This window comes from Pseudomonas sp. PDM18 (assembly GCF_014852585.1).
Lineage (GTDB): Bacteria > Pseudomonadota > Gammaproteobacteria > Pseudomonadales > Pseudomonadaceae > Pseudomonas.
The window spans coordinates 1-224,443 of record NZ_JACVBX010000005.1 but is presented as its reverse complement, the minus strand read 5'-3'; the positions used below and the strand labels follow the sequence as shown (position 1 = coordinate 224,443).

Annotated in this window: 213 protein-coding genes, 1 tRNA gene, 1 other RNA gene and 1 pseudogene (1 of these 216 cut by a window edge); 130 read left to right on the top strand and 86 right to left on the bottom strand. The window is 66.0% G+C overall.

Translation table 11 applies throughout. The annotated features are described in order from the left end of the window. From IB274_RS13025 to IB274_RS12960, 14 genes are all read left to right on the top strand, one after another. On the top strand, positions 1–838 hold the 3' portion of the coding sequence (locus IB274_RS13025) for a FliG C-terminal domain-containing protein (protein ID WP_045213334.1). Its footprint begins 203 nt before the window's first position; the window shows 838 of its 1,041 coding nt (coding positions 204–1,041); the start codon falls outside the window, past its left edge; it ends in the stop codon at positions 836–838. 6 nt (positions 839–844) lie between these two features. Beyond that, positions 845–1,543 carry a flagellar assembly protein FliH gene (gene fliH, locus IB274_RS13020; RefSeq protein WP_192432370.1) on the top strand — a complete coding sequence of 233 codons (699 nt, stop codon included), beginning with the start codon at positions 845–847 and terminating at the stop codon, positions 1,541–1,543. Between the two features lie 2 nt (positions 1,544–1,545). Continuing rightward, on the top strand, positions 1,546–2,877 hold the full coding sequence (fliI, locus tag IB274_RS13015; RefSeq protein WP_192432369.1) for a flagellar protein export ATPase FliI: 1,332 nt from the start codon (positions 1,546–1,548) through the stop codon (positions 2,875–2,877). Further along, the gene (locus IB274_RS13010) at positions 2,877–3,299 is read left to right on the top strand and encodes a flagellar FliJ family protein (protein WP_192432368.1); all 423 of its coding nucleotides are present in this window, start codon (positions 2,877–2,879) and stop codon (positions 3,297–3,299) included. The genes fliI and IB274_RS13010 overlap by 1 nt, the downstream gene beginning before the upstream one ends. 181 nt (positions 3,300–3,480) lie before the next feature. Continuing rightward, positions 3,481–3,765: a flagellar biosynthesis anti-sigma factor FlgM gene (gene flgM, locus IB274_RS13005; RefSeq protein WP_192432367.1), complete on the top strand. Its 285-nt coding sequence runs from the start codon at positions 3,481–3,483 to the stop codon at positions 3,763–3,765. Beyond that, positions 3,762–4,202 carry a flagellar protein FlgN gene (flgN, locus tag IB274_RS13000; RefSeq protein ID WP_192432366.1) on the top strand — a complete coding sequence of 147 codons (441 nt, stop codon included), beginning with the start codon at positions 3,762–3,764 and terminating at the stop codon, positions 4,200–4,202. The genes flgM and flgN overlap by 4 nt, the downstream gene beginning before the upstream one ends. A gap of 361 nt (positions 4,203–4,563) precedes the next feature. Further along, a complete protein-coding gene (gene fliD / locus IB274_RS12995) occupies positions 4,564–5,913 on the top strand; it encodes a flagellar filament capping protein FliD (protein ID WP_192432365.1) in 1,350 nt (449 codons plus the stop codon). Next, positions 5,910–6,308, top strand: coding sequence for a flagellar export chaperone FliS (gene fliS / locus IB274_RS12990; RefSeq protein ID WP_192432364.1), 399 nt, complete (start codon positions 5,910–5,912; stop codon positions 6,306–6,308). Before fliD ends, fliS begins: the two co-directional genes overlap by 4 nt. Next, positions 6,292–6,609 carry a hypothetical protein gene (locus tag IB274_RS12985; protein ID WP_192403249.1) on the top strand — a complete coding sequence of 106 codons (318 nt, stop codon included), beginning with the start codon at positions 6,292–6,294 and terminating at the stop codon, positions 6,607–6,609. Before fliS ends, IB274_RS12985 begins: the two co-directional genes overlap by 17 nt. Before the next feature lie 3 nt (positions 6,610–6,612). After that, on the top strand, positions 6,613–7,770 hold the full coding sequence (locus IB274_RS29960; RefSeq protein WP_192432363.1) for a flagellar hook-length control protein FliK: 1,158 nt from the start codon (positions 6,613–6,615) through the stop codon (positions 7,768–7,770). Positions 7,771–7,814: 44 nt separating this feature from the next. Further along, positions 7,815–8,303: a flagellar basal body-associated FliL family protein gene (locus IB274_RS12975; protein WP_192432362.1), complete on the top strand. Its 489-nt coding sequence runs from the start codon at positions 7,815–7,817 to the stop codon at positions 8,301–8,303. A 6-nt stretch (positions 8,304–8,309) separates the two neighbouring features. Then, positions 8,310–9,080: a FliA/WhiG family RNA polymerase sigma factor gene (locus IB274_RS12970; protein ID WP_225614841.1), complete on the top strand. Its 771-nt coding sequence runs from the start codon at positions 8,310–8,312 to the stop codon at positions 9,078–9,080. Between the two features lie 13 nt (positions 9,081–9,093). Continuing rightward, positions 9,094–9,966: a flagellar motor stator protein MotA gene (gene motA / locus IB274_RS12965; protein ID WP_081518779.1), complete on the top strand. Its 873-nt coding sequence runs from the start codon at positions 9,094–9,096 to the stop codon at positions 9,964–9,966. After that, entirely contained in the window at positions 9,963–11,009 is a 1,047-nt protein-coding gene (locus tag IB274_RS12960) for an OmpA family protein (RefSeq protein WP_192432361.1), read from the top strand. The genes motA and IB274_RS12960 overlap by 4 nt, the downstream gene beginning before the upstream one ends. A gap of 5 nt (positions 11,010–11,014) precedes the next feature. Here the strand turns inward: IB274_RS12960 and IB274_RS12955 are convergent, their stop codons facing one another. The 3 genes from IB274_RS12955 to lafA form a co-directional block, all read right to left on the bottom strand. Then, positions 11,015–11,503 (bottom strand): hypothetical protein, encoded by a 489-nt coding sequence (locus IB274_RS12955; protein ID WP_192432360.1) that lies wholly within the window; start codon positions 11,501–11,503, stop codon positions 11,015–11,017. Further along, the gene (locus tag IB274_RS12950) at positions 11,491–12,330 is read right to left on the bottom strand and encodes a winged helix-turn-helix domain-containing protein (RefSeq protein WP_225614840.1); all 840 of its coding nucleotides are present in this window, start codon (positions 12,328–12,330) and stop codon (positions 11,491–11,493) included. Before IB274_RS12950 ends, IB274_RS12955 begins: the two co-directional genes overlap by 13 nt. Before the next feature lie 290 nt (positions 12,331–12,620). Continuing rightward, entirely contained in the window at positions 12,621–13,502 is an 882-nt protein-coding gene (gene lafA, locus IB274_RS12945; protein ID WP_192432358.1) for a lateral flagellin LafA, read from the bottom strand. Positions 13,503–13,808: 306 nt separating this feature from the next. Here lafA and IB274_RS12940 point away from each other — a divergent pair, with 306 nt between their 5' ends. The 7 genes from IB274_RS12940 (at position 13,809) to IB274_RS12910 (ending at position 20,856) form a co-directional block, all read left to right on the top strand. Then, positions 13,809–14,426 carry a CDP-alcohol phosphatidyltransferase family protein gene (locus IB274_RS12940; protein WP_192432357.1) on the top strand — a complete coding sequence of 206 codons (618 nt, stop codon included), beginning with the start codon at positions 13,809–13,811 and terminating at the stop codon, positions 14,424–14,426. Positions 14,427–14,489: 63 nt separating this feature from the next. Next, positions 14,490–16,247, top strand: coding sequence for a bifunctional alpha/beta hydrolase/class I SAM-dependent methyltransferase (locus tag IB274_RS12935; protein ID WP_192432356.1), 1,758 nt, complete (start codon positions 14,490–14,492; stop codon positions 16,245–16,247). A gap of 8 nt (positions 16,248–16,255) precedes the next feature. Then, positions 16,256–17,596 (top strand): phosphatase PAP2/dual specificity phosphatase family protein, encoded by a 1,341-nt coding sequence (locus tag IB274_RS12930; protein ID WP_225614854.1) that lies wholly within the window; start codon positions 16,256–16,258, stop codon positions 17,594–17,596. Further along, complete coding sequence (locus IB274_RS12925; RefSeq protein ID WP_192432354.1) at positions 17,586–18,032, top strand: hypothetical protein; 447 nt, start codon at positions 17,586–17,588, stop codon at positions 18,030–18,032. Before IB274_RS12930 ends, IB274_RS12925 begins: the two co-directional genes overlap by 11 nt. 14 nt (positions 18,033–18,046) lie before the next feature. Then, on the top strand, positions 18,047–18,676 hold the full coding sequence (locus IB274_RS12920) for a lysophospholipid acyltransferase family protein (RefSeq protein WP_192432353.1): 630 nt from the start codon (positions 18,047–18,049) through the stop codon (positions 18,674–18,676). A gap of 1 nt (position 18,677) precedes the next feature. Further along, positions 18,678–19,607: a phosphatidate cytidylyltransferase gene (locus IB274_RS12915; protein WP_192432352.1), complete on the top strand. Its 930-nt coding sequence runs from the start codon at positions 18,678–18,680 to the stop codon at positions 19,605–19,607. A 187-nt stretch (positions 19,608–19,794) separates the two neighbouring features. Beyond that, positions 19,795–20,856 (top strand): ATP-grasp domain-containing protein, encoded by a 1,062-nt coding sequence (locus IB274_RS12910; RefSeq protein WP_192432351.1) that lies wholly within the window; start codon positions 19,795–19,797, stop codon positions 20,854–20,856. A gap of 58 nt (positions 20,857–20,914) precedes the next feature. On the opposite strand, the gene flgA is transcribed toward IB274_RS12910, so the two are convergent. Continuing rightward, positions 20,915–21,712 (bottom strand): flagellar basal body P-ring formation chaperone FlgA, encoded by a 798-nt coding sequence (flgA, locus tag IB274_RS12905; RefSeq protein WP_168190521.1) that lies wholly within the window; start codon positions 21,710–21,712, stop codon positions 20,915–20,917. Positions 21,713–21,798: 86 nt separating this feature from the next. Here flgA and flgB point away from each other — a divergent pair, with 86 nt between their 5' ends. The 12 genes from flgB (at position 21,799) to IB274_RS12845 (ending at position 32,620) form a co-directional block, all read left to right on the top strand. Then, a complete protein-coding gene (gene flgB, locus IB274_RS12900; RefSeq protein WP_081518768.1) occupies positions 21,799–22,164 on the top strand; it encodes a flagellar basal body rod protein FlgB in 366 nt (121 codons plus the stop codon). A 4-nt stretch (positions 22,165–22,168) separates the two neighbouring features. Beyond that, positions 22,169–22,597, top strand: a complete 429-nt coding sequence (gene flgC / locus IB274_RS12895; RefSeq protein WP_081518767.1) for a flagellar basal body rod protein FlgC — start codon at positions 22,169–22,171, stop codon at positions 22,595–22,597. Further along, positions 22,597–23,265, top strand: coding sequence for a flagellar hook capping FlgD N-terminal domain-containing protein (locus IB274_RS12890; RefSeq protein WP_192432350.1), 669 nt, complete (start codon positions 22,597–22,599; stop codon positions 23,263–23,265). The genes flgC and IB274_RS12890 overlap by 1 nt, the downstream gene beginning before the upstream one ends. Before the next feature lie 36 nt (positions 23,266–23,301). Next, complete coding sequence (gene flgE / locus IB274_RS12885) at positions 23,302–24,489, top strand: flagellar hook protein FlgE (protein ID WP_192432349.1); 1,188 nt, start codon at positions 23,302–23,304, stop codon at positions 24,487–24,489. A gap of 9 nt (positions 24,490–24,498) precedes the next feature. Further along, a complete protein-coding gene (locus IB274_RS12880) occupies positions 24,499–25,227 on the top strand; it encodes a flagellar basal body rod protein FlgF (protein ID WP_192432348.1) in 729 nt (242 codons plus the stop codon). Positions 25,228–25,254: 27 nt separating this feature from the next. Beyond that, entirely contained in the window at positions 25,255–26,040 is a 786-nt protein-coding gene (gene flgG / locus IB274_RS12875; protein ID WP_192432347.1) for a flagellar basal-body rod protein FlgG, read from the top strand. 2 nt (positions 26,041–26,042) lie between these two features. Further along, on the top strand, positions 26,043–26,705 hold the full coding sequence (gene flgH / locus IB274_RS12870; protein ID WP_138213236.1) for a flagellar basal body L-ring protein FlgH: 663 nt from the start codon (positions 26,043–26,045) through the stop codon (positions 26,703–26,705). Positions 26,706–26,720: 15 nt separating this feature from the next. After that, a complete protein-coding gene (locus IB274_RS12865) occupies positions 26,721–27,824 on the top strand; it encodes a flagellar basal body P-ring protein FlgI (protein WP_225614839.1) in 1,104 nt (367 codons plus the stop codon). 266 nt (positions 27,825–28,090) lie between these two features. Then, complete coding sequence (locus IB274_RS12860) at positions 28,091–29,131, top strand: lytic transglycosylase domain-containing protein (RefSeq protein ID WP_192432346.1); 1,041 nt, start codon at positions 28,091–28,093, stop codon at positions 29,129–29,131. Next, complete coding sequence (gene flgK, locus IB274_RS12855; RefSeq protein WP_192432345.1) at positions 29,128–30,495, top strand: flagellar hook-associated protein FlgK; 1,368 nt, start codon at positions 29,128–29,130, stop codon at positions 30,493–30,495. Before IB274_RS12860 ends, flgK begins: the two co-directional genes overlap by 4 nt. Before the next feature lie 22 nt (positions 30,496–30,517). Beyond that, complete coding sequence (gene flgL, locus IB274_RS12850) at positions 30,518–31,432, top strand: flagellar hook-associated protein FlgL (protein WP_192432344.1); 915 nt, start codon at positions 30,518–30,520, stop codon at positions 31,430–31,432. 141 nt (positions 31,433–31,573) lie between these two features. Further along, entirely contained in the window at positions 31,574–32,620 is a 1,047-nt protein-coding gene (locus IB274_RS12845) for a hypothetical protein (RefSeq protein ID WP_192432343.1), read from the top strand. A 284-nt stretch (positions 32,621–32,904) separates the two neighbouring features. Here the strand turns inward: IB274_RS12845 and mdtI are convergent, their stop codons facing one another. Beyond that, positions 32,905–33,234: a multidrug/spermidine efflux SMR transporter subunit MdtI gene (mdtI, locus tag IB274_RS12840; RefSeq protein ID WP_192432342.1), complete on the bottom strand. Its 330-nt coding sequence runs from the start codon at positions 33,232–33,234 to the stop codon at positions 32,905–32,907. Further along, a complete protein-coding gene (locus IB274_RS12835) occupies positions 33,228–33,599 on the bottom strand; it encodes an SMR family transporter (protein ID WP_192432341.1) in 372 nt (123 codons plus the stop codon). The genes mdtI and IB274_RS12835 overlap by 7 nt, the downstream gene beginning before the upstream one ends. A gap of 472 nt (positions 33,600–34,071) precedes the next feature. Between IB274_RS12835 and IB274_RS12830 the strand changes: the two genes are divergently transcribed. Beyond that, complete coding sequence (locus IB274_RS12830; RefSeq protein ID WP_192432340.1) at positions 34,072–35,709, top strand: SulP family inorganic anion transporter; 1,638 nt, start codon at positions 34,072–34,074, stop codon at positions 35,707–35,709. Between the two features lie 97 nt (positions 35,710–35,806). On the opposite strand, the gene IB274_RS12825 is transcribed toward IB274_RS12830, so the two are convergent. The 7 genes from IB274_RS12825 to IB274_RS12795 form a co-directional block, all read right to left on the bottom strand. Beyond that, complete coding sequence (locus IB274_RS12825; RefSeq protein ID WP_192432492.1) at positions 35,807–36,601, bottom strand: ABC transporter ATP-binding protein; 795 nt, start codon at positions 36,599–36,601, stop codon at positions 35,807–35,809. Positions 36,602–36,626: 25 nt separating this feature from the next. Then, positions 36,627–37,388 (bottom strand): ABC transporter permease, encoded by a 762-nt coding sequence (locus tag IB274_RS12820; RefSeq protein WP_192432339.1) that lies wholly within the window; start codon positions 37,386–37,388, stop codon positions 36,627–36,629. After that, positions 37,385–38,143, bottom strand: coding sequence for an ABC transporter permease (locus IB274_RS12815; protein WP_192432338.1), 759 nt, complete (start codon positions 38,141–38,143; stop codon positions 37,385–37,387). The genes IB274_RS12820 and IB274_RS12815 overlap by 4 nt, the downstream gene beginning before the upstream one ends. Then, positions 38,140–39,357, bottom strand: coding sequence for an MFS transporter (locus tag IB274_RS12810; RefSeq protein WP_192432337.1), 1,218 nt, complete (start codon positions 39,355–39,357; stop codon positions 38,140–38,142). The genes IB274_RS12815 and IB274_RS12810 overlap by 4 nt, the downstream gene beginning before the upstream one ends. Next, positions 39,344–40,399, bottom strand: a complete 1,056-nt coding sequence (locus IB274_RS12805) for an ABC transporter substrate-binding protein (protein WP_192432336.1) — start codon at positions 40,397–40,399, stop codon at positions 39,344–39,346. The genes IB274_RS12810 and IB274_RS12805 overlap by 14 nt, the downstream gene beginning before the upstream one ends. A gap of 84 nt (positions 40,400–40,483) precedes the next feature. Then, positions 40,484–41,539, bottom strand: coding sequence for an ABC transporter substrate-binding protein (locus tag IB274_RS12800; RefSeq protein ID WP_192432335.1), 1,056 nt, complete (start codon positions 41,537–41,539; stop codon positions 40,484–40,486). A gap of 17 nt (positions 41,540–41,556) precedes the next feature. After that, a complete protein-coding gene (locus IB274_RS12795) occupies positions 41,557–42,711 on the bottom strand; it encodes an LLM class flavin-dependent oxidoreductase (protein WP_192432334.1) in 1,155 nt (384 codons plus the stop codon). A gap of 340 nt (positions 42,712–43,051) precedes the next feature. On the opposite strand from IB274_RS12795, the gene IB274_RS12790 reads away from it, so the two are divergent. Continuing rightward, entirely contained in the window at positions 43,052–43,783 is a 732-nt protein-coding gene (locus IB274_RS12790; protein WP_192432333.1) for a class II aldolase/adducin family protein, read from the top strand. Positions 43,784–43,860: 77 nt separating this feature from the next. Here the strand turns inward: IB274_RS12790 and IB274_RS12785 are convergent, their stop codons facing one another. Both IB274_RS12785 and IB274_RS12780 read right to left on the bottom strand, forming a co-directional pair. Continuing rightward, positions 43,861–44,937 carry an ABC transporter substrate-binding protein gene (locus IB274_RS12785; protein ID WP_192432332.1) on the bottom strand — a complete coding sequence of 359 codons (1,077 nt, stop codon included), beginning with the start codon at positions 44,935–44,937 and terminating at the stop codon, positions 43,861–43,863. A 14-nt stretch (positions 44,938–44,951) separates the two neighbouring features. After that, positions 44,952–47,168 carry a TonB-dependent receptor gene (locus IB274_RS12780; RefSeq protein ID WP_192432331.1) on the bottom strand — a complete coding sequence of 739 codons (2,217 nt, stop codon included), beginning with the start codon at positions 47,166–47,168 and terminating at the stop codon, positions 44,952–44,954. Between the two features lie 353 nt (positions 47,169–47,521). On the opposite strand from IB274_RS12780, the gene IB274_RS12775 reads away from it, so the two are divergent. Further along, on the top strand, positions 47,522–48,259 hold the full coding sequence (locus IB274_RS12775) for a metallophosphoesterase (RefSeq protein ID WP_192432330.1): 738 nt from the start codon (positions 47,522–47,524) through the stop codon (positions 48,257–48,259). Between the two features lie 16 nt (positions 48,260–48,275). On the opposite strand, the gene IB274_RS12770 is transcribed toward IB274_RS12775, so the two are convergent. Then, positions 48,276–48,710 carry a CBS domain-containing protein gene (locus tag IB274_RS12770; protein ID WP_192432329.1) on the bottom strand — a complete coding sequence of 145 codons (435 nt, stop codon included), beginning with the start codon at positions 48,708–48,710 and terminating at the stop codon, positions 48,276–48,278. 175 nt (positions 48,711–48,885) lie between these two features. Here IB274_RS12770 and IB274_RS12765 point away from each other — a divergent pair, with 175 nt between their 5' ends. Both IB274_RS12765 and IB274_RS12760 read left to right on the top strand, forming a co-directional pair. Then, positions 48,886–49,065: a hypothetical protein gene (locus tag IB274_RS12765; RefSeq protein WP_192432328.1), complete on the top strand. Its 180-nt coding sequence runs from the start codon at positions 48,886–48,888 to the stop codon at positions 49,063–49,065. A gap of 77 nt (positions 49,066–49,142) precedes the next feature. Beyond that, complete coding sequence (locus IB274_RS12760) at positions 49,143–49,868, top strand: hypothetical protein (protein WP_192432327.1); 726 nt, start codon at positions 49,143–49,145, stop codon at positions 49,866–49,868. A gap of 35 nt (positions 49,869–49,903) precedes the next feature. Here IB274_RS12760 and IB274_RS12755 read toward each other — a convergent pair whose 3' ends face one another. Both IB274_RS12755 and IB274_RS12750 read right to left on the bottom strand, forming a co-directional pair. Further along, a complete protein-coding gene (locus IB274_RS12755; RefSeq protein WP_318652871.1) occupies positions 49,904–50,497 on the bottom strand; it encodes a hypothetical protein in 594 nt (197 codons plus the stop codon). 211 nt (positions 50,498–50,708) lie between these two features. Continuing rightward, positions 50,709–50,785: transfer RNA gene (locus IB274_RS12750), tRNA-Arg, on the bottom strand. Positions 50,786–51,443: 658 nt separating this feature from the next. On the opposite strand from IB274_RS12750, the gene gabD reads away from it, so the two are divergent. The 3 genes from gabD (at position 51,444) to IB274_RS12735 (ending at position 55,819) form a co-directional block, all read left to right on the top strand. Then, positions 51,444–52,895, top strand: coding sequence for an NADP-dependent succinate-semialdehyde dehydrogenase (gene gabD / locus IB274_RS12745; protein WP_088415861.1), 1,452 nt, complete (start codon positions 51,444–51,446; stop codon positions 52,893–52,895). Positions 52,896–53,096: 201 nt separating this feature from the next. Further along, the gene (gabT, locus tag IB274_RS12740) at positions 53,097–54,377 is read left to right on the top strand and encodes a 4-aminobutyrate--2-oxoglutarate transaminase (RefSeq protein ID WP_045213232.1); all 1,281 of its coding nucleotides are present in this window, start codon (positions 53,097–53,099) and stop codon (positions 54,375–54,377) included. 245 nt (positions 54,378–54,622) lie between these two features. Then, the gene (locus IB274_RS12735; protein WP_192432326.1) at positions 54,623–55,819 is read left to right on the top strand and encodes an HDOD domain-containing protein; all 1,197 of its coding nucleotides are present in this window, start codon (positions 54,623–54,625) and stop codon (positions 55,817–55,819) included. A gap of 4 nt (positions 55,820–55,823) precedes the next feature. Here the strand turns inward: IB274_RS12735 and IB274_RS12730 are convergent, their stop codons facing one another. Both IB274_RS12730 and argH read right to left on the bottom strand, forming a co-directional pair. Next, positions 55,824–56,537 carry a hypothetical protein gene (locus IB274_RS12730; protein WP_192432325.1) on the bottom strand — a complete coding sequence of 238 codons (714 nt, stop codon included), beginning with the start codon at positions 56,535–56,537 and terminating at the stop codon, positions 55,824–55,826. A gap of 12 nt (positions 56,538–56,549) precedes the next feature. Beyond that, positions 56,550–57,944, bottom strand: coding sequence for an argininosuccinate lyase (gene argH / locus IB274_RS12725; RefSeq protein WP_192432324.1), 1,395 nt, complete (start codon positions 57,942–57,944; stop codon positions 56,550–56,552). Between the two features lie 234 nt (positions 57,945–58,178). On the opposite strand from argH, the gene IB274_RS12720 reads away from it, so the two are divergent. From IB274_RS12720 to IB274_RS12695, 6 genes are all read left to right on the top strand, one after another. Further along, positions 58,179–59,249, top strand: a complete 1,071-nt coding sequence (locus IB274_RS12720) for a sensor histidine kinase (protein ID WP_192432323.1) — start codon at positions 58,179–58,181, stop codon at positions 59,247–59,249. Between the two features lie 4 nt (positions 59,250–59,253). Next, positions 59,254–60,000: an alginate biosynthesis regulator AlgR gene (gene algR / locus IB274_RS12715; protein ID WP_017521347.1), complete on the top strand. Its 747-nt coding sequence runs from the start codon at positions 59,254–59,256 to the stop codon at positions 59,998–60,000. A gap of 113 nt (positions 60,001–60,113) precedes the next feature. Further along, complete coding sequence (gene hemC / locus IB274_RS12710; RefSeq protein ID WP_192432322.1) at positions 60,114–61,052, top strand: hydroxymethylbilane synthase; 939 nt, start codon at positions 60,114–60,116, stop codon at positions 61,050–61,052. After that, complete coding sequence (locus IB274_RS12705; RefSeq protein WP_192432321.1) at positions 61,049–61,807, top strand: uroporphyrinogen-III synthase; 759 nt, start codon at positions 61,049–61,051, stop codon at positions 61,805–61,807. The genes hemC and IB274_RS12705 overlap by 4 nt, the downstream gene beginning before the upstream one ends. Before the next feature lie 27 nt (positions 61,808–61,834). Continuing rightward, positions 61,835–62,956, top strand: a complete 1,122-nt coding sequence (locus IB274_RS12700; protein WP_192432320.1) for a uroporphyrinogen-III C-methyltransferase — start codon at positions 61,835–61,837, stop codon at positions 62,954–62,956. Beyond that, positions 62,953–64,185, top strand: a complete 1,233-nt coding sequence (locus IB274_RS12695; RefSeq protein WP_192432319.1) for a heme biosynthesis HemY N-terminal domain-containing protein — start codon at positions 62,953–62,955, stop codon at positions 64,183–64,185. The genes IB274_RS12700 and IB274_RS12695 overlap by 4 nt, the downstream gene beginning before the upstream one ends. A gap of 48 nt (positions 64,186–64,233) precedes the next feature. On the opposite strand, the gene IB274_RS12690 is transcribed toward IB274_RS12695, so the two are convergent. Then, entirely contained in the window at positions 64,234–65,319 is a 1,086-nt protein-coding gene (locus tag IB274_RS12690; RefSeq protein ID WP_192432318.1) for a PQQ-dependent sugar dehydrogenase, read from the bottom strand. Between the two features lie 116 nt (positions 65,320–65,435). Between IB274_RS12690 and IB274_RS12685 the strand changes: the two genes are divergently transcribed. The 3 genes from IB274_RS12685 to IB274_RS12675 all read left to right on the top strand — a co-directional run bounded on the left by IB274_RS12685 (position 65,436) and on the right by IB274_RS12675 (position 68,500). Continuing rightward, positions 65,436–65,921 (top strand): disulfide bond formation protein B, encoded by a 486-nt coding sequence (locus IB274_RS12685; protein ID WP_192432317.1) that lies wholly within the window; start codon positions 65,436–65,438, stop codon positions 65,919–65,921. Between the two features lie 256 nt (positions 65,922–66,177). Beyond that, positions 66,178–66,645, top strand: a complete 468-nt coding sequence (locus tag IB274_RS12680; protein WP_045213212.1) for an Rsd/AlgQ family anti-sigma factor — start codon at positions 66,178–66,180, stop codon at positions 66,643–66,645. A gap of 649 nt (positions 66,646–67,294) precedes the next feature. Beyond that, positions 67,295–68,500, top strand: a complete 1,206-nt coding sequence (locus tag IB274_RS12675) for an AlgP family protein (protein WP_192432316.1) — start codon at positions 67,295–67,297, stop codon at positions 68,498–68,500. A gap of 3 nt (positions 68,501–68,503) precedes the next feature. Here the strand turns inward: IB274_RS12675 and IB274_RS12670 are convergent, their stop codons facing one another. Next, positions 68,504–68,968, bottom strand: coding sequence for a TIGR02444 family protein (locus tag IB274_RS12670; RefSeq protein ID WP_192432315.1), 465 nt, complete (start codon positions 68,966–68,968; stop codon positions 68,504–68,506). Positions 68,969–69,015: 47 nt separating this feature from the next. Here IB274_RS12670 and IB274_RS12665 point away from each other — a divergent pair, with 47 nt between their 5' ends. The 6 genes from IB274_RS12665 to IB274_RS12640 all read left to right on the top strand — a co-directional run bounded on the left by IB274_RS12665 (position 69,016) and on the right by IB274_RS12640 (position 75,688). After that, on the top strand, positions 69,016–70,926 hold the full coding sequence (locus IB274_RS12665; protein ID WP_192432314.1) for an ATP-binding cassette domain-containing protein: 1,911 nt from the start codon (positions 69,016–69,018) through the stop codon (positions 70,924–70,926). Next, positions 70,926–71,489: a mechanosensitive ion channel family protein gene (locus tag IB274_RS12660; RefSeq protein WP_192432313.1), complete on the top strand. Its 564-nt coding sequence runs from the start codon at positions 70,926–70,928 to the stop codon at positions 71,487–71,489. Before IB274_RS12665 ends, IB274_RS12660 begins: the two co-directional genes overlap by 1 nt. A gap of 21 nt (positions 71,490–71,510) precedes the next feature. Next, complete coding sequence (locus IB274_RS12655) at positions 71,511–72,269, top strand: TerC family protein (RefSeq protein WP_081519501.1); 759 nt, start codon at positions 71,511–71,513, stop codon at positions 72,267–72,269. A 217-nt stretch (positions 72,270–72,486) separates the two neighbouring features. Then, positions 72,487–73,116 (top strand): LysE family transporter, encoded by a 630-nt coding sequence (locus IB274_RS12650; protein ID WP_192432491.1) that lies wholly within the window; start codon positions 72,487–72,489, stop codon positions 73,114–73,116. Positions 73,117–73,244: 128 nt separating this feature from the next. Further along, positions 73,245–75,146, top strand: coding sequence for a cytochrome c/FTR1 family iron permease (locus IB274_RS12645; RefSeq protein ID WP_192432312.1), 1,902 nt, complete (start codon positions 73,245–73,247; stop codon positions 75,144–75,146). Positions 75,147–75,217: 71 nt separating this feature from the next. Continuing rightward, positions 75,218–75,688, top strand: a complete 471-nt coding sequence (locus IB274_RS12640) for a YaiI/YqxD family protein (protein ID WP_081519504.1) — start codon at positions 75,218–75,220, stop codon at positions 75,686–75,688. Positions 75,689–75,745: 57 nt separating this feature from the next. Here IB274_RS12640 and elbB read toward each other — a convergent pair whose 3' ends face one another. Then, complete coding sequence (elbB, locus tag IB274_RS12635) at positions 75,746–76,399, bottom strand: isoprenoid biosynthesis glyoxalase ElbB (RefSeq protein WP_192432311.1); 654 nt, start codon at positions 76,397–76,399, stop codon at positions 75,746–75,748. A gap of 139 nt (positions 76,400–76,538) precedes the next feature. On the opposite strand from elbB, the gene IB274_RS12630 reads away from it, so the two are divergent. Continuing rightward, positions 76,539–77,777: a sterol desaturase family protein gene (locus IB274_RS12630; RefSeq protein WP_192432310.1), complete on the top strand. Its 1,239-nt coding sequence runs from the start codon at positions 76,539–76,541 to the stop codon at positions 77,775–77,777. A 13-nt stretch (positions 77,778–77,790) separates the two neighbouring features. Here the strand turns inward: IB274_RS12630 and IB274_RS12625 are convergent, their stop codons facing one another. Further along, on the bottom strand, positions 77,791–78,351 hold the full coding sequence (locus IB274_RS12625) for a DedA family protein (protein ID WP_026079304.1): 561 nt from the start codon (positions 78,349–78,351) through the stop codon (positions 77,791–77,793). Between the two features lie 233 nt (positions 78,352–78,584). Between IB274_RS12625 and hemB the strand changes: the two genes are divergently transcribed. After that, positions 78,585–79,598 (top strand): porphobilinogen synthase, encoded by a 1,014-nt coding sequence (hemB, locus tag IB274_RS12620; protein WP_192432309.1) that lies wholly within the window; start codon positions 78,585–78,587, stop codon positions 79,596–79,598. Between the two features lie 23 nt (positions 79,599–79,621). Then, on the top strand, positions 79,622–81,826 hold the full coding sequence (ppk1, locus tag IB274_RS12615; RefSeq protein ID WP_192432308.1) for a polyphosphate kinase 1: 2,205 nt from the start codon (positions 79,622–79,624) through the stop codon (positions 81,824–81,826). Between the two features lie 216 nt (positions 81,827–82,042). Here the strand turns inward: ppk1 and ppx are convergent, their stop codons facing one another. Then, positions 82,043–83,545, bottom strand: a complete 1,503-nt coding sequence (gene ppx, locus IB274_RS12610) for an exopolyphosphatase (RefSeq protein ID WP_192432307.1) — start codon at positions 83,543–83,545, stop codon at positions 82,043–82,045. Positions 83,546–83,735: 190 nt separating this feature from the next. On the opposite strand from ppx, the gene trxA reads away from it, so the two are divergent. The 4 genes from trxA to IB274_RS12590 all read left to right on the top strand — a co-directional run bounded on the left by trxA (position 83,736) and on the right by IB274_RS12590 (position 88,347). Next, positions 83,736–84,062, top strand: a complete 327-nt coding sequence (gene trxA / locus IB274_RS12605; RefSeq protein WP_081519510.1) for a thioredoxin TrxA — start codon at positions 83,736–83,738, stop codon at positions 84,060–84,062. A 238-nt stretch (positions 84,063–84,300) separates the two neighbouring features. After that, a complete protein-coding gene (rho, locus tag IB274_RS12600; protein WP_015475046.1) occupies positions 84,301–85,563 on the top strand; it encodes a transcription termination factor Rho in 1,263 nt (420 codons plus the stop codon). Between the two features lie 105 nt (positions 85,564–85,668). Further along, a complete protein-coding gene (gene ubiD / locus IB274_RS12595; RefSeq protein WP_192432306.1) occupies positions 85,669–87,135 on the top strand; it encodes a 4-hydroxy-3-polyprenylbenzoate decarboxylase in 1,467 nt (488 codons plus the stop codon). Positions 87,136–87,378: 243 nt separating this feature from the next. After that, a complete protein-coding gene (locus tag IB274_RS12590; RefSeq protein WP_192432305.1) occupies positions 87,379–88,347 on the top strand; it encodes a CDP-6-deoxy-delta-3,4-glucoseen reductase in 969 nt (322 codons plus the stop codon). 80 nt (positions 88,348–88,427) lie between these two features. Here IB274_RS12590 and IB274_RS12585 read toward each other — a convergent pair whose 3' ends face one another. Further along, complete coding sequence (locus tag IB274_RS12585) at positions 88,428–89,336, bottom strand: LysR substrate-binding domain-containing protein (RefSeq protein ID WP_192432304.1); 909 nt, start codon at positions 89,334–89,336, stop codon at positions 88,428–88,430. 233 nt (positions 89,337–89,569) lie between these two features. Between IB274_RS12585 and IB274_RS12580 the strand changes: the two genes are divergently transcribed. The 7 genes from IB274_RS12580 (at position 89,570) to IB274_RS12550 (ending at position 98,151) form a co-directional block, all read left to right on the top strand. After that, the gene (locus tag IB274_RS12580) at positions 89,570–90,688 is read left to right on the top strand and encodes an ABC transporter ATP-binding protein (RefSeq protein ID WP_192432303.1); all 1,119 of its coding nucleotides are present in this window, start codon (positions 89,570–89,572) and stop codon (positions 90,686–90,688) included. 12 nt (positions 90,689–90,700) lie between these two features. After that, complete coding sequence (locus IB274_RS12575) at positions 90,701–91,627, top strand: ABC transporter permease (protein WP_192432302.1); 927 nt, start codon at positions 90,701–90,703, stop codon at positions 91,625–91,627. Continuing rightward, positions 91,627–92,433 (top strand): ABC transporter permease, encoded by an 807-nt coding sequence (locus IB274_RS12570; RefSeq protein ID WP_192432490.1) that lies wholly within the window; start codon positions 91,627–91,629, stop codon positions 92,431–92,433. Before IB274_RS12575 ends, IB274_RS12570 begins: the two co-directional genes overlap by 1 nt. 203 nt (positions 92,434–92,636) lie before the next feature. Beyond that, the gene (locus tag IB274_RS12565) at positions 92,637–93,632 is read left to right on the top strand and encodes an extracellular solute-binding protein (protein ID WP_412548424.1); all 996 of its coding nucleotides are present in this window, start codon (positions 92,637–92,639) and stop codon (positions 93,630–93,632) included. Positions 93,633–93,808: 176 nt separating this feature from the next. Further along, positions 93,809–95,269: an amidase gene (locus IB274_RS12560; protein WP_192432300.1), complete on the top strand. Its 1,461-nt coding sequence runs from the start codon at positions 93,809–93,811 to the stop codon at positions 95,267–95,269. 29 nt (positions 95,270–95,298) lie between these two features. After that, a complete protein-coding gene (locus tag IB274_RS12555) occupies positions 95,299–96,618 on the top strand; it encodes a malonyl-CoA decarboxylase (RefSeq protein ID WP_192432299.1) in 1,320 nt (439 codons plus the stop codon). A 9-nt stretch (positions 96,619–96,627) separates the two neighbouring features. Continuing rightward, a complete protein-coding gene (locus tag IB274_RS12550) occupies positions 96,628–98,151 on the top strand; it encodes a malonate--CoA ligase (RefSeq protein ID WP_192432298.1) in 1,524 nt (507 codons plus the stop codon). 771 nt (positions 98,152–98,922) lie between these two features. Here the strand turns inward: IB274_RS12550 and IB274_RS12545 are convergent. Next, positions 98,923–99,900 carry an NADPH:quinone oxidoreductase family protein gene (locus tag IB274_RS12545; protein WP_192432297.1) on the bottom strand — a complete coding sequence of 326 codons (978 nt, stop codon included), beginning with the start codon at positions 99,898–99,900 and terminating at the stop codon, positions 98,923–98,925. Between the two features lie 162 nt (positions 99,901–100,062). Between IB274_RS12545 and IB274_RS12540 the strand changes: the two genes are divergently transcribed. From IB274_RS12540 to IB274_RS12525, 4 genes are all read left to right on the top strand, one after another. After that, positions 100,063–100,476 carry a flagellar basal body-associated protein FliL gene (locus IB274_RS12540; RefSeq protein ID WP_192432296.1) on the top strand — a complete coding sequence of 138 codons (414 nt, stop codon included), beginning with the start codon at positions 100,063–100,065 and terminating at the stop codon, positions 100,474–100,476. Between the two features lie 220 nt (positions 100,477–100,696). Next, positions 100,697–101,770, top strand: coding sequence for an HlyD family secretion protein (locus IB274_RS12535; RefSeq protein WP_192432295.1), 1,074 nt, complete (start codon positions 100,697–100,699; stop codon positions 101,768–101,770). Continuing rightward, positions 101,767–104,502 carry a ribosome-associated ATPase/putative transporter RbbA gene (gene rbbA, locus IB274_RS12530; protein ID WP_192432294.1) on the top strand — a complete coding sequence of 912 codons (2,736 nt, stop codon included), beginning with the start codon at positions 101,767–101,769 and terminating at the stop codon, positions 104,500–104,502. Before IB274_RS12535 ends, rbbA begins: the two co-directional genes overlap by 4 nt. Position 104,503: 1 nt before the next feature. Continuing rightward, the gene (locus IB274_RS12525; RefSeq protein ID WP_192432293.1) at positions 104,504–105,628 is read left to right on the top strand and encodes an ABC transporter permease; all 1,125 of its coding nucleotides are present in this window, start codon (positions 104,504–104,506) and stop codon (positions 105,626–105,628) included. Positions 105,629–105,846: 218 nt separating this feature from the next. Here IB274_RS12525 and IB274_RS12520 read toward each other — a convergent pair whose 3' ends face one another. Further along, on the bottom strand, positions 105,847–107,706 hold the full coding sequence (locus IB274_RS12520; protein ID WP_192432292.1) for a diguanylate cyclase: 1,860 nt from the start codon (positions 107,704–107,706) through the stop codon (positions 105,847–105,849). Positions 107,707–107,750: 44 nt separating this feature from the next. Continuing rightward, entirely contained in the window at positions 107,751–108,212 is a 462-nt protein-coding gene (locus IB274_RS12515) for an EVE domain-containing protein (protein WP_192432291.1), read from the bottom strand. A 308-nt stretch (positions 108,213–108,520) separates the two neighbouring features. On the opposite strand from IB274_RS12515, the gene IB274_RS29830 reads away from it, so the two are divergent. Continuing rightward, positions 108,521–108,655, top strand: a complete 135-nt coding sequence (locus IB274_RS29830) for a hypothetical protein (RefSeq protein WP_128082560.1) — start codon at positions 108,521–108,523, stop codon at positions 108,653–108,655. Between the two features lie 34 nt (positions 108,656–108,689). Here the strand turns inward: IB274_RS29830 and IB274_RS12510 are convergent, their stop codons facing one another. The 4 genes from IB274_RS12510 to IB274_RS12495 form a co-directional block, all read right to left on the bottom strand. After that, complete coding sequence (locus tag IB274_RS12510) at positions 108,690–109,319, bottom strand: 5-formyltetrahydrofolate cyclo-ligase (RefSeq protein WP_192432489.1); 630 nt, start codon at positions 109,317–109,319, stop codon at positions 108,690–108,692. Between the two features lie 9 nt (positions 109,320–109,328). After that, positions 109,329–109,507: non-coding RNA, 6S RNA (ssrS, locus tag IB274_RS12505), on the bottom strand. Positions 109,508–109,538: 31 nt separating this feature from the next. Next, on the bottom strand, positions 109,539–109,868 hold the full coding sequence (locus IB274_RS12500) for a cell division protein ZapA (RefSeq protein ID WP_045213134.1): 330 nt from the start codon (positions 109,866–109,868) through the stop codon (positions 109,539–109,541). Next, positions 109,865–110,074, bottom strand: a complete 210-nt coding sequence (locus tag IB274_RS12495) for a TIGR02449 family protein (RefSeq protein ID WP_017521390.1) — start codon at positions 110,072–110,074, stop codon at positions 109,865–109,867. Before IB274_RS12495 ends, IB274_RS12500 begins: the two co-directional genes overlap by 4 nt. A gap of 182 nt (positions 110,075–110,256) precedes the next feature. Between IB274_RS12495 and IB274_RS12490 the strand changes: the two genes are divergently transcribed. The 6 genes from IB274_RS12490 (at position 110,257) to IB274_RS12465 (ending at position 116,321) form a co-directional block, all read left to right on the top strand. Beyond that, a complete protein-coding gene (locus IB274_RS12490; RefSeq protein WP_192432290.1) occupies positions 110,257–110,811 on the top strand; it encodes a UPF0149 family protein in 555 nt (184 codons plus the stop codon). An 8-nt stretch (positions 110,812–110,819) separates the two neighbouring features. Beyond that, positions 110,820–112,154, top strand: a complete 1,335-nt coding sequence (pepP, locus tag IB274_RS12485; protein ID WP_192432289.1) for a Xaa-Pro aminopeptidase — start codon at positions 110,820–110,822, stop codon at positions 112,152–112,154. 1 nt (position 112,155) lies between these two features. Beyond that, entirely contained in the window at positions 112,156–113,340 is a 1,185-nt protein-coding gene (gene ubiH / locus IB274_RS12480; RefSeq protein WP_192432288.1) for a 2-octaprenyl-6-methoxyphenyl hydroxylase, read from the top strand. A gap of 4 nt (positions 113,341–113,344) precedes the next feature. Next, positions 113,345–113,830, top strand: coding sequence for a DUF4442 domain-containing protein (locus IB274_RS12475; protein ID WP_192432287.1), 486 nt, complete (start codon positions 113,345–113,347; stop codon positions 113,828–113,830). Between the two features lie 50 nt (positions 113,831–113,880). Further along, positions 113,881–115,098, top strand: a complete 1,218-nt coding sequence (locus IB274_RS12470) for a 2-octaprenyl-3-methyl-6-methoxy-1,4-benzoquinol hydroxylase (protein ID WP_192432286.1) — start codon at positions 113,881–113,883, stop codon at positions 115,096–115,098. Between the two features lie 221 nt (positions 115,099–115,319). After that, positions 115,320–116,321, top strand: a complete 1,002-nt coding sequence (locus IB274_RS12465) for a Fe(3+) ABC transporter substrate-binding protein (protein ID WP_192432285.1) — start codon at positions 115,320–115,322, stop codon at positions 116,319–116,321. Here the strand turns inward: IB274_RS12465 and IB274_RS12460 are convergent, their stop codons facing one another. Next, a complete protein-coding gene (locus tag IB274_RS12460) occupies positions 116,322–116,711 on the bottom strand; it encodes a hypothetical protein (RefSeq protein ID WP_192432284.1) in 390 nt (129 codons plus the stop codon). 173 nt (positions 116,712–116,884) lie between these two features. Here IB274_RS12460 and IB274_RS12455 point away from each other — a divergent pair, with 173 nt between their 5' ends. The 4 genes from IB274_RS12455 to gcvP all read left to right on the top strand — a co-directional run bounded on the left by IB274_RS12455 (position 116,885) and on the right by gcvP (position 123,109). Continuing rightward, entirely contained in the window at positions 116,885–118,504 is a 1,620-nt protein-coding gene (locus tag IB274_RS12455; RefSeq protein WP_192432283.1) for an ABC transporter permease, read from the top strand. A gap of 112 nt (positions 118,505–118,616) precedes the next feature. Beyond that, complete coding sequence (gcvT, locus tag IB274_RS12450; protein ID WP_192432282.1) at positions 118,617–119,699, top strand: glycine cleavage system aminomethyltransferase GcvT; 1,083 nt, start codon at positions 118,617–118,619, stop codon at positions 119,697–119,699. Positions 119,700–119,766: 67 nt separating this feature from the next. Continuing rightward, positions 119,767–120,156, top strand: a complete 390-nt coding sequence (gene gcvH / locus IB274_RS12445; RefSeq protein WP_045213109.1) for a glycine cleavage system protein GcvH — start codon at positions 119,767–119,769, stop codon at positions 120,154–120,156. 76 nt (positions 120,157–120,232) lie between these two features. Then, complete coding sequence (gene gcvP, locus IB274_RS12440; RefSeq protein WP_192432281.1) at positions 120,233–123,109, top strand: aminomethyl-transferring glycine dehydrogenase; 2,877 nt, start codon at positions 120,233–120,235, stop codon at positions 123,107–123,109. 287 nt (positions 123,110–123,396) lie between these two features. Here gcvP and IB274_RS12435 read toward each other — a convergent pair whose 3' ends face one another. The 7 genes from IB274_RS12435 to IB274_RS12405 all read right to left on the bottom strand — a co-directional run bounded on the left by IB274_RS12435 (position 123,397) and on the right by IB274_RS12405 (position 130,471). Continuing rightward, positions 123,397–123,618, bottom strand: coding sequence for a hypothetical protein (locus IB274_RS12435; protein ID WP_081519540.1), 222 nt, complete (start codon positions 123,616–123,618; stop codon positions 123,397–123,399). Between the two features lie 95 nt (positions 123,619–123,713). Further along, complete coding sequence (locus tag IB274_RS12430; RefSeq protein ID WP_192432280.1) at positions 123,714–124,040, bottom strand: DUF2388 domain-containing protein; 327 nt, start codon at positions 124,038–124,040, stop codon at positions 123,714–123,716. A 111-nt stretch (positions 124,041–124,151) separates the two neighbouring features. After that, a complete protein-coding gene (locus IB274_RS12425) occupies positions 124,152–124,469 on the bottom strand; it encodes a DUF2388 domain-containing protein (protein WP_045213099.1) in 318 nt (105 codons plus the stop codon). Positions 124,470–124,575: 106 nt separating this feature from the next. Next, positions 124,576–126,978: a tetratricopeptide repeat protein gene (locus tag IB274_RS12420; protein WP_412548423.1), complete on the bottom strand. Its 2,403-nt coding sequence runs from the start codon at positions 126,976–126,978 to the stop codon at positions 124,576–124,578. A 117-nt stretch (positions 126,979–127,095) separates the two neighbouring features. Beyond that, positions 127,096–128,376, bottom strand: coding sequence for a cytochrome c (locus tag IB274_RS12415; protein ID WP_192432278.1), 1,281 nt, complete (start codon positions 128,374–128,376; stop codon positions 127,096–127,098). Continuing rightward, the gene (locus IB274_RS12410; RefSeq protein WP_192432277.1) at positions 128,373–129,962 is read right to left on the bottom strand and encodes a GMC family oxidoreductase; all 1,590 of its coding nucleotides are present in this window, start codon (positions 129,960–129,962) and stop codon (positions 128,373–128,375) included. The genes IB274_RS12415 and IB274_RS12410 overlap by 4 nt, the downstream gene beginning before the upstream one ends. 2 nt (positions 129,963–129,964) lie before the next feature. After that, positions 129,965–130,471: a sugar dehydrogenase complex small subunit gene (locus IB274_RS12405; protein WP_192432276.1), complete on the bottom strand. Its 507-nt coding sequence runs from the start codon at positions 130,469–130,471 to the stop codon at positions 129,965–129,967. Between the two features lie 239 nt (positions 130,472–130,710). Between IB274_RS12405 and IB274_RS12400 the strand changes: the two genes are divergently transcribed. From IB274_RS12400 to IB274_RS12390, 3 genes are all read left to right on the top strand, one after another. Beyond that, a complete protein-coding gene (locus tag IB274_RS12400; RefSeq protein ID WP_017521408.1) occupies positions 130,711–131,505 on the top strand; it encodes a thymidylate synthase in 795 nt (264 codons plus the stop codon). 264 nt (positions 131,506–131,769) lie between these two features. Continuing rightward, complete coding sequence (locus IB274_RS12395) at positions 131,770–132,927, top strand: iron-containing alcohol dehydrogenase (protein WP_192432275.1); 1,158 nt, start codon at positions 131,770–131,772, stop codon at positions 132,925–132,927. Between the two features lie 7 nt (positions 132,928–132,934). After that, positions 132,935–133,369 (top strand): acyl-CoA thioesterase, encoded by a 435-nt coding sequence (locus IB274_RS12390; protein WP_045213088.1) that lies wholly within the window; start codon positions 132,935–132,937, stop codon positions 133,367–133,369. Positions 133,370–133,577: 208 nt separating this feature from the next. Here the strand turns inward: IB274_RS12390 and IB274_RS12385 are convergent, their stop codons facing one another. Then, positions 133,578–133,943 carry a hypothetical protein gene (locus IB274_RS12385; protein WP_192432274.1) on the bottom strand — a complete coding sequence of 122 codons (366 nt, stop codon included), beginning with the start codon at positions 133,941–133,943 and terminating at the stop codon, positions 133,578–133,580. A 273-nt stretch (positions 133,944–134,216) separates the two neighbouring features. On the opposite strand from IB274_RS12385, the gene IB274_RS12380 reads away from it, so the two are divergent. Continuing rightward, positions 134,217–134,756 (top strand): DUF2087 domain-containing protein, encoded by a 540-nt coding sequence (locus tag IB274_RS12380; protein WP_318652870.1) that lies wholly within the window; start codon positions 134,217–134,219, stop codon positions 134,754–134,756. A 59-nt stretch (positions 134,757–134,815) separates the two neighbouring features. Here the strand turns inward: IB274_RS12380 and IB274_RS12375 are convergent, their stop codons facing one another. The 5 genes from IB274_RS12375 to IB274_RS12355 all read right to left on the bottom strand — a co-directional run bounded on the left by IB274_RS12375 (position 134,816) and on the right by IB274_RS12355 (position 140,434). Continuing rightward, the gene (locus IB274_RS12375; RefSeq protein ID WP_192432272.1) at positions 134,816–135,256 is read right to left on the bottom strand and encodes a glycine zipper domain-containing protein; all 441 of its coding nucleotides are present in this window, start codon (positions 135,254–135,256) and stop codon (positions 134,816–134,818) included. Between the two features lie 121 nt (positions 135,257–135,377). Further along, positions 135,378–135,878: a hypothetical protein gene (locus tag IB274_RS12370; RefSeq protein ID WP_192432271.1), complete on the bottom strand. Its 501-nt coding sequence runs from the start codon at positions 135,876–135,878 to the stop codon at positions 135,378–135,380. Positions 135,879–136,253: 375 nt separating this feature from the next. Then, positions 136,254–138,575 carry an FdhF/YdeP family oxidoreductase gene (locus tag IB274_RS12365; protein ID WP_192432270.1) on the bottom strand — a complete coding sequence of 774 codons (2,322 nt, stop codon included), beginning with the start codon at positions 138,573–138,575 and terminating at the stop codon, positions 136,254–136,256. Between the two features lie 29 nt (positions 138,576–138,604). Then, positions 138,605–139,441 carry a formate dehydrogenase accessory sulfurtransferase FdhD gene (gene fdhD, locus IB274_RS12360; RefSeq protein ID WP_192432269.1) on the bottom strand — a complete coding sequence of 279 codons (837 nt, stop codon included), beginning with the start codon at positions 139,439–139,441 and terminating at the stop codon, positions 138,605–138,607. Between the two features lie 93 nt (positions 139,442–139,534). After that, positions 139,535–140,434 (bottom strand): LysR family transcriptional regulator, encoded by a 900-nt coding sequence (locus IB274_RS12355; protein ID WP_192432268.1) that lies wholly within the window; start codon positions 140,432–140,434, stop codon positions 139,535–139,537. A 148-nt stretch (positions 140,435–140,582) separates the two neighbouring features. Between IB274_RS12355 and lysM the strand changes: the two genes are divergently transcribed. After that, a complete protein-coding gene (gene lysM / locus IB274_RS12350; RefSeq protein ID WP_192432267.1) occupies positions 140,583–141,020 on the top strand; it encodes a peptidoglycan-binding protein LysM in 438 nt (145 codons plus the stop codon). Between the two features lie 70 nt (positions 141,021–141,090). On the opposite strand, the gene yrfG is transcribed toward lysM, so the two are convergent. After that, complete coding sequence (gene yrfG, locus IB274_RS12345; RefSeq protein WP_192432266.1) at positions 141,091–141,753, bottom strand: GMP/IMP nucleotidase; 663 nt, start codon at positions 141,751–141,753, stop codon at positions 141,091–141,093. A 126-nt stretch (positions 141,754–141,879) separates the two neighbouring features. Here yrfG and nudE point away from each other — a divergent pair, with 126 nt between their 5' ends. The 6 genes from nudE to IB274_RS12315 all read left to right on the top strand — a co-directional run bounded on the left by nudE (position 141,880) and on the right by IB274_RS12315 (position 147,112). Beyond that, entirely contained in the window at positions 141,880–142,446 is a 567-nt protein-coding gene (nudE, locus tag IB274_RS12340) for an ADP compounds hydrolase NudE (RefSeq protein ID WP_192432265.1), read from the top strand. Beyond that, a complete protein-coding gene (cysQ, locus tag IB274_RS12335; RefSeq protein ID WP_192432264.1) occupies positions 142,446–143,264 on the top strand; it encodes a 3'(2'),5'-bisphosphate nucleotidase CysQ in 819 nt (272 codons plus the stop codon). The genes nudE and cysQ overlap by 1 nt, the downstream gene beginning before the upstream one ends. 39 nt (positions 143,265–143,303) lie before the next feature. Then, positions 143,304–144,116 carry a bifunctional DNA-formamidopyrimidine glycosylase/DNA-(apurinic or apyrimidinic site) lyase gene (mutM, locus tag IB274_RS12330; RefSeq protein ID WP_192432263.1) on the top strand — a complete coding sequence of 271 codons (813 nt, stop codon included), beginning with the start codon at positions 143,304–143,306 and terminating at the stop codon, positions 144,114–144,116. 83 nt (positions 144,117–144,199) lie between these two features. After that, the gene (locus tag IB274_RS12325) at positions 144,200–144,778 is read left to right on the top strand and encodes a lysophospholipid acyltransferase family protein (RefSeq protein ID WP_192432262.1); all 579 of its coding nucleotides are present in this window, start codon (positions 144,200–144,202) and stop codon (positions 144,776–144,778) included. A gap of 84 nt (positions 144,779–144,862) precedes the next feature. After that, complete coding sequence (locus tag IB274_RS12320) at positions 144,863–145,201, top strand: multidrug transporter (protein WP_192432261.1); 339 nt, start codon at positions 144,863–144,865, stop codon at positions 145,199–145,201. 63 nt (positions 145,202–145,264) lie between these two features. Next, positions 145,265–147,112 (top strand): Na/Pi cotransporter family protein, encoded by a 1,848-nt coding sequence (locus IB274_RS12315; protein ID WP_192432260.1) that lies wholly within the window; start codon positions 145,265–145,267, stop codon positions 147,110–147,112. On the opposite strand, the gene ggt is transcribed toward IB274_RS12315, so the two are convergent. The 6 genes from ggt to IB274_RS12285 form a co-directional block, all read right to left on the bottom strand. Further along, the gene (gene ggt / locus IB274_RS12310; protein WP_192432259.1) at positions 147,113–148,816 is read right to left on the bottom strand and encodes a gamma-glutamyltransferase; all 1,704 of its coding nucleotides are present in this window, start codon (positions 148,814–148,816) and stop codon (positions 147,113–147,115) included. A 123-nt stretch (positions 148,817–148,939) separates the two neighbouring features. Continuing rightward, positions 148,940–149,191, bottom strand: a complete 252-nt coding sequence (locus IB274_RS12305; RefSeq protein ID WP_017521427.1) for a YfhL family 4Fe-4S dicluster ferredoxin — start codon at positions 149,189–149,191, stop codon at positions 148,940–148,942. 132 nt (positions 149,192–149,323) lie between these two features. Continuing rightward, complete coding sequence (coaD, locus tag IB274_RS12300; protein WP_024767001.1) at positions 149,324–149,803, bottom strand: pantetheine-phosphate adenylyltransferase; 480 nt, start codon at positions 149,801–149,803, stop codon at positions 149,324–149,326. A gap of 294 nt (positions 149,804–150,097) precedes the next feature. Continuing rightward, on the bottom strand, positions 150,098–151,693 hold the full coding sequence (locus IB274_RS12295) for a GMC family oxidoreductase (RefSeq protein WP_192432258.1): 1,596 nt from the start codon (positions 151,691–151,693) through the stop codon (positions 150,098–150,100). 39 nt (positions 151,694–151,732) lie between these two features. Next, positions 151,733–152,278 carry a twin-arginine translocation pathway signal protein gene (locus IB274_RS12290; protein ID WP_192432257.1) on the bottom strand — a complete coding sequence of 182 codons (546 nt, stop codon included), beginning with the start codon at positions 152,276–152,278 and terminating at the stop codon, positions 151,733–151,735. Between the two features lie 33 nt (positions 152,279–152,311). Next, entirely contained in the window at positions 152,312–153,742 is a 1,431-nt protein-coding gene (locus IB274_RS12285; RefSeq protein WP_192432256.1) for a coniferyl aldehyde dehydrogenase, read from the bottom strand. A gap of 245 nt (positions 153,743–153,987) precedes the next feature. Between IB274_RS12285 and IB274_RS12280 the strand changes: the two genes are divergently transcribed. After that, positions 153,988–154,641 (top strand): TetR/AcrR family transcriptional regulator, encoded by a 654-nt coding sequence (locus IB274_RS12280; RefSeq protein WP_192432255.1) that lies wholly within the window; start codon positions 153,988–153,990, stop codon positions 154,639–154,641. 227 nt (positions 154,642–154,868) lie between these two features. Here IB274_RS12280 and IB274_RS12275 read toward each other — a convergent pair whose 3' ends face one another. Together IB274_RS12275 and IB274_RS12270 are read right to left on the bottom strand one after the other, a co-directional pair. Beyond that, entirely contained in the window at positions 154,869–155,285 is a 417-nt protein-coding gene (locus IB274_RS12275) for a GNAT family N-acetyltransferase (RefSeq protein WP_192432254.1), read from the bottom strand. Positions 155,286–155,367: 82 nt separating this feature from the next. Continuing rightward, positions 155,368–156,363, bottom strand: coding sequence for a hydrolase (locus tag IB274_RS12270; protein ID WP_192432253.1), 996 nt, complete (start codon positions 156,361–156,363; stop codon positions 155,368–155,370). Between the two features lie 108 nt (positions 156,364–156,471). Between IB274_RS12270 and IB274_RS12265 the strand changes: the two genes are divergently transcribed. Together IB274_RS12265 and IB274_RS12260 are read left to right on the top strand one after the other, a co-directional pair. Beyond that, the gene (locus tag IB274_RS12265) at positions 156,472–156,825 is read left to right on the top strand and encodes a hypothetical protein (protein ID WP_192432252.1); all 354 of its coding nucleotides are present in this window, start codon (positions 156,472–156,474) and stop codon (positions 156,823–156,825) included. A 76-nt stretch (positions 156,826–156,901) separates the two neighbouring features. Further along, positions 156,902–157,897, top strand: coding sequence for a tetratricopeptide repeat protein (locus IB274_RS12260; protein WP_192432251.1), 996 nt, complete (start codon positions 156,902–156,904; stop codon positions 157,895–157,897). Positions 157,898–157,903: 6 nt separating this feature from the next. Here IB274_RS12260 and IB274_RS12255 read toward each other — a convergent pair whose 3' ends face one another. From IB274_RS12255 to IB274_RS12240, 4 genes are all read right to left on the bottom strand, one after another. Continuing rightward, positions 157,904–158,467, bottom strand: a complete 564-nt coding sequence (locus IB274_RS12255) for a hypothetical protein (protein ID WP_192432250.1) — start codon at positions 158,465–158,467, stop codon at positions 157,904–157,906. Between the two features lie 109 nt (positions 158,468–158,576). Next, positions 158,577–159,188 carry a 16S rRNA (guanine(966)-N(2))-methyltransferase RsmD gene (gene rsmD, locus IB274_RS12250; RefSeq protein ID WP_192432249.1) on the bottom strand — a complete coding sequence of 204 codons (612 nt, stop codon included), beginning with the start codon at positions 159,186–159,188 and terminating at the stop codon, positions 158,577–158,579. Beyond that, on the bottom strand, positions 159,188–160,717 hold the full coding sequence (locus IB274_RS12245) for a M16 family metallopeptidase (RefSeq protein ID WP_192432248.1): 1,530 nt from the start codon (positions 160,715–160,717) through the stop codon (positions 159,188–159,190). The genes rsmD and IB274_RS12245 overlap by 1 nt, the downstream gene beginning before the upstream one ends. After that, a complete protein-coding gene (locus tag IB274_RS12240; RefSeq protein WP_192432247.1) occupies positions 160,710–162,080 on the bottom strand; it encodes a M16 family metallopeptidase in 1,371 nt (456 codons plus the stop codon). The genes IB274_RS12245 and IB274_RS12240 overlap by 8 nt, the downstream gene beginning before the upstream one ends. 205 nt (positions 162,081–162,285) lie before the next feature. On the opposite strand from IB274_RS12240, the gene ftsY reads away from it, so the two are divergent. The 5 genes from ftsY to IB274_RS12215 all read left to right on the top strand — a co-directional run bounded on the left by ftsY (position 162,286) and on the right by IB274_RS12215 (position 167,070). Beyond that, complete coding sequence (gene ftsY / locus IB274_RS12235) at positions 162,286–163,731, top strand: signal recognition particle-docking protein FtsY (RefSeq protein WP_192432246.1); 1,446 nt, start codon at positions 162,286–162,288, stop codon at positions 163,729–163,731. Next, the gene (gene ftsE / locus IB274_RS12230; RefSeq protein WP_192432245.1) at positions 163,728–164,399 is read left to right on the top strand and encodes a cell division ATP-binding protein FtsE; all 672 of its coding nucleotides are present in this window, start codon (positions 163,728–163,730) and stop codon (positions 164,397–164,399) included. The genes ftsY and ftsE overlap by 4 nt, the downstream gene beginning before the upstream one ends. Further along, positions 164,399–165,409 carry a permease-like cell division protein FtsX gene (gene ftsX, locus IB274_RS12225; protein WP_192432244.1) on the top strand — a complete coding sequence of 337 codons (1,011 nt, stop codon included), beginning with the start codon at positions 164,399–164,401 and terminating at the stop codon, positions 165,407–165,409. The genes ftsE and ftsX overlap by 1 nt, the downstream gene beginning before the upstream one ends. Positions 165,410–165,518: 109 nt before the next feature. Continuing rightward, positions 165,519–166,373 carry an RNA polymerase sigma factor RpoH gene (gene rpoH / locus IB274_RS12220; RefSeq protein ID WP_192432243.1) on the top strand — a complete coding sequence of 285 codons (855 nt, stop codon included), beginning with the start codon at positions 165,519–165,521 and terminating at the stop codon, positions 166,371–166,373. A gap of 82 nt (positions 166,374–166,455) precedes the next feature. Beyond that, positions 166,456–167,070 (top strand): hypothetical protein, encoded by a 615-nt coding sequence (locus IB274_RS12215; RefSeq protein ID WP_192432242.1) that lies wholly within the window; start codon positions 166,456–166,458, stop codon positions 167,068–167,070. On the opposite strand, the gene mtgA is transcribed toward IB274_RS12215, so the two are convergent. Further along, a complete protein-coding gene (gene mtgA / locus IB274_RS12210) occupies positions 167,067–167,789 on the bottom strand; it encodes a monofunctional biosynthetic peptidoglycan transglycosylase (protein WP_192432241.1) in 723 nt (240 codons plus the stop codon). The genes IB274_RS12215 and mtgA overlap by 4 nt on opposite strands. 32 nt (positions 167,790–167,821) lie before the next feature. Between mtgA and IB274_RS12205 the strand changes: the two genes are divergently transcribed. The 5 genes from IB274_RS12205 to IB274_RS12185 all read left to right on the top strand — a co-directional run bounded on the left by IB274_RS12205 (position 167,822) and on the right by IB274_RS12185 (position 171,802). Then, positions 167,822–168,190, top strand: coding sequence for a DUF423 domain-containing protein (locus IB274_RS12205; RefSeq protein ID WP_192432240.1), 369 nt, complete (start codon positions 167,822–167,824; stop codon positions 168,188–168,190). A gap of 100 nt (positions 168,191–168,290) precedes the next feature. Continuing rightward, positions 168,291–168,491, top strand: coding sequence for a sulfur carrier protein ThiS (gene thiS / locus IB274_RS12200; protein ID WP_017520101.1), 201 nt, complete (start codon positions 168,291–168,293; stop codon positions 168,489–168,491). Between the two features lie 54 nt (positions 168,492–168,545). After that, positions 168,546–169,352 (top strand): thiazole synthase, encoded by an 807-nt coding sequence (locus IB274_RS12195; protein ID WP_017520102.1) that lies wholly within the window; start codon positions 168,546–168,548, stop codon positions 169,350–169,352. A 263-nt stretch (positions 169,353–169,615) separates the two neighbouring features. Next, positions 169,616–170,287, top strand: a complete 672-nt coding sequence (trmB, locus tag IB274_RS12190; RefSeq protein WP_225614849.1) for a tRNA (guanosine(46)-N7)-methyltransferase TrmB — start codon at positions 169,616–169,618, stop codon at positions 170,285–170,287. Between the two features lie 168 nt (positions 170,288–170,455). After that, a complete protein-coding gene (locus IB274_RS12185) occupies positions 170,456–171,802 on the top strand; it encodes a DUF1329 domain-containing protein (RefSeq protein WP_192432238.1) in 1,347 nt (448 codons plus the stop codon). Positions 171,803–171,966: 164 nt separating this feature from the next. Here IB274_RS12185 and IB274_RS12180 read toward each other — a convergent pair whose 3' ends face one another. The 12 genes from IB274_RS12180 to IB274_RS12125 all read right to left on the bottom strand — a co-directional run bounded on the left by IB274_RS12180 (position 171,967) and on the right by IB274_RS12125 (position 181,645). Then, the gene (locus IB274_RS12180) at positions 171,967–172,221 is read right to left on the bottom strand and encodes a hypothetical protein (protein ID WP_017520105.1); all 255 of its coding nucleotides are present in this window, start codon (positions 172,219–172,221) and stop codon (positions 171,967–171,969) included. Positions 172,222–172,265: 44 nt separating this feature from the next. Continuing rightward, positions 172,266–172,589 (bottom strand): DUF3392 domain-containing protein, encoded by a 324-nt coding sequence (locus tag IB274_RS12175; RefSeq protein ID WP_017520106.1) that lies wholly within the window; start codon positions 172,587–172,589, stop codon positions 172,266–172,268. Between the two features lie 84 nt (positions 172,590–172,673). After that, the gene (hemW, locus tag IB274_RS12170) at positions 172,674–173,861 is read right to left on the bottom strand and encodes a radical SAM family heme chaperone HemW (RefSeq protein ID WP_192432236.1); all 1,188 of its coding nucleotides are present in this window, start codon (positions 173,859–173,861) and stop codon (positions 172,674–172,676) included. Next, positions 173,858–174,451 carry an RdgB/HAM1 family non-canonical purine NTP pyrophosphatase gene (rdgB, locus tag IB274_RS12165; RefSeq protein ID WP_192432234.1) on the bottom strand — a complete coding sequence of 198 codons (594 nt, stop codon included), beginning with the start codon at positions 174,449–174,451 and terminating at the stop codon, positions 173,858–173,860. The genes hemW and rdgB overlap by 4 nt, the downstream gene beginning before the upstream one ends. Further along, positions 174,448–174,870 carry a DUF4426 domain-containing protein gene (locus tag IB274_RS12160; RefSeq protein WP_192432232.1) on the bottom strand — a complete coding sequence of 141 codons (423 nt, stop codon included), beginning with the start codon at positions 174,868–174,870 and terminating at the stop codon, positions 174,448–174,450. The genes rdgB and IB274_RS12160 overlap by 4 nt, the downstream gene beginning before the upstream one ends. Before the next feature lie 34 nt (positions 174,871–174,904). Next, positions 174,905–175,525 (bottom strand): methionine biosynthesis protein MetW, encoded by a 621-nt coding sequence (gene metW, locus IB274_RS12155; protein ID WP_192432230.1) that lies wholly within the window; start codon positions 175,523–175,525, stop codon positions 174,905–174,907. A gap of 8 nt (positions 175,526–175,533) precedes the next feature. Beyond that, positions 175,534–176,673 (bottom strand): homoserine O-succinyltransferase MetX, encoded by a 1,140-nt coding sequence (metX, locus tag IB274_RS12150; protein ID WP_192432228.1) that lies wholly within the window; start codon positions 176,671–176,673, stop codon positions 175,534–175,536. Between the two features lie 98 nt (positions 176,674–176,771). After that, the gene (locus tag IB274_RS12145; protein ID WP_192432226.1) at positions 176,772–178,739 is read right to left on the bottom strand and encodes a dynamin-like GTPase family protein; all 1,968 of its coding nucleotides are present in this window, start codon (positions 178,737–178,739) and stop codon (positions 176,772–176,774) included. Positions 178,740–178,857: 118 nt separating this feature from the next. Next, positions 178,858–179,148 (bottom strand): DUF167 domain-containing protein, encoded by a 291-nt coding sequence (locus IB274_RS12140; RefSeq protein WP_192432224.1) that lies wholly within the window; start codon positions 179,146–179,148, stop codon positions 178,858–178,860. 142 nt (positions 179,149–179,290) lie between these two features. Further along, the gene (locus IB274_RS12135) at positions 179,291–179,884 is read right to left on the bottom strand and encodes a YggT family protein (RefSeq protein WP_192432222.1); all 594 of its coding nucleotides are present in this window, start codon (positions 179,882–179,884) and stop codon (positions 179,291–179,293) included. A gap of 221 nt (positions 179,885–180,105) precedes the next feature. Then, the gene (gene proC, locus IB274_RS12130; protein WP_192432220.1) at positions 180,106–180,939 is read right to left on the bottom strand and encodes a pyrroline-5-carboxylate reductase; all 834 of its coding nucleotides are present in this window, start codon (positions 180,937–180,939) and stop codon (positions 180,106–180,108) included. 16 nt (positions 180,940–180,955) lie between these two features. Continuing rightward, positions 180,956–181,645: a YggS family pyridoxal phosphate-dependent enzyme gene (locus IB274_RS12125; protein WP_192432218.1), complete on the bottom strand. Its 690-nt coding sequence runs from the start codon at positions 181,643–181,645 to the stop codon at positions 180,956–180,958. Positions 181,646–181,718: 73 nt separating this feature from the next. On the opposite strand from IB274_RS12125, the gene pilT reads away from it, so the two are divergent. From pilT to IB274_RS12100, 5 genes are all read left to right on the top strand, one after another. Beyond that, positions 181,719–182,753: a type IV pilus twitching motility protein PilT gene (gene pilT, locus IB274_RS12120; RefSeq protein ID WP_017520118.1), complete on the top strand. Its 1,035-nt coding sequence runs from the start codon at positions 181,719–181,721 to the stop codon at positions 182,751–182,753. Between the two features lie 103 nt (positions 182,754–182,856). Beyond that, the gene (gene pilU / locus IB274_RS12115) at positions 182,857–184,002 is read left to right on the top strand and encodes a type IV pilus ATPase PilU (protein WP_192432216.1); all 1,146 of its coding nucleotides are present in this window, start codon (positions 182,857–182,859) and stop codon (positions 184,000–184,002) included. A gap of 77 nt (positions 184,003–184,079) precedes the next feature. Next, a complete protein-coding gene (locus IB274_RS12110) occupies positions 184,080–184,484 on the top strand; it encodes an NINE protein (protein WP_017520120.1) in 405 nt (134 codons plus the stop codon). A 250-nt stretch (positions 184,485–184,734) separates the two neighbouring features. Then, entirely contained in the window at positions 184,735–186,108 is a 1,374-nt protein-coding gene (locus IB274_RS12105) for a pyridoxal-phosphate dependent enzyme (protein WP_192432214.1), read from the top strand. Further along, positions 186,105–187,274 (top strand): trans-sulfuration enzyme family protein, encoded by a 1,170-nt coding sequence (locus IB274_RS12100; protein WP_192432212.1) that lies wholly within the window; start codon positions 186,105–186,107, stop codon positions 187,272–187,274. Before IB274_RS12105 ends, IB274_RS12100 begins: the two co-directional genes overlap by 4 nt. Positions 187,275–187,446: 172 nt before the next feature. On the opposite strand, the gene IB274_RS12095 is transcribed toward IB274_RS12100, so the two are convergent. The 7 genes from IB274_RS12095 to gshB form a co-directional block, all read right to left on the bottom strand. After that, the gene (locus IB274_RS12095; protein WP_192432210.1) at positions 187,447–188,718 is read right to left on the bottom strand and encodes a dihydroorotase; all 1,272 of its coding nucleotides are present in this window, start codon (positions 188,716–188,718) and stop codon (positions 187,447–187,449) included. Next, complete coding sequence (locus tag IB274_RS12090; protein ID WP_192432208.1) at positions 188,715–189,719, bottom strand: aspartate carbamoyltransferase catalytic subunit; 1,005 nt, start codon at positions 189,717–189,719, stop codon at positions 188,715–188,717. The genes IB274_RS12095 and IB274_RS12090 overlap by 4 nt, the downstream gene beginning before the upstream one ends. A 45-nt stretch (positions 189,720–189,764) precedes the next feature. Then, on the bottom strand, positions 189,765–190,277 hold the full coding sequence (pyrR, locus tag IB274_RS12085) for a bifunctional pyr operon transcriptional regulator/uracil phosphoribosyltransferase PyrR (RefSeq protein WP_081519598.1): 513 nt from the start codon (positions 190,275–190,277) through the stop codon (positions 189,765–189,767). A 147-nt stretch (positions 190,278–190,424) separates the two neighbouring features. Then, positions 190,425–190,862 (bottom strand): Holliday junction resolvase RuvX, encoded by a 438-nt coding sequence (gene ruvX, locus IB274_RS12080; RefSeq protein ID WP_192432488.1) that lies wholly within the window; start codon positions 190,860–190,862, stop codon positions 190,425–190,427. Continuing rightward, a complete protein-coding gene (locus IB274_RS12075) occupies positions 190,859–191,428 on the bottom strand; it encodes a YqgE/AlgH family protein (RefSeq protein ID WP_192432206.1) in 570 nt (189 codons plus the stop codon). Before IB274_RS12075 ends, ruvX begins: the two co-directional genes overlap by 4 nt. A 74-nt stretch (positions 191,429–191,502) precedes the next feature. Then, complete coding sequence (locus IB274_RS12070) at positions 191,503–192,396, bottom strand: energy transducer TonB (RefSeq protein ID WP_192432204.1); 894 nt, start codon at positions 192,394–192,396, stop codon at positions 191,503–191,505. Positions 192,397–192,452: 56 nt separating this feature from the next. Beyond that, on the bottom strand, positions 192,453–193,415 hold the full coding sequence (gshB, locus tag IB274_RS12065) for a glutathione synthase (protein WP_192293780.1): 963 nt from the start codon (positions 193,413–193,415) through the stop codon (positions 192,453–192,455). Between the two features lie 282 nt (positions 193,416–193,697). On the opposite strand from gshB, the gene pilG reads away from it, so the two are divergent. The 10 genes from pilG (at position 193,698) to IB274_RS12015 (ending at position 209,649) form a co-directional block, all read left to right on the top strand. After that, the gene (gene pilG, locus IB274_RS12060) at positions 193,698–194,105 is read left to right on the top strand and encodes a twitching motility response regulator PilG (protein WP_015475142.1); all 408 of its coding nucleotides are present in this window, start codon (positions 193,698–193,700) and stop codon (positions 194,103–194,105) included. A 46-nt stretch (positions 194,106–194,151) separates the two neighbouring features. After that, positions 194,152–194,517 carry a twitching motility response regulator PilH gene (gene pilH, locus IB274_RS12055; protein ID WP_192432202.1) on the top strand — a complete coding sequence of 122 codons (366 nt, stop codon included), beginning with the start codon at positions 194,152–194,154 and terminating at the stop codon, positions 194,515–194,517. A gap of 53 nt (positions 194,518–194,570) precedes the next feature. Then, positions 194,571–195,107 carry a chemotaxis protein CheW gene (locus IB274_RS12050; protein ID WP_192432200.1) on the top strand — a complete coding sequence of 179 codons (537 nt, stop codon included), beginning with the start codon at positions 194,571–194,573 and terminating at the stop codon, positions 195,105–195,107. An 83-nt stretch (positions 195,108–195,190) separates the two neighbouring features. Next, positions 195,191–197,239, top strand: a complete 2,049-nt coding sequence (locus IB274_RS12045; protein WP_192432198.1) for a methyl-accepting chemotaxis protein — start codon at positions 195,191–195,193, stop codon at positions 197,237–197,239. Between the two features lie 62 nt (positions 197,240–197,301). Next, complete coding sequence (locus tag IB274_RS12040; RefSeq protein WP_192432487.1) at positions 197,302–198,165, top strand: protein-glutamate O-methyltransferase; 864 nt, start codon at positions 197,302–197,304, stop codon at positions 198,163–198,165. A gap of 24 nt (positions 198,166–198,189) precedes the next feature. Then, positions 198,190–206,601 carry an Hpt domain-containing protein gene (locus tag IB274_RS12035; RefSeq protein WP_192432196.1) on the top strand — a complete coding sequence of 2,804 codons (8,412 nt, stop codon included), beginning with the start codon at positions 198,190–198,192 and terminating at the stop codon, positions 206,599–206,601. Continuing rightward, positions 206,594–207,628 (top strand): chemotaxis protein CheB, encoded by a 1,035-nt coding sequence (locus IB274_RS12030; RefSeq protein WP_192432194.1) that lies wholly within the window; start codon positions 206,594–206,596, stop codon positions 207,626–207,628. The genes IB274_RS12035 and IB274_RS12030 overlap by 8 nt, the downstream gene beginning before the upstream one ends. An 11-nt stretch (positions 207,629–207,639) precedes the next feature. Then, positions 207,640–208,155, top strand: coding sequence for a chemotaxis protein CheW (locus IB274_RS12025; protein ID WP_225614838.1), 516 nt, complete (start codon positions 207,640–207,642; stop codon positions 208,153–208,155). A 7-nt stretch (positions 208,156–208,162) separates the two neighbouring features. Beyond that, the gene (locus IB274_RS12020; protein ID WP_192432192.1) at positions 208,163–208,963 is read left to right on the top strand and encodes an AraC family transcriptional regulator; all 801 of its coding nucleotides are present in this window, start codon (positions 208,163–208,165) and stop codon (positions 208,961–208,963) included. 74 nt (positions 208,964–209,037) lie between these two features. Continuing rightward, on the top strand, positions 209,038–209,649 hold the full coding sequence (locus IB274_RS12015) for a LysE family transporter (RefSeq protein ID WP_192432190.1): 612 nt from the start codon (positions 209,038–209,040) through the stop codon (positions 209,647–209,649). A gap of 162 nt (positions 209,650–209,811) precedes the next feature. Here the strand turns inward: IB274_RS12015 and IB274_RS12010 are convergent, their stop codons facing one another. Together IB274_RS12010 and IB274_RS12005 are read right to left on the bottom strand one after the other, a co-directional pair. Then, positions 209,812–210,531 carry a 16S rRNA (uracil(1498)-N(3))-methyltransferase gene (locus IB274_RS12010; RefSeq protein WP_192432188.1) on the bottom strand — a complete coding sequence of 240 codons (720 nt, stop codon included), beginning with the start codon at positions 210,529–210,531 and terminating at the stop codon, positions 209,812–209,814. Between the two features lie 65 nt (positions 210,532–210,596). Next, positions 210,597–212,000 carry an adenosylmethionine--8-amino-7-oxononanoate transaminase gene (locus IB274_RS12005; protein WP_192432186.1) on the bottom strand — a complete coding sequence of 468 codons (1,404 nt, stop codon included), beginning with the start codon at positions 211,998–212,000 and terminating at the stop codon, positions 210,597–210,599. Between the two features lie 192 nt (positions 212,001–212,192). Between IB274_RS12005 and IB274_RS12000 the strand changes: the two genes are divergently transcribed. From IB274_RS12000 to IB274_RS11990, 3 genes are all read left to right on the top strand, one after another. Next, positions 212,193–213,683, top strand: coding sequence for a flavin monoamine oxidase family protein (locus IB274_RS12000; protein WP_192432185.1), 1,491 nt, complete (start codon positions 212,193–212,195; stop codon positions 213,681–213,683). 176 nt (positions 213,684–213,859) lie between these two features. Continuing rightward, positions 213,860–214,414, top strand: coding sequence for a cytochrome b (locus tag IB274_RS11995; RefSeq protein WP_192432183.1), 555 nt, complete (start codon positions 213,860–213,862; stop codon positions 214,412–214,414). A gap of 28 nt (positions 214,415–214,442) precedes the next feature. Next, on the top strand, positions 214,443–215,018 hold the full coding sequence (locus IB274_RS11990; RefSeq protein ID WP_192432181.1) for a YceI family protein: 576 nt from the start codon (positions 214,443–214,445) through the stop codon (positions 215,016–215,018). A 51-nt stretch (positions 215,019–215,069) separates the two neighbouring features. Here IB274_RS11990 and IB274_RS11985 read toward each other — a convergent pair whose 3' ends face one another. Beyond that, entirely contained in the window at positions 215,070–215,504 is a 435-nt protein-coding gene (locus IB274_RS11985) for a MarR family winged helix-turn-helix transcriptional regulator (protein WP_192432486.1), read from the bottom strand. Between the two features lie 270 nt (positions 215,505–215,774). On the opposite strand from IB274_RS11985, the gene mexA reads away from it, so the two are divergent. The 3 genes from mexA to IB274_RS11970 are packed head-to-tail and all read left to right on the top strand — an operon-like array spanning position 215,775 to position 221,538. Next, the gene (gene mexA, locus IB274_RS11980; RefSeq protein ID WP_192432179.1) at positions 215,775–216,932 is read left to right on the top strand and encodes a multidrug efflux RND transporter periplasmic adaptor subunit MexA; all 1,158 of its coding nucleotides are present in this window, start codon (positions 215,775–215,777) and stop codon (positions 216,930–216,932) included. Positions 216,933–216,947: 15 nt separating this feature from the next. Beyond that, positions 216,948–220,088 carry an efflux RND transporter permease subunit gene (locus IB274_RS11975; RefSeq protein WP_192432177.1) on the top strand — a complete coding sequence of 1,047 codons (3,141 nt, stop codon included), beginning with the start codon at positions 216,948–216,950 and terminating at the stop codon, positions 220,086–220,088. Position 220,089: 1 nt separating this feature from the next. Further along, positions 220,090–221,538: an AdeC/AdeK/OprM family multidrug efflux complex outer membrane factor gene (locus IB274_RS11970; RefSeq protein ID WP_192432175.1), complete on the top strand. Its 1,449-nt coding sequence runs from the start codon at positions 220,090–220,092 to the stop codon at positions 221,536–221,538. A gap of 130 nt (positions 221,539–221,668) precedes the next feature. Here IB274_RS11970 and IB274_RS11965 read toward each other — a convergent pair whose 3' ends face one another. From IB274_RS11965 to IB274_RS30115, 3 genes and pseudogenes are all read right to left on the bottom strand, one after another. Then, positions 221,669–222,097, bottom strand: coding sequence for a UPF0158 family protein (locus IB274_RS11965; RefSeq protein WP_192432173.1), 429 nt, complete (start codon positions 222,095–222,097; stop codon positions 221,669–221,671). A gap of 100 nt (positions 222,098–222,197) precedes the next feature. Beyond that, complete coding sequence (locus IB274_RS30120) at positions 222,198–222,902, bottom strand: methyl-accepting chemotaxis protein (RefSeq protein ID WP_412548422.1); 705 nt, start codon at positions 222,900–222,902, stop codon at positions 222,198–222,200. 153 nt (positions 222,903–223,055) lie between these two features. Beyond that, positions 223,056–224,144: pseudogene (locus IB274_RS30115) on the bottom strand (methyl-accepting chemotaxis protein); the annotation flags it as partial. Positions 224,145–224,443 lie beyond the last annotated feature (299 nt).

Genomic DNA, 224,443 nt, shown 5'->3' with positions numbered 1-224,443 from the left:
CTCCGACGTGATCGGCCGGTTCTTCGACGACTACAAGCTGCAATCCAGCATCAAGGGCGCCTCGCGCTCCTACCTCGCTGGCATGCTCGGCAAGGCGCTGGGCAGCGACATCACGCGCAACCTGCTGGACAGCATCTACGGCGAGGAAATCCGCGCCAAGATGGCACGGATGGAGTGGATCGATCCCAAGCAGTTCGCCGCGCTGATTGCCAAGGAACACGCGCAGATGCAGGCGGTGTTCCTCGCCTTCCTGCCGCCGGGCATGGCCACCGACGTGCTCGAAGCCATGCCGCCGGAGCGCCAGGACGAGCTGCTGTTCCGCATCGCCAACCTCAGTGAAGTGAACAGCGACGTGATCGCCGAGCTGGAACAACTGATCGACCGCAGCCTGCGCGTGCTCTCCACTCAGGGTTCGCAGGTGCGCGGGGTCAAGCAGGCGGCGGACATCATGAACCGCTTCAAGGGCGACCGTAACCAGATGTTCGAGCTGCTGCGCGCGCACAACGACGACCTGGTCGGCAAGATCGAAGACGAGATGTACGACTTCTTCATCCTCTCCCGGCAGAACCAGGAAGTGCTGCAGACCCTGCTGGAAGTCATTCCGCTGGACGAGTGGGTGGTCGCCCTCAAGGGCGCCGAGCCCGAGCTGGTGCGCGCCATCCAGGGCGCCATGCCCAAGCGCCAGGCGCAGCAGATGGAGTCGATCAACCGCCGCCAGGGCCCGGTGCCGCTGAGCCGCGTGGAGCAGGTGCGCAAGGACATCATGGGCGTGGTGCGCGAGCTGGCCGCCGAGGGCGACCTGCAGGTACAGCTGTTCCGCGAGCAGACGGTGGAGTAACCGCGCATGGCGATCAAAGTCATCAAGGCCGACAGCCGCGCCTGGCGCCCCTACCGCTTCCCGCCGCGCTGCGCCACCGCCAGCGCCGACAACCATGGCTGGGACAGCGACCCGGCGGCGCGCCAGCGGGCCATCTCCGAAGGCTTCCAGGAAGGCCTGGAGAAGGGCTACCAGGACGGCGTCGGCGAAGGCCGTGAAGCCGGCCTGCGCGAAGGTTTCGAGGCCGGTCGCCAGGACGGCCTGCGCAAGGGCCGCGAGGAAGGCCGCGCTGCGGGTCGCCAGGTGTTCGACGAGGCCAGCGCGCCGCTGCAGGCCGCCGTCGAGGCCTTCGGCGAGTACCACCAGGCCCTCCAGCGCAGCCGCCAGAAGGAGCTGCTGGAGCTGGTGCAGAAGGTCGCGAAACAGGTCATCCGGGTCGAGCTGACGCTCAACCCCACCCAGTTGCTGACCCTGGCCGAGGAAGCCCTCGCGGCCATGCCGGGCGAGCAGGGCGAGGTGCAGATCCTGCTCAATCCGGAAGAATGCGCGCGCATCCGCGAGCTGAACCCCGAGCGCGCCGCCAAGTGGCGCCTGGTGCCGGACGAACGCCTGGCGCTGGGCGAATGCCGCGTCGTCACCGCCCAGGCGGAAGCCGACATCGGTTGCCAGCAGCGCCTGGACAGTTGCATGGAAGCCCTGAGCGCGCACCTGCAGGACGAAGACTGACGATGGCCCTGGGCGACGGCTTCAAGCTCGAAGAAGCGCTGCGCTCGCTGGACTCGGTCCAGCTGGCGCGGGTCAGCGGTCGCCTGGTGCGCGTCTCCGGCCTGTTGCTGGAAAGCCTCGGCTGCCGGCGCATGACCGGCCAGCGCTGCTACGTGGAAGTCGCCGACGGCGAGCGCCTGGAGGCGCAGGTCGTTGGCTTCAACCGTGACATCACCTACCTCATGCCCTTCAAGAAGCCCGTCGGCCTGACCTCCGGCTCGCGGGTCTTCCCGGCGCCGGACGAAGCCGTGCTGCACATCGATCATTCCTGGCTGGGGCGCGTGGTCAACGGCCTCGGCGAACCCCTGGACGGCCTCGGCAAGCTCGCCGGCCGCCACCCGCTGCCCACTGAATTGCCGAACGTAAACCCGCTGCGCCGGCGCCCGGTGTCCGAGCCGCTGGATGTCGGTGTGCGCGCCATCAACGGCCTGCTGACCCTGGGCAAGGGCCAGCGCGTCGGCCTGTTCGCCGGCAGCGGCGTGGGCAAGAGCGTGCTGCTGGGGATGATCACCCGGCAGACCAAGGCCGACGTCGTGGTGGTCGGGCTGATCGGCGAACGCGGCCGCGAGGTGCAGGAGTTCATCCTGCATTCCCTCGGCCCGGAAGGGCTGCAGAAGGCGGTCGTGGTGGTGGCGCCGGCCAATGAGTCGCCGCTGATGCGCCTGAAGGCCACCGAACTGTGCCACAGCATCGCCGCCTACTTCCGCGACCAGGGCAAGGACGTGCTGCTGCTGGTGGATTCGCTGACCCGCTACGCCATGGCCCAGCGCGAGATCGCCCTGGCCCTGGGCGAACCGCCGGCCACCAAGGGCTACCCGCCATCGGTGTTCGGCATGCTCCCGGAGCTGGTCGAAAGCGCCGGCAACGGCGAGGGCGAGGCCGGCAGCCTGAGCGCCATCTACACGGTGCTGGCCGAGGGCGACGATCACCAGGACCCGATCGTCGACTGCGCCCGCGCCATCCTTGACGGGCACATCGTGCTGTCGCGCCGGCTGGCGGACGTCGGGCACTACCCGGCCATCGACATCGGCGCTTCGGTCAGCCGCTGCATGAGCCAGGTGGCGGACCCGCTGCACCTGTCGGCGGCGCGGCAGTTCAAGGAATTCAGCGGAACCTATGAGCGCATCAGGGAGCTGATCCCGCTGGGCGGCTACACGCCAGGCATGGACGTGAAGACCGACCGCGCCGTGCAGTTGGCGCCGATGCTGGAACGCTACCTGCGCCAGGAGACCGCCGACGGCGCCGAGCTGGGCAACAGCGTCGCCACCCTGCAAAGCATCGTCGGGGGCCGCTGATGAAGACGCAGATCGACATGCTCGGGCGCCTGGCCGACGTCCGCGGCGGCAAGGTCCGCGAACTGCTGGGACGGGTGAATTACCAGCAGAACCTCTGCCAGCGCTATCGCAACAACATCACCGGGCTGGACCGCCTGTGCGGCTTCAGCGTGGCCACCAGCACGCCGCTGCAGCGACACAACCAGCAGCAGTACAAGGCGACCTTGCACAAGATGCTGCAACTGCAGCGCCGCGAGCTGGAAGTCGCCGAGCAGACCCTGGCGCGCATCCAGGGCGAGCTGATGGCAGCCATGCGCAGCGAGAAGGTGCTGACCCAGGTGATCGAGGCCAAGGTCTGCCAGTGGCAGCTGCAGCTGGCGCAGCAGGAACAGAAAATCCAGGATGGCCTCGCCGCGCAGTCCTGGTGGCGGGCGCGGGCTTGAGTGTGGGGGGCGGAAGTGGCGGATAACGCGTTCCGCGTTATGCGCCCTACGCAGGTGTTCCGTAGGGCGAATAACCGCTAGCGGTTATCCGCCGTTTGTTCCGCGAAAATCGGCATTTAAGTTTTCCGGCGAGGCGGTCGCCCTCTCAGGGAAAGCCCCAAAAAATATTCGGATACCGACCATGGAAATCACCCGGCAACTGCCCAGCATCGCGCTGGCCACCAGCGAGTCCGCCAAGAGTGCGCGCAGCGAGCGCGTCGCGCCGGTGGCGGAGACCAGCGCCAGCGCGCCGGTCAGCGACTCGCTGCGCCTGGACGAGATGCAGGAAACCCTGCGCGCCATGCCCGACGTGGACCAGGACCGCGTCGCGGAAATCCGCCGCGCGCTGATGAATGGCGAGCTGCAGAACGACACCAGCGTGCTCGCCACCAGCATCCTCTCTTACCATCGCGGCAGCGACGCATGACCCAGCGCGCGCGGCTGCTGCAGGTGATCGAGCAGGACATCCAGCAGGATGGTCGCGATTGCCTGACGCTGCGCGACCGCCTGCAGGAGCTGTATCGCCACCTGCTGGCGCGGGACAGCGCGCAGATCGAGGCGCTGAACCCGGACATCCAGGCACTGCTCGAATCCGTCGCCGGCCGCGCCCAGCGCCGCAGCCGTGTGCTGCGCGCCTTTCACCTGCCGATGGACGCCGACGGCATGCGCACGCTGCTGTCCAACTACAAGCCGCCGCGCCGCGAGGAATTGCAGCAGGAGTGGCTGCAACTGGGCCAGCTCACCGCCCAGTGCAAGCGTCTCAACGAGCGCAACGGCAAGCTGCTGGCGATGCACCACGACATCCTCAGCCAACTGATGGGCGATCCGCGCGAACAGCCGGTGTATTCGCGCCAGCTGTACTGATCCCGCGCTCGTCCTTCACGGGCTCTATTCGCCAGCAAGGACTGGGCGTCCCCCTCGGTCCTACGGAGAGCGCGCCGGCATTTCCTTGTAGGAGCGAGCTTGCTCGCGAACCGCACGGCACCCAACTCCCCCGTCACCCGCAAAACACCCCGCCAAAACCCCTTAACGAATCCCTCCCCACGGTCGCCTTTTGTCTTCATCAAGGTGCGCGCCCGGCAGGCGGAAATGCCGCTTCCCGCTGCGCGCCAAAACACGCCGGGCGGAAGTGACGCTTCTCCCCGGTCAGCCCGAAAGCCCCATATGGCGGGCCTTCCGGCGTTGGCACCGTAATTGCTCTTCCGACCCAAAGAGGTGGATTCAGATGGCGACCATAGATTCCGATTACGTCAAAAGCATGGCCCAGCAGCTGGCCACGTACGAAGTGCAGAACGGCCTGAGCAAGGCGGACCGCAACAAGTCCTCGTACCAGTCCCAGCTGACCGCCGTGACCTCCCTGGAGTCGGCACTCAAGACCTTCTCCTCGGCGGTGAAGAGCCTGCAGGGCGTGACCGGCAGCAAGACCAGCATGCTGGTCAACAGCGCCACCACCAGCAAGGACGGCTACCTGACCGCCAAGGTCGACAAGAACGCCGTGCCCGGCAGCTATGACTTCTTCGTCGAGCAGCTCGCCACCAGCCATCAGCTGTCCCTCTCCGGCCTTCAGGCTGGCGATGTCGACACCCAGGGCACCCTGACCCTGACCCAGAATGGCAAGTCCTTCGATATCGACCTGAGCAAGATCGACACAGACGGCGATGGCAGCAACTCGCTGGACGAGCTGGCCGCAGCGATCAACAAGGCCACCGACAACACCGGCGTGAAGGCCACCCTGGTACGCAGCAACGGCCAGGTGTCGCTGGTGCTGGGGGCGGAGAAGTCCGGCGCGGACAACGCCATCAGCCTGTCGCTGAGCGGCACCGACAGCGCCAACAGCGCTTTCGAGAACACCATCGGTAATCCGCAGGAACTGTCCAGGGCGCAGGACGCCCGCGTCCGCCTTGGCGGCGAGAACGGCATGCTGCTGACCAACGCCAGCAACACCTTCGACAACATCATCGACGGCGTCAGCGCCACCTTCACCCAGACGCAGAAGTCCGGTGAGCAGGCCATCCGCCTGACCGTCGCGCAGGACCAGAGCGAAACCAAGAAGAAGGTGCAGACCTTCATCGACGCGTTCAACGCGCTGGCCAGCACCATCGACAGTCTGACCGCCGCCGGCGACCAGAACGGCAACTCCCGTGGCGCCCTGGCGGGCGACTCCAGCGTGCGCGCCATCGAGAATTCGCTGAACCAGATGGTCCGCACCACCTTTGGCGGCGCCAACCTGATCAACCTGGGTATCAGCGCCGACCGCAGCGGCAAGCTGACCCTCGACGCCACCCGGTTCGAGAAGGCCATCGCCAGTGACCCCGAGTCCCTGGACAAGCTGTTCATGGGCAAGGGCAACCTGCTCGACAGCCTGGACAAGGGCGTCGCCGTCTACACCAACAGCACCAATGGCGTCATGAAGAACCGCAAGGACGCCCTGAACAACAGCCTGCGCCGCGTCGACGATGACTACGACAACCTGCAGAAACAGTACGACACCTACTACGCGCGCTACCTCAAGCAATACACCTCGATGATGCAGATCATGCAGTCGATGGACCAGACCAGCGGGATGTTCGGATGACCGCCTACGGCATGAACGAAAGCTACGACAGTTATCGGATGATCGACCTGGAGTCCAAGGCCGCATCGTCTTCGCCCTATGAGCTGGTGCTGGTGCTGTTCGACGGCCTGCTCGACGAACTGGCCCGCGCCCGCGGGCACATCGAGCACAAGCGCTACCAGCAGAAGGGCCGCTCCCTGGAGAAGTGCCTGAACATCCTCAACGGCCTCAACGGCGCGCTCGACTACGAGAACGGCGGCGAGACCGTGCAGGGCCTGGCACGTCTTTACGACTACTGCATCTACCGCCTCTCCGACGTCAGCGTGTCGCTGGATGTCGCCGGCATCGACGAAGTGGTGCGCCTGCTGGGCATCCTGCGTGAAGGCTGGGAGGGCGTGAGTGCCGCACGTGGATGATCGCCAGCGCCTGCTGCAGCTGTATGAACGGCTCGGCGGGGCGCTGCAGCGCAAGGACTGGAAAGCCATGGGGCAGGTCGACCTGGCAATCCGCGCGCAACTGGTGGCGATGTCGTCGCAGACCGGATTGGCCGCCGATGTGCTGCTGGCCAGGAAGCACCTGAAGCGCCTGCATGAGCAAGCGTCGCAGGCCTGCGCCGAGGAGTGCGAGCGCCTGCGCCGGCTCCTGCTCTCGCACCTGGAATACGCCGAGGGCCGCTCGGCGTACATGCAGGTGGATACGTACCAGGAGGGTCGATAGACCGTGATCCAGCTACCGACCCAATCCCTGCCGGCCGCCGAGCGCGATACGCCTGCGGTGGCCGAGGCGCGCCCGCAGGACTCGCGCCGAAATGACACTGGCACCGTCAGTGCTTCCGGCTTCCGCGTGCAACAGCTGGCGCAGTCGGATGCAGGCGAACGAACCATCACCGTGCAGTCCTTCCTCACACAGTTTGACACCGCGCAGGTCGAGCAGCCGCCGCAGCCCGGTGCCGCAGTCCCGGTAAAGCCGGAGGCGCTGCCCACGCAAGCCCGCGATCACGATACGCAGGGCCAGCAGGCCGACGAGGCTTCGCCCTCCGGGGCGGAGAACTGGCTCGCCGGCATGCTCAGCCAGGCCGGCCTGGTGGTGCAGGCGCGGGACAATGCGCCCGAGCAGACCAGCTCGCGTGTTTCCGGCTTCGCCACCCAGGCGGGCGATTCTTCTGCACAGCCCGCGCCTGCCGCCGTGAAGCCGGAGGATGTATTGCTGCCTCCCGCCGATCTCTCCGAGGAACCGGCCAAGGCCGCCGCGCCGACAACCCGCGAGGCGACCCAGAGCCAGGCGCAGACGTTGCTGCAGCAGCACCTGGTCGCTGCCACACCGGCATCGGATTCCAGTGTCCCAGCGCTGCCGAGCGCTGCACTCGACCCGCGCGTGCCGGCAACCGACGGCCATACGCAGCCCGCCGCCGGGTCACCGGCCTCGACGCTGTCCGACAGGCCGCTGCACCTCAAGGGCAACAACGAGGCGCATTGGGGCGAGCAGATGGTCAGCGCGCTGCGCGACAACGTCGAGCTGCAACTCGGCCAGCGCGTGCAGAACGCCACGATCCGCCTCGATCCGCCGGAGCTGGGCGCCATGGAGATCCTCGTACGCCACGAGGCCGGCCAGCTCAACGTGCAGATCTCCGCGTCCAATGGCGACGTGGTGCGCATGCTGCAGAACACCAGCGAGCGCCTGCGCCAGGAACTGGTCGGGCAGAACTTCCTGCAGGTCAACGTGCAGGTCTCGTCCGATTCGCAGTCCGGTCAGCAGGGTCAGCAGCACCGCCAGCGCCTGGCCGAGGAACAGCTTGCGGTCACCGCCAACCCACGCGATGCGCAGGCGCGCGAACGTTCCGCGCCGCGAGGCGAGAGCGACGTACTGATTACCGTGTAGGCCGCCAGCGGCCCTCACCCCCACAGGATTTTTCGAGAAACCCCATGTCCACGCCGCGTCTCGTTCTACTGATGCTCATCGTGAATATCGCCGTCGTGCTGGGTGGCGTGTTCGTCAACTACAAGATGATCAAGTCCGCCAGCCTCGCCCCGGCCGCCGTTGTCTCCGACCAGGAGGGCGGCAAGGAAGACACCAAGGAAGAAGAAGAGCAGGAGAGCGCCGAATACCTCTTCGTGCCGGTGGAGAAGATCATCGTCAGCTCCCGTGGCGAAGACCGTGAGCACTACTTCGTGATCGACCTGGTGCTGCAGGCCAAGGCCGAGCAGGAGCGCAAGAAGCTCGAGAGCGTCGCGCCGATGGTACGTAGCTCGGTGGTCGCCAACCTGACCCCGGAGAAGTTCGAGGTGCTGCGCGCAATGCCCATCGGCGACGTGCAGGCGCGCCTGGAAAAGGCGGTGATCGATGACTTCGCTGCACGCAAGGTGGTGGTGCCTTTCGAGCACGTGATGCTCAGCAAGATGATTGTTCAATAAGCCGCCATGCACGCCCTTCGCGATCCCGCCCTCAGCTATGCCAGTGGCTCCGCTGGCCTGGCTGGCTACGACAGCCCCAACGGCGGCCACGCGTGCTTGTCGCCGGCGGCCGAGCAGCGCTGGATGATGCAGTACCTGCCGCTGGTGCGGCGCATCGTCAGCCAGCTGTCGCTGCAGGCCAACCAGGTGCTGGACCGCGAGGACATGGAGCAGATTGGCCTGATGGGCCTGCTCGAAGGGCTGCGCCGCTATGGCGAGCCGGATGAGCAGTTCGGCCGCTTCGCCGCGTTGCGCATTCGCGGGGCCATCCTCGACGAACTGCGCCGGCAGGACTGGCGTCCGCGCCAGGTGCGGCAGCAGGCGCACAAGGTACGCGATGCGATCCGCTCCCTGGCCCGCCAGCTCGGCCGGGTGCCCAGCGACGAGGAAGTGCTCGCCGCCACCGGCCTCGACGAAGCCGGCTACCAGGACTATCTGCGCGCCGAATCCTCCGAGGCCATCGAGAGCTTCGATGCGCTGCTGCAGAACGGCCACGACGGCGTGCAGGGCAGCGGCGATGCGCTGGAAGAGCGCGTGCTCAAGGAACGCCTGCTGGCCCAGGCACTGGAGCGCCTCAACGAGCGCGAGCGGTTGATCCTCAACCTGTATTACCAGCACGAGCTGAACCTCAAGGAAATCGCCCTGGTGCTGGAGCTGACCGATGCGCGCATCTGCCAGCTGATGAAGCAGGCGATCGGCAAGTGCAGCCGTTTCCTCAACGACCCCGACCCTCTCTGAAGAATCCACAACCATGCAGAAAATCATCGGCGCCCTGATCATCATCGCCGCCGTGCTCGGCGGCTACGCCATGGCCCATGGCGACATGCGTGCACTCTGGCAGCCGGCGGAGATGCTCATCATCCTCGGCGCGGGCCTGGGCACCCTGGTCGTCGCCAACCCGCGCGAAGTGCTGCTTGAGATGTGCTCGCAGATCAAGGGCGTGTTCGTCTTCAAGCGCCGTGGCGAAGAGTTCCAGCGCCAGTTGCTGATGCTTCTCTACGAGCTGCTGGAAATGGTCGACGTCGGCGGCTTGAAGGTGCTCGACGCGCATATCGAGGAGCCGGACCAGAGCGACCTGTTCGCCCGGTACCCGTTGATCCTCCAGGAAAAGAACCTGATGGCGTTCATCGCTGACAACTTCCGCCTGATGGCCATGGGCAAGATCAGCGCCCACGAGCTGGAGGGCTTCCTTGAACAGGAACTGGACGCCATGGAGCACGCCCTGCTGCAGCCGTCCAAGTCGCTGCACAAGGTCGGCGAGGCGATGCCGGGCTTTGGCATTCTCGCGGCGATCCTCGGCATCATCATCACCATGGGCAACATCGGCGGCTCGGTAGCCGAGATCGGCGCCCACGTGGCCGCTGCACTGGTGGGCACCTTCTTCGGCATCTTCGTCTGCTATTGCCTGATGGACCCGCTGTCCAACGCCATGTCGCAGCGTGTGAAGACCGAGCTGTCGGCGCTGGAGTGCGTGCGTACCACGCTGGTTGCCCACGTTGCCGGCAAGCCCACGCTGCTGGCGGTGGACGCCGGGCGCAAGCTGATCGAGCAGGACGTGAAACCGGCCTTCAAGCAGCTGGAGACCTGGGTCACCCGCTATGAGGAAGAGCGGGACGCAGCATGAAGAAACGTGCCGACAAGCACAGCGAAGTCATCATCAAGCGCCGCAGCAAGAAGGGTCACGATGATGAACACGGCGGTGCCTGGAAAGTAGCGTTCGCCGACTTCACCCTGGCGATGATGGCGCTGTTCATGGTGCTGTGGATCGTCCATCCGCAAACCGAGCCGCAGCCGGTGGCGGTGGGCGACCAGGATGCCAACCCGGTGGTCGATGGCGGCGCCGGCGTGTTCGATGGCGCCAGCCGCACGCCCATCGAGCTGGACGGCATGCCGCAGCCGATCAAGACCCCGGAGAAGCCCGCGCCGCAGCTCGCGTTGGATGCCGGCAAGCAGGGCAAGGCCGGCGACCAGGCGAAGGACTCCAGCGTGCAGCAGGACGGCGATGGTCGTCAGTACGACAGCAACGAGGACCTGCGCGAGCTGGCCGAGCTGATCCGCGAGGTGTCCGGCAAGGTCGACGCGCTGGCCAATATTGAGGTGACGGTGGTGCCGCAAGGGCTGCGCATCCTGATCAAGGACGACCAGCAGCGCTTCATGTTCGCCCGTGGCCAGGCAACCCTCGATCCGCACTTCCAGACCCTGCTCGGCGCGCTGTCCGGCGTGCTGGCCAAGGTTCAGAACAAGCTGATCCTCAGCGGTCACACCGATGCCGTGCAGTACCGCCGGCCGGATGGCTACAACAACTGGAACCTCTCCGGCGACCGCGCCCTGCGCGCGCGCAACGTGATGGTCGACAGTGGCCTGCCTGCCGCGCATGTGTTGCAGGTGGCGGCCCAGGCCGACGTCATGCCGCTGCGCCCGGAGGACCCGGAGAGCGGCGCCAACCGACGCATCGAAATCCTCCTGCTGACCCAGCGCGCGGAGAGCCTGTACCGGGAAATCTTCGGCGAGAGCTATGCCCAGGTGCACTACTCGGCGTCGGGAGCGAAGCTCATCGAGCCGCAGCCGCAGCCGCAGCCGCGGGGGACGGAGGTAAAGGCGCCGGCTTCAGCGGCGCTCGAAACGACGGCTCCCGCCGACGCGGCGGAGCCAACGTTGAAGCTGTGAGCTGCTCAGCGATTACGCAGATGGCGCGGGCAGAACACCTGGCGCGTCTCCACGCCGTAGAGGCAGCCGCCCAGGGGTTCGAGGGTGATGCGCGCGCCGCGCTGGCGACCGTAGAGCAGGTTGAAGATCAGCTCGCTGTCCAGGCCGCTGTCGGCCTGCAGGTTGCTGATGCTGTTGTCCTCCACCTGCAGCTGGAAGCGCCCGCCCAGGTCGCTGCCGACCAGGCCGGAGACTTCGAGGATGTTGGCGTCCTGCTGGATCATCGAGTAGAAGCGCCCTTCGTGGAACATGGTGGTCTGGGCGATCTCCAACACCTTGCCGTTGCCCAGCAGCACCTGTCCGGAAGAGGCGTAGCGGCCGTCGATGGCCGAGGTGTTGTGGGCGTGCTTCCACAGCATGCCCAACGCCAGCGCCAGGCAGACGACTCCGAACAGCGAGATCACCAGACAGCGGCGCGCCACGCCGGCCTGGCGGCGTAGGTTCAGTTCAGGCACTTGCGCAGCTGCTCCTGGGGAATCCGGGCGACCTGGCTCTCGTGGATCAGCAGCCAGTTGGAGTTGCCTTCGGGTTGCACGCAGACCAGTTCGTAGAAGCCCGAGGTCATGTGCAGCATGAGGCCGATGGGGCGGCTGGCCAGGTCGGCCAGCTGGCGAGCCAGGGGGCGAGTGCTGCTGATCAGCCGTTGCAGGTCCTGATCGTTGTCTTCGACGTAGGTGATCTGCAGGGAGCCGAGGTTCTGTTCGGCGGTGAGGACCGGGCTGCGGACCTGGGTGTAGTAGAAGGCGCCGGAGAGGACCAGCAGGCCGAGGATGCAGAGGCTGGCGGCGGCGAGTTTCAGGCGCCGCAGATTCGGCGGTCGCAACCCGGGAGCGGCAACGATCTCCTCCAGCGGAATGACTTCCGGGGTAGCGTCGGTGACTTCCGCGTCCAGTTCGCTGGCCTGGCCGACCAGGTACTGCGGATTGAACATGTAGCCGCGGCGCGGCAGCGTCTGGATGATCTGTCGCTGCTTCTCGTCCGCCAGCACCTGGCGCAGGGTGTAGATCTGCTGGTTCAGGCTGCCCTGGCCGACCACCCGGTCGGACCACGCATGGGTCAGCAACTCATCGCGCGCCACCACGTCACCCGGGCTCTGCAGCAGGCGTTCGAGCACGCGGCTACCGGAAAAACCCAGGTCGATACGCTCCACCTGGCCATCACGGTCGAGGTCGAGTTGATAGAGCGCGGGATAGAACTGCGCGACGCAATCGGAGCGCCCGGTGCGGAGGGTCAGGCAGGCGATCGGCCGACTGTCCGCTGGCGTGGAAGTGAGTGTGTTCATCTTGCCCTTGCGAGCCGCTCCCTTGACGGTCGCGGGGAAACTCCATTTGTCCATGGAGGCAGAGGCATTATTTTGACGTCAGAAAAATGTGGGTGCAAGTTCTGAATTTTGCACAATCGTGCTTGCAATTTTCACGCAAGCCTTGAAACCGCTGATGCAGAGGGGCTGCGCCGCGACCGGTGGTCGCAACGCCATCGGTCAGCGTACCCGCAGACAGCACAACGCCCCGTCGAGGCGGGGCGTTGGCGGATCAGGGCGCGCGAGGGGGGGCACCTCGCGCTGGCCGGGGCTTAGCCCAGCAGGCCCATGATCATGCTGGGCATCTGGCCAGCTTGCTTGAGCATGGAGATGCCGGACTGCATCAGCATGGAGTTCTTGCTCATGTTGGCGCTTTCGACGGCGAAGTCGGCGTCCATGATGCGGCCTTTGGACAGGTCGGTGTTGTCCTTCATGTTGGCCAGGTTGTTGGAGGTGTGCTGCAGGCGGTTGATGTTCGCACCGAACTGCGCGCGCAGGCTGCCGATGGCGTCCAGCGCGGAGCTGGCGTTATCGATGGCGGTGTTGGCGTCGGTGATGGTTTCCAGCTCGGTGCCGGCCGCCGGGGTAGCGGCGAACTGCTTGGTCAGGGTACCGAAGGCGTCGGTGACGGCCTTGAGCTGGGTAGCTACGTCGACGTTCAGGGTCTCGGCCTTGTCCGAACCGATCTGGAAGGTCACGCCACCAGTGGTGCCGAACTTGCCGCTGGCGCCATCGACGCCGAACAGCGCGTCACCGGCGAACTTGGTGTTGGAGATGATGTTGGTCAGCTCCTTGCCCAGCTCGTTGAACTCGGCCGACAGGGCTTTGCCGTCGTCGGTGGAGTTGGTGCCGTTGGCAGCCTGGGTGGCCAGGTCCTTCATGCGCTGGGTGATATCGGTCAGTTCGCTGAAGGCGCCGTCGGCGGTCTGCATCAGGGAGATGGCGTCGCTGGTGTTGCGCATTGCCACGTCCATGCCGCGCGATTGGGCATTCAGGCGGGTGGCGATCTGCAGGCCGGCGGCGTCGTCGGCGGCGGAGTTGATGCGCAGGCCGGTGCCCAGGCGCTGCTGGTTGGTGGCCAGCAGGCTGTTGGTCTTGCCCAGGTTGGTCTGGGTGATCAGGGAGGAGTAGTTGGTTTGAATCGACAAGGCCATGGTGGACTTCCTGTATGAGCTGAATGAAGCCGGCGTTGTGCCTGCTGAAGGGGTAAGGCGACAGCTCGCGGGGAAGGATTAAGGGTGGATGAAAAAAAATTGGCGCGGGGATTCCGGCGATACCGGCCGGCGCCGCGCGGGCATCGCCGGTCTAACGCATGTGTCCTTTTGCTCAGGAGCGGTCATCTATGTTGTTGAGACGTATCTGACAGCCCAGGGGCCGGGGTGCGGCTAAGCTCCCCGGGTCCACAAGGTTGTGGATCGTTCGACCGAATCCCTCGTTGCGAACTGTGAGAAAGGAACCTCATGATCTCCGTCTACCAGCTCAAGTCCCGTTTCCAGAACCTGCTCCGCCCCATGGTTACCTGCCTGTACGAGCGCGGCGTCACTGCCAACCAGGTGACGCTGGCCGCCTGCGGCCTTTCGCTGCTGGTGGCGCTCACGGTCGCGCTGCTGGCCGGCCACGCCTGGATATTCCTGCTGATCCCCTTGTGGATGTTCCTGCGCATGGCACTCAACGCCATGGACGGCATGCTCGCCCGCGAGTTCGGCCAGCAGTCGAAGCTGGGCGCCTACCTCAACGAACTCACCGATGTCATAGCCGACAGCGCGCTCTACCTGCCGTTCGCCCTGCTGCCGGGCGTGAGCCCGGCGCTGGTGGTGCTGGTGGTCCTGCTGGCGGTGATCAGCGAATACGCCGGCGTGCTCGGTGTGATGGTAGGTGCCTCCAGGCGATACGACGGGCCCATGGGCAAGAGCGACCGCGCACTGTGCTTCGGCGTTTTCGGCGCGGCCGTGGCGGCTGGGCAACTGCCGCTGGCCTGGCTGAATCCACTGCTGGTGCTGCTGGCACTGCTGCTGGTGCTGACTATCTTCAACCGGGTGCGCCAGGGGCTGGCCGAGCAGAAACAACCACAGGCCTGAGCCAGGGCCGCCATCTCAGGACGGGGACCGGACAGTCCCGCAAGCCATCGAACAGAGGAAGTTATGCGCGAGTCTTCGAATCATCACTTCGTTACCCATGACGGCGTCGAGCTGTTCTACCGCCACTGGCCGGCCGCCGCCGGCAGCGACGAGCCGCGCCGCGCGGTGTTGCTCTTCCATCGCGGCCACGAGCATTCCGGGCGCATCGGCCACCTGGCCGACGAACTCGACCTGCCCGGCTTCGACGTCTTCGCCTGGGATGCCCGCGGCCACGGCCAGTCGCCCGGCGCACGCGGCGACAGCCCGAGCTTCGGCACCAGCGTGCGCGACGTGCAGACCTTCGTCGAGCACATCGCCTCCACCTATGGCATCGCCATCAGCGATATGGCCGTGGTGGCGCAGAGCGTCGGTGCGGTGGTCGCCTCCACCTGGGTGCACGATTATGCGCCGCCGATCCGCAGCCTGGTGCTCGCCTCGCCGGCCTTCAAGGTCAAGCTCTACGTACCTTTCGCCCGGCCGGGCCTGAAGCTGGCGCGCTGGTGGCGCGGCAACTTCTTCGTCAACAGCTACGTGAAGGCGAAATTCCTCACCCACGACCCCGAGCGCATCGCCTCCTATGACAGCGACCCGCTGATCGCCAAGGCCATCTCGGTGAACGTGTTGTTGGGCTTGTACGAGGCGGCCGACCGCGTGGTGGCCGACGCCCAGGCGATCCAGGTGCCGACGCAACTGCTGATCTCCGGTTCCGACTTCGTGGTTCACCGCAAACCGCAGCAGCGCTTCTTCGACAACCTCGGCACGGCGCGCAAGGAGCTGCACATCCTGCCCGGCTTCTTCCACGACACCCTCGGTGAGCTGAACCGCGGGCAGGCGACCACGCGCGCGCGGCGCTTCATCCTCGAGTGCTTCGCCCGCCAGCCCGAACTCGCCGACCTGCGTGGCGCCGACCGCTTCGGCTACACCTGCGCCGAGGCGGAAGCTCTGGCGACGCCGCTGCCGGCCTGGTCGATCCGCGATCTCTACTGGCGTGCGACCCGCGCCAACATGCGCCTCGGCCGGCTGCTGTCCGACGGTATCAACCTCGGCTTCCAGACCGGCTTCGATTCCGGCAGCACCCTGGATTACGTCTACCGCAATCATCCCGCTGGCGCGGGGCCGGTGGGCCGCATGATCGACCGCACCTACCTGGAGTCTGCCGGCTGGCGCGGCATCCGCCAGCGCAAGGTGAACATCGAGGAACTGCTGCGCCTGGCCATGGCCAGCCTGCGCGAGCAGGGCCGCGAGGTGCGCATCCTCGACATCGCCGCCGGCCACGGGCGCTACATTCTTGAGGCGCTGCAAGGCCTCGAGACGCTGCCCGAGAGCGTGCTGCTGCGCGACTACAGCGATCTGAACGTGCGCGAGGGCTCGGCGCTGATCGAGCGTCTGGGCCTGACGGAGCGCGCCCGCTTCGTGCAGGGCGATGCCTTCGACAGCGCCGACCTCGCCGCCGTCGAGCCGAAGCCGACACTGGCGGTGGTCTCCGGCCTCTATGAGCTGTTTGCCGACAACGCCATGGTCAGCGGTTCGCTGGCCGGCCTGGGCGAGGCGGTGGAAGAGGGCGGCTACCTGATCTACACCGGCCAGCCCTGGCACCCGCAACTGGAGCTCATCGCCCGTGCGCTGACCAGTCACCGTGCCGGCCAGGCCTGGGTGATGCGCCGCCGCACGCAACTGGAGATGGATCAGCTGGTGGCCGCCGCCGGGTTCCGCAAGCTGGCCCAGCGCATCGATGAGGACGGCATCTTCACCGTCTCCCTGGCCCGCCGGGAGCGCAGCTGATGGCGTCGATGCCGGCGCGTGATCCCGGAGTCCTGCGGCGTGCGGTGATCTGGCTGCTGTTCCTCGGGCCGTTCTTCTTCCTCAGCTATGGCTTCGCCAACTGGGTGGCGGGGCAGCGCGAGTCGGTCGGAGTCCTGGTGTTCGACTGGGAGCGCGGTACGCCGCTGTGGCCCTGGACGATCATTCCGTACTGGTCCATCGACCTGCTCTACGGGCTGTCCTTCCTGCTGCCGCGGACCCGGCGCGGGCTGGATTGCCACGCCCTGCGCCTGCTCACCGCGCAGGTCGTGGCGGTGGCCTGCTTCCTGCTGTTCCCGCTGCGTTTCAGCTTCGAGCGGCCCATGCTGGACGGCTACTTCGGTGTGCTGTTCGACCTGCTGATGGGCTTCGACAAGCCGTTCAACCAGGCGCCCTCGCTGCACATCGCCCTGCTGGTGATCCTCTGGGTTGCCTACGGTCGCTACGCCAGCGGCGCATGGCGCTGGCTGCTACACGGCTGGTTCGCGCTGATCGGCCTGTCGGTGCTGACCACTTGGCAACACCATTTCATCGATGTGCCGACCGGTGCGCTGCTGGGCTTCTTCTGCGTCTGGTTGTGGCCCCGGGAGGTGCGCTCGCCGCTGCGGGCGTGGAGCCTCAGTGGTGATCCGCAACGGCGTCGGCTGGCGGCACTCTACGCCGGCGGGGCGCTGCTCTGCCTGGTGTTGGCGCTGGCCGGGGGCGGCCTGTGGCTCTGGCTGTGCTGGCCGGCGGTCTCCCTGGTGCTGGTCGCGCTGTGTTACCTGGGGATCGGCACGGTGGGCTTCCAGAAGCGCCCGGACGGCCGCCATTCGGTGGCGGTCTCCTGGCTGCTGGCGCCTTATTGGCTTGGCGCGTGGCTCAATGCGCGCTGGTGGACGCGGCGCCATCCGCAGCCGGACGAAGTGCTACCGGGCCTCTGGCTCGGGCGCCTGCCGGACTGGTACCAGCCCCGGTATCTGCCGAGCCTGTCGATACTCGACCTGTGCGCCGAGCTGCCCTGCACCGCGCAGGCCCGTCGTTACGAGTGCCTTCCGCTGCTCGACCTGGTAGCGCCGAATGTCGAGCAGTGCCGGCAAGGCGCGGAGCTGATCCAGCGACTGCACGCCGAAGGCTCTGTGCTGGTGTGCTGTGCACTGGGCTACTCGCGCAGCGCCACGATAGTAGCGGCGTGGCTGCTGATATCCGGCCGTGCAGCCACGCTCGAGGATGCGCTGGCGCAGGTTCGCCACGCGCGTCCACAGGTGGTGCTCAAGGCCGAACAACTGGTCGTGCTGGCGCAGATCGCCGGCCAGCCGAACCTGTCACAGGAGGTGAGTCATGTCGGTTGATCCCGCGCTGATCCTGGTGGCCAGCCTGCTGCGCCGTGGCAGCAGTCTCAATGGCCTGTCCTCGGCGCTTACCGTGCTGGCGCTGGCCCTGGGTTTCTACGGCGTGCTGATGGCCAGCGCCACCCTGGCGTTCAGCCTGAGCATGGCATTGCTGGTCCTGCTCGGGCTGGTGCAGAAGTTCTATGCCATGCGCGTGGCGCTGGACGCGGACCTGTTCGAAGCCATGGCCAATGCCGGAGAGGCGCTGCCGGAGAAAACCCGGCAACTGGACGATGCCCTGGCGACCTACGCCGGAGTGCCGGCGGACAAGGCCGGCCGCCCCTGGAGCGAGCGCAGCCGTGGCGCACTCGTCCTGCTGCGCCGGCAGGTGCAGCTCTGCGCGGTGCAATGGCTCGTCGCGCTGCTGTGCCTGATCACCCTGACCTTTCAATCCTGAGGAATCCACCCGCAATGCTGGAACGACTCTGCGCCTACGCCATCATCGCCGGCGCCCGTGCGGTGACCGGCCTGCGCAGCCTGTGGATCGGCACCACGCCGATCCCGGCGCAGCGCATCTACTATGCCAACCACAGCAGCCATGGCGATTTCGTCCTGCTCTGGGCCTCGCTCCCGCCGGAGCTGCGGTCCCGTACGCGACCTGTCGCCGGTATGGACTACTGGGGCAAGGGCGGCCTGCGTGGCTTCATCATCAACCGCGTGTTCCATGGCGTGTTGATCGACCGCACGCGCGGCGCCGAGGGCGGCAACCCGCTGGAACCGGTGGAGCGCGCCCTGGCCGACGGCGATTCGCTGATCCTCTTCCCCGAAGGCACGCGCAACCTCGATGAGGAAGTACGCCTGCTGCCCTTCAAGAGCGGCATCTACCACCTGTCCAAGGCCCATCCGCAGGTGGAACTGGTGCCCGTGTGGCTGGACAACCTCAACCGCGTGATGCCCAAGGGCCGCGCGCTGCCCTTGCCGCTGTTGTGCACCCTGAGCTTTGGCGCACCGCTGGTGGTGGAGGAGGGCGAGGCCAAGGAAGCTTTCCTCGAACGCGCCCGCGAGGCGTTGCTCAAGCTCGCCGCACCGGAGGGTCGCTGAAATGAACCAGACCTGGCTGCTCTTCGGTGGCATCGGCGCCATCCTCGTCCTCGCCTCGCTGGTCGGCGCGGTGCTGCGCTGGAAAGCGCCGCCCGGACCGCACGCGGTGATCGACAACCTCAACGCGCGGATCAACGCCTGGTGGGTGATGGTCGCGGTGATCGGCTGCGCCTTCGCCCTCGGCCACTGGGCGGTGATCCTGCTGTTCTACGGGGTGTCGTTCTACGCCCTGCGCGAATTCCTCACCCTGATGCCGACCCGGCGCAGCGACTATCCGGCGCTGGTGGCGGCGTTCTACTTCGTGCTGCCGATGCAGTACCTGCTGATCGGCATCGGCTGGTACGGGCTGTTCTCCATCTTCATCCCGGTCTATGTGTTCCTGCTGCTGCCGATCCTCGCCTCGCTGGGCGGTGACTCCAAGCACTTCCTCGAGCGCGCCTCGAAGGTGCAGTGGGCGCTGATGCTGGCGGTGTTCTGCATCTCCTACGTGCCGGCGCTGCTGACCCTGGAGATCGCCGGCTACGAAGGGCGCAACCTGCTGCTGATCGCCTTCCTGGTCATCGTCGTGCAGCTGTCCGACGTGTTGCAGTACGTCTGCGGCAAGCTCATGGGCAAGCGCAAGATCGCGCCGAACCTGTCGCCGTCCAAGACCCTGGAAGGCTTCATCGGCGGCGTCACGCTGGCCACGCTGATCGGCGGCGCACTGTGGTGGATCACGCCCTTCAATTTCTGGCAGGCGCTGCTGATCGCCCTGATGATCAACATCCTCGGTTTCTTCGGCGGGCTGGTGATGTCGGCGATCAAGCGCGACCGTGGGGTGAAGGACTGGGGCCACATGATCGAAGGCCACGGCGGCATGCTCGACCGCCTGGACTCGGTGTGTTTCGCCGCGCCGGTGTTCTTCCATTTCGTCCGCTACTGGTGGACCTGACCCCCGTCGGAAATCCCCCAGGCGCTCCGGGGTAACCACTCCGGAGCGCCGGTTCGCGGCTACGCTTGCTCTATTCCTTCGGGAATGTCGTACGGCAACGGAGTGTTTGGGCGTAAGCAGTCGAATCTTCACGGGGCCATGAAGCAATGAGCACTCTCTTTCCGCAAATCACCGGCGGGGCTGCATCTTGAACGGCCCGGCGGGTGGTTTCCGGTTTACCTGCCTGGTCACCGCCATCGGCTCCTACTCCGCCGAATCGGTGATCTCATCGCTGCGCGAGCACTGGGGCGCGCGGGTGGTGGGGACCAATACCCAACCCCGCAACTGGTGCGCCACCTCCGCTTTGCTGGATACCTTCCATCGGGTTCCGGCGGCGAGAAATGTTACCGAGTATGTGGAGCGCATCCTCAGGATCTGCGAATCCGAGCAGGTGACCCATGTGGTGCCGCTGATCGACCCCGAGGTCGATGCCTTTGCGCTGCACCACGAGGCGTTCGCCGAACGCGGCATCACGCTGTGCATGCAGCCCCTGGAGACCATTCGCGTCGCCCGCGACAAGTGGCTGGTGCACCAGGCCTTCCGCAACGATGCGCTGATCCGCACCATTCCCACCTGGCGCCTGGAAGACCTGCCCGTACCGGGGCTGGACCTGCCGCTGATCGCCAAGCCGCGCGACGGGCGTAACTGCGAAGGGCTGATGCAGGTGCGCGACGCGGATTTCCTGCACTACGTGCGCAAGCGTTTCTCGGACCGCGACTACATCGTGCAGCCACTGCTGCCGGGTGAGGTCTGCGTGGTGGACGTGGTACGCCAGCGGAGCAGCGGCGACTGGGCGGCCATGGCGCGCCAGGAACTGGTGCGCACGCCGACTGGCGCGGGCCTGACCGTGCGCATGCTGGCCGATCCGCAACTGGTCGAGATGGCCGGACAGGTCGCCCGCGTGCTGGACGTGAACGGCTGCATCAATATGGAGTTCCTGGTGCAGGACGGCGAGGCGCTGCTGATGGACGTCAACCCGCGCTTCTCCGGCGGGATCGCCTTCAGCCACCTGTCCGGCTACGACATGGTCGCCAACCACCTGCGCTGCTTCCGCGAGGCGCCGCTGGATGCGCCGGTGCTGCCGGCGCCGAGCATCCACGCGCGGCGGCTGGTGGAGGTGACCACGTTTGCCGCGCCGGCTGCTGCGCCCGAAGCCATCGTCGCGCTGCCGGGCTCGCTGGGCCGCGGTGACCGCAGCGCATCACTGTAGGAACGGACCGTGACCGCGACCGTCCTGCAGGGGGGGTAGGCAGTGAGCGGGTGCAGCATCAGAAGATGCTGCTCACCTCGCCTGACGCCGTCACCTTCGCCTCGATGATCTTCTGGCTGCGCAGGTTCTTCACGCGGATCACTTCGTCCTGCTTGCCGTTGGCCAGCGCCTCGCCGACGGCGCTGGCCTGGATGCCGTCCTGGCTGGCGACGATCTTCACCTGCTGGCCGCGCCGCACCAGCATTGCTCCATCGAGCAGTGCCGGCGTCAGCGGCTGGTCGGCGCGAATGCGGCGGCGGGCCGTCTTGCCGGCCACCTCGGCGATATCGGTGAAGTAACCCCGCGAGCTCTTGCCGAGCTCCACCGGCGCGAGCTTGAGTTGCGCCGCGTCCAGCGTCTGGCCGCGCGCGATCTCGCCGCTGGCGACCACGGTCGGCAGGTACACCGTGGGCTGGCTGATGAAGGTCACCGGCCAGCCGGACTGCCCTTTGCAGGAGGCTTCGAAACGCCGTCGCGCGCTGACCGCGGCCGGCGCTTCGAGCGCACGCAGCTGCGGGCCGCCGGGGCAGGCGGCGAGCTTGCCCAGGCTGTTGGGCAGGTTGTTGTTCACGGTGAAAGTCATGCCTTTCCAGCCGGCCTTGCGCGCGGCTTCCTTCAGCTCGGCAGCGACCTGCTGCTGCGCGGCAGCGTCGAGTTGCGCGCGCGCATCCTGGGCTTGTGCCAGGGCGGGAAGCAGCAGGAGGAAGCAGGCGGAAAGAGCCTTTCCGCATCCCGCCGCGCGGCGCGTCGAAAGCGGAAAAGCCGCGTTGCACGCGCTGTTTCGCGTCGCGCGTAAAGCCTTGTAAATCAACGACATGAAGCGATATTCCGGGGTGGGCATGCTTTGTGCTCTGTCGCTGCGCACACCGAAAGATGGCCGAACGACGAGAGCGGGTTGCGCGAATGAGTATACGGTTTGACGAGACCCTGGGTATCCACGAGAGAGCCCTCTCGCTGCACATGCAGCGCAGCGAAATCCTGGCCTCCAACCTGGCCAACGAAGACACCCCCGGCTTCAAGGCGCGGGACATCGACTTCGCCGCCGAGATGCAGCGCCAGGACAGCTCCAGCGTGCTGCTAGCGAGCACCAGCGCCGCGCGCCCTGACCTGAAGTACCGCATCCCCAACCAGCCTTCCCAGGACGGCAACAGCGTGGAGCTGTCCACCGAGCAGGCGGAGTTCTCGCGCAACGCGATGGATTTCCAGACCAGCCTGACCTTCCTGACCATGAAATTCCGCGGCCTCAAGCAGGCCATCGAAGGACGCTGACGCCATGGCATTCGATTCCATCTACCGCATCGCCGGCTCGTCGATGAACGCGCAGACCGTGCGCCTGAACACCGTGGCGAGCAACCTGGCCAACGCCGACTCCGCGGCCAACAGCCCGGACGCCGTGTACCAGGCGCGCAAGCCGATGTTCGCCGCCGTCTACGAGAACGACCAGCTCACCCGTGGCGCCGGCATGGGCGGCGCCCATGTGCAGGTGCTCGACGTGGTGACTTCCGGCCGCTCGCCGCAGCGCCGCTACGAGCCGGGCAGCCCGCTGGCCGACGCCACCGGCTACGTCTACTACCCCGACGTCAACGAGATCGAAGAGATGACCGACATGATGTCCGCCACCCGCAGCTTCGAGACCGGCGTGGAAGTGCTCAACCGGGTGAAGAGCATGCAGTCCAGCCTGCTGAAACTGGGAGACGCCTGATGAGCACGGTCAATAACGACACCAGCACCACTACCAGCGGCACCTCGACCGACACGCCCAAGCAGGCGGTGAACCTCGGCGAGATGACCGACATGGAGAACAGCTTCATCACCCTGCTGGTCGCCCAGGTGCAATACCAGGATCCGACCAAGCCGGTGGACAGCACCGAGTTCATCAACCAGTACTCGGCCATGGCGCAGGTGAAGAGCATGCAGAACATGACCACCCTGCAGCAGAACAACCTGGTGCTGATGGACAACCTGCAGACCCTCACTGCCGCAGGTCTCGTCGGCCAGGAAGTGAAGGTCAGCGCCGACAGCCTGCAGCTGGACGGCGACAAAGTCAGCGGGCAGATCACCCTGGAGCACGCCTCTGCCACCACCGTGCTGCAGCTCACCGATGCCAACGGCGTGCGCACCGACATCACCCTCGGCCCGCAGGAAGCCGGTGCCGTGCCCTTCAGCGTGGACCCGCAGGCGCTTGGCCTGAAGCCCGGCAAGTACAGCCTGGCGGTCAAGACCGAGAGCGGCGAGACGCCGGGCATCGAGGTTTCAGGCCTGGTACGCAACGTCCGCGTCAGCGCCGATGGCCCGGTGCTGGAAGTCGAGGGTGCAGGCTCGGTGCCCTTCTACAAGATCGTCGAATTCAGTCAGGGCCAGGCCGCCTGAGCGCCTGCTTCCCCCCTCTTAGGATGAGATAACGCCATGAGCTTCAACATCGCCCTGACCGGCCTGAACGCCGTCACCCAGCAGCTGGACACCATCAGCAACAACATCGCCAACTCCGGCACCGTCGGCTTCAAGTCCTCGCGCACCGAGTTCAGCAGCGTCTACGCCGACAGCAAGGGCATGGGCGTGGAAGTCGCCGGCACCACCCAGAGCATCAGCCAGGGCGGTTCGCTGGTGTCCACCAACCGCGCCCTGGACCTCGCGATCTCCGGCGGCGGCTTCTTCGTGGTCAAGAGCGGCAACGGCGACACCCAGTACACCCGCGCAGGTGTGTTCGGCCAGGACAACGCCAACTACCTGATCAACGCCACCGGCCAGCGCCTGCAGGGTTACCCGACCGATGCCGCCGGTAACCTGCTGGTGGGTACCGTTTCCGACCTTCAGGTGAAGACCGCCAACCTGCCGGCCAAGGCCACCGACAAGCTGGAGTTCGTCGCCAACCTCGACTCCAACGAGACCGCGCCGACCGTCTCGCCGTTCGACCCGCAGAAGGTGGAGACCTACAACTCCACCTACACCAGCAAGATCTACGACTCTCAGGGCAAGGAACACACCCTGACCCAGTACTTCGTGCTGACCGGCACCAACACCTGGGACGCGCACTACGCGGTGGACGGCAATGCCGTCGGTGCCACCCAGTCGCTGACCTTCGCCCCGGACGGCTCGCTTTCCTCGCCGATCGCTTCCGTGCCGGTGAGCTTCACCCTGCCGGGCGTCGATCCGATGAACATCGCCCTGGACTACACCGGCACCAGCCAGTACGGCTCGGACTTCGTCGTCACCACCAACCGCACCACCGGCTACGCCGCCGGCGAGCAGACCGGCATCGCGGTGGAGAACGACGGCAAGGTCTACGTCAACTACAGCAACGGTCAGCGCATGCTGCAGGGCCAGGTCGCCCTGGCGAACTTCATCAACAGCGGCGGCCTGCAGAACCAGAGCGGCACCGCCTGGACCGAGACTTCCGCGTCCGGCGCCCCGCTGATCGGCGTGCCCGGCATCGGCCAGTTCGGCTCGCTCTCGGCCGGCAACCTGGAAGGTTCCAACGTCGACATCACCCAGCAGCTGGTGGGCCTCATGGAAGGCCAGCGCAACTACCAGGCGAACACCAAGGTGATGACCACCGACAAGGAACTCACCCAGGTCCTGTTCTCGGCCATCTAAGGACACCTCATGGATCGCCTCGGCTACACTGCAATGACCGCCGCCAGCCGCAGCATGGCGGCGCTGGACGTGCGCGCGAACAACCTCGCCAACGTCAACACCCCTGGCTTTCGCGCCGACCTGGAGCACGCCACCGCCGTCGATGTGAGTGGCGCCGGCTATGACAGCCGCCACCTCGCGCGCATCGAGAGCAGCGGCGTGGACATGAGCGCTGGCACCCTGATGGCCACCGGGCGCGACCTCGACGTCGCCATCCAGGGCAATGGGCTGCTCGCCGTGCAGAGCGGCAACGGCGAGGCGTACACGCGCCAGGGCAATCTCGAGATCGACGCCGACCGCCAGTTGATGATCAACGGCCGTGCCGTGCTCGGCGAAGGTGGCCCGATCACCCTGCCCGAATACGACGCCATCGCCATCGGCAGCGACGGCACCATCTCGGTGATGCCGCGGGGCGACTTCATGATGACCGACGTCGACCGCCTCAAGCTGGTGGACGCCCCGGCTGCCTCCCTGGTGAAGAACGCCCAGGGCCTGCTGGTGAGCAAGGACGGCCAGAACGTCGCCGCCAGCGAAGACGTGCGACTGCTCTCCGGGCACCTGGAGCAGAGCAACGTCTCGGCCATCGACCAGTTGGTGGGAACCATGAGCCTGAACCGTCGGTTCGAGGCCCAGGTGAAGATGATGAAGGCCGCCTCGGACCTTGCCGAGGCCGGCGACCGCATGATCCGCGGCGGCTAACGCGCGGCGCGCAGACAGGAGCACAACATGAGTTCGGCACTTTGGGTCAGCAAGACTGGCCTGGCAGCCCAGGACACCGCGATGTCCACCGTGGCCAACAACCTGGCCAACGTGAACACCGTCGGCTTCAAGAGCGACCGCGCGGTGTTCGAGGACCTGTTCTACCAGGTGCAACTGCAGCCCGGCGCCCAGGCTGACCAGGTCAACACCGTGCCCTCGGGCATCCAGCTGGGCAGCGGCGTGCGCGTCGTCGGCACGCAGAAGGTGTTCACCGAAGGCAGCATGCAGACCACCGGCCAGCCCATGGACCTGGCCATCGTCGGCAGCGGCTTCTTCCAGGTCGAAGCGCCCAACGGCGACACCTACTACACCGAGAACGGCCAGCTGCAGCTGAACAGCGAAGGCATCGTGGTCAACGCCCAGGGCCTGCCGCTTACGCCGAACATCGAAGTGCCGGCCGGCGCCAGCCGCTTCACCGTGGGCAGCGACGGCATCGTCACCGCCGTGCTGCCGGGCGAGACCCTGCCCACCGAGCTGGGCCAGATCACCCTGGTCAACTTCACCAACCCGGCGGGCCTGGAAGCAATCGGCGGCAACCTCTACAAGGAAACCGCCGCCAGCGGCGAGCCGCAGGAAGGCACGCCGGGCGAGGAAGGCCTGGGCAACCTCAAGCAGGGTGTGCTGGAAGGCTCCAACGTGCAGGTGGTGGAGGCGATGGTGAACATGATCGCCATCCAGCGCGCCTACGAGGCCAACGCCAAGGTGCTCGACGCCGCGTCGGGCATGCAGCAGTTCCTCAACCAGACGGTCTGACGATGACGCGCCTTGCCCTGCTGCTCGCCCTGGCGCTGCTCGCCGGTTGCCAGAGCTTCGACGAGATGCTGCCGGACGAGGACTCCTCGACCTACCAGCCCCCGGAGCTGGACTACAGCCAGCCGCCGACCACCAGCGGCGGGCTGTTCCGCTCCGGCTACGGCGGCTCGCTGTTGCGCGACAAGCGCGCCATCGGCGTCGGCGACATCGTCACCGTGGTGCTCAGCGAGTCCACCCAGTCGAGCAAGAGCGCGGGTACCAGCTTCGGCAAGCAGTCCAGCCTCGACGTGCCGGTGCCGACCATCCTGACCAAGGACTACGGCGGCCTGGAAACGTCCGCCACGGCCAACCGCGACTTCACCGGTTCGGCGAAAAGCTCGCAGCAGAACACCCTCTCCGGTTCCATCGCGGTAACCGTGCACAAAGTGCTGCCCGGCGGCGTGTTGCTGGTGAAGGGCGAGAAATCCCTGCGCCTGAACCAGGGCGACGAGTTCATCCGCCTTACCGGCCTCGTGCGCATCGACGACATCAACCGCTCCAATCAGGTGTCCTCGCAGAACGTCGCCAACGCCAAGATTTCCTATGCCGGGCGCGGCGTGCTCAACGACAGCAACTCGGCTGGATGGCTGACGCGCTTCTTCACCCATCCGCTGTTCCCGATGTAAGCAGGCGAGCACTCCATGCGTAGAACCGTTACCCGCCTGCTGGCGAGCGCCTGTTTGTTCTGGCAGGCCGAGGCGCTGGCCATCCCGCTGCTCGACCTGGTCGACATCGAAGGCGTGCGCGAGAACCAGCTGATCGGCTACGGCCTGGTCGTCGGCCTCGATGGCACCGGCGACAAGAACCAGGTGAAGTTCACCAACCAGTCGGTGGCCAACATGCTCAAGCAGTTCGGCGTGAACCTGCCGCCGAACGTCGACCCGAAGCTGAAGAACGTCGCCGCGGTGAGCATCACCGCCAGCGTGCCGCCGTCATACAGCGCCGGGCAGACCATCGACGTCACCGTATCTTCGCTGGGCGACGCCAAGAGCCTGCGCGGCGGCCTGCTGCTGATGACGCCCCTGCAGGGCGTGGACGGCGAAGTCTATGCGCTGGCCCAGGGCAACCTGGTGGTCGGCGGCCTGCATGCCCAAGGGCAGAGCGGCTCCAGCGTGTCGATCAACAGCGCCAACAGCGGCCTGATTCCCAATGGCGCGACCATCGAGCGGATGATCCCCAGCGACTTCGCCCAGCGCCCGGACGTGATGCTCAACGTGCGCAAGCCGAGCTTCCAGACCGCCACCCAGGTGATGAACGCAGTCAACGAACGTTTCGGCTCCGGCACCGCCACCGCGCTGGACGGCACCAAGGTGTCCGTCCGCGCGCCGGTCAGCCTAGCCCAGCGCACCAGCTTCATGGCCATGCTCGAAGGCATGGAAGTGCAGGAAGGCCGCACCCGGCCCAAGGTGGTGTTCAACAGCCGCACCGGCACCGTGGTGGTCGGCCAGGGCGTGCGCGTGAAAGCGGCCGCCGTGGCCCATGGCACGCTCACCGTCACCATTAGCGAGAACCCCCAGGTCAGCCAGCCGGGGCCGTTCTCCAACGGCACCACGGCGGTCACCCCGCAGTCGGACGTCTCGGTCAGCCAGGACAAGAAACCGATGTTCAAGTGGCCCGAGGGCACCAGCCTGGAAAGCATCATCAACACGGTGAACAGCCTGGGCGCCACGCCGGATGACGTGATGAGCATTCTCCAGGCGCTGGAGCAGGCAGGTGCGCTGAATGCCGAGCTGGTGGTGATCTAAATGGGGTTGATGCTCTTTCGCCGAGAGTCGCGTTGCCGCGTCAAATCACGCCAGGCTAGACGCGGGGCGACGGCAATGGTCGCTCCCTTGGCTAGCCCCGCAACGACGCATGGCGTGATTTGCCGCGCAACCCGGAGGGACGGGCCGCATTTTGCGCAGAGCGTCGTTACTCATCGTTCATTTGGAATGACCAAACCACACGATTCGCGCCTAGCCCTGCGCAAAATGCGGCGCCGTCGCGACCTCGTCGAAAGAGCATCAGCCCCATGAGCATCACCTCGCTCAATCGTCCCATAGTGCCCAGCGGCCAGCCCGGCGAGTCGCCCGAGCAGGTCCGCCGCGAGCAGTTGCAGGCGGCCTCCGAACAGTTCGAGGCGATGTTCCTGCAGCAGATCCTCAAGCAGATGCGCAAGGCCGGCGACGTGCTCTCCGCCGGCAGCCCGCTGCGCAGCCGCGACCTCGATACGATGCGCGACTTCTACGACGAGGCGCTGGCCGAGCACCTGGCCTCGCGCAAGCAGACCGGCATTGCCGACCTGCTGGTGCGCCAGCTGTCTGCCGAGCCTGCCGACACCACCGAGCCGGTGGCGCTCGCCGACAGCGGTGAAGCGCTGCGCCGGCCGTCGGTGTCCAGCCGCAACCCGCTGGTGGACACCTGGCAGCGTGGCATGGACCGTCTCGCCCACGCCTGGCAGCAAGGCACGGCGGGCTTCCGCACCCTGGTGGACAGCGTGATCGGCCAGGAGTCCGGCGGCAACGCCGCCGCCGTTTCGCCCAAGGGCGCGCGCGGCCTGATGCAGCTGATGCCCGACACCGCCCGCGAAGTGGCCGGCGAGCTGGGCTTGCCCTACGACGAGCAGCGCCTGACCAGCGACCCTGCCTACAACAAGGCGCTGGGCAGCGCCTACCTGGGCAAGATGCTCGACCGCTACGACGGCCAGCACGTGCTAGCCCTGGCCGCGTACAACGCCGGCCCCGGCAAGGTGGACGAGTGGCTGAAGAACAACGGCGACCCGCGCACCGGGCAGATCGGCATGGCCGACTGGGTGCGCAGCATCCCCTTTGAGGAAACCCGCGACTACACCCTCGGCGTGCTCCGCCGCGTGCGTGAGGCCCAGGCGCCTGCGCAGCTTCCCGGCAGCGGCCTGTCGCCCGAGAGCGGACTGAAGCACGCGCCGCAGGACGGATTTAAGCGCCACGCCGATTTCGTCGCCTATCAGGGACAACAGCCTGAAATTGTTTCCCGACCGGCCTCGGCGGCCTTTGCCCAGCCGATCCGCCTCGAGTCGAAGGAGAATGCCTCTTGAGTATGTTGAGCCAGATCGGCTACAGCGGCCTGCGCGCGGCGCAGATCGCCCTGGCCACCTCCGGCCAGAACGTCGCCAACGCCAACACCCCTGGTTTCAGCCGGCTGAGTCCGGTGCTCGCCTCGCTGGCCGGCGAGGGTGGCCTGAACGTCGGTGGCGGCGTGACGGTGACCAGCATCCGCCGCATGGCCAACGACTTCCAGAACCAGCAGCTGTGGCGGGCCACCACCGAGCAGAGCTACTACGACAGCGGCCAGCAGTACCTGTCCGCGCTGGAAGGCCTGATGGGCGGCGAGGGTTCGAGCATCAGCGTCGGCCTGGACAACTTCTTTGCCGCGCTCAGCGAGGCCACCGCCACTCCCGGCTCGGTCGCCCTGCGCCAGCAGATCGTCAACGAGACCAAGAACCTCACCCAGCGCTTCAATGGCCTGTCCGGCAACATCGACAGCCAGCTGCGCGCCCTGCAGGAGCAGCGCGGCTCCATGGTCGGCGAGATCAACGGGCTGACCGCCAACCTCGCCGCGCTGAACAAGCAGATCGTCGAAGTCGGCTCTTCCGGCGGCGACACCACCGCGCTGCGCGACCACCGCGAAAGCCTGGTTCAGGACCTCTCCAAATACGCCTCGATCCGCGTCAACGAAGTGGCAGACGGCTCGCTCACCGTTTCCCTCGCCAACGGCCAGCCACTGGTGGCCGGCAACTCCGCCGGGCAACTGGCGATCAGCCGCACCTCCAGCGGCGAGCAGGAGATCGCCCTGACCTTCGCCGGCACCAGCTTCCCGCTGGCCCAGGACGGCATGGGCGGTTCCCTCGGCGCGCTGTTCGACACCGAGTACGACACCCTGCGACCGAACCAGACCGCCCTGCATGAGATGGCGGGGCAGTTCGCGCAGATGGTCAACGACACCCTGGCCAATGGCTTCGACCTGAAAGGTAACCCTGGCCAGGCGCTGCTGACCTACAACGCCGGCAGCACCACGGCGATGCTCAGTGTGAACGACCTGAAACCCGAGGAGCTGGCGCTGTCTGACACTGCGGGCGAGTCCGGCAACAACGTGAACCTGCTGGCGCTGCTCGATCTCAAGGGCCAGTCGATCACCCTCTCCGGCAGCCAGGTGACCCTCAACGACGCCTTCGCCGGCCTGCTCGGCAAGGTTGCCAGCGCCAGCCGGCAGAACCAGGCCGACCAGAAGACCGCCACCACCGTGGCCGCTCAGGCGCAGGCGCAGCGCGACAGCGTCAGCGCAGTGAGCCTGGATGAAGAGGCGGTCAACCTGATCACCTACCAGCAGGCCTACCAGGCCAACATGAAAGTCATCAGCACCGCCAAGGAGCTGTTCGATTCGATGCTCGCGGCCTTCTAGGTCCCTGGCTAAGGAAAGCACCATGCGCATTACCAACGCACAGATCACCGCGCTGATGGGCGGCTCGATGAACAGCAACTCGGCGGCCCTGGGCAAGCTGATGCAGCAGATGTCCAGCGGGCAGCGCATCCTCCAGCCCTCCGGCGACCCCATCGCCAGCGTGCGCATGCTGCGCATCCAGCGTGAGGAAGCGAGCCTGGCGCAGTACCGCACCAACATCGGCAACGTCTCGGGCAACCTGTCGACCCAGGAAACCAACCTGCAGGCGACTTCGGACGCGATGCTCAACGTGCGCGACCTGCTGCTCTGGGCGGCCAACGGCTCCAATACCGGTGGCGACCTCAACGCCATGGCCGGTGAGCTGGAGAACATCGAGAAAACCATCGTCAGCTTCGTCAATGTGCGCGACGAGGAAGGCCGTTATCTGTTCTCCGGGACTCTGAGCGACACCGCTGCGGTGACCTACGAACCGCTGACCGACACCTACGTCGCCACCGGCAACGACAAGTCGCGCCAGGCGGCCGTGGCGAACGGCGTGCAGGTGGAAGAGAACGTCACCGCGCTGGGCGTGTTCGGCAGCAACATGGACTTTCTCAACCAGTTGCATGCCACGGTAAAAATGCTCAAGGACCCGGCGCTGGACGTCACTGATCCTGCGGTGCACGCCCAGATCGCGGCGACCATCGACAGCCTCGACGGCGCCCACGACGGCGTGCTCGGCGCGATCACCGAACTGGGCGGCCGGCAGAACACCCTGACCATGCTCAATTCGAGCAACGAGGAGGTGTCGCTGGTGAACCAGAAGATCAACGGCGAGCTGTCGCAGCTGGACTATGCCGGCGCGAGCATCGACCTGAACACCTACCAGCTGGCGCTGCAGGCCACGCAGAAGACCTACCTGAAGCTCAACGACCTGTCGCTGTTCAGTCGCCTGTAAGTTTCTTCGTAGGGGAGCCGGGCCGCGCCGCAAGGAGGTCTGGACGCCAATCGGCGGCGCAGCGCCCGACTCCCCTACTTTTTATCCCGCCTCCGCCCGGCCACAGTGCCGGGCGGAAGCACATCCGGTGCAGAGGTCACCATGAAGGTCATCAAGCAACTGCCGGCCGCTGCGGTATTCGACCCGAGCGCCCGCCGCGACGTCATCCTGCCCTCCACCGGCGAGCGGCAGAACGCCCTGCGCAAGAACGATGAGAAAAGTGAGAACGCCGCGCAGATGGCGCGGGGCGCGCAGAAGAGCGGCAGCTTCAACCTGCAGCTGAACCAGCAGTTGTCCTCCATACAGTCGGCCGACAGCTACCTGGGCGACCTGCAGGACCGTCTGGGCGGCCTCAAGCTCAACCTCAGCCGCGAACTCAGCGCGCCGCAGTCCCAGGACCGCGAAGGCGTGCGCCAGGCCACCCGGCAGGTCAATGAGCTGCTGGAGCAGCGCGCCCAGCGTTCGGACGGCAGTCTCGACGCCAACTTCCGCCTGCGCCTCAACGAACCGGTGCGTAGCCGCTTCAGCCTCGAAGGACTGGAGTCGGTGCAGGATATCCAGCGCTCGGGCAAGGAAACCCTGCTGTTCAGCGCCGGGCGCCAGCTCGGGGAACCGGCGGCGGTGGTGCTGGACGATGGCATGAGCACCGAGCAGGTGCTGCGCCGCTTCAACGCCACGCTCGGCCAGGCGGGCATCCGCGCCGAACTCGATAGCGACGGTGCGCTGAAGTTCTCCGCCCCCGAGGCCGAATGGCAGCAGCTCAAGGGCCAGCTGGCGGTGCAGGGCGAGGGCAAGCTGTTCGCCAAGGGCAAGAACACTCGGCTGAAAAGCCAGGAAGAAGGGCTGCTGGCGTTCCCCACCGAGATCAAGACCGACGCTTTCCGCGAACAGCGTCAGTTGCTCGATTCGGTGGTGTCGGCGCTGGATCGCATCGGCGGTCTGCGCGACCAACTGCGCCATCGCCAGGACGACATCCGCGACTTCCTCGACCGCCACGCCAGCGAAGACGAACGCGAGTGGGCGCACACCTTCGCCGCCTCCATGCTCGACCGCATGGGGCGCAGCGCCACGCACTACAGCGCTGCGGCGCAGACGGTGGTGGCCCAGGCCAACCTGAGTCGCTTCGCGGTGGTGAGCCTGCTGGCCTGAGATGCACAGGCCTCCCGGGCACGGCTTTCGTAGGGCGCATAACGCGCCAGCGTTATCCGCCGTGCGGGTTGCGGCGGATAACCTGTTCCAGGTTATGCGCCCTAAGGGTTAGAACGGTGCGTGGGCTGTTCGCGAGCAATAACGATGGCGTCCCCCTCGCTCCTACGAAGAGCAGCCTGTGCCTGACCTGTAGGAGCGAGCTTGCTCGCGAACCGCACGGCACCCAAATTCCAGGCAATAAAAAAGGCGGAGCCCAGCTCCGCCTTTTTCGTTTCATCCGGTGATCACGCCAGCTTCAGCAGGCCCATGCCCAGCACCAGCATCGCCAGGCCGACCCAGCCGCGCCACACCAGGCGCTGGCCGAACAGTGCCCAGCCCATGGCGACGGTGGCGAGGATGCCGAAGCCGCCCCAGATGGCGTAGGCCACAGACAGCTCGATACCGCGTACCGCCTGCGCCAGCGCGGTGAACGCGCCCAGTACGCAGAGGATCGAGGCCGCGCCGATCATGCGCTTGCGGAAGCCGTCGGAGTACTTGAGCAGCAGGTTGGCGATCACTTCCAGGACGATGGCCAGGCCCAGCCAGGCCATCGGAATCAGGTCATGGTTCAGCATGTCACGGCCTCCCCATTCAGTTCACGGCGCTCTTCATGACGGCTGGTACGGGTACCGGATTTCACCAGCAGGATGCCGGCGATCATCACGGCCAGGCCCAGGGCCTTGTCCAGGCTCAGGTGCTCGCCGAGGAAGAAGGCGCTGACCAGGGTGATCAGCACGATGCCGATGCCTTCCCACAGGGCGTAGGCCACGCCGACCGGCACGCGCTTGATGGCCAGCGACAGGAAGTAGTACGACAGGCCGATCATCACGTACATCAGCAGCAGCCCGGCGACCGGGAACAGCGTGTGGGTGAATTTCATCGAGGTGGTGCCAACGACTTCGAAGCCGATGGCGGCTAACAGATAGATCCAGGAACGCATGGTAAAGCCCTCCCACGGGCAGCCGCGCGCAGTCTCGCTAAGAGCATCCTTGCGGCGGTTTCGGTTCGGGTTCGGTGGTGCCGACTCGGGCGGGAATCACCTGTGAGTGATCACCGCGCTTGGCGCCACCAGAAGGTGGTTGCCGAAGGGAGGAGCTAGAGGTCGCCGGTCCAGTGACGCTCGCGCGAAACCAGGCGGGAAGTGGGGAGAGGTAGAGCCTTGATGTTCAACATAATGAACACATTGTGCCCATTTTCCGCTTTGCTGGCAAATCGACCCGGCTGATCTGTGTCATCGTCGCCCGTTAAATGGCGCCTGTGAGCCCGGCTGAATCCTACGCGCCATCAGGGTTGTGCAATATTTTGTTCACAGTGCTCGGCCTGCGACAGCGCGCCACAGCCATGACCTGCGCCGGGCCGTTTTGGCGTGCGGCCTGTTAGCATCCACCATCGATATCCCGTCGGAGACTGCGATGATCGCCCTGCGAGAAGCCTGGAAGGCCGGACTCTTTGGTCGTGAGCACTGGACGCGCAACCTGGTGGCCGGGGTCATCGTCGGCGTGGTCGCGCTGCCGCTGGCCATGGCTTTTGCCATCGCCAGCGGGGTGAAGCCCGAGCAGGGCATCTACACGGCGATCTTCGCCGGCGCGCTGGTCTCGTTGCTGGGTGGCAGCCGGGTGCAGATCGCCGGGCCCACCGGCGCCTTCATCGTCATCCTCGCCGGCGTCACCGCCAAGTACGGCGTGGATGGCCTGCAGATCGCCACGCTGATGGCCGGCGCGATCCTCGTGCTGCTGGGCGTCAGCCGCCTGGGCAGCATCATCCGCTTCATCCCCGCGCCGGTGATCGTCGGCTTCACTGCCGGCATCGGAGTGATCATCTGGGTCGGCCAGTGGAAGGACTTCTTCGGCCTGCCGGCGGTGACCGGCGAGCACTTCCACCAGAAGCTCTGGCACCTGGTCCAGGCATTGCCGCAACTCCACCTGGCAACGACCGGGCTGGCGTTGCTGAGCCTGGCGCTGGTGCTGTTCACCCCGCGCATCGCTGCGTTGCGCCGGGTGCCCGGCCCGCTGGTGGCGATGGTCGTGGTGACGGCCATCCAGTCGCTGTTCCACTTCGACGGCGTCGCCACCATCGGCAGCGCCTTCGGTGGTATTCCCCAGGGCCTGCCCAGCTTCAGCCTGCCGGAAGTGACCCTACCCCGCGTGCTCGAACTGATCGGCCCGGCCTTCGCGATCGCCATGCTCGGCGCCATCGAGTCGCTGCTCTCGGCGGTGGTGGCCGACGGCATGGCCGGCACCCGCCACGACTCCAACCAGGAGCTGATCGGCCAGGGCATCGCCAACCTGGTCACCCCGCTGTTCGGCGGCATCGCCGCCACCGGCGCCATCGCCCGCACAGCGACCAACATCCGCAACGGCGGCAACAGCCCGTTGGCCGGCGTCACCCATGCCGCGACCCTGGTGCTGATCCTGCTGTTCCTCGCGCCGCTGGCCTCGAACATCCCGCTTTGTGCGCTGGCGGCGATCCTCTTCGTGGTGGCCTGGAACATGAGCGAGGCGCGGCACTTCCTGTTCATGCTCAAGCGCGCGCCGCGTGCCGACGTCGCGATCCTGCTGGTGACCTTCCTGCTCACCGTGTTCAGCGACCTGGTGATCGCGGTGAACATCGGCGTGATCCTCGCCATGCTGCACTTCCTGCGGCGCATGGCGTCCTCGGTGGAAGTGCATGCCGACGACGGCCCCGAGCTGGACGTGGAACTGCGCGGCCGCGGCCTGGGCGAGCTGCCGCCCGGTGTGCTGGTCTACAGCATCGAAGGGCCGCTGTTCTTCGGCGCGGCGGAAACCTTCGAGCGCGCGCTGGCCAAGACCCACACCGACCCGAAGGTGCTGATCATCCGCCTGCGCCATGTGCCGTTCATGGACATCACCGGTTTGCAGACGCTGCAGGAAGTGATCGAGCAGTTGCAGCGGCGCGGCATCGAGGTGCGCCTGTGCGAGGCCAATGCGCGGGTGCTTGGCAAGCTGCGCAAGGCGGGGGTGCTGGAGGAGATCGGCGCGGGGTATCACCCGGATTTCCCGGCGGCGCTGAGCGCGAGTGTCGAGCCCTGATCGAGCTTGGGTGCTAGCACTCGCTGCGGACTAACAGACGATGTAGGAACGGACTCGTAGGGCGGATAACGCCTGAGGCGTTATGCGCCCTACAGGATCAACCCTGCATCAGCTCTGCCAACAATTCTTCCTTGAGCTTGGCCAGCAACGCATGCCCACGCTCCCGCGGATGCGGCAGATCGACCCGCACCTCATGGCGAATCCGTCCCGGCCGCGCGTCCATGACGATCACCCGGTCGCCCAGGTACAGCGCCTCCTCCACGTCGTGGGTGACCATGATCATGGTGCTGCGCTGCTGCACCCAGATGCGTTGCAGTTCGTGTTGTAGGCGCACGCGGGTGAGGGCGTCGAGGGCGCCGAAGGGCTCGTCCAGCAGCAGCACCTTGGGCCGGGTGATCAGCGCGCGGGCAATGGCGGCACGCTGCGCCATGCCGCCGGAGAGCTGGTGCGGGTAGGCCTGCTCGAAGCCGGTCAGGCCCACCAGTTCCAGGTGCCCGGCAACCAGCTCGCGCTTCTCGGCGCGGCTGAGTTTCTGCTGTTTCAGCGCCAGGGCGACGTTCTCTTCCACCGTCTTCCAGGGGAACAGCCGGTGGTCCTGGAACACGATGCCGCGCTCAAGGCCCGTGCCGGTCACAGTCTGGCCGTCGAGCAGGATGCGCCCGCTGTAGTCGTTCTCGAGGCCGACGATCAGCCGCAGCAGCGAGGATTTGCCGCAGCCGCTGGCGCCGACGATGCTGACGAACTCGCCGGGGCGCACGTCCAGGTTGATGTCTTCCAGCACCGGCAGGCTGCGGCCGTCGATGGCGTAGGCCTTGCTCAGGCCCTGGATGGCCAGCGCGCCGTGTTGCGCCTGCTGGGCCGGAAGGAGGGCGGGGTCGAGGATCGCGTTCATGATTGAAGCACTCATGGCAGAGGGTTCAGCGCAGGTTGCGCCAGCGCAGCAGGTGGCGCGCGGCGCGGGCGAACAGCTGGTTCATGGCGTAGCCGAGCAGGCCGATGCTGAGCACGCCGATCACCACGATCTCCATGCGCGAGCCGGTCTCGGCGTTCATCATCAGGTTGCCCAGGCCCATGCCGGTGGAGAGGAACAGCTCGCAGCCCACCGAGCTGACCCAGGCGAAGGCCAGCGCGTGCAGCACGCCGTTGCTCAGGCTGGGCAGCGCGCCGGGCAGCAGCACTTCGCGGAACTGCTGCCAGGGGCCGAAGGCGTACAGGCGGCCGACTTCGCGGTAGCGCTTCTCCACGTCGCGGAAGCCCTCGAAGGCGTTCAGCGTCATCGGGTAGAAGGCGGCGAGGCTGACGATCAGCACCTTGGACGGCTCGCCGCTGCCGAACCACAGGGCGATCAGCGGGATCAGGCCGAGGATCGGTACCTGGCGGATCGTGTGGTAGAGCGGTGCGAACAGCCGCTCCAGTGGTCGCGACAGCGCCATGCCGGCGCCCAGCGCGAAGCCGGCGAGCACGCCCAGCAACAGGCCGAGGCAGGTGCGTTGCAGGCTGGCGGAAACGCTCAGCCACAGTTCGCCGGTGCGGATCAGCTCGACCAGGCCGGCGCCGATGCGCTCCAGCGGCACGAAGGCGTAGGCCGCGCTGGCGCCCTGTTGCGACTGCCAGTGCCAGGCGGCGATCAGCAGGGCTGGCAGGACCAGCCCACGAAGACTCTTGAGCAAACGGATCATGGCGTCGGTCTCCAACGCAGCAGGCGCTTCTCCAGCAGGCGGAAGGCAAAGTCGAGGACGAAGCCGATGGCCCCGGTGACCACCACGCCGACCATCACGATGTCGATGCGCAGCATCTGCCGGCTCAGCTCGATCATCTGCCCCAGGCCACTGTCGGCGGCGAGCAGTTCGGCGGCTACCAGCACCATCCAGGCGCGGCTCAGGCTGATGCGCAGGCCGGTGACGATGGGGGGCGCGGCAGCGGGGAAGGCGACGTCGCGCAACAGGCTCCAGAGCGGCAGACGGTACACGCTGGCAACTTCGAAGTAGCCGCGCGGAATGCCTTTCACACCCTCGCTCGCCGCGAGGGCCACGGGGAAGAAGGCGGCCTTGGTGACGATCAGCACCTTGAAGGTTTCCTCCACGCCGAAGAACAGGATGAACATCGGGATCAGCGCGATCGACGGCACCTGGCGCAGGGTGTGGAAGAGTGGCGCGCAGTAGGCTTCCACGGTCTTCGACAGGGCCATGGCGGTGCCGAACAGCAGCCCGCCGACGGCGCCGATGGTGAAGCCGATAGCCAGGCGCGACAGGCTGTTCACCACGTGCTCGCGCAGCTCGCCGCTGGCCAGCAGGTCCTGGAAGCTGGCCCAGACTTCCGCCGGTGGCACCAGCAGTTGAGGCGGGAACCAGCCGGCGCGGGCGGCGACGAACCAGGCCAGCAGCAGAAGCAGCGGCGAGGCGAACCAGCTCAGGCGATCGAATGTTCGGCTCATGTCTCAACCTCCTGCCCGAGCAGCGGCCCGGCGTTCTGGCGGCGCTGTTTGCGTTGCCAGCAGAACAGCGCGGCCAGCAGCACCAGGGGAATCCAGCAGAGGAACAGGTTGCCCAGCCCGACGAAGTGGCTGATCGCCCCGCCCAGCAGCGCGCCGGAAAAACTGCCGGACATGGAGGCGAGGTTGAACAGCCCGGAAATCTTGCTCTTGTCCATGGCGTGCTCGCCCAGTTGGGCCATGTTCACCAGGTGGATGAGCGCCGCCGCCGCGCTGAGCAGCACGCCGCCCAGGGCCAGCAGCCAGTAGTCGCGGGCGACGCCAAGCAGCAGCAGGGCGGCCAGCGCTGCGCTGAGGCTGCCGACGTAGGCCAGGCGCCGGCCGCTGCGTTCGATCAGGTAGCCGAAACCGAACAGGCCGAGCACCGAGGCCAGGCCCTGGATCATCACCAGGCTCACCGCCTGGCCTTGCGAAAGGCCGGCGACGTCCATCGCCAGCAGCAGGATGAAGGTGCCGAACAGCGCGCTGGTGGCGGCGCTGAGCAGCTCGACCAGGCAGCTCTCGGCGATCTCGACGTTGGCCAGCATGGCGCTGACCTGTTGCAGCAACCCGCCGGTGGCGGCGGCCACGGGCACGTCATCGCTGGGCGCCTCGCCTTCCCAGAAACCGAGGCTGTAGAAGGCCATCAGGCCGAAGCACAGGCCGATGGCGGCAAAGCCCCAGGTGAAGCTCGCCGCGCCGCTCAGCCAGTTGCCCAGCAGCGGGCCGAGCAGGCCCATGCCTAAGGTCAGCGAGCCGCGGTACCAGCCGGCCTTGTCGTTGCCGATGCGCTTGAGCTGACGGAGGAAGGCGCTGTTCATGGCGACGATACGGAAGGGGATGCACAGGCCGATCAGCAGGCGTGCGAAGGCTAGCCACAGCCAGCCGCCAAAGAGTGGGATGGCCAGGTTCAGCAGCATCGGCCCGAGGCTGGCGAGGAAGTACACGCGGCGCGCGCCGAAGCGGGCGATGACGAAGCCGGCCGGCAGGGTGAGGACCACCATGCCGAGGGCCTCCATGGCCGAGATGATGCCGATCTGCATGGCGTTGGCGCCGATGCTGATGGCGTAGAGCGTGGTGACGATCTTCGCCATGCCGATGGTGGCGCCGCTGAACGCCGCCAGCAGCATGAAGTTGATCAAGAAGGCGGCGGGCCGCGCCGGGCTAGATGGCGACATCGATCTTCCCCAGCAGGGCTTCCAGCGGGCGCGGGTCGATCCAGTCGTCGACGCTGAAATCGGTACCGATGAACTCCCAGCGCTGGAGGAAGGCGGTGAGATCGCGCAGGGCGTTGACCGAGCGCTCCGCCAGGTTGGTCTGCAGGCGCAGGTGGGCGTCCTCGCCATAGGCGCTGGCGACCCAGAACTCGCTGGTGTTCAGCTCGCGGGCGAGGAAGCGGCGGGTCTCCTCGGGGTGCGCCCAGGCCCATTGCTCGGCACGCAGCACAGTGTCGAGCACCAGCACAGCGGCATCGAAATGCTCATCCAGCAGTTGCTGGTCGACGGTCAGGGTGCGCGGCGTGCCGATGTTGGAACGCACCAGCGGCTCGGGGTGCGAGCCGACGTCCAGCACCACATGCAGGCCGAATTCGTGGGCCAGCTGCAGGCCGTGGGCGCCCTTGAGGAAGATGGCGTCGATGTCGCCGCGCAGCAGCCCGATCAGCTCGTTGTTGCGCTGCACCACGCGGTTGCCCTTGAGCGCCACCTGGGCGCCGAACACGTGGCGTACCGGGTCGTCGCTGAAGGTGCCGCCGTAGGGGTAGTCCACCAGCTCGACGTCGCGTACCTCCAGGCCTTCCAGGCGCAGGGCGTTTTCCAGGCCGCGCAGGGACTGGGCGCGGGTGAAGTCGATCTGCACGTTGGCCCACTTCGGCAGGCCGAAGCGCCGGTGGCGCAGGTCGCGGATACTGCGCACGCCGCTGTCCGGGGCGCTGACGATGAGCTGAACCTCGTCGCTCCACGACAGCCCGACCACCCGCGTGCGCGCGCCGCTGGCGCGGGCCCAGATGGCCGGGATGTTGCCGCCGTGGCGTACGGAGTAGGGCAGGTGATGATCGAAGTGCGCCTCGCGCACCTCGCGTTCGGACGACTCGCGCAGCGACTGGATGCGCGTGCCGAAGGGGCGGAAGGCCTGGGCCAGGCGCCCGGACTCGACGGCGATGCCGAGACCCGTGGGAACGGGGCTGTGGGTGTACCAGAGGGTTTCCAGCGGTGTGCTCATGGGTGTCCGTCAGGGATGAAAGCCCCCGCGCCGTCGCGCGGGGGCCAGGTCGGGAAACAGAGGGATTCGCCCTCGTGACGTTGTTCAGCCAGTCTTCTGTGCCAGGCGGCTGCGCAGGGCTTCCAGCGGGCGCGGGTCGATCCACTCGCGCACGTCGAAGCGCGCCGGGATGAAGTTCCAGCGTTGCAGGAAGTCGGTGAAGTCCTGCAGGGCGAGGATCGAACCCTCCTCGAGGTTAGTGCGCAGGCGCAGGTGGGCATCCTCGCCGTAGGCGGTGGCGACCCAGAACTCGCTGCTGTTGGTTTCCCGCGCCAGGTAGCGGCGGGTGTCGTCCGGGTGCTGGTGCGCCCAGTCTTCGGCGCGCAATACCGAGGCGAGGATCGCGGTGGCAGCGTCGGGGTGCTGTTCCAGCAGGTTGAGGTCGACGCTCAGGGTGCGCGGCGTGCCGTTGTTGGAGCGGATCAGCGGCTCCGGGTGCGCGCCGGTGTCGATCACCGTGTGCAGGCCGAACTGCTGCGCCAGCTGCACGGCGTGGGCGCCCTTGAGGAAGATCGCGTCCACTTCGCCGCGCAGCAGGCCGACCAGCTCCGGGTTCTGGCTGCGCCGGCGGCTGCCGCCGTGGCCGGTGATGCCGACGATGTTGCCTGGCGCCTCGTCGCTGAAGGTGCCCTTGAGGCCGAAGTCCACCAGCTCCAGGTCGCGCACTTCCAGGCCTTCCAGGCGCAGGGCGTTTTCCAGGCCGCGGATGGCCTGGGCGCGGGTGAAGTCGATCTGCGCGCCGCTCCAGTCCGGCAGTCCAAAGCGCCGGCCTTTCAGATCGCGCACGGTGCGGATGCCGCTCTCTGCGGTGGTCAGGATCAGCTGCGCCTCATCGGCCCAGGACAGGCCGATCACCCGAGTTTCGCGGCCGCTGGCGCGGGCCCAGATGGCCGGGATATTGCCGCCGTGGCGCACCGAGTTCTGCAGGGTGTGGTCGAAGTGCGACTCGCGCACTGCCTGGTCGGCGGACTCGCGCAGCGATTTGATCTGGGTGCCCTGCTCGGCGAGGGATTCTTCCAGCCAGCCTTTCTGCACGGCGATGCCAAGGCCGGTGGGGACCGGGCAGCGGGTGTACCAGAGGGTATCGAGGGGACGGGACATGTTCAGCTCCTTGTGGCTCAGGCGCGAGCCTTGAGTTCGTGGATGTCGGCGCGTTTGCCCTGCACCAGCGGCAGGACTTCCTGGCCGATGCGCAGGGCTTCTTCCAGGTGCGGGTTGCCGGCGAGGATGAAGGTGGAGAAGCCGGCGTCGCGGTATTCGGCGAGGCGTTCGGCGACGTTCTCGTGGCTGCCCACCAGGCCGATGGTCGGGCCCGGCTTGGCCTTGCCGAAGCCGGCCCAGAGGTTGGGGCCGATGATCAGGTCGTCGAAGCGCTCGACGTTCTGGTGGTAGGCGGTCTGCCGCGCGGCGCCGACGGAATCCGAGCCGGTGGCGAAGTTCTTGATGAAGGCGCTGGTGCGCGCGTCGATGCGCTCGTACTGGCGGCGCAGTTCGCTCCAGGCGGCCTCTTCGGTCTCGCGGGCGAACAGGTCGATGCGGATGCCGAAGCGGATCTCGCGGCCCTGCTTGTCGGCCAGCTCGCGCACGCGTTCCAGGTGCGGCTTGAGCTTGTCGATGGGTTCGGCCCAGTTCAGGTAAACATCGGCGTGCCTGGCCGCGACGTCCAGCGCCGGGTCCGAGAAGCCGGAGAAGTACACGCCGGGCTTGCGCACGTTGCGCAGTGCGATCGGCAGCGAGCCGTTCTCCAACTGGTAGATGTCGCCCTGGTAGGAGAACTGCTCGTTCTTCCACAGGCCGTCGATGATGTCGAGGAACTCGCCGGTGCGCTGGTAGCGCTTGTCGTGTTCGAGGAAGTCGCCGTTGGCGCGCTGGCTGGCGGGGTTGCCACCGGTGATGATGTTCCACTCCAAGCGGTCGCGGGACAGGTGCTGGAGGATCGCTGCCTGCTGTGCGGCGTAGGCGGGCAGGGTCCAGGCGGCCTGGAAGGCGATCAGGAATTTGATCCGGCGGGTCTCGCGGGCCAGTGCGGCGGCGGCGATCCATGGCTCCGGCCCGGTGGGCAGCAGCGCGCCCTCGAAGCCGGCGATCTCGGCGGCCTTGGCTACCTGGGCGATGTAGTCGATGTAGGTGAAGCCGTCCGGCTCGCCATTGGGCAGGTGGCCCGGCGCGATGTTGCCAGGGCGCTCGATGTGGCTGCCGCGGTTGTTCTTGTCTGAGGCGAGATAGGGACCGTCGCTGCCCAGCGGCAGTCGCCAGAAGAATTCGGTGCTCATGGCCTTGCTCCTTTGCTTTTGCGGGGGCAGCGTCGTGCTGCTCGTGCAGGGTATTGAGCAAGGGCTGTGCCCAAAGCCTGCAGGCCAGGCGGGACGGGGCTTTCAGGATGAATTGCTGCTCTGGCAGCAGGACGTTTGTCTGTACAGCAGCAGTGGGTCAGCAGGGGATGCTGGGCGGGCAGCAATTTTGCCCGTTCAGCCAGGGTTGGCGGCCTTTGTTGGTTTTTTTGAGTTTTAACCTGTTGATTTTTAGAGATATTTTTTAGTGGCACAACTCCTGCTCAGTCAGTGGAAGACCGCCCCGCGGTTCATCCATCCCCCGATTGCCAGGAGGCACTCCATGTCCACCCTCGACCCGCAACTCGCCAGCCAGCTCGAACAGGTCCGCCGCGACTTCGCCAAGGCCTTCCGCGTGCTCAAGGAGAGCCGCACCCTCACCGCCACCAACACCTACCAGGCCTACGTGCGGGTACCGGATAGCGACCAGGTGATCGCCGTCCACGCGCCAAGCCCCTGGGCCGACGACCAGGAAATCCGCGCGGTGGTGGCTACCTATGACGGCGAAGTGATCCTCGACGAAAGCATCCCCGGCGCGACCCCGCTCAGTGGCCGTGGCGCGGGTGGCAACGGCAAGCGCTATGCGGCGATCTTCCAGGCGCGCCCGGAGGTGAACGTGGTGATCCACGTGCACACCGCCTACCTCGGTGGCTGGGCCAGCGCCCACCGCGTACTGCCGATCCGCTACGCCGCCTCCCAGCGCGTGACCCTGGCCCGCGAGCTGCCGATCTACATCGACCGCCGCCAGCCCGAGCCGCTGTTCATCCTCGACAAGCTCGCCGAGAACCCGCACACCCCGGCCATCCTCGAAGCCAACGGCGGCGCTACCTTCTGGGGCGAGGACCTGATCAAGGCGTCCAAGCTGATCCTGCTGCTCGAAGAGGGCGCCTACTTCCAGGGCCTCGCCGAAAGCCTCGGCGGCTCGAAGGAATTCGGCCCCGGCGTGCTGGAACAGCAATGGAAGATGACCGGCCTCTGGGAGCAGGGCCAGAAGCTGCTGGGCGCGGCGGCCTGAGTTTCTTCCCGGCATGAAAAAGCCCTCTTGCGAGGGCTTTTTTGTGGCCGTGGTCCTTGTCCACGCCGCATCTCAGCTCACTGCTTGGCCGCCACCGCAGGCCCCGAGCTGCGTTGCCAGAAGCTTTCCAGCTGCTGGTTCTTCAATCCCTGCTCGACGAACTTCGGTTCCAGCAGGTCATCCACCTTCACCTCGTTGCGGATCAGTTTCGCCTTCAGACTGTAGGCGATGCCGTCGGTGTAGTGCTGGCGCAGGGCGTCGTCGTAGAGCGGGGAGAAGTGCGCGGCCCAGGGCTCGCCGGCGACCTCGCGCTGCAGCACGCTCAGCGGAACACCGGAGCGGGCCTGGGCGTTCTGGTACTCCGCCTGGTTGGCGTCCTGGGAGACCCACCACGCGGCTTTCAGGTAGGCGTCCACCACCAGCTGGGTGAGGTCGGGATGGTCCTTGACGAAGTCCTTCGCGCCCCAGACTTCGGCGCGCATCTTCCAGTCCGCCGGGGCCTCCTTGCTCGACCAGATGATGCGGCCGACCTGCTTGTCTTCCAGCAGGAAGGCGTCGCTCAGGGTGAAGAACGCATCCACCCGCCCGGCGCTCAATGCAGCGGCCCCGGCCTGGGGGTTGAGGTTGAAGATGCGGAAGTCCTCGAAGCCCAGGTGGTTGGCGTCCAGCAGCTTGGCGAACGACAGCTCCCACGGCCGGCCCCTGTGCAGGGCGATGCGCTTGCCCTTGAGGTCGGCGATGGATTTCGCCGTGGAGCCCGGCGGTACCACCAGGTAGACGTTGTTGCCGATGCCGCCAGGGACGATCAGTTGGGTTTGCACGCCTGAGGCGTTGGCGATGATCGACGGCAGGTCGCCGTAGAAGGCGAAGTCGATGCGCTTGTTGGCGAACTCCTCGTTGACGAAGGTGCCCACCGAGCCGGTGGTGGCGGGCACCCATTCCAGCTTGATATTGCGCTGGGCCAGTTGCTGCTCCAGCCACTTGTCGCGGTCGATTACGTAGGCCGGGCCGTTGAAGGTGATTTGCCCGGCGTTGGCGTAGGCCACGGTGGCGATGCGCAGGGTGGTGGGCTGCTCGGCGGCCAGGGCGCCGCTTGCGAGCAGCACGGCGGCGGCCGGCAGCAGCCGGCGCAGCGCGCGATGCAGAAGACTCATGGGGATTACCTCGCTCAGAAGTCGGTGGTGACCGAGACGCCGAAGGTGCGCGGGTCACCGAACATGACGGCGGCGGTCTGGTAGCCGGTGGGCAGGGTGTGGTTGCGGTATTCCTTGTCGGTGAGGTTGTTTACGTAGGCGGTGACGCGCGTGGTTTCGCCCGGCAGTTCGTAGGTCACCCGCGCGTTGCCCAGGGTGTAGCCACCGGTGCGCATGTTCTGGCTCTGGTCGTTGGTGAAGAAGTACTGGCGGCTGCGGGTGTTCCAGTCGGTACCCAGCACGACAGCGCCGCCAACGTTGAGCGGGATGCGGTAGTCGGCGCCGATCACTGCCGAGACGTTCGGCGCGCGGACGAAGTGGTTGCCGGAGTAGTCGTTCGGGCCGGAGGTATAGTCGGTGAACTCGGTGTGCAGCAGGCCGAGGCCGAAGTTGACGTGCAGGTTTTCCACGGGGATGGCTTCGAGCTCGAATTCGGCGCCGTACGCCTCGCCCTGAGCGCCGTTGGCCAGTCGCGAGACGGTCTGGTTGTTCACCGCGGTGACGATGTTGAGCTGGATGTCCTCGTAGTCGTAGTAGAAGAGGCTGGCGTTGGCGTTCAGGCGGCCGTCGAACCACTCCGATTTCAGGCCCAGCTCATAGGAGGTGAGGTATTCCGGATCGACCTTGGCGACGGTGGCCTGGCTGGTGACGCCGGCGTTGTAGCCGCCGGAGCGGAAGCCGCGTGCATAGCGGAAGTAGGCGCGGGCGTTGTCGGAAATCCGGTACTCGGGCGTCAGGTCCCAGCTGTAGTCGCTCCAGGTGTTGCTCTCGTCCTGGGTGGCGTTGACGACCAGCGGGGATTCTACGTTGCCCGGCTGCCACCAGTGGCCGTCGCCGAATCGCGCCGTGCCACGGTTGACCAGGCGCTCCAGGTCGATGTCCTTGGTTTCGCGGGTCCAGCGCAGGCCGGCGGTGAGGCTGAAGTCGTCGGTGAAGTTGTAGGTGGTACTGCCGAAGATCGCGTAGCTCTCGGTCTTCTGGTCGTAGCTGACGTTGTTGTAGTAGCTGGGGATGTAGACGTTGGGCAGCGCCGCGTTGGCGTTCTTCGATTCCAGGTCTTCGTTGAAGTAGTGGAAGCCCAGCACCCAGTTCAGCCGGTCGGTGCGCGGCGAGGCCAGGCGCAGTTCCTGCGACCATTGCTGGCTGTCGGCGTAGCTGTAGCTGCGCTGCAGTTCCTGCGGGGTGTTGTCGCTGTCGGTCCAGCCGTCGCGGGTGAAGTGCTCGAAGGCGGTGATGGAGGTCAGTTCCAGCTCGCCCAGTTGCCAGACCAGGTTGAGGTTGCTGCCGGCCTGGTCGATCTCGGCCTGGTACTTGGCGTTGAAGTTGGCCTTGCCCAGTTCCGGGTCGATGGAATAGCCGAACTGGTTGGTGCCGTTCGGGCGAGTGCCGTAGCTGACGGTGTTGTAGCTGGCGGTGTCGTGGTAATGGCGGGCGTGGACGTTGAGGTTGGCGTCGAGGTTATCGTTCACTCGCGCGGCCAGCTGCAGGCGCACGGCGTCGTCTTCCAGCGCGCCCTGGTCGTCGCCGTCGTTGATGTTCTCGGTGTAGCCGTCGCGGCCCTGATGATGGAAGGACAGGCGCCCGGCCAGCTTGTCGTCGACCAGCGCATCGCTCACCGCGCCTTCGACGATGCGGTTGGCGTAGTTGCCCATGTCGACCTTGAAGTAGCCCTCGGGGCTGAAGGTCGGCTTGCGCGAGATGAAGTTGATCGCGCCGCCGGTGGTGTTCTTGCCCCACAGGGTGCCCTGCGGGCCGCGCAGCACTTCCACGCGCTCCTGGTCGAACAGCGGGAAACCGGTGGCGCTGATGTTGGCGATGTACACGTCGTCGACGTAGATGCCAATCGGGCTGACCGTGTTGGCGCCCTGGTCACCAGTGCCCAGACCCCGAATCCACCAGCGTGGGCGGCCGTGGCCGTCGGTGGTGCCGGCGGAGGCGTTGGGGGTGTAACGGGTGACCTCGCTGGCCGATTGCAGGGAGGCGTCGCGGATCTTCTCGCCGCTCAGTACGGTGATCGGTGCTGGCACTTCCTGTACCGATTCCTCGCGCTTCTGCGCGGTGACCACCACCTTGCCCAGGGTTGGCGCGGCGCTGGCTTCTTCCTTGTTCTGCGTATTGTCATCGGCCGCGTAGGCATTGAGGCTGGCAAGCCCCAGGACGACGGCGAAGGAAAGGGTATTGCGTTTGAACATGGTGTCCCCAGGAGGGCGGCGAAAGGACGGCTGCTCTGTGGTGCTCGGTCGTCGCCGCAAGGCATGAAGCTGTTATTGCGTTGCTCTTGTACTGGCTCACGCGTCATGAAGGCCGGATGGCTTGAGGGAGACATCGCAACATCCGTACCGCTTTCCTGGTAAATGTTAACTAGCTGATACAAAAGGATTTTTATAGATGGCTGCGGGCGTTGTGCTGCTGAGGCAGCAGTCCATGCTGGGACGTCGCTGCCTGGGCAGCAACGAGTCAGCAGGCCCCGAGGCTTTCGTCGCAGTGCCGCTGGAACGCAATGTGCAGCTGTTAAGCTGTGCCCTTGAACGACCTGGAGTTGGCAATGAATACGCTCTTGCCGGAGCAACCCCTGCAACGCTTCCCGCGTAACCAGCGCGGCCGCGATTTCGTGGTGGGAGATGTGCACGGCCATTTCGAATTGCTGCAGCGTCTGCTCGATCAGGTCGGATTCGATCCGGCCGCCGACCGCCTGTTCGCCGCCGGCGATCTGGTCGATCGCGGGCCCTATTCGCCGCAGGTGCTCGACTGGCTGGCCAAGCCCTGGTTCGCCTCGGTGCGCGGCAACCACGAGCAACTGGTGATCGACGTGGTACTGGCCGGCGATGACCGCGACCTGCACTTCCGCAATGGTGGCACCTGGCTCTACAAGCTCACGCCGGTGACCCGCGAGCGTATCGCCCGGCGGCTGCAGCAGTTGCCACTGGTGATCGAAGTCGAACTGGGGGAGGGCCGTCGCGTCGGCATCGTGCATGCCGAGGCGCCGGTCTCACCGGCCTTCCCCGACTGGGACAGCGGCGTCGCCGCGCTGGCCGGCGAGCTGGGTGAAACCGCCCGGCGCAACGCCGTCGGCCTCGCGATGTGGGCACGCACGCGCATCGAGAAGGAAGACGCCACGGTCATTGCCGGGCTGGAGCGCCTGTATGTCGGCCATACCGCGCAGAACGCCGTGCGCCCGCTGGGCAACACCCACTACATCGACACGGGCAGCGGTTATGCCGATGGTTGCCTGAGCATCGTCGACATGCATAGCGGCGAAGTGGAAACGGCGGCCGCGCGCTGAGCGGCCGCCGGGGCGGTCACTCGCCGCGGATGTACTGTTCCAGTTGCTGGATCAGCTCGGCCTGTTCGGCGATGGCGGCCTTCACCAGGTCGCCGATGGACAGCAGCCCCAGCAGCTCGCCGTTCTCCACCACCGGCAGGTGGCGCAGGTGGCGCTCGGTCATGATGCCCATGCACTTGTCGACGTTCAGGTGGGTGTCCACGGTGATCACCGGTGCGGTCATCACCGCGCTGACCGGCGTGTTTTCAGAATTGCGCCCCTGGAGCGCCAGGCGCCGGGCGTAGTCGCGCTCACTGAAGAAGCCGACCAGTTGGTTGGCCTCCACCACCGGCAGGCCGCCGAGGTTCTTCTCCGCCATCAGGCGCAGTGCATCGATCACCAGCGCATCCGGGGCGATGGTGTAAACCTGCTGGTCCGCCTTTGCGTTCAACAGCTGAGCCACAGTCTTCATTCCTACCCCCTGTTCGTCGTTCACGGCGCGATGCCCGTGGTTCATAGAGAATCGTGGACGAATCGCGATCCGGCAAGGCCGCAAAGCGCCGTCCGCCGTCACGGGAGCGTCATGCCCCCGCGGCGCGACTTATACTGTGATTCCCTTCCTTGTTTCCCCCCACGAAAGACCGGCCATGACTGACGACGACCTCGACCTTCACGAACCCGAACACGACCACCTGCTGGACCTCGACGACGACCTCGATGGCCTGCTGGAGGAAGATGCCGCGTTCTTCGAGGACCCGCCCGGCAATCACGAGGAGGAGGACGGGGACGCGGAGGAATACCAGCCGGGCCTGGACGAGGACTGGTAGAGGACTGACCTTCGGACGATATCCGGGCGTCATGATTGGCTGGCAGAATGCTGGCCAGACAATAAAGAGAAAGCACCATGCGCAACGTCACGCTCGCCCTGGCCGTTTCCCTGCTCTGTGGATGTTCTTCGGACGTCCGCCGGGATGACCGCACCGCGCCCATTTCCCTCTACCGCGACACCCGCCACGTGATGGTGGTGAACTTCCAGCCCGACGCCACGGTGGCGGCCAACCCGCGCTGGGGCGTATTGAAGGCCAGCTGGCGCGAGGCGCTGCGCGACGAGGCCGGCTCGGCGGACTACCAACTCACCGAGCAGGACGGCGAACCGCGCGCCACCGATACCCTGTCCACCCTGGTGGTGATCGAGGTCGGCTCCGGCCACAACGCCAACAACCGTCCCGGCAGTGGCGACGAGGAGTGGATCACCTCCACCGTGCGCTACCACGACGGCCTGACAGGCCAGTTGCTCGCCTCGCGCCGCTATGAAAGCGAAGCCGACGGCGACCTGTTCACCTCGATGGGCTCCTCGGAAGTCAGTGCGGTGTCTGAACAGATTGTCGGCGAGATCACCAGCGCGCTGCTGGTCGCCCGTCCGTCCCGCAGCCTGCCGGCGCCACTGCCCGCCACCAGGCCAGCGCAGCCGCCCGAAGCGGTCCCGCAGCCGGTGTCCCCGACAGCCGCGGAAACCGTTGCCCACGTTTCCGGCCCACTGAGTCAGGAACAGCAACTGATGGAGTTGCAGCGGCGCAACCTGCCCTACGAGCAATACCGCGACGAGTACCGGCGGATCATGGGGCACTGACTGCCCCTGAGCCGCAGGGCGAGTTATCGCGGCTGCTAGAACCAGCCCCCGCTCGATAACTCCTGTTCGCAGCTCTTGTATTGGACGCCATACAGCGAGGCGCGCGCCTGGACCTTCTGGGACACCGTCTTCAGCCACGGCTTGGCGTCGTAGCTGCGCTGGCGATAGCCGCCCCAGCCCTCGTGATAGTTCAGGTACTGGCCGTAGGCATCCCACTTGGAAACGCGGTTCACGTTGTAGGTCTTGTTCATGTACCAGCCCATGAAGTCCAGCGCATCGGCGAAGTCGTCGCGGTCGGCGCCCCATCCACCGGCCTCCTTCTTGTAGTCGGCCCAGGTCTCGTCCTTGGCCTGGGCGTAGCCGTAGGCGGAACTGACGCGGCCCCAGGGAATGAAACCGAGGAAGTAGTAACGCGGTGGCAGGGCGTCGTGCTTGAAGGAGGACTCCTGGTACATCATCGCCATCGGCACCTGGACGGTGCCGCCCCAGCGCTTTTGCACCTGCAGCGCCGCTTCGTGCCATTTCGGCTTTTCGCGGAATATCTCGCAGAGGTTTTCGGGGTTCGCCGGCGGTTTGGTGGCGCACCCGGCAAGGGCCAGGAGCAGGGCGGGCAGCAGAAGCCGGAGCATGGGCGGTTTGTCCTTTTCGCGCGCGATGGCGCAAGGCTTATACAGCCTCTGGTGGCGAAGAGGAATCGTCCGGCGTCGAGGGTTCCTGGCCGTGAAGGCCATCGGCCGGCCTGGCCTGCGTGGTGCTTGCCGGCAGAAACAGAAAAGCCCGCTCAGGGCGGGCTTTTCGGGTGGTTTCGCCGGCTGTCGGCGGCAGTCGCGAAACGGAGGATGGCGCACCAGGCGGGATTCGAACCCACGACCCCTGCCTTCGGAGGGCAGTACTCTATCCAGCTGAGCTACTGGTGCGTAATGCCGCGGCTGGCGCGGCAGGCGGCAATCATACGCATCTCACGTGCGGGCGTCCAATGCAGGTACGCTCGTTCATGATATCGAACGAGAACAGCCGCCTGTCGGTAGAAAACCTCCGAAAACCGGTTGCGAGCGGATACCATCGTGGGTTTTGTCGAACAAGCTATTGCCCTTTGCAGTCGACGGCCCTAGGATTCGTTTGAGATTTCAAACGCCTCCCCATCACAACAACAGGAGACCGGAGCATTGGCATCACACCAGCCGGCCATCAGCCTGCGGGATGACAGTCTTCCGTTGCACCCACCGCATGTCCCTTGTGACAGGTCTCCGTGCGGCTTCCGTCGATCAGCGTACCGGAAGGTTGTAGGGCAGTCGTACTCCTGGGCCGAGCCCGGGAACCTGTGCGTGAACGAGTTCAACCAGACCGGGCAATGACCCCGGCCTGCGTTTTTTCGTGTCCGCATGCCGAGCGAACTAAGAGCCGTTCGCCGGGCGCCGCCTCCAGGCTGAGGCGGCATTCGCCTGCCGCGTCGATACTGAGCGGCCGGGGCGAATGAACGGCAGAGACTGCGGTCTCTCCCATCCAGACAACAAGGCAGGCGGGGACTCCAGGTCGACCCGCCGTCCACAGGCTTTCCTCGAAAGGAGACAGGTCATGCAACTCAATGATGCCAAGCTGTTCCGCCAACAGGCTTACATTGACGGTTCCTGGGTCGACGCCGACAACGGCAAGACCATCAACGTGAACAACCCGGCCACCAACGAGATCATCGGCACCGTGCCGAAGATGGGTGCCGACGAAACTCGTCGCGCCATCGAAGCTGCCGACAAGGCCCTGCCGGCCTGGCGTGCGCTGACCGCCAAGGAACGCGCCAACAAGCTGCGCAAATGGTTCGACCTGATGATCGCCAACCAGGACGACCTGGCCCGCCTGATGACCATCGAGCAGGGCAAGCCGCTGGCCGAAGCCAAGGGCGAGATCGCCTACGCCGCCTCCTTCCTCGAGTGGTTCGGCGAAGAAGCCAAGCGCATCTACGGCGACACCATTCCGGGCCACCAGCCCGACAAGCGCATCATCGTGATCAAGCAGCCGATCGGCGTGACCGCGGCCATCACCCCGTGGAACTTCCCGTCCGCAATGATCACCCGTAAAGCCGGCCCGGCCCTGGCCGCTGGCTGCACCATGGTGCTCAAGCCTGCTTCGCAAACCCCGTACTCCGCCCTGGCCCTGGCCGAGCTGGCCGAGCGCGCCGGTATTCCGAAAGGCGTGTTCAGCGTCGTCACCGGCAGCGCCGGCGAAGTCGGCGGTGAGCTGACCAGCAACCCGATCGTGCGCAAGCTGACCTTCACCGGTTCCACCGAGATCGGTCGCCAGCTGATGGCCGAATGCGCCAAGGACATCAAGAAAGTGTCCCTGGAGCTGGGCGGCAACGCTCCGTTCATCGTGTTCGACGATGCCGACCTGGACGCCGCCGTCGAAGGCGCGCTGATCTCCAAGTACCGCAACAACGGCCAGACCTGCGTCTGCGCCAACCGCCTGTACGTTCAGGACGGCGTGTACGACGCCTTCGTCGAGAAGCTGAAGGCCGCCGTGGCCAAACTGAACATCGGCAACGGCCTGGAGCAGGGCGTCACCACCGGCCCGCTGATCGATTCCAAGGCGGTCGCCAAGGTCGAAGAGCACATCGCCGACGCCGTCTCCAAGGGCGCCAAGGTCCTCACCGGCGGCAAGCCGCACGCCCTGGGTGGCACCTTCTTCGAGCCGACCATCCTGGTCGACGTGCCGAAGTCCGCCCTGGTATCCAAGGACGAGACCTTCGGCCCGCTGGCGCCGGTGTTCCGCTTCAAGGACGAGGCTGAAGTCATCGCCATGTCCAACGACACCGAGTTTGGCCTGGCTTCGTACTTCTACGCTCGCGACCTGGCCCGCGTGTTCCGCGTCGCCGAGCAGCTGGAATACGGCATGGTAGGTATCAACACCGGCCTGATCTCCAACGAAGTGGCGCCGTTCGGCGGCATCAAGGCCTCGGGCCTGGGCCGCGAAGGTTCGAAGTACGGCATCGAGGACTACCTCGAAGTCAAATACCTCTGCCTCGGCGGTATCTGATCCGTTTTTTCCGTGGGCGCGGGGTGGCAGGCAAGAGCTGACAGCCACCCTCGCGTCGGCGTTTTCCGGTGGTAGCACCGGACAACCCGTCCGGCGGGCCGCAAGTGCCACGACAGTCGATCATCGTATGCTGTCGTGCGTGGCTTCTCCCCGCTTTCATCCTTTGATCCGGTCGCCCGATGAGCGGCCACTGAGGAAGCTATGAGCAAAACCAACGAATCCCTGCTGCAACGTCGTCAGGCCGCCGTACCGCGCGGTGTAGGCCAGATCCACCCGGTCGTCGCCGAGCGCGCCGAGAACTCCACCGTGTGGGACGTCGAAGGTCGTGAGTACATCGACTTCGCCGGCGGCATTGCCGTACTGAACACCGGCCACCTGCACCCGAAAGTGGTTGCCGCCGTTCAGGAACAGCTGACCAAGCTGACCCACACCTGCTTCCAGGTGCTGGCGTACGAGCCCTACATCGAGCTGGCCGAAGAGATCGCCAAGCGCGTTCCGGGCAATTTCCCGAAGAAGACCCTGCTGGTCACCTCCGGCTCCGAAGCTGTTGAAAACGCCGTCAAGATCGCCCGTGCCGCCACCGGCCGCGCTGGCGTGATCGCCTTCACCGGCGCCTACCACGGCCGTACCATGATGACCCTGGGCCTGACCGGCAAGGTCGTTCCGTACTCCGCTGGCATGGGCCTGATGCCGGGCGGCATCTTCCGCGCCCTGGCTCCGTGCGAACTGCACGGCGTGAGCGAAGACGAGTCGATCGCCAGCATCGAGCGCATCTTCAAGAACGACGCTCAGCCGCGCGACATCGCAGCCATCATCATCGAGCCGGTTCAGGGCGAAGGTGGCTTCTACGTCAACTCCAAGGCCTTCATGCAGCGCCTGCGCGCCCTGTGCGACGAGCACGGCATCCTGCTGATCGCTGACGAAGTGCAGACTGGCGCTGGTCGTACCGGCACCTTCTTCGCCACCGAGCAACTGGGCATCGTTCCGGACCTGACCACCTTCGCCAAGTCCGTTGGCGGTGGTTTCCCGATCTCCGGTGTTTCCGGCAAAGCCGAAATCATGGACGCCATCGCTCCCGGCGGCCTGGGCGGCACCTACGCCGGTAGCCCGATCGCTTGCGCCGCGGCCCTGGCCGTGCTGAAAGTGTTCGACGAAGAGAAGCTGCTGGAGCGTTCGCAAGCCGTTGGCGAGAGCCTGAAGGCGGGTCTGCGCGACATCCAGGCCAAGCACAAGGTCATCGGCGACGTTCGTGGCCTGGGTTCGATGATCGCCATCGAGCTGTTCGAAGGCGGTGATCACAACAAGCCGGCCGCTGAACTGGTCAGCAAGATCGTGGTTCGTGCCCGTGAGAAAGGTCTGATCCTGCTCTCCTGCGGTACCTACTACAACGTGATCCGCTTCCTGATGCCCGTCACCATCCCTGACGCGCAGCTGGAAAAAGGCCTGGCCATTCTGGCCGAGTGCTTCGACGAACTGGCCTGAGCCTCGCTGCTCTAACCGTTCTAGAGAAAGGCCCGCGCAAGCGGGCCTTTTTTGTGCATTTTTTGTGTGAAGTGTCCGGCGAAGTTGAGGGTGCGCAGGGGAAAGCTCGTGGGCTTTGAACTACGCTGCGCTGTATCCGAAGGCCGCTGGCCGGCGGCATCCGAAGGACCGAGCACTCGGCAAGGAAGGCTCAGGATCGGTTGTTTCCGCTCGCGACGGCATACGTCCCGAACGAGGTGCGATCCATGAGCGATTCGCCTGGCGTACTGGTCGCTGCCAGCGACCCGTGGAGCCGCGAGCTGCTCGGCCAACTGGTGCTGAGCGTGCGTTGCGACGCGAAAGTCGAATTCTGCGAGGACGGTGATACGGCCATCGAGTCCTGCCGCCGCCATCCCTTTGCGCTGATCCTCGCCGAGCGCGAGCTACCCGGCAGCGACGGCCTGGAATTGCTGCGCCACGTGCGCCTGCGCCGCCGCGGGCCGCTCGCCCAGCCGTTCATCCTGATCAGCTCCAAGGCCGATGCCGCCAGCGTGCGCGCCGCCCTGCCGCTAGCGCCCACGGCCTACCTGGTCAAGCCCTTCAACGCCGAGAGCCTGCGCGAACGCCTGCGCGCGCTGCTGCTGGCACCGGGCGAAAACGTCGTCTGCGAACTGCCGACGCTGGAGCAGAGCCTGTCGCTGGAACGCTTCCTGCAGACCGAGCGCGACGCCACCGAGGGCGCGCCGCTGATGGGCGAGGTCGGTGCGGCAGTGAACCGCTGCATGGAGGCCAGCGAGATCAACCTGGAGATGCTCGAACGGGACTTCGGGCACGATCCGCAGATCACCGCCTGCCTCATCTCGGCCGCTAACAGCGCCGCGCGGCATGTCGGCATGCCCTGTCAGACACTGATGCAGGCGCTGTCGCGCCTGGGCGTGGCGCAGGCGCTGAACCTGATGCTGGCGGTGGCGCTGCAGCGCGCCTCGACCCTCGATGACCCGCTGCTCAAGGAGCGCGCCGAGCGCTTCTGGGAGCTTTCCCGGCATACCGCCGACGCCGCGTTTGCGCTGGCCGAGTCACTGGGCGCGGACGCCGAGCGTTGCTTCACCGCGGGCTTGCTGCACTGCCTGGGCGACCTTGCACTGCTGCGCAGCCTGCAGGACTGGCATAGCGCCGGTGGCGAGCTGAGCGAAGCGGAAGTGGATAAGGTCGTGAAAGAGCATGGCGCGAGCTTCGGTTCCGCTCTGCGTACCCGTTGGCGCCTGCCGCTGGAACTGCGCAGCCTGATTGCCGCCGCTTACGCCATCGAGCACGGGGTGTTCAGCCGCGAGGCGCTGATCGTCAACCTGGCCGCGAGCGCGGCGCGGCTGCCGGAAGATGAACTGCCCGGGCTCAAGGACCACAAGGCCGCGCGCATGCTGCAGCTGACGCCGGCACAGTTGGGCTATCTGGGGCGGACCTGAGCAATCAGGACTGCGTGTAGTAGTACTTCTTCGCCCAGGCATACGGGCGCTGCCGTTCGGCGCACCAGGCGGCAAAGTCGCCTTCGGGTTGCGCCGAGTAGGTCAGCCAGTCATCCAGCAGGGCTGATAGCTGCACGCCTTCCTCGACTTGGCGGGCAAACGGGCTGGCGTCGGGAGCTTCGTTGATCAGTCGGGCCGCGAGGTCGAGCGCTTCGCGCGCCTCGGCCGGCTCGCCGATGAAGAAGCCTTCGTCCAGGTGGTGCGTGGCGTAATCCGCAGCGCCCAGGGCGAAATCGATCAATCGGAAGCGGACTGCGACATCTTCGGGGCGAGCCGCCAGCGCCCGGCGCAGGAGGTCGCCATCGTTCTGCAGAAGTCCCAGCCAGCGCAACGGGGCATGGGCCGTCGGTTCGCTGTCGATCCAGGCTTGCAGTGTGGGAAAGAGGAAGCGCGCGAGCAATGGCTGGGCGAGGAACTGGTGGGCTTCGCGGGTCTGGCTGTGCAGCGTGAGTATCTGCAGGCTCAGTTCGCGGGCGGATTGGGAATCGGGAGCAGGGGCATTGCGCAGAAATCCTTCGAGGGCGGCAAATGCCTCCCGGCGTACGCCTCGGCTGCGGGCGCGGGCGTAGTCCGCCAGCGCCTGCAGGCCGGGAAGGCCCGCCAGTTCATCGGCGAGCCGTTCCAGTCCTTCGAAGTTTTCCTGGTTCCAGAAGTGCACGAGGTGCTGTGCTTAGCGCGCGGCCAGCAGTTCCTTGCCGCGTACCACGGCGGCGCGGACCTGGTTAGGTGCGGTGCCGCCGATGTGGTCGCGGGCGTTCACCGAGCCTTCCAGGGTCAGCACGGCGAACACGTCGTCATCGATCTGGTCGCTGAACTGGCGCAGCTCGTCCAGGCTCATCTCGGCCAGGTCCTTGCCGCTGTCCACGCCGTACTTCACGGCGTGGCCGACGATTTCGTGGCAGTCACGGAACGGCAGGCCACGGCGCACCAGGTAGTCGGCCAGGTCGGTGGCGGTGGAGAAGCCACGGCGGGCCGCTTCGCGCATGATGTCGCGCTTGGGCTTGATCGCCGGAACCATGTCGGCAAAGGCACGGAGGCTGTCGCGCAGGGTGTCGGCGGCGTCGAACAGCGGTTCCTTGTCTTCCTGATTGTCCTTGTTGTAGGCCAGTGGCTGGCCCTTCATCAGGGTCAGCAGGCCGGCGAGGTGGCCGAACACGCGGCCGGACTTGCCACGCACCAGCTCCGGGACGTCCGGGTTCTTCTTCTGCGGCATGATCGAGGAGCCGGTGCAGAAGCGGTCGGGCAGGTCGATGAACTGGAACTGCGCGCTGGTCCAGAGCACCAGCTCTTCGGAGAAGCGCGACAGGTGCATCATCGCCACGGCGGCGGCGGCGCAGAATTCGATGGCGAAGTCACGGTCGGACACGCCGTCCAGCGAGTTGCCGGAGATCGCTTCGAATCCCAGCAGTTCGCAGGTGATGGTCCGGTCGATCGGGTAGGTGGTGCCCGCCAGCGCGGCGCTACCCAGAGGCATGCGGTTGGCGCGCTTGCGGCAGTCCACCAGGCGCTCGTAGTCGCGGCTGAGCATTTCGAACCAGGCCAGCAGGTGGTGGCCGAAGGTCACAGGCTGAGCAGTCTGCAGATGGGTGAAGCCGGGCATGATGGTGTCGGCTTCGGCTTCCGCCAGGCCCAGCAGGCCCTGCTGCAGGCGGGTGATCTCGGCGAGGATCAGGTCGATCTCGTCGCGCAGCCACAGGCGGATGTCGGTGGCCACCTGGTCGTTGCGCGAACGGCCGGTGTGCAGCTTCTTGCCGGTGACGCCGATGCGGTCGGTGAGGCGCGCCTCGATGTTCATGTGCACGTCTTCCAGGTCGACACGCCAGTCGAAGGTGCCGGCCTCGATCTCGCTCTGGATCTGCTTGAGCCCGTCGATGATGGTGTCGCGTTCGGCGTCGCTCAGCACGCCGACCTTGGCCAGCATGGTGGCGTGGGCCATGGAACCCATGATGTCGTGGCGGTAGAGGCGCTTGTCGAAGTCGACGGAGGCGGTGAAGCGGGCGACAAAGGCATCGACGGGCTCGCTGAAACGGCCGCCCCAGGACTGGTTGGTCTTCTCTACGCTCATGGATCTCTCTTCCGGAAACGGGCAGGCGCGGCGTGCGGCCTGCATGAAGGGCAAAGTGCGACGATAATAGCAGGCTGAAGGACAAAACCGGCGGCGCTTTGGCGGGTTGCGGCGGGGGAGCGGGGGGCCGATTGCCGCGGGTGACCGAGCCGATCCTTGCGCTGGCCGACAATTCCAGCGTTTTGCCATCACGCGGCGCTTGCCGCCATGCAGGCGCTTACGGAAACTGCGTCGATGCCCAGATTGACGAAGACCGGCGACCAGCCGGCGCCCAACGAAGATTTCTTCATCCCCGAACTCTGCCAGCCCGAGGCGCTGTTCAGCCTGGTGCTGCTCGCTGAGTTGCTGGTGCTCGTGCTGGTACTCGCCGAGCCGATGACACCCAGCTTCAATTGGGTGCGGCTGGCCCTATCCTCGCTGTTCGTGCAGTGGATCGTGCTGCTCTCGGCCGGCCTGCTGTGCCAGTTGCGGCCTTTCATGGCGCGCTGGCCGGCGTGGTTCTCCGGTCTGCTCAGTTGTGCGCTGGTGGTCCTGCTGACGCTGGCTTGCACCTGGGTGGCGGATTATTTCTCCCTCGGCGGGCCGATGAACCGCACCGGTGAGGTCAATCTCTACCTGCGCCATGCATTGATTGCGCTCATCATGTCCACGCTGTTGCTACGCTATTTCTATCTCCAGAGCCAATGGCGACGGCAGCAGCAGGCTGAGTTGCGGGCGCGGATCGAATCGCTGCAGGCGAGAATCCGTCCGCATTTCCTGTTCAACAGCCTTAACAGCATCGCCAGCCTGATCGAGATCGACCCGGCCAAGGCCGAGCTGGCGGTGCTGAATCTTTCGGACCTTTTCCGCGCCAGCCTGGCCAAACCTGGAACATTAATTTCCTGGGGAGAGGAACTTGAGCTGGCCAGACGCTATCTTTCCATTGAGCAGTTCCGTCTTGGCGATCGGTTGCAGATGGACTGGCAAGTGAGCGGCGTGCCCGATGGCGTGCCGATTCCCCAGTTGACGCTGCAGCCGTTGCTTGAGAACTCATTGATTTATGGCATCCAGCCGCGCATCGAAGGCGGTCTGGTGAAAGTTGAGGCGGAATACCGTGACGGTGTGTTCCAGCTCTGCGTGAGCAACCCGTACGACGAATCGACCGAGACGCTGCCCACGAAGGGGACCAAGCAGGCCCTGCAGAATATTGCGGCGCGACTTGCGGCACTTTTCGGGCCAAAAGCTAGTCTCACCGTCGAGCGCCGTGACGGACGGCACTTCACCTGTCTACGCTATCCATGTGCGCGTCTCATGCAGGAAGCCTGAGCTTATGAATGTCCTGATCGTCGATGACGAACCACTGGCGCGAGAGCGCCTGGCCCGGCTGGTGGGGCAACTGGACGGCTATCGCGTCCTCGAGCCATCCGCCAGCAACGGCGAAGAAGCGCTGACGCTGATCGACAGCCTGAAGCCGGATATCGTCCTGCTGGATATCCGCATGCCCGGCCTGGACGGGCTTCAGGTGGCCGCCAAGCTGTGCGAGCGCGAAGCCCCTCCGGCGGTGATTTTCTGTACCGCCCATGATGAATTCGCCCTGGAGGCGTTTCAGGTCAGTGCGGTCGGCTACCTGGTCAAGCCGGTCCGCAGCGAGGATCTGGCAGACGCCCTGAAGAAAGCTTCGCGGCCCAACCGCGTGCAGCTGGCGGCGCTGACCAAGCCCCCGGCCGCCGGCGGTCCCGGCCCGCGCAGCCACATCAGTGCGCGGACTCGCAAAGGGATCGAGCTGATTCCGCTGGAAGACGTGATCTTTTTCATCGCCGACCACAAATACGTGACCCTGCGCCACGCGGGCGGTGAAGTGCTGCTGGATGAACCGCTGAAGGCGCTGGAGGACGAGTTCGGTGACCGCTTCGTGCGTATCCACCGCAACGCGCTGGTTTCCCGCGAACGCATCGAACGCCTGCAGCGCACCCCGCTAGGGCACTTCCAGCTGTACTTGAAAGGACTCAATGGCGATGCGCTGACCGTCAGCCGCCGCCATGTCGCCGGCGTGCGGCGACTCATGCATAACCTGTAGCGACACAGTGCCGCAGCGACTGAAGCCCGGGGGGCAGCCCCCGGGCTTTTCGTTTGCTTGAGCTGTTATCATGCGGGCACTTTCTTGCACGCTTCCTTTGCCTGGAAATGCCCATGTCTCGCGAAATCCGTATCGCCACGCGCCAGAGCGCCTTGGCACTCTGGCAGGCCGAATACGTCAAAGCCCGCCTGGAGCAGGCCCACCCCGGCCTGACCGTGACCCTCCTGCCGATGACCAGCCGCGGCGACAAGCTGCTGGATGCGCCGCTGGCGAAAATCGGCGGCAAGGGCCTGTTCGTCAAGGAACTGGAAACCGCCCTGCTGGAGAATGAAGCGGACATCGCCGTGCACTCCATGAAGGACGTGCCGATGGACTTCCCCGAAGGCCTGGGCCTGTATTGCATCTGCGAACGTGAAGACCCGCGCGACGCCTTTGTCTCCAACACCTATGCGAGCCTTGACGACCTGCCTGCCGGCAGTGTGGTCGGCACTTCCAGCTTGCGCCGCCAGGCCCAACTGCTGGCCAGCCGGCCGGACCTGCAGATCCGCTTCCTTCGCGGCAACGTCAACACCCGCCTGGCCAAGCTCGATGCCGGCGAATACGACGCGATCATCCTTGCTGCCGCCGGTCTGATCCGCCTCGGTTTCGAAGACCGCATCCGTTCTTCCATCAGCGTTGAAGCCAGTCTTCCGGCAGGCGGCCAGGGAGCGGTGGGCATCGAGTGCCGTACCGCCGACGCAGAAGTCCACGCCCTGCTGCAGCCGCTGCATCACCGTGAGACCGCCCTGCGTGTCACCGCCGAGCGCGCGCTGAACAAGCGCCTCAATGGCGGCTGCCAGGTACCCATCGCCTGCTACGCCACCCTCGAGGGCGATCAGTTATGGCTGCGTGGCCTGGTCGGCCAGCCCGACGGCACCGAACTGCTGCGCGCCGAAGCCCGTGCGCCCTTCGCCGAAGCCGAAACCCTCGGCGTGAAGGTCGCGGAAGACCTGCTGGGCCAGGGAGCCCAGGAAATCCTCGACGCGGTCTACGGCGAGGCCGGTCACTCGTGAGCCGCTGGCGGCTGCTGCTGACCCGTCCCGAAGAGGATTGCGCGGCGCTCGCCGCCACCCTCGCCGAACATGGCATTCACGGCGACTGCCTGCCTTTGCTGTCGATCACGCCGCGCGAAGAGACTCCCGTCGAGCGCAGCCTGATCCTTGACCTGGACCGCTACTGCGCGGTTATCGTGGTCAGCAAGCCCGCGGCGCGCTTGGGCCTGGAGCGGCTCGACCGCTACTGGCCGCAACCGCCGCTGACCCAGCGCTGGTTCACCGTGGGCGCCGCCACGGCGGCTATCCTCGAAGACTACGGTCTGGATGTGGTCTGCCCGCAGGACGGCGACGACAGCGAAGCCCTGCTGGCGCTGCCAGAGTTCGAGCAGGCCCTGCAGGTGCATGATCCGAAGGTGCTGATCATGCGCGGCGAGAGTGGCCGAGAATTCCTTGCCGAGCGCCTGCGCGGCCAAGGCGTGGCGGTTGACTATCTGGAACTCTACCGGCGCGAAATGCCGGCTTACCCTCCGGGCGAACTGCTGCGGCGAATCCAGGGGGAGCGTTTGAACGCCATCGCGGTCAGTAGTGGGCAGGGCCTCGAGCACCTGCGCCAGCTGGCGGCGGCGGATTGGCCGCAAGTCAGTGCCATGCCGTTGTTCGTGCCCAGCCCGCGGGTGGCTGAGCAGGCGCGGGAGATGGGGGCGCTGCACGTAATCGATTGCCGGGGCGCAAGCCCGGCGGCATTAATGGAAGCGTTGAGAAGCGCCGACTAGAACAATTTCCGAGCGAAGGATGGATCTGTGAGCGAAGCCGTCACTCCCCAAGAGACTTCACCAACATCGTCCAGTCCGGCCCCCGTGCCGGCCCCGCGCAAGCGCGGCACGGGCATCGCCCTGCTGGCCCTGCTGGCCCTGCTGGTCGGCGCCGCCGGCCTCGCCGCCGGTGGCTGGGGTGTCTGGCAGGTCCAGCAGCTCAAGGGCGCCGAGCAGCAGCGTGCCGCGCAACTGGAAGATGCCCGTGCCCAGGCGCAGGGCCTACAGAACGCCAACGCGGAGCTGAACAAGCGCCTGGATACCCTGCCCAACGCCGACGAGCTCGAAGCCCGCCGCCGCCTCGTGGTGGAGCTACAGGGCGACCAGCAGCAGCTGGCCAAGCAGGTCAAGCGGGTCCTGGGGCAGAGTCGCCAGCAGTGGCGCCTGGCTGAATCCGAACACCTGCTGCGCCTCGCCGCGCTGCGCCTTTCCGCACTGCAGGACATCGACAGCGCCACCGAGCTGGTCCAGGGTGCCGACGATATCCTTCGCGTGAACAATGATCCGGGGGCGTTCGCTGCCCGCGCGCAATTGGCCAAGAGCCTCGAGGCGCTGCGCGCGCTGCCGCGTCCGGATCGCACCGGGCTGTTCCTGCAGCTGGGTGCGCTGCGCGACCAGGCTGCGCAGCTGCAACCGCTGAACCCCGCCTTCAAACCTTCCGACACCGGGAGCGGCCCGAAAACCGCCTGGAGCGACGGCAATGATCGCTGGAGCGAGTGGTGGGATCGCGTCTCGCAATACGTGCGCATCGATTTCAACGCCGGGCAGGACATCCGCCCGCTGCTTTCCGGCCAGCAGCTGGACCGCGTCCGCTTCGCCCTGAGCCTCGCCCTCGAACAGGCGCAGTGGGCCGTGCTGAACGGCAAGCAGGAGGTCTACGAACAGGCGCTGAAACAGGCCAAGCAGATAGTCGGCGACTTCTTCAACGCCGACCTCGCCGACAGCCGTGCGCTGGTCGCGCGCCTGGATGAGCTGAGCGGCCAGGCCGTCACCGTGCAGACGCCGGACCTCGGCCCGGCCCTGAGTTCGCTGCAGGCCTACCTGTCGCGCCGCGAGAATGCGGTGCAGCAGCAGGAGGCGGTGGCGCCCGACGCGGGGACCCAGCCATGAGCCGCGTCTATGTCCTGATCCTTGCCGTGGTCCTGGCGGCGACCCTGGTCGGGCTGGCCATCGCCGAGCAGTCCGGCTACGTGCTGATCGCCTACAAGAGCTTCCGTTACGAATCCAGCCTGTGGACCTTCCTCGCACTGCTGGTGGTGCTCTGGGTGATCTACCTCGTCGTGCGCCTGGTGTTGCGCCTGCTGGGCGTGTCCGGCCGCGTGGTGAACCCCTGGTCGCGCTTCAACCGTCGCCGCCGTTCGCAACTGGCCGAGGAGCACGGCCAGCGTGATCTCGCCGAAGGCCACTGGGCGCAGGCGCTGCGTCACCTGCGTCGTGCTGCCGAGCTGAGCGATCGCCCACTGCCGCATTACCTGGGCGCCGCCCGCGCGGCTAACGAGCTGGGCAAGACCGAAGAATGCGACGAACTGCTGGACCGCGCCCAGGAGCGCGAGCCCGGCTCCGAACTTGCGGTAGGCCTGACCCGTTCCCAACTGCTGATCAATCGTGGCGACTTCACCCGCGCCCGCGTGGTGTTGGACAAGCTGCACCAGGATCATCCACGTCATCCGACCGTCCTGCGCCTGCTCCAGCAGCTCTACGTCAGCCTCCATGACTGGCAAGCCCTGTGCGTATTGCTGCCCGAACTGCGCAAGGAGCGCGTGCTGCAGAACGCCGAGCTGGCGGACCTGGAGCGCCGCACCTGGATGGCCGCGCTGGGCGAGGCGGGCGAGCAGGGCATCGGCCAGGGGGAAAGCAGTCTGCAGCCGCTGACCCAGCGCTGGCAGAACGTGCCGTCGAACTTGCGTGCGCAACCGCCGCTGGTAGCGGCGTACGCCGAACAGTTGCTGCGTCTGGGCGCGCCAGAAGAGGCTGAGGACGTGCTGCGCAAGGCGCTCAAGGAAGGCTACGACAGCCGTCTGGTGCACTTGTATGGCCGCGCCCGTGGTCGCGATGGCGCGCACCAGTTGAAGACTGCCGAAGGCTGGCTGAAGCAGCATGGCGACGATCCCGAGCTGCTGCTGACCCTCGGCCGCCTGAGCCTGCAAAACAAACTGTGGGGCAAGGCGCGCGAGTACCTGGAGGCCAGTCTGGCGCGCCAGCGCAGCGCGGAAACCTGCGCCGAGCTGGCGCGCCTGCTGGCGCAGCTGGGTGAAGTGGAGCGGAGCAATCAGCTGTTCCAGGAGGGCCTGGGTCTGCTGGCTCCGCCGGTCTCACTGCCGGCGGCCGCGCGCGCCTGATCGCGTTGCTCGAAGTGAAAACGGCGCCCCTGGGCGTCGTTTTCGTTTTCAGGGTTTGCTGTAGCTAATGCGATAGATCGCACCGTTCTGATCATCGCTGACCAGCAGCGAGCCGTCCGGTGCCACCAGTACGTCCGCCGGCCTCCCGCTGACTCCGCCATTCTTGTCGAGCCAGCCTTCGGCGAACACACTCTGGCGCTTCAGCGTGCCGTCCTCGTTGAGCTCGATCCGCGCAACGCGATAGCCGATCTTCTGCGTGCGGTTCCACGACCCGTGCTCGGCGATGAACAGGTTGTTGCGGTACTCGGCGGGGAACTGCTCACCCGTATAGAAACGCAGCCCCAACGCGGCGACGTGCGGGCCCAGCCTGGCCACTGGCGGAGTGAAGGCAGAGCAGGGTTTCCTACCCTCTTCAGGATCGGCGATGTCGCCCTGGTGACAGTCGGGATAGCCGAAGTCCTCGCCCAGCTTGCTGACCTTGTTCAGCTCGTCATCGGGCTTGTCGTCGCCGAGCATGTCGCGTCCGTTGTCGGTGAACCACAGTTGCCTGGTCTGCGGGTGCCAGGTGAAGCCGACCGTATTGCGGATGCCGTAGGCGACCACTTCCCGCGCGCTGCCGTCGGCGTTCATGCGCTGCAGGTTGGCGTACTGGTTGCGGTCTGGGCGGCAGATGTTGCACGGCGCGCCGACCGGCACATAGAGCTTGTCGTCCGGGCCAAAGGCGATGAATTTCCAGCCATGTGCGGTTTCCTTCGGAAACTGCGCCGGCAGTTCCTCGGCCCTGGGCGGGGCGTCCAGGTGCGCTTCGATGTCGCGCAGCACGACGATGCGGTTGATCGACGACACGTACAGGTCGCCCTTGTGGAAGGTCACGCCCACGGGCATCTGCAAACCATTGGCGAGCGCTTTTACCCGGCCGTCGGGCTTCACCGCATAGACCTTGTCCGCGGAGCGGCTACCCACGAACAGCGTGCCCTTTTCGCCCCAGGCCATGGCGCGGGTGCCCGGCACCTGGTCGGTGAGCAGGCTGATGTGGAAGCCGTCAGGGAGTCGAATCTGGCTGAGGTCAGTGGCGGCTATGGCCGGTGCTGCTGTCAGGGAAAGCAGCGAGCAAAGTAGGAAATGACGACGCATGGCAGGAATTCCCGGATGAGTGCCACGGCCAGTCTAGACACTCGTCTTGAACTGATCGCCGTGTTTCCACTACCGTAGCGGCCTTTCGTGCAACAGCGCTTTTCAGCGGAGCCGCCATGAACCTGGCCAGCCCTCGTTCCCTGTTCTTCCTCGCTTTCCTCGCCTGCGTCGCCTTGCTTGGCACCGGCTTCTACCTGCAGTACGTGGTCGGACTGGAGCCTTGCCCGCTGTGCATCCTGCAGCGCATCTTCTTCGCCGGTTGCGGTCTGTTCTCGCTGATCGCCGCGCTGCACGGTCGTGCGCCGCGCGTGTACTCGGTTCTGATCCTGCTCAGCGCCCTGGGTGGCGCTGGCACTGCGGGTCGTCAGCTTTGGCTGCAGACCCTGCCGCCGGACCAACTGCCGTCCTGCCTGCCGCCGCTGGATTTCATGCTCGAGAGCATGCCCTACACGCAGATCCTCTACACCATGTTCCACGGTTCGGCCGACTGCGCCGAGGTCACCTGGACGCTGCTCGGCATGAGTATCGCGGAGTGGAGCCTGCTGGCCTTCGTCGGTTATGCCCTGTTCGCCATCGTGCAGTTCTTCCGCCGCCGCGGCTGAGCGTCGCATCTCAATTCGCCATGGTCTGCGCCTCTTCGGCGCAGGCCAGAGGCGTCGCGGTCTGTCGATTAAACGCTCGTATGAATTTTCCCGTTGCCGGTGTCTTGAAGGCGATAACGGGCGGGCATACTCTGGTTTTCCACTCCGTCGGAAAGCCGCCGCCGAACAAGCTTCATACATCGCGGACGTCGAGAATCGACAGAATATTGTCCCGGGGCGGACCTAGCCGGGACGGCGAAAGGGAAGTGAGGACAACATGCTCGAGAGCTGCCGTAATGCCCAGGAACGTTGGGGAGGCGTACACCAGCTGATCGACCGCTGGTTGCGGGATCGACATGAGTTGGTCCGGGCATTCGATTCCCTGGACGGTGTCCAGGCGCCGAAGACCAACGCCGAAAACCTCCAGAGCTTCTGCCAGCTCCTGCTCGACTACGTGTCGGCGGGACACTTCGAAGTGTACGAACAACTGATGAACGAGGCGCAGGCCTTCGGTGATACGCGCGGCCTTGAACTGGCCAAGCAGATCTACCCGCGCCTGGAGACCATCACGGCCAACGCGCTGAACTTCAACGACCGCTGCGACAACGGCGATTGCCGCGAAGGCACTTGCCTTACCAGTGAACTGAAGAGCCTGCGCCAGCAACTGCACGAACGCTTCGAATTGGAAGACTGCCTGATCGAAGTGCTGCACAACTCCCATGAGCAGAAAGCCGTTACGGCCTGAGTGAAGGGACTTCCGACAACGGCGCGAGCGCTTGAAGCACTCGCGCCGTTTTCGTTTGTGTTGAGTCCGTGTCGTTCATGCCTATCGCGGACGGAGCTTCAGGACCACAGGAGTGGACTCTGTCCGCGATGTTTCGATCTTCGCGCTCTGAGCGCGCCGTGCTAAAAAACTCACGCCGTTCGGCAGCTTGCAGCTGTGCTCTCGCCGTCTTTTTCGCGTGATGAATCGCTGCTGAAAATGGGCCGCAACGAAGGCTGTGAACGGGGGCTCGCAAGAGCATTTCCACAGTGCCGCGACCTTGTTTCTCGCGTCGTGCTGACGCGCCTCGAACGACTGCCAGTCCGCCTTCCTCAAGACTGCTGCGTGTTGTGCAAAAGGCTCTGCGACGGGCTTTTTCGGCTAACTCTGGAAATTTATTTTTCACCCGCAAACGCACACGCCACGGGCGTTTGCGCTGCCTGGCCGATTGCGCCAACGGAACCAAGTGCTCGGGGCAGCGTCATTGAGTGAGTGAAAAAACGCGCCTTCGCGCACTGCTGAAAACCTCTGAAGCCAATGCCTGCTGCGGCCTGCAGCACAATAGGGACATTGGCGAGAGGCCATCAGCGGGGCTAGTATGGGCGCAACCACGTCCGCCAGGAGGCACGTCATGTCGGCCAACAAGAAACCCGTCACTACCCCTCTGCACCTGCTGCACCAGTTGTCCAACAGTCTGATCGAACACCTCGAAGGTGCCTGCAAGCAGGCGCTCGTCGATTCCGAAAAGCTGCTCGCCAAGCTCGAGAAACAACGCGGCAAGGCTCAGGAGAAGCTGCACAACGCACGCACCAAGCTGCAGGACGCGACCAAGGCCGGCAAGGCGAAAGCGCAGGCCAAGGCCAAGTCGAGCATCGCTGAGCTCGATGGCGTGCTGGATGTTCTGAAGAGCCGCCAGACTGAAACCCGTGCCTACATCGCCAACCTCAAGCGCGATGTGCAGGAGAGCCTGAAGCTCGCCCAGGGCGTGACCAAGGTGAAGGAAGCCGCTGGCAAGTCCCTGGCAACCCGCAAACCGGTCGCTGCCGCAAAACCGGTTGCCAAGGCCGCTGCCAAACCTGCTGCTAAACCGGCCGTGAAAGCTGCCGCCAAGCCTGTCGCCAAAGCCGCTGCTAAACCCACAGCCAAGCCTGCTGCGAAGCCGGTTGCCAAGGTTGCCGCTGCCAAGCCTGCTGCCGCGAAAGCTGCTGCCAAACCTGCAGCCAAACCAGCTGCCAAGGCTGCAGCCAAACCAGCCGCCAAGCCTGCTGCAAAACCTGCAGCCAAGCCGGCCGCCAAGACTGCTGCTGCCAAGCCCGCCGCCAAGCCCGCCGCTAAACCGGCTGCGAAGCCTGCTGCGAAAGCCGCCGCCAAGCCGGCAGCCAAACCCGCTGCCAAGCCTGCTGCCGCTGCTGCAAAACCGGCCGCTAAACCGGTTGCGAAGCCTGCTGCGAAAGCCGCTGCCAAGCCCGCCGCTAAACCGGCTGCGAAGCCTGCTGCGAAAGCCGTTGCCAAACCCGCCTCGAAGCCGGCCGCCAAGCCTGCTGCCGCCAAGCCCGCCGCTAAACCGGCTGCCAAGCCTGCCGCGAAGCCCGCTGCCGCAGCCAAGCCCGCCGCTAAACCGGCTGCCAAACCGGCCGTGAAAGCCGCAGCCAAGCCTGCTGCAAAACCTGCAGCCAAACCGGCTGCGGCCAAGCCTGCCGTCGCTGCCAAACCGGCCGCTCCGGCTGCCCCGAGTGCACCGGCTGCCCAGCCGAGCACTCCGGCCGCTACCCCGGTTGCCAGCACCACTCCGGCACCGGCTGCTCCGGCCAGCAGCAACTCCTCCAGCGCTTCCTAAGGCTCAGGAGAGGCTCGCCGCGGTGCGCAGGGTTTCCCGCGCATCGCGGCGCAAGCCGCCCGCTTCGCCTGCCGCGGCCTCCAGCCAGCGCGCCAGATCCTCCGCTTCACCCCGTGGCCAATCCTGCGCCACCATCTCCAGTCTCCCCAGCAGCACCTGTTCTGCTTCCAGTTCGAGCTGCTTGATCCGTTCCCTCAGCGGCGCCAGCTGCGTATCCTGCTTCGCCGATTCTCGCCAGCGCTGACGCAGCGAACGCAAAGGCACAATCACCTCTTCACGCCATCCCTGCGCGGTGCCTTCCAGCTCGCTCATTCGCGACGTTTCGAAGGCCACGCCAGTGCTGCCCAGCCACGCCGACGCGAGCAGCAGACAGGCATCCGCGCCGCCTTCCTGCAGGGACAGGCAAGCCGCCTCAATCCCAGGGCGGGCGTAGAGTTTCAGCGCATACGACCAGACATCATCAGACATAGAGCACCCACAGCGATTGCCAGGCGAAGCTGATAAACTCCGCCGCCATGATTCGACTACAAAATCTTACGCTACAGCGTGGCCCCCAGCGCTTGCTGGAAGGTGCCGAACTCACCCTGCACGCCGGACAGAAGGTCGGCCTGATCGGCGCCAACGGCGCCGGCAAGTCGAGCCTGTTCGCCCTGCTGCGCGGCCAGCTCGGCCAGGACGCCGGCGACTGCTACCTGCCCGCGGACTGGCGTATCGCGCACATGCGCCAGGAAGTCGATACCCTCGACCGCCTCGCCGTCGACTACGTGCTCGACGGCGACGTGCACCTGCGCAAGATCCAGGCGGACCTCGCCGCGGCGGAGGACGTCCACGACGGCACCGCCCTGGCGCGCCTGCACAGCGAGCTGGACAGTGCTGACGGATACACCGCCGATGCCCGCGCGCGCAAGCTGCTGGCCGGCCTGGGCTTCACCTCCGAGCAGATGGACCGCCGCGTCGGCGACTTCTCCGGTGGCTGGCGGATGCGCCTGAACCTGGCGCAGGCGCTGATGTGCCCGTCCGAACTGCTGCTGCTCGACGAGCCCACCAACCACCTCGACCTCGACGCCATCCTCTGGCTGGAAGAGTGGCTCAAGGGCTATCCGGGCACGCTCCTGCTGATCTCCCACGACCGCGACTTCCTCGACGCCGTGGTGGACAACATCGCCCACCTCGAACAGCGCAAGCTGACCCTGTACCGCGGCGGCTACTCGGCCTTCGAGCGCACCCGCGCCGAACGCCTCGCCCAGCAGCAACAGGCGTACGAGAAGCAGCAGGCGCAGCGCGCGCACATGGAAAAGTACATTGCCCGCTTCCGCGCCCAGGCCACCAAGGCCCGCCAGGCGCAGAGCCGGATCAAGGCGCTGGAACGCCTGGAAGAACTGGCGCCGGCCCACGTCGACTCGCCCTTCGACTTTGTCTTCCGCGAATCCGACAAGATATCCAGCCCGCTGCTCAATCTCTCCGAGGCCAGTCTGGGCTACGGTGAGAGGACGGTGCTGGAGAAGGTCAAGCTGCAACTGGTGCCCGGCGCGCGCATCGGCCTGCTCGGTCCCAACGGCGCGGGCAAGTCCACGCTGATCAAGACCCTGTCCGGCGACCTGTCGCTGCTGTCGGGTGAGCTTGCCCGTGGCGAGAACCTCGCCATCGGCTACTTCGCCCAGCACCAGCTCGACTCCCTCGATCCCAAGGCCAGCCCGCTGCTGCACCTGGCGCGCATAGCGCCAGCGGAACGCGAGCAGACCCTGCGTGACTTCCTTGGCGGCTTCGACTTCCGTGGTGAGCGCTGCGACGAGCCGGTGCTGAACTTCTCCGGTGGCGAGAAGGCGCGCCTGGCCCTGGCGCTGATCGCCTGGCAGAAGCCCAACCTGCTGCTGCTCGACGAACCGACCAACCACCTTGACCTGGAAATGCGCCTGGCGCTGACTCTCGCGCTGCAGGAATTCTCCGGCGCCGTGGTGGTGGTGTCCCACGATCGTCACCTGCTCAAGAGCACTACCGATGAATTCCTGCTGGTGGCAGACGGGCGCATCCAGGAATTCGACGGCGACCTCGAAGACTACGCCCGCTGGCTGGTGGACTTCCGTGCGCGGCAGACGCCGTCGTCGCCCGCCGCTCCCGCTGGCGACAAGACCGACAAGCGCGCCCAGCGCCAGGCCGCCGCGGCCCTGCGCCAGCAGCTCGCCCCGCACAAGCGCGAGGCGGACAAGCTGGAGAAGGAGCTGGGCAAGGTCCACGAGCAGCTCGCCGACTTGGAACAGCGCCTGGGCGACAGCGCGCTCTACGAGTCCTCGCGCAAGGATGAACTGCGCGATCTGCTCGCCCGCCAGGCGACCCTGAAGGGTCGCGAGAGCGAGTTGGAAGAGTCCTGGCTGATGGCGCTGGAAACCCTCGAAGAGCTGCAGCGCCAGCTCGAGGCCAGCGAGTGATGGACGATGTGAACCTGCTGGTGGCGTGGAGCGAACCGCTGCTGCGCGGCGGGCAGATCATCCTCGTCCTGCTGCTGGCGTGGCTGCTGCAGCGCGTGTTGACGCGCGCCGTCAGCCGGCTCGGCGAGCGCTACCCGATGCCGCCGGAGCTGCTGCTGCCGCTGCGCGGCGGCCTGCGCTGGCTGGTCATGGGCTCGGCGGTGATGCTGGTGCTGGAGCGCCTGGGCGTTTCCGCCGATGTACTGTGGGCCGCGCTGACAGGCTTCGCCGCGGTTGCGGCGGTGGCCTTCTTCGCCATCTGGAGCGTGCTCTCCAACCTGTTCTGCGCGCTGATGATCTTCACCATGGGGCCGTTCCGCCTGGGCGACCGCGTGGAGGTCATCGAGTCCGCCGACAAGCCCGGCGTGAAGGGTAGGGTGATCGCGATCAACCTGCTCTACACCACCCTGGAAGAAGTCGCCGAGGACGGCACCCCCGGCGCGCTGCTGCAGGTGCCGAACAACCTGTTCTTCCAGAAGGCCATCCGCCGCTGGCGCGGCCCGAATTTCCCCACCACCCCCTGACCCCAACGGACATCCCCCACTATGGAATGGCTCACTAGCCCTGAGATCTGGGTTGCCTTTCTGACCCTGACTGCCCTGGAAATCGTCCTGGGCATCGACAACATCATCTTCATTTCCATCCTGGTCGGCCGCCTGCCGCCCGCGCAGCAACCCAAGGCGCGTTTCTTCGGCCTGGCGCTGGCGATGGGCACGCGCATCCTGTTGCTGCTGTCGATCACCTGGGTGATGCGCCTGACGGCCGACCTGTTCACCGTGTTCGACCACGGCATTTCCGGGCGTGACCTGATCCTGTTCTTCGGCGGCCTGTTCCTGCTGTTCAAGAGCACCATGGAAATCTTCCACAGCCTCGAAGGTGCGGAAGAGGGCGGGCAGCAGGGCGGCAAGTCCCGCGGCTTCATGGGCATCATCATCCAGATCGCGATCATCGACATTGTCTTCTCGCTGGACTCGGTGATCACCGCCGTGGGCCTGGTGCAGCACGTGCCGGTGATGGTCGCGGCCATCGTCATCTCCGTCGGCGTGATGATGCTGTCGGCCGGCACCATCAGCGCCTTCATCGAGAAGCACCCGTCGCTGAAGATGCTCGCGCTGTCGTTCCTCATCGTGGTCGGCACCGTGCTGATCGCCGAGGCCTTCGAGATCCACGTGCCCAAGGGCTACGTGTACTTCGCCATGGCCTTCTCGCTGGCGGTGGAGGCGATCAACATCCGCCTGCGCGGCGCCCTGGCGCGCAAGCGCGGCGAGGAGCCGGTGAAGCTGCGCAAGGACATCCCGAGCTGATCGGTCTGTCGTGAAACGAAAAAGCCCGGCCCAGTGCCGGGCTTTTTGTTGGGCACCCAAAATTTAGGAGCGCGCCATGCCCGCGCTCGCGCGCATGGCGCGCTCCTACAAGGATCATCCGACCTTCGTCGGCAACGCTGGGCGAGTCGGCGCGACTGAGGCACACTGGCTCCCCGTAACAAATTATTGCGCCTGCCTGGGCGCCGTGAGGTCCGCAATGCTCGCCAGTACCTGGTTCGCCTTCTTCATCGCCTGCTGGGTAATCAGCCTGTCTCCCGGCGCCGGTGCCATTGCCTCGATGTCCTGCGGGCTGCAATACGGCTTCTGGCGCGGTTACTGGAATGCCCTGGGCCTGCAGATCGGCCTGGCGCTGCAGATCGCCATCGTCGCTGCCGGCGTTGGCGCGCTGCTCTCGGCTTCGGCCGTGGCGTTCAGCGCGATCAAGTGGTTCGGCGTGGTCTACCTGGTCTACCTTGCGTACCGCCAGTGGACCGCTGCCCCGCAGGTGATGGCGGCGAGCGGCGAGCGCCCCATCGGCCGGCCGCTGACCCTGGTGCTGCGCGGCTTCCTGGTCAACGCAAGCAACCCCAAGGCGGTGATCTTCATGCTCGCGGTGCTGCCGCAGTTCGTCGACCCGCACCGTCCGATGGCGATCCAGTACGTGATCATGGGCGCCACCATGATCACCGTGGACCTGATCGTCATGGCCGGGTACACCGGCCTGGCCGCGCGCGTACTGCGCGCCCTGCGCTCGCAACGTCAGCAGCGGGTGATGAATCGGACTTTCGCGACCCTCTTCGTGGGCGCCGCCGCACTGCTCGCCACCGTCCGCCGCGCACCGGTCTAAGGCTGATTTCTGGCCTCCGGAGTGGCCTCCTGAGCGCTTCGGACGCAACTCTGCGGGACATTTCTCCTTGCATAGACGGAAACCTGAGGTGACAATTTAACCTCTTTCATTCTCATTTACCTTTCCGTATGCGCCCCTCCAAACTTTTCGTCTGGCTGTTGCCGCTGGTCGGTTTCTTCAGCCTTGGAGCTCACGCCGACACGGCTGTCGACCCCTCCCAAGCCCTTCACCTGCTCAGCTATCTCGCTGCCGACTACCCGGCCACCGTCACTGACGGCAAGGTCGTGGACGAAAGCGAATACAAGGAGCAGCTGGAGTTCGTCGGTAATCTGCAGGCGCTGATCGTCACCCTGCCGGCCGTTCCCGAACGCGCCGATCTGGAAAAGGACGCCGCCGGCCTCAAGCAGGCCATCGAGCAGCGCCTTCCTGGCAAGCAGGTCGCCCAGCAGGCTCGTCACCTGGAGGCGCGTGTCGCCGATACCTACCAGGTGGTGCAGACCCCCTCGATCACCCCGGACCCGACCCGTGCCGCCGAGATCTACACCCAGCAGTGCTCGATCTGCCACGGTGACGCCGGCAAGGGCGACGGTCCTGCAGGTATCGGCCTGGAGCCGCCGCCGGCCAACCTGACCGACCGCGCGCGCCTGGACCATCTGAGCCTGTACGACCTGCGCAACGTCATCGGCCTGGGTGTTTCCGGCACCGACATGCCGGCGTTCGCCGACCAGCTCGACGAACGTCAGCGCTGGGACCTGGCGTCCTATATCGCTGGCCTCAGCGCCGGCCAGGCCAAGGTCGACCCGACCCACCCCTATCCGCTGGCGACCCTCTCGACCCAGACCCCGGCCGATGTTGCCGAGCGCGATGGCGAGGCGGCGGCCGAGAGCTTCCGTGCCCTGCGTGCCCATCCGCCGCTGGAGCACCGCGGCCCGGCGCAGCAGATCGACTACACCACAGCGACCCTGGACAAGAGCTTCGCCGTGTACCGCTCCGGCGACCATGACCAAGCCTATGACCTGTCCGTGGCTGCCTACCTGGAAGGCTTCGAGCTGGTGGAAAGCTCACTGGACAACGTCGACGCCGACCTGCGCAAGGCCACCGAGAAGCAGCTGATGGCCTACCGTCAGGCGCTGCGTGACGGTCTGCCGGAAGCCGAAGTGGCTCAGCAGCTGGCACTGGCCAAGGCCAAGCTGGCGGACGCCGCCAAGGCCCTGAGCGGCGACTCGCTGAGCACCTCCATCAGCTTCGTCTCGGCCCTGCTGATCCTCCTGCGCGAAGGCGTGGAAGCGATCCTGGTGCTGGCCGCGATCCTCGCCTTCCTGCGCAACACCGGGCAGGAGAAGGCCGTGCGCGGCGTCCACATCGGCTGGGGCCTGGCCTTCGTCGCCGGCTTCGCCACCTGGGCAGTCGCCGCCTACGTCATCGACATCGGCGGTGCCCAGCGCGAGCTGATGGAAGGCTTCACCTCGCTGTTCGCCTGCGTGATGGTGCTCTGGCTCGGCGTGTGGATGCACGACCGCCGCCACGCCGCCGCCTGGCAGGACTACATCCGCAGCAGCCTGGTGGGTGGCGGTGGCCGCTTTGGCTTCGCGGTGCTGGCGTTCTTCTCGGTCTACCGCGAGCTGTTCGAAGTCATCCTGTTCTACGAGACCCTCTGGCTGCAGGCCGGCCCGGCCGGTCACAACGCGGTGATCGCTGGTGCGGGCACCGCCGTGGTGACCCTGATCGCCATCGCCTTCGTGATCCTGCGTGGCTCGGCGAAGCTGCCTTTGAAACTGTTCTTCACCGTCAACGCGGCGCTGCTCTGCGCCCTGTCGGTGGTCTTCGCTGGTCACGGCGTGGTTGCCCTGCAGGAAGCGGGCGTGATCGGTACCCGCCCGGTGCCCTTCTTCGACTTCGACTGGCTCGGCATCAAGGCCGACGCTTACTCGTTGTCGGCCCAGGCCGTGGCGCTGGTGGCGGTGGCCGTGCTCTACGGACGCAGCTACTTCTCCGAGCGCCGCAAGGCCGCCGAGATCACCGCGTCCTGAGGCAATAGCCAAGCGACACACGACGGCCAGTGCGATACTGGCCGTCGTGCTTTCTGGAGAATGGTTTTCCGATGCGTATCTGGATCGATGCTGACGCCTGCCCGCGCGCGGCCAAGGAGTTGGTGGCCAAGTTCGCCCTCAAGCGCAAGCTGGAGGTGGTGATGGTCGCGGGCCAGCCCGTGGCCAAGCCACCGTTCGCCTGTGTCAGCCTGATAGTGGTCCCCAGCGGGATGGACGCCGCCGACGATTACCTGGTGGAGCAGGCCGAGCCCGGCGACCTGGTGATCTGCAGCGACGTGCCGTTGGCCGACCGGCTGGTAAAGAAGGGCGTCGATGCGCTGGACCCGCGTGGCCGCGAGTTCGACGAGAAGAACATGGGCGAGCGCCTGGCCGTGCGCAACCTGTTCACCGACCTGCGCGAACAGGGCCAGGTGGGGGGAGGTCAAGCGCCCTACGGCGACAAGGATCGCCAGGCCTTCGCCAACGGCCTGGACCGGCTACTGACGCGCCTGCTGCGCGAGGCAGAGAGCCGCAAGGGCTGATCCGGCCTGAAACGAAAACGCCCGGCAATGCCGGGCGTTTTGCGTTCAGCGTGTTGCTCAGGCCAGTTCCAGCACCCGGTCGACCGCCTTGTTGATGCCGCTGGCGGCTTCAGCGATGGACTGCGCCAGCATGTAGGCCGGCGTGGTAACCAGTTTGTGGTCCTTGTCCTCGACGATGTCCTCCACGGCGCAATCGATGTGCTTGGCGCCCATGCTGGTCAGCGCCTGGGCGGTACCCTCGTCGGTACCGATGGTGCATTCCACGCCGGCGCCATAGATGCGCGCGGCCATGGCCGGGGCGATGCACAGCAGGCCGACCGGCTTCTTCGCCGCGGCGAAGGCCTTGGCCAGGGCCAGTACGTCCGGTTGCACTTCGCACTGGTCGCCCTTGAAGGCGAAGTCGCTGAGGTTCTTCGCCGCCCCGAAACCGCCGGGAACGATCAGGGCGTCGAATTCCTCCACCCTGGCTTCGCGCACGTCCTTCACTTCGCCGCGGGCGATACGCGCGGATTCCACCAGTACGTTGCGGCTCTCGGCCATTTCCTCACCGGTCAGGTGGTTCAGCACGTGGTGCTGGGCGATGTTCGGGGCGAAGCACTGCACCTTGGCGCCGCGCTGGGAAAGACGCAGCAGGGTAATCACGCTTTCGTGGATCTCGGCGCCGTCATAGACGCCGCAGCCGGAGAGGATGACGGCAACTTTCTTCTGCATGGACTTCTCCTGTTCGAGGATGCCGGGCATGTCGCGATATGCCGCCCGGCTTGGCGCCGGCGGTTGGGGCCGGCGCGGAGGTAGAGGCTAGGATCAACGAATCTGGGCCTTCCCATAAGCATAACGACTCGGCCGCGCCATGAACTACATACTCTTCGCCGTACCCTTCTTTTTCCTTTTGATCGCCATCGAGTTGCTCGCCGACCGCTGGCGTGGCGTGCGCACCTACCGTCTGAGCGATGCGCTGAACAGCCTCAGCGCCGGTGTGCTGTCAACCACCAGCGGCCTGCTGACCAAGGGCCTGGCGGTGCTCACCTACGTCATCGCCTGGCAGCATCTGGCGCTATTCGAGATGTCCACACAGAACCTCTGGGTCTGGGTGTTCGCTTTCGTCTTCTACGACTTCTGCTACTACTGGAACCACCGCCTGGGCCATGAGCGCAACGTGCTCTGGGCCGCTCACTCGGTGCACCACCAGAGCGAGGACTACAACCTCTCCACCGCGCTGCGGCAGACCAGCACCGGTTTCATCTTCGGCTGGATCTTCTATCTGCCCATGGCCATCGTCGGCGTGCCGCCGCTGGTGTTCCTCACCGTCGGCGCGCTGAACCTGCTCTACCAATTTTGGGTGCACACGCGGCACATCCCTAAGCTGGGCTGGTTCGAATGGATCTTCATCACCCCATCCAACCACCGCGTGCACCATGCGCAGAACCCGGTCTACATGGATCGCAACTATGGCGGCGTGTTCATCGTCTGGGATCGCCTGTTCGGCACCTTCCAGGAAGAGCTGGACGAGGAGCCGGTGGTGTTCGGCGTGACTGTGCCGCTGGCCAGCTGGAACCCGCTGTGGGCCAACCTGCAGGTCTACGCGCACCTGTGGAACGATGCGCGCCGCGCCGGCAGTACCTGGGACAAGCTGCGCATCTGGTTCATGCGCACCGGCTGGCGCCCCGAGGATGTCGCCCAGCGCTACCCGATGGCCAAGCCGGACCTGGCGTCCTTCCGTAAGTTCGAGGTGCCGCTGACGCGTGGCAGGCAGTGGTACGCCGGGCTGCAGTTCGCCACCTACGTGGTGGCCGGCACCTGGTTGCTGGGCGTCGGGGAGCACTGGCAGGTGCTGCCGCTGGTGATCGGTTGGAGCTGGATGGCCCTCGGGCTCTACGCCATCGGCTGCTGGTTGGAGAACCGTAACTGGGCGCTGCGCCTGGAACTGTTGCGATTAGCGTTGAACGTGCTGGCAGTGGCGGTCATGGCGCTATGGGGAGGGATCGAGCTGCCGCAGTGGGCGCCCTGGGCGCTGGCGGTCTACTCGCTGCTCAGCCTGATCGGTCTGCTGGGCCTGCGGCGCGCCGAGCGCCTGCCGCAGGCGGCCTGAACGGCCGGGGTGCTCAGTCGGTCTTGCTGGCCTTGAAGCGGCGACGCAGCCAGAACAGCAGGCCGATCACCACGAGGCCACCGAGGACCATGAGTTCGTACTTCTTGATGTTGCCCAGCACACCTTCGAGCACGCTGCCGAAGTAGAAGGCAGCGCTGCCCAGCACGGTGGCCCAGACGATGGCGCCGATGCCGTTGAGCAGCAGGTAGCGCGCCGGCGGATAGCCGGACAGGCCGATGGCCACCGGCATCACGGTGCGCAGACCGTAGACGAAGCGGAAGCTCAGCACCCACAGGTCGGGATGCTTGCGCACGTGCTCCAAGGCTTTGTCGCCCATCTTCTGCCAGCGCGGTTTGCGCGCAAGCAGCTTGCGACCATGGCGACGGCCGAGGAAATACCAGAGCTGGTCGCCCGCGTAACTGCCGAAGAATGCCACCGCGATGACGTACTCCAGTTGCATGTAGCCGCGGAATGCCAGGAAGCCGGCCAGGACCAGAATGGTCTCACCCTCGAAGAACGTGCCGAGAAACAGCGCGAAGTAGCCGAAATCCTGCAGGAATTGTTGGAGCATTATCGAGGCAACGCAGCGAAATGAACGCGAAGCCTAACCCGGTTGTCGCCCGCAGGGAAGGCACCCCAGTCAGCACAGCTGACCTGGAACAACTCTGTACCGGTGCAGAGCGGCGGCATGCCGCTGCGGCAGGATGCCGCGACCAAGGGTCACTGTTACCGGTTGTTACCAATCGGTCATAATTCAGGGCTATAACTGTCAGACTGTGCCTGCTGCATCAGGCCCTGGAGTACGCCGTGAGCTTCATTCCCGCCGATCGTGCCTTCCCCTTCACTCGTCTGCGTCGCAATCGTCGTGACGATTTTTCCCGCCGTCTGGTGCGCGAAAATGTCTTGACCAGCAACGACCTGATCCTTCCGGTGTTCGTCCTCGACGGCAAGAACCAGCGTGAAGCGGTGCCCTCGATGCCGGGTGTGGAGCGCATGTCCATCGACCTGCTGCTCAAGGAAGCCGAAGAGCTGGTGGAGCTGGGCATCCCGGCGCTGGCGCTGTTCCCGGTGACCCCGCTGGAGAAGAAATCCCTCGATGGCGCCGAAGCCTTCAACCCTGACGGCATCGCCCAGCGCGCCACCCGCGCCCTGCGCGAGCGCTTCCCGGAGCTGGGCATCATCACCGACGTGGCGCTGGACCCGTTCACCAGCCACGGCCAGGACGGCATCCTCGACGAGGACGGCTACGTTCTGAACGACATTTCCGTTGATGTGCTGGTCAAGCAGGCGCTTTCCCACGCCGAAGCCGGCGCCCAGGTCGTGGCGCCCTCCGACATGATGGACGGCCGCATCGGCGCGATCCGCGAGGCCCTGGAATCCACCGGCCACATCAACACCCGCATCATGGCCTACTCGGCCAAGTACGCCAGCGCCTACTACGGCCCGTTCCGCGATGCCGTCGGCTCCGCCGCCAATCTGGGCAAGGGCAACAAGGCCACCTACCAGATGGATCCGGCCAACAGCGACGAAGCGCTGCACGAGATCTACGCTGACCTCGCCGAAGGCGCCGACATGATCATGGTCAAGCCGGGCATGCCCTATCTCGACATCGTTCGCCGCGCCAAGGACGAATTCCGCGCGCCGACCTTTGTCTATCAGGTCAGCGGCGAGTACGCGATGCACATGGCCGCGATCAACAACGGTTGGCTCAGCGAGGCGGTGATCCTCGAATCGCTGCTGGCCTTCAAACGCGCGGGCGCAGATGGCATCCTGACCTACTTCGCCAAGCGCGCCGCACAACAATTGAAAAGCGGGGGCTAACCCCTCCGACGATGAGACCCGCGATGAATACCGAAGGCATTAGCGAAACCGAAGTTATCGAAGCTGACACCACCGCTGTAATCACCGAAGTCGTCGTGGATGAAGTCGCCGAGGCGACGCCGCCGCCCGTCGAACCGGCAGTTCCGGCGATCAACGTGGACGACAGTGCCCTCTACATTCATCGCGAGCTCTCGCAGCTGCAGTTCAACATCCGCGTGCTGGAACAGGCGCTGGATGAGTCGTACCCGCTGCTGGAACGCCTGAAGTTCCTGTTGATCTTCTCCAGCAACCTCGACGAATTCTTCGAGATCCGCGTCGCCGGCCTGAAGAAGCAGATCACCTTCGCCCGTGAACAGGCCGGCGCCGACGGCCTGTTGCCGCACCAGGCGCTGGCACGCATCAGCGAGCAGGTGCACGAGCAGGTCGCCCGCCAGTACAGCATCCTCAACGACATCCTGTTGCCGGAGCTGGCCAAGCACGACATCCGCTTCATCCGCCGCCGCTACTGGACGCCGAAGATCAAGGCCTGGGTTCGTCGCTTCTTCCGCGACGAGATCGCGCCCATCGTCACCCCGATCGGCCTCGATCCAACGCACCCGTTCCCGCTGCTGGTGAACAAGAGCCTGAACTTCATGGTCGAGCTCGAAGGCCTGGACGCCTTCGGCCGCGACTCCGGCCTTGCGATCATCCCGGCGCCGCGCTCGCTGCCGCGGATCATCCGCCTGCCCGAAGACGTCGCCGGCCCCGGCGACAACTACGTGTTCCTCTCGTCGATGATCCACGCCCACGCCGACGATCTGTTCCACGGCATGAAGGTGAAGGGCTGCTACCAGTTCCGCCTGACCCGTAACGCCGACCTCTCGGTGGATGCCGAGGACGTCGAGGACCTGGCCCGCGCACTGCGTGGCGAGCTGTTCTCGCGCCGTTACGGCGACGCCGTGCGTCTGGAGGTGGTGGATACCTGCCCGGTGCCGCTGTCCAACTACCTGCTCAAGCAGTTCGGCCTGTCCGAGACCGAGCTGTACCGCGTCAGCGGACCGGTCAACCTGACCCGCCTGTTCAGCGTCACAGGCTTGGCCAGTCATCCGGAGCTGCAGTCCCCGCCGTTCACCCCGGCGATTCCCAAGCTGCTGCAAAAGAAGGAAAACCTGTTCAACGTGCTGGGCAAGCTCGACGTGCTACTGATGCACCCGTTCGAGTCCTTCACCCCGGTGGTCGACCTGCTGCGCCAGGCCGCCAAGGATCCCAGCGTGCTGGCGATCAAGCAGACGCTGTACCGCTCCGGGGCCAACTCGGAGATCGTCGACGCACTGGTGGAAGCCGCGCGCAACGGCAAGGAAGTCACCGTGGTGATCGAGCTGCGGGCGCGCTTCGACGAAGAATCCAACCTGCAGCTGGCCAGCCGCCTGCAGCAGGCCGGTGCGGTGGTGATCTACGGCGTGGTCGGCTTCAAGACCCACGCCAAGATGATGCTCATCCTGCGTCGCGAGGACGGCGAGCTGCGCCGCTACGCGCACCTGGGCACCGGCAACTACCACGCCGGCAATGCCCGCCTGTACACCGACTACAGCCTGCTGACCGCCGACGTGGCGCTCTGCGAGGACCTGCACAAGCTGTTCAACCAGCTGATCGGCATGGGCAAGACCCTGCGCATGAAGAAGCTCCTGCACGCGCCCTTCACCCTGAAGAAGAACCTGCTGGAGATGATCAACCGCGAGGCCGCCCAGGCTGCCGAAGGCAAGCCGGCGCACATCATGGCCAAGGTCAACTCGCTGACCGACGCCAAGGTCATCCGCGCGCTGTACAAGGCCAGCCAGGCCGGCGTGAAGATCGACCTGGTGGTGCGCGGCATGTGCTGCCTGCGTCCGGGCGTGCCGGGCGTGTCGCACAACATCCAGGTGCGCTCGATCATCGGCCGCTTCCTGGAACACAGCCGGATCTACTACTTCCTCAACGGCGGCGAGGAGAAGCTCTATCTCTCCAGCGCCGACTGGATGGAGCGCAACCTCGACATGCGCGTTGAGACCTGCTTCCCGGTGGAAGGCAAGAAGCTCGTGCTGCGCGTGAAGAAAGAGCTGGAGTCCTACCTGACCGACAACACCCAGGCCTGGGTACTGCAGTCCGACGGCAGCTACGTGCGCCAGAGCCCCAGCGGCAACCAGAACGCGCGCAACGCCCAGGCGACGCTGCTGGAACGCCTGTGCACGCCGGTGATCAGCGTTCGCTGATCCGTCCGCGTGGCGTGAAAGCCTTGCCTCAGCAGGGCTTTTTCATGGCTGCACGAATGCTCTTCGTAGGACCGAGGGGACGCCCAGTCGTTGCTCACGAGCCGGTCCCGCAGCGGAGCAGGGGTTCGCGAGCAAGCTCGCTCCTACAGGGCCTGGCATTCGAAATGAAAAGGCCCCGGCGTTTGCGCGCCGGGGCCTTCGTCTGTCGCGGGGCGATCAGCTCACGCTGAGCGAGTAGCCCACGCGCTTGAGCCATTCGGCTTCCTGCTCGAAGTCCGCCTGGGTCAGCGGATTGGCGGCCAGCCAGCCGTCGGGGAAGCGCACGTCCAGCGACTTGCCGGAAGCCTTCAGGGTCACGGCCGGCATTTCCTGGGTGCCACGGATGTGGTGGAAGAGGATGGCGAAGCGCAGCACGATGCACAGGCGGATCAGCTTGTCGCCCTCGTCTCCCAGCTCGTTGAACTTGTCCACCGGGATGTTGCGGCGGTGGCCGCGCACCAGCAGCGCCAGGGTCAGCTGGTCCAGGCGCGAGAAGCCGGCCAGGTCCGAGTGCTCCAGCAGGTAGGCGCCGTGCTTGTGGTAGTGATAGTGGGCGATGTCCAGGCCCAGTTCATGCACGCGCGCCGCCCACATCAGCAGCTCGCGGTGACCCTCGTCGTTCAGGTCCCAGGCCTTGGCGACCTGGTCCAGGGACGCCAGCGCCTTGGCCTCGACGCGCGCGGCCTGTTCCGGATCGACGTGGTAGCGCTCCATGAGGGCGCCAATGGTGCGTTCGCGGACGTCCTCGTGGTGGTGGCGGCCCAGCAGGTCGTAGAGCACGCCTTCGCGCAGGGCGCCTTCGGAGTGGGTCATGCGGGTCAGCTCGAGGGCGTCGAACAGGGCCTCGAGGATCGCCATACCGGCCGGGAAGATCGGTCGGCGGTCCGGCTTGATGCCGTCGATGTCGAGCTTCTCGACCTCGCCCAGCTTGAACATCTTGCGTTTGAGCCAGGCCAGGCCCTCGGGGTTGATCTCGCCGTTGCCGTGGCCGCCGGCCTGGATCGCCAGGCAAATTGCGCGGATGGTGCCGGAGGCGCCGACGGCCTCGTCCCAGCCCAGGCGGCGCAGGCTGTTCTCGATGCTCATCAGCTCCAGGCGCGCCGAGGTGTAGGCCTGGGCGTAGCGCGCCGGGGTGATCTTGCCGTCCTTGAAGTAGCGCTGGGTGAAGCTCACGCAGCCCATCTGCAGGCTCTCGCGCAGCTGCGATTCGAACTGCTGGCCGATGATGAACTCGGTGCTTCCGCCGCCGATATCGACCACCAGGCGCTTGCCGGGGTTGTCCTGCAGGGTGTGGGAGACGCCCAGGTAGATCAGGCGCGCTTCTTCACGGCCTGAGATGACTTCCACCGGGTGACCGAGGATGCGGTCGGCTTCGCGGATGAATTCGGCGCGATTGCGTGCTTCGCGCAGGGCGTTGGTGCCTACGACGCGCACCGAACCCGGGGGCATGCCGTTGATGAACTGGGCGAACTGCTTCAGGCAGTCGTAGCCGCGCTGCATCGCTTCCTTGGTGAGCATGCGGTCCTCACCGATGCCAGCGGCCAGCTGGACCTTCTCGCCCAACCGCTCGAGGATGCGGATCTCGCCGTGATCGGCCTTCGCCAAAACCATGTGGAAACTGTTCGAGCCAAGATCAATGGCCGCGATCATGGGAAAGGTCTTGGCAGGTGTATGGGGCATAGGGGCGGGTCCGGATAAATACGGGAGACATCCTGCCATTTTAGGCAGGTAGTGCCAATGAAGGGGTTGTCACCGATCAGAAGTCACCGCGGCAGCGATAGATACACTCAATCGGCTGCGCCTTTCGGTGTGGGCCGAGGCGGGATATGATGGCGGACACTTTTTCGCATCCGATTGACGGAGAGAATACATGAGCGAACATATCGTCAATGTTACCGATGCCAGCTTCGAGCAGGACGTACTGAAGTCCGATAGTCCCGTGCTGGTCGACTACTGGGCCGAATGGTGCGGCCCGTGCAAGATGATCGCCCCGGTACTCGACGAGATCGCCAAGGACTATCAGGGCAAGCTGAAAGTCTGCAAGCTGAACATCGACGAGAACCAGGACACCCCGCCGAAGTACGGCGTGCGTGGCATTCCGACCCTGATGCTGTTCAAGGGCGGCAACGTCGAAGCGACCAAGGTCGGCGCACTGTCCAAGTCGCAACTGGCCGCCTTCCTCGACAGCAACATCTAAGTCGAAGAAGCCCGAAAAACCCCGCCAATGCGCGGGGTTTTTTCGTTATTGCCCCTAGACGCTCCGAAACTCGGGTGTTAAATTCGGGCGCACAACGATTGTTTCGTTGTCCCCTGCAAGCCGTCGCCGACGCACTTCCCATTCGAATTCCAAGCGATCCTGTCCGTCATCTACGGCGCGGCTCTTCAAGCATCACGCTTGTTCCCTTTTCCCCTTTCAGCGTATTTACGTCCCTTCTATGAATCTGACCGAACTCAAGCAAAAGCCGATTGCCGAATTGCTGGAAATGTCCGATGCCATGGGCCTGGAAAACATGGCTCGTTCGCGCAAACAGGACATCATCTTCGCACTGCTGAAAAAGCACGCGAAAAGCGGCGAGGAAATCTCCGGTGACGGCGTGCTGGAGATTCTCCAGGATGGCTTCGGCTTCCTGCGCTCCGCCGATTCCTCGTACCTGGCCGGCCCGGACGACATCTATGTCTCGCCCAGCCAGATCCGTCGCTTCAACCTGCGCACGGGCGATACCATCATCGGCAAGATTCGTCCGCCGAAGGAAGGTGAGCGTTATTTCGCCCTGCTGAAAGTCGACTCGATCAACTTTGATCGTCCGGAGAACGCGAAGAACAAGATTCTCTTCGAGAACCTGACGCCGCTGTTCCCGACCAAGCGCCTGACCATGGAAGCCGGCAACGGCTCCACCGAGGACCTCACCGGCCGTGTGATCGACCTCTGCTCGCCGATCGGCAAGGGCCAGCGCGGCCTGATCGTCGCCCCGCCGAAAGCGGGCAAGACCATCATGCTGCAGAACATCGCCTCGAACATCACCCGCAACAACCCCGAGTGCCACTTGATCGTCCTGCTGATCGACGAGCGCCCGGAAGAAGTGACCGAGATGCAGCGCACCGTGCGCGGCGAAGTGGTCGCCTCCACCTTCGACGAACCGCCGACCCGCCACGTGCAGGTCGCCGAGATGGTGATCGAGAAGGCCAAGCGCCTGGTCGAGCACAAGAAGGACGTGATCATCCTGCTGGACTCCATCACCCGTCTGGCCCGTGCCTACAACACCGTGATCCCCAGCTCCGGCAAGGTGCTCACCGGTGGTGTCGACGCCCACGCCCTGGAGAAGCCCAAGCGCTTCTTCGGCGCCGCGCGCAACATCGAGGAAGGCGGTTCGCTGACCATCCTCGCCACCGCGCTGATCGAAACCGGCTCGAAGATGGACGAAGTGATCTACGAGGAATTCAAGGGTACCGGTAACTCGGAACTCATCCTCGACCGTCGCATCTCGGAAAAGCGTGTGTTCCCGGCGATCAACATCAATCGCTCCGGCACCCGTCGCGAAGAGCTGCTCACCGGTGAGGAAGAGCTGCAGCGCATGTGGATCCTGCGCAAGATCCTCCACCCGATGGACGAGATCGCCGCCGTGGAATTCCTCCTGGACAAGCTGCGCCAGACGAAGACCAACGATGAGTTCTTCGATTCGATGAAGCGCAGCAAGTAAGCGCCTCTCGAACCGCACAAGGCCGGGGAAACCCGGCCTTCGTGTTTCTGCAAGGCGCTGATAGGCGGTAGACTGTCGCATCATCCTGCCGCCATCGAGACCCTCATGCAGTATCGCGACCTGCGCGAGTTCATCGCTGCCCTGGAGCAGCGCGGACAGCTCAAGCGCATCCAGGCGCCGGTATCCCCGGTGCTGGAAATGACCGAGGTGTGCGACCGCACCCTGCGCGCCAGGGGCCCGGCCCTGCTGTTCGAAAAGCCCACCGGCTATGACATCCCCGTACTGGGCAACCTGTTCGGCACGCCCGAGCGCGTGGCGCTGGGCATGGGCGCCGAGGACGTCTCCGAACTGCGCGAGATCGGCAAGCTGCTGGCCTTCCTCAAGGAGCCCGAGCCGCCCAAGGGGTTGAAGGACGCCTGGTCCAAGCTGCCGATCTTCAAGAAGGTCATCAACATGGCGCCCAAGGTCCTCAGGGACGCGCCGTGCCAGGAAGTGATCGAGGAGGGCGACGACGTCGACCTGTCGAAGCTGCCGGTGCAGACCTGCTGGCCCGGAGACGTCGCGCCGCTGATCACCTGGGGCCTGACCGTCACCCGCGGGCCGAACAAGGAGCGGCAGAACCTGGGCATCTACCGCCAGCAAGTGATCGGCCGCAACAAGGTCATCATGCGCTGGCTCAGCCACCGCGGCGGCGCGCTGGACTTCCGCGAGTGGTGCCAGAAGCACCCTGGCCAGCCCTATCCGGTGGCTGTGGCCCTCGGCGCGGACCCGGCGACCATCCTCGGCGCCGTGACCCCGGTGCCGGACACCCTCTCCGAATACGCCTTCGCCGGCCTGCTGCGCGGGCACAAGACCGAACTGGTCAAGTGCATCGGCAACGACCTGCAGGTGCCGGCCAGCGCCGAAATCGTCCTCGAAGGGGTGATCCATCCCGGCGAGATGGCCGATGAAGGCCCCTACGGCGACCATACCGGCTACTACAACGAGGTAGATCGCTTCCCGGTGTTCACCGTCGAGCGCATCACCCGCCGGCAGAAACCCATCTACCACAGCACCTACACCGGCCGCCCGCCGGATGAGCCGGCGATCCTCGGTGTAGCGCTGAACGAAGTCTTCGTGCCGATCCTGCAGAAGCAGTTCCCCGAGATCACCGATTTCTACCTGCCGCCCGAAGGGTGCTCCTACCGCATGGCGGTGGTGACCATGAAGAAGCAGTATCCCGGCCACGCCAAGCGCGTGATGTTGGGTGTCTGGTCGTTCCTGCGACAGTTCATGTACACCAAGTTCGTTATCGTCACCGACGACGACATCAACGCCCGCGACTGGAACGATGTGATCTGGGCCATCACCACGCGCATGGACCCCAAGCGCGACACGGTGATGATCGACAACACCCCGATCGACTACCTGGACTTCGCCTCTCCGATCTCCGGCCTGGGCTCGAAGATGGGCCTGGACGCCACCCACAAGTGGCCGGGCGAGACCAGCCGCGAATGGGGCCGGGTGATCGAAAAGGACCCGGCGGTGACCCGTCGCGTCGACGAAATCTGGGCGAGCCTGGGCATCGACTGATGTCTGGGGCACCCTGTAGGAGCGAGCTTGCTCGCGAACAGGCGAGATCAACAGCCCCTCACCCTGACCCCCTCCCGCAAGCGGGAGAGGGGCCGTTCGGTGCAGGATGACGCCATGGTGTCAGCCGGCACGGTCTAACCCCTCTCCCTCAGGGAGAGGGTTGGGGAGAGGGGGGAAGTGCTGGCGCGGAGTATCCAGGAGGAATCGGCTACTCCGACGAAATCAGAAGAACGAGAACATCGCTTGAAAGTGACCTTGCAACCTTCCGGTGCCCAGCTCGACCTGCGGCCCGGGGAACGTATCCTCGACGGTGCGCGGCGCCTGGGCTACGAGTGCCCGCAGAGCTGCCGCAACGGCAATTGCCATATCTGCGCGGCGCTGCTGGTGGAAGGCCGCGTGCGCCAGGACGGCGAGGTGCGCGACCACGGCGAGCTCTTCACCTGCCTGGCCGAGCCGCTGGAGGACTGCGTGCTGCACTGGGACGGTGTGCTGGCCCCCGGCGAGCTGCCGGTGCGCACGCTGTCCTGCCAGCTGACCCTCTGCGAGCCGGTAGGCGGTGACGTCTGGCGTGTGCGCCTGCGTGCCCCGGCCGGCAAACCCCCGCGCTACCACGCCGGGCAGTACGTGCTGATTGGGCGCGAGGGCAGCGACCCGGCGGCCTTCTCCCTGGCCTCCGCGCCGCAGGAAGGACGCGACCTGGAGCTGCATATCCTGGCCCGCGAGAACAGCGCCATCGACCTGCTGACCCAGTTGCAACGCGACCGCTTTGCCCGCGTGCAGATGCCCTTCGGTGACGCGCACCTGGCCGACCTGCCGGACGGCCCGCTGGTGCTGATCGCCGCCGGCACCGGCATGGCGCAGATGCACAGCCTGATCGAATTCTGCCGCGCCACCGGTTTTGCCCACCCGGTGCACCTGTACTGGGGCGTGCGGCGCCCGGAGGATTTCTACGAGCTGCCGCACTGGGAACAGTGGGAGAGCGTACCCAACCTGCATCTGCACAAGATCGTCAGCGACCTGTGCGGTTGGCAGGGGCGTTGCGGCCTGCTGCATGAAGCGGTGTGCGAGGACTTCGCCGAGCTGTCCGGCCTGCGCGTCTACGCCAGCGGCTCGCCGGCGATGGTCTACGGCACGCTGGACGCGCTGGTAGCGGCGGGCATGGACCCGCATCAAATGCGCGCCGACGTCTTCGCCTACGCGCCGCGCGGCTGATTCAACCGCCTGGCGTCGTTGGGGCGCCTCGCCGTGCTGGACGCACTGTCTTCGGCGCCCCGCCTAGCCATGCGGCTGACTCAGTCACGCGGCCCTGCGCTGGGCGAGAATTCCTCTTGCAGCGCCGCCCGAATCCAGTCCTCGAACCAGGCCACATCGGCGCTCACCGCGCCGGGCGGCAGCAGCAGCTGGTAGCTCTCCAGTGGCACCTCCTCGGGCAGTGGTCGCACCAGTGTGCCGGCGGCCAGCTGGTGCTTCACCAGCACCAGGTTGGCCAGGGCGATGCCGTGGCCGGCCTCGGCCATGGACAGCGCGTGGTCGTTGCTGACGTAGAGCACGTCGGAGTTCACCCGCAGGTCCAGCCCGATGGTGGACAGCCAGAGGTTCCACCATTCGCCGTCGTCGACGTGGATCAGCTTGTGCTGCGCCAGTTCGTGCACGCTGCTCAGCGGGCCGTGCTCTTCGAGGTAGGAGGGCGAGCACACCGGGAAAACCGCCGGTCGCACCAGCGTGCTGTGGCACTGCGGATAGACGCCGGGAAGCCCGTAGACAATCCCCAGGTCGGCGCTTTTACCGTCCACTTCGGTGAAAGTCGGGTTCGGCTCCACTGCCACTTTCAGGCCGGGGCGCTGCTGGCGCAGGGTTTCCAGGCGCGGCATCAGCCAGCGCTTGGCGAAGGCCGGCACCACCAGAATCTTCAGCCAGCGTGCGGTGCCGCCGGGTGCCAACTCGTGGCCGGCGTCGGCGATCTGCTGCAGGGCGGTGGATATCTTCGCGTAGTAGCGCTGCCCGGCTGGCGTCAGGCTGACCCCGCGCGGGGTGCGCTCGAACAGCTGCACGCCCAGCCAGTCCTCCAGCAGCTTCACGTGACGGCCGATGGCCGGCTGCGTCACATGCAGGTCTTTCGAGGCGGCGACATAGCTGCCCAGCCGGGCGGCGGCCTCGAAGGCGCGGACGGCATTGAGCGGCGGAAGACGCTGGATGGACATGGCGAGGCCTCGGGGGTATCAGCTTTTTAGCTGTTAAATTATTTAATATCGAATGTAAGAAAATTGAGCTTTCCGCTCAACCACCTTTCTTCGAATATCCGCCTCAACAACATCACAACTTGGGCCTGACCCAAGGCCAGCGCTGCACCCCAGCGTCTCTAGTCCTGCCAGAACAACTACAAGATCCCCCGACCGCCTGCTGGTGGCGGAAGGGAAGGTACGGAGGTTTCACCATGAGTGCCCTGCACAGCCTGCAGACGGCGGCGGTCTCCATCCGCTCCGTGCGCAAGGTCTACGGCGACCCGGCGAGCGGTCCCGTCGCTCTGAAATGCGTCGACCTGGACATCCGCGACAACGAGTTCTTCACCCTGCTCGGCCCCTCCGGCTGCGGCAAGACCACCCTGTTGCGGATGATCGCCGGCTTCGAGTTCCCCACCTCCGGGGAAATCCAGCTCTACGGCGAGAACATCGCCGACCGGCCGCCCTTCGAGCGCCCGGTGAACACCGTGTTCCAGCACTACGCGCTGTTCCCGCACATGACCATCGCCGAGAACCTCGCCTTCGGCCTGGAATCCCACCCGATGGGCCAGCGCATGAGCAAGGCGCAGGTTGCCGAGCGCGTCCGCGAGATGCTCGCCCTGGTGCAGATGGAACGCTTCGCCCAGCGCAAGCCGACCCAGCTTTCCGGCGGCCAGCAACAGCGCGTCGCCCTGGCCCGCGCGCTGGCGCCGCATCCGAAAGTGCTGCTGCTCGACGAGCCGCTGTCCGCACTCGACCTCAAGCTGCGCCAGGCCATGCGCGAAGAGCTCAAGGCGATCCAGTCCAAGACCGGCATCACCTTCATCTTCGTCACCCATGACCAGGAAGAAGCCCTGACCATGTCCGACCGCATCGCCGTGCTCTCCGAGGGCGAGGTGCAGCAGGTCGGCCGCCCGGACGACATCTACGAAAACCCGCGCAACCGCTTCGTCGCCGACTTCATCGGCGAGACCAACTTCCTCCCGGCGCGGGTCGAGAACTTCACCGGCGACTGCGCGCAGTACCGCATTCCCGGCGAGCAACTGATCGAAGCCCAGGCCCGCGAAGGCCTCAAAGTCGGCGCCGAGGTCACCCTGTCGATCCGCCCCGAGCGCTTGCAACTGGTGGCCGAGGACACTCCGTCCGCCACGCCCTGCACCGTGGTCCAGCAGATCTACCTGGGCACCGACCTGCAGTACCAGATCAGCCTTGCCGACGGCACCCGCCTGACGGTCCGCGCGCCCAACAGCGCCGGCCAGCGCGGGCGTCTGGCAGCCGGGCAACGCGCCGGGCTGCTCTTCGAAAAAGGCAGCGCCAGCGTCCTGGTGGACTGAGCGGAGGTGAGCATGAACCGGTTATCCACAACCGCCGGCAATTCGCTGGAGCGGCGCCAGGCGCTGCGCAGCTTCCTCGGCGTGTCGCCCGCACTGGTCTCCATCGGGCTGTTCCTGATCGTGCCGATCTTCATCGTGGTCGGTTACTCGCTGATGCAGGCCAACCCCTATGGCGGAGTGAACCCGCACTTCAGCATCGACGCCTATGTCTCGCTGCTGTTCGAGCGCCAGCTCGACGACAGCCTGGCCTTCGCCGACTCCTACGTGATGATCGCCCTGCGCTCCATCGGTATCGCCGCGGCGACCACCGCCATCACCCTGCTGGTGGGCTTCCCGGTGGCGGTGTGGCTGGCGATGCAACCGGCGCACCGTCGCGGCCTGCTGATCTTCCTGATCACCGTGCCGTTCTGGGCCAACCTGCTGATCCGCACCTACGCCTGGATCCTGCTGCTGCGCGGCACCGGCGTGGTCAACGGCACGCTGATGAGCCTCGGCATCATCCACCAGCCGCTGAACATGCTCTACACCGACGGAGCCGTGCTGCTGGGGCTTGTCTACACCTACGCGCCCTTCGTGGTGCTGCCGATCTACGCCACCCTCGAGAAGATGGACATGCGCCTGCTCGAAGCGGCCCAGGACCTCTACGCCGGGCGCATCCGTACCCTGCGCAAGGTGGTCCTGCCGATTGCCCGTCCGGGCATCCTGGCCGGCGCCATCCTCACCTTCGTGCCCTGCCTGGGCGCGATGATCGCCCCCGAGCTGCTCGGCGGCGGCACCAAGATGATGCTCGGCAACCTGATCTTCCGGCAGTTCAGCGACTCGCGGAACTGGCCCTTCGGTGCGGCGCTGTCGCTGGTGCTGATGGGAGCCGTGATGCTGGTGCTGATGTTCTACGCGATGCGCGCCGAACGCCTGCGCATCGCCCGGGGAGGTGAATGATGCTGTCGCTGCTGACTAAACGTCGCTTGGGTGTGCAGGATTTCCGTGGCTTCGGCGCGCTGAGCTTCCTGTTCTACCTGTACCTCTACGCGCCCATCGTGGTGCTGGTGGTGCTTTCGTTCAACGCCAACCAGTCCGCCACCGTGTGGACCGGCTTCAGCCTCGACTGGTACCGCAGCGCCTTCGCCAACCAGGCGCTGCGCCAGGCCGCCGGCAACAGCCTGCTGATCGCCGTGTGCGCCAGCGTGATCGCCACGGTGATCGCCACCCTGGCCGCCCTGGGCACCTCACGCGGGGCAAAATTCAAGGGTCTGCGTCTGTCCATGGGGGCGATCATGCTGCCGCTGGTGCTGCCCGAGATCGTCGTCGGCGTCGCCACCCTGGCGCTGTTCTCCACCCTCGGCCTGTCGCTGGGCTACGGCAACCTGATCATCGCCCACACGGTGTTCTGCATCCCGTTCGCCTACCTGCCGATCCGCGCTCGCCTGAACGACATGGACCTGTCCCTGGAGCAGGCCGCCGCCGACCTCTACGCCGGCCCCTGGCGGACCTTCCGCAAGGTGACCTTGCCGCTGCTGATGCCGGGGATCTTCTCCGGGCTGATGCTGGCCTTCATCGTCTCGCTGGATAACTTCGTGATCTCGATGATGGTCTCCCAGGCCGGCACCACCACCTTGCCGATCTTCATCTTCGGCCTGCTGCGCATGGGCGTGACGCCCGATGTGAACGCGGTGTCGACCCTGATCCTCGGCGTTTCCGTGCTGTTCGTAACCCTGTCCTTCCTGCTTGGCAAGAAGAAAGCCTGAGAGCCCGCCCCATGCCTGTCCGAGCTTGCCCATACGTCGTTGGAAACAGCCTCGAAATGCTCATTTACAGTCGTAAACTGCGCTTTCTCACCTGTTTCCGCCTCGTCTGGGCTGCGCTCGGCCAGTCATCGAGCGGACTCTCCGCCCAAATACCGGAGTAGAAGATGAGCAAACTGATCGCTGCTGTAGGGGCCTCGCTGGCCATGGGGCTGGTGGCCAACGTGCACGCCGCCGAACAACTGAACGTGGTGAGCTGGAGTGGCTATTTCACGCCGCAGATCCTGGAGAAGTTCGAGAAGGAAACCGGCATCAAGGTGACCGTGGACTCCTACGACTCCAACGAAACGCTGCTGGCCAAGCTCAAGCAGGGCGGTACCGGCTACGACGTGGCCATTCCCTCGCACCAGTTCGTGCCGATCCTGATCCAGGAGAAGCTGCTGGAGCGCTTCGACCCGGCCAGCCAGCCGTACTACGCCAACGTCGAGGACAACCTGAAGAAGCCCACCTGGGACCCGGAAGGCGCCTACGCCGTGCCCTTCATCTGGGGGACCACCAGCGTGGTGCTGGACAGCGCCAAGTACAGCGGCCCGGCCGACAGCTACTCGGTGCTGTTCACTCCGCCGGCGGAGTTGCAGGGCAAGATCAACATGTTCGACTCGGCGAGCGAGGTAATCGACACCGCCAGCCTCTACCTGGGCATCCCGCTGTGCAGCGAGGACCCCAAGCAGATGCAACAGGTGCTGACCCTGCTGAAGACCCAGAAGCCCTTCGTGAAGACCTACAGCTCCAAGGCCGGCTCGATCCGCGAGAACCTGGCCTCGGGCGAAGTCGACATGTCGATGTTCTGGGGCGGCTCGTCGATGCGTGCGCGTGAGATGAAATCCAGCCTGAAGTACCTCTACCCGAAAGAGGGCGTGATGGCCTGGGTGGACAACCTGGTGATCCCGGCCGGCGCCAAGCACCCGGAGAACGCGAAGAAGTTCATCGCCTTCCTCAGCCAGCCTGAGAACTCGGCGATGACCCAGAACTTCCTCAAGCACCAGAGCCCGATCAAGGGTGTTGAACCCTTCCTCGACGCCAGCCTGAAGGACGCGCCGGAACTGCACATCCCCGAGGGCACCAAGGTGGTGTTCAGCAAGACCTGTGGCGAAGGCGCGATCCGCCTGGCCGACCGTATCTGGACCAACCTGATGCGCTGATCCCCGACCGGGAAAGCCACAGACCGTTGCTGCTCGCGTCCACTTTGGTGGGCGTGCCGGCAGCGTGCGGCCCGGCGAACGCGCTATTCGCTACAAGCCCCATCAGCGTATGGGGCCGTTGAACCCGACTGAACCTTCCCGTTGCGGGAAATCCTGATGAAAAAAGGCCTCGTTCCATGAGCCAGAAGAACAAGCAAAACGAACTCGTCCAGCTCCAGGCCTTTGAGCTGGCCCAGCGCATCCGCCTGCGCGAAGTTTCCTGCCGTGAAGTGATGCAGGCGCACCTCGAGCAGATCGAGCGCTACAACCCGGCAGTCAACGCCATCGTCAGCCAGCAGCCGGACGACCTCCTGCTGGCCGAAGCCGACCAGCGCGACGCCGACCTGGCCCGCGGCGAATACCGCGGCTGGATGCACGGCCTGCCCCACGCGGTAAAGGACCTGTCGCTGACCCAGGGCATACGCACCACCCTCGGCTCGCCGCTGTTCAGCGACTACCTGCCCGAGCGCGACGGCATCATGGTCGAACGTATCAAGGCGGCCGGCGCGATCATCATCGGCAAGACCAACACCCCCGAATTCGGCCTCGGCTCGCACAGCTACAACCCGATCTTCGGTGTCACCGGCTGTGCCTACGCGCCCGACCGTACCGCCGGCGGCAGCAGCGGTGGCGCGGCGGCGGCCCTGGCGCTGCAGATGGTCCCGGTGGCCGACGGCAGCGACATGATGGGCTCGCTGCGCAACCCGGCAGCCTTCAACAACATCATCGGTTTCCGTCCGTCCCAGGGGCGCGTGCCCTTCGACGACAGCGCCGACCTGTTCATCGACCAGATGGGCTACGAAGGCCCGATGGGCCGCAGCGTGCGTGACGTGGCGCTGCTGCTGTCGGTGCAAGCCGGCGGCGATGCCCGTGCACCGCTGTCCATTGCCGAGAGCGGCGAGCAGTTCGCAGGCAAGCTGGAGCGAGACTTCAAGGGCGCCCGCCTGGGCTGGCTGGGTGACCTGGGCGGCCACCTGCCCATGGAAAAGGGCGTGCTGGAGCTTTGCCGCAAGTCCTTCGCCGACTTCGAAGCCATCGGCTGCCACGTCGAAGAGACCGCCATGGGCTTCTCGCCCGAGCGCCTCTGGGACACCTGGCGCACCCTGCGTCACTGGATGGTCGCCGGGTCTCTCGGCGCGGCCTACACCGACCCGGCCAAGCGCGAGCTGCTCAAGCCCGAGGCGATCTGGGAAGTGGAGAACGGCCTGAAACTCTCCGCCATGGACGTGTTCCGTGCTTCCGCCGCGCGCAGCGACTGGTACCGTGCCATCAGCCGACTGTTCGAGCGCTACGACTACCTGCTGCTGCCCAGCGCCCAGGTGTTCCCGTTCGACAAGACCTGGGACTGGCCCAAGGAAATCGCTGGCCAGGCCATGGATACCTACCACCGCTGGATGGAAGTGGTGATCCCGGCCACCCTGTCTGGGTGCCCGGCAGCCAACGTGCCGGTGGGCTTCAATGAGCAGGGCCTGCCCATGGGTATCCAGATCATCGGCAGGCACCAGGCCGACATGGCCGTGCTGCAACTGGCCCACGCCTACGAGCAGGCTTCGCGCTGGTACCAGCGCTGCCCGCCGCCGATGCTGGCGGGGGATTGAGTTACTTATCCACAAGCTGAGGGGGACGCATGAACATCAGCTTCTTCCAGGAACTGCTGCAAAGCATCACCGAGCGCGGCCGGCAATTGCTGGAGTCGCGCGAGCCGGCGCCGGGCAATGCCCAGGCGCTGGCGCAGGCTTGCCACAAGCTGATCTCCAGCCATGGCGAAGCCTCGGGCGTGGCCCTGGCGAAGCAGGTCCTGTGCGCCTATCGGGACTGTCCGCAGGACCAGCAGAAGGCCTTCTTCGACACTCTGCTGACGGACTTCGCACCGCCCCACGACGCGCTGGCGCAAGCCTGCCAGCGCTACCTCGACGAGCCGTCGTCGGCCAACACCACCGCATTGTTCGAGGCCAGCGAGCCGCCGCGCCAGGAGCTGTTCCGCCGCCTCAACCAGGCGCCCGGCGGCACCGCCGAGCTGATCGCCATGCGCCGCCTGCTGCTGCAGGAACTCAAAGCCAATCCCGAGCTGGCCGCGGTGGACCACGACCTGCAGCACCTGTTGGCATCCTGGTTCAACCGGGGCTTCCTGGTGCTGCGGCGTATTGACTGGTCGACCCCGGCGTCGATCCTGGAAAAGATCATCCAGTACGAGGCCGTCCACGCCATCAAGGACTGGGACGACCTGCGCAGCCGTCTGCAGCCTGCTGACCGCCGCTGTTTCGCCTTCTTCCACCCGGCGCTGGCCGACGAGCCGCTGATCTTCGTCGAGGTGGCACTGACCCGTGCGATGCCCGGTGCCATCGCGGACATTCTGGAGCCCGGTGCGCAAGCGCTGCCGGCGGAGGAGCCGGACACCGCAGTGTTCTACTCCATCAGCAACTGCCAGGACGGCCTGCGCGGCATCTCCTTCGGCAACTTCCTGATCAAGCAGGTGGTGGAGGAGCTGGCGCGGGAGATTCCCGGCCTGCGCCAGTTCGTCACCCTGTCGCCGGTGCCTGGCTTCCGCCACTGGCTCGACAGCCTGGGCGACGACCCGCAACTGGGCGCGGCCACCGCCGAGCTGCTCAAGGCGCTCAAGCCCGATGCAGCACCGCCGCCGCGCACGGAGCAACCGATGCTGGCGCTCGCCGCCGAGTACTTCCTGCATGCCCGTAACGGAGCGGGTTTCCCGCTGGACCCGGTGGCGCGCTTCCACCTGGGCAACGGTGCCCGCCTGGAACGCCTGAACTGGCGCGGCGACCTTTCCGCCAGCGGCCTGCGCCAGGCTGCCGGGCTGATGGTCAATTACCGCTACGAACTGCGCCAGATCGAAAAGAACCACGAAGCCTACGCCAACCAGGGCGCGGTCACCGCCTCACCCGAGGTGCGCAAACTGGCCACCCTGTCGGCGAAAACAAAACGCTAGGACCTCACCATGAACCAGAGTCTTTTTGCCGAAGTCGGCAAACACCTGCCCAGCGACCTTTCCAAGCCGTTCATCCGTACCCCGGATGGCGGCGGCTACAGCTACGCCGACATGCTGCGCAGCACCTCGCAGTTCGCCCATGCGCTGGTGGAGCTCGGTGTACAGCCGGGCGACCGCGTCGCCGTGCAGGTCGACAAGAGCCCCGAGACGGTGATGCTCTACCTCGCCGTGCTGCGCGTCGGCGCGGTCTACCTGCCGCTCAACAGCGGCTACACCGGCGAGGAGCTGCGCTACTTCCTCGACGATGCCGAGCCCTCGCTGTTCGTCTGTGCACCGGCCTTCGAGACCCAGGCCCGCGAGCTGGCGAAAGTCAGCGGCGTGGCGCACGTGGAAACCCTGGGCGATGCCGGCGACGGCTCGCTGATGGCGCGTGTTCACGGCAAGCCGGGGCGCTTTGCCGATGTCGAGCGTGCCGCTTCCGACCTTGCCGCGATCCTCTACACCTCCGGCACCACCGGGCGTTCCAAGGGCGCGATGATCAGCCATGGCAATCTGGTCTCCAACGCCCGCGCTCTGGTGGATGCCTGGCAGATCACCAGCGCGGACTGGCTGTTCCATGCGCTGCCGATCTTCCACATCCACGGCCTGTTCGTGGCCTGCAATAGCCTGCTGATGGCCGGCGGCTCGATGCTTTTCCTGAGCAAGTTCGACGCGGCGCAGATGCTCAAGCTATTGCCTCAGGTGAACCTGCTGATGGGCGTGCCGACCTTCTACACCCGTCTGCTCGACCAGCCCGGTCTGACTCGCGAGGCGGTGGCGCACATGCGCCTGTTCATCTCCGGTTCCGCACCGCTCACCGCCGAAACCCACAAGGCGTTCTCCGAGCGCACCGGCATGGCCATCCTCGAGCGCTACGGCATGACCGAGACTGGCATGAACACCTCCAACCCGCTGGACGGACAGCGCATCGCCGGCACCGTCGGTTTCCCGCTGCCGGGCGTCGAGCTGCGCATCACCGATCCGTCAAAGGCCGAGCCGACGATGCTGCCCCAGGGCGAACCGGGGATGATCGAAGTGCGCGGGCCGAACGTGTTCCAGGGTTACTGGCGAATGCCGGAGAAGACCGCCGAGGAACTGCGTGCGGACGGTTACTTCATGACCGGCGACATCGGTTTCGTCGATGAGCGCGGCTACGTGCAGATCGTCGGCCGCAACAAGGACATGATCATCAGCGGCGGCTTCAACGTGTATCCCAAGGAGCTGGAGGAGATCCTCGACACCCTGCCCGGTGTGGCCGAGTCGGCGGTGATCGGCGTGCCGCACCCGGACTTCGGCGAGGGCGTGACGGCTGTGCTGGTAGCCAGCAAGGGCCAGGCGCCGAGCGAGGCGCAGGTGCTCGCTGCACTGGACGGCAAGCTGGCGCGCTTCAAGCAGCCCAAGCGGGTGATGGTGGTCGATGCGTTGCCGCGCAACGTGATGGGCAAGGTGCAGAAGAACGTGCTGCGCGAGCAGTTCAAGGCGCTGTATTCCTGAGCCTCCGGAGTAAAGAAGCCCCGCTCACGCGGGGCTTTTGCTTCTGTATGAGCGGAGCTCCTCCGCGAAATCCTTCGCGGCGTAATCCGTTCCAACCTGAGATCTACGGTGCATCGAGTTCGCGTAGGAGCGGACTGCGTCCGCGATGTGCCTGCGTCGCGCTGGGTTTTCCCGCGCCGCTTCGGCGTGCGCTGGGACTCTTTGTTTCGCCCCCTCGGGCGAGTCCCTTTTGGCAAACGCCCCAAAAGGAACCAAAAGGTCTTGCCCCTCCATCCGGTTTTTCGCCTAGGCGAAAAATTCCCTCGTTGAACTGAAATTTCAGGGGCACGCCGCGAAGGGCCATCCCTGGCCCGTCGCGACTCTCGCGGCATCCATGCCGCTCAACCCCTGAAATTCCAATTCAACGAGGCCTCCTGAAAGGGGCATTCGGCGCGTGTGGATGTTTCTCTGGAAGCCAGAGACAGAGCCTCTACGTAGGGCGCATAACTCGGAACGGGTTATCCGCCGATGCCACCGCGGCGGATAACGCTGGCGCGTTATGCGCCCTACGATCCTGATGGTTCGGCGCGGCCGGTTGTTCGCGAGCAAGTTCGCTCCTACAGCCACACCAAGCTGCGGAGCGCTTTTCGTAGGAGCGAGCTTGCTCGCGAACCGCCCAGCGCCGGTGCTCCCTCGCAGGAATGAAAAAGCCCCGCTCTCGCGGGGCTTTTGATTTTGTAGGAGCGGAGCTTCTCCGCGAAGCGCGTATGAAATCCGCGCCCCACAAGGCAATCAGCGAACGGTCACCACCACCTTGCCCACCGCCTTGCGCTGGCCCAGGTGATTGATCGCGTCGGCGGCTTTTTCCAGTGGATAGGTCTGCGACACCAGCGGCTTGATCCTGCCTTCGGCGAACCAGGCGAACAGCTGCTGGAAGTTCGCCGCGTTGTCCTGCGGCTGGCGTTGGGCGAAGGAGCCCCAGAACACGCCGACCAGGGAGGCGCCCTTGAGCAGGGTGAGGTTGGCCGGCAGCGCGGGAATGGTGCCGCTGGCGAAGCCGACCACCAGCATGCGGCCGTTCCAGGCGATGGAGCGGAAGGCTTCCTCGAACAGGTCGCCGCCCACCGGGTCGTAGATCACGTCCACGCCCTGGCCGCCGGTGATTTCCTTGAGCTTGTCCTTCAGGCTGCCTTCACTGTAGTTGATCAGCACGTCGGCGCCGGCGGCCTTGGCCACTTCCAGCTTGGCGTCGCTGCTGGCGGCGGCGATGACCTTGGCGCCCATGGCCTTGCCGATCTCAACCGCGGCCAGGCCGACGCCGCCGGAGGCGCCGAGCACCAGCAGGGTTTCGCCCGGCTGCAGGTTGGCGCGCTGCTTGAGCGCGTGCATGGAGGTGCCGTAGGTCATGCCGAAGGCGGCGGCGCTGGGGAAGTCCATGCCGTCGGGGATCGGCATGACGTTGTAGCCGGGCACCGCGACTTCCTCGGCGAAGCTGCCCCAGCCGGTCAGGGCCATCACGCGGTCACCGGGTTTCACATGGCTGACTTTTTCACCGACTGCGCCGACCACGCCGGCAGCCTCGCCACCCGGCGAGAACGGGAAGGGCGGTTTGAACTGGTACTTGCCCTCGATGATCAGCGTGTCGGGGAAGTTCACCCCGGCGGCGTGAACCTGCAGCACGACTTCGTTCTTCTTCGGCTCAGGGCTGGCGATGTCTTCCAGCACCAGGGTTTCGGCGGGGCCGAAGGCTTTGCACAGCACGGCTTTCATGAGGACGTACTCCGTTGGAGGTTCTTCTTGGTGAGTAGTGGGCCAGTGTAGGAGCGCGGGCACAGGGGGCAAATCACCATGGCCTGGGCTTATGCCCCGATATAGCTTGGGCGGCGGCGCGAGTGTGGCTATCCTTTGCCCATCGAATCCGGAGACATTGCCTTGAGAGCTTTCCTCGCCCTGTTGCTGGCCTTTTCCTTCAGTACCTTCGTCATGGCTTCCGAATCCGAGGAAGCCAAGCCGGAAGACGCCAACAAGCCCGTGTTCATCGACCTTACCCCGGCGCTGGTGGGCAACTATGGCAGCGGTCCGCGCCTGAAGTACTTCAAGGCCGACATCGCGCTGAAGGTCATCGGCAAGGAGGCCTCCGAGAAGGTCGAACACCACGAGCCGCTGATCCGCAACCAGCTGGTGATGCTGTTCGCCCAGCAGACCGACGACTCCCTCGGCAGCGTCGACGGCAAGGAGAAGCTGCGCCAGGAAGCCCTCAAGCAGGTGCAGACCGCCCTCCAGCAGGAGGAGGGCAAGCCGCTGGTGGACGACCTGCTGTTTAACAACCTGATCGTCCAGCCCTGATCCCCTCCGGTCTTCGCCTGCATGAGTGCGCCTCATGCAGGCGAAGCGACACCCGGCTGCGGCTGCTTGCCGCAATGCTGGGCTGAAAGCCCCGCCTCACATGGTGCGTAGGAAATTTCCGGCGCGCGCCTGACCTGAATCAAACCCCGTTTGCCGCTGCTCGCCGAACATCCCCTCATGATCCGCTCGAATTCGAGCGCCTGGACAAAGGGGAAATCGGATGACAGGAAACGCAAAAAGCTGGCGCACCCGCGGTCTCGCGGTGCTGGTGGTGGCCGTGCTCGCCGCGCTGGCCTGGCAGACGTTCAAGCCGACAGGCCTGCCCGAAGGCTTCGCCAGCGGCAATGGGCGCATCGAGGCCACCGAAGTCGACGTGGCCACCAAGCTGCCCGGCCGCGTGGCGGAAATCCTGGTGGACGAAGGCGACTTCGTGAAGGCCGGCGACGTGGTGGCGAAGATGGACACCCAGGTGCTCCAGGCCCAGCTCGCCCAGGCCCAGGCGGAAGTGCGGCGGGCGCAGAATGCCCAGCTCACCGCCGAGTCCCTGGTGGCCCAGCGCACCAGCGAGAAATCCACCGCCGAAGCCGTGGTCGCGCAACGCCAGGCGGAACTGACCGCCGCACAGAAGCGCTTCACCCGCACCGAGCAACTGGTCAAGCGCAACGCCCTGCCGCAGCAGCAGCTGGATGACGACCGCGCCACGATGCAGAGCGCCCAGGCGGCGCTGGCCGCTGCGCGCTCCCAGGTGGTCTCCGCGCAGGCTGGTATCTCCGCCGCGCGTTCCCAGGTGATCGAGGCGCAGTCGGCCATCGAGGCTGCCACCGCGAGCGTCGAGCGCCTGCAGGCAGATATCGACGACAGCCTGCTCAAGGCCCCGCGCAACGGTCGTGTGCAGTACCGCGTGGCGCAGCCGGGGGAGGTGCTGGCGGCCGGTGGCAAGCTGCTCAACATGGTCGACCTGGCCGACGTCTACATGACCTTCTTCCTGCCCTCTGGCCAGGCCGGCAAGGTCGAACTGGGCCAGGAAGTACGTCTGGTGATCGATGCCGTGCCCGAGTACGTGATCCCGGCCAAGGTGTCCTACGTCGCCAGCGTCGCGCAGTTCACGCCCAAGACGGTGGAGACCGCCAACGAGCGCGAGAAGCTGATGTTCCGCGTCAAGGCGCGCCTCGATCCGGGCCTGCTGGAGAAGTACATCACCTACGTGAAGACCGGCGTGCCGGGCATGGCCTACCTGCGCCTCGACCCGCAGGTGCAGTGGCCGGCTGAACTACAGATCAAGGTCCCGCAATGAACGCCGCCGACTGCGTGGCCCGTCTGGCTGGCGTCTCGCTGCGCTACGGCGAGACCCGCGCAGTGGACGACGTCACCCTGGAGATTCCGGCCAACCGCATGGTCGGCCTGATCGGCCCGGACGGCGTCGGCAAGTCCAGCCTGCTGGCGCTGCTGGCCGGCGCGCGGAAGATGCAGGACGGCGAAATCCAGGTGCTCGGCGGCGACATGCGCGACGCACGCCACCGCCGCGCCGTGTGCCCGCGCATCGCCTACATGCCCCAGGGCCTGGGCAAGAACCTCTATCCGACGCTCTCGGTGTTCGAGAACGTCGATTTCTTCGGCCGCCTGTTCGGCCACGACAAGGCCGAGCGCGAGCGGCGCATCGCCGACCTGCTGCACAGCACCGGCCTTGCGCCCTTCGCGGAACGCCCGGCGGGCAAGCTCTCCGGCGGCATGAAGCAGAAACTCGGGCTGTGCTGTGCGTTGATCCACGACCCTGACCTGCTGATCCTCGACGAGCCCACCACCGGCGTCGACCCGCTGTCGCGCAACCAGTTCTGGGAGCTGATCGCGCGCATCCGCGCCGGCCGCGAGGGCATGAGCGTGCTGGTGGCCACCGCCTACATGGAAGAGGCCGAACGCTTCGATCACCTGGTGGCGATGGACGATGGCAAGGTGCTCGCCACTGGCACACCCGCCGAGTTGCGCGCACACACCGGCACGCAGAATCTGGAAGAGGCCTTCATTGCGCTGCTGCCCGAGAGCAAGCGCGCCGGTCACCACAAGCTGGTCATTCCCCCGCGGCCGCAGCCTGACGGCGCGCCGCAGATTGCCATCGAAGCAGAAGGGTTGACCTGCCGCTTCGGCGATTTCGTCGCGGTGGACCGCGTCAGCTTCCGCATCGAGCGCGGGGAAATCTTCGGCTTCCTCGGCTCCAACGGCTGCGGCAAGTCCACCACCATGAAGATGCTCACCGGCCTGCTACCGGCCAGCGAAGGTACCTGCGCGCTGTTCGGCCAGCCGGTGAACGCCAACGACATGGAGACCCGTCGGCGCGTCGGCTACATGTCCCAGGCCTTCTCGCTGTACGCCGAGCTGACGGTGCTGCAGAACCTCGAACTACACGCCAAGCTGTTTCACATCCCGCATGAGCAGATCGCCCCGCGCGTCGAGGAAATGCTCCAGCGCTTCGACCTGGGCAAGGTCCGCGACGAGCTGCCCGACAGCCTGCCGCTGGGCATCCGCCAGCGCCTGTCGCTGGCGGTTGCGGTGATCCACAAGCCGGAAATCCTGATCCTCGACGAGCCCACCTCGGGCGTCGACCCGGTGGCGCGCGACGGCTTCTGGGAGCTGATGGTGGAGCTGTCGCGCAACGACGGCGTGACCATCTTCATCTCCACCCACTTCATGAACGAGGCGGAGCGCTGCGACCGCATCTCGCTGATGCACGCCGGCAAGGTGCTCGACAGCGATACCCCGCAGGGGCTGATCGACAAGCGTGGCCTGCCGACCCTGGAAGCCACCTTCATCGCCTATCTTGAAGAGGCCGCCGGCAGCGCGCCGGTGCCCGACGCCACGCCCGCTCCCGAGCAGCCTGCCGCGCCCGCTCGCTACAAGGGCAGCGACCGCTTCAGCTGGCTGCGCCTGTTCAGCTATGCGCGCCGCGAGGCCATGGAACTGCGCCGCGACCCGATCCGCCTGACCCTGGCGCTGGTGGGCACCGCGCTGCTGATGTTCATCATCGGCTACGGCATCAACATGGACGTCGAGGACCTCACCTACGCGGTGCTCGACCGCGATCAGACCACCACCAGCCAGGCCTATGCGCTGAACATTTCCGGCTCGCGCTACTTCATTGAGAAAGCGCCGATCCAGAACCCCGAGGAGCTGGAGCGGCGCCTGCGCAGCGGTGATATCAGCCTGGCGGTGGAGATCCCGCCGAACTTCGGCCGTGATCTCAAGCGCGGCGCCGATCCGGCCATTGGCGTGTGGATCGACGGCGCCATGCCGACCCGCGCAAACACCGTGCTCGGCTACGTACAGGGGCTGCACGCCAGCTACCTCGCCGACCTCGCGCGACAGAATGGCAACGCCGCCGCCAGTGCCGCCGCAAGCACCGAAGTGCGCTTCCGCTACAACCCCGACGTGGAGAGCCTCAAGGCCATGGTGCCGGCAGTGATCCCGCTGTTGCTGATCATGATCCCGGCGATGCTCACCGCCCTGGGCGTGGTCCGCGAGAAGGAGCTGGGCTCGATCACCAACCTCTACGTCACCCCGGTCACGCGCCTGGAGTTCCTGCTCGGTAAACAGCTGCCCTACATCGGCATGGGCATGATCAACTTCGTGCTGATGCTGGCCATGGCCGTGCTGCTGTTCCAGGTGCCGCTCAAGGGCAGTTTCCTGGCCCTGCTGGTCGGCGCGTTCCTCTACGTGGTGACCAGCACCGGCCTCGGCCTGCTGCTCTCGACCTTCATGAAGAGCCAGATCGCCGCGGTGTTCGGCACCGCCATCGCCACCATGATCCCGGCGATCCAGTTCTCCGGGCTGATCCACCCGGTGTCCTCGCTGGAAGGCGCGGCGGCGGTGATCGGCCAGCTTTACCCGACTTCGCATTTCCTCATCGTCAGCCGTGGCGCCTTTTCCAAGGCGCTGGGCTTCGCCGACCTGTGGGTCTACTACCTGCCGCTGCTGGCGATGGTGGTGGTGCTGACGCTGCTCAGCGTGGCCTGCCTGAAGAAACAGGAGGTCTGAGATGAACAAGCTGGCGAACATCTTCAACCTCGGCATCAAGGAGTTCCGCAGCCTGGGCCGCGACTACGCGATGCTGATCCTGATCGCCTGGGCCTTTACCCTGGGCGTCTACAGCTCGGCCACCGGCGTGCCGGAAACCCTGCACCACGCGCCGATTGCCATCGTCGACGAGGACCAGTCGCAGCTCTCCTCGCGCATCGTCAACGCCTTCCAGCCGCCGTACTTCCGGGTGCCGGAAATGATCGGCCATGCGCAGATGGACCGCGGCATGGACGTCGGCCTGTACACCTTCACCCTGGACATCCCGCCGGACTTCCAGCGCGACGTGCTGGCCGGGCGGCAACCAGCGATCCAGGTCAATGTCGATGCGACACAGACCGGCCAGGCATTCTCCGGTGCCGGCTACATCCAGAACATCGTCGGCACCGAGGTGCGCGAGTTCGTCAGCCGCTACCGCGCCGAGGCGGCGATGCCGGCGGAGCTAGCGGTGCGCATGGAGTTCAACCCGAACCTGACCCAGGCCTGGTTCGGCGCAGTGATGGAAGTGATCAACCAGATCACCATGCTGTCGATCATCCTCACCGGCGCCGCGCTGATCCGCGAGCGCGAGCACGGCACGGTGGAGCACCTGCTGGTGATGCCGCTGACCGCCTTCGAGATCATGATGGCCAAGGTCTGGTCCATGGGCACCGTGGTGCTGGTGGCGGCGGCGATCTCGCTGCAGCTGGTGGTGCGTGGCTGGCTGGACGTGCCGATCAGCGGCTCGGTGGGGCTGTTCCTGCTCGGCGCGGCGCTACATCTGTTCGCCACTACATCCATGGGCATCTTCATCGGCACCGTGGCGCGCTCGATGCCGCAACTGGGACTGCTGGTAATCCTCACCCTGATGCCGCTGCAGATTCTCTCCGGCGGCACCACGCCGCGCGAGAGCATGCCGGAGCTGGTGCAGACCATCATGCTGGCGGCGCCGACTACCCACTTCGTCAGCCTGGCCCAGGCGATCCTCTATCGCGGCGCCGACCTGTCGATCGTCTGGCCGCAATTGCTGGCCATCGTCGGGATCGGCGCGGCTTTCTTCGCAGGCGCCTTGTGGCGCTTCCGCCGGACCATCGGGCAGATGGCCTGACTTGGGTAGGTACCGGGACGTGATTAATGCGATCACGTTTGCCCCGCTCCCTCTCCGTAACCCTCTCCCTGAAGGGAGAGGGGACTGTCCCGAGTGAGGCGGAAGTTCAGCGCTCTCCGGCTGACACCGTGATTGCAGCGAGCGCCGAACGGCTCCCTCTCTCTTCGGAGCGGGGCGCGCAGCCAGGACTGGGGAAAGGGCAAGCTTCGCACGGGTATTCAGGAGAGCGTGCGCTCGGCCATATCCACCGGCCACACGCAGGTCTGGTTTCGTCCCTTGTGCTTGGCGGCATACAGCGCCTGATCGGCCTGGGCGATCAGTTGGTCCGGCTCGGCGTCCTGCCCCGGCGTGGCGATGGCCAGGCCGATACTTACCGTCAGCCGCCCCAGCTCGCCGGCCGGATGCGCGATGCCCATCTCGGCCACGCGCTGGTGGACGCGCGCGGCAACATGGTTGGCACCTTCCAGGCCTGTATCGGTGAGGATGATGACGAACTCTTCGCCACCATAACGGCACGCCACATCGCCCTCACGTTGCAGGCATTCCTGCAGGCAGCTGGCGAGGCGGCGCAGTGCGTCGTCGCCGGCGAGGTGACCCAGGCAGTCGTTGAAGCGCTTGAAGTGATCGACGTCGAGCATCAGTACCGCCAGCGGCGCGTCGGCACGGCGCAGGCGGCGCCACTCGCTCTGTAGCTGGCGATCGAAGTAGCGGCGGTTGAACAGGCCGGTGAGACCGTCCTGCTGCGAGAGCTTGTGCAACTGTGCTTCGAGTTGCAGGCGCTCGCTGTTGTCGCGGGCCACGGCGATCAGATAGTCGTGGTCGCCCTGGTGGATCAGCTGGGTATTGATCTCCGCCGGTTGCAGGCTGCCATCGCGACGCTGCATCTCGCGCTGGAAGATCATCGACAGGTTCAGCCGGTGCGCCTGCTGGACCAGTTGGATCCAGGCGTGGAAGCCGGGAATCAACCGCTCCGGATCATCGCGCAGCAGGTGGCGGAATTCCTCGGCGCTGTAGCCCAGGCCGTTGTAGGTCGCCCGGTTCATGTGCAGCAGCTCGCGCTGTTGCAGGTCGAAGATGAACAGCGCGTCGCGGCTGGAGTCGGTGAGGTCCAGTGCCAGCTGCAGGCGCTCGCGGCTGTCGCGCAGGTTTGCCTCTACCGACTGGCGTTGCTCGGCTTCCTGGCTGAGCAGCTGGTTGCTGGCGCTCAGCGCAGTGGCCCGGCGGGCGTTCTCGCGGGCGAGGAATAGCGACGCCACCAGCAATAGGCTGATGGTGACGCCGCCGCCGAATACAACCATCGGCAAGGGCGTGGACAGTGATTGCACCAATGTCGCGGTGGGACGCAGCTCCAGCTCGAAGCTGCGGTTATCGAGCAGGCGCAGTGGGACGCGCAGGGGCTGGTCGGCATCGCTGTCGGGTTGGTCGCGCACATAGAGCGGCTGGCCGTGCTCCAGCAGACGCACGCTGAACAGGTGGTTGTCAGCCTGCTTGAGCAGGTTGTCCATCAGCGGGCCGACGCGGAAGACCCCCTGCATGAAGCCGTCGAAGCGGAGCTGGTTGTCCGCGTCGCGGATGTAGACCGGGGTGTAGAGCACGAAACCGCGTCCGCCCTGGAGCAGTTCCACGCTGTCGCTCAGGCGCGCTTTGCCACTGTCGCGGGCGCCCATCGCCGTCGGGTAGTTGGGGTGCTGCTCGGTCAGGCGGAAGTTGAGCGCAGCCTCGTTCCCCTGCAGTGGTTCCAGCCAGCGAATGTTCAGGTCCGGGTCGGCCCACTGGATCGACTGGTAGCCGGGGAAGCTGCGCACGTAGAAGCGCGCATCCAGCTCCCACTCGGCACGGGGCATGCGACCGTGATGGGTCCACAGCTGGGCCAGCAGGTCCAGGCCCAGGACCTGCTCGTGGAGGTTGGCTTCCAGCTGGTGCGCCAGGCTGCGACCCTGGTAGGTCAGGCGTTCCTGCACGCGCTGCCGTTCGCTGCTCGCCAGCTCCTCGCCAAGCCAGGCGCTGGCGAGCAGGAGCATGCAGAGCAGACCGCCAAGCCCGAGGTAGGTTGCGAGTGAGGACTGAAGGCGGTGCATACGGCGAATTCCGGGGGCTTCAGTAACCTAATAGCACAGTGCCTCTACTTGTGCGCCAGGCCGACGACGATCGCCCACTGTTCGGCAGTGACCGGCATCACCGACAGGCGGCTGCCTTTCTGCACCAGGGGCATCTCTTCCAGGCCAGCCTGTGCCTTGAGTGTGCCCAGCGGCAGCACCGAGCGGAAGGCCTCGACGAAGCTCACGTCGCGGGCCGTCCAGGGATTCTTCTCGTCGCTGGCCTTGGGGTCGTGGTAGTGGCTTTGCGGATCGAGCGCGGTTGGATCGGGATAGGCTTCGCCGTCGATCTGCGCGATGCCGGCGATGCCAGGTTTCGGGCAGCTGGAGTGGTAGAAGAAGAACAGGTCGCCCGGCTGCATGCTGCGCATGAAGTTGCGTGCCTGGTAATTGCGCACGCCGTCCCAACGCGCGGTTTTCAGGCGCTGCAGGTCGTGGATCGAAAGTTCGTCGGGCTCGGATTTCATCAGCCAGTAAGCACGTGCCATCCGCGAGGGTCTCCTTGTGTGTGGCGGGATTTGACTAAGGGTAGGCGGGTGGGCGTTTCCCTGCGACAAGCTGACAGCTCGCCGGATACAAATTGTAAGAAGAAGATGTGGGATTACCGGCATGAACATTGCCTGAAAGTGCCGGGAGTTTTGGGAGCGACAGCTCCTCCGACGATCGGTTGGCGTCAGAATTGCGAGAAGCTTTTCATTGTCGGAGAATGCCGCCGTTTTTAGCTTGGCCCGCCGGACGGATAAAAAAACCACCGCCGGTCATCGTTGACAGTTTGCCTGGAAGGGGGAGGCAATCGATGAAACGCAAGCCTGATCTTTTGTGGGTGTTGGTAATACTTTTCGGTCTGGGTGTCGTCACTACCGGTTACACCCAGAGCCTGTGGGAACAACGCCAGGGCAATGCCCCGGTGCAGGTCACCCAGCAGCCCTGATCCAGTTCACCTGAGTCAGCTGCTTCCGCCACGGCTATCGCAAGGAACGCGATTCCGTCGCGAGACGGCCATACCAGCCGCCGTCCGTCACTATGCCCATCAGCGGCACATCCCAGCTCGCCAGCTCCAGCTTGTCGACCTTCTGGCACTCGTGCGCCAAGCCCAATAGCGTCGGCTTCTGCCAATTTTTGCGCATTCCCAGGTAGGCCAGGGTACGGTCGTAGAACCCCTTGCCCATTCCCAGGCGGCCGCCTTGTGGATCAAAACCGACCAGCGGTAGCAGGAGAAGGTCAAGCGCCCAGGCAGGTCGCTGGCGACGGCGGTCGGCCTGCGGTTCGGCGATGTTGAAGCGGTTGCGCACCCAGCGTTCGCCGATGCCCACCTGCTGGAAGGTCATGTGCGTACGCGGCCAGTCGGAGAGCACCGGCAGGTAGGTCGCCTTGCCGCGCTTCTGCGCAGCCTTCATCAATGGGCGCGGGTCGATTTCGCCGTCGGCCGGCAAGTACAGGGCGACGTGCTTCGCTCGGCGGAACAGCGGATGCTGCGCGAGCTGGCGATACAGGGCCTGGGCGGCGAGGCGTTGCTGAAGGGGAGTGAGCGCGCGTCTGGCCTGGCGCAACTGGCGGCGCAGGGCAGGACGAGAGAGGGAATCTGCGTGGATCATGGAAGGGTAAAGCTCCCCGGACATGCCGCTGTCGGGTTAGCCCTTGAACCCGAGAGTTCAAGGTGGTGGTTGCAGTAGGCTTTAAGGCTTTCCGTCGTGCGGACATGCACACCAGCCCAACTGGCAACCCCCGTTGTTGCAATTATCGGCTCAGGGACATCACCGACTGGCAAACACACCAGGGAGCGAGGCGATTATACCCCAAGGAAATTTCCCTGGTCAGACTTCACCCTGGTCTTTATCGGTGGTAGGGGTGTCTGTGGTCAGCGCGCGATCCACGCGTTCGAGCAGTTCGCGCACGCGCTCACGGGTGGAGCCGCTGTCGTGCTCCACGCGCTCCTGCTTGTGCAGCAGGTCGTGGGTGATGTTCAGGGCCGCCATCACCGCGACACGGTCGGCACCGATCACTTTGCCGCTGGATCGGATCTCGCGCATCTTGCTGTCCAGATAGCGCGCGGCGCTTTCCAGGTTGACGCGCTCGTCCGCAGGGCACGCGATGCAGTACTCCTTGTCGAGGATTTGGACGTTCAGGGTGTTCGACTGGCTCATGAGTCCTGCTCCAGGGCTTTAAGACGCAAAATCATCGCTTCGACCTTCTGCCGAGCCAAATCGTTCTTCTCGATCAGATGGGCGCGTTCTTCCCGCCAGCTTTTCTCGTTCGCCCGCAGCAGCCGGTTCTCGGCCTTGAGCTGTTCCAGGCGCTGGAGCAGCAGGTCGAACTTGGCGATCAGCGCGTGCAGGTCGGCGTCTTCCATGGGCTCTCGCTTGGGAGTTGCTTAAGTAATCGAGAACTATATAGGACTGCCGTGGGGGTGGGTCAACGCACGGCTGCCCGGCACGTCGTCACATGGTCTTGGGGTGTGTGCCGGTGCTAGGATAACGGACCATATTCTATGCGCGGCGCCTGATGGCGCCTAGCCGTCACCCAGGTTCGATCATGTCCACTTCCAGCTCCGCCTACACCGCCTTCGCCGCCCTGCTCGCTGAGGCTGCCCTGCCGATTTCCCCCGCCGAACTGCACGGTCACTTACTCGGTCGCGTCTGCGCCGGTTCAGGCTTCGACCAGGGCGAGTGGCTGCAGGCCGCTGGTGAGCTGCTCGGCGGCGAACCGGGCGAGCGCCTGGGCGCAGCCCTGGGCGGTCTGTTGGGCATGGTCCAGCAGGACTTCACCCAGGGCGAGATGGCCGTGGTGCTGATGCTGCCCAACGATGACGAACCGCTGCTTGAACGCGCCACAGCGCTGGGCCAGTGGTGCCAGGGTTTCCTCGCCGGCTTCGGCCTGGCGCTGCGTTCCCCCAGCCTGTCCGACGAAGCCGACGAAGTGCTGCAGGACATCGCCGCCATCGCCCAGGTTGGCGGCCAGCTGGAAGAATCCGAAGACGGCGAGGCCGACTACATGGAAGTGCAGGAATACCTGCGCGTCGCCCCGCTGTTGCTGTTCTCTGAATTCGGCAAGGTGCCGGCACCGGCCGAGAAACCCTCCCTGCATTGAGGTCGCGCATGATCCGTATCGCCAAGTCGGAATACGCCCGTCGTCGCAAGGCGCTGATGGCGCAGATGGAACCCAACAGCATCGCCATTCTCCCGGCGGCGCCGATGTACATCCGCAACCGCGACGTCGAGCACGTTTACCGCCAGGACAGCGATTTCCAATACCTCACCGGTTTCCCCGAACCGGAAGCGGTGATGGCGCTGATCCCCGGCCGCGAGCATGGCGAGTATGTGCTGTTCTGCCGCGAGCGCGATCCGGAGCGTGAACTCTGGGACGGCCTGCGCGCCGGCCAGGACGGCGCCATCAGCACCTTCGGCGCCGACGATGCCTTCCCCATCGGCGATATCGACGACATCCTTCCCGGCCTGATCGAGGGCCGCGACCGTGTGTACTACGCGCTGGGCGCCAACCAGGAATTCGACCGCCGGCTGATGGACTGGATCAACGTGATTCGCTCCAAGGCGCGCCAGGGTGCGCAGCCGCCGAACGAGTTCGTCGCCCTCGACCACCTGCTGCACGACCAACGCCTGTACAAGAGTGCCGGCGAAGTGAAGGTGATGCGCTATGCCGCGGAAGTCTCCGCCGGCGCGCACATCCGCGCCATGCAGGCTTGCCGTCCGGGCCTCTACGAGTTCCACCTGGAAGCCGAGCTGGAATACGCCTTCCGTCTGGGCGGCGCGAAGATGCCGGCCTACGGCTCCATCGTCGCCACCGGTCGCAACGCCTGCATCCTGCACTACCGGGAGAACGACGCGCAGATCAAGGACGGCGACCTGATCCTGATCGACGCCGGCTGCGAGATCGACTGCTACGCCAGCGACATCACCCGCACCTTCCCGGCCAGCGGAGTCTTCAGCCCCGAGCAGAAGGCCATCTACCAGCTGGTGCTGGACGCCAACATGGCGGCCTTCGACTACATCGCTCCGGGCCGTCACTGGAACGAAGCCCACGAGGCCACCGTGCGGGTCATCACTGCCGGCCTGGTGGAGCTGGGCCTGCTCAAAGGCGACGTCGACGAGCTGATCGAGCGCGAGGCCTACAAGGCCTTCTACATGCACCGCGCCGGCCACTGGCTGGGCATGGACGTGCACGACGTCGGCGAGTACCGCGTCGGCGGCGAATGGCGCGTCCTCGAACCGGGCATGGCGATGACCGTCGAGCCGGGCATCTACATCTCCCCGGACAACACCGACGTGCCGAAGAAGTGGCGCGGCATCGGTGTGCGTATCGAGGACGACGTGGTGGTGACCAAGACCGGCTGCGAAGTGCTGACCAACGGCGTGCCGAAAACGGTCGCCGAGATCGAAGCGCTGATGGCCGAAGCCAAGACCCAGGCCGCCTGAGATGCAACGTACGCAACTGGCCATCATCGGTGGCGGACTCGTCGGCGCAAGCCTTGCGCTGATCCTCCAGGCCGGCGCCCGTGCGCGCGGCTGGCAGATCGTGTTGATCGAGCCCTTCGCCCCCGGCGATGCCTACCAGCCCAGCTATGACGCGCGCTCCTCGGCGTTGTCCTTCGGCAGCCGGCAGATCTACGAGCGCCTGGGGCTGTGGCAGCAGATTGCCCAGCGCGCCGAACCCATCACCCAGATCCACGTCTCCGACCGCGGCCGCTTCGGCGCCGCGCGCCTGACGGCGGTGGAAGAGGGCGTTCCCGCTCTCGGCTACGTGGTGGAGAACGCCTGGCTCGGCCAGTGCCTGTGGCATGCGCTCGACCCGGAAGTGGTGAGCTGGCGCTGCCCGGCCGAAGTGCGCCGGATGGATGCACTGGGCGACGGCTACCGCTTGACCCTGGACGACGACTCGCAGATCGACTGCGACCTCGCCGTGCTGGCCGACGGCGGCCGCTCCGGCCTGCGTGAGCAACTGGGCATCAACGTGCGCTCCTCGTCCTACGGGCAGACCGCGCTGATCGCCAACATCAGCCCGTCCGAAGCCCATCGCGGACAAGCCTTCGAACGCTTCACCGAGAACGGCCCGCTGGCCCTGCTGCCGCTGCCGGAAAATCGCTGCGCGCTCGTTTGGACCCGCAATGGCAGCGACGCCGAGCGCCTGCGCGAGCTGTCCGACGCGGCCTTCCTCGCCGAGTTGCAGGTGGCCTTTGGCTACCGTCTGGGCACCTTGCGCCAGGTCGGCGTGCGCTATGGCTATCCGCTGAGCCTGACCGAGGCCGACGAGCAGATTCGTCCGCACCTCGTCGTGCTGGGCAACGCCGCCCATAGCCTGCACCCGATTGCCGGACAGGGCTTCAACCTGTCGCTGCGCGATGCCAAGGCCCTGGGCGACTGCCTGTTGCAGGAAGAGGCCGCGCCGGGCGATTTCGCCGTGCTGCAGCGCTACCTGGATGGCCAGCGGTTGGACCAGCAGATGACCGTCGGTTTCTCCGACCGCGTCACCCGTCTGTTCTCCAATGCTCAGCCGTTGCTGGCCACCGGCCGCAACATCGGCCTGCTCGGCCTCGACCTGCTGCCCCCGGCCAAGCGCTGGTTCGCCCGCCAGGCCATGGGCCTGGGCGCCCGACCGGTCTGAGTCGATGCAAGTACGCAAGAGCTCCCGCCGCGCCCGCCTGCTGCGTTTCGGCCTGAACCTCTATCCGCCGTACCTCGGTGCCGGGGTGCGGGTGCGCCACATCAGCGCGGACTTCCGCGAGATCCGCGTGAAGATGGGCCTGAGCGTGTTCAACCGCAATTACGTCGGCACCCAGTTCGGCGGCAGCCTGTACAGCATGACCGACCCCTTCTTCATGCTGATGCTGATGGAGAACCTGGGGCGCGACTACATCGTCTGGGGGGACAAGGCCGCCAACATCGAATTCGTCAGCCCCGGCAAAGGGCCGGTGTATGCCGATTTCCGTATCGACCAGCACCTGCTCGACGACATCCGCGCGCGCACCGCGGCGGGCGAGAAATACCTGCCGCGCCTGCACGCCGAAGTGCGTGACGGCGAAGGCACCCTGGTGGCGCGGGTGCAGAAGACCCTGTACGTCCGGCTCAAGCCGCGCGCGCGGCAGGCCGCTTGAATTTCGATTCCCGCGCCGAAGCTGCGCGGGCCGCTGAAGAAGGAACGCACATGCACGCGGATATGGTTATTGTCGGGGCGGGAATGGTCGGCAGCGCGCTGGCCCTGGCCCTGGAAGGCAGCGGGCTGGATATCCTGCTGCTGGACGGCTCGTCGCTGAGCGTCAAGCCGTTCGACCGCGAAGCGCCTTTCGAGCCGCGCGTCAGTGCGCTGTCTGAGGCCAGCCGACGTATCCTCCAGCGCCTGCACGCCTGGGACGGCATCGCCGCACGGCGCGCCGAGCCCTACTGCGAGATGCAGGTGTGGGACGGCTCGGGTACCGGGCAGATTCACTTCAGCGCCGCCAGCGTACACGCTGAGATGCTCGGCCATATCGTCGAGAACCGCGTGGTGCAGGACGCCCTGCTGGAGCGCCTGCACGAGTCCGCCCTCGGCCTGCTGCCCAATGCGCGCCTGGAACAACTGCGCCACTCCGGCGACGACTGGCTGCTGAGCCTCTCCGACGGCCGTGAAATCCGTACGCCGCTGGTGGTCGCCGCCGACGGTGCCAACTCCGCGGTACGCCGGCTGGCCGGCTGCGCGACCCGCGAGTGGGATTACCTGCACCACGCCATCGTCACTAGCGTGCGCTGCGAGAAGCCGCACCAGGCCACTGCCTGGCAGCGTTTCACCGACGACGGCCCGCTGGCCTTCCTGCCGTTGGCGAAGGAGGGCGACGCACACTGGTGCTCGATCGTCTGGTCGACCACCCCGGAGCAGGCCGAGAAGCTCATGGCGCTGGATGACGAAGGCTTCTGCAAGGCCCTGGGCCTCGCCTTCGAACATCGCCTGGGTGCCATCGCGCACGCCGATCGCCGGTTGTGTATCCCGCTGCGCCAGCGCCACGCCAAGCGTTATGTGGAGCCGGGGCTGGTGCTGATCGGCGACGCCGCGCACACCATCCACCCACTGGCCGGGCAAGGCGTGAACCTGGGCTTCCTGGATGCCGCGGTGCTCGCAGAGGTGATCGAGCATGCCCACGCCCGTGGCGAGAATATCGCCGAGGAACGTGTGCTGAGTCGCTTCGAACGTCGGCGTATGCCACACAACCTGGCGATGATGGCGGCGATGGAAGGCTTCCAGCGCCTGTTCCAGGCCGACCCGCTGGCGGTGCGCTGGCTGCGTAACGCTGGGCTGCGGCTGGTGAATAAGCACCATGAGGCCAAGGGTGTTTTCGTGCGCCAGGCGCTGGGACTGTCGGGGGATTTGCCGAATCTGGCGCGGGTGTAACTCAAGGCGGCCTGCGGCCCCTCACCCCAGCCGTCTCCCGGAGGGAGAGGGAGCCGAACGGAGTGCCTGGATGACTCGGAGTCAGCCGGCGAGCTCCGCACCTGACTCCCCCGCGACCCCAAACCGCACCCCATCGAAACACCCCGACACAAACGCGCGGCTCGTTAGCAAATGAGGTTCCTTATCATTTGCGGGATATCTTCCCCGCAAAGGACATCCCCATGCTCGTGCGCAAAGGTCTTCTCGCCACCCTTCTGCTGGCCGCCCTCGGTAGCACCGCCCAGGCCGCCGACGAAGTGGTGGTCTACTCCTCGCGCATCGACGAGCTGATCAAGCCGGTCTTCGACGCCTACACCCAGGCCACCGGGGTGAAGATCAAGTTCATCACCGACAAGGAAGCGCCGCTGATGGCGCGGATCAAGGCCGAAGGCGCCAACACGCCAGCCGACCTGCTGCTTACCGTCGACGCCGGCAATCTCTGGCAGGCCGAGAAGATGGGCATCCTGCAACCGTTCGATTCACCGACCCTGGATGCCAACATCCCGCCGCAGTACCGCTCAGGCACCGACAGCTGGACCGGCCTGTCGCTGCGCGCGCGCACCATCGCCTATTCGACCCAGCGGGTGAAGCCCGAGGAACTCTCGACCTACGAGGAGCTGGCCGATGCGAAGTGGGAAGGCCGCCTGTGCCTGCGCACTGCGAAGAAGGTCTACAACCAGTCGCTGACCGCGACCCTGATCGAAACCCATGGCACCGAAAGGACCGAGGAAATCCTCAAGGGCTGGGTGAACAACCTGGCGACCGATGTATTCTCCGATGACAACGCGCTGCTGCAGGCCATCGCCGCCGGCCAGTGCGACGTCGGCATCGTCAATACCTACTACTACGGGCGCATGCACAAGGACAATCCGCAGTTGCCGGTGAAGCTGTTTTGGCCGAACCAGGGCGACCGTGGTGTGCACGTCAACTTGTCCGGGATTGGCCTGACCAAGCATGCGCCGCACCCGGAAGCCGCGAAGAAGCTGGTGGAGTGGATGACCGGCCCGGAGGCCCAGTCGCTGTTCGCCGGCATCAACCAGGAATTCCCGGCCAACCCGAAAGTGGCGCCGTCGCAGGAAGTGGCGGCCTGGGGTGAATTCAAGGCCGACAGCATCCCGGTGGAAGTTGCCGGCAAACGCCAGGCCGAGGCGATCAAGCTGATGGACCGCGCAGGCTGGAATTGATCAGGACTCCGGCTCTGACGCTTTCGCCGCCGGTTGGGCAGCTGTCTCGCCAGCGCCAGACTGCTGCACCTGGTACTGCACCGAGAGCGGCTTGCTGCCCTCCGTCAGCAGGCAGGTGAACTGCCCGGCGACCTTCTCGCCCTCACGTATCTGCGCCTTCAGCGCCTTGCTCGCATGCTGCCCCTCGACTTCCCCATCGTAGGCTTCCTCGCGCAGTGATCCATGGTCCAGCCAGGACTGCTGCCAGCGCTCCTGCATCGTCGGATCGCCGGCAAAGGAGCGCGAGGCGAGGTCCAGGCAACCTTCGATGGGCGTTGGGGCGTCGTCGGCAAACGCCGGCCCGCAAAGGGCGACGAGGAACAGGGCAGGCAGGGTGCGGAGGGCTGGCATGGGCTTTTTCCTTGGGCAGGGGAGTGGCAAAGTGGCGGATTCGACCGCAGTACCTTGTGCTTTATCCCTGTCTTCTGAGGATCGGGCGAATTCGAGTTCAACGTTGGAAGTTTCCGTAACCGAATCGGACGCGTCCCCCGTGAACGTCACTTGAAGTCTGGATGCACCGACGCATGCGCGCCAATCGCTGGAACCTCATCACTTTCGCCGTCGCCGCGCTGGTCCTGCTGCCCATCAGCGTCCTGTTGCTGAGCTGGGCCCAGATCGACCGCGAAATCTGGTCGCACTTGTGGGAAACCCAGATGATGCGCCTGCTGGGCAATACCCTGGTTTTGGTGGCAGGTGTGGGCGTCGGCGTGACCGTACTGGGTATCAGCCTCGCCTGGCTCACCAGCCTCTGCGAGTTCCCCGGCCGACGCTGGCTGGACTGGGCGCTGATGCTGCCCTTCGCGGTGCCGGCGTACGTTCTGGCGTTCGTCTTCGTCGGCCTGCTGGACTTCTCCGGCCCCGTGCAGACGCTGCTGCGCGAATGGTTCGGCAGCGGCTTGCGGCTGCCGCGGGTGCGCTCCACCGGTGGGGTGATCACGGTGCTGGTGCTGGTCTTCTATCCCTATGTTTATCTGCTCGCGCGCACCGCCTTCCTCGCCCAGGGGCGCGGCTTGATGGAGGCGGCGCGGGTGCTCGGGCTGTCGCCGCTGGCGGCCTTCTGGCGCGTTGCCCTGCCGATGGCGCGGCCGGCCATCGGCGCCGGGCTGGCGCTGGCGATCATGGAGACCCTGGCAGATTTCGGCACGGTGTCGGTGTTCAACTTCGATACCTTCACCACTGCGGTCTACAAGACCTGGTACGGCTTCTACAGCCTCTCCAGCGCGACCCAACTGGCCAGCCTGCTGCTGCTTTTCGTCATGCTGGTGCTGCTGGGTGAGCGCTACAGCCGTGGCCGCAGCGGCGCGCCCAATGAGCGGCCGCGCGGCTCCGCGTTATACCGGCTGTACGGCTGGAAGGCTCTCGCCGCCAGTGCCTGGTGCCTGCTGGTCTTCGCCTGCGCCTTTGTCATCCCGGTGCTGCAGCTGCTGGTCTGGGTCTGGCAGAAAGGCCGCTTCGACCTCGACGAGCGCTACTGGGGCCTGATCCTGCACAGCCTTTACCTCGGAGGCTTCGCGGCCGTGCTGACGGTGGCTGTCGCGCTCCTGCTGGCCTTCGCCCGTCGCCTGTCGCCGACGCCGGCGGTGCGCTCGGCAGTCGGCATTTCCAACCTTGGCTACGCGCTACCCGGCTCGGTGCTGGCGGTGGCGATCATGCTGGCCTTCAGCTGGCTGGACAATCACGCGGTGATCCCGCTCTCCAGCACGCTCGGGGGTGCCGGCAAGCCGCTGCTGCTGGGCAGCCTCGGGGCGCTGCTGGTGGCCTACCTGATCCGCTTCATGGCGGTGGCCTACAACCCGCTCGAGGGTGCGTTGGCGAGAATTCGCCCGTCGCTTCCGGAGGCTTCTCGCAGCCTGGGTGTCGGCAGCGTCGGCCTGTTCCTGCGCGTCTACCTGCCGCTGCTGCTGCCGGGTGCTCTGAGCGCCGCGCTGCTGGTATTCGTCGACGTGCTCAAGGAAATGCCGGCGACCCTGCTGATGCGCCCGTTTGGCTGGGACACGTTGGCGGTGCGCGTCTTCGAGATGACCAGCGAAGGGGAGTGGGCCCGAGCGGCGTTGCCGGCGCTGACGCTGGTGCTTGTGGGATTATTCCCGGTGATCGGCCTGATCCGTCGGTCCGCGCGCCAGAGCGGCTCTTCGCGTTCCTGAGAATCGGCCGTCGGACAAGCTGTCCAGAGTCCTGCCATGCGACTACAATGCGCGCGTTTCGTGCGGGCCGTACTCGCGCTCCGCACCCGCCTCGCCCGGAAGGAGAACACCCATGGGACAGCGCACGCCGCTCTATGATTTGCACGTCGCCCTCGGCGCCAAGATCGTCGATTTCGGCGGTTGGGACATGCCGTTGCACTACGGCTCGCAAGTCGAAGAGCACCACCAGGTACGTCGCGATTGCGGCGTGTTCGACGTTTCCCACATGACTGTGGTCGACGTCACCGGTCCGCAGGCCAAGGAATACCTGCAGCGACTCCTGGCCAACGACGTCGAGCGACTTCAGGTTCCGGGCAAGGCGCTGTACAGCGGCATGCTCAACGAACGCGGCGGGGTGGTCGACGACTTGATCGTCTACCTCGGCGTGTACGGCTACCGCGTGGTGGTCAACGCCTCCACCCGCGACAAGGACATGGCCTGGATGCAGGCCCACACCGAAGGCTTCGACGTCACCCTGACCGAACGCCCGGACCTGGCGATGCTGGCCGTGCAGGGCCCCAACGCCCGCGAGAAGACCGCCGAGCTGGTCACGCCCTCCCGCGCCGCGCTGATCCGCGAACTCAAGCCCTTCCAAGGCAAGGCCGACGGTGACTGGTTCATCGCCCGTACCGGGTACACCGGCGAGGACGGCCTGGAAATCATGCTGCCGGCCGTCGAGGCGCAAGGCTTCCTCAACGACCTGGTCGGCGCCGGTATTGCCCCGGCGGGCCTGGGCGCACGCGATACCCTTCGCCTGGAAGCCGGGATGAATCTCTACGGCCAGGACATGGACGAAGACGTCACCCCGCTGGCTGCCAACATGGGTTGGACCATTGCCTGGGAACCCGAAGCCCGCGACTTCATCGGCCGCAAGGCCCTGGAAGCGCAGAAGGCTGCCGGCGATGCGCCCAAGCTGGTCGGCCTGGTGCTGGAAGAGCGCGGCGTGCTGCGCGCCCACCAGGTGGTTCGCGTTGCCGGCGTCGGCGACGGCGAGATCACCAGCGGCAGTTTCTCCCCCACGCTCGGCAAGTCCATTGCCCTGGCCCGCGTGCCGGCGGCCACCGGCGACCGCGCCGAAGTGGAAATCCGTGGCAAGTGGTACCCGGTCCGCGTCGTTCAGCCGAATTTCGTGCGTCATGGCAAAGCCCTGATCTAAATTGCATGATCTAACTTAGAAGAGGGCGGCATCGCCGCCCGTCGCCCAGTCCTCGAGGAACAACAAGATGAGCAATATCCCCGCCGACCTGCGTTATGCCGCCAGCCACGAGTGGGCGCGCCTGGAAGCCGACGGTACCGTGACCGTGGGCATTTCCGACCATGCCCAGGAAGCCCTGGGTGACGTGGTCTTCGTCGAACTGCCGGAAGTGGGCAAGACCCTCGCCGCCGGCCAGGAAGCTGGTGTCGTCGAGTCGGTGAAAGCCGCTTCGGACATCTACGCCCCGGTGGGCGGCGAAGTCATTGCCGTCAACGACGTGCTGGCCGACACCCCCGAAGAAGTGAACAACGACCCGTACGGTTCCTGGTTCTTCAAGCTCAAGCCGAGCAACCCGGCCGAGCTGGACAAGCTCCTCGACGCCGCCGGCTACCGCGCTGCCAGCGACGCCGACGCGTAAGACACTGCTGTAAACACAGGCCTCGACTCGTCGGGGCCTGTTCTTTTTAGGGAACGACCCTTTCGAGACCGTGGCCATGTCGAACACCCCTTCGCTTTCCCAGCTGCACCAGCCTGATGCCTTCCTCGCCCGTCACCTGGGCCCCGACGCCGCCGAGCAGCAAGCTATGCTCGAGACCCTCGGGCTCGGCAACCGCGACGACCTGATCGTGCAGACGGTGCCCCCGGCGATCCGCCTGAACCGGCCGCTGGACCTGCCGACCGCCCTCGACGAACAGGGCGCGCTGGCCAAGCTGAAGGGTTACGCGCAGCAGAACGAGCTGTGGACGAGCCTGATCGGCACCGGCTACTACGGCACGTTGACTCCGACCGTCATCCTGCGCAACGTGCTGGAGAATCCGGGCTGGTACACCGCCTACACCCCGTACCAGCCGGAGATCGCCCAGGGCCGTCTCGAATCCCTGCTGAACTTCCAGCAGATGACCATCGACCTCACCGGCCTGGACCTCGCCAGCGCCTCGCTGCTCGACGAGGCTACCGCCGCCGCCGAGGCGATGGCCCTGGCCAAGCGCGTGGCCAAGGCCAAGAGCAACCTGTTCTTCGTCGACGTGCATTGCCACCCGCAGACCATCTCCGTGGTGCAGACCCGCGCCGAAGCCTTCGGCTTCGACGTGGTGGTCGACGAGGTGGACAACCTCGGCCAGCACGCCGTGTTTGGCGCGCTGCTGCAATACCCGGACACCCGTGGCGAAATCCGTGACCTGCGCGCGGTTATCGACGCGCTGCATGCCCAGCAGGCCATCGCCTGCGTCGCCAGCGACCTGCTCGCGCTGCTGCTGCTCACCCCGCCGGGCGAGCTGGGCGCTGACGTGGTGCTGGGCAGTGCCCAGCGCTTCGGCGTGCCCATGGGCTACGGCGGCCCGCACGCGGCCTTCTTCGCCTGCCGTGATGACTACAAGCGCGCCATGCCCGGTCGGATCATCGGCGTATCCAAGGACGCCCGTGGCAACACCGCGCTGCGCATGGCGCTGCAGACCCGTGAGCAGCACATCCGCCGCGAGAAGGCCAACTCCAACGTCTGTACCTCGCAGGTGCTGCTGGCCAACATCGCCAGCCTGTACGCCGTTTACCACGGCCCGCAGGGCCTGAAACGCATCGCCCAGCGCGTGCACCGCCTGACTTCGGTGCTGGCCGCCGGCCTCGCCGCCAAGGGCGTGAAGATCGTCAACCAGCACTTCTTCGACACCCTGACCCTGGATGTCGGCGCCGGCCAGCAGGCCATCGTCGAGCGCGCTCGCGCCGCCCGTGTGAATCTGCGCATCGTCGGTGAAGACCGCCTGGGCGTGAGCCTGGACGAAACCACGAGCGCCGCGACCCTCGCCGGCCTGTTCGACATCATCCTCGGTGCCGGCCACGGCCTGGACGTCGCCCAGCTCGATGCCGGCAAGATTGCCGACGGCATCCCGGCCGCCCTGCAGCGCAGCAGCGCCTACCTGAGCCACCCGGTGTTCAACCGCCACCACAGCGAAACCGAGATGCTGCGCTACCTGCGCCAGCTCGAAGGCAAGGACCTGGCGCTGAACCAGTCGATGATCCCGCTGGGCTCCTGCACCATGAAGCTCAACGCCACCAGCGAGATGATCCCGATCACCTGGCCGGAGTTCGCCAGCCTGCACCCCTTCGTGCCGCGCGAGCAGGCCGAGGGCTACCGACTGATGATCGAGGAGCTGGAAAGCTGGCTGTGCGCGATCACCGGTTTCGACGCCATCTGCATGCAGCCCAACTCCGGCGCCCAGGGCGAGTACGCCGGCCTGCTGGCGATCCGCAAGTACCACGAGAGCCGTGGCGGTGCGCACCGCAACATCTGCCTGATCCCGTCCTCGGCCCACGGCACCAACCCGGCCTCGGCGATCATGGCGAGCATGCGCGTGGTCATCGTCGAGTGCGACAAGGGCGGCAACGTCGACCTGGAGGACCTCAAGCGCAAGGCAGCCGAAGCCGGCGAGCAGCTGTCCTGCCTGATGATCACCTATCCGTCGACCCACGGCGTGTACGAGGAAGGCATCCGCGAAATCTGCGAGGTAATCCACAGCCACGGTGGCCAGGTCTACATGGACGGCGCCAACCTCAACGCCCAGGTCGGCCTGGCGCGCCCGGCGGACATCGGTGCCGACGTGTCGCACATGAACCTGCACAAGACCTTCTGCATTCCCCACGGCGGTGGCGGCCCGGGCATGGGCCCGATCGGCGTGAAGAAGCACCTCGCGCCCTTCGTCGCCAACCACCCGGTGATCCGCATCGAAGGCCCGAACCCGCTGAATGGCGCGGTGAGCGCCGCGCCCTGGGGCAGCGCGAGCATCCTGCCGATCAGCTGGATGTACATCGCCATGATGGGCCCGCAGCTGGCCGACGCCACCGAAGTGGCGATCCTCAACGCCAACTACCTCGCGCAGCAGCTCGATGGCGCTTTCCCGGTGCTCTACCGTGGCCGTAACGAGCGTGTTGCCCACGAGTGCATCCTCGACCTGCGCCCGCTCAAGGCGCAGACCGGGATCAGCGAGGAGGACGTGGCCAAGCGCCTGATGGACTACGGCTTCCACGCGCCGACCATGTCCTTCCCGGTGCCCGGCACGCTGATGGTGGAGCCCACCGAGAGCGAGTCCAAGCACGAGCTGGACCGCTTCATCGAGGCGATGCTGTCGATCCGTGCGGAGATCGCCAAGGTCGAGACCGGCGAATGGCCGGCCGAGGACAACCCGCTCAAGCGCGCGCCGCACACCCTGGCGGACGTCACCGGGCTGTGGGACCGCCCCTACCAGATCGCCGAAGCGGTGACCCCGACCGAGCACACCCGCGCCTTCAAGTACTGGCCGGCGGTGAACCGCGTGGACAACGTCTACGGCGACCGCAACCTGTTCTGCGCCTGCGTGCCGGTGGACGACTACCGCGAGTGAGCCGTGCGCTGAAGTGACTGTGCGCTGAATGAAAAAGCCGCCCTCGGGCGGCTTTTTCATTGGGCTTTTCGTAGGAGCGAGCTTGCTCGCGAACAGATTTCCCGTGCGGCGCCGGCGCTGGGCTGGTTCGCGAGCAAGCTCGCTCCTACAGAGATGTTCCGGTATTGACCGGCTGGTGTAGGAGCGGACTTTGTCCGCGATGGGTTCGCATCGCGCCGGATGCCAATCGCGGACGGAGTCCGCTCCTACGACAAGGGTGAGGCCGGAGCCAGCTTGCAGGAGCGGCGTCAGGGCTTGAGCTGCAAGCGGCCGATCAGGCGGATCAGGAACACGAACAGCAGGATCATCAGTACATTGCTGAGCATGCCGATCAGGTTGTAGACGGCCGAGGGCAGCAGTGAATAGATCTCGAGGCCGACCACGCTGAGCAGGCGGCTGAGCAGCCAGAAACCTTCACTGACGATCAGCAGGATCAGGGTGATCTTCAACGGCTGGATGGGATCGTTCATGGGACACTCCGTGTCGTAGGCGGAGTGTCAGTAGAACACAGCCTGCACCGCCTGGCGTGGCTCGCGGCGAACGCCACGGGCCGCGCCGCTGGGTGTCACTGGGCGGGTGCGTCATCGCGGCGGACGAGGATGGCGTTGGCCAGTTCCATGTCGCTGCGATCCTGCAGCGCGGCGTCGTCGCTGCGCAGGCGGGTGAGGGCGGCTTCCAGGTAGGGGCCGCGAATCGCGCCGTCACTGGCGACGAAGGCGCTCGCATCGTCCTGGGCGGCGATTATCAGCTTGTCGTGCTTGAAGGTCAGGTAGGTCGACGCGGTGGTGGCGCCGGACGAGATGACGTCGCGCCAGAAGTCGCCGTCGGCCATGGCCGAGGCAGCGGGCAGGGCGATCAGGGCAAAGGCCGTGGCCAGTTTCGCGGTACGCATCGGGTACACCTCCGCAAGGTCCGTGTACAGGTGAGAGGCGCGGCGGCTCGCGGGAGTTCCAACTTTCCTGCAGCGGTGTGCGCGAGCGGTCGCCCGCGCAGACCGTTTCGATCAGCGCTGGGCGGCGAGGATCGCCGAGGCCAGCTCGGCGTCGCTGGCTTGCGCCAGGGCCGGGTCGGCGCTGCGCATCTGCTGCAGCGTGGCTTCCAGGTAAGGGCCGCGGATGGCGCCGTCAGTGGCGATGAAACTGGCGGCGTCGTCCTGGGCCGGACCGATCAGCTTGTGGTCGTCACGGCTGGTCAGGTAGCTCGAGGCGGTGGTGGCGCCGGAGGTCAGGACCGAGCGCCAGAAGTCGCGATCTTCGGCCATGGCACAGGTAAGGGGGAGCAGGGTGAGGGCTACGACAGCAGGGACAAAACGGCGACGCATGATGGTTCCTTGAGTGATTGCGCGCCACTCAGAGCGTCGGAATATTCCCCGGTTCCCTCCTGTCGTCGGAAATGTCTGTTGTCGAAGCCCCCTGTCTTCGGAGCCGTCACTCGCGCTTGAGCGACGGATCGTCCGGGTTCTGCTGCTCCAGCTCCGCCGTGAGTTGCTGAACCTTCTGGAACTGCCCGGACTCCCGCAGGTAGTCGAGCAGCACCATGCGCGCCGCGCGGTTGGCTGGGTGCTTCTGCAGCAGCGCTTCCAGCTCGTGGCAGGCGCCATCGGCATCACCGCTGTCGTGCAGGGCGATGGCCAGCACATAGCGGAACTGGTCGTCCTCCGGGGCCAGGCGCACCGCCTCGCGCAGCTCCTTCAGGGCCTGCGGACGCTGCCCCTGGCGGACCAGGGACAGGCCGTTGACGTGGTGCAGCAGCCCGGACGCAGGGTTCTGGCGCAAGGCCTGGTCGAGCAGCTGGCGAGCGTCGGCCTGGCGCCCGTTGGCCTCCAGCCACTGGATCAGGGTGACCGTGGCGGGCAGGAACGCCGGGTTGCGGGCGATGGCTGCGCGCAGCGCCGGCTCCACTTTTTCCGCTCGGTTGGTGCGCTGGTAGAGCATGGCGAGGTTGAGGTTCGCCTCGGCGCGCTCGCTCAGGTCGTTCTGCACCTCTTCGTATTCGTTCAGACCTTTCTCCAGCGCGGCGTCGAGGCCGGCGCGGGTCTGCGGCGGCAACTGCGCCAGTTGCCAGGCGGCGGCGATGCGCACGGCGCGGATCGGATCGTCCAGCAGAGGCGCCAGCAGCGTCGGCAGCACCAGGCCCTGTTGCGGACCGTTGGCGAGCGCAAGGAGCACGTTGACCGCCGCGGTACGCACCTGCGGATCGGCATCCTTCAGGGCCAGCGCCGCCAGCTCCAGCGAACGCTGGCTGGGGTAGCTGGGCAGCTCGGCGATCAGCGTGGCGCGGCGGATCGCTGGCAGGCTGGTGTCCGCCAGCAGCAGATGCAGGGCGCGGGAGGCGCCGGGCTTGCCATTGCGGGCTTTCCACAGGGTGTCGTCATAACGCGGGACGGGGTTGCTGGAGGCGTTGGCCTTGGTCGGCAGTTCGCTGGCGTACCACTGGCGGAACTGGTCGCTGATCTTCTTCGCCGGGGTGTCCTTGTGGCAGGCCAGGCAGGCATCCGGTGCACCGATACGTCGGGCGTGCGCCGGATTGGGCAGGGTGAATCCATGGTCGTGGCGGTAGTCGTTGACCATATAGTAGCGGCCCGGCATGTGGCAGGACGTGCACTGCGCGCCAGGGGTGCCGGGCTCGTGGTGGGTGTGCTCGGGGGAGTCGTAGTTCTTCGCCTGCAGGCCCTTGCCATCGATCTGCGGGCGCACCGCCTTGCCGGCGGTGTTGTGGCATTGCAGGCAGACGCCGTTGCCCGGAGCTTTCAGCTCGCCGCTGTGGGGGTTGTGGCAGTCGGTGCACTGCACGCCCTTGGCGAACATCTTGCTCTGGGTGAAGGAGCCCCATTCGAAGACTTCGTCCTTGATCTTGCCGTCGATCTCGTAGAGTTCGCGGGTCAGGGGGCTGGGCAGGTAATTGTCCATGAAGCGGTGCTGGTTCTGGTAGCCGTCGCCCAGCGGTGCGCGGCGGGCGTGGCAGCGCGCGCAGGTCTCGACGATGGTGCTCTGGCTGGCGTTCTGCAGCGGCACGTCAAAGCCCTTCGCGACGTCGCGGTCGGGCTTCCGCGCCCACTCCAGGTGCTTCGACGCCGGCCCGTGGCAGGCCTGGCAGCCGACGCCGAGGCTGTTCCAGTGGCTGGCGAAAGTGTCGGTTTTTGCGTCGTAGTTGCGCTTGAAACCGGTGGTGTGGCACTCGACGCACATGAAGTTGGCGTTCTGCGCGGGGCGGGTCCAGTGCAGTTCGTCCTTGAAGTCGATGCGCTGGCCGGGCATCAGCTGGAACCACTGGTGCTTGCGGCTATCCCAGGCGACGCCGAGGGCCTGCAGGCGACCGCCAGGATACGCCAGAAGATACTGCTGCAGCGGTTCGAAGCCGAAGGTGTAGGCGACCTTGAAGTCCGCCGGCTTGCCGTCGGCGCCGGGGGTGTTGACCCAGTACTCACCGTCCTTGCGGAAGAAGCGGCTGGTCTCGGTTTCGCCCTTGAAGGTCACATCGGCAAAGTCGCCCAGCACGTTGCCTTCAGTGGCCGGCTTCATCGCCTGCTGGTGATGCGAGCCCTGCCAGTCCTTGAGCTGCGACTGGTGGCAGCCGGCGCAGGTGGATTCATCGACCAGTTGTGCGGGCTGCACCGCCGGTGTCGGGACAGAAGCCTTGGGCGTGGTGGCCGGGATCGGTGGATGGCCGCTGGGCAGTTGCACGCCATTGTCCTGCTCGACCCAGATCCACGCCCCGATGGTAGCCAGAAGCAGAACCCCGGCGACAGCGGCGAGCCAGGTGCGGCGAAGCCCGGTGGGCTGCGCGGCGGCGGGAGCGACGGGGCGAGGCTTCTTGGTCTTGTGAGGCATGGACATCCATTTTCCGCGGCGACTCCGTGGGTAACGGAGCTTCCGCGAGCCGGTGGGTGCTGTCAACGCGGGTAGGCTGCCTTCCTTGGGAGCTGGCGGCCCGCCACGATGGAAGAATCAGGGTTGGCGAATCTCGGCGACCCTTGCGCTGTCGACTTTCACGTCGGGATTGCCGAACTGCGCGGTGAGGTAATTCACCAGAGCGGCGATCTGCTCGTCGTTCAGCGTGCCAGCAAAGCCGGGCATGAACACGTCCTCATTGTCTACCTTGCGGTGCACGCCGCCGAGCACCACCTGCACCAGATTGTCCGGCTGCAGGGCGCCCACTGCGCTGTTCTTCAGCAACATCGGGTAGTAGCCGTCCTTCACTCCTTCGCCGCTCCAGGAGTGGCAGCTGGCGCAATTGCCGAGGTAGAGGCGGGCGCCGTCGTCGTGCTTTTGCGCGGCGAAGTCCTGGCCGCGCAGGGTGGCCACATCGTCCGCCGGTTGTCCCCAGGCGAAGCGGGCCTTGCGTTCGCCATCGCTGACCTCCGGCACACTGCGCAGGTAGCTGGCGATGGCCTGCAGGTCGGCGTCGGTCATGTACTGGAAGCTGTGTTCCACTGCCTCGGCCATGGGTCCGGCGGCCTGCGCCTTGCCCGGGAGACGGCCGGTCTTCAGGTACTGAACGATCTCCGCGTCGCTCCAGCCGCCGATGCCGCTGTGGGTGTCGGGGGTGATGTTGAAGGCGTGCCAGCCGCCCAGCGCGGCGCCGGCGAGGAAGCCGGCGCCGCGCTCGTCCGTGGCCTTCTCCTGGAAGGCCATGCCGCGCGGCGTATGGCAGGTGCCACAGTGGGCCAGGCCCTGGACCAGATAGGCACCACGGTTCCAGGCTGGGCTCTGCTTCGGGTTGTTCTGGTAGACCGCGTCTTCGTGGAACAGCAGGTTCCAGATTGCCAGCGGCCAGCGCATGTTCAGCGGCCAGACGATGTCGGAATCCTGGTTGGGCTGCGCGACGGCCTGCACGCCGCCTTCGAGGAACCAGGCGTAGAGCGCCTTCATGTCCTCGTCGGTGATCTTCGAGTAGGCGGTGTAGGGCATCGCCGGGTAGAGCCGTGTGCCGCCCTTGGCCACGCCTTCGCGCACGGCACGGGCGAAGTCGTCGTAGCTGTAGCTGCCGATGCCGGTCTTCGGGTCGGGGGTGATGTTGGTGGAGTACACCGCCCCTAGCGGCGTGGCCAGCGGCAGGCCGCCGGCGAAGGGTTTGCCGCCGGGCGCGGTATGGCAGGCCGCACAGTCGCCAGCGCGGGACAGGTATTCGCCGCGTTGCAGCAACTCCGTCGGCGCAGGGTCAAGTGCCTTGGCGGCATGGGCGGCCAGCGGTGCAGCCAGCAGGGCGAGCAGCAGGAAGCGCTTCATGCCTTGGCCTCCCGCTTCAGGTGGTCGGCCAGGCGCAGGGCCAGGGCGGCGATGGTCAGGGTGCAGTTCACCGAGCCGACGGTGGGCATTACGCCGCTGCTGGCGATGAACAGGTTGGGGTGGTCGTGGCTGCGGCACTGGGTATCCACCACCGAGTCCTTCGGGTCTGCGCCCATCAGTACGGTGCCGGTGATGTGGTTGTTGTTGGCGAAGCTGTCGTCGAACTGCACCTCTTCGCCGCCCAGCAGTTTGGCCGCGTGGGCATAGACCTCGCGGGTGTGCACCGCGCTCTTGCGCACGTAGTTGTCCATTGCATAGGTGAACTCGGGCTTGGGGATGCCCGCCGCGTCGCGTTCGGTGGCGCTGGGCACGATGCGGTTCTCCGGGTGCGGGAGGATTTCGTGGAAGCTGTCGAAGCGCACGAAACGCGCGGCGCGGTCGCGAATCTTCGCTTCCAGGTCATGGCCAAGTAGCAGCGGCCCGTGGCGGATCAGCTCGGCTGCCACCTGGTCGGTGCGCGAGAGGTTGGACAGGTGGATCTTCTTCGAGGCGTATTCGCTGCGGAAGGCGCCATCGCGGAAGCCCACCATGGAGGTCATCTCCTGCGGCCCGCGCCCCGGCCAGAGCTTCTCGTCGGCATAGAACTGCACGGCGGTGCCGGGGTGGTCCATGAGGTTGCGGCCGACCATGTCCGAGCTGTTGCCGACCTCGGACATCAGCATCAGCTTGGGCGTCTCGATGCCGTTGGCGGCGAGGATGAAGGTATCGCCCTCGACGCGCATCTCGTTGCCCTGCGGGTCCTTGTACAGCGCCGCGACTATCTTGCCGCCGTCGCCTTTCTCCAGCTTGAACACCACGGCGTTCTCGACCAGCCGCGCGCCAGCGGCCTCGGCCTTCTCGACGTGGACGATGCCGTTGTACATGGCGCCGATGGGGCAGATCGGCATGCAGTTGTTGTTGCCGCAGCAAGTCGGCCGGCCATCGTAGGGGCGGCTGTTGCGCGCCACCGGCTCGGTGACCACGCGGTAGTCGTTGGCGTTGAGCAGGGTCTTGATGCGCTGCTCATTCCACGACAATGGCAGCGGCGGCATCGGGTAGGGCTGGCTGCGGGGCGAGTCGAGCTCTTCGTCGCCGGGGCCCCAGACGCCCAGTTCCTCCTCGGCGCGTTGGTACCAGGGCTCGAGCTCGGCGTATTCGATGGGCCAGTCGCGGCCCACGCCGTAGAGGCTGCGCAGCTTGAAGTCGTTGGGCAGGAAGCGCCAGGCGGACGCCGCCCAGTGCCAGGTGGTGCCGCCCACGGCGCGGATGTACTGCACGTCGTAGGGGTGTTCGCCCTTCTGGATCAGGTAGTGGTTGTCCGGCTTGAACTGCGGATGCGGCGCGTGCGGGCTGGATGGGTAAGGCGCCTGGTTGTCGGATTTGTCCGCCTGGTTCCGGAAGCGCTCGACGATCTCCCAGCGGCCCATGCGCGGGCCGGCTTCGAGGATCAGCACGTCCTTGCCGGCCAGTGCCAGCTGATGGGCGACCAGGGCGCCGGCCACACCGGAGCCGACCACCACGAAATCCGCGCGTTGCGTCTCGGCCATGCTCATGCCCCCCGCTCGGTGGGCTGCGCCGCCCAGAAGCCCGGCTTGTTCGGGCAGTAGCTGCGGATCACTAGTACATCGTCCACCGCGCGGAACATCAGCGCCTGCTCGTAGGTGACGACCGTGGCGCTGGTGTCATCGCCGACCTGCCCCAGGTACCAGCCGCCGAGTATCTGCCGGGCCAGCCACTGCTGGCGCTCATTCCAGCTGTCCGGCGCGTCGCCCAGCCGCTCGAGCAGCTCGGCCAGGCTCTGCTTGAGCGCGGTGTCGCGCTGCGCCAGGGCCTGGAACAGCCGCTGGCCGATACGTGGATCGAGATTGCTGCGCCCGGTGAGGCGCTGGGAGAGGGTCATGAAGCCTTCGAGCTCCTTCTCGGCCTGGGGTGTCAGCGCGGCCCAGGTGTGCGCGGCAGGGCTGAGCAGCACGCTGCCAAGGGCGGCGCTGGCGCAGGCCACCGCCAGCAGGCGTCGGCGCGAAAGGGGAAAGGCGGGCAGTGGTGCCTCGGACATGACAACCTCTCTTGCAACAGGCGAACGGTTGGGGAGCGCGGTCTGTCGCCGCTTGAATACTGGCGCTGGATGCTTCCATCGGCCGCGTCGCCGGTCTGTCGGTCGGACTGGCGATAGCGTGCCCAGGCCCTTAGTATTGCCGCTTGTTCAGATTCTGCCGGGCGATTGGTTCTGCCGGCGGCCCACCCCGGAGCCGCGCCGCAGAGCCCATCGACTGGCTTTTGGGTGAAACCGCAGCGATGAAACAGTACCTCGACCTCATGCGCCACGTGCGCGAACATGGCACCTTCAAGAGCGATCGCACCGGCACCGGCACCTACAGCGTGTTCGGCCACCAGATGCGCTTCGACCTCGCCGAAGGCTTCCCGCTGGTGACCACCAAGAAGTGCCACCTCAAATCGATCGTCCATGAGCTGCTGTGGTTCCTCAAAGGTTCGACCAACATCGCCTACCTGAAGGAAAACGGTGTTTCGATCTGGGACGAATGGGCAGACGAGAACGGCGACCTGGGGCCGGTCTACGGCTACCAATGGCGCTCCTGGCCGGCGCCGGACGGCCGCCACATCGACCAGATCGCCAACCTGATGGAGATGCTGAAGAAGAACCCGGACTCGCGCCGCCTGATCGTCTCCGCCTGGAACCCTGCGTTGATCGACGAAATGGCCCTGCCGCCGTGCCACGCGCTGTTCCAGTTCTATGTGGCCGACGGCAAGCTCAGCTGCCAGCTGTACCAGCGTTCGGCCGACATCTTCCTCGGCGTGCCCTTCAACATCGCCAGCTACGCGCTGCTGACCCTGATGGTGGCGCAGGTTGCCGGGCTGCAACCGGGCGAGTTCATCTGGACCGGTGGCGATTGCCACCTGTACGCCAACCACCTGGAGCAGGCCGACCTGCAGCTGACCCGCCAGCCGCTGCCGCTGCCCACCATGAAGATCAACCCCGAGGTAAAGGACCTGTTCGACTTCCGCTTCGAGGACTTCGAGCTGGTCGGCTACGAAGCTCACCCGCACATCAAGGCACCGGTCGCTGTCTGACCTGTCCTCGATGAAGTAAAGGCCGGCGCAATGCCGGCCTTTTTTGTTTCCGCGCGGCCTGGCCTTGGCTGCGAGCTCTTCATAGGAGCGAGCTTCAGCGATCCAACGCCCATAAACGGCTAAACCATTCACTCGGTGAATAACCGTTTCGCCTGGCGGTACAAGGTTCCATAGGGCTGCATCCCATTGCTATGCTCCCCCGGCTGGCCGCCGAGCAGCGGCCAACGGATTTTCCGCACTACAACGACAAGACCGGGGACCGTCATGCAGCCTTTCAGCTTCGCCACCACGGCGCAGATTCTCTGCGAAAGTGGTTCCGCCGCCCGCCTGGGTGAGCTCTGCCGCGAGCGCGGAGCCCAGCGCGTGCTCATCGTCACCGACCCCGGCATCACCCGCCTGAACATGCTCGAGGGCGTGCTGCCGGGCTTCGCTGCGGCCGGCGTGGCGGTGGAAGTCTTCGATCAGGTGCTGGCCGACCCGCCGGAAAGCATCGTGCTGGAAGCCTCTGACCAGGCGCGCAGGATGGCCGCGCAGCTGGTCATCGGCTTTGGCGGCGGCAGCTCGATGGATGTCGCCAAACTGGTCGCGCTGCTGGCCCACCCGCTGGCGTCACAGGGCCTGAAGGATGTCTTCGGCGTCGGCAACGCCCGTGGCCCGCGACTGCCACTGATCCAGGTGCCGACTACCGCCGGCACCGGTTCGGAAGTCACGCCGATTGCCATCGTCACCACCGGCGAGACCACCAAGATGGGCGTGGTCAGCCCGCACCTGCTGCCGGACCTGGCTGTGCTCGACGCCGACCTCACCCTCGGCCTGCCGCCGGCGGTCACCGCAGCTACCGGCATCGACGCCATGGTTCATGCCATCGAGGCGTATACCAGCAAGCTGAAGAAGAATCCGCTGTCCGACCTGCTGGCCCGCGAGGCCCTGCGCCTGCTGGCGCTGAACCTCGACGAGGCGGTGCACAACGGTCGCAACCGCGAGGCACGCCAGGCCATGCTGCTGGGCGCCTGTCTCGCCGGGCAGGCCTTCGCCAACGCCCCGGTGGCGGCCGTGCACGCGCTGGCCTATCCGCTGGGCGGGCACTTCCATATTCCCCACGGCCTGAGCAACGCGCTGGTTCTGCCCGAGGTGATCCGCTTCAATGCGCCCAACGCCGGCCCGCTTTACGCCGAGCTGGCGCCGCTGCTACTGGGTGAGCGCCTGCGCAGCAATGCTGATCGCACTGAGCAGTTCATCGCCGAACTCGCCGACCTCAGCCCGCGCAGCGGCCTGCCATCGCGCCTGCGTGATGCCGGCGTGCCGGAGGACAGCCTGCCGCGCCTGGCCGCCGATGCGATGCTGCAGCAGCGCCTGCTGGTGAATAATCCCCGCGAAGTCAGCGAGAGCGACGCGCTGGCTATCTATCGAGCCGCCTTCTGAGAACCCGATGAGCGAACAGCACCCCAGCCGCGCCGATTACGCGCACTTCCAGCCGATCACCACGCGTTGGCACGACAACGACATCTACGGCCATGTAAACAACGTGACCTACTACGGCTTCTTCGACACGGCGGTGAATACCTACCTGATCGAGCGCGGCGGCCTGGATATCCACGACGGCGACGTGGTGGGTTTCGTGGTCAGTTCCAGCTGCGACTACTTCGCGCCGGTGGCCTTCCCCGAGCGCATCGAGGTCGGCCTGCGGGTCGGCAAGCTGGGCAACAGCTCGGTGCAGTACGAACTGGCGATCTTCCGTGAGGGTGATGAACTGGCCTGCGCGGCGGGCAAGTTCGTGCACGTGTTCGTGGATCGGGCGAGCAACCGGCCGGTATCGATTCCGGCGCCGCTGCGCGAGGCGATGGAAGTGCTGGTTCGCGGCTGATTCGCACCGCTCTGCAAGGCCCCACCCTGCTGTCTTCTTCGGAAAGTCCGTGCCTGTGTTTCCCTCTCCCTGAAGGGTGAGGGGACTGATTGGCATCAAGCGAAGCACCGAGCTGACCGACGGCATCGGACGACTCCCTCTCCCTTCAGGGAGAGGGCGGGGGAGAGGGGAGCCCCGGCGCAGGAGTTTCCAGGTAGGGGCGGGCGTCTCACCAGCCCATCGGGTAATGCTCGATGCGGCAGGGCCGGCTGTTGCCGTCGCCCTTGCAGATGCCGTCCAGGTACTGGTAGCGCATCCACACCCGTTGCCCGGCCGCAGGCCAGTGCTGGCGTGGGATGCGGCTCTGCCAGTCGGCGCTTTCCGGTTCGAAGGCGATGACCTCGCCCGGGCTCGGGCACTCGGTACCCGCCGAGCGCGGCTTGGCCGATGCGACCCGGCCTTCCAGCCCGCGCACGGGCAGCTTCAGTGCTCCGGTGATTTCCACTTCCAGCTGGCAGACCTGCCAGTCCCCGGCGTACGCGGTCTGCGCGGCGCCAAGCGTCAGCAGCAGTCCGGCGGCAGCGAGAGCTTTCACGAGTAACTCCTTGTCGGCAGTGATCCTTCCCCGGCAAGCCTATACCAGCCTCGCGGGATGACACGGGGCTTGTCCCGGGCGGCGCGTCCGGCCTATGCTGGCCGCCGGTCGGCAGTTCACCCAGGCGTCGCCGCCTCCGTATGGAGAGCGCTAAACCTGCCGCGCGGTTCCCCGCACCTTTGACGATCCGACACACTTTCCCCGTGCCGCATCGGAATGGCGACCCCCGATAACCTCCTGCGCGAGGTCTTGGCACGCAACGAGGATTGCACTGTGTCCAGGCAACGCTTGCCCTATTACGCCCCCGACATCTCTGACCTGGCGAAATCACTGGCGCGCCAGCTCGACGAATCGCCCGAGCGCCCCGGTCATGTCGAACTGCTCAACCTGCTCGCCCGCACGGTGGGCTTCCGCAACTTCCAGGCACTGCGCGCCAGCCATCAGGCGCAGACGCGACTCACCCGTGAAGCCGAGCTCGCAGCGGTGGTGGATTTCTGCCTCGTCGAGCAATGGCGGCGCTACTTCGATGATGCCGGCTGCCTGCAACGCTGGCCGAAGAAACACAGCCACCGCGAGGCCTGCCTCTGGGTACTGTGGTCGCGGCTACCGGCACGGCAGCGCTGGAACGAGCGCGAGCTCAATGAACGGCTGCGCGCCCAGGAATGCCTGGGTGACCATCTGCTGCTGCGAAGGGCGCTGGTGGACGGTGGCTGGCTCGCGCGCACCGAAGATGGCGGTGAGTACTGGCGCATCGAGCGGCGGCCGCCAGTTGAGCTGAGCGCGTTGCTGTCCTGCTTGCCGGCTTGCGCCTGAGCTCTAAGCCCTGAACGAAAGAGCCCGCCAATAGGCGGGCTCTTTCACACGGGCATCTGTCAGTCGTCGTGATGCTTGTGTTTGTGCTTGTAGTGGCCTTTGCCCTTGTTGTGGCTGTGGCCGCTGCTGTGGTGATCGTCGTCGTTGTTCTTGTCGGCCATGTGGTTGCCCAGCGCGCCGCCAGCCGCACCACCCAGGCCCGCGCCGATGGCGCCACCGGTGGAGCCGCCGACCTTGTTGCCAATGACCGAGCCGCCGGCCGCACCCAGGCCGCCACCGATGGCTGCCTCGGTCTTGTTGCCGTTCTTCGCGCCCATCGCGCCGCCAGCCGCACCACCTACGCCAGCACCGATGGCCGCACCGGTGGAGCCGCCCAGTGCGCCGCCGACCACGTTGCCGAGGGCGCCGCCGACGCCGCCGCCAATGGCAGATTTGGTGTCGTCAGCCATGGCATGGCTGGCCAGCAGGGCCAGTGCCAGAACAGAAAGAGTCTTACGCATGTTGCGAACCTGAATGTAGGAATTATCGGGAGAATTGTCCCGCACACAAAACAGCCGGGCAATCAGGCCCGGCTGCCAGTCGTCGTTTCCGTGGACTGATCGCGGTTAGTTATGCCGCGGATCAATCCCAGTCGCGATGATGGTGCTTGTGCTTGTACCAGCCGCGGTGGCGGCCGTTGTCGTGCCAGCGGCGATCATAATGACGATGGTCGTCGTAACGGGCGCGACGGTAGCCGCGGTAGTCGTCATCGTCGTCATCGCGGTTGCTGTCGGCGTAATGGTTGCCCAACGCGCCGCCTGCGCCGCCGCCGAGGGCCGCGCCGATCAGGCCACCGGTGGTGCCGCCCATTTTGTTGCCCAGCACCTGGCCGCCGGCTGCGCCCAGGCCGCCGCCGATGGCGGCTTCTGTCTTGTTGCCGTGGCGGGCGCCCATTGCGCCGCCTGCTGCACCGCCAAGGCCGCCACCGATGGCGGCGCCGGTGCTACCGCCGACCGCCTGGCCGACCGCAGTGCCCAATACCCCGCCCAGGGCGCCACCGACGCCGGCACGGGTGTCGCCGTCCGCAAAGGCGGTACCACCGACCAGCGCAAGAGACAACAGGAGCATCGAGGAGTACTTCATAGAGAGGATCTCTCTGTGGGGATGTTGGAAGCGATCCTCGGTTCGTGCGAAGGCTCTGACAAGGGGGTTCCGACGAGTAACACGACTTTCATCAAATATTGCAAGTATTTGATTTGTGGTCAGAACTTTTTCGATTTTGGGCGGTCTGAGTGTTATTCCGGGGTTCCATTTGTGAGGTGTGATTCTCACAAATTGCCATTGAAATGATGGCTTTTCACGTAAATCACCCTGGTCCTTCCGAGTTTACCTTTCATCCCTTTCTGCCATGGCACCAATCCAGCGGGTTTTTCGCAGGAAGAAGCGCTCGCGCGCGCCAGACAGCTTGCTCGCGAACGGGAGGCAGGCGGCGCTCCCAGCGGAGCGCCGTGAGGGGCATCAAACGATCCGCAGGCTCGGCCGCGCCTTCTCGAAACGGATAGCGACGAACTTCGAGGTCGGCGTATGGCTGCCCACGCCGTGGCTGTCCAGCGGCACCAGCGGGTTGGTTTCCGGGTAATAGGCCGCGGCCTGACCAGCGGGGATGTCGTAGGCCAGCAGTGTGAAGCCGCTGACGCGGCGGTCCACGCCATCGGACCAGAGCGACACCATGTCTACTTTCTCGCCGGGCTCGAAGCCCAGGCGGCGGATGTCGGCCTCGTTGGCGAACACCACCTCGCGGTGCCCGCGCACGCCGCGGTAGCGGTCGTCCAGGCCGTAGATGGTGGTGTTGTACTGGTCGTGGGAACGCAGCGTCTGCAGGATCAGGTGTGGCTCCTGGCCGGTCTCGCGGATCTTCGCGTGGACCAGGTCGGCCGGCAGCGGATGATGGTGGAAGTTGGCCTTGCCGCTGGCGGTGTTCCAGCGCCGCGAACCGGCCGAGTTGCCCAGATGGAAGCCGCCGGGATTGGCTACGCGGCGATTGAAGTCGCTGAAGCCGGGGATGGTATCGGCGATCAGGTCGCGGATGCGGTCGTAGTTGGCGATCATCGCGTCCCAGTCCACCGGGTGGTTGCCCAGGGTGGCCTTGGCGATGCCGGCGATGATCGCGGGCTCGGAGCGCATCTGCTTCGACGAGGGCTCCAACTGTCCGAAGGACGCGTGGATCATGCTGAAGGAATCTTCCACGGTCACCGCCTGCGGGCCTTCTGCCTGGCGGTCGATGTCGGTGCGGCCCAGGCACGGCAGGATCAGCGCGTCGCCGCCGACGGTGAGGTGGCTGCGGTTGAGCTTGGTGCTGATCTGCACGGTCAGCGCGCAATTGCGCAAGGCTTGATGAGTGCGCCGGCTGTCCGGGGTCGCCTGGGCGAAGTTGCCGCCCAGGCCGATGAATACCTTCGACTGGCCATCGAGCATGGCGTTGATCGCCTCGACGGTGTTGTGGCCGTTCTCGCGCGGCACCTTGAACTGGAAGCGGCGCTCGATGGCGTCGAGCAACGCGGCCGGCGGGCGGTCGTTGATGCCCATGGTTCGATCGCCCTGCACGTTGCTGTGGCCGCGCACCGGGCACAGGCCGGCGCCGGGGCGGCCGACGTTGCCGCGCAGCAGTTGCAGGCTGACCAGTTCCTGGATGGTCGGCACCGAGTGGTGGTGCTGGGTGATGCCCATGGCCCAGCAGACGATCACGCGGTCTGCGCGGCGGTACATGATCGCGGCCTGCTCGATCTCCTCGAGACTCAGGCCCGACTGCTGGACGATGTGGTCCCAGCTGGTGTCGTCCACGGCGGCTAGGTAGGCGTCGACGCCCTGGGTATGCTCGGCGATGAATTCATGGTCGAACACTGCCGGCTCGCCCTTGGCCTGGGCTTCGCGTTCCCATTGCAAGAGGAACTTGGCCATGCCGCGAACGGCGGCCATGTCGCCGCCCAGGGCGGGGCGGAAGAACGCGGTGTTCAGCGGCTCGGAGCCGTTGGTGAGCATTTCCAGCGCATGCTGCGGGTGCTGGAAGCGTTCCAGGCCGCGCTCCTTCAGCGGGTTGAAGGCGACCACTTGGGCGCCGCGCTTTACCGCCTCGCGCAGCGGTTCGAGCATGCGCGGGTGGTTGGTGCCGGGGTTCTGGCCGAAGACGAAGATCGCGTCGGCATGCTCGAAGTCGTCGAAGGTCACGCTGCCCTTGCCGACGCCGACGCTCTGGCCCAGAGCGACGCCGCTAGCCTCGTGGCACATGTTCGAGCAGTCGGGGAAGTTGTTGGTGCCGAAGGCGCGGACGAACAGCTGGTAGAGGAAGGCCGCCTCGTTGCTGGCCCGGCCGGAGGTGTAGAACTCGGCCTGGTCCGGGCTTTCCAGCGCATTCAGGTGCTGGGCGATCAGCGCAAAGGCATCGTCCCAGGCGATCGGCTGGTAACGGTCGGTGGTCGCGTCGTAACGCATCGGCTCGGTCAGCCGGCCCTGGTATTCGAGCCAGTAGTCGCTCTGCTCGCGCAGCGAGCTGACGCTGTGGCGGGCGAAGAATGCCGGGTCGACGCGGCGCTTGGTGGCTTCCCAGTTCACTGCCTTGGCGCCGTTCTCGCAGAACTTCACTCGGCCGTCTTCGGGCGAGTCGCCCCAGGCGCAACCAGGGCAGTCGAAGCCGCCGTTCTGGTTGGTCTTGAGCAGGGCGCGCAGGTTCTTGAATGGCTGCTTGCTGTCCAGCCAGAAGCGCGTGACGCTGATGAGCGCGCCCCAGCCGGCGGCTGCGCCCTTGTAGGGTTGGTAGCGGGGATTCTCTTGCTGCAGGCTCATGGGGTCTCTTTATCTTCGAAAACGGGCGTTCAGGCGTCTGGCGGAGCCGGGCTATAGATGCGCGGCGCGCTGCGGTGCGGCAGGTGGATCAGGTTCAGGTTGTGCTCGCGGGCCCACTGCACGGTGAGGGCGGTCGGCGCGGAAAGGCTGACCAGGGTCGACAGCCCGCCGCGCACGGCCTTGTGGATAAGTTCCAGGCTGCAGCGGCTGGTGACCACGGCAAAACCGCCGGCCAGGTCCAGGCGCTGGCGCTTGAGGGCACCGATCAGCTTGTCGAGGGCGTTGTGGCGGCCGATGTCCTCGCGGCACAGGCGTATCTCGCCGGCGGCATCGACGAACAGCGCGGCGTGCAGCGCGCCACTGCGGCGGCCGATCTCCTGCACGGCGTTGACCCGTTCACGCAGGTGCTCGAGGTGCGCGGCGGGCGGCAGTGGCGCCGATGGCAGCACCGGCAGATCGGGCAGCGCCTGGTCCAGTGCCTCGACGCCGCACAGGCCGCAGCCGGTATTGCCAGCAAGTTGCCGGCGCTGGTCCTTGAGGGCCCAGAAGGCGCGATTGCTGACTTGCAACTCGGCGGCGATGGCATCGCCGTGGGGCGACAGGCGCACGTCATAGATGTCGTCGATGGAGGCGATGAGGCCGGCGCCTAGGCTGAAACCGTAGACGAAGTCTTCCAGGTCGTTCGGCGAGACCATCATGACGGCCTGGCTGAGCCCGTTGTAGGCAATCGCCAGGGCGACTTCGCCGGCCAGCGCGGCGCGACCGGTGCCGCCCTTCGGGGTGAGTTCGGCGTAGCTGTAGCCGTCGGCAGGCACGACGGTATCCCGGACCGCGGCGCTGGCCGGGCGGGTGATCAGGCAAGGCATGGGCTGAGCCCTGTGGTTCTAGTAATACGACCAGCCTATGCCTATGCCGTGGCAGCGTCTAATGGCTGCTGTCGATGTTGTGATCGACGCGGTCTATCGGTCGGTCTCGGAACCGTCCAGCAAAACCGCCGCTTCGCGGAAGCAGGCCTCGGCCAACGCCGAGCGCGGCTCGCTGCGGCGCAGGATCAGGCCCAGCGGCGCCAGCGTGCGCGCGTCCTCTATCGGGGTGAGGGCGAAGTGCTCGCCCTGGGCGTCCAGCCCGCTGCCCAGCGGCATGATCGCGCAACACAGCCCGCGCTCAACGGCCTGCACCAGTTGGTGCACGGCGTCGGTCTCCAGGCGCGCCTGGGGGGTCAGGCCTCGGCTGCGGAAGCCGTGGTCGATGGACTGGCGGAAGTGCATGCCGGCCGAGAGCAGACCCAGTGGCAGCTCCGCCAGGGCATCCCAGCTCAGGGTCGGGCTGTCGATCTGGAAGTGCCGGCGGTCATGCAGCAGGCCCATGCGCGTGGCGGCCAGTTCCAGGCTTTCGAAGTGCTCGCGGTCGAGTCGGTCGAGGTACGACAGGCCGAGGTCCAGCTGATTGCGGCCCAGGCCTTCGAGGATGTTTTCCGAGCTCAGGGCGAACAGCTGGAAGCGCAGTTCCGGGTGGCGCTGGGCGAACAGCTCGATCAGCCGCATGGGGTCGAACCCCGCCAGGGGTACCAGGCCCAGGCGCAGGGTGCCGACCAGTTGGCCGCGGCAGGCGGCCGCTTCGGCATACAGGCCGTCGTGGGCTGCCAGCAGGCTGCGGGCCCAGGCCAATACGCGCTCGCCGGCTTCGGTGAAGCCCTCGAAGCGCTGCCCGCGGCGCACCAGTTCCAGGCCTAGCTCTTCCTCCAGGCTGCGCAAGCGCATGGACAGGGTTGGCTGGGTGACATGGCAGCGCGCCGCCGCCTGGCCGAAATGCCGCGTCTCGTCCAGGGCGCAGAGGAATTTCAGCTGCTTGATGTCCATCGGCGGGAGGGCTCCGGGGCGTTCTGTCGGGTCGGGGAAGGATTAGGGCTTTTCCGTCAGGCGCTGCGGAAGTCGCCGTCTAGACTCCAGGGGCGCGCGGTCTGCCCAATGCCGGCCGCTTGTCACTGTAACCGTAAGGAGGTTGGAAATGGGCATTTTTGCGTTCGTGAAGGAAGCCGGCGAGAAGCTGTGGGAAAGCATTGTGGGCCAGGAGGCGCAGGCCGCCGAATCGCTCAAGGACCACATCGCCAAGGTGGGTCTGGGCAACCCGAACATCCAGGTCAGCGTCGAAGGCGACAAGGTGATCGCCACGGGTGAAGTGGCCAGCCAGGAAGAGAAGGAGAAAATCCTCCTCGCGCTGGGCAACGTCGCGGGTGTTTCCGGTGTGGAGGACCACATCACCGTCGCCGCCCCGGCCCCGGAAGCGCGCTTCGTTACGGTGAAAAAGGGCGACACGCTCAGCGCCATCGCCAAGGCGGAGTACGGCAACGCCAACCTTTACAACAAGATTTTCGAGGCGAACAAGCCGCTGCTCAGCCATCCGGACAAGATCTATCCCGGCCAGGTACTGCGGATTCCGGAATAAGCGGATTTTGCAACAGGCAGTCCACGAGCCCGGCCTCGCGCCGGGCTCGCTGTTTCTGCAGCCGCGCGCCTCATAACCCGTCGAGCAGCGCCCGGTAGTCTTCCTGGGCGGCGAATTCCTCGGTGTCCTTCGGCCCCTGGCGGCTGTCCGGCTGGCGCACCGCCAGCAACTGGGCGACGCCGAAGGTCCGCGCGGCACGCAGGATCGGCAGGCTGTCGTCGATGAACAGGCTTCGCGCCGGATCGAAACCGACGTCCGCCCGCAGCGCCTGCCAGAACTGCTGGTCCTCCTTGGGGAAACCATAGTCGTGGGAGCTGATCAGCCGGTCGAACCAGGGCGACAGCTCCACCCGCTGCATCTTCAGCGACAGCGAATCACGGTGGGCATTGGTGATCAGCACCGCGCGCTTGCCATGCCGGCGCAGTTCGGCGAGGAACAGGTCGGCGTCCGGGCGCAGCGCGATGAGGTCGGCGACCTCGTGCTTGAGGTCGAGGATCGACAGCTTGAGCTCACGACTCCAGAAGTCCAGGCAGTACCAGTTGAGCAAGCCTGCGTTGTCGCGGAACAACGGCAGCAGCTCGGCGTCGGCCTCGGCGCGGCTGATGCCGTGGTGTTCGGCATAGCGTTGCGGCAGGTGTTCGAGCCAAAAGTGGTTGTCGAAATGCAGATCGAGCAAGGTGCCGTCCATGTCGAGGAGGACGGTGTCGATCTGGTTCCAGGGCAGGCGTGGCATGCTGGGCTTTCGCAAAAGGGTGTCGCAATTGCGCCGCCGGTGGACGGAATCGGCGCGATATCTGACACGGAGAATCGGAAAAGGCGGGTTATCATAGCCGACCCGGCCACCCCCAGGAGTCGCCCCATGCGTCAGAAACCCACGGTCCTCGCCCGAGAGATCGTTGCCAGAAGCCGGCTTTTCGCCGTCGAGGAGCTGCAGCTGCGCTTCTCCAATGGCGTTGAGCGTACCTACGAGCGCCTGGTGGGCAAGGGGCAGGGCTACGGCGCGGTGATGGTGATCGCCATGCTCGACGCCGAACACGCCGTGCTGGTCGAGGAGTACTGCGCCGGAGTCGACGAGTACCAGCTGTCGCTGCCCAAGGGCCTGGTGGAGCCGGGGGAGGACATCCTCGACGCCGCCAACCGCGAGCTGAAGGAAGAAGCCGGCTATGGCGCCCACCAGCTCGAGTACATCACCGAGCTATCGCTGTCGCCCGGTTACATGAGCCAGCGCATCCAGGTGGTGCTCGCCCGCGACCTCTACGCGGAATCGCTGCCCGGCGACGAGCCCGAGCCGATGGGCGTGGACAAGATCAGCCTGCGTGAGCTTTCCAGTCTTGCGCAGAATGCCCAGTTCAGCGAAGGGCGGGCCCTGGCCGCGCTCTATCTGGTACGTGACCTGCTGACCCAACGAGGGGAATTCCAGCCGTGATGAATGCTTTTCTGCCTGCCGTGATCGACCTGGTGCACAAGGCAGGCGATGTGATCCTGCCCTTCTGGCAAGGCGACCTGGATGTCCAGAGCAAGGCGGACGAGTCACCGGTGACCGCCGCCGACCTGGCCGCCCACCGCGTGCTGGCCGACGGTCTGCGCGCGCTGGCGCCAGATGTGCCGGTGCTGTCCGAGGAGGACTGCGACATTCCGCTGGAACAGCGTGCCCAGTGGACCCGCTGGTGGCTGGTTGATCCGCTGGACGGCACCAAGGAGTTCATCTCCGGCAGTGACGAATTCACCGTCAACGTCGCGCTGATCGAGCACGGCCGGGTGGTTTTCGGCGTGGTCGGCATTCCGGCCAGCGGCCGCTGCTACTACGGCGGTGCCGGCCTGGGCGCCTGGTGCGAGGATCGCGGCAACGAGCCCGAAGCCATCGAAGTGCGCACCGAGCCGGACGACGTCTTCACCGTGGTGGCCAGCAAGCGCCACTCCAGTCCGCAGCAGGAAAAGCTGCTGGCCGGTCTCGCGCAGCGCTTCGGCGACCTGAACCTGGCCAATATCGGCAGCTCCCTGAAGTTCTGCCTGCTCGCCGAAGGCTCGGCGGACTGCTATCCGCGCCTTGCGCCGACCAGCCAGTGGGACACCGCTGCGGCCCAGGGCGTGCTGGAAGGCGCTGGCGGAGAAGTGCTGGACGTGCGCGGCGAGCCCTTCACCTATGAAGCGCGAGAGAGTCTGCTCAACGGGTCCTTCCTGGCGTTGCCCAAGGACGCGGCCTGGCGCGGTGACCTTATCCAGCTCGCCCGCGCGCTGGACTGACCCCTTACCCTACAGATAGCTCCTCAGAAATTCTGACCCATGCCCGAATTACCTGAAGTCGAAACCACCCGCCGGGGCATCGCGCCCCACCTCGAAGGCCAGCGCGTCAGCCGCGTGATCGTCCGCGAGCGCCGCTTGCGCTGGCCGATTCCCGAGGATCTGGACGTTCGCCTGTCCGGACAGCGCATCGTGAAGGTGGAGCGGCGCGCCAAGTACCTGTTGCTCAATGCCGAGGTGGGCACGCTGATCAGCCACCTGGGTATGTCTGGCAACCTGCGTCTGGTGGAATGCGGCACGCCGGCGGCGCGTCACGAGCACGTGGATATCGAGTTGGAATCGGGCATGGCGCTGCGCTACACCGACCCGCGTCGCTTCGGCGCGTTGCTCTGGAGCCTGACGCCGCTGGAGCACGAACTGCTGCGCCACCTCGGTCCGGAGCCGCTGACCGATGCCTTCGAGGGCGAGCGGCTGTTCCAGCTGTCGCGCAACCGCAGCATGGCGGTGAAGCCCTTCATCATGGACAACGCGGTGGTAGTCGGCGTGGGCAACATCTACGCCACCGAGGCGCTGTTCGCTGCTGGTATCGACCCGCGCCGCGAAGCCGGAACCATCTCGCGGGCGCGCTACGTTAAGCTCGCCCAGGAGATCAAGCGCATCCTCGCCATTGCCATCGAACGCGGCGGCACCACGCTGCGCGACTTCGTCGGTGGCGATGGCCAGCCTGGCTATTTCCAGCAGGAACTCTTCGCCTATGGGCGCGGTGGCGAGCCGTGCAAGGCCTGTGGTTCGACCCTGCGCGAAGTGCGCCTCGGCCAGCGCGCCAGCGTCTACTGTCCGCGCTGCCAACGCTGAAGCCCGTGGGCGGCCGTTAAGCTGCCCGATCTGCCCTCCCTCATAACAACAAAGGCCTCCGAAGAGGGGCCTTCAGGTGACTCATGTCCGGCAACTATCTGCCCCGCAACCCGTTCGCCGAGGCGCTCGGCCACAGCATGCTGCGCCTGGCCGGCTGGCGTATCGAAGGTGCGCTGCCCCCACTCGACAAGTTCGTGGTGATCGGCGCGCACCATACGTCCAACTGGGACTTCATTCTCTTTCTGGCGGTGAAGTTCGTGCTGCGCCTGAACGCCCGCTGGTTCGGCAAGCACACCATCTTCCGCGGGCCCTTTGGCGGCCTCATGCGCCGCTGGGGCGGCATCCCGATCCAGCGCCACCGCAAGCTGAATACCGTGGACCAGGCGATCCAGGCCTTTCACGATAACCGCGAGATGATGCTGATCCTCTCCCCGGAGGGCACGCGCAAGAAGGTCGAACGCTGGAAAATGGGCTTCTACCACATCGCCCGTGGCGCGGGCGTGCCCATCGTGCTGGCGGCGCTGGATTACCCCGGCCGGCGCATCGTCATCGGCGAGCCGTTCTGGCCCACCGGCGATGAAGCCGTCGACCTGCGCCGGATGCTGGCGTTCTATCGGCCGTTCGTGCCGAAAAAGCCGGAATACGCATTCTTCGGCGATTGAAGGCTGTCACGCGACAAGTCATGGAGCGCTGTTATAGTTATGGCAGTCTGCCTGCCCCAACTACACAAAAAAGGACTTCCCTCCATGACCCTGTTCCGCACCGCCGCCACTGCGATGGCACTGGTCTGTGCATTTTCGGTGCTGCCGGCTGTTGCTCAGGAAGAAGTGAGCAACGTCAGTGGCGACCCGACCTACGTCGTCTCGGCCCCACCGTTTTATTCGATGCTCGGTGACTTGCTGATCGCGCGTCCGCTGCTGATCGCCGCCACCGTGGTCGGTACCGCGGCCTTCGTGGTGACCCTGCCGTTCAGTGCGGCTGGCGGTAACGTCAAGGAAGCCGGTCAGGCGCTCGTGGTCGATCCGGGCAAGGCCGCCTTCGTGCGCTGCCTGGGCTGCACCACCAGCGGCTACAAGAAGGACTGATCGGCTGGGGCGGCGTGGCCGCCTCGCCAGCCCGGATCGCCGGGTGAACTCCTTGGGTAGCCGATGAACCTGAGCGCGCTGAAGAAGCACCTGCGTCCGCTGCTTCTGCTGCTGGTCGCCGTCGCCCTGGGCTACACCTTCTGGTCCAGCGCCGGTCTGCTGCAGTTGGGAGCGGGCCTGGCGCTGTTCCTGTTCGGCATGCAGTGCCTGGAGGAAGGCCTGCGCGACCTCGCCGGCAGCCAGCTCGAACGCTGGCTGGAGAAGAGCACCGCAACCCGCGGCAAGAGCCTGCTGTTCGGCCTCATCGGCACCTTTCTACTGCAATCCTCGACCCTGGTTTCCCTGCTCACCATCGCCTTCATCAGCACCGGGCTGATCCAGTTGGCCGGTGGTATCGCCATTCTTTTTGGGGCAAACCTCGGTGCCACCAGCGGCATCTGGTTGCTGGCGCTGGCCGGGCAGAACCTCAGCCTCAGCCCCCTGGCGCTGCCCTTGCTGGTGTTCGGCGTGCTGATGGGGTTCAACGGCGCCAAGAGCAAGGCCGCCGGACGCATCCTGCTGGGCATCGCCTTCATCTTCCTGGGCATCGACCAGATCAAGGATGGCTTCGGCAGCTTCGGCGACGCCATGGACATGAGCGAACTGCGCTCGGAGGGCATGCTCGGCGCGCTGCTGTTCGTCACTTTCGGCATCCTCATCACCGTGGTGCTGCAGTCCAGTCACGCGACCCTGATGCTGACGTTAGCCGCCCTTGCGGGCGGCCAGCTGGAGTTGGGTCAGAGCCTTGCGATCGCCATCGGCTCCAATGTCGGCAGCAGCGTCACCACGGCCTTTGTCGGCTCCCTGGGCGGCAACCGCAGCGGGCAACGATTGGCGCTGGCGCACGTGCTGTTCAACGTGGTGACCGGGGTGCTGGCGTTCCTCCTGCTCGCACCGCTGACCTGGCTGGTGCACTGGCTGGTGACGCCGGTGGGGCTGGCGGACAACCCGATGATCCAGCTGGCGTTGTTCCACACCCTGTTCAATGGCATGGGCGTGGTGCTGTTCTGGCCGATCCAGGGTGCATTGGCCAATGCGCTCGTGCGCTGGCTGCCGGAGGTCGAAGAGCCGACGGTGCTGATCACCGACATGGCGCCGGCTCTGCCCTCCATCGAACGCACCCATGCGCGCTACCTCAACGAACGCGCGCTGGACTCCGCCGACGCTGCCGCCAGCGCGGTGCTGCAGGAGTTGCGCCACCTGGGGCGCCTGAGCATCGAGGTGATCTGCCACGCGCTGTACCTGCCGGTGGAGATGCTCAACCAGCCGCGGGTGGACGAGAGCCAGCTGCAGGCTGCACCGGATCGCCATGCGCTGGCAGCGGAAGTGCTTTACCAGCGCCATATCAAGGGTGTGTATGGCGACCTGCTGAGCTTCATGAGCCGCCTGGAAGTGCCGCTGGACGAGGAACACCAGCGCTTCTGGCTGTCCTGCCAGGTGGTGGCGCTGCAGCTGGTGGACGCGGTGAAGGACGCCAAGCACCTGCAGAAGAACCTCGGCCAGGCACTGCTGGGTGAGCCTTCGACGCTGCGCGACACCTACGTCGAGCTGCGCCGGCACCTGATCGGTATGTTGCGTGAAGTCCGCGCGCTGGGCTCGCTGCTTGGCGGCGATCTGCCGGAGGAGGCTTTGGTGGCGCGTCTGCAGTTGCTCGACGAAAGCGCTGCGGAGTTCGATGCGGCGTTCCGCCAGCGCCTGTTCGCGGCGGTGCGCCGACAGGAGCTGGACGGCCTGCAGATGAGCTCGCTGATGAACGACCTGGGCTACGTCAGCCGGATCATCCAGAGCTTGCGCAACGTGCTGCAACTGGGCACCGAACATGGTTTGTTCGATGCTCGCGAAGAGGACGCTCCGGCCCTCATCCTGCCCTGATCAGCGCAGCGGCGCCGCCAGTTCGGTCGCCAGACCGATGCCGCGCGGATCACTGGCGGACTGCACCTCGCCGGACTTCTTGTTCCACAGCAACACCTGCTGGTTGCCATAGGCGCGACCGACGTCCTTGAGGGTGTAGCCCCGGCGCTGCAGGTCGGCCATTTCGGCGGCGGTGAAGGCGCGCGGTTCATGCTCGATCACGTCGGGCAGGAACTGATGGTGGTAGCGCGGCGAAGAGACCCAGCGCTGCACCGGCTTACCGTCCAGATACTCCAGCATTGCCAGCAGCACCATGCTGGGAATCCGGCTGCCGCCCGGCGTACCAAAGGCGGCCAGTTCGGTGGGGCTTTCGATGAAGCTCGGGCTCATGCTCGACAGCGGGCGCTTGCCGGCGGCCACCGCATTGGCCTGGCTGCCGGCCAACTGGTAGGCGTTGGCGCCGCTGACGTCGGTGGCGAAGTCGTCCATCTCGTCGTTGAGCAATACGCCGGTGCCCGGCACGGTGAAGGCCGCGCCGAACGGAAGGTTGACCGACAAAGTGGCGGCGACGGCATTGCCGTCGGCGTCCATTACCACGAAGTGGGTGGTGTGATCGCCTTCGCGCCAGGCGGGTGCCGGCGGCAGGGAGGAGCTGGGCGTGGCGCGCTGCGGATCGATACCGGCGGCCAGGCGCTTCAGGTAGTCCGGCGCGAGCAGTTGGTTGACCGGGTTGGCGACGCGGTCCGGGTCGCCCAGCAGGCCGCGGTCACGGTAGGCGCGGCGCAGGGCTTCGACTACGTAATGCGCGCGCTGCACCGGTTCGGCTTTCTGCCAAGGCAGTTGCTGCAGCATGCCCAGGCTTTGCGCCAGGGCCACGCCGCCGGCGGAGGGCGGCGGGGCGCTGATCAGTTCGCGGCCGTCGGCCAGCGGGTAGCGCAGTGCCTGGCGTTCGACGGTGCGGTAGCTGGCGAGGTCTTCCAGGCTCCAGACGCCGCCGGCGGCGCGCACGCCATCCACCAGTTTCTCCGCGGTCTCGCCTTCGTAGAAGCCGATACGGCCGTAGCGCGCCAGCTTCTCCAGGGTGTTGGCCAGCTGTGGCTGGCGCATCAGGCTGTATTCCTCGGGCAGGTTGCCCTGATCGAGGAAGATGCGCGCGGTCTCGCGGTCCTTGCGCATCGCGTCCAGACGCCAGGAGGCGCGGTCGATGTAGACGCGGTCGATGGACACGCCGTCGGTGGCAAGGCGGATCGCCGGCACAAGGTTGTTCGCCAGGGTCTTGCGGCCATAGCGGCTGGTGATGTCCGTCAGGGCGGCGGGCAGGCCGGGGATGCCGGCGGCCAGCGGGCCGTTGAGCGACAGTTGCGGGTCGACCTTGCCGTTGCGCTCGTACATCCGCGCGTGGGCGGCTAGCGGGGCGCGTTCGCGGGCGTCGATGAAGTGGTAGGTCGGCGGGTTGCCGGCCTTGCGTAGCAGGAAGAAGCCGCCCCCGCCCAGGCCGGAACCATAGGGCTCGACCACCGCCAGCGCAGCAGCGATGGCCACGGCGGCGTCGAAGGCGTTACCGCCGTCAGCGAGGGTCTCCAGGCCGGCCACGGTAGCCGATGGGTGCGCGCTGGCAACGCTGGCCTGGGCCGGATGTTCCGCAGCGTGCAGGGCAAAGCTCAGCAGCAGGAGGCTACAGAAGCCAAGCAGGGAGGCGCGGGAGCGGGAATTCAACGAGGACATGGCATCTCACGAACCGCCGGCAGGGCCGGCTGGAAAACCAAACGGGGCGAAGGTGGAGGATAGACAATCCACAACGCCCCGGGTTTGTGAGAACTCAATGAAAAAGTGTCGAAACGCGCGAAGTCAGGCTTTGCCGGTGAGCTTCTTGTACTTTTCCATCAGCTGATCCTTGCTCTCGACGTTGCTTTCGTCGAGGGGGATGCAGTCGACCGGGCAGACCTGCTGGCACTGCGGCTCGTCATAGTGACCGACGCACTCGGTGCACAGGTTCGGGTCGATGACGTAGATCTCCTCGCCCTGGGAGATCGCGGCATTGGGGCACTCGGGTTCGCAGACGTCGCAGTTGATGCAATCGTCAGTGATTTTCAGGGACATCGAACAACTCCAACCATGACGGCAGCCATGGCGATCGGTAGCAACAATGGTGAAATTGTGCCGTATCGGCGCGGTTAGTGCACGCGAAGGGGAGTCAGCAGACGGAAACCGCCGTCCTTGGCGGTTGCGCGGTCAGCGCTTGAAGCGCTCGGCCAGGGCGCTGGCCACCGCGGGATGCACGAACTTGGTGATGTCGCCGCCCAGCGCCGCGATCTCGCGCACCAGGGTGGAGGAGATGAAGGAGTATTTCTCCGACGGCGTGAGGAACATGCTTTCCAGGTCGGGCGCGAGCTGGCGGTTCATGTTGGCCAGCTGGAACTCGTACTCGAAGTCCGACACCGCACGCAGGCCGCGTAGCAGGATGTTGGCGTTCTGTTCCTTGGCGAAATGGGCGAGCAGCGTCGAGAAACCGACGACTTCCACGTTGGGCAGGTGCGAGGTGACCTGGCGGGCCAGTTCTACGCGCTGTTCCAGCGGGAACAGGGGGTTTTTCTTGGGGCTGGCGGCGACGGCAATGATCACCTGGTCGAACAGTCGCGAGGCGCGTTCCACCAGATCGGCATGGCCTTTGGTGATGGGGTCGAAGGTACCCGGGTACAACACTCGATTCATCGCGGCGTCCTGGTCGGCTCTTGTTGGCAGGCTGGTGCAATAGCGGGCGGATGGTAACGCAGCATGTCCGTGGGGCCAAGCGACCTTGGTAGTGCTTCTGTGAACGGACTACCTGAGATAGCCGGCGAGAGACCGGTGAGTCACGCGCAGGGCCTGTGCCAGAGCCTGCGCGTGTGGTCTTGCCTGATGCTGCTCTGTTTCGTGGGGCGAATAACCCGGAACGGGTTATCCGCCGGCCAACCCGCGGCGGATAACGCTGGCGCGTTATGCGCCCTACGGGAGCCGGATTGCGCCTCAGGCCCTGCCCAGGCGCTTGGCCAGGGCGTCGGCCAGTTGCGCGGTGAGGCCGTAGACCGAGAGCTGCGGGTTGGCGCCGATGCTGGTGGGGAACAGCGAGCCGTCGTGGATCGACAGATTCTCCAACTGGTGGTGGCGGCCGAGGCTGTCGCACACCGACTGCTTTGGATCCTCGCCCATGGCGCATCCGCCCATCACGTGGGCGCTGCCCAGGCGGGTGCGGTAGAGCTCCAGGCTCAGGCCGTCGATCAGTTCGTGGGCTTCCTTGGCGCTCTTCACGTAGTCGGCATCGGCATGCAGCGGCAGCACGGCCTTGGCGCCAGCGGCGAACTGGATGTCGGCCATGGTGTGGAAGGCGCGGCGGATGCCGTCCCAGGTGTAGTCGGTCATCTGGTAGTCGAGCACCGGGGTGTCGTCGCCGCGCAGGCTGACCGAGCCGACTGCGCTGTCCGGATGGAAGCCGTCGCGCATCAGCGCCAGGATCACGTTGGTGTGCGGCAGCTGCTCCATGCGCAGCGCGTTGTCCTCGCCGAAGCGGCCGAGCAGGGTGGCGCTGAGCGCCGGCTGTAGCGGCGGGACTTCGAGCTTGTAGGACATGCGCCCGGCGGCGCCGTCGTCCCACTGGAAGTGGTCGGAATAGATCGACTGCGGCGCGCCGTAGAAGGGGTTGATGACCTCGTCGAACAGGGCGGCGCTGAAGTTCACCGTGTGCAGGAAGGTGCGCTGGCCGACGCGGCCGTTCGGGTCCGGCGCCTTGGAGCGCAGGAGGATCGCCGGGGTATTGATGCCGCCGCCGGAGAGCACGTAGTGACGCGCCTTGATGGTGATCCTGCGGCCGGTGGGGGCGACGCAGCGCTCGTCCATGGCCGAGCACTCCAGGCTGCTGACCTTGTTGCCGTCGTGCAGCAGGCGGTCGGCGCGGGCGAGGAACAGCAGTTCGCCGCCTTTCTCCAGGGTCGCCGGAATGGTAGTCACCAGCATCGACTGCTTGGCGTTGGTCGGGCAGCCCATCCCGCAGTAGCCGATGTTCCAGCAGCCACGGACGTTGCGCGGGATGACCTTCCAGTGCAGGCCGAGCTTCTCGCAGCCATTGCGGATCACGTCGTTGTTGGCGTTGGGCGGCATGATCCAGGGCGCGACGCCCAGCCGCTGCTCCATCTTCTCGAACCAGGGCGCCATCTCGGCGACGCTGTGGCCCTTCACGTCGTGTTCCTTGGCCCAGTGTTCCAGGGTCGGCTCGGGGGTGCGGAAGCTGGAGGTCCAGTTGACCAGGGTGGTGCCGCCCACGGCGCGGCCCTGGAGGATGGTGATGGCGCCATCCTTGCTCATCCGGCCGATGCCTTCCTGGTACAGGCTGGGGTAGGCGTCGGACTCCTGCATCTTGAAGTCTGTGCTGGTCTTGAGCGGGCCTTCTTCCACCAGCAGCACCTTGTAGCCGGCAGCGCTCAGGGCTTCGGCGGTGGTGCCGCCACCGGCGCCGCTGCCGACGATGACGACGTCGGCTTCCAGGGTCAGGTCCTTGTCCAGGCGCGAGCCGTTATGGACTTTCCAGCCGCGGGCCAGGCCCTCGGCGAACAGATCGGGTACGGGCATCGGGAATCTCTCAGGCGAATTCTTGTTGTTCTGGTGACATCAGATCTTCGGCGGGCCGGGGTAGCCGCAGTGGCCCCAGGATTCCGTGCGCCCGTACCAGGCCATCATCACCAGTTGCAGCAGCGAGCTGTGGCCCATCTTCAGCAGGGAGATGGAGCTGTTCTGCCAGCGGTTCAGGAAGTTCTTCACGTCGTCCGCGCTGGCGTTGTCCCAGCTGCCCCAGATGCCGGTGAGCGGCCCGCGGGTGATCGGCAGGGCGAGCACGTCGAACAGCTGCACGGTGAGCTTGAGCATCTCCGGGGAGAGGTGATTGAGGCTGTTGTCGAGGCTTTCGATGGTGCCCTTGACCGCCTCGGCCATGCGCTCGGCGGGCACTGCGCCGGCCAGCATCACCGGGATCAGCGCACGCAGGAAGGGCAGGTCGGAGTCGCGCAGCACGGCGAAACCGTTGGCCGGAGTACTGGCCGAGCAGCCGCTCAGGGTGGCGGTGACGCCCGCCGTGGCGAGGAAGGCTCCGCCCAGCAGGCCGATCTTGAGCACGCCGCGCCGGGAGAGTCCCGGCGCGCTCAGGGAGGTGTCTGTCATTCTTGTTCTGTCACCTTGGGTGGATGGGGTCGGTCAGCGGATGAACAGCTTGTAGACCAGTTTCTGCAGCGACTTGCCGTAGGGCGGGTAGATCACCCGCGCGGCGTTGAAGCGCGGCTTGCTGAACACGCCCTTGGCCTTGGAGAAGGTCAGGAAGCCTTCGTGGCCGTGGTAGTGGCCCATGCCGGACGGGCCGACGCCGCCGAACGGCATGTCGTCCTGGGCAACGTGGAGCAGGGTGTCGTTCAGGCACACGCCGCCCGAATGGGTCTGGGCCAGTACGTGGTCCTGCTCGCGCTTGTCGTAGCCGAAGAAGTACAGCGCCAGCGGGCGGTCGCGCTCGTTGATGTAGCTGAGCGCCTGGTCGAGGCTCTGGTAGGGGATCACCGGCAGCAGCGGGCCGAAGATCTCTTCCTGCATGATCTTCATCTCGTCGGTCACGTTCAGCACCAGCGCCTGCGGCAGGCGGCGGCCCTGGGCCTGCGGGAACAGCGGCACGACAGTGGCGCCACGGGCCTGGGCATCGGCGAGGTAGCCGTTCAGGCGCGACAGCTGACGCTCGTTGATGATCGCGGTGTAGTCAGGGTTGTTCTCCAGTTTCGGGAAGAAGCCCTGGACCACCTGGCGGTAGCTCTCGACGAACTCGTCGACGCGGTTCTGCGGCACCAGCACATAGTCCGGCGCCACACAGGTCTGGCCGGCGTTGAGCGACTTGCCGAAGGCGATACGCTCGGCGGCGTCCTTCATCGGCACGCTGGCGGAAACGATGGCCGGCGACTTGCCGCCCAGCTCCAGGGTGACCGGGGTGAGGTTCTCGGCGGCGGCGCGCATCACGTGCTTGCCGACGCTGGTGGCGCCGGTGAACAGCAGGTGATCGAAGGGCAGCTTGGAGAAGGCCACACCGACGTCCACTTCACCCTGAACCACGGCGACCAGGTCTTCGGGGAACACTTTGCCCAGCAGCTCTTTCAGCACGCGGGCGGATTCCGGGGTGGATTCGCTCATCTTGATCATCACCCGGTTGCCGGCAGCCAGCGCCCCGGTCAGCGGGCCGATGGCGAGGAACAGCGGGTAGTTCCACGGTACGATCACGCCGACCACGCCCAGCGGCTGGTAGATGACCTTGGCCGAGGCTGGCATGAACTGCATGCCCACGGAGCGGCGCGAGGGCTTCATCCACTTCTTCACGCGCTTGGCCGCGTAATGCACGCCGTGCAGGCTGGGCAGCACTTCGGCGAGCAGGGTCTCGTCGGCGGAGCGGTTGCTGAAGTCGGCGTTGATCGCGTCGATGATCGCCTTCTGCTCGGTCACCAGCAGGTTGGCGAGGCTTTTCAGCCACTGGATGCGCTGGCCGGCGTCGGGCATCGGGTTGGCGCGATACGCCTGGCGCTGGCGTTCGAGAAGAGTTTCCAGCTGACTGATCTGCTGCTGGGTCTGCTGCAGGTAGGCGATATCGGCAACCATGACGGGCTCCTGGCGCAAGCGTGGTGGGGAGGCTCTCGGGTGATTCGCACAGGAATCCCGGATGCCTCGCGTTTTTATGCTGTCGCTGGTTTTTTAGAGCAATTGCTCTAGAGTGTCAATCAGCATGCCGGTTCCGCGCCGCCAGGCCCAGCCAACGAAAAGTTGGGCGGACCCACCCGTTGTGTCAGGTGGTAGCAATCGGTGTACCTTTGCGTCCGCGCAATCCGCTTTGACGAGTTTTGGCAATGGCACCACGCATCAACACCCGTGACCGCATCGCCCAGGCCAGCCTGGAGCTGTTCAACGCCCAGGGCGAACGCAGCGTCACCACCAACCACATCGCCGCGCACCTGGGCATCTCGCCGGGCAACCTGTACTACCACTACCGCAACAAGCAGGTGATCATCGCCCAGCTGTTCGCCGAGTACGAAAGCCACGTCGACCAGTTCCTGCACCTGCCCGAGGGGCGCGCGTTGACGGTGGAGGACAAGACCTTCTACCTCGAAGCGCTGCTCGCCGCGATGTGGCATTACCGCTTCCTGCACCGCGACCTGGAACACCTGCTGGATTCCGACCCGGAGCTGGCCGCCGGCTATCGCTCCTTCGCCCGCCGCGCCATGGACAACGCCAAGGCGATTTACCGGGGCTTCGTCGACGCCGGCATCCTGCAGATGGACGAACCCCAGCTCGAAGCCCTGACCCTCAACGCCTGGATCATCCTCACCTCCTGGGTGCGCTACCTGTGCACCACTCGTGAAGTGGCCAGCGACCTCAGCGAAGCGCTGATGCGGCGCGGTATCTACCAGGTGCTGGCGCTGGAAAGCGGGCACATCGCCCCGGCGTTCCGCGAGGCGGTGGCGGCGGTGTTCGACCGGTTATACGTTCCGCTGGAAGGCTGATTCTTACAGCCAGGATGTTTCCGAGCGATCGCCTTTCCCTCACCCCAACCCTCTCCCGTAGGGAGAGGGGGCAGATCCTGCCGGCTGATAAATTGGCTTCTCCTTGCGCCGAACGGTCCCCTCTCCCCCTGGGAGAGGGTTAGGGTGAGGGGCTCTTGGGAAGGGGCTCAGGTTATGTAGGGCGGATAACGCGCCAGCGTTATCCGCCGGCCATCCCGCTCAACACGTCAGGCATCCACCTGGCGCGGCCCCGGCACCCGTGGCCGACGCAGGGCGATGCCGTGACGCAGGAAGAACTCCTCCACGCCCTCGGTGGCATCGGTGTAGAGCGTGCGGTTCGGGTGATCGGCGAGGAAGCGCGCCATCAGCGCAAGGCCGATCCCGCGGGACTGGAAGCCCGGCAGCACGGCGATTTCCGCAAGCCACGTGGTCTGCGCCGTTTCGCTTTCGGCGCGCAGCAGGCCGAGCACCTGCTCGCCGTCAACGGCCAGCAGGAAGTAGCTGGAGAATTCATAGAGGTCGCGCAGCTCCGCGGTGGTGCCGGGCGAACCCCAGCCCACGGCGCGGTACAGTGCGGCGATGCCCGCGCACTGTGCATCGCTCAGCGGTTCGTTGTGCAGAATCGTCAGCGGCGTGTCGTGCATCGCGGCGCTCCTTCCTGGCGTTTCCTTACTGGTGCAGTTCCAGTCTGCCTCATTCCGGCGCCCAGTGGCTGACCCAGCGCAGTCAGGACTCTCGCTGTTCGCGCAGCCACTGCGGGATACGGCGCTCCAGGTAGTAATCCGGGCGCGTTGGCGAGCCGCCGATGAAGCCGACATGGCCGCCATGGGGCAGCAGTTCCATCTGCGTCGAAGCGGACAGCTCGTCCAGCCGTGGAACGCTGTGGGCGTGGATGAACGGATCGTCGCTGGACTGGATGATCAGCGTCGGCACGCGGATACCGCCCAGGTAATAGCGGCTGGAGGCGCGCCGGTAGTAGTCGTGCACATCGGCGAAACCGTGCAGCGGTGCGGTCACCCGGTCGTCGAAGTCCCAGAAGGTGCGCATGCCATCCAGCGGCCCGAGACGTTCCAGCGCGGCGAGGTTTTCCGCGTGGCCGCCGGCGGCGAAGGCCTGGCGCTTGGTCTGCACATAGGCCACCAGCTCGCGCATGAAATGCGCCTGGTAGACCCTGGAGAAGCCGATGCCGATGCGGTCGGCACACTGGTCCAGGCGGAAGGGTACCGAGACCGCCACTGCGCCTTTCAGCGGGCAGCTGCCCGAGGCTTCGCCCAGGTACTTGAGCAGCACGTTGCCGCCCAGCGAATAGCCCACCGCGTAGAGCGGCGCCATCGGTCGCTTGGCGCGGACGTGGGCGACCACCGAGGCGAGGTCTTCGCTGACGCCCGAGTGGTAGCCGCGCGGCAGCAAATTCGACTCGCCCGAGCAGCCGCGCCAGTTCAGCGCCACGCTGGCCCACCCCTGCGCTGCCAGCTGTTGCTGCAGGCCGAGGATGTAGTGCGAGGACGACGAGCCGGTCAGCCCGTGCAGCGCCAGCACCAGCGGCGCATCCGCCTCGTGCGGGCCGTGCCAGTCGAGGTCGATGAAGTCGCCGTCTTCCAGCCACAGGCGCTCGCGGGTGCGCTCAAGGCTGGGCGCCTTGCGCGCGAGCGAGCCATAGAGGGTTTGCAGGTGCGGGCCGGGTAGCCACCAGGCGGGCTTGAACGGGGAGGGTATAGTCATCACGGATCGAATGGGGCCGACGAGCTGTGATAGTAACGCCAAGTCGGCCGTGCCATGGATGCCTTGTGCATCCTTCGCCAGGGAAACCCACGCAAAGGAGGGGATGAAATGTGGAAGAAAATCGCGGCGCTGAGCCTTTTGCTGTGGCTCGTCGCGTGCGGCGAACCGGTGCCGCAGGAGCACAAGTCATACGTCGGCTTGTGGACTGCGCCGCAGATGAGCCTGCTGGTCACCGCCGACGGGCGCGTCGTCTACAAGCGGGTGTCGGGCAGCACCTCGAAGTCCATCGAGGCGCCGATCAAACGCTACGAAGCAGACGGTTTCACCGTGGGCTTCGGTCCGTTCGACACGCACTTCAAGGTCTCCAAGCCGCCCTACCAGGACGGTAACCAATGGAAGATGGTGGTCGATGGCGTGGAACTGGTGCGTACCAGCACCGTCGATACCGGCAAGTCCATCTGAGGGCTTGCTGGACCAGCAGCATCAAGGTGTCGGCCCGGATGGCCGACCGATTCAACCGACATGAGGATTGTCCCCTATGTTCAGCCGCTGGCTGTTCCTCTCCGCACTCACCGTAGCCTTGCCCGGTTTTGCCTGGGCCGAGGGCGCTTCTTCCGACTTCAGTGACGACGCTCCCAGCGCCGAGCAGAGTGATTCACGCGGCGAAGAACTGTTCGCCGAATTCACCCGCCTGCAGCAGGCCGCCGCAACGGGCGAGCCGCAGGCGCTGTTCGATTTCGGTGCCTACTTCTACCACCAGCAGAACTACGCCGGTGCGCGCAAATGGTGGGGCAAGGCTGCCGAGGCCGGCATGGCTCGCGCGCAGGTCCAACTGGCCATGCTCTATCGCGATGGCGACGGCGGTCCGGAGGACAAGGCCGAGGCGGCACGCTGGTTCGCCAGGGCGGCGGAGCAGGGTGATGCCGGCGCGCAGAACGAGATGGGCGTCCTCTACTGGGGCGGGGAAGGCGTCGACAAGGACCGGGTCAAGGCCGGCACCTGGTTCGAGCGCGCCGCCAAGGCGGGCAGCGAGGATGCCGAGACCAACCTGGGGTGGTTCTACCTCGACGATTCCCAGGGCGTCTACGACGCCGCCAGTGAGGAGGAAGCGGCCCTGCTGGACCGCTACGCCGCCAGCCGCGAAAGGGCCTTCCAGTGGTTCTGCAAGGCGGCGACCCAGGGCAATGCCCGCGCCCAGTTCAAGGTCGGCGAGGCCTACTGGAATGGTTCCGGCGCGGGCATGAACAAGCTGCAGGCGCGGCTCTGGCTGGAAAAGGCCGCGCAGCAGCAGGACGCGGAAGCCATCGCCTGGCTGAAGACTGCCGAGGACACCGCCTGGTACACCCGTCTGGAAAACTGGACCCACGCTGCGCTGGATGGCGAGCTGTCCGGTACTGCGGACTGCTCGGGTGCGGCGGATCGCCGACACGCCAATCGCGCTGTGGAGAATGCATCGTCCGAGCCCGAAGCCGTGGAAGCCAGCGCGGCTGATGCAGCAGAGGCGGCAGACGTCGCGGAATCAGCGAGCCAGTGAGGCTCGCTACCAGCCGAACTCGTCGGCCAGGTTTTCCGCCCGGCGGGCGTCGCCGAGCAATTGCGACAGCTCGCCGATCAGTTCGCGGCGGTAGAGCGGATTGACGCTGTAATCCTCGGCGAAGATGTCCTCGCCGGCCCCACGCCACACTTGGGCGAAGGTGGCGAGGCAGGCGGTCATCTGCCAGATGTTGTCGAACATCGGCGCGGGATCCCAGGGGCCTCCGTGCTGGTCGAAGAGGATGCGGCCGCTGGAGCATTCGAGGATGAAGGGATCGGCACCCTGGTCCGCCACCACGATCCAGTCATCGCTCCACCCCGCCAGCCGCTCGCCGGTCAGGCCGTGCCAGCGGTAGCCGGCCTGCTGTTTCCACAGCTTCGCCAGCGAAGGGATGAAGAACGGATTGCCGGCGGTATCCAGGGTGCAGTCGCACGGGCCGACTTCGCGGTAGAAGCGTTCCAGCTCGGCGGGCAGGGCGATCTCACCGGCCCAGTCGCTGGCCGGCTGTTCGAAACAACGCTCGTCCAGCGCCAGCAGTTGTTCGCGGATCGAGAGCGGGAAGGTGGTCATGATTCAGCCGTCCTTTGCTGCCAGTTGATGGGGCTACTTCCTGTCGGGAGTCGCTCCTGCGACTCCTCAAAAGCGAACCGTTGCAATGGCTGCAACGGTTCGCTGCTGCTCAGGACTCTTGTCGCTGCCAAAGCGCGTAATGCACCGAACCCGCCTTCTTCTCCCGGTGCAGCCGCCAGTTGCCCGGCAGGCCGAGGCTGGAGGGCACGGCTTCGCTTTCGGTGTAGACCCACGCGTCCTTGGCCAGCCAGCCACGCTCTTCAAGCAGACGGCAGGCGTTCTGCAGCAGGTCCTGGTGGAAGGGAGGGTCGAGGAAGACCAGGTCGAAAGGCTGCGCCGCCTGGTTATCGAGGTAGCGCAGCGCGTCGGTCATCACCAGCTGGCCGGTGGCGCACTTGAGGGTGTCGAGGGTGCCGCGCAGCGCCGCCACGGCTTCGCCGTTGGTGTCCAGCGCAAGGCCCGCGCTGGCGCCACGGGACAGCGCTTCGAGGAACAGCGCGCCGCTGCCGGCGAAGGGGTCGAGCACGCGGGCGCCAGGAACGTAGGGCGCGAGCCAGTTGAACAGGGTCTCGCGCACCCGGTCGGGTGTAGGGCGCAGGCCCGGGCCGTCGGGGAACGCGAAGCGCCGGCTGCGCCATTCCCCGCCGATGATGCGCAGCTGGCCCTGGCCGCCGTGGGGCTTCTGTGCGGCGCGCGGGGCGCCACCGGGTCGTTTGCTCATCAATGCTCCGGTACGCCGGCAGGTTGCGCGGCGGGTTTGTCGGTGGGCGGCGGCAGCGGTTGCTGCGGCACGGTGGGGCCGGCGGTGACGATGACGAAGGCGTCCGGGTCGAGGTGGCGGCGCATGGCTTGTTTCACCTGTTCCACGCTCAGGCCCTGGACCTGGCTGAGGAAGGTCTCCAGGTAATCCAGCGGCAGGTTGTAGAAGCCGATGGCGCCCAGCTGGCCGACGATGTCGGCGTTGCTCGCGGTGGACAGCGGGAAGCTGCCGGCCAGCTCGCGCTTGGCGTCGTCGAGTTCCTTCTGCGTCGGGCCCTTGTCGAGGTAGTCGCGGACGATGTCCTGGACCAGCTTGAGGGTGCCTTCGCTCATTTCGGCGCGGGTCTGCAGGCCGATGGTGAATGGCCCGCGCGACTGCATGCCGGTGAAGCCGGAGTACACGCCGTAGGTCAGGCCGCGCTTCTCGCGCACCTGGTCCATCAGGCGGGTGCCGAAGCCGCCACCGCCGAGAATCTGGTTGCCCAGGTAGAGCGCGGCGTAGTCCGGGTCGTTACGGGTGATGCCCAGCTGAGCCAGCATCAGCTGGGTCTGCTTGGACGGGAACTCGATGTGGGTGACGCCGGCCTTGGGTGTCCGCGGCTCGCCCGGCGCTGGCAGGGCAGGGCCCGTGGGCAGGGATTTGGAGACGCTGCCGGCGATGGCTTCGGCCTGCTCGCGGGTCAGGTCGCCGACCAGTGCGATGACCACGTTGCCGGCGGCGTAGGCCTTCTGGTGGAAGGCGCGCAGCTGGGCGACGCTGATCTTTGGCACCGACTTCTCATTGCCGTCGCTGGAATGGGCGTAGGGATGGTCGCCATAGAGCCGCTTGAACAGCTCAAGGCCCGCCAGTTTGCCGGGGTTCTGCTTCTGGTACTCGAAGCCGGCCATGACCTGGTTCTTGATGCGGGCCAAGGCGTCCTCGGGGAAGGTCGGCTGGCCGATCACCTGGTCGAACAGCGCCAGGGCGGCGTCGCGCTTGCTCGGCTCGCTCAGGCTGCGCAGGCTGGCCACCGCCATGTCGCGGTAGGAGCCGTTGCCGAAGTTGGCGCCCAGGTCGTCGAAACCGGCGGCGATGGCGCTGGTGTCCTTGCCGGGCACGCCTTCGTTAAGCATGGCGTTGGTCAGCATGGCCAGGCCGTAGGCGTCGCCATCCTGGCTGCTGCCGGCGGCGAAGGTCAGGCGCAGGTCGAACATCGGCAGCTCATGGGCCTCGACGAAGAGCACGCGGGCGCCTTCAGCAGTCTGCCATTGCTGGATGTTCAGCTTGCGGTGGCTGGGCGCCTTGCCGGCAGCTTCGGCCAGGGATTGCAGGCCGGTGGGCGCGGAGTTTTCGGCGGCAGCTGGCTGCGTGGGTGCTGGCGTCGGGGCAGGCGCCGGCGCGGCTGCTTCGGGCGCGGCGGCGGGGCGGGAAACGAACAGCACCAGTCCGGCGATCAGCGCGATGACGATCAGCCCGACCAGGCCGTAGCGCAGGCCATTGCGTTCACTCATGGCTCGGCTCCTTGTCGGTGGCGACTTCCGGCAGGACCTGGGCGAGGGTCAGGCGGGAGCGGGTGAAGTAGGTGCGGGCGGCTTGCTGGATATCTTCGGCGGTGACGGCCTGGATGGCTTCCAGGTCCTTGTCCGCCAGGCGCCAGCCGAGGCCGACGCTTTCCAGTTCGCCAATGGTGCTGGCCTGCCCGGCGATGGAATCGCGCTCGTAGACCAGCCCGGCGATGACCTGGGCGCGCACGCGCTCCAGTTCTTCCTGGCTCGGCGGGTTCTTCTTCAGGTCCTCCAACTGCTTCCACAGCGCGGACTCGACCTGGTCGAGGGTCTTACCGGTCTGCACGTTGGGGGTGGCCGAGAGGAAGAACAGGCCGTCGCCGCGGGAAAAGGCGTCGTAGGAGGCCGAGGCGCCGGCGACGATTTCCTCGCCGCGCTCCAGGCGCGCGGACAGGCGCGCGCTGTAGCCGCCGTCGAGGATCGCCGAGATCAGGCGCAGGGCGTTGATCTGTTTCGAGTCATCGCTGCTGCCCAGGGTCGGCACGTTGAAGCCCATGATCAGGCTGGGCAGCTGGGTGCGCACGTGCAGCTTCAGGCGGCGTTCACCCGGCTCGGCCAGTTCCAGTGGTTTGCGCGCGGCGGGCAGGTCGCGCTTGGGGATCTCGCCGAAGTACTTCTCGGCCAGGGCCTTCACCTCGTCGCCGCTGACGTCGCCGACCACCACCAGCGTGGCGTTGTTCGGCGCGTACCAGGCCTGGTACCAGTGGCGCAGGTCGTCGATGGTCATGCGCTGCAGGTCAGCCATCCAGCCGATGGTCGGCGTGCGGTAGCCACTGGCGGGGTAGGCGGCGGCCTTGAAGCGCTCGAAGGCCAGCGCGCTGGGCTTGTCCTCGGTGCGCAGGCGGCGCTCTTCCTTGATCACCTCGATCTCGCTCTTGAACTGGTCGGCCGGCAGGGCGAGGTGCGCCATGCGGTCGGCTTCCAGCTCCAGCGCCACCGGCAGGCGGTCGCGGGCGAGTACCTGGTAATAGGCGGTGTAGTCGTCGGTGGTGAAGGCGTTCTCTTCCGCGCCGAGGTCGCGCAGGACCAGAGAAGCCTGGCCGGGGCCGAGCTTGCGGCTGCCCTTGAACATCATGTGCTCCAGGGCGTGGGAGAGTCCGGTGAGGCCGGGCGTCTCGTAGCTGGAGCCGACCTTGTACCAGAGTTGGGAGACCACCACGGGGGCGCGGTGGTCCTCGCGGACGACGACCTTCAGGCCATTGTCCAGGGTGTATTCGTGGGTGGGCTGTGGTTCCGCGGCGCTCGCCATCAGCGGCAGCAACAGGGAACCGAGCAGCAGGCCGGCGTGACGGCGTGCAAGGGTTTTCATCGTGGACTGAACCTTTCGGGCTGTCCGCGGGGTCTATGCAGGCTGGCGGCCAGCCTCTTAACCCCGGCGGGCGAGGAGATGCTAGGATACCCATCCGTTTTCCGGGCGGCCACGTTCAGGGCTTCGCAAAGCTGTTTCGAGGCTTTTTTCTGCCTGGCTCTTTGTTGCCTGCCTGTGTGGCGCCCCCTAGAGATTCGATCCCTACATGTTTGGTTCCAACGACGACAAGAAGGCCCCGCCAGCCGGGGAGAAGAAGGGTCTGTTCGGCTGGTGGCGCAAGAAGCCCCAGGCCGAGGAACAACCCGCCGAGCAAGCCGAGTCCCAGGCTGAACAGCCTGTTGCCGCTGAACCGGCTCCCGCCCCCGAGCAGGCTCCCGCCGTCCAGGCCGAGCCGGTCGCCTCGCGCGCCGAGCCCACGCCTGAGCCCGTGATCGATGTGGTGCCCGCCAGCGTGCCGGTCGAGCCGCTGGCGCAGCCCGCACCGCAACCTGAGCCGCAACCCGTTGCGCCGATCGTTGTTGAAGCGCCGCAGCCCGTCGTCCAGCCAATCGAGGCGCATGCGATTGCGCAGCCGGTCGAGCCCGCGCCCGTCGCTGCGCCCGTCCAGCCCGAACCCGTCGCAGTAGCCCAGCCGGAGCCCGAGCCTGAGGTTGCCCCGCAGCCTGAGCCTGAGCCGGAACCCGAACCGCAGGCCAAGCCTGCCGCCGGAGAACCGGCCAAGATGGGCTTCTTCGCCCGCCTCAAGCAGGGTTTGTCGAAGACCAGCGCCAGCCTCGGCGAAGGCATGGCCAGCCTGTTCCTGGGCAAGAAGGCTATCGATGACGACCTGCTGGACGAGATCGAGACCCGCCTGCTGACCGCCGACGTCGGCGTCGAGGCCACCACCACCATCGTGCAGAACCTGACCAAGCGCGTGGCGCGCAAGGAACTGGCCGACAGCGAAGCGCTGTACAAGGCCCTGCAGGAAGAGCTGGCCGGCCTACTGCGCCCCGTCGAGCAGCCGCTGAGCATCACCCGCGACAAGCAGCCCTACGTGATCCTCGTGGTCGGCGTGAACGGCGTCGGCAAGACCACCACCATCGGCAAGCTGGCGAAGAAGCTGCAGCTCGATGGCAAGAAAGTCATGCTGGCCGCCGGCGACACCTTTCGCGCCGCCGCCGTCGAGCAGCTGCAGGTCTGGGGCGAGCGCAACAACATCGCCGTGATCGCCCAGCACACCGGCGCCGATTCCGCTTCGGTGATCTTCGACGCCGTGCAGGCCGCCAAAGCCCGTGGCGTGGACGTGCTGATCGCCGACACCGCCGGTCGCCTGCACACCAAGGACAACCTGATGGAAGAGCTGAAGAAGGTGCGCCGCGTCATCGGCAAGCTGGACGAGACGGCTCCCCACGAAGTCCTGCTGGTGCTGGACGCCGGAACCGGGCAGAACGCCATCAACCAGGCCAAGCAGTTCAACAACGCCGTGGAACTCACCGGCCTGGCCCTGACCAAACTGGACGGCACCGCCAAGGGCGGGGTGATCTTCGCCCTGGCCAAGCAGTTCGGCCTGCCGATCCGCTACATCGGTGTCGGCGAAGGGATCGACGATCTGCGAACCTTCGAAGCCGATGCCTTCGTCCGTGCACTCTTCGAGACCCGGGAAATCGCATGATCCGTTTCGAGCAGGTTGGCAAACGCTATCCCAACGGCCATGTCGGCCTGCACGAGATTTCGTTCTGCGTGCCGCGCGGCGAGATCATGTTCGTCACTGGCCATTCCGGCGCGGGCAAGAGCACCCTGCTGCGCCTGATCCTGGCGATGGAACGGCCCACCTCCGGCAAGCTGCTGCTCGGCGGCCAGGACGTCTCGCGCATCTCCACCGCGCAGATTCCCTTCCTGCGTCGGCAGATCGGCGTGGTGTTCCAGAACCACCAGTTGCTGGATGACCGCAGCGTGTTCGAGAACGTTGCGCTGCCGATGCAGATTCTCGGCTTGCCCAAGGCAGACATCGCCTACCGCGTCGAAGCGGCGCTGGACCGGGTGAACCTCAAGGAGAAGGCCGAGGACCGTCCGTCCGATCTCTCCACCGGCCAGCAGCAGCGCGTCGGCATTGCCCGCGCGGTGGTGCACCGTCCAGCCCTGCTGCTCGCCGACGAACCCACCGGCAACCTCGACCCGCGCCTGGCCTCGGAAATCATGTCCGTGTTCGAAGACATCAACCGCCTGGGCACCACCGTGCTGATCGCCAGCCATGACCTGGCGCTGATCGCGCGCATGCGCCACCGGATGATCACCCTGCAGCGCGGCCGCATCATTGCCGACCGTGAGGAGAACGCCTGATGAGCGCCAATGACCTGCCCCGCGGTGACGAAGAAGGCACCCCGACGCGCAACACCCGCGAGCGCCCGGACGATAACGAACACCAGGACCACAGTGCGTCCCTCTCGGCCTACGCGGAAAACCACCGCGCCAGCCTGATGGACAGCCTGCACCGCCTGGTCAGCCACCCCTTCGGCAGCTTCTTCACCTGCCTGGTGATGGGCATCACCCTGAGCCTGCCCATGGGGCTTTCGCTGCTGCTGAACAACGTCGAGCGCCTCGGCGGCTCCTGGCAGCGCGCCGCACAGATTTCCTTATTCCTCGACCTGAAGGCCAGCGAGGCCCAGGGCCAGGACCTGCGCGAACAGATCGAGAAAATGCCCGATGTGATCGAGGCGCAACTGATCAGTCGCGAAGATGCACTGAAGGAGTTGCAGGAGCAGTCCGGCCTTGGCGAAGCGCTGAAGGAGCTGCCTGACAACCCGCTGCCAGCGGTCATCTCGGTAACGCCCAAGCAGATCGACAAGGCCCAGCTGGATGCCCTGCGTCAAAGGTTGTCGGAACTGCCGGGTGTACAACAGGCACAGCTGGACCTGGTCTGGGTCGAGCGGCTGTCGGCGATCCTCAAGCTGGGCGACCGTTTCGTCTTCGGCCTGACCATCCTGCTGGTGCTGACCCTGTTGCTGGTGATCGGCAACACCATCCGCCTGCACATCGAAAACCGCCGTAACGAAATCGAAGTCATCAAGCTGGTCGGCGGGACGGACGGTTACGTACGTCGCCCCTTCCTCTATATGGGCGCGCTGTATGGCCTGGGCGCGGGAATCCTGTCCTGGGCGCTGCTGGCCTTCGGTCTGGACTGGCTGAACAGCTCCGTGGTCAACCTGGCCGGGCTGTACGGCAGTGATTTCGGCCTGGCGGGCGTACCGGTCGACGACGGCCTGTCGCTCACCATCGGCGCTGTGCTGCTGGGCTGGATCGGTGCCTGGCTGGCCGTGGCGCGCCACCTGCGCGAGTTGGCACCGCGCTGAAACCCCTGATTATGCAGGGGTTAAGTGGGTGTAAAGGAACTTTTACACCCGCTTGCAGTCAGATTTCGCAGTGCTACACTGCGCGAGTTTCGTGAATCGGAGGATTCGCATGACCACTTCTCTGCAACCTGTTTATGCCCTGGCTCCCGGTGCGAACCTGGAAGCCTATGTGCACTCGGTGAACAGCATTCCGCTGCTGACGCCGGAGCAGGAGCGCGAACTGGCCGAACGCCTCTTCTACCAGCAAGATCTGGAAGCGGCACGGCAAATGGTTCTGGCGCACCTGCGCTTCGTCGTGCATATCGCCCGGAGTTATTCCGGGTACGGCCTGGCCCAGGCCGATCTGATCCAGGAAGGCAACGTCGGCCTGATGAAGGCCGTGAAGCGCTTCAACCCGGAAATGGGTGTGCGCCTGGTGTCGTTCGCCGTCCACTGGATCAAGGCCGAGATCCATGAGTTCATCCTGCGCAACTGGCGGATCGTGAAAGTCGCGACCACCAAGGCGCAGCGCAAGCTGTTCTTCAACCTGCGCAGCCAGAAGAAGAAACTGGCCTGGCTGAGCAACGATGAAGTGCACCGCGTCGCGGAAACCCTCGGTGTCGAGGCCCGCGAAGTCCGCGAGATGGAAAGCCGTCTCACCGGGCATGACATGGCCTTCGACCCGGCGGCGGATGCCGACGACGAAAGCGCCTACCAGTCCCCGGCGCATTATCTGGAAGACCATCGCTACGACCCGGCGCGCCAGCTGGAGGAAGCGGACTGGAGCGACAGCTCCACCGCCAGCCTGCACGAGGCGCTGGAAGGCCTGGACGAGCGCAGCCGCGACATCCTCTACCAGCGCTGGCTGGCCGAGGAGAAAGCGACTCTGCACGACCTCGCGGCCAAGTACAACGTGTCCGCCGAGCGGATTCGTCAGTTGGAAAAGAACGCGATGAACAAGCTCAAGGGTCGCATCGAAGCCTGATCGGCTTCGACGCACCCTGCGAGTCGCGAACCGCACCCTGGTGCGGTTTTTTTCTGTCCGCATTCAGCGTCTGGAGAGTCCCATGCCGCGCCTGCGTCCCGTCCACGGGATGTTTTTCCTGGTCATCGCCCTGCTGGCCTTCGGCCTGGGAACCTGGGTCGCCCGCACGTCGGCGCCGCCCAAGCCGCCGCAGTGGTTCAGCGACTGGAAGGAAAAGGTCTTCGAGCCGCTGGCCGATGACCAACTGACCCTGAACGAGCTGCAGGGCCAGCAGCCAGGCGAGCTATGGCTGACTGCCAGCCAGGATGGCCCGCAGCTGCATTACCGCGGCCGGCTGGTGACGGAAGAGGGACCCTGGCATGTCGAGGCGGAGCTGGCGCTGAGCGAGGCCGAGCACGCCAGCCTGGCCAAGGCCACCGGCATGCAGCCGGGCAGCAAGGACCAGCCGCTGAGCGCCGAGCTGATGGGGCAGTTGGGCAACAAGCCGGTTTCCGAGCTGGCGCTGGCGCCGCAGGAAGACCTGGCGGTCGGTCGTCTGGCGGTGAGCCTGGGCGATCCACGCCTGCGCCTGCAGGTCGATGGCGGCGAAGCCTGGGTCTATCCGGAGAAGGGCATGACCCTGCTGCACCGCGACGGCAGCCTGCAATGGGTGCGGGTGGTGCCGCGCAGTACGTTCAAGGCCGGCGAGACGCCTTAAAGGCGTTCGAGATAGTCGCTGCCGCCCAACTGCCACATCTGCTGGCGAATCCAGGAGGCGCGCTGGCGCACGTAGGGACCGGGCTTGCCGGCGCTCCACTTGCGCGGGTTTGGTAGCACGGCCGCCAGCAGGCTGGCCTGCTGTTGCGACAGGCGTTTCGCATCGACGCCGAAGTGATGTTGGGCAGCGGCCTGGGCGCCGAATACGCCGGCGTCCCATTCCACGCTGTTGAGGTAGACCTCGAGAATCCGCTGCTTGGACCAGAAGGTCTCGATCAGCAGGGTGAACCAGGCCTCGAAGCCCTTGCGCACCCAGCTGCGCCCGGTCCAGAGGAAGACGTTCTTCGCCACCTGCTGGCTGATGGTGCTGCCGCCGCGCACCTTGCCGCCCTGCTCGTTGTGCGCCAGGGCCTTCTGGATCGCCGGCACGTCGAAGCCGTGGTGTTCGGCGAACTTCTGGTCCTCGCTGGCGATCACCGCGAGCTTGAGGCTGTCCGGCAATTCATCCCAGGAACGCCAGCTGCGCTGCAGGTCGATGGGTTGGCCGTTGAACCAGGATTCGATCTTGCGCTCGACCATGACCATGGTCCCCGGTGGCGGCACCCAGCGCAGGATGATGACCAGCGCCACGCTGATGGCGACGAACCAGAGCGCGATCTTGAGCAGGCGACGGAGCAGCATGGGCATTCGAGGCTTTGCCTGGGCGGATGAGCGGGCCATTATAGCGGCACTCACCTGCCTGGAGCTGTCCCATGCTGCGTACTTTCCTGATGCTCGCCGCGTTCTTCGGCTTCACCGGAGTCGCCCTCGGCGCGTTCGCCGCTCACGGTCTGAAGAGCAAGCTCACCCCCGAATACCTGGCGGTGTTCCAGACCGGAGTGCATTACCAGATGCTGCATGCCCTGGCACTGTTCGGCGTGGCGCTGCTCTCGGCTCACATCGGCGGCACCTTGGTCAGCCTCGCCGGCTGGGCGTTTACCGTCGGCATCCTGCTGTTTTCCGGCAGCCTCTACCTGCTGACCCTGGCCGGCCTGGGCGTGGGCATCGTCACACCGATCGGCGGGCTGTTCTTCCTCATTGGCTGGGCACTGTTGCTGGTAGCGGCCTTCCAGCTGGGTTGACCCGGACGTCAGAAAAGCCCGAGTGCGACGCCCCGGTAACTTGGTCATCGGGCGCGATCGGGCTAGAATGCGACCCCCTCCAGCCACGACCGTCCCGCCCATGCGTATTCAGTTGAACGGCGAACCCTTCGAGCTGCCCGACGGCCACAGCGTCGCCAACCTGCTCGAACGTCTCGACCTCACCGGCAAGCGTGTCGCGGTCGAGCTCAACCAGGACATCGTGCCGCGCAGCCAGCACGCCGCCACCGCCCTGAGCGAAGGCGACCAGGTGGAAGTGGTGCATGCCATCGGTGGCGGCTAGCAGCCGCCTCCCAGACTTTCAGGCCCCGCCCGCCTTTCCTTCAGGAGTGATTCGATGAGCCAACCCAACTCCAACCTGCCGGTCGACAAGCCCTTCACCCTGGCTGGCCGCACCTACAATTCGCGGCTGCTGGTCGGCACCGGCAAGTACAAGGATCTCGAGGAGACCCGCGTCGCCATCGAGGCCTCGGGCGCCGAGATCGTCACTGTCGCCGTGCGCCGCACCAACATCGGCCAGAACCCGGGCGAACCGAACCTGCTGGACGTGATTCCGCCGGATCGCTACACCATCCTGCCGAACACCGCCGGCTGCTACGACGCCGTCGAGGCCGTGCGCACCTGTCGCCTGGCCCGCGAGCTGCTCGATGGCCACAACCTGGTCAAGCTGGAAGTCCTCGCCGACCAAAAGACCCTCTTCCCCAATGTCGTGGAAACCCTCAAGGCCGCCGAAGTGCTGGTCAAGGACGGCTTCGACGTCATGGTGTACACCAGCGACGACCCGATCATCGCGCGCCAGCTGGCCGAGATCGGCTGCATCGCGGTGATGCCGCTGGCCGGCCTGATCGGCTCGGGCCTGGGCATCTGCAACCCGTACAACCTGCGGATCATCCTCGAAGAAGCCACCGTCCCGGTGCTGGTGGATGCCGGAGTGGGTACCGCCTCCGACGCCACCATCGCCATGGAGCTGGGCTGCGAGGCCGTGCTGATGAATACCGCCATCGCCCATGCGCAGAACCCGGTGATGATGGCCGAGGCGATGAAGCACGCTATCGTCGCCGGGCGCCTGGCGTACCTGGCCGGCCGCATGCCGCGCAAGCTGTACGCGAGCGCATCGTCGCCGATGACGGGCCTGATCAATTAACGATCTGCTGCGCGTCGGCGGAACGTCGTTGAAAAGTGGTTCGGGATGCTCATTTACTGCGTGTAAACTCCGCTCCCGCCCCACTTTTCGCCTAGTTCCGCTCTAGCTCGCGAGATCGTTGGCAGGCATTTAATAGACACCGACGCGCGGGCCGGTTTGCCAAAGGCAGCCGGCCCGCGCGTGCATTTACCCGCAAGGTTTGAGTCATGAGTGACATTCCCGAGAATCAGCCCGAGAACCAGCCCGACGCCGATAACCGTCCGATGCGCGCCATCAAGAGCTTCGTGATGCGCGCCGGGCGCATGACCGAAGGCCAGCAGCGCGGCCTCGACCAGGGCTGGCCGAAGTACGGCCTGGAGCTGGCAGACGGGCTGCGGGATTTCGACCAGGTATTTGGGCGCCAGGCACCGCGTACCTTCGAGATTGGCTTCGGTATGGGCCACGCCACCCTGGAGATGGCCGCTGCCGCGCCGGAGCAGGACTTCATCGGCGTGGAAGTGCACCGTCCGGGCGTCGGCGCACTGCTCAACGGCATGTTGACCCAGGAGCTGAGCAACATCCGCGTCTACAGCTGCGACGCCATCGAAGTGTTGCGAGACTGCGTGGCCGACGCCAGCCTCGACCGCCTGCTGCTGTTCTTCCCGGACCCGTGGCACAAGTCGCGTCACCACAAGCGTCGCATCGTGCAGCCAGCCTGGGCGGAGCTGGTGCGGCAGAAGCTGAAGGTCGGCGGCGTGCTGCACATGGCCACCGACTGGGAACAATATGCCGAACACATGCTGGAAGTGATGAATGCCGCACCCGGCTATCGCAACCTTTCGGCGGACAATACCTATGTGCCGCGCCCGGAAGAGCGCCCGGTCACCAAGTTCGAACGTCGCGGGGAGCGACTCGGGCATGGCGTCTGGGACCTGAAGTTCGAGCGCGTCGACTGATATACGGAAAAGGCCTGCACAGCAGGCCTTTTTCACGCAGAAACACCCTACAGACCGGGACCACCCGGCAGGCCGCAAAGGCCACCCTCACCTCCTGAATAAAAAGCGGCATCCGCCGCGGACGAAAATAAGAGTGACGGACAGGAGTCCGTCGCAAAGGAGTCTGCTGTGTTGAAGAAACTTGCTGTACTGCTGATGGCGGGGGCGTTGGCACTGCCGGCGCAGGCGAAAGTCGATGCCACCGAGGCCGCTCGACTGGGCCGCGACCTGACGCCGATGGGGGCGGAAATGGCCGGCAACGCCAGTGGCACCATCCCCGCGTGGACCGGCGGCATCACCAGCGCCCCGGCGGGTTACCAGCCCGGCACTCACCACCTCGATCCGTACGCTGCCGATGCCGTGCAGTACAAGATCGACAGCAAGAACCTGGCGCAGTACCAGGCGCTGCTCACCCCGGGCACCCAGGCGCTGCTGCAGGAAAACCCAGACTACTACCTGCGCGTCTTCCCGAGCCGCCGCAGCGCATCCTTGCCCCAGCGCATCTATGACGCCACCCGCTTCAACGCCGAGAACGCCGAGCTGATCGCCGACGGCAACGGAGTGCAGGGCGCCGCCGCCGGCGTGCCGTTCCCGATGCCGAAGACCGGCCTGGAAGCCATCTGGAACCACATCATGCGTTACCGTGGCGAGCAGATTCACATGGTGACCAACCAGGCCGCCGTGCTCGCCAGCGGCAGCTACAACCTGCTCAAGCTCGACCGCTACGTGTACTTCAACTACGGCCGCGAGGGCATGACCCCGCAGGACCTGAACAACACGCTGTTCTACTACAAGTACAACATCGTCGCCCCGGCCAAGCTCGCCGGCTCTGCGCTGGTGGTGCAGGAGACCATCGACCAGGTGCTGTCGATCCGCAAGGCCTGGCGCTTCAACAGCGGCGAGCGCCGCGTGCGCCGTCTGCCAAGCCTGGCCTACGACACTCTGCAGCCGGACACCAACGGCCTGGCCACCGCCGACACCGTGGACGTCTACAACGGCGCGCCGGATCACTACGAGTGGCAGCTGCTGGGCAAGCGCGAGATGCTGGTGCCGTACAACAGCTACGCGGTGCACCAGAAGGGCATCCCCTACGCCGACATCCTCAAGACCAAGACCCTCAACCCCGAGTTGCTGCGCTACGAGCCGCACCGCGTCTGGGTGGTCGAGGCGACCCTGCGCAAGGGCATGGGCCATCCGTTCGCCAAGCGCCGCTTCTACCTGGATGAAGACAGTTGGCAGATCCTCGCCTCGGACATCTACAACGCCGACGGCAAGCTGATCCGCGCCCAGGAAGTGCACCCGATCAACTACTACGACGTGCCCATGGTGCTCAGTACCCTGGAAGCGCTGTACGACTTCGAAGGGGCGCGCTACTTCGTCGACGGCCTGGACAACAACGAGCCGATGTACGACTTCAAGGTCCCGCTGGGGCCGCGCGACTTCACCCCGCAGGCCTTGCGCCGCGAGGGCAACTGAGTCCAGCAGAGGCCGCCGCGAGGCGGCCTTTGTCTATCCGCAGTGTGGCCGAGCTGAATTGTAGGAGCGAGCTTGTTCGCGAACCGCCCCTGCATCGGCGCCGCCAGGGAGCCTGTTCGCGAGCAGGCTCGCTCCTACGAAGGGCATCGAATCCGGTGCAGGATCTATTCGATGAGTTCGGCGCCCAGCACGGTGGTCTCCGGCATGCGCATCGGCGCCGGGCTGATCTGCAGGTACTTGATGCTGGTGCGCGGAATGATCAGCAGGTCGCCGTCCACCTCGATGCTGATGACCGGTGATTCCATCTGCTTGCGGATGCCGCGGGCCACTTCGGCGGGGTCGTCGCTCTGTTGCGGGAAGCGCAGCGCCAGGCGCTGGCCATCGGAGAAATGCAGGTACAGATGCTTGATCGGCTTCATGTGTCCTCCGGCGGGTTTGTGGCCAACCGCCGGAGGAACGCAGGTCAACTGCGGTCGGCGATCATGCCAATCACGAAGAACACTAGCAGCAGGACGGGCGCCAGGGTGTAGTTGTTGAAGTAACCCAGGCCCTTGGCCAGCCACGGGGTGACGAAGACCATCGCCAGGCCATAGCCGACGGCGCAGATCAGCACAAATAGCAGGGTGCGGAAGACGAAGTTCAGGCTGCCGATGCGCTGCTGTACCCAGGCGTTGATCGCCGGGCCGAACAGCACCAGCACGGTCGCCATGATCGCCAGGGCGATGTCGGACAGGTGGCCGCGGCACCAGCGGGAGACGTTGGCAATCAGGTCGAGCGCGAAGTCCATGGGGGCTCCTTGGGATTCAGAGTCGCTGGCGAGTGTACACGCCGGACGACGATGAAGTCGCCCGGTGCTGCTGGTGTCGGAGACTCAGGGCAGGAAGCGCTGCAACAGGTCGTTGAGGAACAGCTGGCCGCGCTCGGTGGGGGCCAGGTGCTGCGGGTCGTCCAGCAGCAGGCCGTCCTGGCGCGCCTGGCGGCAGGCTTGCTCGATGGCGGCCAGCGGCAGGCCGGTGCGCTCGGCGAAGGTCGCCGCCGATACGCCCTCGGTGAGGCGCAGGGCGTTCATCATGAACTCGAAGGGGAGGTCGTCCGCTTCCAGGTCGCGCTCGCCGGCCTGGAAGGGCTTGTCCGGGTTCAGGTAGTCCTTCGGCAGGCGTGTCTTCCAGGTGCGCAGGATGCGGCCTTGCGGTGTGCTCAGCTTGGCGTGGGCGCCGGCGCCGATGCCGAGGAAATCGCCGAAGGACCAGTAGTTCAGGTTGTGCCGTGCGCGCTTGCCTTCGCGGGCATAGGCCGAGGTTTCGTACTGGGCGTAGCCCGCCTGGGCGAGCAGCGCCTGGCCGGCTTCCTGGATTTCCCACAGCTGGTCGTCCTCGGGCAGCTCCGGCGGCTGGCTCCAGAACACCGTGTTCGGCTCCATGGTCAGTTGGTACCAGGACAGGTGCGTGGGCGCCAGGGCGATGGCCTGCTGCAGGTCGACCAGCGCGTCGGCGACGCTCTGCTCCGGCAGGCCGTGCATCAGGTCCAGGTTGAAGTTGTCGAAGCCGGCGCGGCGGGCCATCTCGGCGGCGCGTACTGCTTCGTCACCATCGTGGATGCGCCCCAGAGCCTTGAGTTTCTCCGCCTGGAAGCTCTGGATGCCGATGGACAGCCGGTTTATGCCCAGTGCCCGATAATCGGCAAACTTGGCCTGCTCGAAGGTGCCGGGGTTGGCTTCCAGGGTGATCTCGATGTCGCTCTCGAACCCGACTTGCTGCTCCAGGCCTGCGAGGATGCGGCCCAGCGCCTTGGCCGAGAACAGGCTGGGCGTGCCGCCGCCGAAGAAGATCGAGGTCAGCTTGCGACCGTGCACGTAGCCGCGATCCGCCGCCAGGTCGGCCAGCAGCGCCTCGACATAGGCGTCCTCGGGCAGCTCCGGACCGGCGGCATGTGAGTTGAAGTCGCAGTAGGGGCATTTGCGCACGCACCAGGGGATGTGCACGTACGCGGACAGCGGTGGCAGGCGGAAGCCGGAAACCACCGGCCCTGCGTCGAGCCCGTGGCTTCCTGCCTGGCTCATAGACCCAGCCGCTGCTTCAGCAGGGCCATCGCGCGGGCGCGGTGGCTGATCTGGTTCTTGCGCTCGGGCGGCAGTTCGGCGCTGGAGCATTCCGCTTCCGGCACCCAGAACAATGGGTCGTAGCCGAAGCCGTGTTCGCCGCGGGCCGCGCGCAGGATGCTGCCGTGCCAGAGGCCTTCGCAGAGGATCGGCAGCGGGTCGTCGGCGTGGCGGACCAGGGCCAGCACGCTGACGAACTGGGCACCGCGCTGCTCGTCCGGCACGTCCTTCAGGGCGTCCAGCAGCTTGGCGTTGTTCGCCGCGTCACCCTTGCCGTCGGCGTAGCGCGCGGAGTAGATGCCCGGCGCACCGCCGAGGAAGTCCACTGCCAGGCCCGAGTCGTCGGCCAGCGCCGGCAGGCCGGAGATGCGCGCGGCGTTGCGGGCCTTGAGGATGGCGTTCTCGACGAACGACAGGCCGGTCTCTTCCGGCTCCACGTCGCTGAACTCGCCGATGGAGCGCACCTTCACGTGGGCTCCGAGCATGGCCTGGAGTTCCTTGAGCTTGCCGGCGTTGTGACTGGCCAGCACCAGTTGTTCGAGCTTGATCATTCGTCTGGGAAGATTTCCTGCATGAAATCGAAGCTTTGCGGGGCTTCGTTTCCGGACTGGACCTGGATGGAGAAGGTCAGGGTTTCGCGGCCTTCGATGGGGAATTGCGCCAGGTTGTAGACGGCGCCTTCCTCGACCACGCGCTTGAAGGTCAGGGGTACGGTCTGCCCCATCAGGTTCTTCGCGGAGCCGGCGACAGTGACGTTGGCCGGCTTGCCGCTGGCGTCCAGCGGCACGATGTTAATCACGCCCTGGGCCTTGCTGCGCACCACGCCCACCGCTTGCGCGACGTTGGGTTGGAGGAAGCTGGAGTTGAATACGCTGTAGTGCACCTGCAGGTCGCCCAGGCGCTTCACCTGTTCGGCGAAGGCGGGCAGGGCAAGGACCAGGCAGGCGAGGAAGGTAAGCAGGCGGCGCATGATGTTTCTCCCGGGCTCTATCAGATAGCCGCGATCAGACGGCGATGCGATGGTCTTGCACGCGAGCGCCGCTGATCCGGTAGATGCCGATCTCACCCAACAGATTAGGCCAGATTCGCGAGGCCCAGCCATGCTGGTGCTCGTGGTCTACCGCCAGGCGGTCCAGCACCTTCGCGTGCTGCTCGTGGCAGAGCGCCTCGAAGTCACGGAAGGTGCAGAAGTGGATGTTCGGCGTGTTGTACCAAGTGTACGGAAGGAAATCCGACACCGGCATGCGGCCATTGCGCGCGAGGTACCAGCGGCAGCGCCAGTGGCCGAAGTTGGGGAAGGTGATGATGCAGGTCTTGCCCACCCGCAGCATCTCCGCCAGCACCTTGTCGGGGTAGCGCAGGGCCTGCAGGGACTGGGTCATCACGACCACATCGAAGCTGTCGCTGGCGAAATTGCCCAGGCCCTTGTCCAGGTCCTGTTCGATGACGTTGACGCCACGTTCGATGCATTTGGCGATCTTGTCCGGGTCGATCTCCAGCCCGTAGCCGCCGACCTGCTTGTGGTCGCGCAGCCAGGCGAGCAGCTCGCCGTCGCCGCAGCCCAGGTCGAGCACGCGGCTGCCGGCGGGGATCCAGTCTTGGATGATTTCCAGGTCGGCGCGCATGGTGATCCTTATACGCTGATGCGGTTCATGTAACCGCTGAAAGCTTGCAGGTAGCGTGGAATCGGCATCAGGAAGGCGTCGTGGCCTTGCGGTGCGTCGATTTCCAGGTAGCTGACGTTCTTCTTCGCTGCCAGCAGCGCGTCGACGATCTCCCGCGAACGTGCCGGGGAGAAGCGCCAGTCGGTGGTGAAGGACATCACGCAGAAGTCCGCCTTCACGCCCCCGAGGGTGCGCGCCAGGTCGTCGCCGTGGACGGCGGCCGGGTCGAAGTAGTCCAGCGCCTTGGTCATCAGCAGGTAGGTATTGGCGTCGAAGCGGGTGGAGAACTCCTCGCCCTGGTAGCGCAGGTAGCTTTCCACCTGGAACTCGACGCTGTGCAGGTCGTAGTTGAGCTTCTCCGACTTCATGTCGCGGCCGAACTTGGCGCCCATGGCGTCATCGGAGAGGTAGGTGATGTGCCCGACCATCCGCGCCAGGCGCAGGCCGCGCTTGGGGATCACGTCGTGTTCCTGGAAGTGGCCGCCGCAGAACTCCGGGTCTGAGAGAATGGCCTGGCGGGCGACTTCGTTGAAGGCGATGTTCTGCGCCGACAGTTTGGGTGCGCTGGCGATGCACAGGCAATGGCGCACGCGCTCGGGGTAGCTGATGGTCCACTGCAGCGCCTGCATGCCGCCCAGACTGCCGCCGACAATGGCGGCCCAGCTGTGGATGCCGAGGCGGTCGGCCAGGCGTGCCTGGCTGTGCACCCAGTCTTCCACGGTGACCACGGGGAAGTCCGCGCCATAGGTCTTGCCGGTGGCGGGGTTGAGGCTGGTCGGCCCGGTGGAGCCGTTGCAGCCGCCCAGGTTGTTCAGCGCGACGACGAAGAACTTGCGGGTGTCGATGGGCTTGCCCGGACCGATGCAGCTGTCCCACCAGCCCGGCTTGCGCTCATCCTCGCTGTGGTAGCCGGCGGCGTGGTGATGGCCGGAGAGCGCATGGCAGATCAGCACGGCGTTGCTCGCCGTGGCGTTCAGCTCGCCGTAGGTCTCGATCACCAGCTGGTATTCGGGCAGCGTCTTGCCGCAGGCCAGGGGCAGCGGTTCGTTGAACTGCAGCGTCTGGGGGGTGACCAGACCGACGGAATCTTCGGGGAAGACTGTAGGCATCGACCCAGCTCATGAATAAAAAAGGACGGCCAGTCTAAAGAGCGCTGCCCCTTGCGGCAAGCGCACTCGGAAGGGGCAGGGCGGGCGCGGCGCGGGGTTCAGGCGCGCTGGGAGGTGGGCAGGGTGACGACCTTGGCCTGGCGCTGCAGCGGTGCCGGGCGGCGCAGCTGACGGAGGATGTCGGTAGCCTCGGCGAGCTGCTGTTCCAGCTCCTCGGTGTAGCGCCCCAGCAGCAGCGAGCGTTGCCGCGCCTGCTGGGTTTCCTGGGCCAGGGCCTTGAGGCGCAGCATGTGGGTTTCCAGCATCTGCTTGTGTTCCAGGCTGTACTGCATCAGCGGCATCAGGGCGTCGGCGGCCCATTGCTCGGCCTCCTCGCGCAGGCGCTGATGCAGGCCGATGACTTCCTGGGCGACGGTGGCGAAGAAACGCCGGGTGAGCAGGCGCTGCTCGGTGAGCAGGGTCTTCAGGTGAAGGCGGAAGCGGTCGGCCTTGTCCTGTAGCTTGGCGAGGTCACGCAGGTAGCGCTGGACGCGGAACTGCGGGGCGTCCAGGGCATTGAGCGGGTTTTCCTCGTTGTGCCGCTGGTAGATGGCCGCGACCATGCGGTTAGCGGTTTCGGCTTCGTGGCCGAGGGCGACCAGGTCGCCTTCCACGGTGCGGAAGAACTGCAGGATGGCCTGGTTGATGCCGACCGTGGTCCAGCTGCCGCGCAGCTTGTCGTGGACCTTCTTCAGGTGCTGTTCCAGGCGCTCGGCGCGCACTGCCTCGCGCAACTGCTCGCCCTGGTGGCGCAGCAGGCGCTGGTTGGTCTTCAGGCTGAGCAGGCGCTTGTGGTGCAGGTTGTGGTCGTCCTTGGTCCGCGCGGTCAGTTCGAACAGCAGCTGGCCACTGTCCTGCTGCTGGTCGTTGAGCAGCGCCTGCTGCTCCTTCACCTTGTCCAGGCGCACGCGCAGGCTGTGCTGGCTGTTGTTGACCAGCGCCAGCACCTGGCCGACCACGGCACTCTCCAGCAGACGTTCCTTCTGCGCGACGATGCGCTCGCAGAGCAGCTCCTCCAGGGACTCCATCTGGCTGCGCGCAAGCAGTTCGCGGTCGCCGCGCACCTTGGCCAGCAGCGCCTGCTTGGCCGACAGCGGCAGCACGTCCTCCTTGGCGATGCCCAGCTGGCGCGCCGTGGTGTCCCGGATGTGGCGGATGGCGTTCTGCACGAAGGCTTCGCCGGCCAGGTCATCCCAGAGCACGTCGATCTTGTTCAGCACCGCATAAAGCGTGGTGTGGCCATCCTCGCCGAGCTGACGCACATGGTCCTGCCAGATCGCCATGTCGGAAGCGGTGACGCCGGTATCGGCGGCCAGCAGGAAGAGGATCGACTGCGCGCTGGGCAGCATCGACAGGGTCAGTTCCGGCTCGCTGCCCAGTGCGTTCAGGCCGGGGGTATCGAGGATGCGCAGGCCCTGGCGCAGCAGCGGGTGGTCGAAGTTGACCAGCGCGTGGCGCCACGCCGGCACCAGCACGATGCCGGGCTTGTCGGTGGCTTCGAGCATGTCCGGGTGGAAGCCCAGCTGGATTGCCTGTTCCACCGGCAGCGGCTTGGTCTTGGCAACCTGGGCGAAGGCCTCGGCCATGTTCGCCGGATCGGAAGTGTCGAGGGGGATATTCACCCAGTGCCGCGGGATGCGCTTGAACTGCGCCACGCTGGCATCGGCGACGCGTGTCTCGATGGGCAGTAGGCGGATGTAGGGTCGCTCTGAGCGCGGGTCGAAGAACAGCTCGGTAGGGCACATGGTGGTGCGCCCGGCCTGGGAAGGCAGCATGCGGCGGCCGTAGCCGGAGAAGAACAGGCTGTTGATCAGCTCGGTCTTGCCGCGCGAGTACTCGCCGACGAAGGCCAGGGTGATGTGGTCGACACGTAGCAGGCGCAGGGTACGTTCGAGGCGGTTCTCGATTTCCGGGGTGTTCAGCCGGGCGCGCTCCAGCCAGCTGCGATAGCGGGTGATCTCGCGGACCAGCTCGCGCTTCCAGGTGACGTAGGCATCAATCTGCTGACTGAGACGTTCCATGCTCATCCGGGCGTTCCTTGGGCTGGCGCGTCCTGCGCGGGGATTGGATGGCGTGGATTATGCGACGGAGTGGGGGAATAGCAATTGGCCTACAGCACATTCCTACGCGTAAGGTCAGCCAAGGTTACCGAGCGGCTATCCCGAGCTCTGTCGGAATTTTCGTCGGACGAGGGATCCGCACGCGCTTCTGGCGGTTCAGCTCACCGCTTTCAAGCTTCACCGCACTTTTCGGTACGCCGAAGGCCTTGCCGAGGAATGCCAGCAGGTGAGCGTTGGCCTTGCCTTCGACCGGTGGCGCGGTGAGGCGGATCTTCAGGCGCTCACCATGCAGCCCGGCGAACTCGTCGCGGCTCGCCTTGGGCTGCAGGTGGCAGTCGAGGATCAGGTCCTCGCCGTCCCAGAAATAAAAGCTCATCTGCCTAGCGGACTCTTGGAGCTAGCGAGCTAGAGCGAGACAAGGCGAAAACAGCCGGGGATGCGCAGTTTACGATCTGTAAATGAGCAATCCCCGGCTGTTTTCAACGCAGTATCGCCGACGCGCAGCAGCTCCTCTGTAATTACATGAAGGGCGAAAGAATCTGCGGCATCCCGGTCATTGCCGCCAGGTTGCCGATCACCAGCATGTCGATCAGCTTCAGCGCGATGAACGCGAAGATCGGCGAGATATCCAGCCCACCGAGGTTCGGCAGCAGCTTGCGGAACGGCGCCAGGAACGGCTCGCAGATCTGGTTCACCAGCTGGGCGCCGGGATTGTGGCTGCCCGGGGCAACCCAGGAGAGGATCACGCTGATGATCAGGGCGAAGAAGAACACCTTCAGGAACAGCGAGGTCACCGCGATGATCGACCAGACCAGCAGCTGCAGAATGTAGCCGCCCACGCCATAGCCCATAAGGGTCAGCGTCACGACCATCAGCACCAGCTGGACCAGGATCGCCAGCACCAGCGAGGCGAAGTCGATGCCGCCGAAGCCGGGAATGATGCGGCGCAGCGGGTTCAGCAGCGGCTTGGTGGCGCGCACGATGAACTGGCTGAGCGGGTTATAGAAGTCGGCGCGGACCAGTTGCAGGATGAAGCGCAGCAGCACGATCAGCAGGTACAGGCTGCCAAGTGTCTGGATCACATAGATGGCGGCTGTGGAAAGTCCGGTCATTGGGCGGTCCTTGGTGAACGTTGGGCGCCGGCGCGCAGGGCCGGGCGAATCGGGCGGTCGGTCAACGACGGCGCTGTAACGCCATACTGTAGGGAATTCATCGTCGCCGGTCGCGTGTAAGTGTGTTTCGTTACGTGCAAATTCAACCCTGCCTGGCGATCAGGGGTTGTCCGTCACAGGCGGGAGCGGGCGACCGTCCCAGGTCGCCTGCGACGCGGCAATTAGCGGCCCAGTTGTTCGGCCAGCTCGGCGGAGCGATGGTCGGCGGCGCCGACTGCCTTTTCCACCAGTGCCTCGAAGCCGTTGGCCTGGAAGGTGGTAATGGCGGCTTCGGTGGTGCCCTTGGGCGAGGTCACGCGGCGGCGCAGTTCGGCCGGGTCGACATCGCTGGTGGTGGCCATCTGCGCGGCGCCCAGGGCGGTCTGGCGGGCCAGTTGGCCGGCGACTTCGCGGGACAGGCCGAGCTTCTCGCCTGCGGCGGTCATGGCTTCCATGAGCAGGAAAAAGTAGGCCGGGCCGCTGCCGGAGACGGCAGTGACCGCGTCGATCTGACGCTCCTCGTCCAGCCACAGGGCGATGCCCACGGCGCTCAACAGTTGCTGCGCCTGCTCGCGCTGGGCGGCGCTGACGCTGGCGTTGGGGTACAGGCCGCTGGCGCCCAGGCCGACCAGTGCCGGGGTGTTGGGCATGCAACGGACGATGGCGCGCGGCTGGCCGTTCACCTCGCCGAGCCAGCGTTCAAGGCTGGCGCAGGGAATGCCGGCGGCGATGGAGACGATCAGCGCGTTCTCGCTCAGCGCCGGCGCCAGCGCCAGGCAGACATCCTTCATGACCTGCGGTTTGACCGCCAGGACCACAACGTCGGCGCCGACCACGGCGCTGGCGTTGTCGCCGACCACTTCGATGCCGTGCTCGGCGGCGATCTTCGCGCGCTGCTCGGCGCCCGGATCGCTGGCGCGGATGTCGCTCGCGGCGACGCCCTTGGCGCGCAGGCCACCAATGAGACTGGCGGCCATGTTGCCGGCGCCGATGAAGGCAATGCGGGTGCTGCTCATGGAGTCTCTTCCTTTATTAGTGCGAGGCGCCGTAGTCGCGGGCGCCGAATAGGGCGGTACCGATCCGCACCCAGGTGGCGCCTTCGCCGATGGCGGCTTCGAGGTCGTGGCTCATGCCCATGGACAGGGTGTCCAGGCCGAGATTCAGGGCTTGCATCAGCTCGCGCAGGCGGGCGAACGCGGCGTGCTGCGCGGCAACGTCCTCGGTGGGTTCGGGGATCGCCATCAGGCCGCGCAGTTTCAGGTGCGGCAGTTGCGCCACGGTCTGGGCAAGGGCGGGCAGCTCGGCAGGGGAGCAGCCGGACTTGCTGTCCTCGCCGCTGACGTTCACCTGCAGCAGCACGTTGAGTGGCGGCAGGTTCGCCGGGCGCTGCTCGGAGAGGCGCTGGGCGACCTTCAGGCGGTCCACCGAGTGCACCCAGTCGAAGTGCTCGGCAATCGGCCGGGTCTTGTTCGACTGGATGGGGCCGATGAAATGCCAGGTCAGCGGCAGATCGGCCAGCTCGGTCTGCTTGAGCAGCGCTTCCTGCAGGTAATTCTCGCCAAAATCGGCCAGGCCGCAGGCAAACGCTTCGCGGATCGCGGTGGCGGGTTTGGTCTTGCTCACGGCCAGCAACTGCACCGAGTCAGGCGTGCGATTTTTCGCTTGTTCCGCCTCACGGATTCGTACGCGAACCTTTGCAATATTCTCTGCTATCGTGGACATTACCGTCGCTTTTCCGCCCGGCTGCTGCGTGTTCTGCGGCATTCTACCTGCTTGCTCTTGATTGGGGAGTCCCATGGATATTACCGAGCTGCTCGCCTTCAGCGCCAAGCAGGGCGCTTCGGACCTGCACCTCTCGGCCGGCCTGCCGCCGATGATCCGCGTCGACGGCGATGTTCGCCGCATCAACCTGCCGCCGCTGGAGCACAAGCAGGTTCACGCGCTGATCTACGACATCATGAACGACAAGCAGCGCAAGGATTACGAAGAATTCCTGGAAACCGACTTCTCCTTCGAAGTCCCGGGGGTTGCGCGTTTCCGGGTCAACGCCTTCAACCAGAACCGCGGCGCCGGCGCCGTGTTCCGGACCATTCCCTCCAAGGTGCTGACCATGGAAGACCTGGGGATGGGCGAGGTGTTCAAGCGCGTCTCCGACGTGCCGCGCGGCCTGGTCCTGGTGACCGGCCCGACCGGTTCGGGCAAGTCCACCTCGCTGGCAGCGATGCTCGACTACCTGAACAACACCAAATACAGCCACATCCTCACCGTCGAAGACCCGATCGAATTCGTCCACGAATCGAAGAAGTGCCTGGTCAACCAGCGTGAGGTGCACCGCGACACCCTGGGCTTCAACGAGGCGCTGCGCTCGGCCCTGCGTGAGGACCCGGACATCATCCTGGTGGGTGAGATGCGCGACCTGGAGACCATCCGCCTGGCGCTGACCGCCGCGGAAACCGGCCACCTGGTCTTCGGCACCCTGCACACCACCTCCGCGGCCAAGACCATCGACCGTATCGTCGACGTGTTCCCCGCCGAGGAGAAATCCATGGTCCGCTCCATGCTCTCCGAATCCCTGCAGGCGGTGATTTCCCAGACCCTGCTGAAGAAGATCGGCGGCGGGCGGGTGGCGGCCCACGAGATCATGATCGGCACCCCGGCGATCCGTAACCTGATCCGCGAGGACAAGGTCGCGCAGATGTACTCCGCCATCCAGACCGGCGGCGCGATCGGCATGCAGACCCTCGACATGTGCCTCAAGGGCCTGGTCGCCAAGGGCCTGGTGACCCGCGACGCGGCGAAAGAAAAAGCCAAGATCCCGGAAAATTTCTAACCCCACCGGGCCCCTGCGGCCCGGCGCACGGAGCGCGCCACACGCACCCGCTTCGTGATCCGACAGCCCTGTCGTAGTCAGCGTGAACTCGGCGAGAAAGATCATGGAATTCGAGAAGCTGTTGCGCCTGATGGTGGAAAAGGGGGCCTCCGACCTGTTCATCACGGCGGGCGTGCCGCCTTCGATGAAGGTCAACGGCAAGGTGCTGCCGGTCACCAAGACTGCGCTGTCGCCGGAGCAGACCCGCGAGACCGTGCTGTCGGTGATGAACGAGCAGCAGCGCCGCGACTTCGCCGAGAACCACGAGTGCAACTTCGCGATCAGCGCTCGTGGCGTCGGTCGCTTCCGTGTCAGCGCCTTCTACCAGCGCAACCTGGTGGGCATGGTGCTGCGGCGCATCGAGACCAACATCCCGACCATCGATGACCTGAAACTGCCGGAAATCCTCAAGAAGCTGGCGATGACCAAGCGCGGCCTGGTGATCTTCGTTGGCGCCACCGGTACCGGTAAATCCACCTCGCTGGCGGCGATGATCGGCTACCGCAACAAGAACTCCACCGGCCACATCATCTCCATCGAAGACCCCATCGAGTACATCCACCAGCACCAGGGCTGCATCGTCACCCAGCGTGAGGTGGGCCTGGATACCGATACCTTCGAGGTGGCCCTGAAGAACACCCTGCGCCAGGCGCCGGACGTGATCATGATCGGCGAGGTGCGCTCGCGCGAGACCATGGACCACGCCGTGGCCTTCGCCGAAACCGGCCACCTGTGCCTGGCGACCCTGCACGCCAACAATGCCAACCAGGCGCTGGAGCGGATCATCCACTTCTTCCCGGCCGACCGGCATGGCCAGGTGTGGATGGACCTCTCGCTGAACCTCAAGGCCATCGTCGCCCAGCAACTGGTGCCGACCCCGGACGGCAAGGGCCGCCGCGCGGTGATCGAGGTGCTGCTGAACACCCCGCTGGCCGCCGACCTGATCCGCAAGGGTGAGGTCCACGAGCTCAAGCCACTGATGAAGCGCTCCACCGAGCAGGGCATGCAGACCTTCGACCAAGCGCTGTACCAGCTCTACACCCAGGGCGAGATCACCTACGAAGATGCGCTGGCCTACGCCGACTCGGCGAACGACCTGCGCCTGATGATCAAGCTGGGCTCGGAGACCGACGCCGACCACCTGACCACCATGACCCAGGGCCTGACCCTGGAGATGGGCGACGACGACCCCAATCGCCGTTTCCGCTGATCCCGCTCCTTGAGAAGCCCGCCCCGTGCGGGCTTTTCGTTTATGCTGGTTGCCTTGTAACGCAACGGGAGAAAGGCATGTCCGCCAACCCTGACACCCATAGCAAGGTCATCGGCTACCTGCTGTGGATCTTCGGCTTCACCGGCTCGCACCGTTTCTACTACGGCCGACCGATCACAGGCACCATCTGGTTCTTCACCCTCGGCCTGTTCTTCATCGGCTGGATCATCGACTTGTTCCTCATTCCCTCCATGGATGACGCGGCGGACCAGCGCTACCGTTCCGGCGGCGTGGACTACAACGTCGCCTGGATCCTGCTGACCTTCCTCGGTGTGTTCGGCGTGCACCGCATGTACATGGGCAAGTGGCTCACCGGCATCCTCTACCTGTTCACCGGCGGCCTGTTCTTCATCGGCGTGCTCTATGACTTCTGGACGCTGAACAGCCAGATTTCCGAGCGCAACGGGCCGCAGCGGATCTGACCCTTCTTTTGTAGGAGCGAGGGGGACGCCCAGTCCTTGCTCGCGAACATCCCGAGCGCCGACGTTGGGCGGTTCGCGAGCAAGCTCGCTCCTACAGATGAACGCTCTGCGCACCGCTTGCTCCTACGCACGTCCACCCTCGTCTTTCGTCGCGCCGCCTGGCGCGACCTGTGCCTCCCGCCTAAGGTCAGGAGGACAGTAGCAGGCGTCGCCGGGCGATCCCCGTGGCGCCGCAGAAGGAGTGGCTGCCATGAGCAACGAATCCCGCCCCGCCGTACTCGACCTGATCGGCAATACCCCCATGGTCCGCGTGACGCGCTTCGATACCGGACCCTGCACGCTGTTCCTCAAGCTCGAATCACAGAACCCCGGCGGCTCGATCAAGGACCGCATCGGTGTCGCCATGATCGAGGCCGCCGAGCGCGACGGCCGGCTAAAGCCCGGTGGCGTGATCGTCGAAGCCACTGCCGGCAACACGGGCTTGGGCCTGGCGTTGGTGGGGCGCGCCAAGGGCTACCGGGTGGTGCTGGTGGTGCCGGACAAGATGTCCACCGAGAAGGTCCTGCACCTGCGCGCCATGGGTGCCGAGGTGCACATCACCCGTTCCGACGTCGGCAAGGGCCACCCCGAGTATTACCAGGACGTCGCCGCGCGGCTGGCGAAAGACCTACCCGACGCCTTCTTCGCCGACCAGTTCAACAACCCCGCCAACCCACTGGCCCATGAGACCGGCACCGGCCCGGAAATCTGGGCGCAGACCGGCCATGACCTCGACGCCGTGGTGGTCGGTGTCGGCTCCGCCGGCACGCTCACCGGCCTCACGCGCTTCTTCCAGAAGGTCCAGCCCGAACTGGAAATGGTCCTCGCCGACCCCGTTGGCTCGATCATGGCCGAGTATTCGCGCTCCGGCGCCATCGGTACGCCCGGCTCCTGGGCGGTGGAGGGCATCGGCGAAGACTTCGTGCCGTCGATTGCCGACCTCTCCAGCGTGCGCCACGCCTACTCGATCAGCGACGAGGAAAGCTTCGCCACCGCCCGCGAGCTGCTGCGCAATGAAGGCATCGCCGCCGGGTCCTCCACCGGCACGCTGCTGGCCGCCGCGCTGCGCTTCTGCCGCGAGCAGAATGAACCCAAGCGCGTGGTCAGCCTGGTCTGCGACACCGGCACGCGCTACCTGTCGAAGATCTACAACGACCAGTGGATGACCGACCAGGGCCTGCTGCAGCGCAAGCGCTACGGCGACCTGCGCGACATCATCGCACGGCGCTTCGAGGAAGGCCGGGTGGTCAGTGTCGGCCCCGGCGACACCCTGCTCACCGCCTTCCAGCGCATGCGCCTGGCGGACATCTCCCAGCTCCCCGTACTCGACGGCAAGCGCCTGGTGGGCGTGATCGACGAGTCCGACATCCTCATGGGCGTGCATGACGACCCCGCGCACTACCGTTGCGAAGTCTCCAGCGCCATGAGCGATGCGCCGGAAACCCTGGCCCCCGGTGCCAGCCTCGCCGAACTGGAAGCGGTGCTTGGGCGCGGTCTGGTGGCGATCATCGCCGACGCCTCGGGCTTCCACGGCCTGATCACAAGATTCGACCTGCTCAACCACTTGCGGAGGACCCTGCCATGAGCCAGCACGACGACCGCCTCGGTTTCGCCACCCGCGTGATTCACGCCGGGCAGGAGCCGGACCCATCCACCGGGGCGATCATGCCGCCGATCTACGCCAACTCCACCTACCGCCAGGACAGCCCCGGCGTGCACAAGGGCCTCGACTACGGCCGCTCGCACAACCCCACGCGCTGGGCGCTGGAGCGCTGCGTGGCAGACCTGGAAGGCGGCAGCAAGGCGTTCGCCTTCGCCTCGGGGCTGGCGGCGATCTCGGCGGCGCTGGAGCTGCTCGATGCCGGCTCGCACATCGTCTCCGGCAATGACCTCTACGGCGGCACCTTCCGCCTGTTCGAGCGGGTGCGCCGGCGCAGCGCCGGGCACGATTTCCACTTCGCCGACCTGGCCCAGCCCGGCGCGCTGGAGGCGGCACTGACCGACAAGACGCGCATGGTCTGGGTGGAAACCCCGAGCAACCCGCTGCTGCGCCTGACCGACCTGGCCGCCATCGCCCGCACCTGCCGCGAGCGCGGCATCCTCTGCGTGGCCGACAACACTTTCGCCAGTCCCTACGTGCAGCGCCCACTGGACCTGGGCTTCGACATCGTCGTGCACTCCACCACCAAGTACCTCAATGGCCACTCGGACGTCATCGGCGGCATCGCCATCGTCGGCGACAACCCCGACCTCGCCGAACGCCTGGGCTTCCTGCAGAACTCGGTGGGCGCCATCGCCGGCCCTTTCGACGCCTTCCTCACCCTGCGCGGGGTGAAGACCCTGGCGCTGCGCATGGAGCGCCACTGCGCCAACGCTCTCGACCTGGCGAAATGGCTGGAGCAGCAGCCGCAGGTCAAACGCGTCTACTACCCCGGCCTGCCATCACACCCGCAGCACGAACTGGCGCGCACGCAGATGAAGGGCTTCGGCGGGATGATCTCGCTGGACCTGGACACCGACCTCGCCGGCTCACGGCGCTTCCTGGAGAACGTCCAGTTGTTCGCCCTGGCGGAAAGCCTGGGCGGCGTGGAGAGCCTGATCGAGCACCCGGCGATCATGACCCACGCCAGTATCCCGGCGGAGAACCGCGCGGCGCTGGGCATCGGCGATTCGCTGATTCGCCTGTCGGTGGGGGTGGAGGGCGTGGAAGACCTGCGCGCCGATCTGGCCAAGGCTTTGGCGATGATCTGATCACCGGCTCCGGCCAATTCGGGTAGGGCGTATAACGCGCCAGCGCTATTCGCCGTGGCATTACCGGCGAATAACCCGTTCCGGGTTATGCGCCCTACGCAACTGACGCGCTCCTACAGGAAGCATGAAAAAAACCGCCGATTGGCGGGCTTTTTCATGGAACGGCGGAGCGTCACACCGCGTGGACGATATGTCCGTCCACCAGGGTGCAGCGCACCACGCCCGGCAGGCAGTGGCCGAGGAACGGGCAGTTCTGGCCGCGGGAGTGCCAGGTCTCGCCCGCCAGGGTCTGGCCGTCGGCTTCGAACAGCACCACGTCCGCGGCCGCGCCAATGGCCAGCTTGCCGGCCGGCAGGCGCAGGGCGGCGGCCGGGCCGCTGGAGAGGCGCGCGAGCAGGGTCGGCAGGTCGAGCAGGCCGTCCTGCACCAGGGTCATGGCCAGCGGCAGCAGCAGTTCGACGCTGCTGATGCCCGGGTCGGTCGCGGCGAACGGGGCGTTCTTGGCGTCCTGCTCGTGGGGCTGGTGGTGGCTGGCGATGGCCTGGATCACGCCGCTCTTCACCGCTTCGCGCAGGGCGTCGCGGTCCTTGTGCGAGCGCAGCGGCGGCTGCACGTGGTACAGGCTGGAGAAATCCGCCAGCGCCTCGTCGGTGAGGATCAACTGGTACAGCGCCACATCGGCAGTGACCGGCAGGCCACGGGCCTGGGCCTGGGCGATCATCTCGACGCCACGGGCGCTGGTCAGCTGGCTGAAGTGCGCACGCACGCCGGACTGCTCGACCAGCAGCAGGTTGCGGGCCAGGGCCACGGTCTCGGCGGTTTCCGGGATGCCGGCCAGGCCGCGGAAGCTGGCGGTCGGGCCTTCGTGGGCGATGCCGTCGGCCGCCAGTTCGGCGTCCTGGGAGGTGAACACCACGGTCAGGTCGAAGGTCGCCGCGTATTCCAGCGAACGCAGCAGCACGCGGTTGCTCGCCATCGGCGCCAGGCCGTTGGTGAAGGCCACGCAGCCGGCGTCGCGCAGGGCGACCAGCTCGGACAGTTGCTCGCCGGCCAGGCCCTTGGTCAGCGCGCCGATGGGGAAGACCTTGGCGTTGCCGGCCTCGCGGGCGCGGTCGAGGATCAGCTCGGCGACGGCGGAGGTGTCCAGCACCGGCTTGGTCTGCGGCGGGAAGCACAGGCTGGTGACGCCACCGGCAGCGGCGGCGCGGGTTTCGCTTTCGATGCTGCCCTTGCGGCTGTAGCCCGGCTCGCGCAGGGCGACGCTCAGGTCCACCAGGCCGGGTGCGGCGATCAGGCCGGCGGCGTCGATTTCCTGGGCGGCGTGGAAGCCTTCGGGGGCGTCGCCGATGGCGACGATGCGGCCAGCCTCGATGTGCAGGTCGCAGACTTTGTCCAGGCCGCTGGCCGGGTCGATCAGGTGGGCGCCACGAATACTGACGGTCATTGCGCGTCCTCCTGTTCCAGCTGGCGTTGGGTGTTCTGGCCGCTCATGGCCATGGACAGCACGGCCATGCGGATGGCGATGCCGTAGGTGACCTGGTTGAGGATTACCGACTGTTCGCCGTCAGCCACGGCGGAATCGATCTCCACGCCGCGGTTGATCGGGCCGGGGTGCATGACGATGGCGTCGGGCTTGGCCAGCTGCAGGCGCTTCTGGGTCAGGCCGTAGAGCTTGAAGAACTCGCCTTCGCTGGGCAGCAGGCCGCCGGCCATGCGCTCGCGCTGCAGGCGCAGCATGATCACCACGTCGACATCCTTCAGGCCTTCGTTGGCGTCGGTGAACACCTTCACCCCGTACTGTTCTTCCAGGCCTACCGGCAGCAGCGTGCGCGGCGCGATGACGCGGATGTCAGGGCAGCCGAGGGTTTTCAGCGCCAGCATGTCCGAGCGCGCCACCCGCGAGTGCAGAATGTCGCCGACGATGGCCACCGAGAGGTTCTCGAAGCTGCCCTTGTGGCGGCGGATGGTGAGCATGTCGAGCATGCCCTGGGTCGGGTGGCCGTGGCGGCCGTCGCCGCCGTTGATCACGGCGACGTTGGGGCTGACGTGCTCAGCAATGAAGTGCGCGGCGCCCGAGTCGCTGTGGCGCACGACGAACATGTCGGCGGCCATGGCCTCGAGGTTGCGCAGGGTGTCGGTGAGCGTCTCGCCCTTGCTGGTCGAGGAGGTCGACACGTTCAGCGAGATGACGTCGGCGGACAGGCGCTGGGCGGCCAGTTCGAAGGTGGTGCGGGTGCGTGTGGAGTTTTCGAAGAACACGTTGCACACGGTCTTGCCGCGCAGCAGCGGGACTTTCTTCACTGCGCGGGCGCCGACTTCGAGGAAGGAATCGGCGGTATCTAGGATTTCAGTCAGCAGTTCGCGGGACAACCCGTCGAGCGAGAGGAAGTGGCGCAGCTGGCCCAGGTCGTTGAGCTGCAGCGGGCGCTTGGCGTCGGTCGGCATGTGGCAGGCCCTGAAAGTTGGGGGTGGAGGTCCGGGCGCGCGGAGTTACAGCGCGGTGCTGAGAAGCGTGCGCTCGAGGACAAGTGGTGCGGGACCGCGCAATTTTACCCGCTCGTTGGGTGCCAGGGACAGGGTTTCGCCGACGATATCCGGGCGAATGGGCAGCTCGCGCTTGTTCAGGTCCACCAGGCTGACCAGGGTCACGCTGGCCGGGCGGCCGTAGTCGAACAGCTCGTTGAGCGCGGCGCGGATGGTCCGGCCGCTCATCAGTACGTCGTCCACCAGGACCAGGTGCTGGCCGTCGATCTCGAAGGGCAGTTCCGACGGACGGACCTGCGGGTGCAGGCCGCTGCGGCTGAAATCGTCGCGGTAGAAGGAGACGTCGAGGATGCCGAGGATCTCGTCGCTGCCCAGTGCCTTGAGCAGTTCCTGGGCGACCCAGATGCCGCCAGTGTGGATGCCGACGAAGCGCGGCGAGTCGATCCCGCGCTGCGCCAGATAGTTGCGCAGGTCGGTGGCCATGCGGGGGATGAGTTCGGCGGGGCTGGGCAGGGTCATGACGTCTCCGGTTCGGTTGGCGAGGCCACCCGGCACGGGCGGCCATCGGGGCGGACCGTTCCGGGAAGGAGTGGTCCGGCAAGCTTAGTGGCTTTCGCTGCGCTGGCGCTGCCTCAGGTCAAGGACGCTGCAGCAGGGCCGCGTGGATCAAGCGGGGGCGTTGTCGGCCAGCCAGCCCTCCAGCAGCAGGGCGGCGGCCAGGGCGTCCACTGGGCGCTCGCGGTAACCATCGCGCTGGCCCTGGGCCAGGCGCTCGCCCTTGGCGGCGTAGGTGGTCAGGCGTTCGTCGTGGGTGTGCACCGGCAGGTTGTAGCGGCCGTGCAGGCGGCGGGCGAATTTCTCGGCGCGCTCGCTCATGTCGCTGGGGGTGCCGTCCATGTTCAGCGGCAGGCCGACGACGATAGCGTCGGGCTGCCATTCCTTGATCAGGGCTTCGACGCGGTTCCAGTCCGGCACGCCGTTCTGTGCCTTGAGCACGCACAGTTCGCGAGCCTGCCCGGTGATGGCCTGGCCAACGGCGACGCCGATCTGCTTGGTGCCGTAGTCGAAGCCTAGAAGCAGGCGCAGGGGTTTGCTGTTCATCAGGCGTGCCCGGCCTGGGCGGTGAGCAGGCTGAGGTTTACCCCCAGGCGCTCGGCGGCCGCCGACAGGCGCTGCTCGGTCGGCACCTCGAAGAGCACCGCCGGGTCGGCGGGGCAGGTCAGCCAGGCGTTGTCGGCGAGTTCGGCTTCCAGCTGGCCGGCTTCCCAGCCTGCGTAGCCGAGAGTGATCAGGTGCTGCGCGGGGCCGCTGCCATCGGCGATGGCGAACAGTACGTCCTGGGAGGTGGACAGCGACAGCTCGCCCAGCTCCAGGGTGGCCTGGTAACTACGTCCGGCGGGGTGCAGGACGAAGCCGCGGTCCGTCTGTACCGGGCCGCCGGTATAGATGGTCATGCCCTGGCAGCGCACTGGCGGCAGTTCGTCCGGACGCAGCTGTTCGAGCACGTCGGCGAGACTCAGGCCGCTGGGGCGATTGATGATCAGGCCCATGGCGCCCTGCTCGTTGTGTTCCACGAGGTAGGTCACCGTCTGGGCGAAATTGGAGTCCGCCATGTGCGGCATGGCGATCAGGAAGTGGTGCTTGAGATAGCTGGCAGCTGTGCTTTTCATGCCGGCTAGTTTCAGGCCTGGGGACCAAAGGGACAAGACTTGAAAGCGTCAGTAGACGCTTCGGGCGCGCTGGCTTAGTTGCTGGACAGGCGGTCGCCGCGCTCGAAACGCCAGGTGCGGATGATTTCCAGGCGATCGATGTCGTTCAGGTCGCCGGAGAAGGGCGCGAAGGGTGCGGCCAGGCGCACGATGCGCTGGGCGGCCTGGTCGAGCAGGGGCTGGCCGGAGGATTCCAGTACCTGTACTTCATACAGGGAGCCGTCGCGGTTGATCGACACCAGCAGCCGCAGGTTGCCGTAGATGCGCTGGCGGCGGGCTTCGTCCGGGTAATTGAGGTTGCCGATACGCTCGATCTTCTTGCGCCATTCCTCTTTATACCAGGCGCCCTTGTCGCGCATGGTCGAGGCGGCGCTCAGGCGGTGGATGCGCGGGCGCTTGGCATAGGCCTGCTGCTCGCGGGCGAGGTCGGCTTCGAGGCTGGAGATTTCCGCTGAGAGCTGGGCGGAGTCGAACTGCGGCGCGGGCTTGGCGACGGTCTCTGCCTTGGGCGTCTGCTGCTTGGTCTGCACCTTGTCCGGGCGCGGGGTGCGGGTGGCGACGGCGGCCTTGGGCGCTTCGGGGCTCTTGGCCTGGCGCGGGGTGGCCGGCGGGGAGACTTTCTTGACTTCGGTGTCCTGGAACGGCGCCTGCTCGGTGGTCTTGGGGATTGCCTTGTGTTCCAGGGTGCCGCTGCCCTGCTGATTCATCTGGGCGAGGTAGTCGGCCTTCTCAGGGGCTTTGTCGCTCTTGAAACTGGCCAGGGTGATTTCCAGGGTTTTGCTCAGCTGGCTGGGCGAGGGCATGGTGAAGCCGACGCCCAGCAGCACGGCCACGTGCAGGATGGCCGCAATGAACAGGGTGAAACCCAGACGGTCCGCCGGACGTACGCCGGAGGACACGGGGAAGTCTTGGTGGGTTGCAGCGTTCATTGCGGATCGCACGGGCCAGGGTGGGGCGGAAGTCTGCCGACGAGGCTTATAAAAGTCTATGACGCACTGCGCGCCTTGAGCTTTTCGTCGATGACTGCCATCAGTCTCTCACCGATGCGCGTGTCGTAGGCCGCATCGATCTCGCGGATGCAGGTCGGGCTGGTGACGTTGATCTCGGTAAGGTTCTCGCCGATCACGTCCAGGCCGACGAACAGCAGGCCGCGCTTGCGCAGTTCCGGGCCGACCTGCGCGGCGATCCAGCGGTCGCGCTCGGTCAGTGGCTGGGCCACGCCGCGGCCGCCGGCGGCGAGGTTGCCGCGGGTCTCGCCCTGGGCGGGGATGCGCGCCAGGCAGTATTCCACCGGCTCGCCGTCGATCATCAGGATGCGCTTGTCGCCATCCTTGATGGCCGGCAGGTAGCGCTGCGCCATGACCTGTTCCTGGCCGTGGCGGGTCAGGGTCTCGAGGATCACCGAGAGGTTCGGGTCGCCTTCGCGGTGGCGGAAGATCATCGATCCGCCCATGCCATCCAGGGGTTTGAGAATGATGTCACGATGCTCCGCGGCGAATTCGCGGAGAATGTCGGACCGGCGGCTCACCACCGTCGGCGGCGCGCACTGCGGGAACAGCGTGGCGAAGTACTTCTCGTTGCAGTCACGCAGGCTCTGCGGCTTGTTGACGACGAGCGTGCCGGCGGTTTCGGCCTGTTCCAGCAGGTAGGTGGAGTAGACGAATTCGTTGTCGAATGGCGGGTCCTTGCGCATCAGGATCACGTCCAGGTCCGACAGCGGCTGGTCGACTTCGTCTTCCAGCTCGAACCAGTGGGCCGGATCGTAGAACACCTTGAGCGGGCGCATGCGACCGCGAGCGACGTTCTCTTTCTGGTAAAGATCCTGCTGTTCCATATAGAAGAGCTGCCAGCCACGGGCCTGGGCGGCCAGCAACATGGCCAGCGAGCTGTCCTTCTTGAAACTGATCTGCGCGATGGGGTCCATCACGATCCCGAGGCGTACGCTCATGGGATGTCCTCCTGGGGGGAATTCGTCGGCTTGGGGCTGCGACTCTGGGCCGCGCCGCAAAGGCTGAAAATGGACGCTCAGGGTGGCGCTGGATGTGCGCTCGGTCAAGGAAAAAGCCTGCGCGTTCGGGGTCTTATGGCCTGAATTTGCTGGGCGTGGTAAAGATTCTGACGATTGTGGTAAAAGGTTCCCACGATTGGGTCGCAGCCCGACGGTGGCAGGGCGCTAGCGCACTGATATAAAAAGCGGAAAAAACGACTCACCGAGATGGTAAGGGCGAACATGGAACAGCATTCCGACGGTTTGAAAGTAATGGTGATCGACGATTCCAAGACGATTCGTCGCACGGCTGAAACCCTGCTGAAGAAAGTCGGCTGCGATGTCATCACAGCCATCGACGGCTTCGACGCGCTGGCCAAGATCGCCGATACCCATCCCAGCATCATCTTCGTCGACATCATGATGCCGCGCCTGGATGGCTATCAGACCTGCGCCCTGATCAAGAACAACAGTGCCTTCAAATCCACGCCGGTGATCATGCTGTCCTCCAAGGACGGCCTGTTCGACAAGGCCAAGGGTCGCATCGTCGGTTCCGATCAGTACCTCACCAAGCCCTTCAGCAAGGAAGAACTGCTCGGCGCGATCAAGACCCATGTGCCCGACTTCACCCCGGTGGAGCACGCTTCCTGAAGTCCGGCGCAAGCGCCGGTGACGCCTATTCCGTATGGGGACCACAATGGCTCGAATTCTGATTGTTGATGACTCGCCGACCGAGATGTACAAGCTGACCGCGATGCTGGAAAAGCACTCGCACCAGGTACTGAAGGCCGAAAATGGCGCCGATGGCGTGGCCCTGGCTCGCCAGGAAAAGCCCGACGTCGTCCTGATGGACATCGTCATGCCCGGCCTGAACGGCTTCCAGGCGACCCGTCAGTTGTCCAAGGACCCGGAAACCAGCGCGATTCCGGTGATCATCGTCACCACCAAGGACCAGGAGACCGACAAGGTCTGGGGCAAGCGCCAGGGCGCTCGCGACTACCTGACCAAGCCGGTGGATGAAGACACACTGCTCAAGACCATCAATTCGGTGCTGGCCGGCTGATACAGCCGTCCCTGCACACCAGAACATAATTATTAGAGAAGGCCAGGGCCGGCATGGCGGAAGTCCAGAGTCCTTTCGAGGTTCTCGTCCAGATCGATCAGCGCTGTCGTCAGCTGGCCGCGGGTCTGCCCGCGCAGCGCGAGGTAGTGCAGAGCTGGAACGGCATCGGCTTTCGCATGGCTGGGCGTCTGTTCGTGGCGCCCATGGGGGAGGTCGGCGAGGTTCTTCACGAGCCGCGCTACACACTGCTGCCCGGTGTCCGTGAGTGGGTGAAGGGGGTCGCCAACGTGCGCGGTCGCCTGCTGCCGATCATGGATCTGTGCGGTTTCCTCGGCGCGGAGCTTTCGCCTCTGCGCAAACAGCGGCGCGTGCTCGTCGTGGAATATCAGGAAGTCTTCGCGGGCCTCATCGTCGATGAGGTGTTCGGCATGCAGCACTTCCCGGTGGACACCTTCTCCGAGCAGTTGCCGCCGCTGGAAGCGGTCCTGCAGCCCTTTATCCATGGCGTCTTCCACCGGGAGCAACCCTGGCTCGTGTTCAGCCCGCATGCGCTGGCTCAACACCCGGGGTTCCTGGACGTCGCCAGCTAGAGTTTGACCGGTTGGGCCGGCGTTGCCGGCCCTTGTTGTGACATGGAAACCGTAATCGTGGTGGGTCCAGGCGGGGGCCGAATATGAAAAATATAAAGGCAGGCAGTCTTTTTTCGGGTGCGCGTAGCAGCTCGCTGATCCTTGGGCTCTTCGTGGTCCTGATCGTGGCGATCGTTCTGCTGTTCGCGAACTTCGCTTACCTCAACACCCAGGCGAACCACGATAAGCAGTACATCGGCCATGCCGGCGAACTGCGCGTGTTGTCCCAGCGTATCGCCAAGAACGCCACGGAAGCCGCGGCGGGCAAGGGCGAGGCGTTCAAGCTGCTGAAAGAGGCGCGCAACGACTTCGAGAAGCGATGGAACATCCTCTCCAAGGGTGACGAGACTACCGGCCTGCCGCCGAGCCCGGAATCGGTACAACCGCAGATGGCGGACGTACAGAAGGACTGGGATACCCTGCGCAAGAACGCCGACTCCATTCTCGCCAGCGAACAGACCGTACTGTCCCTGCACCAGGTAGCCGCGACCCTCGCCGAAACCATCCCGCAGCTGCAGGTGGAGTACGAAGAGGTCGTCGACATCCTGCTGGAGAACGGCGCCCCGGCCGACCAGGTTGCGGTAGCCCAGCGCCAGTCGCTGCTGGCCGAACGTATCCTTGGCTCGGTGAACAAGGTGCTCGCCGGTGACGAGAACTCCGTGCAGGCAGCCGACAGCTTCGGTCGTGACGCCAGCCTTTTCGGCCGCGTACTCAAGGGCATGAAGGAAGGCAACGCGGCGATGAGCATCTCCAAGGTGACCAACGCCGAAGCGGTGGACCGCCTCAACGAGATCGCCGAGCTCTTCGAATTCGTTTCCGGCTCGGTGGACGAGATCCTCGAGACCTCCCCGGAACTGTTCCAGGTCCGTGAAGCCGCCAACACCATCTTCGGTGGCTCGCAGACCCTGCTGGACAAGGCTTCCAGCCTCGCCGCCGGCTTCGAGAACTTGACTGAAGGCCGTGTCTTCAACCAGGTTGCCAGCGCCGCGCTGGGTATCATCGCCTTGGGCGCGATCATTCTCATCGGCCTGGTGATGGTGCGTGAAACCAACCGCCGGCTGGCCGAGACCGCCGAGAAGAACGAACGTAACCAGGCGGCGATTCTGCGACTGCTCGACGAAATTGCCGACCTCGCCGACGGTGACCTGACGGTGGCCGCGACGGTAACCGAGGACTTCACCGGTGCGATCGCGGACTCCATCAACTACTCCATCGACCAGCTCCGAGAGCTGGTGGAAACCATCAACCTGACCGCCGTGCAGGTGGCCGCCGCCGCCCAGGAAACCCAGGCCACCGCCATGCACCTGGCCGAGGCTTCCGAGCACCAGGCCCAGGAAATTGCCGGCGCCTCCGCCGCGATCAACGAAATGGCCGTGTCCATTGACCAGGTATCGGCGAACGCCTCCGAGTCCTCGGCGGTGGCGGAACGTTCCGTAGCCATCGCCAACAAGGGCAACGAAGTGGTGCACAACACCATCACCGGCATGGACAACATCCGTGAGCAGATCCAGGACACCTCGAAGCGGATCAAGCGCCTCGGTGAATCGTCCCAGGAGATCGGTGACATCGTAAGCCTCATCAACGACATTGCCGACCAGACCAACATCCTCGCACTGAACGCCGCGATCCAGGCGTCCATGGCGGGTGACGCGGGCCGCGGCTTCGCCGTGGTAGCGGACGAAGTACAGCGCCTGGCGGAACGTTCCTCCGCTGCGACCAAGCAGATCGAAGCGCTGGTGAAGACCATTCAGACCGACACCAACGAGGCGGTGATCTCGATGGAACAGACCACCTCCGAGGTGGTCCGTGGTGCCCGCCTGGCGCAGGACGCCGGTGTGTCCCTGGAAGAGATCGAGAAGGTATCCAAGACCCTGGCAGCGTTGATCCAGAACATCTCCAACGCCGCCCGTCAGCAGGCCTCCTCCGCCGGCCACATTTCCAACACCATGAACGTGATCCAGGAGATCACCTCGCAGACCTCTGCCGGTACCACCGCCACCGCGCGCAGCATTGGTAACCTGGCCAAGATGGCCGGCGAGATGCGTCACTCCGTATCCGGCTTCAAACTGCCGGACACCGCCGAACAGGCCTGAGCAGAGGAGGTGCGCGGCTCGTAGCCGGGTAGCGCACGACAATCTTGAGCGAGGGGCGCGACATGCAGGCAAGTGGCGTCTGGTCGTTGCAGCCGTTGGCCGACATGTCGGCCGCGGATTTCCGCGACTGGCAGGCATTGTTGGAAGACCGCACCGGCGTTGTCGTCAACGAACAGCGCCGCGCCTTCCTGCAGACCAGCCTAGGCGCGCGGATGCGCGAACTGGGCATTGCCGACTATGGCACCTATTACCGCCAGGTCACCGATGGCCCGCGCGGTGCTGTCGAGTGGTCGAACCTGCTGGACCGCCTCACCGTTCAGGAAACCCGTTTCTTTCGCCACAAGGCATCCTTCGACGTGCTGGAAAGCTTCCTGCTCCAGCGCCTCGAGCAGGTCGGCCCGAACCGGCCGCTGGCGTTGTGGAGCGTCGGCTGTTCCAGCGGCGAGGAGCCTTACTCCCTCGCCATGGTGGCCGCCAAGGTACTGGAAGACGCAGGTCTTGCGCCGCTGTATGGCGTGACCGGCACCGACATCAGCCTCAATGCCCTCAACCGGGCGCGCGAGGCTACTTATGCGGCACGCAAGCTTGAGGATATCGACCCGGAACTGGCCACGCGCTACTTCAGCGCGCAGGATGACGGTCGATACCGTGTGATACCCGATCTCGCCGGGCGCGTCTGTTGCGCGCGGCTGAATGTGCTGGAACTGGCCAAGGCGCCAATGTCCGGCATGGACGTGATTTTTTGCCAGAACCTGCTGATCTATTTCCGCCGCTGGCGGCGGCGGGAAATCCTCAATCGCCTGGCCGAGCGGCTGGCGCCTGGGGGACTGCTGGTGATCGGAGTGGGCGAGGTTGCCGATTGGCACCACCCGCTGCTCGAACCGGTCGCCGATGAGCGCGTTCTGGCTTTTACCCGGAAGGGATGACACAGACACATGAGTGGAGTGGCTATGGGTGATCGGCACGACTATGTCGCCCTGGAATGGGTAAAAGGCGAGATTGCCGAAACGCTCAAGCAGGCGCGGCAAGCCCTCGAATCCTACGTCGAGAATCCCCAGGACCCGACGCGGATGGGCTTTTGCCTGGCCTATATCCACCAGGTGCGCGGCACTCTGCAGATGGTGGAGTTCTACGGCGCGGCCCTGCTCGCCGAGGAAATGGAATACCTGACGCAGGCGCTGATCGACGGCAAGACTTCCAGCCAGAGTGAAGCGCTGGAAGTGCTGATGCAGGCCATCCTGCAACTGCCGGCGTACCTTGAGCGCATCCAGAGCGCCCGCCGCGACCTGCCGATGGTCGTGCTGCCGCTGCTCAACGACCTGCGCACCGCCCGTGGCGAGAAGCTGCTGTCGGAAACCAGCCTGTTCTCCCCCGACTTGTCCCAAGAGTCCCCGGTCCTGCCGGTAGATGCCCTGGCGCGCCTGCGTACCGCCGAACTGCCGGCACTGCTGCGCAAGCTGCGGCAGATGCTGCAGGTCGCCCTGGTCGGCGTCATCCGCAACCAGGACCTGCCGACCAACTTGGGCTACCTGGCGCGCGTCTTCGCCCGCCTCGAATCCCTGTGCAAGGACGCCCCGCTGGGCCGCCTGTGGGTGATCGCCTCGGCGATGATCGAAGGCCTGGCCAACGGCAGCATCGCCAACGGCACCTCGGTGCGTAACCTGCTGCGCCAGGTCGATCGCGAGTTCAAACGTCTGGTCGACCAGGGCGCCGACGCCATGAACCAGCCGGCGCCGGACGAGCTGATCAAGAATCTGCTGTTCTATGTGGCCAAGGCCTCCGACCAGTCGCCGCGCGTGCGTGCGGTGAAGGACGAATACCGCCTGGACGACGCCCTGCCCGGCGCGGCCCTGGTGGACGAGGAGCGCGCCCGTCTCGCCGGCCCCGACCGCGACGCCATGCGCTCGGTCGTCGGCGCGCTGTGCGAGGAGCTGGTGCGGGTCAAGGACAGCCTCGACCTCTTCGTGCGCAGCGACCGCAGCGGCGTGAACGAGCTGGGCAGCCTGCTGGCGCCGCTCAAGCAGATCGCCGACACCCTCGCCGTGCTGGGCTTCGGCCAGCCGCGCAAGGTCATCCTCGACCAGATCGATGTGGTCAGCGCGCTCGCCCATGGCCAGCGCCAGCCCAACGACGCCACCTTGATGGATGTCGCCGGTGCGCTGCTGTATGTCGAGGCCACCCTGGCCGGCATGGTCGGCCCGAGCGAAGAGCCGGGCAGCGAAGAGAACGTCCTGCCGACCACCGACGTCGAGCAGATCCACCAGGTGGTGATCAAGGAAGCGCGTAACGGCCTGGAACTGGCCAAGGACGCGATCATCGAGTTCATCGCCTCGCAATGGAACCACGAGCACCTGGCCCGCGTGCCGGAATTGCTGACGCAGGTTCGCGGCGGCCTGGCGATGATCTCCCAGGAACGTGCGGCGAAACTGCTGGAAAACTGCAATCGCTACATCCAGGAACAACTGCTGGTGCGCCAGGCCGTGCCGGACTGGCACAGCCTGGACACCCTGGCCGACGCCATCACCAGCGTCGAGTACTACCTCGAGCGCCTGTCGGAAGACCACAACACCCAGGGCGACATGATCCTCGACGTGGCCGAGGAGAGCCTGGACAGCCTGGGCTACTCGCTCAAGCCGCGTCCGTCGATCCTCGACGCCGAGCCGGAAGCTCATGCCCCCGTGCCGCTGCCTGCACCTCTGGATAATCCGCTCGACGAGATCGACGTGCTGGCCGCCCAGCCGCTGGCCGAGCCGACCGAAGCGGTGCCGGTGGAAGACGTCCCGGAACTGGCCGCTCCTGTGGAAATTGCCGACAGCTTCGAGGTTGCGCCGCTCGAAGAGCTGTCGTTCGAACAGCCCTCTCAGCTGGCGCCTCTGGAAGAGCTGGCTCCTTCAGATGAGGCGATCCTCGACCTGGCCGGCTTCGACGCGCCGCAACCCGTCGTCGAAGGCGAAGAGACCTTTACGTACGAATCCCTGGAGCCGGTCGTCGAACCTGCTGCAGTGGATGAAGCCGCGCTGCTGGCCGACTTCGACCTGCCAGCAGAGCCCGGAAGCCAGACTGTCAGCGAAGCCGAGTCGAGCTTCACCTTCGAGCCCCTGGAGCTGGACTCCGGCCTGCCTGCCGCCGAGCCCGTTGCTGAGCTGGGCGCCTGGACCCTGGACGAGGTCGAGCCGCTGGCCGCCTCTACCGAACCGAGCGCGCCGACCGCCACGCTGGAGCCGGAAAGCCTCAGCTGGGACATCGAGCTGGAGCCGGCTGCACCAATCACCGACACCACCCTGGCCGACGAAGGCTGGTCGCTGGACGACAGCCACAAGGCCGACAGCATCGAGTTCAGCCTCGAAACGCTGGAAGAGTCCCCGGCGCAGCCGCTGGCTGAAGAGCTGAGCTGGAGCCTGGACGAAGCCTCTCCGCTGGCCGAGGCGTCTCGCTTCGACGAGCCGGCTCAGGCTGAGTCCGATATTGCCGAACAGTCCTGGGAAGCTCCGGACTTGTCCACAGCGCCGGGCGAAACCCCGGCAACGCCCGAGCTGCTCGAAGACTTCGCCAGCCTGCCGTCGCTGGAGGCCACTCCGGCCCCGGTGGACGAGCTGAGCTGGAACATGGAATCGCTCGAACCGGCCGGTGAGAAGCCCGCCGAGGAAGACTGGTTCAGCATCGACCTGAGCCAGCCGGCTGCCGAGTCGCCCGCGCCGTCCCTGGAACTGGACGAAAACTTCGCCAGCCTGGAAGCGCTCGAACCCGCGCCACTGGCGAGCCTGGAACCCCTGGAAGACCTGAGCTTCGATGTCCAGCCGTCCGCCGAAGAGCCGTCCGCAGCGCAAGCCTCGTTGGTCAGCGATGACAACTGGACACTGGGCGAGCTGAGCGAACCGACCGCGCTGGATGCCGGCGTCGACCTCAGCCTCGACGCACCGCTGCAGCTGGAACCGCTGGAATCGCTGGCCGAAGCGGAAACGCCTACCCTCCAGGCCGAAGCCTGGAGCGACGAGAACATCGCCGACCTGGACCTGCCGGAAGTCGAGCTGCCCAGCCCGCCGGCCGAACCCGAGCCGGTCGCCGAGGCACCGGCCAAGCCGCTGTCCCTCGCCGAGGTCATGGCTGCCCCGGTCCAGGCGATCAACCCGCCTGCCCAGGACGTGCCGCCCAGCCTGCTGCCGCCGCCCGCCGACGAAGAACCGATCGACGAAGAGCTGCGCGAAGTCTTCATCGAAGAAGCCGGTGAAGTGCTGGAAACCATCGGCGAGCACCTGCCGACCTGGATGGCCAGCACCGACGACCGCGACTCGTTGACCGAAATCCGCCGCGCCTTCCACACCCTCAAGGGCAGTGGCCGGATGGTCCGCGCGCTGGTGATCGGCGAGCTGGCCTGGTCCATCGAGAATCTGCTCAACCGCGTGCTCGACCGCAGCATCGCCGCGTCGCCTGCTGTGCTGCAGGTGGTCCAGGACGTGGTCGCGCTGATGCCCGAACTGGTCGACGAGTACGCCGCCAGCGCCCAGCGCCAGCGCGACGATGTCGACCGCCTGGCCGCCACTGCCCACGCCCTGGCCAAGGGACAGCCGGTGCCGCCGCCGAGTGGCGGGCTGCCCGAGTCGGTGCCGCAGGTCGAGGACATCACCCCCGAGCTGGCGGATGTCGAGGAGATTGCAGCGCAGGCCGCCAACGAAGGACTCGACGAAAGCCTCGACCCGCAGTTGCTGGAGATCTTCCGCAATGAAGCGGAAGCCCATCTGGAAACCCTGGTCGGCTTCCTCGCCGATTGCGCGCAGCAGCTGCCGCAGCCGGTGACCGACGACCTGCAGCGCGCCCTGCACACGCTCAAGGGCAGCGCACACATGGCCGGCATCCTGCCGATCGCTGAAATCGCCACGCCGCTGGAGCGGCTGGTGAAGGAATTCAAAACCAACCTGCTGCAGGTCGACCTGCGTGAGGCCGAGTTGCTGCACGCCGCCGAAGGCTTGTTCCGCGTCGGCCTCGACCAGCTCGTCCAGGGCCGCCCGCTGGCGCCCATCGAAGGCAGCCCGGAGCTGCTGGCGCGCATCGCGCAGATCCACCAGGAGCGCCTTGACGCTGCCGAGGCCAAGCGTCGCGGTGAAAGCGGCGAGGGAAGCGGCAACGACCCGCAGATGATCGGCATGTTCCTCGCCGAGGGCATGGATATCCTGCTCGACGCCGAGGACCTGCTGCGCCGCTGGCGTGAACACCCGCAGGAGCGCCATGAGCTGGGCGCCCTGTATGACGAGCTGGAAACCCTCAGTCGTGGCGCGCAGATGGCGGAGCTGCCGCAGATGGCGGAACTCGCCGATGCGCTGCTGGCGGTCTACGGTGCCGTACGCCAGGGTCGCCTGGAAACCGGGGACGCCTTCTTCTCTGCTGCCGAGACCGCCCACGAGGCGCTGATCGGCATGATGGATCAGGTGGCTGCGGCCCTGCAGGTCAGCGCCCGCCCGGAACAGGTCGAAGCGCTGCATCGCTTGCTGGACGCCCCGGTCGCCGCACCGGACGAGCCGGAGAACGACCAGCAGGACGCCACCGACATCGAGTTCGTCGACCTGGAAAGCCTGACCGCAGAAGACTTCCCTGCCGAGGACGAGGAGTTCCTCCTCGACAGCCGCCCGGTGGACGACGATAACCTGCCCGACGGCCTGAGCTGGTCGCCACGCAACGAAAATGACGGCGCGCCGCGAGGCGCCGCCGACGATGACGACGATGACGTCATCACCGCCGAGACCCCGCATGCCCATCCCGCCCCGCAGCAACCGCCGCGGGCGCTGGACGAGGAAATGGTGGCGATCTTCCTCGAAGAGGCGGTCGACATCCTGGACAACGCCGGCCAGGCGCTGGATCAGTGGCTGGCCTCGCCCGAAGGCCTCGCCGCGCTCTCGACTCTGCAGCGCGACCTGCACACCCTCAAGGGTGGCGCGCGCATGGCGGAAATCCGCGAGATCGGCGACCTGTCCCACGAACTCGAATCGCTCTATGAAGGTCTGCTGGACCACCGCTTCCAGCACAGCCAGCCGCTGGGCGACCTGTTGCGCACCTGCCACGACCGTCTGGCGACCCAGCTCGACCAACTGCAGGCCGGCCAGGCGCTGACCGACCCGGCCGACCTGGTGCAGACCATCCGCACCTTCCGCCAGAACCCGGCCGCCGGCTTGAGTCTGCCGCAGGCCCTGGCCGCGCAGCAGGGCGCCGTGGCCGAGCAGGACGAAAGCCTCGAACTGCCGCCCGTCATCGAAGACGACATCGAGCTGGAGCTGCCCGCCGAGGCAGCGCCGGAAGCCGAAGCCGCCGACGAGCACGCAGTAGCTGAGTCTGAGGCCGGCGATTTCGAAAGCATCGACCTGGAAACCGTCGATTTCGAAAGCATCGAGCCGGATCTGGAAGCCACTGCGCAGGATCTCGACCTGCAGGCGTTTCTCGAAGCCGCCGACACCGAGGTTGCCGGAGCGCAGCCGGCCGAGCCGGACGCTGCTGTCCCTGAAGCCTCGGGCGTGCAGGACAGCGAGTACGAGCTGGACGAAGACCGCGACCAGGAACTGGTGGAAATCTTCCTCGAGGAAGGTTTCGACATCCTCGAAAGCTCCTCCGGTGCTCTGCACCGCTGGATGGAAAACCCCGACAACAGCGTCGAGCTGGAAGCGCTGCAACGCGACCTGCATACCCTCAAGGGTGGCGCGCGGATGGCCGAGATCCGCCCCATCGGCGATCTCTCCCACGAACTGGAGTTCCTCTACGAAGGGCTCTGCGGCGGACGCCTGCGCGCGAGCCCGACCCTCTTCGAACTGCTGCAGCGCTGCCACGATCGTCTCGCCGAGATGCTCGAAGCGGTCCAGCAGCATCGCCGGGTTCCGGGAGGTGAATCGCTGATTGACGCGATCCACCGATTTCGTGCCAACCCCGACGAACAACTGAGCATCCCCAGCAGCGTCAGCCTGCACGCGATCAGCTCCGCCCATGCCGCGCCGGAAGGCCCGGAAGCCGACATCCTGGATATTTTCCTGGAAGAGGCCGATGACCTGCTGGAAGCCATGGAACAGGCCCTGGGCCGCTGGGACGCCGAGCGCGAGAACGGTGCGCTCGACGAGCTGCTGCGCATTCTCCACACCCTCAAGGGCGGTGCGCGCCTGGCTGGCCAGACCAGCCTGGGCGACCTGGCCCACGACCTCGAACAGCACCTGGGCGAAGCCCAGCAGCAGGGCGCGCCCTGGCCGGAAAGCCTGTTGATGGACGCGCAGTCCGGCTTCGAAGGCCTGCAGGCCGAAGTCGACCAGCTGCGCCTGCACCTGGGTGAAGTCGAAATCGCCGAAAGCCAGCATGAAGACCTCGCCGAGGAGCCGGTTGCCGAACAGCCGGCCCCGGTGAACCTGCCGGTATTGCCCGAAGCCATCATGGCTGCGGCCGTACCGCAGCGCATCGATGCGCCGGTAGTGCTGCCCTTCGTCCGCCGTGCCCAGGAAGCCGCCCAGGAAGCCGCTGCGCGCCGCGCGCCGCAGGAACTGGTGAAGGTGCCCGCGCAACTGCTCGAAGGCCTGGTCAACCTCGCCGGTGAGACCTCCATCTTCCGCGGTCGCGTCGAGCAGCAGGTGAGCGACGTCGGTTCGACCCTGGGCGAGATGGACGCCACCATCGAGCGGGTGCGCGATCAGCTGCGCCGCCTCGATACCGAAACCCAGGCGCAGATCCTCTCGCGCCACCAGGCCGACGCCGAGCGCGCCGGCTACGAAGAATTCGACCCGCTGGAAATGGACCGCTACTCGCAGCTGCAGCAGCTCTCGCGCGCACTGTTCGAGTCTGCTTCCGACCTGTTCGACCTCAAGGAAACCCTGGCCGCCAAGAACCGCGACGCCGAGACCCTGCTGCTGCAACAGGCGCGGGTCAACACCGAGCTGCAGGAAGGCCTGATGCGCACCCGCATGGTGCCCTTCGACCGCCTGGTGCCGCGCCTGCGCCGGATCGTCCGCCAGGTGGCGAGCGAGCTGGGCAAGCAGGTCGAGTTCGTCGTCAGCAACGCCGAAGGCGAGATGGACCGTACCGTGCTCGAACGCATCGTCGCGCCGCTGGAGCACATGCTGCGCAACGCGGTCGACCATGGCATTGAGTCCGGCGAGGCACGCCGCATCGCCGGCAAGCCCGAGCAGGGCACCATCCGCCTGACCCTGGGCCGTGAGGGTGGCGACATCCTCCTGACCCTCGCCGACGACGGTGCCGGCATCCGCCTCGAAGCGGTGCGCCGCAAGGCCATCGAGCGCGGCCTGATGACCGACGACAGCGAGCTGAACGACCACGAGGTGTTGCAGTTCATCCTCGAGGCCGGCTTCAGTACCGCCGAGAAGGTCACGCAGATTTCCGGCCGTGGCGTGGGAATGGACGTGGTGAACTCCGAGGTGAAGCAGCTCGGCGGCTCCATGAGCATCCACTCCAGCATCGGCGAAGGCACCCGCTTCGACATTCGCCTGCCGTTCACCGTGTCGGTGAACCGCGCGCTGATGGTGCTCTCCGGCGAAGACCTCTACGCCCTGCCGCTGAACACCATCGAAGGTATCGTGCGGGTCTCCCCGTACGAGCTCGAAGCCCTCTACGAGCAGGCTGCCGCCGACGAGACCGGCGCCGCGCCGAGCTTCGAATACGCGGGCCAGAGCTATGAACTGAAATACCTGGGCGACCTGCTCAACAACGGCCAGCATCCCAAGCTGGTCGGGCAGTCGCTGCCGTTGCCGGTGATCCTCGTGCGCTCGGCGGACCACGCCGTGGCAGTGCAGGTGGATGCCCTGGCGGGCTCGCGCGAGATCGTGGTGAAGAGCCTCGGTGCGCAGTTCGCCGGCGTCAGCGGCATCTCCGGTGCGACCATCCTCGGTGACGGTCGCGTGGTGGTGATTCTCGACCTGCTGGCGACCATCCGCGTGCTCCATGCCCAGCTCATCCAGCACGCCCCGCGCCGCCAGCTGGCCGGCCCGGCTGCCGCGGAAATCGAGCACCAGCGCCCGACCCTGGTCATGGTGGTGGACGACTCGGTCACCGTGCGCAAGGTCACCAGCCGCCTGCTCGAGCGCAACGGCATGAACGTGCTCACCGCCAAGGACGGGGTGGACGCCATCGCCCAGCTGCAGGAACACAAGCCCGACATCATGCTGCTGGACATCGAGATGCCGCGCATGGACGGCTTCGAGGTGGCCACCCTGGTGCGCCACGATGAACAGCTGAAGGACCTGCCGATCATCATGATTACCTCCCGTACCGGCGAGAAGCACCGCGACCGTGCCCTGGCCATCGGCGTCAACCAGTACCTGGGCAAGCCGTACCAGGAATCCGAGCTGCTGGAGAACATCCACAAGCTGGTGAAGGCCCATGTCTGAGCAGAGCACGCCGCGGATTGCGGTGATTGCCGATACCTCCTTGCAGCGCCACGTGCTGGCGCAGGCCCTGGCCGGCCATGGCTACCAGGTGGTGCTCAACGCTGACCCGGCGCGCCTTGAAAGCGACCAGTTGGACGCCTGCGAGACCGACCTGTGGCTGGTGGACCTGGCGCAGCAGGAAGATTCGCCGCTGGTGGACAACCTGCTGGAACAGTCGCGGGTGCCCGTGCTGTTCGGCGAAGGCCACGCGCCGGAGCGGCATTCCGAACATTACCCGCGCTGGGAACGCCGGCTGGTGTCCAAGCTGCGCAAGCTGGTAGGCGACCCCAGCGCCGGCGTTGGCTGCAGCCTGGCTGCGCTGCTCGACGAAGCGCAGCGCCCGACCCGCGTGGCGTTGCCCGATGACCTAGCGGCCTCCCCGCTCAAGGCCGGCGAACCGGCTGCGCAGGTCTGGCTGCTGGCCGCCTCGCTGGGTGGTCCGGCGGCGGTTAAGACTTTCCTCGATGCGCTGCCCGGCGGCCTGCCGGTTGGCTTCCTGTATGCCCAACACATCGACGCTTCCTTCGAGGCCAACCTGCCACAAGCAGTCGGCCGTCACAGCCAGTGGCACGTCAACCCCGTGCGCGACGGCGACCCGGTGCGCTGCGGTGAAGTCGTGGTGGTGCCGATCTCCCGCGAACTGGGCTTCGACGGCTCGGCGCGCATGCGCATAGAAGATCGCGGCTGGCCGGAGCCCTACAGCCCGTCCATCGACCAGATGATGCTCAACCTCGCCCAGCAGTACGGTGATCGTTGTGGCGTGATCGTGTTCAGCGGCATGTGTAGCGACGGCAGCGCCGCCGCGGCCTACGTACGCCGCCAGGGCGCGCCGATCTGGACCCAGCGCGCCGACAGCTGCGCCTGCTCCAGCATGCCCGACAGCCTGCGCGAAGGCGGCTACAGCACCCTTTCCGGCGACCCGCGCGAACTCGCGGCGGCGCTGGTCAATCACCTTGCCGAGCAATGCGTCGGCGTAGTCACGCAGTGAGATAAGGCCCGATGAGTGATCTTCCCGTCGCCAATGCCGGCGTTGCCAATACCGCCGTTGCCAATGGTGCCGCGGCCAACGCCGCTCCCAACAGCCTGACCGCGCTGCTGGTGCCGCTGGCCGACCGTAACCTGCTGCTGCCCAACGTGGCGGTGGCCGAGCTGATCACCTACCGTGCCCCGCACCCGGTGGACGGCCTGCCTTCCTGGTACCTCGGCCAGGTGGCCTGGCGCGACCTGCGCCTGCCGCTGCTGTCCTTCGAGGCGGCCTCCGACGGCCAGGCCGAAGTCAGCCCCGGCGCGCGGGTGATCGTGGTCAACGCCCTCGGCGGGCGGCCCAACGTGAAGTTCTTCGCCCTGCTGGTGCAGGGCATCCCGCGTTCGGTGAAGGTCGGCAGCGACCTCAAGCGCGCCGACGTGCCGCTGGCGCCGCTGGAGCTGGACGCGGTGGACCTGGGAGACGCCCAGGCGCGCATCCCCGACCTGGCCGCGCTGGAGCAGAAGCTGGCCGACTCCGGCCTGATCTGAGCCCGCCATGACCGCCGGTCTGCGCCTCGCCCAGCTCGGGGGGCAACCCGGCTTCGAGGTCGCCGGCGCCACCCTCGGCGGCCACCGTTTCGAACGCCACAGCCACGACGAATTCGTCATCAGCGCCAACCTGCACGGCGAGGAAAGCGTGTGGCTGGATGGCCGCACCTTCGACGCCGGCCCCGGCGCCATCACCGCCTACAACCCCGGGCAGATTCAGGGCGGCGGCGTCGACGAAGGCCAGCCCTGGCAATTCGTCAGCCTCTACGTTGCGCCAGACCAACTGGCCGCGATGCTGGGACTGCAACGCCTGGAGTTCGAACGCCCCACCGACCGCCTGCCCGTCCTGGCCGCTGCCATGGCCGATGCCGTGGAGCGCGCGCTGGGCGAAGACGCCTTCGTTCGCCTGCACGGAGAGGAACGCCTGACGCTGCTGCTGGCCGAGATCATCCGCGCCATGGGCGTGCGGTTGCCGCAGGAGGCTACCGGGAACGGTGGCCGGATTGCCGACCTGCAGGAGTGGCTGGCCGCCGATCTGGCGCGACAACCCAGCCTCGATGAAATGGCGACTTATCTCGGCCTGTCGCGCTTCCACCTGCTGCGCAGCTTCCAGAAGCAGGTCGGCCTGAGCCCGCGGCAGTGGGCCATGCAACTGCGCACCCGGCGCGCCCAGGCGTTGCTGCGCGCGGGGCTGCCGGCCACCGACGTGGCGCACACACTGGGCTTCGCCGACCAGAGCCACCTGAACCGGCACTTCCGCGCCGCCTATGGCGTCTCGCCGGGAAACTTCCAGCGCGCCCTGCGCTGAGCAATCCGGTTCAAGTGCGGCGGCCTTCGTCCAGGCAGAATCACACCATCGCCATCCTGTTCGAGAGCTGATCCATGACCCTGTTCTTCGCCGCCCTGCTGTTCGGCATCGTCTTCTGCCTGTCCCCCGGCGCGGTGCTCGCCGAAACCCTGCGCCGGGGCCTCAAGGGCGGCTTTCGCCCGGCGCTGCTGGTGCAGTTCGGCTCGCTGATCGGCGACGCGGTGTGGGCGCTGATCGGCCTCACCGGGCTGGCGCTGCTGCTGGGCCACGAGACCTTGCGCCTGCCCCTGACACTGGCCTGCGCGGCCTATCTGGCCTGGCTGGGTGTGCAGAGCCTGCTGGATGCTCGCCAGGTTGGCCTGGCGGAGGAGGGCGATAGCGGCGAGCACAACGCCGGGGCTTTCGCGTCTGGGGCCATGCTGTCGCTGTCGAACCCGAAGAACATCGTCTACTGGGGCGCGCTGGGCGGTGCCATGGCCGGACTGGTGAACGGCGTGCCGTCGCTGGCGGACTCGCTGGTGTTCTTCGCCGGCTTCATGACGGCTTCGGTGCTCTGCTGCTTCCTCTGCGCGGCACTGGTGGACTGGCTGCGGCGCAACGCCTCACCGCGCTGGCACCGGGTCAGCCATGCGTTGTGCGGGTTGGTACTGCTGGTGCTGGCGGGGTTGGCGTTGCGGGGAATCTGATTCGCTCGCGAACCCGCCTAACATCGGCGCCGTCGGTTTACCCTCCCCCAGCCCTCTCCCAGAGGGAGAGGGAGCCGAATGTGCCGGCTGATGGTTAGGTTTCATCTTGCTGAGGACAGTCCCCTCTCCCTCAGGGAGACGGGCTCTTCAAGCGCAGAGGCTCTAGAAATCACCCCAAAGCTGCTGCGCCACGCTCAGCGCAACCACCGGAGCAGTCTCGGTGCGCAGCACCCGCGGCCCCAATCGCGCGGCATGGAATCCGGCGCACTTGGCCTGTTCCACTTCCGCATCGCTCAAGCCGCCTTCCGGGCCGATCAGGAAGGCCAGGCTGGCCGGCTTGTCATGGCTGCTCAGTGGTTCGGCGACTGGGTGCAGCACCAGTTTGAGTTGCGCCTCGCAGCTCGCCAGCCATTCGGCAAGGGTGAGCGGCGCGTTGAGCACCGGCAGCACCGAGCGGCCGCATTGCTCGCAGGCGCTGATCGCTACCTGGCGCCAGTGGGCCATGCGCTTGTCGGCGCGTTCGTCCTTCAGGCGCACTTCGCAGCGTTCGCTGACGATCGGGGTGATTTCGCTGGCGCCCAGTTCGGTGGCCTTCTGGATCGCCCAGTCCATGCGCTCGCCGCGGGACAGGCCCTGGCCCAGGTGCACGCGCAGCGGCGGTTCGGCCTGGCCGGCGAAGACTTCGCGCAGTTCCACGCGGACGTTCTTCTTGCCGACCTCGATCAGTTCGCCCAGGTATTCCTGGCCGGAGCCGTCGAACAGCTGCACGGCGTCGCCGACCGTGTGCCGGAGCACGCGGCCGATGTAGTGGGCCTGGGCTTCGGGCAGTTCGTGCTGGCCGAGGGAGAGCGGGGCGTCAATGAAGAAGCGGGAAAGGCGCATGGCAATGTCGAACTGATGGGGGAAAGCGGCAAGCTTAAAGCTTTCGGCCTGCCGCTTGTAGCCGATCAGCCCGGATCGCGATGCTCGGGGAAGCGTTCGCTGACCGCCACGCTCACGCTGTCGCGGGTGGCAATATCGATGCCTTCGCTGGCGACCTCTGCAAGGAAGTCGATCTGCTCGGGGGTGATGATGTACGGCGGCAGGAAGTACACCACGCTGCCCAATGGGCGCAGCAGCGCGCCGCGCGCAAGACCATGCTGGAAGACCTTCAGGCCGCGGCGCTCCTGCCACGGGTAGGGCGTCTTGCTGGCCTTGTCCTGAACCATCTCTATGGCGAGGATCATGCCGGTCTGGCGGATTTCCGAGACGTGCGGGTGGTCGGCCAGGTGCGCGGTGGCGCTGGCCATTTTTGCGGCGAGGGCCTTGTTGGCCTCGATGACGTTGTCCTGTTCGAAGATGTCCAGGGTCGCCAAGGCGGCGGCGCAGGCCAGCGGGTTGCCGGTGTAGGTGTGCGAGTGGAGGAAGGCGCGCAGGGTGGCGTAGTCGTCGTAGAAGGCCTGGTAGACCGTGTCGGTGGTGAGCACTGCGCTCATCGCCAGGTAGCCGCCGGTCAGCGCCTTCGATAGCACCAGGAAGTCGGGGGTGATGTCGGCCTGTTCGCAGGCGAACATCGTCCCGGTGCGGCCGAAGCCGACGGCGATCTCGTCGTGGATCAGGTGTACGCCGTAGCGGTCGCAGGCCTCGTGCAGCAGCTTGAGGTAGACCGGGTGGTACATGCGCATGCCGCCGGCGCCCTGCACCAGCGGCTCGACGATCACCGCCGCGACTTCTGTATGGTGCTGCTCCAGCGCCTGCTCCATGGCGGCGAACATCGTCCGCGAGTGCTCTTCCCAGCTCACGCCTTCGGGGCGCAGGTAGCAGTCGGGGGTCGGCACCTTGATGGTGTCCATCAGCAGCGACTTGTAGGTCTCGGTGAACAGCGCGACGTCGCCCACCGACATCGCCGCCACGGTTTCGCCGTGGTAGCTGTTGGTCAGGGTGATGAAGCGCTTCTTTTCCGGCTGGCCGAGGTTGTGCCAGTAGTGGTAGCTCATCTTCAGCGCCACTTCGATGCCGGCCGAGCCGCTGTCGGCGTAGAAGACGCGGGAGAAGCCGGCCGGCGCCAGGCGCAGCAGGCGCTCGGACAGCTCGATCACCGGTTGGTGGCTGAAGCCGGCGAGGATCACGTGCTCCAACTGGTCGACCTGGTCCTTGATGCGCTGGTTGATGCGCGGGTTGGCGTGGCCGAAGACATTGACCCACCAGGAGCTGACCGCGTCCATATAGCGTTTGCCTTCGAAATCCTCCAGCCAGATGCCCTCGCCGCGGCGGATCGGGATTACCGGCAGGCGCTCGTGGTCTTTCATCTGGGTACAGGGGTGCCACAGCACCTCGAGATCGCGCTGCATCCACTCGGCGTTCAGGCCCATGGTCTGCTCCTTGAAATGATGGCTCGTCAGACGGTCGACTCGCCCGGATCGGGCAAGCCTATTCAATGCACCTGAGATGAACAAGGATGCGTCCCACGGCACATGTTGCGGGCAGCCGACCAACACGGCTATTCGGCTTTCCGGCGCTCACGTATGCTTCGCGCCTTTGCACCAATTCGGGGAAGTCTGGCGATGAAAATGGGATGGCTGCGCGCTGCCGCGTTGCTTGCTCTGGGGGTGTTCAGCGTAGTGGCGTTGGGCAAGGACAAACAACCGACCGCCATCGTGGTCGGCGGCGGTCTCGCCGGTCTTTCCGCAGCCTACGAGCTGCAGCAGGCGGGCTGGCAGGTCACCCTGCTCGAAGCCAAGCCGCAGGTGGGTGGGCGTTCGGGCCTGGCCACCAGCGAGTGGATCGGCAACAAGAAGGTCCAGCCGACCCTCAACGGCTACCTGGAAACCCTGAAGGTGAATTCGGTGCCGGCACCGGAGTTCGTCCGTACCCCGAGCTACCTGATCGACGGCGTCTACTACACCAGCGCCGACCTGAAGACCAAGATGCCGGCCGTCGCCGCGGACCTCGAGCGCTTCGAGAAGTCCCTGAACGAGCTGTCCGCCTCCATCGACGACCCGCTCAACCCGCTGGCGAACAAGACCCTGTTCGCCCTCGACCAGCTCACCGCCGCGCGCTGGCTGGACAAGCTGAACCTGTCGCCGACCGCGCGCCTGCTGGTCAACCAACGCATTCGTTCGCATTACGACGAACCGTCGCGCCTGTCGCTGCTCTACCTTGCCCAGCAGGGCCGTGTGTACCGCGGCGTCGACGACCGTGATCTGCGCGCGTCGCGTCTGCCCGGCGGCAGCCAGGTGCTGGCCCAGGCCTTCGTCAAGCAGATCAAGACCATCAAGACCAACGCCAAGGTCACCTCGATCAGCCAGGACAAGGATGGCGTGACCGTCAAGGTCGGCCCCACCGGCTATACCGCTGACTACCTGGTGCTGGCCGTACCGCTGCGCGCCCTGGGCAACATCACCCTGACTCCGGGCCTGAACGAGAAGCAGCTGGCGGCCCTCAAGGGCACCAACTACGGCTGGCGCGACCAGATCCTGATGAAGTTCAAGCGCCCGGTGTGGGACGACAAGTCGCGCCTGTCCGGCGAGATCTACAGCGACCAGGGCCTGGGCATGATCTGGGTCGAGCCTGCGACCAAGGGCGGCGCCAACGTGCTGATCAACCTGTCCGGCGACAACGCCCGCGTGATGCAGGCTTTCGGTGACCGCCAGCTCTCCGAGCAGGTGCTGATCCGCATGAACAAGTACTACCCGAAGATGCGCGGCGCCTACGACGGCTACGAAATGCGTCGCTACAGCACCGACGCCGGCACCGGCGGTTCCTACCTGGCCTTCGGCCCGGGCCAGATCAGCCGCTTCTGGCGTGTGTGGGAGACCCCGGTGTCCCGCGTGGCCTTCGCCGGCGAGCACACCGATGCGCTCTATCCGGGCACCATCGAAGGCGCCCTGCGCAGCGGCAAGCGTGCCGCCAGCCAGGTCCGCGACCTCTACGCCGGCAAGACGCCGGTGCTCGAAGGCGCGTCCCTGGTGGCCGACAACAAGCCGGCGGCCAGCGAAAAGCCGGCCGATGCCAAGGGCGAGAAGAAGGGCATCATGTCCTGGCTGCCGTTCTGATCGCACCCGTTCCATCCACAATGCCGGCGAAAGCCGGCATTGTCGTTTCTGGCTCTGGGACGGGTGTTTCAGACCCTGACCTATCTTGTCAGTCGATGTTTCAAAGCAGATTTTTCTGCTTTTCTTCGATGGATTAACCGCTAGTCTTGAATTCCCGTTTTCAAGGAAGTCGATCGATGCAATGGCGTAATTCCCCTGCTCGCTACGGACTGGTCAGCCTGTTCCTGCATTGGGGCAGTGCGCTGGTGATCTTCGGCCTGTTCGGCCTGGGACTGTGGATGCGTGAGCTGGATTACTACGACACGTGGTACCACCGCGCGCCGGAAATCCACAAAAGCATCGGCATCCTCCTGGCCATCGCGCTCATCGTGCGCGTTCTGTGGCGCTTCATCAGCCCGGCGCCGCCGACCCCGGCCAACCACGGCCAGATGACCCGCCTCGCCACCAAGCTCGGCCACCTGGCGCTTTACGCGCTGCTGTTCGCGGTGATCATCGCCGGATACCTGATCTCCACCGCAGAAGGCAAGCCCATCAGCGTATTCGGCTGGTTCGACGTGCCTGCCACCCTGAGCGGCATCACCGGCCAGGCCGATATCGCCGGCGCCATCCACCTTTACCTGGCCTGGACCCTCGTGGTGCTGGCCGTGCTGCACGCCCTGGCGGCGTTCAAACACCATTTCTTCGACCGGGATGCGACGCTCGTGCGCATGCTCGGCCGTGCCGCGAAATAACACCTCACCCCAAAGGGAGATTGCTTCAATGCTGAAGAAGACGTTCGCCGCTCTGGCGCTGGGTACCGCCCTGTTCTCCGCTGGCCAGGCCATGGCCGCAGACTACAAGATCGACAAGGAAGGCCAGCACGCCTTCATCGAGTTCCGCATCAAGCACCTGGGTTACAGCTGGCTGTACGGCCGCTTCGACGACTTCGACGGTGCCTTCACCTTCGACGAGAAGAACCCGTCCGCCGACAAGGTCAAGGTGACCATCAACACCAACAGCGTGAACTCCAACCACGCCGAGCGTGACAAGCACCTGCGCAGCGCGGACTTCCTCAACGTCTCGAAGAACCCGACCGCGACCTTCGAATCCACCGGCGTGAAGGCCGATGGCAAGAATGCCGAGATCACCGGCAACCTGACCCTGAACGGCGTGACGAAGCCGGTCACCATCAAGGCTGAACTGATCGGCCAGGGCGATGACCCGTGGGGCGGCTACCGTGCCGGCTTCCTCGGCAGCACCACCCTCAAGCTGAAGGACTTCAACATCCAGCGCGATCTCGGCCCGGCTTCCCAGGAAGTCGAGCTGACCTTGTCGGTAGAAGGGGTGCGTCAGTAAGACGCAGGATTGCGAAAACGCCGGCTAATGCCGGCGTTTTCGTTTGTGCGGTCAGTCCGCGTGCCCCTGCAGGCACTGCCGCAGGAGCTGGGTGAGGGTGAGTTGTTCCTCGTCGTCCAGCGGCGCGAAGAGACTGTCATGGGTGCGTGCGAGGATGGCCTGGGTGCGCTCGTCGATGCGGCTCCCGGTTTCGGTAAGGAATAGCTGGAAGCTGCGCTGGTCGTCAGGGTTGCGCTCGCGCCGCACCAGGCCCAGTGTCTCCATCTCGCGGATCTTGCGGGTTACCAGCGCCTTGTCGCGGCACATCTTGCGACCGAGGCTCTGCAGGCTCTGGCCGGCATCGGCACCGATCAGTTCGAGCAGGCGGATATCCGGCGGCGTGAGATCGATGCCCTCCGCGCACAGTTGGTCCTGGAGGCTCTCGCGCAAGTGGTCGAGGACCTTCATCAGGGTCTGCGGCAGGTCGGGATTCACGCTGTGGGTCATCGGCTCGGTCACGGTAAGTGTTGTGTAAATCAGGTTGATTGGCTCAACCATTTTTTCGTATTTTAGTTGATGTTATCAACTTTGTACGCCGCCGCGACTGCCTTGCGGGAAACCTACTGCGATATCAGCTTTTGGCTAAAACGTTTCAGTAGGTTTCCCTCAGGGCTTTCGGACGTTTACAAACACCGCTGAATGTAAGTATTTTTGCCAGCTTTTCCGGACCGGCAAGCCCACAGCCAAACCGGATGCTTTGCTCACGAGGACAACGATATGCAACGAAAGCCAGCCATGCGCGCCCTGGTCCCGGCCCTGCTCGTCGCCATGGCCACTCTTGCCGGCTGCGACAAAGCCCAGGCGCCGCAGGAGAAGCAGATCCCCGAGGTCGGTGTAGTGACCCTGCAGCCGCAGGAAGTCACCCTGAGCACCGAACTGCCGGGCCGTACTACCGCGTATCGCATTGCCGAGGTTCGCCCGCAGGTGAACGGCATCATCCTCAAGCGCCTGTTCAAGGAAGGCAGTGACGTCAAGGAAGGCCAGCAGCTGTACCAGATCGACCCGGCCACCTATCAGGCGACGCTGCAGAGCGCCCAGGCCAACCTGGTATCCACCCAGCAGCAGGCCGAGCGCTACAAGGAACTGGTCAAGGACGAGGCAGTGAGCAAGCAGCAGTACGCCGACGCCCAGGCTGCCTACCTGCAGGCCAAGGCCACTGTAGACAGCGCGCAGATCAACGTGCGCTACACCAAGGTCTACTCGCCGATCTCCGGCCGCATCGGCCGCTCCAACGTGACCGAAGGCGCCCTGGTGCAGAACGGCCAGAGCACCGCACTGGCCACCGTGCAGCAACTGGACCCGATCTACGTCGACGTCACCCAGTCCTCCACGTCGCTGATCCGCCTGCGCCGCGAGCTGGCCGCCGGACAGCTGGAGAAGGCCGGCGACAACGCCGCCAAGGTCAAGCTGTACCTGGAAGACGGCTCCGAATACCCCGTCGAGGGCAAGCTGGAGTTCTCCGAGGTCTCGGTTGACCAGGGCACCGGCTCGGTGACCGTGCGCGCCATCTTCCCCAACCCGAACAAGGAGCTGCTGCCGGGCATGTTCGTCCATGCGCAGCTGGAAGAGGGCATCAAGAAGCAGGCCATCCTGGCGCCGCAACAGGGCGTGACCCGTGACTTCCGTGGCATGGCGACCGCACTGGTGCTCAATGCCGAGGACAAGGTCGAGCTGCGCACCATCAAGGCTGACCGCACCGTCGGTGCCTACTGGCTGGTCAGCGATGGCCTGAAAGCCGGCGACCGCCTGATCACCGAAGGCCTGCAGTATGTCCAGCCGGGCGCCCAGGCCAAGGCCGTACCCGCGAAGAACGTGGCGCCCACCGCGGGTGCCGCCGACAAGCCCGCCGCCGCTCAACCGGCCAAGCAGGGTTAATCAAGGGGATTCGTAATGTCGAAGTTTTTCATTGACCGGCCCATCTTCGCCTGGGTGATCGCCCTGGTGATCATGCTGGCGGGCGGTCTGTCGATCCTCAAGTTGCCGGTGAACCAGTACCCGGCCATTGCGCCGCCGGCCATCGCCATTCAGGTGAGCTACCCGGGCGCCTCCGCCGAGACGGTGCAGGACACCGTGGTGCAGGTGATCGAGCAGCAGATGAACGGTCTCGACCATCTGCGCTACATCTCCTCGGAATCCAACTCCGACGGCAGCATGACCATCACCGTGACCTTCGACCAGGGCACCAGCCCTGACATCGCTCAGGTCCAGGTGCAGAACAAGCTGCAGCTGGCCACACCGCTCCTGCCGCAGGAAGTCCAGCAGCAGGGCATCCGCGTGACCAAGGCGGTGAAGAACTTCCTGATGGTGGTGGGCGTCGTCTCCGAAGACGGCAGCATGACCAAGGAAGACCTGTCGAACTACATCGTCTCCAACATCCAGGACCCGCTGTCGCGGACTGCTGGTGTGGGCGACTTCCAGGTGTTCGGTTCGCAGTACGCCATGCGCATCTGGCTCGACCCGGCGAAGCTCAACAGCTTCCAGATGACGCCGGGCGACGTGAAGACGGCGATCCAGGCGCAGAACGTGCAGATCTCCTCCGGCCAGCTGGGCGGCCTGCCGGCGGTGAAGGGGCAGCAGCTCAACGCCACCATCATTGGCAAGACCCGCCTGCAGAGCGCCGAGCAGTTCAAGGACATCCTGCTCAGGGTCAACGCCGACGGCTCCCAGGTTCGCCTGAAGGACGTCGCCGACGTCGCCCTGGGTGGCCAGGACTACAGCATCAACGCCCAGTTCAACGGCAAGCCGGCCTCGGGTATTGCGATCAAGCTGGCCACCGGCGCCAACGCGCTGGACACCGCCAAGTCGATCCGCGCGACCCTGAGTACCCTGGAGCCGTTCTTCCCGCAGGGCATGAAGATCGTCTACCCGTACGACACCACCCCGGTGGTCTCCGCCTCCATCCATGAGGTGGTGAAGACCCTGGGCGAAGCGATCCTGCTGGTGTTCCTGGTGATGTACCTGTTCCTGCAGAACTTCCGCGCCACGCTGATCCCGACGATTGCCGTGCCGGTGGTGCTGTTGGGCACCTTTGGCGTACTCGCCGCCTTCGGCTTCTCGATCAACACCCTGACGATGTTCGGCATGGTGCTGGCGATCGGCCTGTTGGTGGACGACGCCATCGTGGTGGTGGAAAACGTCGAGCGGGTGATGGCCGAGGAAGGCCTGTCACCCAGGGAAGCCGCGCGCAAATCCATGGGCCAGATCCAGGGCGCGCTGGTGGGTATCGCCCTGGTGCTCTCGGCGGTGTTCCTGCCGATGGCCTTCTTCGGCGGCTCCACCGGGGTGATCTACCGCCAGTTCTCCATCACCATCGTCTCGGCCATGGCCCTGTCGGTGCTGGTGGCCCTGGTGCTGACCCCGGCGCTCTGCGCCACCATGCTCAAACCCATCGAGAAGGGCGACCACGGCGAACACAAGCGCGGCTTCTTCGGTTGGTTCAACCGTGCGTTCCTCTCCACCACCCACGGCTACGAGCGCGGTGTCACCTCGATCCTCAAGCACCGCGTGCCGTACCTGCTGATGTACGTGCTGATCCTCGGCGGCATGATCTACCTGTTCACCCGCATCCCGACCGCGTTCCTCCCCGACGAGGACCAGGGCGTGCTGTTCGCCCAGGTGCAGACCCCGGCTGGTTCGTCCGCCGAGCGCACCCAGGTGGTGGTGGACTCCATGCGTGAGTATCTGCTGGACAAGGAAAGCAGCTCGGTGGCCTCGGTGTTCACCGTGACCGGCTTCAACTTCGCCGGCCGCGGCCAGAGCTCGGGCATGGCGTTCATCATGCTCAAGCCCTGGGAAGAGCGTCCTGGTGCGGAGAACAGCGTGTTCGCGCTGGCCCAGCGTGCGCAGATGCACTTCTTCAGCTTCAAGGACGCGATGGTGTTCGCCTTCGCCCCGCCGGCGGTACTCGAACTGGGTAACGCCGTGGGCTTTGACATCTTCCTCCAGGACCAGGCCGGCGTCGGCCACGAAGTGCTGATGCAGGCGCGCAACCAGTTCCTCGGCCTGGCCGCGCAGAACCCGGTATTGCAGCGCGTGCGTCCCAACGGCCTGAACGACGAACCGCAGTACAAGCTGCTGATCGACGACGAGAAGGCCAGTGCGCTGGGTATCTCGCTGGCGGACATCAACAGCACCCTCTCCATCGCCTGGGGCTCGAACTACGTCAACGACTTCATCGACCGCGGTCGGGTGAAGAAGGTCTACCTGCAAGGCCGGCCGAATGCGCGGATGAGCCCGGAAGACCTGGACAAGTGGTACGTGCGCAACAGCGCCGGCGAGATGGTGCCGTTCAGTGCCTTCGCTACCGGCGAGTGGAGCTATGGCTCGCCGAAGCTGGCGCGCTACAACGGCGTGCCGGCCATGGAAGTCCTCGGTGAACCGGCCCCGGGCCGCTCCACCGGTGAGGCCATGGCGGCGGTCGAGGACATCGTCAAGCAACTGCCCAAGGGCGTCGGCTATGCCTGGACCGGTCTGTCCTACGAGGAGCGCCTGTCCGGTTCGCAGGCCCCCGCCCTCTATGCCCTGTCGCTGATCGTGGTGTTCCTCTGCCTGGCGGCGCTGTACGAGAGCTGGTCGATCCCGTTCTCGGTGATGCTGGTGGTGCCGCTTGGCGTCATCGGTGCGCTGCTGGCGACCTCCATGCGCGGCCTGTCCAACGACGTGTTCTTCCAGGTGGGGCTGTTGACGACCATCGGCTTGTCGGCGAAGAACGCGATTCTGATCGTCGAATTCGCCAAGGAACTGCACGAGCAGGGCAAGGGCATCGTCGAGGCGGCCATCGAGGCGTGCCGGATGCGTCTGCGCCCGATCATCATGACCTCCCTGGCCTTCGTCCTGGGCGTGCTGCCGCTGGCGATTTCCACCGGCGCAGGCTCGGGCAGCCAGCACGCGATCGGTACCGGCGTGATCGGCGGCATGGTCACCGCGACCGTCCTCGCGATCTTCTGGGTGCCGTTGTTCTATGTGGTGGTCAGTACCCTGTTCAAGGACCCGGCGTCCAAGGAGCAGGAATCCACCGAGAAGGGGCATTGATATGAGAAAGTCCTTACTGTCCCTCGCGATAGCAGCCGGCGTGTTGTCCGGCTGCTCGCTGATCCCCGACTACGAGCGCCCCGAGGCGCCCGTGGCCGCGGCCTATCCGCAGGGCGAAGCCTACGATGCGGGGCAGCCGGCCACGGCCGGTGCCGACATCGGCTGGCGCGAGTTCTTCAAGGACCCGCAACTGCAGCGACTGGTCGAAGTGTCGCTGGAAAACAACCGCGACCTGCGCGTCGCCGCGCTGAACATCGAAGCTTACCGGGCGCAGTACCGCATCCAGCGGGCCGACCTGTTCCCGGCGGTGGACGCCAGCATCACCGGCTCCCGCCAGCGCCTGCCGGCCGACCTGTCGACCACTGGTAGCTCGATGATCAGCAGCCAGTACGGCGCGACCCTGGGCGTTACCTCCTGGGAGCTCGACCTGTTCGGCCGCCTGCGTGCCCTGCGTGACCAGGCGCTGGAAACCTACTTCGCCAGCGAAGAGGCCCGTCGCAGCACCCAGACCAGCCTGGTGGCCAACGTCGCCAACGCCTACCTGACGCTGCGCGCCGACCAGGCCCAACTGGAGCTGACCCGCAACACCCTGGCTACCTACCAGAAGAGCTACGACCTGACCAAACGCAGCTACGAAGTCGGTGTCGCCTCTGCCCTGGACCTGCGCCAGTCGCAGACCTCGGTGGAAAGCGCGCGGGCTACCCTGGCGCAGTACACCCGTCTCGTCGCACAGGACCAGAACGCGTTGGTCCTGCTGCTGGGCTCCGGCCTGCCGGGCGATCTGCCCCAGGGCCGCCAGCTGTCCGACGAGCTGCTGGCCACGGTGCCGGCGGGCCTGCCTTCCGATCTGCTGCAGCGCCGCCCGGACATCCTCCAGGCGGAGCACCAGCTCAAGGCGGCCAACGCCAACATTGGCGCGGCGCGGGCGGCGTTCTTCCCGAACATCAGCCTGACCGCCAACGCCGGCAGCCTCAGCCCGGACCTGTCCGGTCTGTTCGACGGCGGCTCCGGCAGCTGGCTGTTCAAGCCTTCGATCACCTTGCCGATCTTCAACGCCGGCAGCCTGCAGGCGAGCCTGGACCTGGCCAAGGTGCAGAAGGACATCAACGTGGCGCAGTATGAGAAAGCCATCCAGACGGCCTTCTCCGAGGTTGCCGACGGCCTCGCCGCACGCGGTACCTTCAATGAGCAGCTGCAGGCGCAGCGCTCGCTGGTGGACGCCACCAGCGAGTACTACCGCCTGGCCGACAAGCGCTACCGCACCGGTGTGGATAACTACCTCACCGTGCTCGATGCGCAGCGCTCGCTGTTCAGTGCCCAGCAGCAGCTGATCACCGACCGCCTCAACCAGCTGACCAGCGAGGTCAACCTGTACAAGGCCCTCGGCGGCGGCTGGCAGGCGACGGCGGCGCAAGCCAAGCCGATCTCCAGCGAGGCGCCCAAGGGCTGATCCTCTTCGGTTGGAAACAACAACGCCGCCCCTCGGGGCGGCGTTTTCGTTGGTGCGCCGTGTTGGCGGCGGATAACGCCTTAGGCGTTATGCGCCCTACGGGTTGCCTCGATGCTCGCGAACCTGCGGACTACAGCATCGCGCTGCGTCCGGCCGGCTGGATCTGGTTGTCGGCCAGCCAGTCCAGCGCGCATTCGCGCAGGCGTTCTCCCTGGTAGACGTACCAGGCCTGTAGCAGCTCGGGGTAACCCATCAGCACATGGCGGAAAGCCTTGAACGGCTTGCGCCCCTCGATGGCGTTGGCGAGGGCGGAATAGGCGTGGGGTTCGGACACTTCGCGCAGGAAGTCGCGCATCAGGTCCAGCGACTGGCCGCTGCTCAGCGGGTCGATGGGCAGTAGGCGTTCCGGCTCGCGGTGCAGCAGCTCGGCCAACTCCGGGTCGGGGTCTTCTTCGGGAATCAGCAGCACCTGGCCACTGAACAGGTCGAGGTAGTGATCGATACCCTGGGTGTCGAGCGCGAAGGCCAGTTCGTCGAGGTCGATGGTCAGCGGGCGCATGGTCACTCTCCCTATATGGCGAGTGACCGATCCTACGCCATGCGCATGACAACTGTCCTGCCGTTGTCGGCCGGTGCGGGTGCACCGACCGATACGTGCCTCACAGGCGGAAGCGGCCCACCTGCAGTTGCAGCTCGTTGCCCAGGCGCGCCAGTTCGGTACTGGAGCTGGCGGTCTGCTCGCTGGCGGCGGCGGACTGGTCGGCGATCTCGCGCACCTGCACCACGCTGCGGTTGATCTCCTCGGCGACGCTGCTCTGCTCCTCGGCGGCGGAGGCGATCTGCAGGTTCATGCCCTGGATGTCGGCCACGGTGCGGGCGATCACGCCCAACGCCTCACCGGCGCGGCGGGTCAGCTCCACCGAGCTGCCGGTCAGGCGGCGGCTGTCATCCATGCGCGTTACCGCTTCCTGGGCGCCGCGTTGCAGGCCGGCAATCAGGCCCTCGATCTCGGCGGTGGAAGACTGGGTACGCTGGGCCAGGCCGCGCACCTCGTCGGCGACCACGGCAAACCCGCGCCCGGCCTCGCCGGCACGGGCGGCCTCGATGGCGGCGTTGAGTGCCAGCAGGTTGGTCTGCTCGGCCACCGACTTGATCACGTCGAGCACGCTGCCGATTTTCTCGCTTTCCTTGCGCAGCAGTTCCATGGCCTCGGCGGAGCGATCCACCTCGGTGGCCAGGCGGTCGATCTGGTTCACCGCGTCCTGCACCACCTGATCGCCCTGGCGGGCCTGCTGGTCGGCCAGCTGGGCAGCGGCGGACGCCTGCTCGGCGTTGCGCGCGACTTCCTGCACGGTAGCGGCCATTTCATGGATGGCGCTGGCGACCTGCTCGGTCTCCACGCGCTGGCTGTTCACTCCGGCGCGGGTCTGCTCGGTGACGGCGGAGAGTTCGTCGGCGGCGGTGGCCAGCTGGCTGACGCTGCCGCCGATGTGGCCGAGCAGCTGCGACAGACTCTCGCGCATGCGCAGCATCACTCGCTGCAACTGGCCCAACTCGTCGCTGCGCTGCAGGTTGAGATCGCGCGACAGGCCCTGCGAGAGGTCGCCCTGGGCGATGCGCTCGGCCAGCTCCAGGGCCTCGTGCAGCGGGCGGACGATCTGGCGGTTGATGGCCCAGCCGGACAGCATGCCGAAGGCGAGCGCCAGAATGGCGATGAGAATCTGCCGGGCCTTGGCGGCGGCAGTTTCCGCCTCGTTGCGTTTCAGGGTGTCGTCGTAGAGGCGGTCGCTGGCCGCCAGCAGCGCTTCGCTCGCGCCGTTCAGGCCCTTGCGCGCCTGGACGGTAGCGTTCACGCCATCGCAGAAGTGCTCGATGCCGCTGCGGTAGTTCTGCAGGTCCTTCAGCGCAGAGCTCAGGCCGTCGGCGGCGCTGGCCGGCAGTTGGTTCTGCAGGGCTGCGCCGCTGTCGCGCAGTTTGTCGAAGGCGGCAAAGGCAGCCTGTTCGGCACTGGCGGATTGTTCGAAGACATAGCCACGCACCTGGTAGCGCACCACCAGCAATTGCTGATGCAGCTGGCCAACGGCCTGGGCGCTGTGCAGCAGTTGGGCATCACCGGGCTGTTCGGCGAGCAGGTCGAAGAGTTGCTTGTCCAGTGCCTCGAAGGCCTGCAGGGCGCTCTGCGCGCTGCCCACCAGAGTGCTGCGGGCCTGGGTGCGCTGGTCCACCGCGCGGGTGAGGGCGCTGAAGGCTTCGCGGTATTGACTGACTGCCTGGCGCGCGGCCTCCAGCTGGCGGGCATCGATGTCGCTGCCCTTCAGGCGCTGCTCGATCAGCTCCAGCATCTTCGTGCTGTGCTGCTCGACCTTCTCGGCCTGGCTGCGGTCACCGCCCAGCTCGAATTGCAGGCGCGCGAGGTTGGCCTGCTGGCTGAGGTCGTTGAGCTCGGTGATGGTCGCCATCTGCTCGCCGCGCCCGGCCTGGTTGTCCAGGCTGTGCAGGCCGCTGAGCAGCACCAGCAAGGTCAGGAAGAGAAGGATGCCGAAGCCCACCACCAGCTTCAGGCTGACGTTCAGGCGTCCCAGCTGTACTACTAGCCAATCGTACATGTCGAATACTCCAGGCAGGCGTCGCCACGGGATCGACGGCCCGTGGCGGGCAACAACGAAAGATCGGAGGCGAGGGCAGTTGTCTGGACGCATCTTCGTGCGTCAGAGGCTATCGGCGGGAGTTTGAGAAACTGAAGGCGGTTTTTTGCCGCGTGCGCCTGGACTGTTTGTAGGAGCGCGCCATGCGCGCGATCGCGGGCATGGCCCGCTTGTATGGCGTTAGGGTAGGAACCTGTCGGGGGTGGAGGGACAAGACCCGCTTCTGCAAGCCAGACGGTAGGAGACTTCCCCCACCCACG

Coding starts and splice junctions, on each gene's coding strand:
- IB274_RS12665 (WP_192432314.1), top strand. CDS start 69,016: ATGATTCGACTACAAAATCTTACGCTACAGCGTGGCCCCCAGCGCTTG.
- rsmD (WP_192432249.1), bottom strand. CDS start 159,188: ATGAGCAAACGACCCGGTGGCGCCCCGCGCGCCGCACAGAAGCCCCAC.
- fdhD (WP_192432269.1), bottom strand. CDS start 139,441: ATGCCTTGCCTGATCACCCGCCCGGCCAGCGCCGCGGTCCGGGATACC.
- metW (WP_192432230.1), bottom strand. CDS start 175,525: ATGCGCGCCGACCTGGAAATCATCCAAGACTGGATCCCCGCCGGCAGC.
- algR (WP_017521347.1), top strand. CDS start 59,254: ATGAATGTCCTGATCGTCGATGACGAACCACTGGCGCGAGAGCGCCTG.
- IB274_RS12125 (WP_192432218.1), bottom strand. CDS start 181,645: ATGTCCACGATAGCAGAGAATATTGCAAAGGTTCGCGTACGAATCCGT.
- metX (WP_192432228.1), bottom strand. CDS start 176,673: ATGCCTACAGTCTTCCCCGAAGATTCCGTCGGTCTGGTCACCCCCCAG.
- yrfG (WP_192432266.1), bottom strand. CDS start 141,753: ATGCCACGCCTGCCCTGGAACCAGATCGACACCGTCCTCCTCGACATG.
- flgC (WP_081518767.1), top strand. CDS start 22,169: ATGGCATTCGATTCCATCTACCGCATCGCCGGCTCGTCGATGAACGCG.
- flgB (WP_081518768.1), top strand. CDS start 21,799: ATGAGTATACGGTTTGACGAGACCCTGGGTATCCACGAGAGAGCCCTC.
- IB274_RS12175 (WP_017520106.1), bottom strand. CDS start 172,589: ATGGACTTCGCGCTCGACCTGATTGCCAACGTCTCCCGCTGGTGCCGC.
- IB274_RS12735 (WP_192432326.1), top strand. CDS start 54,623: ATGAGCGATTCGCCTGGCGTACTGGTCGCTGCCAGCGACCCGTGGAGC.
- argH (WP_192432324.1), bottom strand. CDS start 57,944: ATGAGCGTAGAGAAGACCAACCAGTCCTGGGGCGGCCGTTTCAGCGAG.
- IB274_RS12720 (WP_192432323.1), top strand. CDS start 58,179: ATGCCCAGATTGACGAAGACCGGCGACCAGCCGGCGCCCAACGAAGAT.
- pilT (WP_017520118.1), top strand. CDS start 181,719: ATGGATATTACCGAGCTGCTCGCCTTCAGCGCCAAGCAGGGCGCTTCG.
- ubiD (WP_192432306.1), top strand. CDS start 85,669: ATGCAGTATCGCGACCTGCGCGAGTTCATCGCTGCCCTGGAGCAGCGC.
- pilG (WP_015475142.1), top strand. CDS start 193,698: ATGGAACAGCATTCCGACGGTTTGAAAGTAATGGTGATCGACGATTCC.
- IB274_RS12205 (WP_192432240.1), top strand. CDS start 167,822: ATGCTGCGTACTTTCCTGATGCTCGCCGCGTTCTTCGGCTTCACCGGA.
- IB274_RS11990 (WP_192432181.1), top strand. CDS start 214,443: ATGCTGAAGAAGACGTTCGCCGCTCTGGCGCTGGGTACCGCCCTGTTC.
- IB274_RS11985 (WP_192432486.1), bottom strand. CDS start 215,504: ATGACCCACAGCGTGAATCCCGACCTGCCGCAGACCCTGATGAAGGTC.
- flgA (WP_168190521.1), bottom strand. CDS start 21,712: ATGTCGTTGATTTACAAGGCTTTACGCGCGACGCGAAACAGCGCGTGC.
- IB274_RS12535 (WP_192432295.1), top strand. CDS start 100,697: ATGACAGGAAACGCAAAAAGCTGGCGCACCCGCGGTCTCGCGGTGCTG.
- IB274_RS12280 (WP_192432255.1), top strand. CDS start 153,988: ATGGCACCACGCATCAACACCCGTGACCGCATCGCCCAGGCCAGCCTG.
- IB274_RS12370 (WP_192432271.1), bottom strand. CDS start 135,878: ATGAAGTACTCCTCGATGCTCCTGTTGTCTCTTGCGCTGGTCGGTGGT.
- flgG (WP_192432347.1), top strand. CDS start 25,255: ATGAGTTCGGCACTTTGGGTCAGCAAGACTGGCCTGGCAGCCCAGGAC.
- ubiH (WP_192432288.1), top strand. CDS start 112,156: ATGCAACGTACGCAACTGGCCATCATCGGTGGCGGACTCGTCGGCGCA.
- IB274_RS12135 (WP_192432222.1), bottom strand. CDS start 179,884: ATGACCGGACTTTCCACAGCCGCCATCTATGTGATCCAGACACTTGGC.
- IB274_RS12000 (WP_192432185.1), top strand. CDS start 212,193: ATGAAAATGGGATGGCTGCGCGCTGCCGCGTTGCTTGCTCTGGGGGTG.
- mtgA (WP_192432241.1), bottom strand. CDS start 167,789: ATGGCCCGCTCATCCGCCCAGGCAAAGCCTCGAATGCCCATGCTGCTC.
- IB274_RS12105 (WP_192432214.1), top strand. CDS start 184,735: ATGAGCAACGAATCCCGCCCCGCCGTACTCGACCTGATCGGCAATACC.
- IB274_RS12650 (WP_192432491.1), top strand. CDS start 72,487: ATGCTCGCCAGTACCTGGTTCGCCTTCTTCATCGCCTGCTGGGTAATC.
- fliI (WP_192432369.1), top strand. CDS start 1,546: ATGGCCCTGGGCGACGGCTTCAAGCTCGAAGAAGCGCTGCGCTCGCTG.
- IB274_RS12935 (WP_192432356.1), top strand. CDS start 14,490: ATGCGCGAGTCTTCGAATCATCACTTCGTTACCCATGACGGCGTCGAG.
- IB274_RS12355 (WP_192432268.1), bottom strand. CDS start 140,434: ATGGACATCAAGCAGCTGAAATTCCTCTGCGCCCTGGACGAGACGCGG.
- IB274_RS12490 (WP_192432290.1), top strand. CDS start 110,257: ATGTCCACTTCCAGCTCCGCCTACACCGCCTTCGCCGCCCTGCTCGCT.
- IB274_RS12045 (WP_192432198.1), top strand. CDS start 195,191: ATGAAAAATATAAAGGCAGGCAGTCTTTTTTCGGGTGCGCGTAGCAGC.
- IB274_RS12520 (WP_192432292.1), bottom strand. CDS start 107,706: ATGCACCGCCTTCAGTCCTCACTCGCAACCTACCTCGGGCTTGGCGGT.
- IB274_RS12365 (WP_192432270.1), bottom strand. CDS start 138,575: ATGAGCCTGCAGCAAGAGAATCCCCGCTACCAACCCTACAAGGGCGCA.
- IB274_RS12325 (WP_192432262.1), top strand. CDS start 144,200: ATGTCCGGCAACTATCTGCCCCGCAACCCGTTCGCCGAGGCGCTCGGC.
- mutM (WP_192432263.1), top strand. CDS start 143,304: ATGCCCGAATTACCTGAAGTCGAAACCACCCGCCGGGGCATCGCGCCC.
- IB274_RS12770 (WP_192432329.1), bottom strand. CDS start 48,710: ATGAAGACTGTGGCTCAGCTGTTGAACGCAAAGGCGGACCAGCAGGTT.
- flgN (WP_192432366.1), top strand. CDS start 3,762: ATGACCCAGCGCGCGCGGCTGCTGCAGGTGATCGAGCAGGACATCCAG.
- IB274_RS12195 (WP_017520102.1), top strand. CDS start 168,546: ATGAGCCAACCCAACTCCAACCTGCCGGTCGACAAGCCCTTCACCCTG.
- pyrR (WP_081519598.1), bottom strand. CDS start 190,277: ATGACCCTGCCCAGCCCCGCCGAACTCATCCCCCGCATGGCCACCGAC.
- IB274_RS12755 (WP_318652871.1), bottom strand. CDS start 50,497: ATGCTCCGGCTTCTGCTGCCCGCCCTGCTCCTGGCCCTTGCCGGGTGC.
- pepP (WP_192432289.1), top strand. CDS start 110,820: ATGATCCGTATCGCCAAGTCGGAATACGCCCGTCGTCGCAAGGCGCTG.
- IB274_RS12090 (WP_192432208.1), bottom strand. CDS start 189,719: ATGCCGACCGACGCCAAGCGCCCGCTGCAGCTCAACGACCTGGGCCAG.
- IB274_RS12560 (WP_192432300.1), top strand. CDS start 93,809: ATGAGCCAGAAGAACAAGCAAAACGAACTCGTCCAGCTCCAGGCCTTT.
- lysM (WP_192432267.1), top strand. CDS start 140,583: ATGGGCATTTTTGCGTTCGTGAAGGAAGCCGGCGAGAAGCTGTGGGAA.
- IB274_RS12565 (WP_412548424.1), top strand. CDS start 92,637: ATGGGGCTGGTGGCCAACGTGCACGCCGCCGAACAACTGAACGTGGTG.
- IB274_RS11970 (WP_192432175.1), top strand. CDS start 220,090: ATGAGAAAGTCCTTACTGTCCCTCGCGATAGCAGCCGGCGTGTTGTCC.
- IB274_RS12695 (WP_192432319.1), top strand. CDS start 62,953: ATGAGCCGCGTCTATGTCCTGATCCTTGCCGTGGTCCTGGCGGCGACC.
- IB274_RS12425 (WP_045213099.1), bottom strand. CDS start 124,469: ATGCGTCGCCGTTTTGTCCCTGCTGTCGTAGCCCTCACCCTGCTCCCC.
- IB274_RS12570 (WP_192432490.1), top strand. CDS start 91,627: ATGCTGTCGCTGCTGACTAAACGTCGCTTGGGTGTGCAGGATTTCCGT.
- IB274_RS12285 (WP_192432256.1), bottom strand. CDS start 153,742: ATGGTTGCCGATATCGCCTACCTGCAGCAGACCCAGCAGCAGATCAGT.
- rho (WP_015475046.1), top strand. CDS start 84,301: ATGAATCTGACCGAACTCAAGCAAAAGCCGATTGCCGAATTGCTGGAA.
- ppk1 (WP_192432308.1), top strand. CDS start 79,622: ATGAATACCGAAGGCATTAGCGAAACCGAAGTTATCGAAGCTGACACC.
- IB274_RS12510 (WP_192432489.1), bottom strand. CDS start 109,319: ATGATCCACGCAGATTCCCTCTCTCGTCCTGCCCTGCGCCGCCAGTTG.
- IB274_RS12290 (WP_192432257.1), bottom strand. CDS start 152,278: ATGACAGACACCTCCCTGAGCGCGCCGGGACTCTCCCGGCGCGGCGTG.
- IB274_RS12500 (WP_045213134.1), bottom strand. CDS start 109,868: ATGAGCCAGTCGAACACCCTGAACGTCCAAATCCTCGACAAGGAGTAC.
- IB274_RS12030 (WP_192432194.1), top strand. CDS start 206,594: ATGTCTGAGCAGAGCACGCCGCGGATTGCGGTGATTGCCGATACCTCC.
- IB274_RS12515 (WP_192432291.1), bottom strand. CDS start 108,212: ATGGCACGTGCTTACTGGCTGATGAAATCCGAGCCCGACGAACTTTCG.
- IB274_RS12645 (WP_192432312.1), top strand. CDS start 73,245: ATGCGCCCCTCCAAACTTTTCGTCTGGCTGTTGCCGCTGGTCGGTTTC.
- IB274_RS12880 (WP_192432348.1), top strand. CDS start 24,499: ATGGATCGCCTCGGCTACACTGCAATGACCGCCGCCAGCCGCAGCATG.
- gcvH (WP_045213109.1), top strand. CDS start 119,767: ATGAGCAATATCCCCGCCGACCTGCGTTATGCCGCCAGCCACGAGTGG.
- IB274_RS12785 (WP_192432332.1), bottom strand. CDS start 44,937: ATGAGTCTTCTGCATCGCGCGCTGCGCCGGCTGCTGCCGGCCGCCGCC.
- pilH (WP_192432202.1), top strand. CDS start 194,152: ATGGCTCGAATTCTGATTGTTGATGACTCGCCGACCGAGATGTACAAG.
- gabD (WP_088415861.1), top strand. CDS start 51,444: ATGCAACTCAATGATGCCAAGCTGTTCCGCCAACAGGCTTACATTGAC.
- IB274_RS12435 (WP_081519540.1), bottom strand. CDS start 123,618: ATGAACGATCCCATCCAGCCGTTGAAGATCACCCTGATCCTGCTGATC.
- cysQ (WP_192432264.1), top strand. CDS start 142,446: ATGAATGCTTTTCTGCCTGCCGTGATCGACCTGGTGCACAAGGCAGGC.
- ftsX (WP_192432244.1), top strand. CDS start 164,399: ATGAGCGCCAATGACCTGCCCCGCGGTGACGAAGAAGGCACCCCGACG.
- IB274_RS12690 (WP_192432318.1), bottom strand. CDS start 65,319: ATGCGTCGTCATTTCCTACTTTGCTCGCTGCTTTCCCTGACAGCAGCA.
- gshB (WP_192293780.1), bottom strand. CDS start 193,415: ATGAGCGTACGCCTCGGGATCGTGATGGACCCCATCGCGCAGATCAGT.
- IB274_RS12070 (WP_192432204.1), bottom strand. CDS start 192,396: ATGAACGCTGCAACCCACCAAGACTTCCCCGTGTCCTCCGGCGTACGT.
- IB274_RS12810 (WP_192432337.1), bottom strand. CDS start 39,357: ATGTCGCCATCTAGCCCGGCGCGGCCCGCCGCCTTCTTGATCAACTTC.
- IB274_RS12670 (WP_192432315.1), bottom strand. CDS start 68,968: ATGTCTGATGATGTCTGGTCGTATGCGCTGAAACTCTACGCCCGCCCT.
- flgH (WP_138213236.1), top strand. CDS start 26,043: ATGACGCGCCTTGCCCTGCTGCTCGCCCTGGCGCTGCTCGCCGGTTGC.
- IB274_RS12830 (WP_192432340.1), top strand. CDS start 34,072: ATGATCGCCCTGCGAGAAGCCTGGAAGGCCGGACTCTTTGGTCGTGAG.
- nudE (WP_192432265.1), top strand. CDS start 141,880: ATGCGTCAGAAACCCACGGTCCTCGCCCGAGAGATCGTTGCCAGAAGC.
- IB274_RS12040 (WP_192432487.1), top strand. CDS start 197,302: ATGCAGGCAAGTGGCGTCTGGTCGTTGCAGCCGTTGGCCGACATGTCG.
- IB274_RS12825 (WP_192432492.1), bottom strand. CDS start 36,601: ATGAACGCGATCCTCGACCCCGCCCTCCTTCCGGCCCAGCAGGCGCAA.
- IB274_RS12465 (WP_192432285.1), top strand. CDS start 115,320: ATGCTCGTGCGCAAAGGTCTTCTCGCCACCCTTCTGCTGGCCGCCCTC.
- IB274_RS12800 (WP_192432335.1), bottom strand. CDS start 41,539: ATGTCCCGTCCCCTCGATACCCTCTGGTACACCCGCTGCCCGGTCCCC.
- IB274_RS12100 (WP_192432212.1), top strand. CDS start 186,105: ATGAGCCAGCACGACGACCGCCTCGGTTTCGCCACCCGCGTGATTCAC.
- IB274_RS12160 (WP_192432232.1), bottom strand. CDS start 174,870: ATGCGCCGCCTGCTTACCTTCCTCGCCTGCCTGGTCCTTGCCCTGCCC.
- IB274_RS12630 (WP_192432310.1), top strand. CDS start 76,539: ATGAACTACATACTCTTCGCCGTACCCTTCTTTTTCCTTTTGATCGCC.
- IB274_RS12075 (WP_192432206.1), bottom strand. CDS start 191,428: ATGAAAAGCACAGCTGCCAGCTATCTCAAGCACCACTTCCTGATCGCC.
- IB274_RS12960 (WP_192432361.1), top strand. CDS start 9,963: ATGAAGAAACGTGCCGACAAGCACAGCGAAGTCATCATCAAGCGCCGC.
- IB274_RS12765 (WP_192432328.1), top strand. CDS start 48,886: ATGACTGACGACGACCTCGACCTTCACGAACCCGAACACGACCACCTG.
- IB274_RS12455 (WP_192432283.1), top strand. CDS start 116,885: ATGCGCGCCAATCGCTGGAACCTCATCACTTTCGCCGTCGCCGCGCTG.
- IB274_RS12915 (WP_192432352.1), top strand. CDS start 18,678: ATGAACCAGACCTGGCTGCTCTTCGGTGGCATCGGCGCCATCCTCGTC.
- IB274_RS12270 (WP_192432253.1), bottom strand. CDS start 156,363: ATGACTATACCCTCCCCGTTCAAGCCCGCCTGGTGGCTACCCGGCCCG.
- IB274_RS12275 (WP_192432254.1), bottom strand. CDS start 155,285: ATGCACGACACGCCGCTGACGATTCTGCACAACGAACCGCTGAGCGAT.
- IB274_RS12420 (WP_412548423.1), bottom strand. CDS start 126,978: ATGCCTCACAAGACCAAGAAGCCTCGCCCCGTCGCTCCCGCCGCCGCG.
- IB274_RS12140 (WP_192432224.1), bottom strand. CDS start 179,148: ATGAGCTTTTATTTCTGGGACGGCGAGGACCTGATCCTCGACTGCCAC.
- IB274_RS12020 (WP_192432192.1), top strand. CDS start 208,163: ATGACCGCCGGTCTGCGCCTCGCCCAGCTCGGGGGGCAACCCGGCTTC.
- IB274_RS12685 (WP_192432317.1), top strand. CDS start 65,436: ATGAACCTGGCCAGCCCTCGTTCCCTGTTCTTCCTCGCTTTCCTCGCC.
- coaD (WP_024767001.1), bottom strand. CDS start 149,803: ATGAATCGAGTGTTGTACCCGGGTACCTTCGACCCCATCACCAAAGGC.
- hemC (WP_192432322.1), top strand. CDS start 60,114: ATGTCTCGCGAAATCCGTATCGCCACGCGCCAGAGCGCCTTGGCACTC.
- IB274_RS12795 (WP_192432334.1), bottom strand. CDS start 42,711: ATGAGCACCGAATTCTTCTGGCGACTGCCGCTGGGCAGCGACGGTCCC.
- IB274_RS12925 (WP_192432354.1), top strand. CDS start 17,586: ATGTCGGTTGATCCCGCGCTGATCCTGGTGGCCAGCCTGCTGCGCCGT.
- IB274_RS12015 (WP_192432190.1), top strand. CDS start 209,038: ATGACCCTGTTCTTCGCCGCCCTGCTGTTCGGCATCGTCTTCTGCCTG.
- IB274_RS12375 (WP_192432272.1), bottom strand. CDS start 135,256: ATGCGTAAGACTCTTTCTGTTCTGGCACTGGCCCTGCTGGCCAGCCAT.
- IB274_RS11995 (WP_192432183.1), top strand. CDS start 213,860: ATGCAATGGCGTAATTCCCCTGCTCGCTACGGACTGGTCAGCCTGTTC.
- gabT (WP_045213232.1), top strand. CDS start 53,097: ATGAGCAAAACCAACGAATCCCTGCTGCAACGTCGTCAGGCCGCCGTA.
- IB274_RS12845 (WP_192432343.1), top strand. CDS start 31,574: ATGAAGGTCATCAAGCAACTGCCGGCCGCTGCGGTATTCGACCCGAGC.
- IB274_RS12775 (WP_192432330.1), top strand. CDS start 47,522: ATGAATACGCTCTTGCCGGAGCAACCCCTGCAACGCTTCCCGCGTAAC.
- IB274_RS12790 (WP_192432333.1), top strand. CDS start 43,052: ATGTCCACCCTCGACCCGCAACTCGCCAGCCAGCTCGAACAGGTCCGC.
- IB274_RS12920 (WP_192432353.1), top strand. CDS start 18,047: ATGCTGGAACGACTCTGCGCCTACGCCATCATCGCCGGCGCCCGTGCG.
- IB274_RS12320 (WP_192432261.1), top strand. CDS start 144,863: ATGACCCTGTTCCGCACCGCCGCCACTGCGATGGCACTGGTCTGTGCA.
- fliD (WP_192432365.1), top strand. CDS start 4,564: ATGGCGACCATAGATTCCGATTACGTCAAAAGCATGGCCCAGCAGCTG.
- IB274_RS12550 (WP_192432298.1), top strand. CDS start 96,628: ATGAACCAGAGTCTTTTTGCCGAAGTCGGCAAACACCTGCCCAGCGAC.
- IB274_RS29830 (WP_128082560.1), top strand. CDS start 108,521: ATGAAACGCAAGCCTGATCTTTTGTGGGTGTTGGTAATACTTTTCGGT.
- IB274_RS12245 (WP_192432248.1), bottom strand. CDS start 160,717: ATGAGTGAACGCAATGGCCTGCGCTACGGCCTGGTCGGGCTGATCGTC.
- flgL (WP_192432344.1), top strand. CDS start 30,518: ATGCGCATTACCAACGCACAGATCACCGCGCTGATGGGCGGCTCGATG.
- IB274_RS12575 (WP_192432302.1), top strand. CDS start 90,701: ATGAACCGGTTATCCACAACCGCCGGCAATTCGCTGGAGCGGCGCCAG.
- IB274_RS12240 (WP_192432247.1), bottom strand. CDS start 162,080: ATGAAAACCCTTGCACGCCGTCACGCCGGCCTGCTGCTCGGTTCCCTG.
- IB274_RS12815 (WP_192432338.1), bottom strand. CDS start 38,143: ATGAGCCGAACATTCGATCGCCTGAGCTGGTTCGCCTCGCCGCTGCTT.
- IB274_RS12460 (WP_192432284.1), bottom strand. CDS start 116,711: ATGCCAGCCCTCCGCACCCTGCCTGCCCTGTTCCTCGTCGCCCTTTGC.
- IB274_RS12580 (WP_192432303.1), top strand. CDS start 89,570: ATGAGTGCCCTGCACAGCCTGCAGACGGCGGCGGTCTCCATCCGCTCC.
- ppx (WP_192432307.1), bottom strand. CDS start 83,545: ATGCCCCATACACCTGCCAAGACCTTTCCCATGATCGCGGCCATTGAT.
- IB274_RS12035 (WP_192432196.1), top strand. CDS start 198,190: ATGGGTGATCGGCACGACTATGTCGCCCTGGAATGGGTAAAAGGCGAG.
- IB274_RS12255 (WP_192432250.1), bottom strand. CDS start 158,467: ATGACCACCTTCCCGCTCTCGATCCGCGAACAACTGCTGGCGCTGGAC.
- ftsY (WP_192432246.1), top strand. CDS start 162,286: ATGTTTGGTTCCAACGACGACAAGAAGGCCCCGCCAGCCGGGGAGAAG.
- IB274_RS12260 (WP_192432251.1), top strand. CDS start 156,902: ATGTTCAGCCGCTGGCTGTTCCTCTCCGCACTCACCGTAGCCTTGCCC.
- IB274_RS12145 (WP_192432226.1), bottom strand. CDS start 178,739: ATGAGCATGGAACGTCTCAGTCAGCAGATTGATGCCTACGTCACCTGG.
- IB274_RS12930 (WP_225614854.1), top strand. CDS start 16,256: ATGCCGGCGCGTGATCCCGGAGTCCTGCGGCGTGCGGTGATCTGGCTG.
- motA (WP_081518779.1), top strand. CDS start 9,094: ATGCAGAAAATCATCGGCGCCCTGATCATCATCGCCGCCGTGCTCGGC.
- IB274_RS12805 (WP_192432336.1), bottom strand. CDS start 40,399: ATGAGCACACCGCTGGAAACCCTCTGGTACACCCACAGCCCCGTTCCC.
- IB274_RS13010 (WP_192432368.1), top strand. CDS start 2,877: ATGAAGACGCAGATCGACATGCTCGGGCGCCTGGCCGACGTCCGCGGC.
- ftsE (WP_192432245.1), top strand. CDS start 163,728: ATGATCCGTTTCGAGCAGGTTGGCAAACGCTATCCCAACGGCCATGTC.
- IB274_RS12400 (WP_017521408.1), top strand. CDS start 130,711: ATGAAACAGTACCTCGACCTCATGCGCCACGTGCGCGAACATGGCACC.
- IB274_RS12655 (WP_081519501.1), top strand. CDS start 71,511: ATGGAATGGCTCACTAGCCCTGAGATCTGGGTTGCCTTTCTGACCCTG.
- IB274_RS12470 (WP_192432286.1), top strand. CDS start 113,881: ATGCACGCGGATATGGTTATTGTCGGGGCGGGAATGGTCGGCAGCGCG.
- IB274_RS12265 (WP_192432252.1), top strand. CDS start 156,472: ATGTGGAAGAAAATCGCGGCGCTGAGCCTTTTGCTGTGGCTCGTCGCG.
- IB274_RS12430 (WP_192432280.1), bottom strand. CDS start 124,040: ATGCGTACCGCGAAACTGGCCACGGCCTTTGCCCTGATCGCCCTGCCC.
- flgM (WP_192432367.1), top strand. CDS start 3,481: ATGGAAATCACCCGGCAACTGCCCAGCATCGCGCTGGCCACCAGCGAG.
- gcvT (WP_192432282.1), top strand. CDS start 118,617: ATGGGACAGCGCACGCCGCTCTATGATTTGCACGTCGCCCTCGGCGCC.
- trxA (WP_081519510.1), top strand. CDS start 83,736: ATGAGCGAACATATCGTCAATGTTACCGATGCCAGCTTCGAGCAGGAC.
- thiS (WP_017520101.1), top strand. CDS start 168,291: ATGCGTATTCAGTTGAACGGCGAACCCTTCGAGCTGCCCGACGGCCAC.
- IB274_RS30120 (WP_412548422.1), bottom strand. CDS start 222,902: ATGGCCGCTACCGTGCAGGAAGTCGCGCGCAACGCCGAGCAGGCGTCC.
- IB274_RS12010 (WP_192432188.1), bottom strand. CDS start 210,531: ATGCGCCTTTCCCGCTTCTTCATTGACGCCCCGCTCTCCCTCGGCCAG.
- IB274_RS12975 (WP_192432362.1), top strand. CDS start 7,815: ATGTCCACGCCGCGTCTCGTTCTACTGATGCTCATCGTGAATATCGCC.
- IB274_RS12760 (WP_192432327.1), top strand. CDS start 49,143: ATGCGCAACGTCACGCTCGCCCTGGCCGTTTCCCTGCTCTGTGGATGT.
- flgE (WP_192432349.1), top strand. CDS start 23,302: ATGAGCTTCAACATCGCCCTGACCGGCCTGAACGCCGTCACCCAGCAG.
- IB274_RS12680 (WP_045213212.1), top strand. CDS start 66,178: ATGCTCGAGAGCTGCCGTAATGCCCAGGAACGTTGGGGAGGCGTACAC.
- rdgB (WP_192432234.1), bottom strand. CDS start 174,451: ATGATCAAGCTCGAACAACTGGTGCTGGCCAGTCACAACGCCGGCAAG.
- IB274_RS12675 (WP_192432316.1), top strand. CDS start 67,295: ATGTCGGCCAACAAGAAACCCGTCACTACCCCTCTGCACCTGCTGCAC.
- gcvP (WP_192432281.1), top strand. CDS start 120,233: ATGTCGAACACCCCTTCGCTTTCCCAGCTGCACCAGCCTGATGCCTTC.
- trmB (WP_225614849.1), top strand. CDS start 169,616: ATGCGCGCCATCAAGAGCTTCGTGATGCGCGCCGGGCGCATGACCGAA.
- hemW (WP_192432236.1), bottom strand. CDS start 173,861: ATGAGCCAGGCAGGAAGCCACGGGCTCGACGCAGGGCCGGTGGTTTCC.
- IB274_RS12475 (WP_192432287.1), top strand. CDS start 113,345: ATGCAAGTACGCAAGAGCTCCCGCCGCGCCCGCCTGCTGCGTTTCGGC.
- IB274_RS12410 (WP_192432277.1), bottom strand. CDS start 129,962: ATGGCCGAGACGCAACGCGCGGATTTCGTGGTGGTCGGCTCCGGTGTG.
- IB274_RS12835 (WP_192432341.1), bottom strand. CDS start 33,599: ATGCGTTCCTGGATCTATCTGTTAGCCGCCATCGGCTTCGAAGTCGTT.
- IB274_RS12215 (WP_192432242.1), top strand. CDS start 166,456: ATGCCGCGCCTGCGTCCCGTCCACGGGATGTTTTTCCTGGTCATCGCC.
- IB274_RS12495 (WP_017521390.1), bottom strand. CDS start 110,074: ATGGAAGACGCCGACCTGCACGCGCTGATCGCCAAGTTCGACCTGCTG.
- elbB (WP_192432311.1), bottom strand. CDS start 76,399: ATGCAGAAGAAAGTTGCCGTCATCCTCTCCGGCTGCGGCGTCTATGAC.
- pilU (WP_192432216.1), top strand. CDS start 182,857: ATGGAATTCGAGAAGCTGTTGCGCCTGATGGTGGAAAAGGGGGCCTCC.
- IB274_RS12950 (WP_225614840.1), bottom strand. CDS start 12,330: ATGAACACACTCACTTCCACGCCAGCGGACAGTCGGCCGATCGCCTGC.
- IB274_RS12295 (WP_192432258.1), bottom strand. CDS start 151,693: ATGCCCGTACCCGATCTGTTCGCCGAGGGCCTGGCCCGCGGCTGGAAA.
- rpoH (WP_192432243.1), top strand. CDS start 165,519: ATGACCACTTCTCTGCAACCTGTTTATGCCCTGGCTCCCGGTGCGAAC.
- IB274_RS12405 (WP_192432276.1), bottom strand. CDS start 130,471: ATGTCCGAGGCACCACTGCCCGCCTTTCCCCTTTCGCGCCGACGCCTG.
- IB274_RS11975 (WP_192432177.1), top strand. CDS start 216,948: ATGTCGAAGTTTTTCATTGACCGGCCCATCTTCGCCTGGGTGATCGCC.
- IB274_RS12820 (WP_192432339.1), bottom strand. CDS start 37,388: ATGATCCGTTTGCTCAAGAGTCTTCGTGGGCTGGTCCTGCCAGCCCTG.
- IB274_RS12180 (WP_017520105.1), bottom strand. CDS start 172,221: ATGAAGCCGATCAAGCATCTGTACCTGCATTTCTCCGATGGCCAGCGC.
- ggt (WP_192432259.1), bottom strand. CDS start 148,816: ATGTCCTCGTTGAATTCCCGCTCCCGCGCCTCCCTGCTTGGCTTCTGT.
- IB274_RS11965 (WP_192432173.1), bottom strand. CDS start 222,097: ATGCGCCCGCTGACCATCGACCTCGACGAACTGGCCTTCGCGCTCGAC.
- rbbA (WP_192432294.1), top strand. CDS start 101,767: ATGAACGCCGCCGACTGCGTGGCCCGTCTGGCTGGCGTCTCGCTGCGC.
- IB274_RS12970 (WP_225614841.1), top strand. CDS start 8,310: ATGCACGCCCTTCGCGATCCCGCCCTCAGCTATGCCAGTGGCTCCGCT.
- IB274_RS12890 (WP_192432350.1), top strand. CDS start 22,597: ATGAGCACGGTCAATAACGACACCAGCACCACTACCAGCGGCACCTCG.
- proC (WP_192432220.1), bottom strand. CDS start 180,939: ATGAGCAGCACCCGCATTGCCTTCATCGGCGCCGGCAACATGGCCGCC.
- IB274_RS12585 (WP_192432304.1), bottom strand. CDS start 89,336: ATGTCCATCCAGCGTCTTCCGCCGCTCAATGCCGTCCGCGCCTTCGAG.
- IB274_RS12050 (WP_192432200.1), top strand. CDS start 194,571: ATGGCGGAAGTCCAGAGTCCTTTCGAGGTTCTCGTCCAGATCGATCAG.
- IB274_RS12525 (WP_192432293.1), top strand. CDS start 104,504: ATGAACAAGCTGGCGAACATCTTCAACCTCGGCATCAAGGAGTTCCGC.
- IB274_RS12940 (WP_192432357.1), top strand. CDS start 13,809: ATGATCTCCGTCTACCAGCTCAAGTCCCGTTTCCAGAACCTGCTCCGC.
- IB274_RS12660 (WP_192432313.1), top strand. CDS start 70,926: ATGGACGATGTGAACCTGCTGGTGGCGTGGAGCGAACCGCTGCTGCGC.
- IB274_RS12395 (WP_192432275.1), top strand. CDS start 131,770: ATGCAGCCTTTCAGCTTCGCCACCACGGCGCAGATTCTCTGCGAAAGT.
- IB274_RS12005 (WP_192432186.1), bottom strand. CDS start 212,000: ATGGGCCTGAACGCCGAGTGGATGCAGCGCGATCTCGAGGTGCTGTGG.
- IB274_RS12110 (WP_017520120.1), top strand. CDS start 184,080: ATGTCCGCCAACCCTGACACCCATAGCAAGGTCATCGGCTACCTGCTG.
- fliH (WP_192432370.1), top strand. CDS start 845: ATGGCGATCAAAGTCATCAAGGCCGACAGCCGCGCCTGGCGCCCCTAC.
- IB274_RS12545 (WP_192432297.1), bottom strand. CDS start 99,900: ATGAAAGCCGTGCTGTGCAAAGCCTTCGGCCCCGCCGAAACCCTGGTG.
- IB274_RS12415 (WP_192432278.1), bottom strand. CDS start 128,376: ATGAAGCGCTTCCTGCTGCTCGCCCTGCTGGCTGCACCGCTGGCCGCC.
- lafA (WP_192432358.1), bottom strand. CDS start 13,502: ATGGCCTTGTCGATTCAAACCAACTACTCCTCCCTGATCACCCAGACC.
- mdtI (WP_192432342.1), bottom strand. CDS start 33,234: ATGCTGAACCATGACCTGATTCCGATGGCCTGGCTGGGCCTGGCCATC.
- IB274_RS12095 (WP_192432210.1), bottom strand. CDS start 188,718: ATGACCGTCAGTATTCGTGGCGCCCACCTGATCGACCCGGCCAGCGGC.
- IB274_RS12860 (WP_192432346.1), top strand. CDS start 28,091: ATGAGCATCACCTCGCTCAATCGTCCCATAGTGCCCAGCGGCCAGCCC.
- IB274_RS12025 (WP_225614838.1), top strand. CDS start 207,640: ATGAGTGATCTTCCCGTCGCCAATGCCGGCGTTGCCAATACCGCCGTT.
- fliS (WP_192432364.1), top strand. CDS start 5,910: ATGACCGCCTACGGCATGAACGAAAGCTACGACAGTTATCGGATGATC.
- IB274_RS12555 (WP_192432299.1), top strand. CDS start 95,299: ATGAACATCAGCTTCTTCCAGGAACTGCTGCAAAGCATCACCGAGCGC.
- mexA (WP_192432179.1), top strand. CDS start 215,775: ATGCAACGAAAGCCAGCCATGCGCGCCCTGGTCCCGGCCCTGCTCGTC.
- IB274_RS12640 (WP_081519504.1), top strand. CDS start 75,218: ATGCGTATCTGGATCGATGCTGACGCCTGCCCGCGCGCGGCCAAGGAG.
- IB274_RS12780 (WP_192432331.1), bottom strand. CDS start 47,168: ATGTTCAAACGCAATACCCTTTCCTTCGCCGTCGTCCTGGGGCTTGCC.
- IB274_RS12390 (WP_045213088.1), top strand. CDS start 132,935: ATGAGCGAACAGCACCCCAGCCGCGCCGATTACGCGCACTTCCAGCCG.
- IB274_RS12865 (WP_225614839.1), top strand. CDS start 26,721: ATGCGTAGAACCGTTACCCGCCTGCTGGCGAGCGCCTGTTTGTTCTGG.
- IB274_RS12305 (WP_017521427.1), bottom strand. CDS start 149,191: ATGTCCCTGAAAATCACTGACGATTGCATCAACTGCGACGTCTGCGAA.
- IB274_RS12315 (WP_192432260.1), top strand. CDS start 145,265: ATGAACCTGAGCGCGCTGAAGAAGCACCTGCGTCCGCTGCTTCTGCTG.